Origin of the sequence: Cobetia sp. AM6, from assembly GCF_009617955.1 — a bacterium.
Taxonomy (GTDB): domain Bacteria; phylum Pseudomonadota; class Gammaproteobacteria; order Pseudomonadales; family Halomonadaceae; genus Cobetia; species Cobetia amphilecti.
The window spans coordinates 3,052,951-3,283,636 of sequence record NZ_AP021868.1 but is presented as its reverse complement, the minus strand read 5'-3'; the positions used below and the strand labels follow the sequence as shown (position 1 = coordinate 3,283,636).

General features: G+C 61.1%; 185 protein-coding genes, 5 tRNA genes, 5 pseudogenes and 2 riboswitches (2 of these 197 running past the window's edge). Of the genes and pseudogenes, 118 read left to right on the top strand and 77 right to left on the bottom strand.

Features of this window, described 5'->3' with window-relative positions; genetic code table 11:
* The 11 genes from CLAM6_RS13795 to CLAM6_RS13745 all read right to left on the bottom strand — a co-directional run.
* Nucleotides 1-387: the 5' portion of a LolA-related protein gene (locus CLAM6_RS13795; protein ID WP_153636410.1), read on the bottom strand. Its footprint begins 234 nt before the window's first position; only the first 387 of its 621 coding nucleotides appear in the window; its start codon is at nucleotides 385-387; its stop codon lies beyond the left edge, outside the window.
* Nucleotides 387-884 carry an acyl-CoA thioesterase gene (locus tag CLAM6_RS13790; RefSeq protein WP_153636409.1) on the bottom strand — a complete coding sequence of 166 codons (498 nt, stop codon included), beginning with the start codon at nucleotides 882-884 and terminating at the stop codon, nucleotides 387-389. The genes CLAM6_RS13795 and CLAM6_RS13790 overlap by 1 nt, the downstream gene beginning before the upstream one ends.
* A 14-nt stretch (nucleotides 885-898) precedes the next feature.
* A complete protein-coding gene (locus tag CLAM6_RS13785) occupies nucleotides 899-2,503 on the bottom strand; it encodes an HAL/PAL/TAL family ammonia-lyase (RefSeq protein ID WP_153636408.1) in 1,605 nt (534 codons plus the stop codon).
* A gap of 113 nt (nucleotides 2,504-2,616) precedes the next feature.
* Nucleotides 2,617-3,675, bottom strand: a complete 1,059-nt coding sequence (locus tag CLAM6_RS13780) for a glycosyl transferase (protein ID WP_153636407.1) — start codon at nucleotides 3,673-3,675, stop codon at nucleotides 2,617-2,619.
* The gene (locus CLAM6_RS13775; protein WP_242007682.1) at nucleotides 3,672-4,535 is read right to left on the bottom strand and encodes a glycosyltransferase family 2 protein; all 864 of its coding nucleotides are present in this window, start codon (nucleotides 4,533-4,535) and stop codon (nucleotides 3,672-3,674) included. Before CLAM6_RS13775 ends, CLAM6_RS13780 begins: the two co-directional genes overlap by 4 nt.
* Nucleotides 4,532-6,556 carry an AMP-binding protein gene (locus CLAM6_RS13770; RefSeq protein WP_172978713.1) on the bottom strand — a complete coding sequence of 675 codons (2,025 nt, stop codon included), beginning with the start codon at nucleotides 6,554-6,556 and terminating at the stop codon, nucleotides 4,532-4,534. Before CLAM6_RS13770 ends, CLAM6_RS13775 begins: the two co-directional genes overlap by 4 nt.
* A gap of 79 nt (nucleotides 6,557-6,635) precedes the next feature.
* The gene (locus CLAM6_RS13765; RefSeq protein WP_153636405.1) at nucleotides 6,636-7,253 is read right to left on the bottom strand and encodes a hypothetical protein; all 618 of its coding nucleotides are present in this window, start codon (nucleotides 7,251-7,253) and stop codon (nucleotides 6,636-6,638) included.
* Nucleotides 7,250-7,522 (bottom strand): acyl carrier protein, encoded by a 273-nt coding sequence (locus CLAM6_RS13760; protein ID WP_043331449.1) that lies wholly within the window; start codon nucleotides 7,520-7,522, stop codon nucleotides 7,250-7,252. The genes CLAM6_RS13765 and CLAM6_RS13760 overlap by 4 nt, the downstream gene beginning before the upstream one ends.
* A complete protein-coding gene (locus tag CLAM6_RS13755) occupies nucleotides 7,512-7,781 on the bottom strand; it encodes a phosphopantetheine-binding protein (RefSeq protein ID WP_043331448.1) in 270 nt (89 codons plus the stop codon). Before CLAM6_RS13755 ends, CLAM6_RS13760 begins: the two co-directional genes overlap by 11 nt.
* Before the next feature lie 144 nt (nucleotides 7,782-7,925).
* Nucleotides 7,926-8,729 (bottom strand): lysophospholipid acyltransferase family protein, encoded by an 804-nt coding sequence (locus CLAM6_RS13750; protein ID WP_153636404.1) that lies wholly within the window; start codon nucleotides 8,727-8,729, stop codon nucleotides 7,926-7,928.
* 8 nt (nucleotides 8,730-8,737) lie between these two features.
* Nucleotides 8,738-9,451, bottom strand: a complete 714-nt coding sequence (locus CLAM6_RS13745) for a beta-ketoacyl synthase chain length factor (protein ID WP_153636403.1) — start codon at nucleotides 9,449-9,451, stop codon at nucleotides 8,738-8,740.
* A gap of 331 nt (nucleotides 9,452-9,782) precedes the next feature.
* On the opposite strand from CLAM6_RS13745, the gene CLAM6_RS13740 reads away from it, so the two are divergent.
* Nucleotides 9,783-11,324, top strand: a complete 1,542-nt coding sequence (locus tag CLAM6_RS13740; protein ID WP_153636402.1) for a TrkH family potassium uptake protein — start codon at nucleotides 9,783-9,785, stop codon at nucleotides 11,322-11,324.
* Between the two features lie 94 nt (nucleotides 11,325-11,418).
* Here the strand turns inward: CLAM6_RS13740 and CLAM6_RS13735 are convergent, their stop codons facing one another.
* Both CLAM6_RS13735 and CLAM6_RS13730 read right to left on the bottom strand, forming a co-directional pair.
* Nucleotides 11,419-12,687 carry a 1-acyl-sn-glycerol-3-phosphate acyltransferase gene (locus CLAM6_RS13735; RefSeq protein WP_153636401.1) on the bottom strand — a complete coding sequence of 423 codons (1,269 nt, stop codon included), beginning with the start codon at nucleotides 12,685-12,687 and terminating at the stop codon, nucleotides 11,419-11,421.
* Between the two features lie 62 nt (nucleotides 12,688-12,749).
* Nucleotides 12,750-13,670, bottom strand: a complete 921-nt coding sequence (locus CLAM6_RS13730) for a recombination-associated protein RdgC (protein WP_043331446.1) — start codon at nucleotides 13,668-13,670, stop codon at nucleotides 12,750-12,752.
* Between the two features lie 388 nt (nucleotides 13,671-14,058).
* Between CLAM6_RS13730 and CLAM6_RS13725 the strand changes: the two genes are divergently transcribed.
* The 8 genes from CLAM6_RS13725 to rpsA all read left to right on the top strand — a co-directional run bounded on the left by CLAM6_RS13725 (nucleotide 14,059) and on the right by rpsA (nucleotide 26,136).
* Nucleotides 14,059-15,159 (top strand): YHYH protein, encoded by a 1,101-nt coding sequence (locus tag CLAM6_RS13725; RefSeq protein WP_153636400.1) that lies wholly within the window; start codon nucleotides 14,059-14,061, stop codon nucleotides 15,157-15,159.
* Between the two features lie 131 nt (nucleotides 15,160-15,290).
* Entirely contained in the window at nucleotides 15,291-15,803 is a 513-nt protein-coding gene (locus CLAM6_RS13720; RefSeq protein ID WP_153636399.1) for an acyl-CoA thioesterase, read from the top strand.
* Between the two features lie 247 nt (nucleotides 15,804-16,050).
* Complete coding sequence (gyrA, locus tag CLAM6_RS13715; RefSeq protein ID WP_153636398.1) at nucleotides 16,051-18,828, top strand: DNA gyrase subunit A; 2,778 nt, start codon at nucleotides 16,051-16,053, stop codon at nucleotides 18,826-18,828.
* Between the two features lie 58 nt (nucleotides 18,829-18,886).
* Nucleotides 18,887-19,981: a 3-phosphoserine/phosphohydroxythreonine transaminase gene (serC, locus tag CLAM6_RS13710; protein ID WP_054555590.1), complete on the top strand. Its 1,095-nt coding sequence runs from the start codon at nucleotides 18,887-18,889 to the stop codon at nucleotides 19,979-19,981.
* 13 nt (nucleotides 19,982-19,994) lie between these two features.
* The gene (gene pheA / locus CLAM6_RS13705; protein ID WP_153636397.1) at nucleotides 19,995-21,134 is read left to right on the top strand and encodes a prephenate dehydratase; all 1,140 of its coding nucleotides are present in this window, start codon (nucleotides 19,995-19,997) and stop codon (nucleotides 21,132-21,134) included.
* Between the two features lie 68 nt (nucleotides 21,135-21,202).
* On the top strand, nucleotides 21,203-23,434 hold the full coding sequence (locus CLAM6_RS13700; RefSeq protein WP_131433164.1) for a bifunctional prephenate dehydrogenase/3-phosphoshikimate 1-carboxyvinyltransferase: 2,232 nt from the start codon (nucleotides 21,203-21,205) through the stop codon (nucleotides 23,432-23,434).
* Nucleotides 23,431-24,150, top strand: a complete 720-nt coding sequence (gene cmk / locus CLAM6_RS13695) for a (d)CMP kinase (protein ID WP_043331443.1) — start codon at nucleotides 23,431-23,433, stop codon at nucleotides 24,148-24,150. The genes CLAM6_RS13700 and cmk overlap by 4 nt, the downstream gene beginning before the upstream one ends.
* Before the next feature lie 306 nt (nucleotides 24,151-24,456).
* The gene (gene rpsA / locus CLAM6_RS13690) at nucleotides 24,457-26,136 is read left to right on the top strand and encodes a 30S ribosomal protein S1 (protein ID WP_043331442.1); all 1,680 of its coding nucleotides are present in this window, start codon (nucleotides 24,457-24,459) and stop codon (nucleotides 26,134-26,136) included.
* Nucleotides 26,137-26,391: 255 nt separating this feature from the next.
* Here rpsA and CLAM6_RS13685 read toward each other — a convergent pair whose 3' ends face one another.
* The 5 genes from CLAM6_RS13685 to CLAM6_RS13665 form a co-directional block, all read right to left on the bottom strand.
* Complete coding sequence (locus tag CLAM6_RS13685; protein ID WP_043331440.1) at nucleotides 26,392-26,595, bottom strand: hypothetical protein; 204 nt, start codon at nucleotides 26,593-26,595, stop codon at nucleotides 26,392-26,394.
* Nucleotides 26,596-27,098: 503 nt separating this feature from the next.
* Nucleotides 27,099-27,917 carry an RNA methyltransferase gene (locus CLAM6_RS13680; RefSeq protein ID WP_153636396.1) on the bottom strand — a complete coding sequence of 273 codons (819 nt, stop codon included), beginning with the start codon at nucleotides 27,915-27,917 and terminating at the stop codon, nucleotides 27,099-27,101.
* A gap of 353 nt (nucleotides 27,918-28,270) precedes the next feature.
* On the bottom strand, nucleotides 28,271-29,920 hold the full coding sequence (gene groL, locus CLAM6_RS13675; protein ID WP_043331439.1) for a chaperonin GroEL: 1,650 nt from the start codon (nucleotides 29,918-29,920) through the stop codon (nucleotides 28,271-28,273).
* Nucleotides 29,921-29,977: 57 nt separating this feature from the next.
* Entirely contained in the window at nucleotides 29,978-30,271 is a 294-nt protein-coding gene (locus CLAM6_RS13670) for a co-chaperone GroES (protein ID WP_043331438.1), read from the bottom strand.
* A gap of 636 nt (nucleotides 30,272-30,907) precedes the next feature.
* Complete coding sequence (locus CLAM6_RS13665; RefSeq protein WP_153636395.1) at nucleotides 30,908-31,471, bottom strand: FxsA family protein; 564 nt, start codon at nucleotides 31,469-31,471, stop codon at nucleotides 30,908-30,910.
* 602 nt (nucleotides 31,472-32,073) lie between these two features.
* Here CLAM6_RS13665 and CLAM6_RS13660 point away from each other — a divergent pair.
* The 6 genes from CLAM6_RS13660 to rsd all read left to right on the top strand — a co-directional run bounded on the left by CLAM6_RS13660 (nucleotide 32,074) and on the right by rsd (nucleotide 39,284).
* Entirely contained in the window at nucleotides 32,074-32,835 is a 762-nt protein-coding gene (locus CLAM6_RS13660; protein WP_153636394.1) for an SDR family oxidoreductase, read from the top strand.
* Between the two features lie 141 nt (nucleotides 32,836-32,976).
* Complete coding sequence (msrB, locus tag CLAM6_RS13655; RefSeq protein ID WP_107336174.1) at nucleotides 32,977-33,474, top strand: peptide-methionine (R)-S-oxide reductase MsrB; 498 nt, start codon at nucleotides 32,977-32,979, stop codon at nucleotides 33,472-33,474.
* 160 nt (nucleotides 33,475-33,634) lie between these two features.
* Nucleotides 33,635-36,058 (top strand): Tex family protein, encoded by a 2,424-nt coding sequence (locus CLAM6_RS13650; protein WP_153636393.1) that lies wholly within the window; start codon nucleotides 33,635-33,637, stop codon nucleotides 36,056-36,058.
* A gap of 164 nt (nucleotides 36,059-36,222) precedes the next feature.
* Nucleotides 36,223-37,821 carry a glutamate--cysteine ligase gene (gene gshA, locus CLAM6_RS13645; RefSeq protein WP_082388318.1) on the top strand — a complete coding sequence of 533 codons (1,599 nt, stop codon included), beginning with the start codon at nucleotides 36,223-36,225 and terminating at the stop codon, nucleotides 37,819-37,821.
* A gap of 272 nt (nucleotides 37,822-38,093) precedes the next feature.
* A complete protein-coding gene (locus CLAM6_RS13640) occupies nucleotides 38,094-38,654 on the top strand; it encodes a disulfide bond formation protein B (protein WP_082388316.1) in 561 nt (186 codons plus the stop codon).
* Between the two features lie 126 nt (nucleotides 38,655-38,780).
* Nucleotides 38,781-39,284, top strand: coding sequence for a sigma D regulator (rsd, locus tag CLAM6_RS13635; protein ID WP_043331434.1), 504 nt, complete (start codon nucleotides 38,781-38,783; stop codon nucleotides 39,282-39,284).
* 108 nt (nucleotides 39,285-39,392) lie between these two features.
* On the opposite strand, the gene CLAM6_RS13630 is transcribed toward rsd, so the two are convergent.
* Nucleotides 39,393-40,784, bottom strand: coding sequence for an FAD-dependent oxidoreductase (locus tag CLAM6_RS13630; RefSeq protein ID WP_043331433.1), 1,392 nt, complete (start codon nucleotides 40,782-40,784; stop codon nucleotides 39,393-39,395).
* Nucleotides 40,785-41,042: 258 nt separating this feature from the next.
* Nucleotides 41,043-41,699 carry an HAD family hydrolase gene (locus CLAM6_RS13625; protein ID WP_054555583.1) on the bottom strand — a complete coding sequence of 219 codons (657 nt, stop codon included), beginning with the start codon at nucleotides 41,697-41,699 and terminating at the stop codon, nucleotides 41,043-41,045.
* A 260-nt stretch (nucleotides 41,700-41,959) separates the two neighbouring features.
* Between CLAM6_RS13625 and CLAM6_RS13620 the strand changes: the two are divergent.
* Both CLAM6_RS13620 and ptsP read left to right on the top strand, forming a co-directional pair.
* Nucleotides 41,960-42,433 (top strand): annotated as a pseudogene (locus CLAM6_RS13620) (RNA pyrophosphohydrolase); the annotation flags it as partial.
* Between the two features lie 308 nt (nucleotides 42,434-42,741).
* A complete protein-coding gene (ptsP, locus tag CLAM6_RS13615; protein ID WP_153636392.1) occupies nucleotides 42,742-45,042 on the top strand; it encodes a phosphoenolpyruvate--protein phosphotransferase in 2,301 nt (766 codons plus the stop codon).
* Here the strand turns inward: ptsP and CLAM6_RS13610 are convergent.
* Nucleotides 45,035-45,997: an NRDE family protein gene (locus CLAM6_RS13610; RefSeq protein ID WP_153636391.1), complete on the bottom strand. Its 963-nt coding sequence runs from the start codon at nucleotides 45,995-45,997 to the stop codon at nucleotides 45,035-45,037. The genes ptsP and CLAM6_RS13610 overlap by 8 nt on opposite strands.
* Before the next feature lie 162 nt (nucleotides 45,998-46,159).
* Here CLAM6_RS13610 and CLAM6_RS13605 point away from each other — a divergent pair, with 162 nt between their 5' ends.
* The 10 genes from CLAM6_RS13605 to CLAM6_RS13560 all read left to right on the top strand — a co-directional run bounded on the left by CLAM6_RS13605 (nucleotide 46,160) and on the right by CLAM6_RS13560 (nucleotide 58,540).
* A complete protein-coding gene (locus tag CLAM6_RS13605) occupies nucleotides 46,160-48,973 on the top strand; it encodes a response regulator (RefSeq protein ID WP_172978712.1) in 2,814 nt (937 codons plus the stop codon).
* Between the two features lie 73 nt (nucleotides 48,974-49,046).
* A complete protein-coding gene (locus CLAM6_RS13600) occupies nucleotides 49,047-49,829 on the top strand; it encodes a sulfite exporter TauE/SafE family protein (RefSeq protein ID WP_054555579.1) in 783 nt (260 codons plus the stop codon).
* 127 nt (nucleotides 49,830-49,956) lie between these two features.
* Complete coding sequence (gene lgt, locus CLAM6_RS13595) at nucleotides 49,957-50,760, top strand: prolipoprotein diacylglyceryl transferase (RefSeq protein ID WP_153636389.1); 804 nt, start codon at nucleotides 49,957-49,959, stop codon at nucleotides 50,758-50,760.
* Nucleotides 50,761-50,973: 213 nt separating this feature from the next.
* Entirely contained in the window at nucleotides 50,974-51,768 is a 795-nt protein-coding gene (locus CLAM6_RS13590; RefSeq protein ID WP_043331428.1) for a thymidylate synthase, read from the top strand.
* Entirely contained in the window at nucleotides 51,765-52,316 is a 552-nt protein-coding gene (locus tag CLAM6_RS13585; RefSeq protein ID WP_054555577.1) for a dihydrofolate reductase, read from the top strand. The genes CLAM6_RS13590 and CLAM6_RS13585 overlap by 4 nt, the downstream gene beginning before the upstream one ends.
* Before the next feature lie 103 nt (nucleotides 52,317-52,419).
* On the top strand, nucleotides 52,420-53,433 hold the full coding sequence (locus tag CLAM6_RS13580) for a ProQ/FINO family protein (protein ID WP_153636960.1): 1,014 nt from the start codon (nucleotides 52,420-52,422) through the stop codon (nucleotides 53,431-53,433).
* Between the two features lie 419 nt (nucleotides 53,434-53,852).
* The gene (locus CLAM6_RS13575) at nucleotides 53,853-54,842 is read left to right on the top strand and encodes a TRAP transporter substrate-binding protein (RefSeq protein WP_153636388.1); all 990 of its coding nucleotides are present in this window, start codon (nucleotides 53,853-53,855) and stop codon (nucleotides 54,840-54,842) included.
* A gap of 97 nt (nucleotides 54,843-54,939) precedes the next feature.
* Nucleotides 54,940-55,524 (top strand): TRAP transporter small permease, encoded by a 585-nt coding sequence (locus CLAM6_RS13570; protein ID WP_153636387.1) that lies wholly within the window; start codon nucleotides 54,940-54,942, stop codon nucleotides 55,522-55,524.
* On the top strand, nucleotides 55,521-56,906 hold the full coding sequence (locus CLAM6_RS13565) for a TRAP transporter large permease (protein ID WP_043331424.1): 1,386 nt from the start codon (nucleotides 55,521-55,523) through the stop codon (nucleotides 56,904-56,906). The genes CLAM6_RS13570 and CLAM6_RS13565 overlap by 4 nt, the downstream gene beginning before the upstream one ends.
* A 605-nt stretch (nucleotides 56,907-57,511) precedes the next feature.
* The gene (locus CLAM6_RS13560; protein WP_153636386.1) at nucleotides 57,512-58,540 is read left to right on the top strand and encodes a porin; all 1,029 of its coding nucleotides are present in this window, start codon (nucleotides 57,512-57,514) and stop codon (nucleotides 58,538-58,540) included.
* A 243-nt stretch (nucleotides 58,541-58,783) separates the two neighbouring features.
* Here CLAM6_RS13560 and CLAM6_RS13555 read toward each other — a convergent pair whose 3' ends face one another.
* From CLAM6_RS13555 to edd, 5 genes are all read right to left on the bottom strand, one after another.
* A complete protein-coding gene (locus CLAM6_RS13555) occupies nucleotides 58,784-59,767 on the bottom strand; it encodes a carbohydrate kinase family protein (protein ID WP_054555573.1) in 984 nt (327 codons plus the stop codon).
* Nucleotides 59,767-61,449: a glucose-6-phosphate isomerase gene (gene pgi / locus CLAM6_RS13550; protein ID WP_054555572.1), complete on the bottom strand. Its 1,683-nt coding sequence runs from the start codon at nucleotides 61,447-61,449 to the stop codon at nucleotides 59,767-59,769. Before pgi ends, CLAM6_RS13555 begins: the two co-directional genes overlap by 1 nt.
* A gap of 204 nt (nucleotides 61,450-61,653) precedes the next feature.
* Nucleotides 61,654-62,532 (bottom strand): D-hexose-6-phosphate mutarotase, encoded by an 879-nt coding sequence (locus CLAM6_RS13545; protein ID WP_153636385.1) that lies wholly within the window; start codon nucleotides 62,530-62,532, stop codon nucleotides 61,654-61,656.
* A gap of 37 nt (nucleotides 62,533-62,569) precedes the next feature.
* Nucleotides 62,570-63,586, bottom strand: a complete 1,017-nt coding sequence (gene glk, locus CLAM6_RS13540) for a glucokinase (protein ID WP_153636384.1) — start codon at nucleotides 63,584-63,586, stop codon at nucleotides 62,570-62,572.
* A gap of 55 nt (nucleotides 63,587-63,641) precedes the next feature.
* The gene (edd, locus tag CLAM6_RS13535; RefSeq protein WP_054555569.1) at nucleotides 63,642-65,492 is read right to left on the bottom strand and encodes a phosphogluconate dehydratase; all 1,851 of its coding nucleotides are present in this window, start codon (nucleotides 65,490-65,492) and stop codon (nucleotides 63,642-63,644) included.
* A 365-nt stretch (nucleotides 65,493-65,857) separates the two neighbouring features.
* On the opposite strand from edd, the gene gap reads away from it, so the two are divergent.
* The 4 genes from gap (at nucleotide 65,858) to CLAM6_RS13515 (ending at nucleotide 71,649) form a co-directional block, all read left to right on the top strand.
* Nucleotides 65,858-66,862, top strand: a complete 1,005-nt coding sequence (gap, locus tag CLAM6_RS13530) for a type I glyceraldehyde-3-phosphate dehydrogenase (protein WP_043331416.1) — start codon at nucleotides 65,858-65,860, stop codon at nucleotides 66,860-66,862.
* A 695-nt stretch (nucleotides 66,863-67,557) separates the two neighbouring features.
* Nucleotides 67,558-67,950, top strand: coding sequence for a hypothetical protein (locus tag CLAM6_RS13525; protein ID WP_153636383.1), 393 nt, complete (start codon nucleotides 67,558-67,560; stop codon nucleotides 67,948-67,950).
* 331 nt (nucleotides 67,951-68,281) lie between these two features.
* The gene (locus tag CLAM6_RS13520) at nucleotides 68,282-70,687 is read left to right on the top strand and encodes a sensor domain-containing diguanylate cyclase (protein ID WP_153636382.1); all 2,406 of its coding nucleotides are present in this window, start codon (nucleotides 68,282-68,284) and stop codon (nucleotides 70,685-70,687) included.
* 95 nt (nucleotides 70,688-70,782) lie between these two features.
* Nucleotides 70,783-71,649, top strand: coding sequence for a dienelactone hydrolase family protein (locus tag CLAM6_RS13515; protein WP_225347127.1), 867 nt, complete (start codon nucleotides 70,783-70,785; stop codon nucleotides 71,647-71,649).
* A gap of 195 nt (nucleotides 71,650-71,844) precedes the next feature.
* On the opposite strand, the gene pncB is transcribed toward CLAM6_RS13515, so the two are convergent.
* Nucleotides 71,845-73,017, bottom strand: a complete 1,173-nt coding sequence (gene pncB, locus CLAM6_RS13510; protein ID WP_043331412.1) for a nicotinate phosphoribosyltransferase — start codon at nucleotides 73,015-73,017, stop codon at nucleotides 71,845-71,847.
* A gap of 181 nt (nucleotides 73,018-73,198) precedes the next feature.
* Entirely contained in the window at nucleotides 73,199-73,588 is a 390-nt protein-coding gene (locus CLAM6_RS18020) for a DUF4190 domain-containing protein (protein WP_225347126.1), read from the bottom strand.
* Between the two features lie 103 nt (nucleotides 73,589-73,691).
* Here CLAM6_RS18020 and CLAM6_RS13500 point away from each other — a divergent pair, with 103 nt between their 5' ends.
* From CLAM6_RS13500 to CLAM6_RS13480, 5 genes are all read left to right on the top strand, one after another.
* Nucleotides 73,692-75,023, top strand: coding sequence for a GNAT family N-acetyltransferase (locus tag CLAM6_RS13500; RefSeq protein WP_242007681.1), 1,332 nt, complete (start codon nucleotides 73,692-73,694; stop codon nucleotides 75,021-75,023).
* Nucleotides 75,024-75,152: 129 nt separating this feature from the next.
* Complete coding sequence (locus tag CLAM6_RS13495; RefSeq protein WP_153636381.1) at nucleotides 75,153-76,448, top strand: nuclease-related domain-containing protein; 1,296 nt, start codon at nucleotides 75,153-75,155, stop codon at nucleotides 76,446-76,448.
* Between the two features lie 467 nt (nucleotides 76,449-76,915).
* Complete coding sequence (locus CLAM6_RS13490; protein ID WP_043331409.1) at nucleotides 76,916-77,284, top strand: phasin family protein; 369 nt, start codon at nucleotides 76,916-76,918, stop codon at nucleotides 77,282-77,284.
* A gap of 319 nt (nucleotides 77,285-77,603) precedes the next feature.
* Nucleotides 77,604-78,110, top strand: coding sequence for a hypothetical protein (locus CLAM6_RS13485; RefSeq protein WP_153636380.1), 507 nt, complete (start codon nucleotides 77,604-77,606; stop codon nucleotides 78,108-78,110).
* Nucleotides 78,111-78,197: 87 nt separating this feature from the next.
* On the top strand, nucleotides 78,198-78,476 hold the full coding sequence (locus tag CLAM6_RS13480) for a peptidylprolyl isomerase (RefSeq protein WP_043331408.1): 279 nt from the start codon (nucleotides 78,198-78,200) through the stop codon (nucleotides 78,474-78,476).
* Between the two features lie 129 nt (nucleotides 78,477-78,605).
* On the opposite strand, the gene thiC is transcribed toward CLAM6_RS13480, so the two are convergent.
* The 6 genes from thiC to CLAM6_RS13450 form a co-directional block, all read right to left on the bottom strand.
* On the bottom strand, nucleotides 78,606-80,615 hold the full coding sequence (gene thiC, locus CLAM6_RS13475) for a phosphomethylpyrimidine synthase ThiC (RefSeq protein WP_153636379.1): 2,010 nt from the start codon (nucleotides 80,613-80,615) through the stop codon (nucleotides 78,606-78,608).
* 126 nt (nucleotides 80,616-80,741) lie between these two features.
* A riboswitch (TPP riboswitch) is annotated at nucleotides 80,742-80,882 on the bottom strand.
* A 160-nt stretch (nucleotides 80,883-81,042) separates the two neighbouring features.
* Nucleotides 81,043-81,702, bottom strand: coding sequence for a thiaminase II (gene tenA / locus CLAM6_RS13470; protein ID WP_043331406.1), 660 nt, complete (start codon nucleotides 81,700-81,702; stop codon nucleotides 81,043-81,045).
* A 146-nt stretch (nucleotides 81,703-81,848) separates the two neighbouring features.
* Nucleotides 81,849-81,975: riboswitch (TPP riboswitch) on the bottom strand.
* A gap of 109 nt (nucleotides 81,976-82,084) precedes the next feature.
* Entirely contained in the window at nucleotides 82,085-82,786 is a 702-nt protein-coding gene (locus CLAM6_RS13465) for a TIGR04282 family arsenosugar biosynthesis glycosyltransferase (RefSeq protein ID WP_172978711.1), read from the bottom strand.
* 16 nt (nucleotides 82,787-82,802) lie between these two features.
* On the bottom strand, nucleotides 82,803-83,615 hold the full coding sequence (locus tag CLAM6_RS13460) for a TIGR04283 family arsenosugar biosynthesis glycosyltransferase (RefSeq protein WP_197738686.1): 813 nt from the start codon (nucleotides 83,613-83,615) through the stop codon (nucleotides 82,803-82,805).
* 401 nt (nucleotides 83,616-84,016) lie between these two features.
* Nucleotides 84,017-85,351: a PQQ-dependent sugar dehydrogenase gene (locus CLAM6_RS13455; protein WP_153636377.1), complete on the bottom strand. Its 1,335-nt coding sequence runs from the start codon at nucleotides 85,349-85,351 to the stop codon at nucleotides 84,017-84,019.
* Nucleotides 85,352-85,421: 70 nt separating this feature from the next.
* Nucleotides 85,422-86,456, bottom strand: coding sequence for a lysophospholipid acyltransferase family protein (locus tag CLAM6_RS13450; RefSeq protein WP_242007680.1), 1,035 nt, complete (start codon nucleotides 86,454-86,456; stop codon nucleotides 85,422-85,424).
* Between the two features lie 331 nt (nucleotides 86,457-86,787).
* Here CLAM6_RS13450 and CLAM6_RS13445 point away from each other — a divergent pair, with 331 nt between their 5' ends.
* A complete protein-coding gene (locus CLAM6_RS13445) occupies nucleotides 86,788-87,522 on the top strand; it encodes a class I SAM-dependent methyltransferase (RefSeq protein ID WP_153636376.1) in 735 nt (244 codons plus the stop codon).
* Between the two features lie 270 nt (nucleotides 87,523-87,792).
* Nucleotides 87,793-89,265 carry an MFS transporter gene (locus tag CLAM6_RS13440; RefSeq protein ID WP_153636375.1) on the top strand — a complete coding sequence of 491 codons (1,473 nt, stop codon included), beginning with the start codon at nucleotides 87,793-87,795 and terminating at the stop codon, nucleotides 89,263-89,265.
* A 56-nt stretch (nucleotides 89,266-89,321) separates the two neighbouring features.
* Here the strand turns inward: CLAM6_RS13440 and CLAM6_RS13435 are convergent, their stop codons facing one another.
* Both CLAM6_RS13435 and CLAM6_RS13430 read right to left on the bottom strand, forming a co-directional pair.
* The gene (locus CLAM6_RS13435; RefSeq protein WP_153636374.1) at nucleotides 89,322-89,987 is read right to left on the bottom strand and encodes a 2OG-Fe(II) oxygenase; all 666 of its coding nucleotides are present in this window, start codon (nucleotides 89,985-89,987) and stop codon (nucleotides 89,322-89,324) included.
* Between the two features lie 195 nt (nucleotides 89,988-90,182).
* Nucleotides 90,183-90,812, bottom strand: a complete 630-nt coding sequence (locus tag CLAM6_RS13430) for a CoA pyrophosphatase (protein ID WP_054555561.1) — start codon at nucleotides 90,810-90,812, stop codon at nucleotides 90,183-90,185.
* Between the two features lie 142 nt (nucleotides 90,813-90,954).
* Here CLAM6_RS13430 and CLAM6_RS13425 point away from each other — a divergent pair, with 142 nt between their 5' ends.
* A complete protein-coding gene (locus CLAM6_RS13425; protein ID WP_153636373.1) occupies nucleotides 90,955-91,539 on the top strand; it encodes an NUDIX hydrolase in 585 nt (194 codons plus the stop codon).
* A gap of 52 nt (nucleotides 91,540-91,591) precedes the next feature.
* Here CLAM6_RS13425 and CLAM6_RS13420 read toward each other — a convergent pair whose 3' ends face one another.
* Nucleotides 91,592-91,903, bottom strand: coding sequence for an NGG1p interacting factor NIF3 (locus CLAM6_RS13420; RefSeq protein ID WP_153636372.1), 312 nt, complete (start codon nucleotides 91,901-91,903; stop codon nucleotides 91,592-91,594).
* Between the two features lie 124 nt (nucleotides 91,904-92,027).
* On the opposite strand from CLAM6_RS13420, the gene ftsB reads away from it, so the two are divergent.
* From ftsB to CLAM6_RS13350, 14 genes are all read left to right on the top strand, one after another.
* A complete protein-coding gene (gene ftsB, locus CLAM6_RS13415) occupies nucleotides 92,028-92,432 on the top strand; it encodes a cell division protein FtsB (protein WP_225347115.1) in 405 nt (134 codons plus the stop codon).
* The gene (locus tag CLAM6_RS13410) at nucleotides 92,429-93,232 is read left to right on the top strand and encodes an IspD/TarI family cytidylyltransferase (protein WP_242007679.1); all 804 of its coding nucleotides are present in this window, start codon (nucleotides 92,429-92,431) and stop codon (nucleotides 93,230-93,232) included. The genes ftsB and CLAM6_RS13410 overlap by 4 nt, the downstream gene beginning before the upstream one ends.
* A gap of 91 nt (nucleotides 93,233-93,323) precedes the next feature.
* Complete coding sequence (ispF, locus tag CLAM6_RS13405) at nucleotides 93,324-93,824, top strand: 2-C-methyl-D-erythritol 2,4-cyclodiphosphate synthase (protein ID WP_054555734.1); 501 nt, start codon at nucleotides 93,324-93,326, stop codon at nucleotides 93,822-93,824.
* On the top strand, nucleotides 93,817-94,992 hold the full coding sequence (gene truD, locus CLAM6_RS13400; RefSeq protein ID WP_242007678.1) for a tRNA pseudouridine(13) synthase TruD: 1,176 nt from the start codon (nucleotides 93,817-93,819) through the stop codon (nucleotides 94,990-94,992). Before ispF ends, truD begins: the two co-directional genes overlap by 8 nt.
* 51 nt (nucleotides 94,993-95,043) lie before the next feature.
* The gene (surE, locus tag CLAM6_RS13395) at nucleotides 95,044-95,790 is read left to right on the top strand and encodes a 5'/3'-nucleotidase SurE (protein ID WP_043331401.1); all 747 of its coding nucleotides are present in this window, start codon (nucleotides 95,044-95,046) and stop codon (nucleotides 95,788-95,790) included.
* A 184-nt stretch (nucleotides 95,791-95,974) separates the two neighbouring features.
* Nucleotides 95,975-96,631, top strand: a complete 657-nt coding sequence (locus tag CLAM6_RS13390; RefSeq protein ID WP_242007830.1) for a protein-L-isoaspartate(D-aspartate) O-methyltransferase — start codon at nucleotides 95,975-95,977, stop codon at nucleotides 96,629-96,631.
* On the top strand, nucleotides 96,628-97,581 hold the full coding sequence (locus CLAM6_RS13385; protein ID WP_242007677.1) for a DUF368 domain-containing protein: 954 nt from the start codon (nucleotides 96,628-96,630) through the stop codon (nucleotides 97,579-97,581). The genes CLAM6_RS13390 and CLAM6_RS13385 overlap by 4 nt, the downstream gene beginning before the upstream one ends.
* A complete protein-coding gene (locus CLAM6_RS13380) occupies nucleotides 97,574-98,806 on the top strand; it encodes a peptidoglycan DD-metalloendopeptidase family protein (RefSeq protein ID WP_242007676.1) in 1,233 nt (410 codons plus the stop codon). Before CLAM6_RS13385 ends, CLAM6_RS13380 begins: the two co-directional genes overlap by 8 nt.
* 61 nt (nucleotides 98,807-98,867) lie before the next feature.
* The gene (gene rpoS, locus CLAM6_RS13375) at nucleotides 98,868-99,845 is read left to right on the top strand and encodes an RNA polymerase sigma factor RpoS (protein WP_043331399.1); all 978 of its coding nucleotides are present in this window, start codon (nucleotides 98,868-98,870) and stop codon (nucleotides 99,843-99,845) included.
* Between the two features lie 383 nt (nucleotides 99,846-100,228).
* Nucleotides 100,229-101,599 (top strand): TolC family outer membrane protein, encoded by a 1,371-nt coding sequence (locus tag CLAM6_RS13370; protein ID WP_153636370.1) that lies wholly within the window; start codon nucleotides 100,229-100,231, stop codon nucleotides 101,597-101,599.
* Nucleotides 101,600-101,964: 365 nt separating this feature from the next.
* Nucleotides 101,965-103,116 carry an alanine racemase gene (gene alr / locus CLAM6_RS13365; protein ID WP_153636369.1) on the top strand — a complete coding sequence of 384 codons (1,152 nt, stop codon included), beginning with the start codon at nucleotides 101,965-101,967 and terminating at the stop codon, nucleotides 103,114-103,116.
* 60 nt (nucleotides 103,117-103,176) lie between these two features.
* Complete coding sequence (gene lpxL / locus CLAM6_RS13360; RefSeq protein ID WP_153636368.1) at nucleotides 103,177-104,094, top strand: LpxL/LpxP family Kdo(2)-lipid IV(A) lauroyl/palmitoleoyl acyltransferase; 918 nt, start codon at nucleotides 103,177-103,179, stop codon at nucleotides 104,092-104,094.
* An 8-nt stretch (nucleotides 104,095-104,102) separates the two neighbouring features.
* Nucleotides 104,103-104,486, top strand: coding sequence for a TlpA family protein disulfide reductase (locus CLAM6_RS13355; RefSeq protein ID WP_153636367.1), 384 nt, complete (start codon nucleotides 104,103-104,105; stop codon nucleotides 104,484-104,486).
* A 433-nt stretch (nucleotides 104,487-104,919) separates the two neighbouring features.
* The gene (locus CLAM6_RS13350) at nucleotides 104,920-105,081 is read left to right on the top strand and encodes a DUF1328 domain-containing protein (RefSeq protein WP_043331394.1); all 162 of its coding nucleotides are present in this window, start codon (nucleotides 104,920-104,922) and stop codon (nucleotides 105,079-105,081) included.
* 173 nt (nucleotides 105,082-105,254) lie between these two features.
* Here the strand turns inward: CLAM6_RS13350 and CLAM6_RS13345 are convergent, their stop codons facing one another.
* From CLAM6_RS13345 to CLAM6_RS13325, 5 genes are all read right to left on the bottom strand, one after another.
* Nucleotides 105,255-106,604 (bottom strand): DUF2254 domain-containing protein, encoded by a 1,350-nt coding sequence (locus CLAM6_RS13345; protein WP_159055846.1) that lies wholly within the window; start codon nucleotides 106,602-106,604, stop codon nucleotides 105,255-105,257.
* A 318-nt stretch (nucleotides 106,605-106,922) separates the two neighbouring features.
* Nucleotides 106,923-108,584 carry an energy-dependent translational throttle protein EttA gene (gene ettA / locus CLAM6_RS13340; protein ID WP_043331392.1) on the bottom strand — a complete coding sequence of 554 codons (1,662 nt, stop codon included), beginning with the start codon at nucleotides 108,582-108,584 and terminating at the stop codon, nucleotides 106,923-106,925.
* Between the two features lie 193 nt (nucleotides 108,585-108,777).
* Nucleotides 108,778-109,023 (bottom strand): PA3496 family putative envelope integrity protein, encoded by a 246-nt coding sequence (locus tag CLAM6_RS13335; protein WP_054555553.1) that lies wholly within the window; start codon nucleotides 109,021-109,023, stop codon nucleotides 108,778-108,780.
* A 299-nt stretch (nucleotides 109,024-109,322) separates the two neighbouring features.
* A complete protein-coding gene (locus CLAM6_RS13330) occupies nucleotides 109,323-109,763 on the bottom strand; it encodes a PAS sensor domain-containing protein (protein ID WP_043331389.1) in 441 nt (146 codons plus the stop codon).
* Nucleotides 109,764-110,026: 263 nt separating this feature from the next.
* A complete protein-coding gene (locus CLAM6_RS13325; protein ID WP_242007829.1) occupies nucleotides 110,027-111,334 on the bottom strand; it encodes an MFS transporter in 1,308 nt (435 codons plus the stop codon).
* Between the two features lie 354 nt (nucleotides 111,335-111,688).
* Here CLAM6_RS13325 and CLAM6_RS13320 point away from each other — a divergent pair, with 354 nt between their 5' ends.
* Nucleotides 111,689-112,012: a SelT/SelW/SelH family protein gene (locus CLAM6_RS13320; protein ID WP_054555551.1), complete on the top strand. Its 324-nt coding sequence runs from the start codon at nucleotides 111,689-111,691 to the stop codon at nucleotides 112,010-112,012.
* 53 nt (nucleotides 112,013-112,065) lie between these two features.
* Here the strand turns inward: CLAM6_RS13320 and CLAM6_RS13315 are convergent, their stop codons facing one another.
* Complete coding sequence (locus tag CLAM6_RS13315) at nucleotides 112,066-113,091, bottom strand: zinc transporter ZntB (RefSeq protein WP_153636365.1); 1,026 nt, start codon at nucleotides 113,089-113,091, stop codon at nucleotides 112,066-112,068.
* A 144-nt stretch (nucleotides 113,092-113,235) separates the two neighbouring features.
* On the opposite strand from CLAM6_RS13315, the gene CLAM6_RS13310 reads away from it, so the two are divergent.
* The gene (locus CLAM6_RS13310; RefSeq protein ID WP_153636364.1) at nucleotides 113,236-114,156 is read left to right on the top strand and encodes a DMT family transporter; all 921 of its coding nucleotides are present in this window, start codon (nucleotides 113,236-113,238) and stop codon (nucleotides 114,154-114,156) included.
* A gap of 39 nt (nucleotides 114,157-114,195) precedes the next feature.
* On the opposite strand, the gene ppk2 is transcribed toward CLAM6_RS13310, so the two are convergent.
* Complete coding sequence (gene ppk2, locus CLAM6_RS13305) at nucleotides 114,196-115,101, bottom strand: polyphosphate kinase 2 (RefSeq protein WP_153636363.1); 906 nt, start codon at nucleotides 115,099-115,101, stop codon at nucleotides 114,196-114,198.
* Between the two features lie 190 nt (nucleotides 115,102-115,291).
* A complete protein-coding gene (locus tag CLAM6_RS13300) occupies nucleotides 115,292-116,032 on the bottom strand; it encodes an arylesterase (RefSeq protein WP_153636362.1) in 741 nt (246 codons plus the stop codon).
* 92 nt (nucleotides 116,033-116,124) lie between these two features.
* On the opposite strand from CLAM6_RS13300, the gene CLAM6_RS13295 reads away from it, so the two are divergent.
* The 10 genes from CLAM6_RS13295 to CLAM6_RS13250 all read left to right on the top strand — a co-directional run bounded on the left by CLAM6_RS13295 (nucleotide 116,125) and on the right by CLAM6_RS13250 (nucleotide 128,568).
* Nucleotides 116,125-116,928 (top strand): ABC transporter ATP-binding protein, encoded by an 804-nt coding sequence (locus CLAM6_RS13295; RefSeq protein WP_153636361.1) that lies wholly within the window; start codon nucleotides 116,125-116,127, stop codon nucleotides 116,926-116,928.
* Nucleotides 116,921-119,644, top strand: coding sequence for an ABC transporter permease (locus CLAM6_RS13290; RefSeq protein WP_153636360.1), 2,724 nt, complete (start codon nucleotides 116,921-116,923; stop codon nucleotides 119,642-119,644). Before CLAM6_RS13295 ends, CLAM6_RS13290 begins: the two co-directional genes overlap by 8 nt.
* 232 nt (nucleotides 119,645-119,876) lie before the next feature.
* Nucleotides 119,877-121,139: a serine hydroxymethyltransferase gene (gene glyA / locus CLAM6_RS13285; protein WP_153636359.1), complete on the top strand. Its 1,263-nt coding sequence runs from the start codon at nucleotides 119,877-119,879 to the stop codon at nucleotides 121,137-121,139.
* Nucleotides 121,140-121,416: 277 nt separating this feature from the next.
* Nucleotides 121,417-121,698, top strand: a complete 282-nt coding sequence (locus CLAM6_RS13280) for a DUF6506 family protein (RefSeq protein WP_153636358.1) — start codon at nucleotides 121,417-121,419, stop codon at nucleotides 121,696-121,698.
* A 222-nt stretch (nucleotides 121,699-121,920) separates the two neighbouring features.
* A complete protein-coding gene (locus CLAM6_RS13275; RefSeq protein WP_153636357.1) occupies nucleotides 121,921-122,820 on the top strand; it encodes a FadR/GntR family transcriptional regulator in 900 nt (299 codons plus the stop codon).
* A gap of 92 nt (nucleotides 122,821-122,912) precedes the next feature.
* A complete protein-coding gene (locus CLAM6_RS13270) occupies nucleotides 122,913-123,995 on the top strand; it encodes a TRAP transporter substrate-binding protein (RefSeq protein WP_153636356.1) in 1,083 nt (360 codons plus the stop codon).
* Between the two features lie 169 nt (nucleotides 123,996-124,164).
* Complete coding sequence (locus tag CLAM6_RS13265; RefSeq protein ID WP_153636355.1) at nucleotides 124,165-124,821, top strand: TRAP transporter small permease subunit; 657 nt, start codon at nucleotides 124,165-124,167, stop codon at nucleotides 124,819-124,821.
* On the top strand, nucleotides 124,821-126,122 hold the full coding sequence (locus CLAM6_RS13260; RefSeq protein ID WP_043331381.1) for a TRAP transporter large permease: 1,302 nt from the start codon (nucleotides 124,821-124,823) through the stop codon (nucleotides 126,120-126,122). Before CLAM6_RS13265 ends, CLAM6_RS13260 begins: the two co-directional genes overlap by 1 nt.
* A 296-nt stretch (nucleotides 126,123-126,418) precedes the next feature.
* Nucleotides 126,419-127,315 carry an HAD-IIB family hydrolase gene (locus CLAM6_RS13255; RefSeq protein WP_153636354.1) on the top strand — a complete coding sequence of 299 codons (897 nt, stop codon included), beginning with the start codon at nucleotides 126,419-126,421 and terminating at the stop codon, nucleotides 127,313-127,315.
* A gap of 41 nt (nucleotides 127,316-127,356) precedes the next feature.
* Complete coding sequence (locus CLAM6_RS13250) at nucleotides 127,357-128,568, top strand: hypothetical protein (RefSeq protein ID WP_054555542.1); 1,212 nt, start codon at nucleotides 127,357-127,359, stop codon at nucleotides 128,566-128,568.
* A gap of 216 nt (nucleotides 128,569-128,784) precedes the next feature.
* Here CLAM6_RS13250 and CLAM6_RS13245 read toward each other — a convergent pair whose 3' ends face one another.
* Together CLAM6_RS13245 and CLAM6_RS13240 are read right to left on the bottom strand one after the other, a co-directional pair.
* Nucleotides 128,785-130,554 carry a sugar phosphorylase gene (locus CLAM6_RS13245; RefSeq protein WP_153636353.1) on the bottom strand — a complete coding sequence of 590 codons (1,770 nt, stop codon included), beginning with the start codon at nucleotides 130,552-130,554 and terminating at the stop codon, nucleotides 128,785-128,787.
* 362 nt (nucleotides 130,555-130,916) lie between these two features.
* Nucleotides 130,917-131,150 carry a GlsB/YeaQ/YmgE family stress response membrane protein gene (locus CLAM6_RS13240; RefSeq protein ID WP_441303499.1) on the bottom strand — a complete coding sequence of 78 codons (234 nt, stop codon included), beginning with the start codon at nucleotides 131,148-131,150 and terminating at the stop codon, nucleotides 130,917-130,919.
* Nucleotides 131,151-131,562: 412 nt separating this feature from the next.
* Here CLAM6_RS13240 and nrdR point away from each other — a divergent pair, with 412 nt between their 5' ends.
* The 9 genes from nrdR to lon all read left to right on the top strand — a co-directional run bounded on the left by nrdR (nucleotide 131,563) and on the right by lon (nucleotide 141,490).
* Nucleotides 131,563-132,051, top strand: a complete 489-nt coding sequence (gene nrdR / locus CLAM6_RS13235; protein WP_043331377.1) for a transcriptional regulator NrdR — start codon at nucleotides 131,563-131,565, stop codon at nucleotides 132,049-132,051.
* Between the two features lie 232 nt (nucleotides 132,052-132,283).
* Nucleotides 132,284-133,438, top strand: a complete 1,155-nt coding sequence (gene ribD / locus CLAM6_RS13230) for a bifunctional diaminohydroxyphosphoribosylaminopyrimidine deaminase/5-amino-6-(5-phosphoribosylamino)uracil reductase RibD (protein WP_242007828.1) — start codon at nucleotides 132,284-132,286, stop codon at nucleotides 133,436-133,438.
* Nucleotides 133,439-133,594: 156 nt separating this feature from the next.
* Complete coding sequence (ribBA, locus tag CLAM6_RS13225) at nucleotides 133,595-134,749, top strand: bifunctional 3,4-dihydroxy-2-butanone-4-phosphate synthase/GTP cyclohydrolase II (RefSeq protein ID WP_054555540.1); 1,155 nt, start codon at nucleotides 133,595-133,597, stop codon at nucleotides 134,747-134,749.
* A gap of 111 nt (nucleotides 134,750-134,860) precedes the next feature.
* Nucleotides 134,861-135,343, top strand: coding sequence for a 6,7-dimethyl-8-ribityllumazine synthase (gene ribH / locus CLAM6_RS13220; RefSeq protein ID WP_043331374.1), 483 nt, complete (start codon nucleotides 134,861-134,863; stop codon nucleotides 135,341-135,343).
* Nucleotides 135,340-135,855 (top strand): transcription antitermination factor NusB, encoded by a 516-nt coding sequence (gene nusB, locus CLAM6_RS13215; RefSeq protein WP_054555539.1) that lies wholly within the window; start codon nucleotides 135,340-135,342, stop codon nucleotides 135,853-135,855. The genes ribH and nusB overlap by 4 nt, the downstream gene beginning before the upstream one ends.
* 1 nt (nucleotide 135,856) lies before the next feature.
* Nucleotides 135,857-136,975, top strand: coding sequence for a thiamine-phosphate kinase (thiL, locus tag CLAM6_RS13210; protein WP_153636351.1), 1,119 nt, complete (start codon nucleotides 135,857-135,859; stop codon nucleotides 136,973-136,975).
* Nucleotides 136,972-137,445, top strand: a complete 474-nt coding sequence (locus CLAM6_RS13205) for a phosphatidylglycerophosphatase A family protein (RefSeq protein ID WP_043331372.1) — start codon at nucleotides 136,972-136,974, stop codon at nucleotides 137,443-137,445. The genes thiL and CLAM6_RS13205 overlap by 4 nt, the downstream gene beginning before the upstream one ends.
* A gap of 115 nt (nucleotides 137,446-137,560) precedes the next feature.
* On the top strand, nucleotides 137,561-138,841 hold the full coding sequence (locus tag CLAM6_RS13200) for a DUF945 family protein (RefSeq protein WP_153636350.1): 1,281 nt from the start codon (nucleotides 137,561-137,563) through the stop codon (nucleotides 138,839-138,841).
* A gap of 195 nt (nucleotides 138,842-139,036) precedes the next feature.
* Entirely contained in the window at nucleotides 139,037-141,490 is a 2,454-nt protein-coding gene (lon, locus tag CLAM6_RS13195) for an endopeptidase La (RefSeq protein ID WP_153636349.1), read from the top strand.
* A gap of 295 nt (nucleotides 141,491-141,785) precedes the next feature.
* On the opposite strand, the gene CLAM6_RS13190 is transcribed toward lon, so the two are convergent.
* Nucleotides 141,786-142,127, bottom strand: coding sequence for a YegP family protein (locus tag CLAM6_RS13190; protein ID WP_043331370.1), 342 nt, complete (start codon nucleotides 142,125-142,127; stop codon nucleotides 141,786-141,788).
* Nucleotides 142,128-142,557: 430 nt separating this feature from the next.
* On the opposite strand from CLAM6_RS13190, the gene ilvD reads away from it, so the two are divergent.
* Entirely contained in the window at nucleotides 142,558-144,402 is a 1,845-nt protein-coding gene (ilvD, locus tag CLAM6_RS13185; protein ID WP_107336223.1) for a dihydroxy-acid dehydratase, read from the top strand.
* Between the two features lie 214 nt (nucleotides 144,403-144,616).
* On the opposite strand, the gene CLAM6_RS13180 is transcribed toward ilvD, so the two are convergent.
* Together CLAM6_RS13180 and CLAM6_RS13175 are read right to left on the bottom strand one after the other, a co-directional pair.
* Nucleotides 144,617-146,230: a sensor domain-containing diguanylate cyclase gene (locus tag CLAM6_RS13180; RefSeq protein ID WP_153636348.1), complete on the bottom strand. Its 1,614-nt coding sequence runs from the start codon at nucleotides 146,228-146,230 to the stop codon at nucleotides 144,617-144,619.
* An 830-nt stretch (nucleotides 146,231-147,060) separates the two neighbouring features.
* Nucleotides 147,061-148,629: a helicase HerA-like domain-containing protein gene (locus CLAM6_RS13175; RefSeq protein WP_153636347.1), complete on the bottom strand. Its 1,569-nt coding sequence runs from the start codon at nucleotides 148,627-148,629 to the stop codon at nucleotides 147,061-147,063.
* Nucleotides 148,630-149,276: 647 nt separating this feature from the next.
* Here CLAM6_RS13175 and CLAM6_RS13170 point away from each other — a divergent pair.
* Nucleotides 149,277-149,636, top strand: coding sequence for a hypothetical protein (locus tag CLAM6_RS13170; RefSeq protein WP_054555534.1), 360 nt, complete (start codon nucleotides 149,277-149,279; stop codon nucleotides 149,634-149,636).
* A gap of 264 nt (nucleotides 149,637-149,900) precedes the next feature.
* Here the strand turns inward: CLAM6_RS13170 and nudE are convergent, their stop codons facing one another.
* Nucleotides 149,901-150,497: an ADP compounds hydrolase NudE gene (gene nudE, locus CLAM6_RS13165; RefSeq protein ID WP_153636952.1), complete on the bottom strand. Its 597-nt coding sequence runs from the start codon at nucleotides 150,495-150,497 to the stop codon at nucleotides 149,901-149,903.
* 201 nt (nucleotides 150,498-150,698) lie between these two features.
* On the opposite strand from nudE, the gene yrfG reads away from it, so the two are divergent.
* The 4 genes from yrfG to CLAM6_RS13145 all read left to right on the top strand — a co-directional run bounded on the left by yrfG (nucleotide 150,699) and on the right by CLAM6_RS13145 (nucleotide 154,736).
* Nucleotides 150,699-151,409: a GMP/IMP nucleotidase gene (gene yrfG, locus CLAM6_RS13160; RefSeq protein ID WP_082388286.1), complete on the top strand. Its 711-nt coding sequence runs from the start codon at nucleotides 150,699-150,701 to the stop codon at nucleotides 151,407-151,409.
* Nucleotides 151,406-151,798: an RNA-binding S4 domain-containing protein gene (locus tag CLAM6_RS13155; RefSeq protein WP_043331366.1), complete on the top strand. Its 393-nt coding sequence runs from the start codon at nucleotides 151,406-151,408 to the stop codon at nucleotides 151,796-151,798. Before yrfG ends, CLAM6_RS13155 begins: the two co-directional genes overlap by 4 nt.
* Nucleotides 151,799-151,952: 154 nt before the next feature.
* Nucleotides 151,953-152,867 carry an Hsp33 family molecular chaperone HslO gene (gene hslO / locus CLAM6_RS13150; RefSeq protein WP_153636346.1) on the top strand — a complete coding sequence of 305 codons (915 nt, stop codon included), beginning with the start codon at nucleotides 151,953-151,955 and terminating at the stop codon, nucleotides 152,865-152,867.
* A 309-nt stretch (nucleotides 152,868-153,176) separates the two neighbouring features.
* Complete coding sequence (locus tag CLAM6_RS13145) at nucleotides 153,177-154,736, top strand: phosphoenolpyruvate carboxykinase (protein WP_153636345.1); 1,560 nt, start codon at nucleotides 153,177-153,179, stop codon at nucleotides 154,734-154,736.
* A 141-nt stretch (nucleotides 154,737-154,877) separates the two neighbouring features.
* On the opposite strand, the gene CLAM6_RS18165 is transcribed toward CLAM6_RS13145, so the two are convergent.
* Nucleotides 154,878-155,720 (bottom strand): lytic transglycosylase domain-containing protein, encoded by an 843-nt coding sequence (locus CLAM6_RS18165; protein WP_153636344.1) that lies wholly within the window; start codon nucleotides 155,718-155,720, stop codon nucleotides 154,878-154,880.
* Between the two features lie 175 nt (nucleotides 155,721-155,895).
* Complete coding sequence (locus CLAM6_RS13135; protein WP_043331364.1) at nucleotides 155,896-157,626, bottom strand: proline--tRNA ligase; 1,731 nt, start codon at nucleotides 157,624-157,626, stop codon at nucleotides 155,896-155,898.
* A gap of 265 nt (nucleotides 157,627-157,891) precedes the next feature.
* Here CLAM6_RS13135 and CLAM6_RS13130 point away from each other — a divergent pair, with 265 nt between their 5' ends.
* Nucleotides 157,892-159,325 (top strand): hypothetical protein, encoded by a 1,434-nt coding sequence (locus tag CLAM6_RS13130; RefSeq protein WP_153636343.1) that lies wholly within the window; start codon nucleotides 157,892-157,894, stop codon nucleotides 159,323-159,325.
* Nucleotides 159,326-159,369: 44 nt separating this feature from the next.
* On the opposite strand, the gene CLAM6_RS13125 is transcribed toward CLAM6_RS13130, so the two are convergent.
* Nucleotides 159,370-159,822: an STAS/SEC14 domain-containing protein gene (locus CLAM6_RS13125; protein ID WP_153636342.1), complete on the bottom strand. Its 453-nt coding sequence runs from the start codon at nucleotides 159,820-159,822 to the stop codon at nucleotides 159,370-159,372.
* 625 nt (nucleotides 159,823-160,447) lie between these two features.
* Between CLAM6_RS13125 and CLAM6_RS13120 the strand changes: the two genes are divergently transcribed.
* Nucleotides 160,448-162,088, top strand: a complete 1,641-nt coding sequence (locus CLAM6_RS13120; protein ID WP_172978709.1) for a tyrosine-type recombinase/integrase — start codon at nucleotides 160,448-160,450, stop codon at nucleotides 162,086-162,088.
* A 1,077-nt stretch (nucleotides 162,089-163,165) separates the two neighbouring features.
* Nucleotides 163,166-165,496: a hypothetical protein gene (locus tag CLAM6_RS13115; protein WP_153636340.1), complete on the top strand. Its 2,331-nt coding sequence runs from the start codon at nucleotides 163,166-163,168 to the stop codon at nucleotides 165,494-165,496.
* A gap of 564 nt (nucleotides 165,497-166,060) precedes the next feature.
* Here CLAM6_RS13115 and CLAM6_RS18010 read toward each other — a convergent pair.
* Nucleotides 166,061-167,143, bottom strand: coding sequence for a hypothetical protein (locus tag CLAM6_RS18010; protein ID WP_242007675.1), 1,083 nt, complete (start codon nucleotides 167,141-167,143; stop codon nucleotides 166,061-166,063).
* Between the two features lie 956 nt (nucleotides 167,144-168,099).
* Between CLAM6_RS18010 and CLAM6_RS13105 the strand changes: the two genes are divergently transcribed.
* From CLAM6_RS13105 to CLAM6_RS13055, 11 genes are all read left to right on the top strand, one after another.
* The gene (locus tag CLAM6_RS13105) at nucleotides 168,100-168,444 is read left to right on the top strand and encodes a hypothetical protein (RefSeq protein WP_153636339.1); all 345 of its coding nucleotides are present in this window, start codon (nucleotides 168,100-168,102) and stop codon (nucleotides 168,442-168,444) included.
* A 419-nt stretch (nucleotides 168,445-168,863) separates the two neighbouring features.
* Complete coding sequence (locus CLAM6_RS13100; RefSeq protein ID WP_153636338.1) at nucleotides 168,864-169,151, top strand: transposase; 288 nt, start codon at nucleotides 168,864-168,866, stop codon at nucleotides 169,149-169,151.
* 20 nt (nucleotides 169,152-169,171) lie between these two features.
* Nucleotides 169,172-169,513, top strand: coding sequence for an IS3 family transposase (locus tag CLAM6_RS18230; protein ID WP_153636337.1), 342 nt, complete (start codon nucleotides 169,172-169,174; stop codon nucleotides 169,511-169,513).
* Nucleotides 169,514-169,575: 62 nt separating this feature from the next.
* Nucleotides 169,576-171,882, top strand: a complete 2,307-nt coding sequence (locus CLAM6_RS13090; protein ID WP_153636336.1) for a dynamin family protein — start codon at nucleotides 169,576-169,578, stop codon at nucleotides 171,880-171,882.
* 44 nt (nucleotides 171,883-171,926) lie between these two features.
* Nucleotides 171,927-172,472, top strand: coding sequence for a hypothetical protein (locus CLAM6_RS13085; protein WP_153636335.1), 546 nt, complete (start codon nucleotides 171,927-171,929; stop codon nucleotides 172,470-172,472).
* A 295-nt stretch (nucleotides 172,473-172,767) separates the two neighbouring features.
* Nucleotides 172,768-173,903, top strand: a protein-coding gene (locus tag CLAM6_RS13080; RefSeq protein WP_441303498.1) for an IS3 family transposase whose coding sequence is annotated in 2 segments (ribosomal slippage) — nucleotides 172,768-173,026 and nucleotides 173,026-173,903 — 1,137 coding nt in all. Because the reading frame shifts where the segments join, the coding sequence is not laid out codon by codon here.
* 230 nt (nucleotides 173,904-174,133) lie between these two features.
* Nucleotides 174,134-174,397: a hypothetical protein gene (locus CLAM6_RS13075; protein WP_153636333.1), complete on the top strand. Its 264-nt coding sequence runs from the start codon at nucleotides 174,134-174,136 to the stop codon at nucleotides 174,395-174,397.
* 409 nt (nucleotides 174,398-174,806) lie between these two features.
* A complete protein-coding gene (locus CLAM6_RS13070) occupies nucleotides 174,807-175,766 on the top strand; it encodes a hypothetical protein (RefSeq protein ID WP_153636332.1) in 960 nt (319 codons plus the stop codon).
* 173 nt (nucleotides 175,767-175,939) lie between these two features.
* A complete protein-coding gene (locus CLAM6_RS13065) occupies nucleotides 175,940-176,905 on the top strand; it encodes a hypothetical protein (RefSeq protein WP_153636331.1) in 966 nt (321 codons plus the stop codon).
* Between the two features lie 323 nt (nucleotides 176,906-177,228).
* The gene (locus tag CLAM6_RS13060; RefSeq protein WP_153636330.1) at nucleotides 177,229-177,432 is read left to right on the top strand and encodes a hypothetical protein; all 204 of its coding nucleotides are present in this window, start codon (nucleotides 177,229-177,231) and stop codon (nucleotides 177,430-177,432) included.
* Between the two features lie 737 nt (nucleotides 177,433-178,169).
* A complete protein-coding gene (locus tag CLAM6_RS13055) occupies nucleotides 178,170-179,297 on the top strand; it encodes a hypothetical protein (protein WP_153636329.1) in 1,128 nt (375 codons plus the stop codon).
* Nucleotides 179,298-179,363: 66 nt separating this feature from the next.
* On the opposite strand, the pseudogene CLAM6_RS13050 reads toward CLAM6_RS13055, so the two are convergent.
* The 3 genes and pseudogenes from CLAM6_RS13050 to CLAM6_RS18005 form a co-directional block, all read right to left on the bottom strand.
* A pseudogene (locus tag CLAM6_RS13050) lies at nucleotides 179,364-180,662 on the bottom strand (ISL3 family transposase).
* A 359-nt stretch (nucleotides 180,663-181,021) separates the two neighbouring features.
* Nucleotides 181,022-181,294: a DUF6957 family protein gene (locus tag CLAM6_RS18225; RefSeq protein ID WP_441303528.1), complete on the bottom strand. Its 273-nt coding sequence runs from the start codon at nucleotides 181,292-181,294 to the stop codon at nucleotides 181,022-181,024.
* 392 nt (nucleotides 181,295-181,686) lie between these two features.
* A pseudogene (locus CLAM6_RS18005) lies at nucleotides 181,687-182,098 on the bottom strand (transposase); the annotation flags it as partial.
* Between the two features lie 156 nt (nucleotides 182,099-182,254).
* Here CLAM6_RS18005 and CLAM6_RS13040 point away from each other — a divergent pair.
* Complete coding sequence (locus tag CLAM6_RS13040; RefSeq protein WP_153636327.1) at nucleotides 182,255-183,271, top strand: IS30 family transposase; 1,017 nt, start codon at nucleotides 182,255-182,257, stop codon at nucleotides 183,269-183,271.
* A 550-nt stretch (nucleotides 183,272-183,821) separates the two neighbouring features.
* On the opposite strand, the pseudogene CLAM6_RS13035 reads toward CLAM6_RS13040, so the two are convergent.
* Both CLAM6_RS13035 and CLAM6_RS13030 read right to left on the bottom strand, forming a co-directional pair.
* Nucleotides 183,822-184,624 (bottom strand): annotated as a pseudogene (locus tag CLAM6_RS13035) (IS5 family transposase).
* Nucleotides 184,625-184,882: 258 nt separating this feature from the next.
* A protein-coding gene (locus tag CLAM6_RS13030; RefSeq protein ID WP_242007827.1) for an IS3 family transposase occupies nucleotides 184,883-186,057 on the bottom strand; the annotation gives its coding sequence in 2 pieces (ribosomal slippage) (nucleotides 184,883-185,802 and nucleotides 185,802-186,057; 1,176 coding nt in all).
* 447 nt (nucleotides 186,058-186,504) lie between these two features.
* Between CLAM6_RS13030 and CLAM6_RS13025 the strand changes: the two genes are divergently transcribed.
* On the top strand, nucleotides 186,505-190,119 hold the full coding sequence (locus tag CLAM6_RS13025) for a YobI family P-loop NTPase (protein ID WP_153636326.1): 3,615 nt from the start codon (nucleotides 186,505-186,507) through the stop codon (nucleotides 190,117-190,119).
* 13 nt (nucleotides 190,120-190,132) lie between these two features.
* Here the strand turns inward: CLAM6_RS13025 and CLAM6_RS13020 are convergent.
* A pseudogene (locus CLAM6_RS13020) lies at nucleotides 190,133-190,986 on the bottom strand (IS5 family transposase).
* Between the two features lie 391 nt (nucleotides 190,987-191,377).
* Here CLAM6_RS13020 and CLAM6_RS13015 point away from each other — a divergent pair.
* On the top strand, nucleotides 191,378-192,127 hold the full coding sequence (locus tag CLAM6_RS13015) for a GTA baseplate fiber-binding domain-containing protein (RefSeq protein WP_153636325.1): 750 nt from the start codon (nucleotides 191,378-191,380) through the stop codon (nucleotides 192,125-192,127).
* A 390-nt stretch (nucleotides 192,128-192,517) separates the two neighbouring features.
* On the opposite strand, the gene CLAM6_RS13010 is transcribed toward CLAM6_RS13015, so the two are convergent.
* From CLAM6_RS13010 to CLAM6_RS12980, 7 genes are all read right to left on the bottom strand, one after another.
* Nucleotides 192,518-192,603: transfer RNA gene (locus CLAM6_RS13010), tRNA-Leu, on the bottom strand.
* Nucleotides 192,604-193,328: 725 nt separating this feature from the next.
* Nucleotides 193,329-193,402, bottom strand: a tRNA-Cys gene (locus CLAM6_RS13005).
* Between the two features lie 112 nt (nucleotides 193,403-193,514).
* Nucleotides 193,515-193,589: transfer RNA gene (locus tag CLAM6_RS13000), tRNA-Gly, on the bottom strand.
* A gap of 156 nt (nucleotides 193,590-193,745) precedes the next feature.
* Nucleotides 193,746-194,294 carry a CDP-diacylglycerol--glycerol-3-phosphate 3-phosphatidyltransferase gene (pgsA, locus tag CLAM6_RS12995; protein WP_043331361.1) on the bottom strand — a complete coding sequence of 183 codons (549 nt, stop codon included), beginning with the start codon at nucleotides 194,292-194,294 and terminating at the stop codon, nucleotides 193,746-193,748.
* Nucleotides 194,295-194,543: 249 nt separating this feature from the next.
* A complete protein-coding gene (uvrC, locus tag CLAM6_RS12990; RefSeq protein WP_277876241.1) occupies nucleotides 194,544-196,577 on the bottom strand; it encodes an excinuclease ABC subunit UvrC in 2,034 nt (677 codons plus the stop codon).
* 299 nt (nucleotides 196,578-196,876) lie between these two features.
* Nucleotides 196,877-197,539 (bottom strand): UvrY/SirA/GacA family response regulator transcription factor, encoded by a 663-nt coding sequence (gene uvrY / locus CLAM6_RS12985; RefSeq protein WP_043331360.1) that lies wholly within the window; start codon nucleotides 197,537-197,539, stop codon nucleotides 196,877-196,879.
* A gap of 129 nt (nucleotides 197,540-197,668) precedes the next feature.
* Nucleotides 197,669-197,821 carry a hypothetical protein gene (locus CLAM6_RS12980; protein ID WP_153636324.1) on the bottom strand — a complete coding sequence of 51 codons (153 nt, stop codon included), beginning with the start codon at nucleotides 197,819-197,821 and terminating at the stop codon, nucleotides 197,669-197,671.
* 18 nt (nucleotides 197,822-197,839) lie between these two features.
* Here CLAM6_RS12980 and CLAM6_RS12975 point away from each other — a divergent pair.
* The 3 genes from CLAM6_RS12975 (at nucleotide 197,840) to CLAM6_RS12965 (ending at nucleotide 199,217) form a co-directional block, all read left to right on the top strand.
* Nucleotides 197,840-197,915 (top strand) — tRNA-Ala (locus CLAM6_RS12975).
* Nucleotides 197,916-197,989: 74 nt separating this feature from the next.
* A tRNA-Ala gene (locus CLAM6_RS12970) sits at nucleotides 197,990-198,065 on the top strand.
* A gap of 279 nt (nucleotides 198,066-198,344) precedes the next feature.
* Nucleotides 198,345-199,217 (top strand): AraC family transcriptional regulator, encoded by an 873-nt coding sequence (locus CLAM6_RS12965; RefSeq protein ID WP_153636323.1) that lies wholly within the window; start codon nucleotides 198,345-198,347, stop codon nucleotides 199,215-199,217.
* Between the two features lie 86 nt (nucleotides 199,218-199,303).
* On the opposite strand, the gene CLAM6_RS12960 is transcribed toward CLAM6_RS12965, so the two are convergent.
* Nucleotides 199,304-200,383, bottom strand: coding sequence for an ABC transporter ATP-binding protein (locus CLAM6_RS12960; RefSeq protein WP_054555527.1), 1,080 nt, complete (start codon nucleotides 200,381-200,383; stop codon nucleotides 199,304-199,306).
* Nucleotides 200,384-200,529: 146 nt separating this feature from the next.
* On the bottom strand, nucleotides 200,530-201,447 hold the full coding sequence (argF, locus tag CLAM6_RS12955) for an ornithine carbamoyltransferase (RefSeq protein WP_153636322.1): 918 nt from the start codon (nucleotides 201,445-201,447) through the stop codon (nucleotides 200,530-200,532).
* A 316-nt stretch (nucleotides 201,448-201,763) separates the two neighbouring features.
* Between argF and grxD the strand changes: the two genes are divergently transcribed.
* Nucleotides 201,764-202,096, top strand: a complete 333-nt coding sequence (gene grxD, locus CLAM6_RS12950) for a Grx4 family monothiol glutaredoxin (RefSeq protein WP_043331357.1) — start codon at nucleotides 201,764-201,766, stop codon at nucleotides 202,094-202,096.
* A 155-nt stretch (nucleotides 202,097-202,251) separates the two neighbouring features.
* Here grxD and rnt read toward each other — a convergent pair whose 3' ends face one another.
* Nucleotides 202,252-202,947 (bottom strand): ribonuclease T, encoded by a 696-nt coding sequence (rnt, locus tag CLAM6_RS12945; RefSeq protein WP_054555724.1) that lies wholly within the window; start codon nucleotides 202,945-202,947, stop codon nucleotides 202,252-202,254.
* A gap of 267 nt (nucleotides 202,948-203,214) precedes the next feature.
* Here rnt and CLAM6_RS12940 point away from each other — a divergent pair, with 267 nt between their 5' ends.
* The 5 genes from CLAM6_RS12940 (at nucleotide 203,215) to CLAM6_RS12920 (ending at nucleotide 209,893) form a co-directional block, all read left to right on the top strand.
* Complete coding sequence (locus tag CLAM6_RS12940) at nucleotides 203,215-204,480, top strand: argininosuccinate synthase (RefSeq protein WP_225348161.1); 1,266 nt, start codon at nucleotides 203,215-203,217, stop codon at nucleotides 204,478-204,480.
* A gap of 350 nt (nucleotides 204,481-204,830) precedes the next feature.
* Entirely contained in the window at nucleotides 204,831-205,118 is a 288-nt protein-coding gene (locus CLAM6_RS12935; protein WP_306424366.1) for an HlyU family transcriptional regulator, read from the top strand.
* A 52-nt stretch (nucleotides 205,119-205,170) separates the two neighbouring features.
* Nucleotides 205,171-205,875: a glutathione S-transferase gene (locus tag CLAM6_RS12930; RefSeq protein ID WP_153636321.1), complete on the top strand. Its 705-nt coding sequence runs from the start codon at nucleotides 205,171-205,173 to the stop codon at nucleotides 205,873-205,875.
* A 477-nt stretch (nucleotides 205,876-206,352) separates the two neighbouring features.
* On the top strand, nucleotides 206,353-207,666 hold the full coding sequence (locus CLAM6_RS12925; protein WP_197738685.1) for a diguanylate cyclase domain-containing protein: 1,314 nt from the start codon (nucleotides 206,353-206,355) through the stop codon (nucleotides 207,664-207,666).
* Nucleotides 207,667-207,979: 313 nt separating this feature from the next.
* A complete protein-coding gene (locus tag CLAM6_RS12920) occupies nucleotides 207,980-209,893 on the top strand; it encodes a dihydroxyacetone kinase subunit DhaK (RefSeq protein ID WP_153636320.1) in 1,914 nt (637 codons plus the stop codon).
* 161 nt (nucleotides 209,894-210,054) lie between these two features.
* Here CLAM6_RS12920 and CLAM6_RS12915 read toward each other — a convergent pair whose 3' ends face one another.
* Together CLAM6_RS12915 and CLAM6_RS12910 are read right to left on the bottom strand one after the other, a co-directional pair.
* On the bottom strand, nucleotides 210,055-210,939 hold the full coding sequence (locus CLAM6_RS12915) for a DMT family transporter (protein ID WP_153636319.1): 885 nt from the start codon (nucleotides 210,937-210,939) through the stop codon (nucleotides 210,055-210,057).
* Nucleotides 210,940-211,060: 121 nt separating this feature from the next.
* A complete protein-coding gene (locus tag CLAM6_RS12910) occupies nucleotides 211,061-211,912 on the bottom strand; it encodes an IclR family transcriptional regulator (RefSeq protein ID WP_153636318.1) in 852 nt (283 codons plus the stop codon).
* Between the two features lie 253 nt (nucleotides 211,913-212,165).
* On the opposite strand from CLAM6_RS12910, the gene xsc reads away from it, so the two are divergent.
* From xsc to CLAM6_RS12885, 5 genes are all read left to right on the top strand, one after another.
* On the top strand, nucleotides 212,166-213,986 hold the full coding sequence (gene xsc, locus CLAM6_RS12905) for a sulfoacetaldehyde acetyltransferase (protein WP_235506947.1): 1,821 nt from the start codon (nucleotides 212,166-212,168) through the stop codon (nucleotides 213,984-213,986).
* A 164-nt stretch (nucleotides 213,987-214,150) separates the two neighbouring features.
* Nucleotides 214,151-215,170: a phosphate acetyltransferase gene (gene pta / locus CLAM6_RS12900; protein ID WP_153636317.1), complete on the top strand. Its 1,020-nt coding sequence runs from the start codon at nucleotides 214,151-214,153 to the stop codon at nucleotides 215,168-215,170.
* Between the two features lie 159 nt (nucleotides 215,171-215,329).
* Complete coding sequence (locus tag CLAM6_RS12895; protein ID WP_153636316.1) at nucleotides 215,330-216,397, top strand: hypothetical protein; 1,068 nt, start codon at nucleotides 215,330-215,332, stop codon at nucleotides 216,395-216,397.
* A 42-nt stretch (nucleotides 216,398-216,439) separates the two neighbouring features.
* Nucleotides 216,440-217,456 carry an IS481 family transposase gene (locus CLAM6_RS12890; protein WP_153636315.1) on the top strand — a complete coding sequence of 339 codons (1,017 nt, stop codon included), beginning with the start codon at nucleotides 216,440-216,442 and terminating at the stop codon, nucleotides 217,454-217,456.
* A 179-nt stretch (nucleotides 217,457-217,635) separates the two neighbouring features.
* On the top strand, nucleotides 217,636-217,914 hold the full coding sequence (locus tag CLAM6_RS12885; RefSeq protein WP_153636314.1) for a YecA family protein: 279 nt from the start codon (nucleotides 217,636-217,638) through the stop codon (nucleotides 217,912-217,914).
* A gap of 72 nt (nucleotides 217,915-217,986) precedes the next feature.
* Here the strand turns inward: CLAM6_RS12885 and CLAM6_RS12880 are convergent, their stop codons facing one another.
* Both CLAM6_RS12880 and CLAM6_RS12875 read right to left on the bottom strand, forming a co-directional pair.
* Entirely contained in the window at nucleotides 217,987-219,738 is a 1,752-nt protein-coding gene (locus CLAM6_RS12880) for a cobaltochelatase CobT-related protein (protein ID WP_153636313.1), read from the bottom strand.
* Nucleotides 219,735-220,835 (bottom strand): AAA family ATPase, encoded by a 1,101-nt coding sequence (locus CLAM6_RS12875; RefSeq protein WP_242007674.1) that lies wholly within the window; start codon nucleotides 220,833-220,835, stop codon nucleotides 219,735-219,737. The genes CLAM6_RS12880 and CLAM6_RS12875 overlap by 4 nt, the downstream gene beginning before the upstream one ends.
* A gap of 171 nt (nucleotides 220,836-221,006) precedes the next feature.
* Here CLAM6_RS12875 and thiO point away from each other — a divergent pair, with 171 nt between their 5' ends.
* The 3 genes from thiO (at nucleotide 221,007) to CLAM6_RS12860 (ending at nucleotide 224,376) form a co-directional block, all read left to right on the top strand.
* Nucleotides 221,007-222,146: a glycine oxidase ThiO gene (gene thiO, locus CLAM6_RS12870; protein ID WP_153636312.1), complete on the top strand. Its 1,140-nt coding sequence runs from the start codon at nucleotides 221,007-221,009 to the stop codon at nucleotides 222,144-222,146.
* A gap of 263 nt (nucleotides 222,147-222,409) precedes the next feature.
* On the top strand, nucleotides 222,410-222,796 hold the full coding sequence (locus tag CLAM6_RS12865; protein ID WP_153636311.1) for a nuclear transport factor 2 family protein: 387 nt from the start codon (nucleotides 222,410-222,412) through the stop codon (nucleotides 222,794-222,796).
* Nucleotides 222,797-222,912: 116 nt separating this feature from the next.
* Entirely contained in the window at nucleotides 222,913-224,376 is a 1,464-nt protein-coding gene (locus CLAM6_RS12860; RefSeq protein WP_197738684.1) for an NAD(P)/FAD-dependent oxidoreductase, read from the top strand.
* Nucleotides 224,377-224,601: 225 nt separating this feature from the next.
* On the opposite strand, the gene pdxR is transcribed toward CLAM6_RS12860, so the two are convergent.
* Nucleotides 224,602-226,221, bottom strand: a complete 1,620-nt coding sequence (pdxR, locus tag CLAM6_RS12855) for a MocR-like pyridoxine biosynthesis transcription factor PdxR (RefSeq protein WP_153636310.1) — start codon at nucleotides 226,219-226,221, stop codon at nucleotides 224,602-224,604.
* 487 nt (nucleotides 226,222-226,708) lie between these two features.
* Here pdxR and CLAM6_RS12850 point away from each other — a divergent pair, with 487 nt between their 5' ends.
* The 4 genes from CLAM6_RS12850 (at nucleotide 226,709) to CLAM6_RS12835 (ending at nucleotide 230,447) form a co-directional block, all read left to right on the top strand.
* Nucleotides 226,709-227,800 carry a TRAP transporter substrate-binding protein gene (locus CLAM6_RS12850; protein WP_242007673.1) on the top strand — a complete coding sequence of 364 codons (1,092 nt, stop codon included), beginning with the start codon at nucleotides 226,709-226,711 and terminating at the stop codon, nucleotides 227,798-227,800.
* Nucleotides 227,801-227,961: 161 nt separating this feature from the next.
* Entirely contained in the window at nucleotides 227,962-228,585 is a 624-nt protein-coding gene (locus tag CLAM6_RS12845; protein WP_153636309.1) for a TRAP transporter small permease, read from the top strand.
* A complete protein-coding gene (locus CLAM6_RS12840; protein ID WP_197738683.1) occupies nucleotides 228,582-229,925 on the top strand; it encodes a TRAP transporter large permease in 1,344 nt (447 codons plus the stop codon). Before CLAM6_RS12845 ends, CLAM6_RS12840 begins: the two co-directional genes overlap by 4 nt.
* A 45-nt stretch (nucleotides 229,926-229,970) precedes the next feature.
* Complete coding sequence (locus CLAM6_RS12835; RefSeq protein WP_043331347.1) at nucleotides 229,971-230,447, top strand: universal stress protein; 477 nt, start codon at nucleotides 229,971-229,973, stop codon at nucleotides 230,445-230,447.
* A gap of 205 nt (nucleotides 230,448-230,652) precedes the next feature.
* Here CLAM6_RS12835 and CLAM6_RS12830 read toward each other — a convergent pair whose 3' ends face one another.
* On the bottom strand, nucleotides 230,653-230,686 hold the 3' end of the coding sequence (locus CLAM6_RS12830; protein WP_043331346.1) for an IclR family transcriptional regulator. 725 nt of this gene lie beyond the right edge of the window; only the last 34 of its 759 coding nucleotides appear in the window; its start codon lies off the right edge, out of view; the stop codon is at nucleotides 230,653-230,655.

Genomic DNA, 230,686 nt, shown 5'->3' with positions numbered 1-230,686 from the left:
CAGCAGCTCGGCCATCGCCTGCTGATCGGCCGGCAGCGGCTCACCATTCGGGCCTTGGCTGGCATCGGGGCGCATCTCGAGACGGTCTTCAATCGGTGAAGTGGTTTCCCACACCAGGCCTTCGGGCGCGTTCGGGTCACCGATCAGACGGAAATGACCCCGGCTCTCGAGCTCTGCGCCGACATCCTCGAGCCAGCGTGTCTGCTGAAAATCACCGCAGACTGGGGCGGTGCGCGCCAGCTGTTGCGTCAGGGCACGAGCGTCGAATCTGGCGGCGCTGGGCTTGGGAGCACTGGTCTCTGAGGCACTGGTCTCGGATGCGCTGGCCCAGGGGGCACCGGCAGTCAGCAGCAGGGCAGTGGCGGCAATGGCAAGGCGCGAAGTCATCACGGCGTTCCTCGTGTTTCTGAAGGGGAGGCAGGCGAATCACTGGTGTGTGTCAGCGCTTGTTCGGCCTGCCAGGCGGCCAGCCGCTCGCTGAGCGCGGCGGGCGAGGCCAGCAGCATCTCGCCATCCTCCAGCCCGACGGCGACCTGCACGCTGTAGCCACGGGTCAGGCGCTTGCCGCTCTCGACATCGCGGATCACGTAGTCGAGCTTGAGGCGGTTCTCCCACTCGCGCAGCCGTGCGGTGACGGCGATGCGCTGGCCGAAGCGCGCCGGGCTGGCATAGCGCAGGCGCAGGTCGATCACCGGCCAGGCGTAGCCGGAATCGCGCATCTGCGGATAGTTGTAGTCGAGCATGTCGAGCAGCTTGCAGCGGGCGATCTCGAGATAGCGCACGTAATGGCCGTGCCAGGCGACTTCCATCATGTCGACGTCGTGGAAGGGCACTTCCATCTCTACCGTGGCGGTCGGCAGCGGGGTGTCTGTGGGCTGATTCATGGCTTGTTTCTCGTTCATGCGTTGGCCTCGCCGGCGCTCAGGGCCCAATGGCGCTCACGGATGCGCGCACATAGCAGGCGCAGGTCGGCTTCCAGACCGCGATCTTCCTCGAGGGGCGCGATGTCTTCACGCAGTTCACGGGTGAAGGCGGCCAGTCTGGGCGGCGTGGCGGCTTGACCCGTGATGTCGGCGCGCTGTTCGCTGCCCTGCACGGCGGCGTGCAGGGTGGCGGCGGCGACCTGTTCCACCAGTGTCAGCACGCGCAACGCATCCCGCGCGGCGATGGTGCCCATGCTGACCTTGTCCTGATTGTGGCACTCGGTGGAGCGCGAGAAGACGCTGGCGGGCATGGTCAGCTTGAGGGCTTCCGCCGTCCAGGCCGAGGCGCCGATCTGTACCGCCTTGTAGCCATGATTGAGCGGCGCGCGCTCGAGCGTGGCACCGCTGAGGTTGCTGGGCAGGCCACGGTTGTAGCGGCTGTCGACCAGCAGTGCCAGCTGGCGGTCGAGCAGGTCGGCCAGGTTGGCGACCGCCGTCTTGAGGCTGTCCATCACCATCGCCACATGGCCGCCGTAGAAGTGGCCGCCGTGGAGAATCTTGCCGGCCTCGACATCGATCAGCGGATTGTCGTTGGCGCTGTTGAGCTCGGTCTCGAGAAAACTGCGCCACCAGCTGAGGCTGTCCTCGACCACGCCGATGACGTGGGGCGCGCAGCGCGTCGAGTAGCGGTCTTGCAGGCGCGGCGAGTTGATCGGCGTAGCATCGACTTCCGGCGCCGCCGGGTGGGCCAGATCATCGCGCAGCCACTGGGCCACGCGGGCTTGACCGGGATGTGGCTTGGCGGCGAACAGATCGGCATCGAAGTGGTAGGGGTTGCCTTCCAGCGCCTGCACGCTGAGCGCGGTGATGCGCGCGCTCAGGCGGCTGAGGTAGGTGGTGCGGCCGTAGGCCAGCGCGGCGAGGGCCGTCATCACGGCGGTGCCGTTCATCAGCGCCAGACCTTCCTTGGGGCGCAGCACGTAGGGTGTCAGGCCGTGTGCCGCGAAGACCTCCGCCGTCGGGCGCAGCGCGTGGGGCTGGCCTGCGCCGGGGCGCACCCAGACCTCACGCTCGCCACACAGCACGGCGGCCACATAGGACAGCGGGGTGAGGTCGCCGCTGGCACCCACCGAGCCTTCCTCGGGAATGCGCGGCAGGATGTCGTGATTGAGCAGCCATACGAGGCGCTCCAGCAGCGCCATGCTGACCCCGGAGACACCACGGCACAGCGAGACGAGGCGCACCATCACCACCGCGCGGCTGCTGACCACATCCAGGTCCGCGCCCATGCCACAGCCGTGGAAGGTATAGAGGTGGCGCGGCAGGGCTTCGAGGTCCTCTGCCCCCTGCACGGCACGCGTCACGGAATCGCCGTAACCGGTGGTGACGCCGTAGACCACGCCTTCCTCTTCCAGCAGGCGTTCCAGCAGGGCCGGGCCGGCCTCGATACGGGCGCGGAAGGCGGCATCCGGGGTCAGGCGCACCTCACGGCGGCCTTCGGCGACATCGATCAACTGCTCGAGGGTGATATCACTGCCGTCGAGAATCAGGGCGGAGGAAGAGGTGGCGGGCTGTGACATGACGAGGTACCTGGCGAAGAGAGAAGCGTGAAAAAGCGCTGAACGTGAAGACCGAACAAGGTGAAGGCCGCAGAGCCGGGCGCGAAGCAGCGTTGTCGCAGGCCCGGCGCGGCTCAGACGTCCTGTTTCGGAGCCGACGCGCTGTCTGGATTCGACGTGCTGTCAGGCGCCTGATGCCAGAAGTCGAAGAAGTTGAACCACTGCAGCGGATGGCGCTTCACGCGTGCTTCCAGGTGACGGGCATGGCGCTGCATGGCCTGCTGGATCCACGCCTCGCGACCGCTGCGCTTGACGGCGCGGCTGTCATCGAAGGGCGCGAAATCGACCCGGAAACGCGGATGGGCGCCGCCCTGTTCGCGAATGCAGCTCAGGGTATAGACGTGACAGCGCAGCAGCGCGGCCAGCATGAAGGGCCCCTGCGGGAAGGGCGCGGGCTGATCGATGAAGTCACAGTGCAGCACGCGCGGTGAGGCAGCGGCACTGGCCGGCGACGCGGGCCTGCTGCCTTCTGCCGTGTTGGCTACTACCGAGTTGGCATCTGCCTTGCCATCGTCGACGGTGGGCGGAATCGGCACGCGGTCGGCGGCGATGACCACGAAGCCGCCGCGATTGACGCGATCCCCCAGCGCCATGGCGGTGGCTGGGGTGATCTCGCTGACCTCGATCATCTGCGGCGGCTTGCGCCCGGTGGCCTGTTCCAGCAGCTGATTGAACTTCTCGGCGTGGCGCGTGTGCACCAGCGCACACAGGTCGATGTCGTGGCGCTCACCGATGGCATTGATCACATCCAGATTGCCGTGATGGGCGACGAGGATGATGCCGCCCTCGCCACGCAGCGCGGCGTCGCGCAGGTCTTCCGGGCCGGTGCCGGTCAGCGAGGACAGCGGAATCTCGCCGCTCCAGGCCGAGACCTTGTCCATGATCGCCTCACCGAACTGCATGAAGTGGGCGAAGCTTCTCGTCCACAGGCGTACGCCGCCAAGCTCTGGCTCAAGGCGCTTGAGGAAGTCGAAGGAGGCACGCCGCGCCACCCCGCGCAGCAGGAAGTACCACACCAGCACCGGAAACAGCGCGATACGAAACGGCCAGGCACCGAGGCGACGACGAATCGTCACCATCAGGCGCATGCCAGTGGTGGAGCCGGTTTCCGACAGGCGTGCCCAATGGGTCATTCGTGTTTCCCCTTCGCGTCGTCAGGCTGCGAGGGGCGACTGACATGAGTGGATGGCGACTTGCGATTGCGTCCCGACAGCGAGCGCCAGGCAAGTTTCGGTGAGCGCAGCAGCATGCCGAGGAACAGCCGCGTGTGCATGGCGCTGATCAACAGGTTGTCGTGACCGGGGCGGAAGTGGCTGACGCCTCCGGTGGGATAGCTGACATGCACCGGCAGATTGGCGACCTCGCCATCGGCCCAGTACCAGCGCACCAGCACCTCGGTGTCGAAGGACATGCGGTCGCCACAGTCATGACGCGCCAGCAGCCGGTTGGTGGCGGCCAGCGGATAGAGGCGCACGCCGCACATGGTGTCGCGGATGGCCAGCGACAGGGTGTTGATCCACACCCAGATGTGCGAGGCGTAGCGGCCATAGAAGCGGATGCGCGGCACGCTGGCGTCGTATTGCGGATAGCCGATCTGCAGGCAGTCGGGATTCTCCTGCATGCCGTAGAGGAAGGCGGGCAGATCGCCGACATCGTGCTGTCCATCGGCATCCACCTGCAGGGCATGGGTGAAGCCGAGCTGCTCGGCGGCCTGCAGGCCGCTGCGCACCGCAGCACCCTTGCCGCCATTCTGCTCACGACGCACCAGGTGATGACCCTCGGCCGCCAGCTGATCCAGCACCTCGGCGCAGGGCGCGCTGCAGCCATCATCCACCAGCACGATGGGCAGCCCGAGCGGTGCCAGACCCGCACACACGCCGGCGATGGTGGCGGGGTGGTCGTAGACCGGAATCACCACGCAGGCGCGCAGTGACGACTCGCGGCTGGGGGGAGAGGATGTGTGGCCGGTCATCGGCGCCTGGGGCTGGCTCATGACGCCTCCGGTGTGGGTGTCGTCTGGGGTGAACTAAGTGGCGAACTGAGAGGTGAACTGAGAGGTGTGTCATCGGTTTCAGCACCGTAGCGCAAGCGGCCGCTGGCATGCAGGCCTGCGCGGGATTCCAGGCGGAAGTCGACGCGCAGGCCGTGGCTGTCGGCGACCAGTGTCGCGGCCAGCGAGAAGCGCATGCCCGGCAGCAACAGGTTGGAGAACTTGATGCGCTCCAGACGCTGAAAACGGCTTTCCTGCACGCCGACACCCGCCAGGCGCAGGCGGCGACCGAGATCGCGTGCCCACTTGAGCATCACCACGCCGGGCACCAGTGGCTGGGCGGCAAAATGACCCTCGAGATAGCACAGGCTGTCGGGCACCTCGGCTTCCAGCGTCAGCTGCTGCGGGCCGCTGGAGGTTTCGCCCAGCCAGCGTGGCAGACGATGATCGTCGAGATCGGCAAACAGTCGCGCGATGGAGTCCGCCGTGAACTTGCCCTGGGCATTCAGCGGCAGGCGCGTGACGAAGCGCCAGTAGCGCGGCAGGGCGATGCGCTCGAAACCCGGCATCAGCGCACGGCGCAGGCGCGCGATCAGATCGCGTCGGCTGGCGTGGTCCTGCGGCAGCGCGCTCTCGTCCATCACCACCACCGCGCCCAGGCGATGATCGCGAGTGGGCATCGGCAGGCAACGTACCTCCAGCACCTCCGCTTGCGCGCTGAGGCAGCGCTCCACCGCGCTCAACGAGACCCGCTTGCCGGCCAGCTTGACCAGCCGATCACTGCGCCCCAGCAGCTGAAAGCGTGGCGCCGCCTGCTGCTCGACTTGCGACGGCGGCTCAGCCGCCACTGGCGCGGCGTTGTCGGCCTGCTGCCACCACTGGTCTGGCTGCTCCAGAAACGGCGAGCGTACCGCGAAGGCGGGTGAGAAGCGGGTCTCGACTTCCGGCAGCGGTGTCCAGTCGGGCGTCTCGTGCTGGCGGCGATGTGCGATGCCGCCCGTTTCGGTGCTGCCGTAGATCTCGATCACCGGCGCCTGCAGGCAGTTCTCGGCGTGGCGGGCAGCCTCGGCCGGCAGTGGGGCACCTGAAGAGAAGACCCGCAACAGCTGAGTCTGATCCTGAGCCTGGCCTGCCACGCGGCTCTCGTCACTGGCCTGTGGCAGGCGCGCCAGCTGGGCCGGCGAGCTGACCAGCTGGCAGCGATACCCGAGGCCGGACAGCTGCGCGATGGCGGCGGCCAGCTGCTCCGGGTAATGACAGGCTTCGCTGAGAAACGGCACCCCTTCGCTGAGCGGGCGCAGCAGCGACACCAGCAGACCGTAGATGTGCTGGTGACTGACCTGGCTGAGGCTGACGGCGCCTGTCATTGACTCGGAAGTGGAGTCAGTGTCTGAAGCGTCCGGCGCCAGCGGCCATAGCGTGCGATGCACGGCCAGTTCGGCCTCGAGCTGATCGAAGCGCTTGGCGATGCGCAGCGGCTCGCCGGTGGAGCCGGAAGTGCAGAGCTCCAGCGCGAGACGCGCGCCGTCAGGTGTGATCTCGAGCGGTGTGTTCGGTGCGGCAACAGAGCTGGCAGCACCGGATTGCTCCGGCGGCCAGCCAGCGGCGCTGGTCTCGGGCAGCTTGCCATCACTGCTCCCGGCCAGGCGGACCAGGGTTTCCGGGCGGTCGTCACCGGGCAGCACGGCGAGCATGCCGCGCTCCCACAGCGCCAGCAGCTGAACGCAGGCGCCAAGCGCCGTGGGCTGGAACATCACCCAGCGCGCACCGGGCCGGCGGCCAGCATGCGCTGCGGGCAGGTTGTCCAGCCACTGATGCCAGGCATCGACGCGTGCCATCAGCTCGGCACGACTCAGCGGGCGCAGCGGCTGACCGGGACTGGCCAGCCAGCAGGCCGGCGCCGCGGGTGCGAGTCGGGCGAGCTGGCGCCAACCCTGATGGATGAGGGAGGTGGCGCGCTGGGCGGCGTCTTGCTCAGTGGAGCGTGCGGTGGCGCGGCTGGCAGGCTGGCGGGCATCAGACATGTGAGGCAGGCAACTCTTCAGAAAGTCGAATTCATCTGGGGGCGTATCCATACATGGACTCAGCTATCGATAGCCGAGCTCAGCCATCGGCGCGGCGCAGGCGACGGCGTACCAGCCATTCGCCGCAGAACAGCAGCCCCATCAGCACGTAGCTCACCAGGCCGTTGTAGAGCGTCCAGGTCGCGAGGTCGGCATACAGCGCCGTGGCCGCGGCGACACTGGCATTGAAGACGAAGAAGCCGCACCACACCCGGGTGACCTTGCGGGTATAACGCACGCCGGCGGCGGGCAGATCAGGCTCCTGCAGACGTGCGAGGCGCTCGATGACCGGCATGCCGCGCCACAGACTGGTGGCGAACACGCTGAGCATGGCCAGATTGACCAGCACCGGATAGGCGCGCAGCCCCAGTTCCGCCTCGCTGAGCAGGCTGATGGCGATCAGCAGCGCGGCCAGCGACAGGCGCAGGATCAAGGGCAGGGGCAGACGCTGGATCAGCAAGGCGCCCAGCGCGATCAGCGCCCACACCCAAGGCGAGACATGTCCGCTGGTCGCGTCGCCCGCCGGGCCTGCCGTCAGCCGCGAGAGCAGGGCATAGACCAGCAGCGGCCAGCACACGGCGGCCACGACGCCCAGCCCGCCGAGCAGCAGCCTTGGCAGTGACGGGCGGCGCCCTCGACCAGAGGACAATGACGTCATGCCTGGCGCTGCATCAGCTGCTCGACGGCGGTCACGACATCATCGAGGCTGCGTACGCTCTTGAAGTCATTGGCTTCGATGCGGCGGCCGGTGAACTTCTTGAGTTCGACCACCAGGTCCACCGCATCGATGCTGTCGATGTCGAGGTCTTCATAGAGCAGCGCCTCAGGGTGGATGTCAGCGGCATCGATCTCGAACAGCTCGATCAGAGTGCTGCGCACATGGGCATAGATCTCTTCGCGGGACGCGGTCTGTTGCTCAGCGCTCACGACGGGCCTCCACGAGTTCACGCAGGGCATTGAGGCTGGCGAAATGCGCGCGAGTGTCCTCGGCTTCGGCGTCCAGCGTGATGCCGTACTGCTTCTGCAGCGCGAGGCCGAGTTCCAGGGCGTCAATCGAATCCAGCCCCAGGCCGTCCACGAACAGCGGCTCATCGGCGACGATGTCGTCCGGCGTGATGTCCTCAAGCTCCAGGGTATCGATGATCAGTTGCTTGAGTTCCAGTTCCAGCTTGGCGCTATCGCTCATGAATATTCCTCGTGTCGGCGTACCGATAATGGCCGGTATGAATGGCAGCAGGCTTTATTAACGGCGGGAAGGCCGAATATCTTAATCACTTTTTCTCGCTATCTGATCAACATCAAGATCAGGGCAGTACGGCGCAGCGCGTTGTCATGACTCGCGAATCCGTTGCTGAAAGTCGGCCAGCTCAGCGGCAAAGTCGCTGGCCAGGCGGCGCGTCAACTGGCGGGCATCGCGTGACAGCGGCACCTCATCCTCTGTCGCCGGTGGCGGTGCGACATGCGCCGTCATGTCCGGTAGTACCTTGATATTGAGCATCACCCGCCGGGTCGGGATGTGATACCAGGGCTCGCCCTTGGTCAGGGTGCTGGGCTGGCAGTCGATCAGCACGGGGGTGATCTCGCTTGGCGTGCGCAGCGCGATGTTGGCGGCGCCGCGGCGGAATTTCAGTGCGCGCCCGGGCACGCTGCGCGTGCCCTCCGGAAACAGGATCAAGGCATTGCCGCGCGCCAGGCTCACGCCGGCGGCCTCGAGCACGCCCTGCGGCTCTTCATTGGTGATGTAGCCCGCGGCGCGGATGGGACCGCGGGTGAAGGGGTTGCGTGCCAGCCGCCCCTTGACCACGCAGTCGGCGTGGGGAATCAGCGCGAGCAGGAAGACCACGTCGATCAGCGTCGGGTGATTGGCCAGCACCAGCAGGCCGGGACGTTGCAGGCGCTCGCAGTCGTGCAGGCGATAGTCGAGCACGCCCAGGCCGCGCATCAGGCCCACGAAGCCGCGCATGCAGTGATGGATGATGCTGCGCGCGAGCTTCTGTCGCTTGTCGGGGCAGCGTACCACCAGTGTCAGCAGGGGCCACATTCCCCCCACCAGCAAGCCGCCCAGCCCGAAGGTCAGGAAGCTGATGGCCGTGGCGATGCCACGCCACAGGCGCCCGAGGGGTGACGACAGCATGCGTGGCATCAGTCTGCTGGCGGCGTCGGTGAGGCGGCGTGAGCGCGGCTCAGCTGCCAGTGATGGCGGCGACAGGCGAGCGCCTCAGCCCCGGCCTGCTCGAGCCAGGCGATGACCTCAAGCGGCGTCGGGGCGCTGTCCGTCAACGACTCGCCTGGCGTGGCGCTCAGTGTCCATGCGCTGTCATCGTCACTGTTTCGGCTCAGGCGCAGGGCGACGGCGCTGGCGCAGGCCGGGTAGTCGCCGTGGTGCAGGAAGGCCTCCGGCGCGGCGATATCGGAGAACAGCACGATGACGTCCTCGCGCTCGCTCAGATAGCCGAGCGCCTCGCTCATCAGCGCCTCGAATTCGTTGCCGCAGGCGGCGAGGGCTTCCAGCGGCTGATGGGACTTGCCGGTGATCGAGTACATGCCCAGCACGGCGTTGTGCACCGAGAGCGAGAAGCGTGCCGGTGACAGGGCTTCGTCGGACTGGGTGGCGGCATCCAGCAGGGCGAGAATCTTGCCGGTATCGCCATGACGCGAGGCATGGATGATGGGCAGGTCGGCGTCAGGGTCGAGCGCGAACAGCAGCTTGCAGCAGGCCTGGCCGACCGGGCTGAGTCGACGACGCTGCATGGCCGGGACTTGCTCGGCACGCGGGGAGGGGGTGATATCTACGCGGCTGTCGTGGGCGGTGCGGGTCGCACTCGCCTGCCAGGCTCGCCAATCAGTCAGACGCATGAGGTTCTTGTCCGTGAACGCATCGTTGCCATATTGGGGCCTCAGTGTACCGCACAGGGGTTGGGCAGCCCAACCGGACTCAGGCGTGTTGGCGCAGAGCAGGCGGCGTGGCTACGCGTGTCGTTGGCAGGATAGCAGCTTGCAGGGCGGCACAAGGCGCCTGACGTGAGGCGTCGGGGCGCGATGTCCTGCGGCGGGTCACCGCTGTGGCGGCGCTGGACAGCGGCGGAAGAGGGTGTAGGGTATCGCCGCACTGAGACTGGCGCCCGGGGCGTCATGGGGTAAAACGCTGAGGACGCACAATGATGACGGTCATCAACAGGTCGGTGGCATGAAGGGTGGCTCGCGGGACCTGCTGCGTAGACGGGCTCGCGCAGGGCAGGCGACCCGAGCGCACTCGCAGGCGCTGGTTCGCCTTCTTTCGCTCTCGGAGTGGTTGCCGGTCATCCGGGTACTCGGCCTGCTGCTGTGCGTGGTGGCCTTGATGATGCTGGCGCCCTTGCTGGTGTTGCTCGGTGAAGCGGATGCGGATGCCAGCGCCTTCCTGATCTCGCTGGGCATCACGCTCGGCTCGGCGGCCATCATGCTGACGGTCTCGCGCAAGGTGGAGCTGCAGCTCAAGCCGCGTGCGATGTTCGTGCTGACGACGCTGAGCTGGGTGCTGGTGTCGGCCTACTCGAGCCTGCCGTTGATCTTCGGTGCCACCCACCTGGGCGTGACCGATGCCGTGTTCGAATCGGTGTCGGCGATCACCACCACCGGCTCGACCGTGCTGTCTGACATCGAAGGGCTCTCGGATGGTCTCAAGCTGTGGCGCGGCCTGATGCAGTGGGTCGGCGGCATCGGCATCATCGTGATGGCGATCGCGATCCTGCCGTTTCTGAAGGTCGGCGGCATGCGCCTGTTCCAGACCGAATCCTCGGACTGGTCCGACAAGGTGCTGCCGCGTGCCGGTGGCGTGGCCAAGGCCATCGGGCTGGTCTATGTCGGGCTGACGTTGCTGGCCATCGTCTGTTACTGGCTCGGCGGCATGCACTGGCTGGATGCGCTGGTGCATGGCATGACGTCGCTGGCTACCGGCGGTTTCTCCAATTACGACAGCTCGATGGGCGTCTATTCCGACCGGCCCCATCTGCTGTGGATGGCGTCGGCGTTCATGTTGCTGGGGGCGCTGCCCTTCGTGCTGTTCATCCGCGCCTGGCAGGACCAGGCCGGCGTCCTGTGGCGTGATGCCCAGGTACGCGGCTTCCTGCGTCTGCTGGGGTGGGTGATCGCCTTGCTGACGCTGTATCGCGTCGTCAATGGCGAGGCCATCTTCACGGCGCTGACCCAGGTGACCTTCAATGTCATCTCGGTGGTGACCACCACCGGCTACGCCAGCGATGACTACAGTGCCTGGGGGCCCTTTGCGGTGGTGGCCTTCTTCTATCTGACCTTCGTCGGCGGCTGCAGCGGCTCGACCAGCGGCGGCATGAAGATCTTCCGCCTGCAGATCGGCCTGATCATGCTCGGCAACCATCTGCGCTCGCTGATCCATGCCAATGGCGTCTTCTCGCAGCGCTACAACGGCCGCGCGCTGCCCGATGAAGTGGTGCGCGCCGTGATCGCCTTCTCGTTCTTCTTCTTCATCACCATCGGTGGCTTGGCGCTGGCGCTGTCGTTCATCGGGCTGGACCTGATCACCGCGGTGACCGGCGCCGCCACGGCCGTCACCAATGTCGGCCCGGGACTGGGCGAGATCATCGGCCCGGCGGGCAACTTCTCGAGCCTGCCGGACAGCGCCAAGTGGTTGCTGTGCATCGGCATGCTGATGGGGCGTCTCGAGATATTGACCGTGCTGGTGCTGTTCTCGCCCAGCTTCTGGCGCAAGTAGCGGCCCACGAAAAAGCCACCGTCGATTGACGGTGGCTTTTTCGTGGCTTTGGTCGTGCCAAGCGCGAGGGCGATGTGGCTTGGCTTGCGCCGTCTTACTGCGCGACCTTCTCGCCGTCCGTCGCCTCGGCGGCATCGAGCTTCTCGTCGAGGTCGATGGAGAGCCCTTCGCGATTGAGGATCGGGTTGGCGTATTGCACCAGCCACCAGTCCTTGAGCTCTGCGGGCACCTCTGCGAGGCGGTTCTCGAAGGTGGCGCGCTCGGCACCGCTGATGGCCGAGACATCCAGCGCCGAGGCCAGACGCGGCTCCTCACGCAGCTGCGGGCGGCTGGCGGCCAGCTTCTCGAGTGCCAGCTGATGGCTCGGGTAGAGGGTGTAGTAGGCCAGCACCTGACGGTCGACTTCCTTCACCACGTCTTCCGGGGTCTCGAAGTCGCCCTTGAGCGGCTCGCCGAACACCAGCTTGACGCGCCCCTTGTGGCCGCTGATGCCCGCCGCGATGGACTTGATGTCCTCGTACTGCACCTTCTCGTAACGGCCTTCATTGGCGACGGCCGCCAGCTCACGCGCCTTCTGCAGATCACAGGGGTCGAACTCGTAGCTGATCGACACCGGCACGATGTTGAGCTCGCTGACCGCCTCGCTGAACGGACGCGTCTTGTCGGCGGTGCGCGCCGCCATGGTCAGCATCTTGATGATGGCGCTCTCGGTGCCGTCACGGCCGTCCTTGGCGCGCCCTTCACGCTGGGCCAGCCAGATGGAGTGCTGGTCGTGGGTCAGCGAGTGGCGGATATAGCCCGACAGCGACTGGTAGGCGGCCAGCATCGCGCGCTTGCCCTTGGCGGAGCGTGGCACGATGAAGCTCTTGTTGAGGCGCATCAGGTCGGTGACGAAGGGCTTCTGCAGCAGGTTGTCACCGATGGCGATGCGCACCGTGTCACGCCCGTGACGATAGAGGGCGTAGTTGACGAAGGCCGGGTCCAGCGAGATGTCGCGATGGTTGGACAGGAACAGATACGGCGTGTCCGGCGACAGGCGCTCCAGCCCCACCGTCTCGAAGCTGGTGGTGGTGGTGTGGATCATGCGCGCCATGTAGACGGCGATGCGGCTCTGGAAACTGGCAACGTCCTTGACGCCAATCATCTCGCGCTTGATGGCCAGGCGCGCGATCTGGCGTGCCAGCCACGGGAAACGCTGGGTCAGGCCCGGCAGGCGGAAGCGAGTCAGGGTGTCGAGCAGCTCGCGGTCCTGCTCCAGGCGTACCAGCACCTCCGCTACCTCGTTGTCGTGGTAGGGGCGAATATCGGCGAACGGGTCCTGTTCGCTGGTCGTGGCAGGCTTGGGTGTTGCAGTGTCAGTCATCGACGCACGTCATCCGGGTTTGTCATTCTGAAAAAAGAGAAGGTCGGCAGCGGGCCCAAGGCTCAGCTGGCGGGCTGGGCTTCACCACCCAGCCAGGCGGTCATCTGCTCGATCACGCCGGACAGCACCTGGGCCATCAGCGCGAAGTCGGTCTCCAGACGCAGGATGGGGTCTTCGCCGTCATCCTGGGCGTTGGCTTCATCGACCACGGCATCGGCGAACTTGAGGCTCTTGAGCGCCATGTCCTCACCGAGCACCAGCGCGACGCGGCCATCGACTTCCAGCGCCAGCTTGCTGACCACGCGGCCCAGATTCAGCGCCGTCTGGATTTCCTCGCCGTCGAGATCGAACTGGCGCGCACGCAGCACGCCATCCTCGCCGCCCGGCGCCTTGAGTTCGACCTGGTCACCGACGATCAGGTCTTCCGGGCGTGAGCTGACATCCTTCAGCCAGGTGGTCATCACCTGGGAAGGCGGCTGCGCGACGGCCAGCGGCGTGACCTTGAGCGTGCCCAGTGTCTGGCGCAGCAGGTCCAGCACTTCCTCGGCGCGCTTGGCATTCGAGGCGTTGACGGCGATCAGGCCGCGCCGGCTGTCCCACCACAGGTCGGTGCGCGAGGAGCGCGTGAAGGCGCGCGGCAGCAGCTCCTCGTAGATCTGCTCCTTGAGGGTCAGCTTCTCGCGGCGACGCAGCGGACGGCCTTCGGCGGTCTCGCGCTCGGCCACGCGCTCCTCGAGTTCTTCCTTGACCACGGCGGAGGGCAGTACGCGCTCCTGGCGCAGGGCGCTGATCAGGAAATGGCCCTGAATCTCGTGCACCAGCAGGTCGCTGTTGCGACCGCCAGGTGCCACCCAGCCGATACGCTTGGCTTCGACGCCGGTGACCGGGCGGAAGACATGCTCCGGCAGGGCGTCGGCGAGACGACCCTCTTCCAGCGGTGCGCTATCGTGCAGGCGATACAGTTGCAGGTTCTTGAACCACATGCGACCAGTCCTTGAGTCCGGTGAACGGGGGCTGCCCGTCTGAATGGCGCATATTATGGCGAAACTCATGCGGCGGGTCATCCGCCGTGGACGTGACCCTGCGTCACACTGCGGTTGCCGACCATCTCGCGCGAGCACAAAGACATACTGTGTGCACGCTGTGACGCTAGTCTTGAGTCGACCTGGCGGTGCGCGGTCTGGCGGTTTGCGGTATCGCCCGACAGATATCGATCAGCAGGCAAAGACCCGTAGATATCGACCAGCAGGCAAAGACCAGTAGATATCGATCAGCAGGCATCGACCCGCAGGCATAGACCATCAGACTTGAGACGCGGAGGGCGGCAGAGTGATCGACGACGTTGTTGTGGAGACTGTTGTGGGGACTGCTGTGAAGAGCAGAGCTTCGGGCGCGAGCGCGCTGAAACGGACACGACCACTGACGCTGGCGGCGTTGCCCCTGCTGCTGTTCGGCTGCAGCGGGGAGCATGACGCCCACGACAAGGCGGTCAGCGCGGCCGAGACCAGTGCAACGGTCACGAAAGAGGCAGCCGCTGACGGCGAATCTGCCCCGGCGGCGCTCGGGCTGGATCCTGAGATGTTTGCCGAGGGCGCGATCGTCGGTGAGGTCGAGACCGTCGACTGCACCCTGAGCGGCGGCACGCAGACGACCTGCTATCAGTTCCGTGTGGCCGGTGCGCCCGCGGACCCGCAAACCTCGCCGGAGGGGCCTTTCTGCCCGCCCAATATCCACTCCGGTGAGGAGGAAGGCGGCACCTGGATGGATGGCGAGGGCACTCTCTATCAGGTGGACGGTGAGTTCATCAAGAATCTGGCCACTCTCTACAAGGACAAGGAGTGGCAGATGTACGACGTCAACACGGGCGAGATCACCGTGATCGATGGCGCGCGTGGCTGCGAGGTGGCGGGGAACCCGAACCCCATCGAAGGCTTCGACAACTTCTGTCTCGAGTGTCCGCTGGATGAGCTGGGCGGTGGCATCGAGAAGACTGTCGTGATTCCAAAGGTACCGGTGCCGGCCGCCGAGCCGACCTCGCTTGCCGGCCGCTCCAACACCGGCGTGGCGCTCAATGGCGTGCTGTTCGGCCCGCCGGCGCCGCTGGAGCTGATCCTGAGCTCTCACACCCTGGGGGTGCTCGATGATTGTGGCGCGCATGCCAATCCGCATGAGGGCTATCACTATCACACCGCCACTGGCTGCTCCGAGATCGGCATTCAGGAAGATGGTCACTCACCGATGATCGGCTATGCGCTGGATGGCTATGCCATCTACGCCAGAAAGGACAAGGACGGCAATGTCCCGGATGATCTTGATGAGTGTGGCGGCGAGAGCGACCCGGAGCGTGGCTATCACTATCATGCCTCCGCGCCGGGGGTTAACCAGATCTTCGGCTGCTTCATGGGCGAGAAGGGGCACTTCCTCGACGAGGAGGGCGGCGAGAGGCCACCGCAGGGTCCGCCCGGCGAGTAGCCGTCTTGTAGGGATGGCGAGCAGGGCCGGCGTCATCATTCAGCCAAGCGTTTGTTTTTCTGTCCGTCACCGGCATAAGATCAGCTGACGATGGCCATACGGCGCGATCGTCTTACGGACGGGAGGCAGGGATGCAACACGACAGCAATCCACCGCAGGCTGCGGACGGCACTCACGCAGACGTCGGCACTCACGCAGGCGTCGTCAGTCGCACGACCCTGACGGTGCGTGGCTATCATCTGGATGGCTATGGGCACGTCAACAATGCCCGCTATCTGGAGTTCTATGAGGAAGGGCGCTGGGAGTTCATGCTCGCGCATCTCGATCTGGCCGCGCTCAAGCGCGAAGGCATCGCGATGGTGGCGGTCAACCTCAACCTGGATTGGCACTATCCCGCTACCGTGCATGATGAGCTGGTCATCACCACGCGGCTGTCAGAGCTCGGGCGACGCAAGATGATCATGCGCCAGGAGATCCATCTGGGCGAGCGGCGCATGGGCGAGGTGCATCCGCGCTCCGGGGCGCTGGTCTCCAGGGCTGACTTCACCTTCGTGCTGATGAATACCGACTCCGGTCGTGCCATGCCGCTGGACGGCGAGATCGGCGCGCTGCTGGGCGCGTTGGTCAGTGAAGAAACGGCCTGATCGCCGTCAGCGGCGAGGCATGAGCCAGCAGGCCGCGCACATTGACGGCCGTACTACCGTACTGAGGTGTCCTTGCGGCGTCGTGTGAGCTGCTAGGCGCGCTCGCAAGTGATATAATGCCGCCACTTCGGTGCCGCGGAGCTGGCACCCCGTGTCTGCTTCACGCCACTGCCGCGCTGCAGTACCGACGGAGCATGCGTCGTTGCTGCAGTGGCGCCAACAGTTGAGTTCAAGGATTTGACGAATCATGGGTGAGATCGCCAGAGAGATACTGCCAGTCAACATCGAGGACGAGCTCAAGCAGTCGTATCTCGATTACGCGATGAGCGTCATCATCGGGCGTGCCTTGCCGGATGTTCGCGATGGCCTCAAACCGGTTCACCGTCGCGTACTGTTCGCGATGCACGAGCTGAACAATGACTGGAACAAGGCCTACAAGAAATCTGCCCGTGTCGTCGGCGATGTGATCGGTAAATACCACCCGCACGGTGACAGTGCGGTCTACGACACCATCGTCCGCATGGCCCAGCACTTCTCCATGCGTTATGTGCTGGTGGATGGTCAGGGCAACTTCGGTTCCATCGATGGCGACAGCGCCGCGGCGATGCGTTATACCGAGGTGCGCATGGCGCGCCTGGCGCACGAGCTGCTGGCCGACCTCGAGAAGGACACCGTCGATTGGGTCGACAACTATGACGGCACCGAGCGCATTCCTGCCGTGCTGCCGACCAAGACCCCGAACCTGCTGGTCAATGGCTCCTCCGGTATCGCCGTGGGCATGGCCACCAACATCCCGCCCCATAACATGGGCGAGGTCATCGACGGCTGTCTGGCGCTGATCGACAACGGCGATCTGACCATCGATGAGTTGATGGAATTCATTCCGGGGCCGGACTTCCCGACCGCCGGTATCATCAACGGCCGTGCCGGCATCCTCGATGCCTACCGCACCGGTCGTGGTCGTATCTACGTGCGTGCCGTGCATACCATCGAGCACAACGACAAGAACGGCCGTGATCACATCATCATCACCGAGCTTCCCTACCAGGTGAACAAGGCGCGTCTGATCGAGAAGATCGCCGAACTGGTCAAGGACAAGAAGATCGAGGGCATCGCCGAGCTGCGTGACGAGTCAGACAAGGACGGTCTGCGCGTGGTCATCGAGACCAAGCGTGGCGAGTCCGGTGAAGTGGTCGTCAACAACCTCTTCTCCCAGACCCAGCTCGAGACCGTGTTCGGCATCAACATGGTCGCGCTGCACGAAGGTCAGCCGAAGATCCTGAATCTCAAGCAGATTCTGGAATCCTTCATCCGTCACCGTCGTGAAGTCGTTACCCGTCGTACCCTGTTCGAACTCAAGAAGGCGCGTGAACGTGGCCACATTCTTGAAGGTCTGGCGGTGGCGATCTCGAACATCGATGAGGTGATCGAGCTGATCAAGGGCTCGCCGAGCGCGGCGGAAGCCAAGGAAAAGCTGATCGATCGCGAATGGCAGCCGGGCCAGGTGGTCGAGATGCTCGAGCGCGCCGGTGCCACTTCCTGCCGTCCGGAAGATCTGCCGGAAGGTCTGGGGCTGTCTGAAGACGCCAAGCACTACCGTCTGTCGCCGGCCCAGGCTCAGGCCATCCTCGAGCTGCGTCTGCATCGCCTGACCGGTCTCGAGACCGAGAAGCTGCTGGCCGAGTACTCCTCCATCCTCGAGCGCATCGCCGAGCTGATGGAGATCCTGTCCTCTGCCGACCGCCTGATGGAAGTCATCCGCGAAGAGCTGCGCGAAGTGCGCGCCCAGTACGCCGATGAACGCCGCACCGAGATCATGACCAGCCGTCGTGACCTGACCATCGAAGACCTCATCAACGAGGAAGACATGGTGGTGACGGTCTCGCGCAGCGGTTATGCCAAGACCCAGCCGCTGTCTGACTACCAGGCCCAGAAGCGTGGTGGCCGCGGCAAGTCCGCCACCTCGATGAAGGACGAGGATGTCATCGAGCACCTGCTGGTCGCCTCGACCCACGACACCGTGCTGCTGTTCTCCAACAAGGGCAAGGTGTACTGGCTCAAGGTCTACGAGATGCCGCAGGCATCACGTGGCTCGCGCGGCAAGCCGCTGGTCAACCTGATTCCGCTGGACGACGGCGAGTGGGTCACCACCATCCTGCCGGTGCGCGATTACGCCGCCGACAGCTACATCTTCTTCGCCACCGCCAACGGCACGGTCAAGCGCACCGCGCTGAGCCAGTTCTCGCGTCCGCGCAGTGTCGGCCTGATCGCGCTGGACATCGAGGAAGGTGACCGCCTGATCGGCGCCGACATCACGTCCGGCTCCGACCACGTCATGCTGGTGTCCTCCAACGGCAAGGCGATCCGCTTCGAAGAGCAGAACGTGCGCGTGATGGGCCGTACCGCCCGTGGTGTGCGCGGCATGCGTCTGCTCGATGATGCACAGGTCATCAGCCTGATCATTCCGCGCACCACCGCGATCGATGACAACGAGATCGAGGTCGATGACGCCGCGGACGCGACGGCAGAAGGCATCGAGAGCGCTGATGTGGCAACCACCGAGGGCGCGCCGGAAGACAGCGTCGCCAGCGGTGAGGTGCCGCAGTGCTACATCCTGACCGCGTCCGCCAATGGCTTCGGCAAGCGCACGCGCCTGGAAGAGTTCCCGCTGCGTGGCCGTGGTGGCCAGGGCGTGATCGCGATGCAGACCAGCGAGCGCAACGGCGACCTGGTCAGCGCGGTGCAGGTCAGCGACAACGACGAACTGATGCTGATCACCGACCGCGGCACCCTGGTACGTACCCGCGTCGCCGAGGTGTCCACCACCTCGCGCAACACCCAGGGCGTGACCTTGATCCGCACCGCGGAAGAGGAGCGTCTGGTGACGACGGTGCGTGTCGACGAGCCGGAAGAGGTCGTCGTGGTGCAGGATGAGCTGGACGAAGAGGCGCTGAGCACCGACGAACAGGTGCAGGCGGGAGATGATGCCGAGTCGACGGATACCCCGCCGACAGACGCGGAATAAGACGCTGGATTGCGACCGCCTTCGGGGCGGTCGCTTCACTTTCGGGAAATAAGACGACATGACACGCAAGTTCAACTTCTGCGCCGGTCCTGCTGCACTGCCGACCGCTGTCCTGGAGCGCGCCCGCGCCGAGATGCTGGATTATCAGGGCCGCGGACTGTCCGTCATGGAGATGAGTCATCGCTCCGACGAATTCGTGGCCATCGCCGAGAAGGCCGAGGCGGACCTGCGCGAACTGCTCGAGATTCCGTCCAACTATCGCGTGTTGTTCATGCAGGGGGGCGCCTCGACCCAGTTTGCGGGTGTACCGCTGAACCTGCTGGGCGCGGGTGGCAGTGCCAACTATCTGTATACCGGTATCTGGGGCAAGAAGGCGATCAAGGAAGCCGAGCATCTGGCGGTGGGCAGCCACGTGGCGGCCTCCAGCGAGAGCAATGGCCTGATCGCCGTGCCGCGCCAGAACGCGATCCAGCTCTCGGGTGATGTGGGTTATCTGCACTACACCGCCAACGAGACCATCGGCGGCCTCGAGTTCGACTACATCCCCGAGGTGGCAGCGGATGGCGTGCCGCTGGTGTGTGACATGTCGTCTTCCATTCTGTCTGGCCCGCTGGATGTCAGCCGTTTCGGCGTCATCTATGCCGGTGCCCAGAAGAACATCGGTCCGGCGGGGCTGACGCTGGTCATCGTGCGCGAAGACCTGCTCGATCGTGCCCGCAAGGACTGCCCGACCATGCTGAACTGGAAGACGGCCGCCGAGGCCAACTCCATGTTCAACACGCCGCCGACCTACGCCTGGTATCTCTCCGGGCTGGTATTCGAGTGGCTCAAGGACGAGGTCGGTGGTCTCGCCGCCATGAACGCGATCAATGATCGCAAGGCGCAGGCACTCTACGCGGCCATCGATGGCAGCGACTTCTATTCCAACCCGATCGTGACTGAGAACCGTTCACGCATGAACGTGCCGTTCGTGCTGGCCGATGACCGTCTCGACAAGACCTTCCTCGCCGAGTCCGAAGCGGCGGGTCTCTTGAATCTGGCCGGTCACCGCAGCGTCGGTGGCATGCGTGCCAGCCTCTACAATGCCGTGCCGGAAGCTGCCGTCACTGCGCTGGTGGACTTCATGGGCGACTTCGCGCGCCGTCACGGCTAAGGGAGGAGGTGAGATGTCGGATTCCAAGGAGAGCCCTACGCCGCAGGCGGCGGGCAAGGCGGTGACGCTGGATGATCTGCGTCAGCGCATCGACGCCATCGACAATGAGCTGCTGAACCTGATCAGCGAGCGCGCGGGCTGCGCGCAGCAGGTCGCCGAGGTCAAGCTGGCGGCCGGTGACGTGGGCGAGGATGGCCAGGTGCAGTTCTACCGCCCGGAGCGCGAAGCTCAGGTGTTGCGCCGCATCATGGCCAACAACCCCGGCCCGCTGAAAGGCGAGGAGATGGCGCGTCTGTTCCGCGAGATCATGTCCGCCTGTCTGGCGCTGGAACAGCCGATCCGCCTGGCCTATCTCGGCCCGGAAGGCACCTTCACCCAGCAGGCCGCGCTCAAGCACTTCGGCGACAGCGCCGTGACCAAGCCGATGGCCGCCATCGACGAGGTGTTCCGCGAAGTGGAAGCGGGCGCGGTGCAGTACGGTGTGGTGCCGGTGGAGAACTCCACCGAGGGCGTCATCAACCACACGCTGGATTCGTTCATGGGCTCGCAGCTCAAGATCTCCGGCGAAGTGGTGCTGCGCATTCACCACCACCTGCTGGTGGGCCCGAATACGCGTCGCGAGAAGATCTCGCGCATCTATTCCCACGCCCAGTCGCTGGCCCAGTGCCGCAAGTGGCTGGATGCCCACTTCCCGCACGCCGAGCGCATCGCGGTGTCCTCGAATGCCGAGGCCGCGCGTCAGGTGCGCACCGAGTGGCACAGTGCGGCGATTGCCGGTGACATGGCGGCCAAGCTCTATGAGCTGGAGAAGGTCGAGGAGAAGATCGAGGACAGCCCCGACAACTCGACGCGCTTCCTGATCATCGGTGACAGCTCGGTGCCGGCGTCCGGCGATGACAAGACCTCCATCGTGGTGGCGATGCGCAACCAGCCGGGGGCACTGCACGACCTGCTGGCGCCGTTCCACCGCCACCAGATCGACCTGACCCGCGTCGAGACGCGTCCGTCACGCTCCGGTGCCTGGAACTACGTCTTCTTCATCGACTTCCGTGGCCACCGCGATGACCCGCTCATCACGGCGACGCTGGAAGAGCTGCGCCAGTGCGCGGCGGACGTCAAGGTGCTCGGGTCCTACCCGGTCGGTGTGCTGTGAGCGAGCTTGACCACGCGCGCCATGCTGCGTCGTCAGACCTGCTGTCCTCGCTGCCGTCAGCGGAGCGCCTGGCCGGCGAGCGGCGTATCCTGCTGGTCGGGCTGGGATTGATCGGTGGCTCGCTGGCCGCGGCATTGCGCGCGGCGGGCCATCGCGGCGAGATTCTCGCCTGTGATCGTGACTCCAACGAGATCTGCCTCGGTCAGCGCATGGGGCTGATCGACGGTGGCAGCACGCAACTGGCGGCGCTGGTACCGGGCGCCTCGCTGATCGTGCTGTGCGTGCCAGTGATGGCGATGCAGAGCGTGATGGCCGAACTGGCGCCGTTGCTGGATGATGACGCCGTCATCACCGATGTCGGCAGCACCAAGGGCGCGATCCGCGATGCGGCGCTCGGCGTCTTCGGTCGCATGCCGCCGAATCTGGTGCTCGGTCACCCGATCGCCGGGTCCGAGAAGAGCGGTGTCGCGGCGTCCAATCCCGAGCTCTATCGCGATCACAAGGTGATCCTGACGCCGGAGCCGGACAGCGATGCCGAGGCCGTGGCACGCGTGGCGGCCATGTGGTCGGTATGTGGCGCCCAGCTTCTGAGCATGAGCGTGGCGCGTCACGATGAAGTGCTGGCGCGCACCAGTCACCTGCCGCACCTGCTGGCGTTCTCGCTGGTCGACAGCCTGGCGCGCCAGGATGAGCGGTTGGAGATCTTTCGCTACGCGGCGGGCGGTTTCCGTGATTTTACGCGCATCGCGGGCAGTGACCCGGTGATGTGGCGCGACGTCTATCTGGCCAACCGCGATGCGGTGCTGGAGGCGTTGGATGAATTCGAGGCCGGGGTAGCGCGGGTGCGCGCTGCCGTGACCGCGGGCGATGGTGAGGCGATGCTGGGGATATTCACCCGCGCAAGCCACGCCCGACACTACTTCAATACCCTCTTGAAACAGACGAGTTATCAGACCATGGAACAGCAGAACGTGCGGTACCGTGCACTGCCGGGTGGGCAGGTTCAGGGGCGCATTCGTGTGCCGGGCGACAAGTCCATGTCGCATCGCTCCATCATGCTGGGCGCCTTGGCGACCGGCGTGACCGAAGTCGAAGGCTTCCTGGAAGGGGAAGACAGCCTGGCCACGCTGCAGGCCTTCCGTGACATGGGTGTGGTCATCGAAGGCCCGCATCAGGGTCGTGTCACCATTCACGGTGTGGGTCTCAACGGCCTGAAGCAGCCGCCGGGCCCGCTGTATGTCGGCAACTCCGGCACCGCGATGCGCCTGTTCGCCGGTCTGCTGGCCGGTCAGGCCTTCGACACCGAGCTGACCGGTGATGCCTCGCTGACCAAGCGTCCGATGGACCGCGTCGCCAATCCGCTGCGCGAGATGGGCGCGGTGATCGATACCGCAGACAACGGCCGTCCGCCGCTGCGTATCCACGGTGGTCAGCCGCTCAAGGGCATCCGTTACGAGATGCCGATGGCGTCCGCTCAGGTCAAGTCGTGCCTGCTGCTGGCCGGTCTCTACGCCGAAGGCGAGACGCGTGCCATCGAGCCGGCGCCGACGCGTGACCACACCGAGCGCATGCTCAATGGCTTCGGCTACAAGGTCGAGCGCCAGGGCGCTGAGGCGTGGCTGAACGGTGGTGGCAGCCTCGAAGCCTGCCCGATCGACGTGCCGGCCGACATCTCCTCCGCGACCTTCTTCCTGGTCGCCGCGGCCATCACGCCGGGCTCCGATCTGGTGCTGGAGCACGTCGGCATCAACCCGACGCGCATCGGTGTGATCAACATCCTTAAGGCGATGGGGGCCGACCTGAGCGTCTCCAATGAGCGCGAAGTCGGCGGCGAGCCGGTGGCAGACCTGCACATCCGTTATGCGCCGCTCAAGGGCATCGACATTCCGGAAGACCAGGTGCCGCTGGCCATCGACGAATTCCCGGCACTGTTCATCGCCGCCGCCAACGCCGAGGGCATGACCCGTCTGCGTGGCGCCGAGGAGCTGCGCGTCAAGGAATCCGATCGCATCCAGGTGATGGCGGATGGTCTGGCGCAGATCGGCGTCGAGCACGAAGTGGTCGCGGACGGCATCGACATCCGTGGCGGCGCCTACGGTGGCGGACTGGTCGACAGCCACGGCGATCACCGCATCGCGATGGCCTTCAGTGTCGCGGCGCTGCGCGCCCAGGGCGAGATCCTGATCGACGACTGCGCCAATGTCGCGACCTCCTTCCCGAACTTCGTGGCGCTGGCCGCTGAAGTCGGCATGCAGGTCGAGAACCTCGGTGCCGTGGCGCCCGGCCAGGAGGCTTCATGAGCGGGGAAGCGACACCTCATCACAGCCAGATCTGCGACGCGCCGGTGCTGACCCTTGATGGCCCCGGCGGGGCAGGCAAGGGCACCATCAGTCGTCTGGTCGCGGCGAGCCTGGGCTGGCATCTGCTGGATTCCGGTGCGCTGTATCGCCTGACGGCACTGGCCGCCGAGCGTCATGGCGTGGCGCTGGAAGACGAGGACGCCGTGGCGACCATCGCCGAGCACCTCGATGTGCAGTTCGATGCCGAAGGCGACGCCACCAGCGTGATTCTGGAAGGCGAGGACGTCACCCGTGACATCCGTCTCGAGTCGGTCGGCAACAATGCCTCCATCATCGCGGCCCAGCCGCGCGTGCGGACTGCATTGCTGGCGCGCCAGCGCGCCTTTGCGCGTGCGCCGGGCCTGGTGGCCGATGGTCGCGACATGGGCACGGTGGTCTTCACCGGTGCGCCGCTCAAGATCTTCCTGACGGCGAGCGCCGAGGAACGTGCGCGTCGTCGTCATGCCCAGTTGCAGGAAGCGGGTGTCGATGCTAATATTTCGAGCCTTTTGACAGAAATACAGGCGCGCGATGCGCGTGACATGGGCCGGGCAGTCGCCCCGCTCAAGCCTGCAGACGACGGCGTGATCCTCGATACGACGGATCTCGACATCGACCAGGTGATCGAACGCATCCAGCAGCTGCTGGTCGAATACGGCCTGGTAGCGGCGCGCTGAGACTCGAGTCTCAGCCTGTAGGTAGTCAGAAAAACGGATTGATCGCCTGCTGTTGCAATACGGCCTCCGGGTCGGGCAGCAGCGGGTTTCGCTCGCTTCGCGAGTGATGATGCAGAACCCAGATGACACCGAGGTGTCATCAACCCCCCGGCAAGGTGTCATGGGGTGCATCGGCGGCAAGCGGAAAGCCGGTGTATCTCGAACCAGCGTCAACGCCCCCGGGGATATGTAGATATGGCCCGTGCTTGCTGGTGGTACGGAGACTGCGGTGCAAGCCGCCCCAAACGTTGATCATGTAGGAATACCATGAGCGAGAGCTTTGCTGATTTATTTGAACAGTCACTCCAGGACATCAACATGGAGCCGGGCGCAATCGTGTCCGCTACCATCGTGGATATCGATGGCGACTGGATCACTGTCAATGCCGGTCTGAAGTCTGAAGGTCAGATTCCGTCTGAACAGTTCCGTGACGAAAGTGGCCAGCTGTCCATCAGCATCGGCGACGAAGTCATGGTTGCACTGGAAGCCGTGGAAGATGGCTTCGGTGAGACCCGCCTGTCCCGCGAGAAGGCCAAGCGTGCCGAAGCGTGGAAAGAGCTGGAAGCCGCCTTCGAGAAAGACGAGATCGTCAAGGGCGTGATCAACGGCAAGGTCAAAGGTGGCTTTACCGTCGACATCAACACCATCCGTGCCTTCCTGCCGGGTTCTCTGGTCGATGTCCGCCCTGTGCGCGACACCGCCCACCTCGAGAACAAGGAACTGGACTTCAAGGTCATCAAGCTCGACGCCAAGCGCAACAACGTTGTCGTGTCCCGTCGTGCCGTCCTCGAAGCCGAGAACAGCGCTGAGCGTGAAGCCCTCCTGGCCACTCTGCAGGAAGGTCAGCAGATTCAGGGTATCGTCAAGAACCTGACCGACTACGGCGCCTTCGTCGACCTCGGCGGCGTTGACGGCCTGCTGCACATCACCGACATGGCATGGAAGCGCATCAAGCATCCGTCCGAGATCGTTGCTGTCGGCGACGAGATCAATGTCAAGGTGCTGAAGTTCGACCGCGAGCGCAACCGTGTGTCTCTGGGTCTCAAGCAGCTGGGCGAAGATCCGTGGGTCAACATCAAGGCTCGCTACCCGGAAGGCGCCAAGATCAACGCACGCGTCACCAACCTCACCGACTACGGCTGCTTCGCCGAGCTGGAAGAGGGCGTCGAAGGTCTGGTCCACGTGTCCGAAATGGATTGGACCAACAAGAACATCCACCCGTCCAAGGTCGTCAATGTCGGCGATGACGTGGAAGTGATGATTCTGGACATCGACGAAGAGCGTCGTCGTATCTCCCTGGGTATCAAGCAGTGCACCACCAACCCGTGGGAAGACTTCAGCGGCAAGCACAACAAGGGCGACCGTGTCTCCGGTACCATCAAGTCAATCACTGACTTCGGTATCTTCATCGGTCTGGAAGGCGGCATCGACGGCCTGGTTCACCTCTCCGACATTTCCTGGAACGAAGCTGGCGAAGAAGCCGTGCGTCGTTACAAGAAGGGCGAAGAAGCTGAAGCGGTCATCCTGTCCATCGATCCGGAACGTGAGCGCATCTCTCTGGGCGTCAAGCAGCTCGAGAGCGATCCGGTCTCCGAGTACCTGGCCGTCAACGACAAGGGCGCTATCGTGTCCGGTCGTGTTGTCGACATCGATGCCAAGGAAGTTCAGGTAGAGCTGGCGACTGACGTCATCGCTATCCTGAAGGCTTCTGAAATCAGCGCTGACCGTGTCGAAGACGCACGCAACGTCCTGAGCGTCGGCGATGCTGTCGAAGCCAAGATCGTCGGTGTGGATCGCAAGAGCCGCCTGATCAACCTGTCCGTCAAGTCCAAGGACCAGGTTGAAGCACCGCGTCGCGATGCTGCCAAGCCGCGTACCCAGGAAGTCGAGAGCAACGGCCCGACTACCATCGGTGATCTGATCAAGCAGCAGCTGGGTCAGGAGTGATCCCGAGACACTCCACCTCCTCGTGAGGTGGGGTGTCCGGATCCACGCTGAGGTGACATGCCTCTGGTTGCCACCTCAGCGTCTCCGAGTCGGTATCCTGCATGAGACGCATGTCATATGCGGGAACGAAAAAAACCGCCGCCCTTCGGGGTGGCGGTTTTTTCATGCCTGGACGTTACGGGTGGCTGCTGGTCATTGTTGGTCGTTGCTGGTCATTACCAGTCGCCACCTGCCAACCACCTCATCTGGCGTCGTTCAGTGCGCCTGCGAGGCTGCGGGCTGACTGACCTTGGCCAGCAGTTGCATCTGGCGTAGCGAGATCGTGCAGTACAGACTGCGGTAGAGCGTCGGTTCCTGCGTCGGGTCGGTCTTGAGCAGGCGAGCTTCCAGCTGGTGAATATCGCTGGCCAGCTGTTCCGCGTCCGGGGTCTGAGTCTGTCGTGCGGCTGTCTGAGTCATGTAAAGGCGCTCCGTGAGTCCATGGTCGTGGATGGGATCAGGGTCGGCTCTTCTTGTGGGTGTCTCGAGGTGCGTCGCCACGCTGGCCTGTCATGGCCCTTCGTGTGTTGGCGTGGCGGCGTCTCTGCCTGCTTTTGCGGCAGTTCTCGACCTGCATGGCAGGTCTCAAGGTCGCAAAGGAGCCTTTGCCTGACACTGCAGCCTTTGCGCGTGACTTCCTTGCTGGGCTGCAGCTACTGCATGGGTCTGTGCCGTATCACTATGCCGGTATTTCTATACCGGTATTTCTATACCCGTATTTCTATACCCGTATTTCTATACCTAGGCTGTGTGACGGGTTCTGCGGTGCCTGACGTCTTGCCTATCAAGCATAGCGGAAGGTCTACAGTGCACCTTGATCCATGTCAGAAGGATGACGTTGCGCTGACAGGCTGTTGCGAAGTGGCGAGAGCCAAGTGGCAACAGTCCGAGCCTCAGTACATGACGGGGCGGTCGTGCGCGACTCAGGACGCCTCGTGATCGCTCTGCTCGCTGCCTGTGCCAGCGTTCGCCGCTGCCGTCTGACGCTCAAGATTGGACAGCATGCCACGCAGGATGGAGAGTTCGCGGCGTGTCGGCTCGGCACGTGCGAACAGGGCGCGCAGCCGCTCTTCGGTCTGGGAGTGGGGCTGGTTGAGGAAGCCGGAGTCCTGCAGGGCGCGACCGAGATGCTCATGGAAGTAGCCGAGTTGTTCGCGGGTCGGCAGCTGATCATCCTCACGGCGCGCGACAGGCGCCTCCTGAGGCTTGTCGAGCGTCAGGCGCCATGCACTGCGGCACTCGTGCGCCAGCACCTGGACGGCCTGTGAGACGTTGAGGATGCCGTAGTCCGGGTTGGTGGGGATCGATACCTGATGCGTGCAGCAGGCGATCTCCTCGTTGGTCAGTCCGAAGCGCTCGCGGCCGAATACCAGCGCCACCTTGCCATCGCGCGCGATATCCATGGCGTGCGCCGCCATCTCGCGTGGCTCATCGAAGTGGGGCAGCGGGACGCTGCGCAGGCGAGCACTGGCCCCGATGACCAGCTGGCAGTCATTGACGGCGTCTTCCAGGCGCTCGACCACGCGCGCATTTTCCAGCAGTTCCGCGGCACCGCTGGCCATGCGTGTCGCTTCCTCGTCGGGGAAGCAGCGCGGATTGACCAGCACCAGGTCCTTGATGCCCATGGTCAGAATGGCGCGAGCGGTGGCGCCGATATTGCCGGGGTGGAAGGTCTGCACCAGTACGACACGCACATTGTCGAGGGCGCTAGTGGTCGGGGAAGCGGCGAGGGTATCAGTCATGAGAAGGTCCTGGGCAAGCGAGGCGCGCGGCCTGAGCGGTTGGCGTCATCGGTCGTGACCGTAGGCATTTCAGCCTCAATACATCGTCAGCCTCGATGCACTGTCATCACCAGGCGCCATGTCTCGGGCCGCGGCAAAAAGTGGCGCCTAGTGTAGCGTGGTGAGCCGGAGGCGTCAGGTACCGAGAGCCGCGGCGCTTACCGTATGAGGGCCACGGCGTTCACTGTATGGGTCTCGCGCTGCTCGCCGCATGGAACTCGCAGCGCTCGCCGAATGACAGGCATGAAAAAACCGCCCCTGCTTGCGCAGGAGCGGTTCGGGACACGACGGGTGAGTCGTGGGGTGAGGCTGGCTTACATCATGCCGCCCATGCCACCCATGCCGCCCATGCCACCCATGTCGCCGCCGCCGGCAGCGGCCTTGTCTTCCGGATCTTCAGCGATCATGCATTCGGTGGTGATCATCAGACCGCCGATGGAGGCCGCGGACTGCAGTGCAGAACGGGTCACCTTGGCCGGATCCAGCACGCCCATCTCGAACATGTCGCCGTAGACGCCGGTAGAGGCGTTGTAACCGTAGTTGCCTTCGCCAGCCTTGACGTTGTTGAGCACGACAGAGGCTTCTTCACCGGCGTTGGTGACGATCTGACGCAGCGGAGCTTCCATGGCACGCAGTGCGATGGCGATACCGTGAGTCTGATCTTCGTTGTCGCCTTTCAGGTCGACCAGCTGACCCAGCACGCGAACCAGGGCAGTACCACCGCCAGGCACGACGCCTTCCTCGACGGCTGCACGAGTGGAGTGCAGGGCGTCTTCGACGCGAGCCTTCTTCTCTTTCATCTCGACTTCGGTGGCAGCACCGACGCGGATGACGGCAACGCCGCCGGCCAGCTTGGCGACACGTTCCTGCAGCTTCTCGCGGTCGTAATCAGAGGAGGTTTCCTCGATCTGAGCGCGGATCTGGGCAACGCGTGCTTCGATATCGCCTTCGTTGCCGGCGCCATCGATGATGGTGGTGTTTTCCTTGGACATGGTCACGCGCTTGGCGGTGCCCAGGTGGTCCAGGTTGGCCTGTTCGAGGTTGAGGCCGACTTCTTCGGAAATCACGGTGCCACCGGTCAGGACAGCGATGTCCTGCAGCATGGCCTTGCGACGGTCACCGAAGCCCGGTGCCTTGACGGCAGCGACCTTGACGATACCGCGCATGGTGTTGACGACCAGAGTCGCCAGCGCTTCGCCTTCGATGTCTTCGGCGATGATCGCCAGCGGCTTGCCGGACTTGGCAACGCCTTCCAGCACCGGCAGCAGTTCGCGGATGTTGGAGATCTTCTTGTCGACCAGCAGGATGTACGGGTCTTCGAGTTCGACCGCCATGGTGTCCTGGTTGGTGACGAAGTACGGAGACAGGTAACCGCGATCGAACTGCATGCCTTCGACCACTTCCAGCTCGTCTTCGAAGCCGCGACCTTCATCGACGGTGATGACGCCTTCCTTGCCGACCTTCTCCATCGCTTCCGCGATGATCTCGCCGATGCGAGAGTCGCCATTGGCGGAGATGGTGCCGACCTGGGCGATGGCCTTGGTGTCGGTGCACGGCACGGACAGCTCACGCACGGCCTTGACGGCTTCGATGACGGCCTTGTCGATGCCGCGCTTCAGGTCCATCGGGTTCATGCCCGCGGTCACGCCTTTCAGGCCTTCGTTGACGATGGACTGAGCCAGCACGGTGGCAGTGGTGGTGCCGTCGCCAGCCACGTCAGAAGTCTTGGAAGCGACTTCCTTGACCATCTGGGCGCCCATGTTCTCGAAGCGATCCTTCAGCTCGATTTCCTTGGCGACGGAAACGCCGTCCTTGGTGACGGTCGGAGCGCCGAAGGATTTTTCCAGTACCACGTTACGGCCTTTCGGACCGAGGGTAGTCTTGACCGCGTCGGCCAGGACATTGACACCACGCGCCATGCGCTTGCGTGCATCATCGGAGAAACGAACGTCTTTTGCAGCCATGTTTATCTCTACCTTTAATCAGTAAGTCGAAGCGTTGGAACCCGAAAAAGCTGAAACTCAGCCTTCTACCACGGCGAGGATGTCGCTCTCGCTCATGATCAGCACCTCTTCGCCGTCGATTTTCTGCTTCTCGACGCCGTAGCCATCCTTGAAGATCACGGTATCGCCGACTTTCACGTCCAGCGGGCGAACTTCACCGTTTTCGAGGATGCGACCGTTACCGGCGGCGAGAATCTCGCCACGGGTCGGCTTTTCCTGGGCGCTGCCGGGCAGAACGATGCCACCTGCAGTTTTCTGTTCTTCTTCCACGCGACGAACCACGACGCGATCGTGCAAGGGACGAATGTTCATTGCTCACGTTCTCCTGATGGTAAATCCCGCCAGCTCCCGTTCTTTGTCGGTGAGCCTGGCGTTCAATGGGGTTGCCTACCGAGTGTTGGGCCCCGCCGCTGGGGGCGTGGCCGTTATCCATTGCACCGCTTTTATGGTGGCGGGGGGACAGCTTTCAAGTAGGCGATCATAAAAAAATTTCAAATCGGCGCATCTTGTGCGTCGCATGAAAGCTACGCACCCTGGGTGCAGTCTGTCTACCGCAAGGTTCCGCTAGATGAATCAACGGCTTGAGTGTATCCGAGCCGTTCACCGTTGGCATATAGCTGGCAGCCCCCAATCGGTGTCCATTGGTACAAGACGCCAGAGGGTGGTCAGCGGCCAGGGTGAGCGTCATTGCAAGGCGCAAGGGTTCGGGCGGGCAGCTCACAGAGCGCGAACCCGGTCAGTGACAGGCGCTGGGGCTGGACAGTGCAGGATAGGAGAGGATAGGAGAGGACAGGAGGGGCAGCGTGATGGAGCCTGTGAGGAGAGATATCACGAATCAAAAAGGCCCGGCACTGGCGTTCCCGTGCCGGGCCCATCGCTTTCAAACATGACTTTCAAACATGATTCCCAAGCAGACGATTGCGCGTGGTGCCTGTGCGTGAGAAGGCGCTAGAGGCGCGGCTCGTCACGGCTGATGTAATCGCCTTCCAGCGGCTCGCCGGTCTGCTGGCTGCTGCCTTGCTGCCCCGCATGGTTGCCACTTGCGTGCTGCTGATCGCCACTGTTGCGTGATGCGCTGTCAGCACGGGCGTCGGCTTCCCAGTCACCCGTGCGGGTGCTGCGCGAGGTTCCCGCAGCCGAGAAGCGGCCCTTGAAGAAGCGCGCGATCGCGCCATTGCCGCTCAGGCCGCGCGTCAACAGTCCCCGTGAGGCGGGGAGCAGGCACAGCAGGCCGAAGGCGTCAGACAGAAAGCCCGGTGCCATCAACAGGGCGCCGCCGAAGATGAGTGCCGCGCCTTCCATCAGCTCGCCGGAAGGCATCTCGCCACGTTGCAGGCGTTCCTGGGCGCGCATCAGTGTCGCGCGACCTTCGCGGCGAATCAGATGCAGGCCGACGGCGCCGGTGATCAACACCAGCGCCAGGGTCGGCAGCAGGCCGATCTGGCTGCCGAGGCTGAACAGCACCACGAAATCCAATAACCCGAACAGGGTAATCACTAACAGTATGGGCATCGTCTCTCCCGAAGCAGGTAAATGGCAGGTTGCGCCAATGCGTCAAGGGTAAACCAGCCGCCGGATGGGGAACAGTCGAATCGGGCTCATGAACGGGCCATGATCTGCTGATGAGCCGCTGATGGTCGGCGGCGTGGATGGCTGGCGCTGCAGGAGTAGCGGTGCCATGCTGAACGATGTTGCATGTTGCAGTGCACAATAGAGGGGCTGGACAGGGAGAGTTGGACAGAGAGAACCGGCCAGGGAGAGTCGGACAGGCAGAGCCCAAGCGTCCGCAGGGGGCGGGCCGAGGCTCACTCATCAGCATTCCCTGCTTTCGCGCCCGCTGTCGATGGCGTGCGTTGACGCCGTCAGTGCGTTGCGTTGGCGGATCTCGCCTGCGTTGAGGCAGGACACGCCGCGATCTGTTGCACTGCATCATGAGAATTCACCGCGAGCTGGCAGCGGGCGTCATCCCGAGGCATTCTCTGTCATGATGACGCTCAACACTGAAGGGCGCGGTGCGGGACACTCGACACATAGATCGTGACGCCCGTACGGCATGCGGGCCTCGCATCCGGCAGGCGTTCCTCACTGCCGGCAGACAACCTGGGAGACGGGACATGAAGCTTGACGACAAGGTCATCGCGATTACGGGCGGCGCTCGTGGGCTGGGGTTGGCCATGGCGCGCTATCTGGGCGAGAAGGGAGCGGTACTGGCGCTGCTGGACATCGAACAGGACGGCCTGGATGACGCCGTCGCGAGTCTGGAGGCTGCAGGCATCAAGGCGCAGGGTTTCGTGACCAATGTCGCGGAAGAGGACTCCGTCACGGCGGCCTTCTCGGCCATCAAGAGCGCATTGGGACCGGTGAGCGGTCTGGTCAACAATGCCGGCATCACCCGCGATGGGCTGCTGATCAAGGCGCGTGATGGCGTGGTGGAGAAGACCATGTCGCTGTCCAGCTGGCAGCAGGTCATCGATGTCAATCTGACCGGTGTCTTCCTGTGCACGCGTGAAGCGGCCAGCCAGATGATCGAAGCTGGCCAGCCGGGCGTGATCGTCAATATCTCCAGCATCTCGCGCGCCGGCAACATGGGGCAGAGCAACTACACCGCCGCCAAGTCCGGTGTCGCGGCACTGAGCGTGACCTGGGCCAAGGAGCTGGCACGCTACAGGATTCGCGTCGGTGCCGTGGCGCCGGGCTTCATCGCCACCGAGATGACCGCCGGCATGAAGCCGGAGATGCTCGACAAGATCAAGAGTGGCATCCCGATGCGCGACCTGGGCCGCCCGGAAGATATCGCCAGCAGCGTGGCCTTCATCTTCGACAATGACTACTTCACCGGGCGAGTGATCGAATGTGATGGTGGTCTGCGCATCTGACCCGATGGCTGGCGTCAGCCGATGAGACCCAAGCCCCCGCGATGGCAGCATCGTGGGGGCTTTCTCATGGCGAATGCATCCAGCGCAGGCCGCTGCGCGTAGAAGTCAGTATTGCCGTTCAATGCTACAAGGAGACACGTCATGCAACGTCGCCAATTCATGGGGCTGGTGCTGGGGGCGGGAGCGATGCTGGCGCTGCCCAGACTGTCTGCCGCGCGTCCGGAGCTCGAGCTCGAGCGTGGCGCGGACATCACGCCGCTGACCCTCGAGGAAGACGAATGGCGTGCCCGCCTGAGCCCGGAGCAGTATCGCGTGCTGCGCGAGGAGGGCACCGAGCGTGCGGGCTCCAGCGAGCTCAACAAGGAGCATCGCGAGGGGGAGTATCGCTGTGCCGGTTGTGATCTGGCGCTGTTCTCTTCTGCCACCAAGTTCGAGTCCGGCACCGGCTGGCCCAGCTTCTTCGATCATATCGAAGGACGCCTTCTGACCAAGACCGACTACGGGCTCATCTGGCCGCGCACCGAATATCACTGCGCGCGCTGCGGCGGGCATCAGGGGCATGTCTTCGAGGATGGCCCCGAACCCACCGGCCTGCGCTGGTGCAACAACGGTGTCGCGCTGCGCTTCGTGCCCGCGTGAGGCGCTTGGGAGGCATCCCGGTTGGCGCAGTGAGTGGCTAAAGCAATCTTGCCGCTTTGTGGTAACGTGACGACATCGTGATACAGACGGCCCGGTCGATTCCACGACCGGGCCGTCTGTATATTGCCGCATGAATTCTGCTGTAAGGGACTGACGTTTCATGGACGCTACTGCAACTGACGCTACCACCTCCCGTCCTGCACCGACGCTGTCGCCCGCTGCCACCACTCGCCGTATCCAACAGGCGCTGGCCGGTGAGCTTGGGGTGCGCGAAGAACAGATCACCGCCACCGTCGAGCTGCTGGATGGCGGCGCGACCGTGCCGTTCATCTCGCGCTACCGCAAGGAAGCCACCGGCGGGCTCGATGACACCCAGATGCGTCAGCTCGAAGAGCGCCTGCGCTATCTGCGCGAGCTGGAGGAGCGGCGTCAGGTCGTGCTCGAGTCGATCGCCGAGCAGAACAAGCTGAGCGCCACGCTTGAGCGGGATGTGCTGGCCGCCGATAGCAAGCAGCGTCTGGAAGATCTCTATCTGCCGTATCGCAAGAAGCGCCGTACCAAGGCCCAGATCGCTCGTGAAGCGGGGCTTGAGCCTCTGGCCGATGCGCTGCTCGCGGACCCGACGCTGGAGCCGGAGGCTCAGGCGGCCGGTTTCGTCGCTGTCGACAAGGACGTGGCCGATACCAAGGCGGCGCTGGATGGCGCCAAGCAGATTCTGATGGAGCGCTTCGCGGAGGACGCCGCGCTGGTCGGTCGCCTGCGTCAACGTCTGTGGGACGACGGTATCCTCAGTGCGCGCGTCATGAAGGGCAAGGAGCAGGAGGGCGCCAAGTTCTCCGATTACTTCGAGCATGACGAGCCGCTGCACAAGGCCCCCTCGCACCGTGCGCTGGCCATGCTGCGTGGTCGCAACGAAGGCGTGCTGAGCCTCGCGCTCAAGCTCGAAGGCGAGGACGACCTGCCGCGTCACCCGATGGAAGGCGCCATCGCGGCGCATTTCTCCATCGAGGATCAAGGGCGCGCCGCGGACCGCTGGTTGAAGGAAGTGGTGCGCTGGACCTGGCGCGTCAAGCTCTATGCCCATCTGGAGAGCGAGCTGATCGGCCGCCTGCGCGAGCGCGCCGAGCAGGAGGCCATCCAGGTCTTCGCCGACAACCTGAAGGACCTGCTGCTGGCGGCGCCGGCGGGCCCCAAGGCCACGCTGGGGCTGGACCCGGGTCTGCGTACCGGCGTCAAGGTCGCGGTGGTGGATGCCACCGGCAAGTATGTCGATCAGGCCACCATCTATCCGCATGCGCCGCACAATCGCTGGGACGCCTCGGTGGCCGAGCTGGTCAAGCTGGTCGAGCGGCATGACGTCGAGCTGATCGCCATCGGCAACGGCACCGCCTCGCGCGAGACCGACAAGCTGGCCGCCGACGTGCTGACGCGCCTGTCCGGCCGTCGTCTGCAGAAGGTGATGGTCAACGAGGCCGGCGCATCCATCTACTCCGCCTCGGAATATGCGGCGCGCGAATTCCCGGACCTGGACGTGACCATCCGCGGCGCGGTCTCCATCGCCCGCCGCCTGCAGGACCCGCTGGGTGAGCTGGTCAAGATCGAGCCCAAGTCCATCGGCGTTGGTCAGTACCAGCACGATGTCAGTCAGGTGCAGCTGGGGCGCAGTCTGGAAGCCGTCGTCGAGGATTGCGTCAACGGTGTCGGCGTCGACCTCAACATGGCCTCAAGCGCGCTGCTGTCACGTGTCGCGGGTCTCAACACCACGCTTGCCGAGAATATCGTCGCGCACCGGGATGCCAATGGCCGTTTCGCTTCGCGCCAGGAATTGCTCAAGGTCAGCCGGCTGGGCCCGCGCACCTTCGAGCAGTGTGCCGGCTTTTTGCGCATCGCCTCCGGCAAGAATCCGCTGGATGCCAGTGCCGTCCACCCGGAGGCCTATCCGCTGGTCGAGCGCATCGCCAAGGCGCACGGGCGTGATCTGCCGAGTCTGCTGGGTGACAGCGCCTTCCTGCGCACCGTGAAGCCGACGGAATTCACCGATGAGCACTTCGGTCTGCCGACGGTGACCGACATCCTGCGCGAGCTGGACAAGCCGGGACGTGACCCGCGCCCCGAATTCCGCTTCGCCGAGTTCAAGGAAGGCGTCGAGACCCTCAAGGACCTCGAGCCGGGCATGAAGCTTGAGGGCGTCGTCACCAACGTGACTCACTTCGGGGCCTTCGTGGACATCGGCGTGCATCAGGACGGCCTGGTACACATCTCTGCCCTGTCGCAAAAGTATGTTGCCGACCCGCGCGAGGTGGTCAAGGCGGGCGACATCGTCAGCGTCAAGGTGATGGAAGTCGACATCCCGCGCGCGCGCATCGCGCTGAGCATGCGCATGAGCGATACTCCCGCCGAGAAAGGTGCGGCAGGCGAGGCGCGACGCGGCGCAGAGGGCGGTCGCGGTGGGCGCTCGCAAGGTGGCGGTGGCCGTCAGGAGCGCGGTGGTCGCGGCAGCAATTCTGGCGCGAGCGGCGGCGCGGCACCGGCCAACAATGCGATGGCAGTAGCACTGCTCAATGCGCGCAAGTCGAAATCATAAGCCTTGAAAGCATTTTTTACGCGCCCATAATGTGGGCATACTGACCTGACGCGAACGGTACCTGCCGTTCGCGTCTTGCATGGCATCCGGTGCAGCACGCGGGCCATGGTCATCCAATTCGACCGGAGAGGCTGGGCTTCTCCCCATGCGAAAGGGTTCATACCTTGTCCGAGCAACTCGCGTCCGCTATTGCGCGACTCACGCCCCAGGCCCGTCAGGGTCTCTTCGGGCGCCTGCGCCGTGGTATCGAGAAGGAAGGCCTGCGGGTTACCGCTGGCGGTGACATCAGCCAGACGCCGCATCCGCGTTCTCTGGGGTCGAAGCTGACCCACCCGTACATCACCACGGACTATTCCGAGTCTCTGCTCGAGTACATCACCCCGGTGTTCACTCGTCCCAAGGAGTCGCTGGAGTTTCTGGCTGACCTGCATCGTTTCAGCTATCGCAATCTGGGCGATGAGCTGATCTGGCCGGCCAGCATGCCGCCGCGTCTGCACGGCAACGACAGCGTGCCGATCGCCGATTACGGCACCTCCAACAGCGGCACCATGAAGCATATCTACCGCAAGGGGCTGGATGTCCGCTACGGGCGCATCATGCAGTCGATTGCCGGTATCCATTACAACTTCTCGCTGCCGGATGATTTCTGGAGCCTGCTGCAGGGACTGGAAGGGGCAGAGGCGGAAGATGCGCGCGACTTCCGCTCGCGTCGCTATTTCGAGCTGATCCGCAACTTCCGTCGCCACAGCTGGATCCTGCTCTATCTGTTCGGCGCCTCTCCGGGCATCGATGAGAGCTTCCTCGATGGCGGCAATGATGATCGCCTCAAGCGTCAGGCGGATCGCAGCCTGGTCTCGGCCTACGCCACCAGCCTGCGCATGTCGGACCTGGGCTATCAGAACAAGGTGCAGGCGCAGCTCAAGATCTGCTTCAACTCGCTGGACAACTTCGTCGGCACGCTGCGTCACGCCATCGTCACGCCGTGGAAGGACTACGAGAAGCTGGGCGTCAAGCAGGCCGATGGCAGCTGGTCGCAACTCTCCAGCAACATCCTGCAGATCGAGAACGAGTACTACTCCGACATCCGTCCCAAGCGTGTCACCCGGCAGAACGAGACGCCCAGCCAGGCACTGGAAGGGCGTGGCGTCGAGTACATCGAAGTGCGCTGTCTGGATCTCAACCCCTTCCTGCCGGTCGGGATCGACGAGACGCAGATCCGCTTCCTCGATACCTTCCTGATCTGGTGTCTGCTGACCGAGAGCCCGTGGATCGACGACGAGGAATGCGCCACGCTCGACAACAGCAAGCGTCGCGTGGTCGAGGCCGGGCGGGATCCTGAACTGACCCTGAGCGTCAATGGTGAAGAGCGTCGCCTGCGCGATCTGGCGGCCAACATCATGGATGAGTTGGGCGAAGTCGCGGGCCTGCTCGACAGTGGTGACAAGACAGGCAGCGCGCACCGTGATGCGCTGGCGGCGCTCGCGCCGCGCTTCGACGATGCCCAGACCACACCGTCGGGCCGTCTGCTGACCAGCATGCTCGACAACGGCAGCAACTTCGTCGACGAAGTGCTGGCGCTGGCCAAGGGTCAGGCCGAGCAGTTCAAGTCAGAGCCGACGGAGCGTGCGCGCGGCTATCTGCTCGATCAGCTGGTCGAGACCTCGCTGCAGCAGCAGGGCGATATCGAGAAGGGCGATCATCAGGATTTCGACACCTTCATGGCCGAGTACTTCGCGTCCGCCCATGGCACGCAACCGGCGTGATCTCGTGACGCAACGCCAATTCATGTTCAGGTCATCGCGACACGGCATGATAGGCATCAGTCGCTGATAGTGACGGATTCGGCTATCGCTTCATCATCGGCGCCTCAGGCTTGAGGCGCCGATGATGTATGTGGCCTGTGCAGCCAGACTGAGTGCGGCTGCGGGGCACGACGCGGTGCAAGCCTCAATGCAGTCGCAGGGCCTTGATGGTCTTGCGGCTGCGTCATTTCTCACCCATGACTCCACTGGAGTTCCACCGGCAAGGACGGCAAATGACACAAGCGGACAAACAATCGGGGCAGCAGCCGGTAGCGCGCAAGGGCGGGCTTGCCCGACTGGCGAGCTGGAGCGGGCGTCAATGGTGTCTGTTGGGTGCGCTGGGATGCGCCTTTTTGCTGGGCGTGGCCTTCGTGCTGCAGTTCGCCTTCGATCTGGCGCCGTGTTCGCTGTGCATCTTCCAGCGCGTGGCGGTGGCCGTGGCCGGCGTCTTCTTCCTGCTGGGAGCCTTGCATGGCCCCGGGCGCATCGGCACGCGTATCTACGCGCTGGGCGCACTGGCCGGCAGCATTGGCGCGGTCGTGCTGGCGGGTCGCCATATCTGGCTGCAGTCACTGCCGCCGGATCAGGTGCCGGCCTGTGGCCCGGGCCTCAACTACATGCTGGAAGTGCTGCCGGTATGGGACGTGATCACCCAGGTGCTCAACGCCTCCGGTGAGTGCGCCCAGATCAGCGCGCAATGGCTGGGGCTCTCGATCCCGCAGTGGTCGTTGATCGGCTTCTGTGGGCTGGCGCTGGTACCGCTGGCGATGCTGTGGAGCAGCTTCCGCCGTTGAGGCAATATGCCCTGCCACCATGGTGGGGGGTTGGCAGCGTGCACGGCATGGAGGATAGTGGGTTGGCAGCGGGGCGAGCACCGGATGTCAGCCCCTATCGTTCGGGTCATGCCAGAGGAGGCGCCCATGCTGGAGGAATGCACCACTGCGGCGGAACGCTTTCGTGGCGTTCATCAGTTGGTTGATCGCTGGCTGGACCAGCGACGCGAGATGCTGGTCTGCTTCATGGATCTGCACGAGGCCTGCGTCAATGACCTCGAGCAGCTCGAGATGACACGCGTCAATCGCTTCATCGAGCTTTTGATGGACTACATCTCGGCGGGGCATTTCGAGGTCTATCCTCAGCTCAAGGAAGAAGGCCGTGTCTTCGAGGACACCGCGGCGCTGGCGGTCTGCGAGCAGCTGATGCAGCGCCTGGAACCCTCCACCGAGCTGGTGCTGTCCTTCGATGAGGATTTCTCCAGTCCTACCCGCTGCCAGCACTATCGCGCACGACTGCCGGAATGGCTGGCCCGCCTGCAGCAGGGGCTGACCGAGCGTTTCGCGCTGGAGGATCAGCTGATCCAGCGTCTGCATGCGGTGCACGAGCCCATGGCCCAGTCGGCCCCATCGGGCCAGTCGGTGTCCTGAGGCCGCCTCCCGCCAGGCACCCATCAGCAGGCACCCATCAAAAAGCCCCGCCAGCGAATGCTGGCGGGGCTTTTTGATGCTCATCCCGATGCATGTCTCGAAAGAGGCTTACATCAGTGAGGAGGCTTCCGGACGCTCGATCTCGGTCAGTTCGATCTCGCCGGTCAGCAGATCACGCTCGAAGGTTTCCTTGTCGATGTTGAAGCCAAGGAATTCCTGGGCGAGATACATGTCCTTCTCGGCGTTGCCCAGACAGCTGGTGCCACCCGGTGACGGCGTCATGTTGAAGACGATGCCGGTGCCCGGATTGATCTTGGCTTCGCCCATCACGAGCTTCTGCTTGCTCTTGTCGATCAACTGCGGACGAACGCCACCGAAGCCCTTGGCGAAGCTGACGTCCTTGACGTCCAGGCTCGGCACGATCTTCTTGATGTCGCCGTGGAACAGACGCTCACGCAGCACCGGCACCTCGAACATGAAGTTCTTGAAGATGTAGTTGCGGATGTCGCGCACCTTCATCAGGTCCCACAGGGCCTTGACGACGTTGCGGTCCATGCGCAGCACCTTGAGGAACTCCCAGAAGGTCTTGCCGTTGTAGCGTTCCAGCAGCGGCAGCATCAGGGCGGTCGGGCCGAAGCGGGTCTTGCCTTCCACCAGCACGTCCGGGTCGCCGTGGACGGCGGCGAACGGCAGGTTCTCGTTCTGGATGGTGTAGACCTTGCCGTTGAGCACCTTCGGGGTGAAGTAGAAGGAGCCGGCCATCGGCAGGCAGGACTTGTCCAGGCCGTAACCCATCTTGTGGGCGAACAGCAGGGAGTGACCGCCGGCGCTGACCACGACATAGCGTGCGCTGAGCTCGCCCTTGTCGGTCTTGACCTTGTAGACGTCACCTTCCTTGCGGATGTCTTCCACGGCGGTCGAAAGGCGAACGTCGAAGTTCATGCCTTTCTCGGCCGCTGCCTTCTCGCCTTCGCTGACGAAGGCTTCCGACAGGGTGGTGTAGTTGACGGCGGTATATTCGTCGGTGGAACCCAGCGCGACGATTTCCTCGTCAGGACGACGACCTTCCACCACCTTCGGCTCCAGCTCGGCGATATCATCACGCTCGAGCAGCTTCAGGTTGGGGAACAGCTGCTTGAAGGTGTCGAAACGCTTGCGCAGGAACTGGCATTCCTTGGCACCGACCGCCAGCACCATCTTCGGATACTTGTAGACGATGTGATCGCGCTCACTCTCGCTGAGCTTGGTGGCGAAGTTGACCACCATGCCCGCGGTGCGCTTGGTCACACGCGCCTTCTCGACCGTGTAGTTGGTCTCGATGTCGCCGCAGTGAATGGTCTGGGAGTTGTTGCGACCGTGCGAGTTGACGATCGCGACGTGGTCGTACTTTTCCACCAGGCCGACCGACTTGAGGTCGGTGTAGCGGGCGAGTTCATAGAGAAGGGCGGTGCCGGACACGCCGCCACCCACAATCAGGACATCGTATGTCGTTGAGGACATGGCTGCTCACGCTCAAGGTTGGTGAGGGACATCCCCCGGACCCGACCGGGATTCCGGAGGCCGTCCTGCCGTGACGGGGCAAAAGTTGCCGCACCAGGCTCGACGGTTCGATGGACACACATTATAGACACATCTTGTGCGAAATGATTCAGCAAATAAGGTCGACTTTATGGTGAATGCTTGTAGCCACATGAAAACCTTATAGCTGAGGCTGATCGACCTTATGGATCGATAAAAGCCAAGCAAATCAGTCGTTTATCAGTCGCGCAGCGAAATGATGCGCCAATCGCGCGCGTCAGCGGCGGCGCGCAGTTGCTCATCCGGGTCCACTGCGATGGCAGTATCGACACGCTCCAGCAGCGGCAGGTCATTGATGGAGTCGCTGTAGAAGGTGCTGCCATCCAGAGTGTGGTCACGTTCGGCCAGCCAGGCCTCGAGGCGGGTCACCTTGCCGGCCTGGAAGCTGGGGACACCGCTGACGCGTCCGGTGTAGCGGCCGTTGACGATCTCGGGCTCGATGGCGATCAGCTCATCGACACCCAGGCGGTCCGCGATGGGAGCGGTGATGAAGCGATTGGTGGCGGTGATGATCAGCAGGGTGTCGCCGCGTGCCCGGTGGCGTGCCAGCAGCTCTTCCGCCCGCGGCAGGATGATGGGCTCGATCTTGGCGGCCATGAACTGCTGGTGCCAGGCCGCCAGCTGCTCCGGACTGTTCTCGGACAACGGCTTGAGTGAGAAGGCCAGGTATTCGTGAATGTCCAGCTCGCCACTCTGGTAGAGCTGGTAGTAGCGCTCGTTGGCTTCACGGTAGACGTTGGCGTCGACAGCGCCCTGTTCGACCAGAAATTCGCCCCAGGCGTGATCACTGTCCCCGGCGATCAGGGTATTGTCGAGATCAAAGATGGCCAGACTCACGGAAAACTCCTTGCTCTGCCCAGCCACACTCGGCTGGGCGACAGACACGGACAACAGAGCACGATAAGGTGCCGGCCCAGTGTTTGCGCGGGTGTACGGTGGCCGACGAGCAGTCTCGCACGGCCGTGTTGCACTGCAATAGCGTGAAGGCAGCGATTATTGCAGAGGTGCTCGGGCTTTCACACCGCCAAACCGCGTATTGAAGCGCTTTCAGCCTTTGTGGAAGAATGGTTTCAATTAACGAATCAAAGGTGACATCCGTGATCGACGCTGACGGCTTTCGCCCCAACGTTGGCATCATCATTGCCAACTGTGAGGGCCAGCTGCTCTGGGCGCGCCGGGTAGGACAGAATGCGTGGCAGTTTCCGCAAGGGGGCATCAAGCCAAACGAGACACCGCAACAGGCGCTGTTTCGTGAACTCGAAGAAGAGATCGGCCTGAAAGCTGAGGACGTCGAGATACTGGCCTGCACCCGTGGATGGCTGCGCTACCGGTTACCCAGACGCATGGTAAGAACGCACTCCCGACCGATCTGCATCGGTCAGAAGCAGAAGTGGTTCCTGTTGCAGATTCGCTGTCAGGACAACCGCGTAAGTGTGGATACCACGCCCAACCCTGAATTCGATGGCTGGCGTTGGGTAAGCTACTGGTATCCGCTGGGGCAGGTCGTGGCCTTCAAGCGTGAGGTCTATCGGCGCGCCCTGCGTGAGTTGGCGCCGCGTCTGCAGCGTCTGGTGGACACCGAGCGGCTCAAGGCGCTCGCCGAGGGGCCATCGCTGCATGAGGCGCGGGGCGCCTGCGGGCCGTCTGGCGCCAGTGGCTCACCGGTCGCTACTGCCAACGCGGCGGCCAAGGGGCTCGATGGCACAGGTGCCGCTGACTCCGGAGCCGGTGACGCCAGCTCCGAGGGTCACGGGCGTCATTCGTCCGGCTGATGGCGTTGATGGGCGCGGGTGGCTGAGCGTGGGTCACGCCGCCTTGGCTGAGCAATCACCTTCTCGACGTCTTCGATGCGCGAGATACACCATGCTTGAGGTACTCCATGCTTGAGGTGCTACGTCGTATCGTTCAGGAGGTCAATGGCGCACGTTCTCTGGACGCGGCACTGGCGACCATGGTGTTGCGCATACGCAAGGCCATGAAGACGGACGTCTGCTCCGTCTATCTGCTGGCACCGGAAAGCGATCGCTTCGTGCTCAAGGACACCATCGGTCTGCGCTCGTCGTCGGTGGGGCAGGTCAGTCTGGCACGTGGCGAGGGCCTGGTCGGGATGGTGGCGCTCAGAGAAGAGCCGCTCAACCTCGAGGATGCGCCCGCACATCCCCAATTCCGTTATTTCGAGGAGACCGGAGAGGAGCGTTTCTCCAGCTTCCTCGGTGTCCCCATCATCCATCAGCGTCGCGTGCTCGGGGTGCTGGTCATCCAGCAGCACGAGAAGCGCCGTTTCGATGAAGGTGAGGAAGCCTTCCTTGTCACCCTCGGCGCGCAGCTGGCGGGAGTGCTGGCCCACGCCCTGGCCACCGGGGCGCTGGGCAAGCTGGCCGGTACCAGCGGCCAGGCGACCTTCTCCGGCGTGGCCGGCTCGCCTGGTATCGCCATCGGCAAGGCCTTCGTGCTGTCTCCGCCTGCCGACCTGGACGCCGTCCCCGACCTGATCCCCACCGATATCGAATTCGAGATCGCACGCCTCAAGGAGGCGATCAACGCCGTGCGCGAAGAGATTCGCGTCGCGGCGGAGCGCCTCGCCAGTCGTATCTCCACCCAGGAACATGCGCTGTTCGAGGTCTATCAGCAGATGCTGGGTGACGCGGCGCTGGGCCAGGAAGTCGAGAAGCGCATCCGTGAAGGACAGTGGGCGCCGGCGGCGCTGGCCGATATCGTGCGCCGCCATGTGCAGTATCTCGAGCGTGTCGATGACGACTATCTGCGCGAAAGAGCCGCCGACATACGGGATCTTGGGCGCCGCGTGTTGTCACACCTGCAGGAAGAGGGTGATAGCGGTCCGATCGAATACCCGGAAAACACCATCCTCATCGGTCACGAGATCAGCCCCGCCACGCTGGGGGAAGTCCCGCGTGAACGCCTCAAGGGGCTGGTCGCGGTCAGTGGCTCGAGTACCTCGCATGTCGCCATCCTGGCGCGTGCGATGGGGATTCCCACCGTGCTGGGCATGGTGGATCTTCCGTTGTCGCGACTGGGCGGTGCACCGGTCATTCTCGATGGTCACCGTGGTCGACTGGTAGTGCGTCCCGAGCTTGAGCTCGGCGCCTACTATTCACGGTTGATCGAGGAGGAGCAGGCGTTGAGTGCGCTGCTGGAACAGGAGCAGGATCTGCCAAGTGTGACCCCGGATGGTCATGTTCTGCCGCTGATGGTGAATACCGGCCTGGCGCTGGATTCCGTCGCGTCGCTCAAGTCGCGGGTCGGCGGGGTCGGGCTCTACCGCACCGAAGTACCGTTCATGATGAGTGACCGCTTCCCCAGCGAGCAGGAGCAGGCGCGTCTTTATCGTGAGCAGCTGCTGGGCTTCGCGCCGCTGCCGGTCACCATGCGCACGCTGGATATCGGCGGCGACAAGGACCTGCCCTATTTCCCGATCAACGAGGCCAATCCCTTCCTGGGCTGGCGGGGCATCCGGGTGACGCTCGATCACCCCGAGGTGCTGATGGTGCAGCTGCGGGCCATGCTGCGTGCCGCGGAAGGGCTGGACAATCTGCGCATCATGCTGCCGATGATCTCGGGAATCGAGGAAGTCGATGCGGCGCTGGCGCTGGTCAATCGGGCGCTGGTCGAGCTGGCCGAAGAGGGCATCAACGTCTCGCGACCGAGTGTCGGCGTGATGATCGAGGTGCCGGCGGCGCTCTATCAGCTGGAAGCGCTCGCCACCCGGGTCGACTTCTTCTCGGTGGGCTCCAACGATCTCACCCAGTATCTGCTGGCGGTGGACCGCAACAACCCGCGCGTGGCGAGTCTCTACGATGCCTGCCATCCGGCGGTGTTGCGCGCCCTTGCGCGTCTGGCGGAAGAGTCGCGTGCGCTCAAGATACCGGTGAGCGTCTGCGGTGAGCTGGCGGGCGACCCCGCCGGGGCCTTGCTGCTGCTGGGCATGGGCTTTGACAGTCTGTCGATGAATGCCCCGAGCCTGCCGCGCGTGCGTGCGGCCATTCGGCGGGTGTCACTGAGTGCGGCGCAGGGGCTGGTGGGCGAGGTGCTGTGTCAGCCCACCGCCGATGAGGTTCATGACCTGTTGCTCCACCGCCTGCAGGCCTGGGATCTGGCCCACCTGCTGCCGCCGCGCGACAACGCGCCTGTGGCACAGAAAGCCGGCGAGACGGCTAGCTGAGTCGCCAGCTGCCGATATCTCCTTTTTTGCCGCTCTCCGATGCGAGTGAGCGGGTCATGGCCCTGCGACTGGCGATGATGTGGCCCTCAGGGCTGAAGCGGCGCTCCAGCAGGGTCAGGGTCTGCACCACACCGGACGGATCAGTCGTATCCCTTGCCGGGTGGCGTTGCCAGCGCACCAGGGTCGAGGCCCGCGTGCCATATTCGGCGCTGACGATGAACGGGCTGGACAGCAGGGCTTCGCGTTCGGGCGAGAGTCCGGTGGCCGGTAGCTGAGTCGGCGCGGGCCGCCAGTCATCCTTGAGCAGGTCGAGCAGCGCGTCGTCGCTCAATGGCCGTGCGGTTGTCTGACCGGCACGGGCTGACGGGTCGAGGAGGGCTGTCAGGCGGCCACTCAGGCGTCGTTGCTTGGGCCAGTCGGTCTCGGGATGGCCATTGCTCAGGCTGTGGATGCCCGCGCTGAGGCGGCTCACCTCGGCCCCTTGTGGGCCATGATGCAGGCGCCACAACGCCTTGCCATCGCAGACCAGCAGGTTGCACCAGTCCACGGCCTCAAGCGTCAGCGCAGACAGCTTCTGTGCGTCCGCTCCCTCCAGTGCCGCGGGCACGCTCTCTCCCGCGACCAGTGCGCGCAACCAGTCTTCAAGGCGCCAGCGCGAGCATCGCCCCAGCGCCTGACGCGCCGCGGCCGCGACCAGCTGGCCACGGCTGATGCTGGCCGTCGGGGCAGGGTGGTCCAGCTGGCGCACGTTGGTCAGCGTGGCGAGGCTGCCGGCGGGGTGCATGACCAGCCAGCCGCCGCCGGCCACCAGGTCGCGTCCGCCGCACAGGACACCATCCGGCCACACGCAGAGCCCGGCGGTGGCGCGTGCGTGAAACTCATCCCGGTTGCCGATCAGTAACAGGCATTCGCCCTGCGGCGAGTCCGGTTGCCAGTCAAATGCCATCAGGCACATGTCGCCACTCCATCAGGGGGTCGGGAGAAAATAGCGCCTCTGTCACGCTGGCACTGCATGACGCCTGACGGCGGCTTGCGTATGCTGCTGCTTTGTCTCGACAGCTTGCGCTGGTCAGCGGTCGGGCTTGCCGACGCCTCACCTACAGGATGCTTTCAGATCATGTTCTCGCGCCGTGCTTCCTCTGTCGAGCCACCGCCTGCTGCGGCGGTGGCTTCGAATGCCCAGAATCCCGCCAGTGGCCTGGAGAAGGTCTGGGCGCGCATGATTCGGCTGACGGCTGGCCCGCTGCTGCTGGCGGAGCTGGCGGTGGCGTTGAGCTTTCTGGTCGGGGCCGCCGTGGTCTGGGACAGCACGCAGCATGCTGCCGTCGATAGCGCGCTGGGGGAGCTCCGGCAGGAGCATGCGCTGGCCACGGCGCTGGTCAGCGAGCGTCTGGAAACCCAACAGCGTCGCCTGCAGATTCTGGCGCGCTATGCACGGCGCCATCTCGACTTCGGCGCCAACGGGAGCAGCGCCTATGACGATGGCCTGGACCAGTTCTCGCTCACCGAGCAGGGCCAGCTGTTCAGACCGGTATCGCGTGGGGGGGCCGCACTCTACGGCGAATTCGCAGGGCCGTTGAGCGATGAGGATCGTGACGCCGGGCGGCGACTGATGCATATGCAGTGGCTGCTGTCGGACCTCTACTCGTCGGACCCCCTGATCTCACGCCTGTTCGTGAGTCTCGATAACAGCATGGTCATGCTCTATCCCTGGTTCAACGTGCTGGATGCCTTCGCGCCGGGCAGCGATTTCATGCCCTATACCGGCGTGCTGCCGGGCACCGTGCGTCAGCTTGCCGAGAACACCGACAATGGTGCGGCGCGCGTGGTCTGGCTACCGCCGCATCCGGGGCCTGCCGGTCTGCCGCAGATCACGGCGCTGGCAGAGGTCTCTCTCAGCAATGGCCAGAAGGCGCGTGTCGGGCTGGATCTCGCGCTGCCGCAGATGGAGGCGCGCCTGCTGCTGCCGGGGCATGCCCCCTCGGATGCCTTCTGGCTGGTCGATGACCACCTGAACGTCTGGGCGGCCAGCAGCAATGTCGGCGACGGCCATTCCCGGGAGCTGCCCGCGGATATCGCCCGCGCGATGGATACCAGCCTACGCGGTGCCACGCTGGACGACCCGCACGGGAATCAGGTGGTGGTGTGGGACAGCTTGCCGGTCACTGGTTGGCGTCTGGTGTCCAGCACGCGACTCGAGGTGCCCGGTCAGGTGCCGCTGCTGACCCTGTTGCTGGGCAGTGGTGGCGCGCTGCTGCTGGTGTTTGCCGTCGTCATGCTCATCTTGCAATGGCGGCTCAGGCGCATGGACCAGCGCCTGGGGCAGCCCTTGGAGTGGTTGGCGCGCCAGAGCGAGCGTATCGAGAACGGTGAGGTGATGGAGGAGTACCCGCCGGTGGGGCGGCAGGCCTATCCGGCGGATGACATCCTGCGTCGCCATCGTGGGGCCGTGGCCTTGCTGCGTCGTGGTCGCGGCCATGAGCTGGATGCCTTGCCGCTGCCGGCCTTCGTGATGCGCCATGGACTGTTGGCGATGGCCAACCCGGCCTTCGAGAAGCTGTTCGGACTGGTATTGCATGAGGCGCTGGGCCGGTCGGTGGGCAGCTTGCTGATGCTGGAGCCCAACCCCAGCGTGCCCAGCAGTCGTGAACTCCGGGTACATGACGCCGAGGGGCGCATGCGGCGCATGCGCCTCGAGCTGTGTCGCTTCAACAATGACCCGGCGCAGGTGCTCGGCGTGATGATCGATGAGTCAGAGCACGATCAGGCCAGCCAGCAGTTACTGGTCGCGCGTGACCGTGCCCGCGAAGAAGCGCGTCTGAAGAGTGATTATCTGGACATGCTGCACGCTGAGCTGACGCCGCCGCTGCAAGGGCTGGTGCGCAAGCTTGGTCAGCTCAGGCGTGAGCGTCATATCGAGGATGCCGAGCTCAGCCTGCTGCAGGGCCGCCTCGACAGCGTGGCGCAACTGCTGGATGCCCTGACCGAGCGCGAGGAAGTGGTACGGACGCCGCTGGAAGAGAATGACTTCTCGCCGACCGAGACGCTGGGGGCGCTGCTCGAGGACATGCAGCAGCGCCATCATGATGTCGGCTGCCCCTTCGAGTGGCAGCTGGGGCCGATGCCGGAGGCCTTGCGCGGTGATGTGCGCCGCCTCGCGCAGCTGTTCGAGCATCTGGCGGAAGGCTGCGTGCGTCACGAAAGCGCCAGTCATCAATCTCTGCTGCTTGAGCTGCAGCAAGCCTGTGAGCTGCCGGCCTGTCGCGATGCAGCGTTCTCTGCAGAGGGTTCCGACGACGAGGGCGCTGGCTGTTGCTGTCTGCGGCTCGAGCTGCGTGGACATGTCGGCCTCGATATCGGTCATCAATCGCCCTCGAGCCTTGTCATGGCGCGGCGCTTGATCGACGAGCTGGGCGGCAGCTATCGACAGATCAACCTGGACGACGAGCAGGCGCTGGAAATCCTGCTGCCGATGACATGGCCGGGCAAGCCGACCGAAACCCGCATCCTGGTGGTCGATGACGGGCCGGTGAATGCGATGCTGGCGCGCACGGTGCTCGGTCGTCAGGGGTTGTTGGTCGATACCGCCAGCAGCGGCGAAGAGGCGCTGGCCGCTCGTGGACAGCATTTCTACGCGCTGGTGTTCATGGATATCTTCATGCCCGGCATGGATGGCGTCAGTGTCAGCCAGCGCTGGCGCGAGCAGGAAGCCGCCGCCGGCAGTGAGCGGCGCAGTGTCATCATCGCGCTGACCGCCAATGCCAGTGAAGCCGATCGCGAGCGCTTCTTCGCTGCCGGGCTGGATGATTATCTGGGCAAGCCCTACCGGCCTCAGGCGCTGATCGACAAGGTCAGCATGTGGCTGCCTGACGTGACGCTGACGCCACGCGCGTCCGGCAGCGGCGAAGGTCCAGCATCAACAGACGGCTGACGGTCATGGCGCTGAGAGGCCCGGGCCACTCTCGGCGGACAGTCACCCCAATGCAGCATGAAAGGAGTCGGGTATGTGGTGGTGGTATCCCTTGCTGGGCGCAGTCGCCGGCATGATTGCGGGGTTGTTCGGGATCGGCGGAGGGCTCGTCATCGTGCCGGTACTGGCCGCGGCCTTCGTGCTGCAAGGGGTCGCGCCGGAGGTATTGATGCACCTGGCGATCGGCACCTCGCTGGCCACTATCGTGGTGACCTCGCTGTCGTCGGCGCGGGCACATCATGAGCGCGGTGCGGTGCGCCTCGATTGGCTCAAACGCCTGTTGCCGGGGCTGGTGGTCGGCACCGGGCTGGGCGTGGTGCTGGCCAGTGAGTTGAGCGGTGAGACGCTCAAGCTGGCCTTCGGCGTCTTCGTGCTGCTGGTGGCGGCCAAGCTCGGGCTGGATCTCAAGGTGGGCCAGATGGCCCAGGCGCCCGGTCGGGTCGGTCAGTTCGTGGGTGGCAGTACCGTCGGCGTGATTTCCTCGCTGTTCGGCATCGGTGGCGGCACGGTGATGGTGCCGATGCTTTCCAGCTGGCAGGCGCGCATGACAGAAGCGGTGGGGACCGCCGCCGCGGCAGGCTTTCCCATCGCGCTGACCGCCGCACTGACCAACATCGTGGTCGGTTGGCATGCCCCCAATCTGCCGGAGCACGCCATCGGCTATGTCCATTGGGTGGCGTGGCTGGGCATCGTGCTGGCGTCCGTGCCGTTTGCGCGCCTCGGGGCGCGGCTGGCGCATGCCTTGCCGGCTCTGCTGCTCAAGCGCCTGTTCGCGCTGATTCTGGTCATCGTCGGACTGCGGTTTCTGCTGGCGTGAGCGGGAATGCGCTGCTTCAGGCAGGTCGTGTTCATGCTTTGACTGTTATGCTCTGCCCGCCTGAGAGGCGATGACTGCATCGCCCAGTACGTTGGTAGAGCCCGACTTCCTCATTCAAGGTTTTCACATGTTGCAATATCCTGAGATCGACCCCGTGGCGCTGGCGCTGGGGCCCTTCAAGATTCATTGGTACGGGTTGATGTACGTGATCGGTTTCGCGGCGGCCTGGGGGCTGGCACGAGCACGTCGCGCACGCGTCGGCCTGAGTCAGGACGCGGTAGGCGACCTGATCTTCTTCGGCGCCCTGGGCGTGGTGCTGGGTGGCCGCCTGGGGTACGCGCTCTTCTATGGCTTCGACAAGCTGCTGGTGGACCCTGTGTGGATCTTCAAGGTCTGGGATGGCGGCATGAGCTTCCATGGCGGTCTGCTAGGCGTGTTGATCGCGATGCTGATGTTCGCGCGTCGCCATCAGCTGACCTTCTTCCAGCTGACCGATTTCATCGCGCCGATGGTGCCGATCGGTCTCGGCGCAGGGCGGCTGGGCAACTTCATCAATCAGGAGCTGCCGGGGCGCATCACCGATGTCTCCTGGGGCATGGTCTATCCGCTCTACGGGCCGGAACCGCGTCATCCCTCGCAGCTCTATCAGTTTGCACTGGAAGGCGTCGCGCTGTTCGCCATCCTGTGGTTCGTCTCGCGTGAACCGCGTCAGAAGGGCTTGATCTCCGGTCTGTTCCTGCTCTGCTACGGCTGCTTCCGGTTCATCACCGAATTCTTCCGTCAGCCGGACTCCCAGCTCGGCTTCATCGCCTTCGACTGGCTGACCATGGGCCAGCTGCTGTCGCTGCCGATGGTGCTGTTCGGGCTGCTGTTGATGGCCTGGTCGCGCGGTCAGGAAGTGGCGCAGCCGCCGGTGCCTCGCGCCTCCTGAGGGGCAATGCAGGCGTGAATACAGGGGGCATTCGGTGTAAACTCACCCCCTGCCAGATACGCAAGAACGCGGCCATCGGGCCGCGTTCTTGCGTATCTGGCAGCGTCAAATATCGTCAAGTGAACGATTCGAATTCATGAAGAGGCTGGTGCAGGGCGATCCACGGCTCCGCTCGCCGCGCCAGCCTCTGACACGCCGTACGGACTCGCCACCATGCAACCCTATCTAGATCTGATGCGCCATGTGCTGGAAAACGGCACACAAAAGGGCGATCGCACCGGCACCGGCACCCTGAGTGTCTTCGGCCACCAGATGCGCTTTGATCTGGCCGAAGGCTTTCCGCTGGTCACGACCAAGAAGCTGCACCTGCGCTCGATCATCCACGAGCTGCTGTGGTTCCTGAAGGGCGATACCAACATCGCTTACCTGAAGGAAAACGGCGTGCGTATCTGGGACGAGTGGGCCGATGAGAATGGCGACCTCGGGCCGGTATACGGTTACCAGTGGCGCAGCTGGCCGAACCCGCAAGGCGGTTCCGTCGACCAGATCAGCCAGCTGATCGAGCAGATCAAGACCAACCCGGATTCGCGCCGCCTGATGGTCTCGGCCTGGAACCCGGCGCTGGTGGACGAGATGGCGCTGCCGCCCTGTCATGCACTGTTCCAGTTCTACGTCGCCGATGGTCGCCTGTCCTGCCAGCTCTATCAGCGCAGCGCGGACATCTTCCTCGGCGTGCCGTTCAACATCGCAAGCTATGCGCTGCTGACCCAGATGGTCGCGCAGGTGTGTGGCCTCAAGCCGGGCGAGTTCATCCACACCCTCGGCGATGCCCACCTTTACAGCAATCATCTCGAGCAGGCGCGTGAGCAGTTGACGCGTGAGCCGTTGGCGCTGCCGCAGCTGGTGTTGAATCCGGAAGTCACGGATCTGTTCGACTTCACCTTCGATGACATTGCCATCGAAGGCTATGAATCCCATCCGCATATCAAGGCGCAGGTGGCTGTATGAGCGATAATGAATTCTCCCCGCTGACGGCGGCGGCTGACACCGTCGTGCCCGTCGCGATGATTGCTGCCATGTCGGTCAACCGCGTGATCGGCGTCGACAATCAGTTGCCGTGGTACCTGCCGGAAGACCTGAAGTTCTTCAAGCATGTCACCCAGGGCAAGCCGGTGATCATGGGACGCAAGACCTTCGCCTCCATCGGCAGGCCGCTGCCCAACCGCCTCAACATCGTGGTCACGCGTGACAGCGAGTTCAGTCACGATGGCGTGCGGGTCTGCAGTGACCTGGCCGCCGCGCTAAGCATGGCGGACCACCACGCGATGATCGAGGGCGTGGACGAGATCATGGTGATCGGTGGCGGTCAGATCTACGCCCAGGCGCTGCCGGTGGCGACGCGCCTCTATCTCACCGAGGTTGCGGTCGAGATCGAGGGCGATGCCCATTTCCCGGCGCTGGATGCGAGCTGGCAGGAAGCGCAGCGCGTCCCGGGGGAGAGTGGTGAGGGTCTGCCGGCCTATGACTTCGTGCGCTTCGAGCGCCGCGACGTCTGAGCCACTGGCTGGCCGGCGTGACCTTTACAGTCAGCAGGTACTGACACAGACTGGTGCCAAACGGAACTGCCCATAGCGTGCAAGGGAGGCTCAGGCCTTGACGATGGATCGCCTCGAAGCGCTGTATTCTGCGCTTGAACATGAAGCCGACACACAGCGACAGCAGCGTGACACAGAGCGCCAGGCCCGTGCGGCCCTGGAGTCGGAAAATGCCCGCCTGCGCGATGCGCTGGCCCAGCTGGAGCAGCAGGCGGCGTCTGCAGCCACGGCAGATGCCGATGCGTATCAGCATGCCCTGGCAGAAGCCGAGCGTGCACTGGCCGCGGAGCGTCATGAGCGTGAGCAGCTCGCTGAGCAACTCGCGGCGGCGCGCCAGACACTGCAGGAGCAGCAGGCGCAGTTAAGCGCGGTGAATGAGGCGTTGCTGGCGCGAGATGCGCAATTGCGCGAACTGGCTGAGCAGGCTGAGCAGGCTTCTGCACCGCAATTCTCCACGAATGCGGAGTCGGGTCTGGCAGCGCAGCAGGAGGCGCAGGCAGAACGCCTGGCCTCAGAGCGCCTGAACGTGAGTCAGCCGGCAGCTGCCGCGCAGACAACGACGGCTGCTGATTCGTCCGAGGCTCAGGCGTCGCAAGCCCAGACGCCGCAAGCTCAGGTACCGCAGGAGCAGGAAGCGCAGCAGCAGAACGAGGCTGAGCAGGGCGAGGCCCCGCAAGCACAGCAGGCTTCTCAGCCTGAGTCGGCGCCTTCTCCCCATGCGCTGCTCAAGCAGTGGTACAAGCGCTATCCGGATACCTTCTTCAAGGGCCACACCCGGCCGCTGAAGATCGGCATCCATATCGAGCTGCTGGAAAACGAGCCCTGGGATGACAAGCTGGTGCGACGCGCGCTGGCGGGTTATGTCCATCTGCCGCGGTATCTGAAGGCGGTACGGGCGGGCACGCAGCGCGTGGACCTCTCGGGTCAGTCGGTGGGTGCCGTGACGGAAGATGAGGCACGCCATGCCCGTCAGCAGCTCGATGAGCTGACGCGTCAACAGAAGGCGCGGGAAGAGCAGGCGACCGATCAGCGTATCAGCCACAAGCTCAGCGAGCTGATGACCAAGCACCGCCCCTGAACACAGTCCTCGAGAACCGTCCCTGAGAACCGTTCCTGAGAATGTGTTGGCAGGTGATGTGACAGCTGGTGAAGACGCTCGATCGACAATGATCGGTGCTAACAGACAAGGCCCCTGTGCGGATTCCCGCACAGGGGCCTTGTCGTTGGTGGGCGGAAATCCGCACAACTCCTCACAGATCGCCGGCGGCCCGCGGAATTCGGCTCACTTGTGCGCGAGTTGTATGCGAACTGTGCGTCTTCAACTTATTGAATTGTCAGGATTGTCTCGTCTATCTGGCGGCTGTGGCGCAATGCTCGCAGGGTCTCGGCTATCCCTGCTCGCGCCGCACCTCTGCGCGGCTTCGTGTCGGAGCCGCGCAGACGGGATATCGAATGCCCTACAAGACCAACAATATCCGCAATTCAAGAGGATTCGCCATGCGCCTTATCAAGCCAGCCCTGACCGCCCTGAGTGCTGCCATCCTGTTTGCCTCAGCGACGGCCATGGCCGACCCGATCACCATCAAGTTTTCCCATGTGGTGGCGGAAAATACCCCCAAGGGCCAGATGGGCAAGAAATTCCAGCAACTGGTGGAGGAGCGACTGGGCGACAAGGTGGAAGTCGAGCTCTACCCCAGTTCGCAGCTGTACGGGGACGACAAGGTGCTGGAAGCCATGCTGCTGGGCGATGTGCAGCTGGCGGCACCGTCATTGTCCAAGTTCCAGAAATATACCGATCAGCTGCAGGTCTTCGATCTGCCCTTCCTGTTCAAGGACATGGGCGCTGTCGAACGCTTCCAGAGCAGCGAGACGGGCCAGTCATTGCTGACGTCGCTGGAATCCAAGGGGTTGGTGGGGCTCGGTTATCTGCATAACGGCATGAAGCAGCTGTCCGCGTCATCGCCGCTCAAGACACCGGGGGATGCCGACGGCAAGAAATTCCGCATCATGACCTCCGATGTGCTCGAGGCCCAGTTTGACGCGGTGGATGCCGTCTCGCTGAAGAAGCCGTTCTCCGAGGTCTTCATCCTGCTGCAGACCAAGGCCATCGACGGTCAGGAGAATACCTACTCCAACATCTACTCCCAGAAGTTCTTCGAGGTGCAGCCGTACATCACCGAATCCAACCACGGCGTGCTGGATTATATGGTGGTGTCTTCGGCGCGCTTCTGGAATGGCCTGCCGGATGACGTGCGTGGTGAGGTCAAGTCGGCGCTCGATGAGGCCATCGTCTACGGCAACCAGCTCTCCGAAGCCAAGAACATGGAGGCCAAGCAGGCCATCCTCGATTCAGGCCAGAGCGAGATCATCACGCTCGACGATGCCCAGCGTCAGCAGTGGGTCGACGCCATGAAGCCGGTATGGGGCGAGTTTGCCGACGACATCGGTCAGGACATCGTCGACGCCGCGGAAGCTGCTAACCAGTAAGCCATCAGGCCATCCATCACTTGCCCCATCTTGAGCGCCAGGACATCGGCGATCTCGCGTGGGGCAAGTGTCCTTGAGCGACATGAGGATTTTTGCCATGGCACTACGATGGCTTCACAAGGCGGAAGAGACGCTGTTCTCGCTGCTGCTGGTAGCGATGGTGCTGCTGGTCTTCGTCGAGGTGGTGTTGCGCTTCGTCTTCAATACCGGCATCAGCTGGTCACAGGAGGCCACGCTGTATCTGGCGGGCTGGTTCGTGCTGATCGGCGTGTCCTGGGGCGTCAAGCAGGGCGCGCACATCGGCGTGGATGTCGTGGTCAAGATGCTGCCGATGCTCTGGCAGCGCGTGGCGACCTTGCTGGCGCTGGCGATCTGCATGGCGTACTGCGTGATGCTGCTGGTCGGCAGTTATGAATATCTCTCGCTGATGAAGATGATCGGCATCGAGCTTGAGGACATCGCGATTCCCAAGTGGTACGCCCTCACCATTCTGCCCATTGCCATGTTGCTGCTGATGCTGCGCTTTGCTGTACTGGGCTGGAAGGTGATTCGTGGCGATGCCAGTGGCTTCGGCTTTCATGACGAAGGCGAGGACAGCATGCATCTGGTGCAGTCGGACGCGCCGGATGGCCAAGACAACGGCGATGCTGGCCGTGACAGTGATCAGGGAACACCACGATGACCATAGCCACTCTGTTTGCGCTGCTGTTCGGCGGCATCTTTCTCGGCATGCCGATCGCCTTTGCGCTGGGCTTCTCGAGTGTCACCACGATCCTGCTGTTTTCCAGTGACTCACTGGGGTCGGTGGCGATCAAGCTGTTCGAAGCCCTGTCGCATCACTACACCCTGCTGGCGATCCCGTTCTTCATTCTCTCCAGCACCTTTCTCTCGACCGGTGGCGTGGCACGTCGCCTGATCACCTTCGCCACCGATGCCATCGGCCACGTGCGCGGTGGACTGGCGATGGCCTCCGTATTGGCATGCATGCTGTTTGCCGCCGTGTCCGGCTCTTCTCCGGCCACGGTGGCGGCGATCGGCTCCATCGTGATCGCGGGCATGGTGCGCCAGGGCTATACCGAGTCCTTCGCGGCGGGCGTGATCACCAATGCCGGGACACTGGGCATCCTGATTCCGCCGTCCATCGTGATGCTGGTGTATTCCGCCGCCACGGAAGTCTCGGCGGCCAAGATGTTCATGGCAGGTCTGATTCCGGGCCTCCTGATGGGCGGTATTTTGATGGTCGCCATCTATATCGCGGCGCGGATCAAGAAGTTGCCGGCTCAGCCTTTCCCCGGCGTACGGGTGCTTGCGCGCTCTGGCCTGATCGCCATGGGCGGTCTGATGTTGATCTTCATCGTGCTGGGCTCGATCTATGGCGGCGTGGCCAGTCCCACCGAAGCCGCGGCCGTGGCCACGGTGTATGCCTGGTTCATCGCCGTGGTGGGCTATCGCGACATGGGGCCGTTGAAGAACGTGCCGTGGCGCAAGGGCAACGAAGCCTGGGGGAGTGCGGGGTTGCGCGCGCTGTGGCAGGTGCCTGCCGGGCTTCTGGGGTCCTTCACCGATCAGGAGGTCAAGAAGGTGGTACTGGATGGCGCGCGCGTCTCGATGATGCTGTTGTTCATCATCGCCAACGCGATGCTGTTCGCGCATGTACTGACCACGGAGCGCATTCCGCACACCATCGCCGAAACCATCATCGGCTGGGGGCTGCCGGCGTGGGGCTTCCTGATCGTGATGAATCTGCTGCTGCTGGCGGCGGGCAACTTCATGGAGCCCTCGGCCATTCTGCTGATCATGGCGCCAATCCTGTTCCCCATCGCGACGCAGCTGGGGATCGACCCGATCCATCTCGGCATCATCATGGTGGTCAACATGGAGATCGGCATGCTGACACCCCCCGTAGGGCTGAACCTCTTCGTGACGGCGGGGATCACCGGCAAGCCGATGACCTGGGTCATTCGGGCAGCATTGCCGTGGTTGTCGCTGTTGCTGCTGTTCCTGGTGTTGATCACCTATGTGCCGGCTATCTCGCTGTTCCTGCCCAACTGGTTGAGCAGTTGAGGATCACTGCCTGCTGACAAGGTGCGATGGAAAGATTGATTGATGACAGAGCTTGATGACAGAGCTTGATGACAGGGAGGGCGACTGGGCTTGTTGACTGGATTTGATGATTGAGTTTGATGACCGATATTGATAGCAGACTCATGAATGAATCATTGGCACAGGGACGGTGCCTTTCATGAAGATAAAGCTGAGAGGAAACCACAACTTGGCATCAGACAAGCACAGCAGTTGACGGGTATTTGTTCTGCGACTTTTGTCGCAAGCGAGGTTTTTCCACAATGAATCCGGGATTAACGCTCAGCGATGCGCTCGGTGATGCAGGAATCCGCGTCAAGACGCATGGTTGTCATGAATCCTTCATTCTTGAGCCCTAGAGTATGCTCACGCCAGACAACCGACCGATGGATAGGTTCAGGAGTGGTGATCGAAAACAGTGTTTTTTTCTGTTGCACATCCTGAAAGCCCGGTATATGGTTTCCCTGCGAGCATTGGATAATAACTAGGCCACAGAGTTTTAGAGGCGTCATCAAGCGCCCGGAACCTTGGTCACTGCCATCGGCAGACACGATCGAACAGTTAACGCTAGTTAAGGAACTATCGCGATGAAAAAGACACTTCTGGCTACTGCCATCGCCGGCGCTGCTGCCCTGGCTGCTACTTCTGCTTCCGCTGCTACTGTCTACAACCAGGACGGTACCAAGCTGGACATCTACGGTAACGTGCAGCTGGCATACACTTATGTCGACCAGCTCGGCGGTGATCCGGAAAGCGAACTGGGTGACAACGGTTCTACCTTCGGTGCCAAGGGCGAGCACAAGATCAACGACGATATCGTTGGTTACTTCAAGGCTGAGTGGGAATACGACGCTGACGAATCCAAGGGCGGCGGCAACGGCCTGAACGATGGCGACCAGTCCTACGTCGGTGCCAAGGGCTCCTTCGGTGACGCGCGTATCGGTTCCTGGGATCAGCTGATGGATGACTGGATCCAGGATCCGATCTCCAACAACGAATACTTCGACCTGACTGACTCCAGCTCCCAGATCACTGGCGACAGCCAGACTCGTGAAGGCAACAAGCTGCAGTACATGTCTCCGGTCATGGGCGGCATGCAGTTCGCCGTCGGTTCCAACTTCGAAGGCGATGGCGAAGACGAGAACATCACCGATTCCAATCAGGCGTCCTTCTTCGCTGGTGCCAAGTACACCGTCGGCGGTTTCTCCCTCGCCGCTGTGTATGACAACCTGGACCAGTTCGAAGCCACCAACGGCAGCGACATCGGTGACCAGTACGGTATCACCGGTCAGTACACCGTCGATGCCCTGCGTATCGCCGTCAAGGCTGAGCGTTTCGCGGGTGAAGAAGATGACACCGACGTCGACTACTACGGTATCGGCGCGCGTTACGGCTACGGCATGGGCGACGTCTACGGCGGCTACCAGTATGTCGACGCTGAAGACGCTTCCACCGTGGCTACTGAAAACGGTGGCGACGACAGCTTCAACGAATTCAACCTGGGTGTGACTTACAACATCTCTTCCGCGATGTACACCTACATTGAATACGCCCAGTACGATCGTTCTGGCGATGCTAGTGACGGCGCTGCAGTCGGCATCTACTACGGCTTCTAAGACGTCTTCAATCGTCTAGCAAGCTAACGAAAGCCGGTCCCTCAGGGCCGGCTTTTTTACGTCTGTCTCTTCTGTGATGACTGACTCCCTGTCCGATGAAGGGAGGGTAGCCAATGCGCAAGCATTAGCGTCATGGTCACGAAAAAAGCCCCTTTGATCTGATGATCAAAGGGGCTTTTATCATGCGCCTCTCAGGGAAATGATGGCGCTGGCGGATAACCTGTCAGCGCAATTATCCGGCCATCATTTCATGGCGTCGAGATCTTCACGCTTGGGCAGTGCGGCATAGGCGCCCGGGCGAGTCACGGCGAAGGCACCGCAGGCTGCAGCACGCTCCAGTGCGGCGTTGAGATGACTCTCGTCTTCGCACCAGTCGCTCAGGTTGTCGGCATTGATGCCGGCTTCGCTGAGGGCTGACAGGAAGCCGCCGATGAAGGCGTCGCCACCGGCCGTGGTATCGACCGCCTTGACGGTGGGCGGCGTGATGCTGACGGTCTCGATGTCGCCGCTCTGCTTGCGCACCAGGGCACGGATCACGCCCGGGCCATCGGTGAGCACGATCAGGCGCACACCGGCTTTCAGGCGCGCTTCGAGCCAGTCGGTCTGCGGCTGACTGCCGGTCAGTGCCTCGACCTCTTCCTGGGACAGCTTGAGGATATCGGCGTTGTCCAGCAGGCGCGTGACCAGGGTCACATCGACCTGCTGGTTTGGCCACAGGTTGTGACGCAGATTGGCATCCACGCTGACCAGAGAGCCTGCAGCACGTGCGCGTGACGCCAGCACGAAGCTGGTGTCCGCGATGCCGGCGTCGGTCAGGCTGTTGCTGCACAGGTGGAAGATGGCGGGGGTCGCGAACAGCTCAGGCCCGGCGTGCTCCGGACGGAACAGCAGGTCAGCGGCCGGCGGACGATAGAAGTCGAAGCGGCGTTCACCCTCTTCATCGCGAGACACGAAGGCGAGTGCGGTGCGCGCATGGCTGGTGCGCTTGACGTGATCCATCTGCACGCCATGAGCGCTCAGTTCGTCGTGCAGGAAGTCACCGAAGCTGTCCTGACCCAGCATGCCGACGAAGTGACTCGGCAGGCCGAGACGGGCACAGGCCACCGCGACGTTGGCCGGTGCGCCGCCCGCGTAGGGCGTGAAGGTTTCCTGCTCGACGGCCTGGCCGCCGAGCTTGTTGGAGAGCATGTCGACGAGCGCTTCGCCGAACGCGATTACCGGAGTCATCAGGAGGAGGTTTCCTTGCGAGTGGTCGTCGTGGAGCCTTTGGCTTTCTTGCCCGGCTTGTCGTTGCTGTCATCCGCCTGGGTGGCGCCACCGGCAGGGAAGTGCTCGCGGACCAGCGCCAGCAGGCCCTGGGTGGACGGATCGAAGGCCTTCACGTCGGTATCGATACGCGCGCTGATTTCCCCGGCGATGCGCTTGCCGAGCTGCACGCCCCACTGGTCGAAGGAGTTGATGTTCCAGATCACGCCCTGCACGAAGACCTTGTGCTCGTAGAGGGCGATCAGTGCGCCGAGGTTGCGCGGGGTCATCTCATCCAGCAGCAGGGTGCTCGACGGGCGGTTGCCCGGGCAATTGTAGTGCGGATCGAGGTTGCTGCCATCCTGGCTGCCTTCCATGAAGGCGTTGGCCTGCGCCAGCATGTTGGTGATCAGCGCGAAGTGGTGCTCTTCGGTACCCGGCTCCGGCTTCAGCGAGGCGATGAAGTCGATGGGCACGTAGCGCGTGCCCTGGTGCAGCAGCTGGAAGAAGGCATGCTGGCCGTTGGAGCCGGTCTCGCCCCACACGATCGGGCCGGTCTTGTAGTCCACCGGACGGCCGAAGATGTCGACCGACTTGCCGTTGGATTCCATGTCCAGCTGCTGCAGGAAGGCGGGCAGCTGATGCAGGGCCTGGTCGTAAGGCACGATGGCTTGGGTCTCGGCGCCCATGAAGTTGATGTACCAGATGCCGATCAGCGCCATCAGGACCGGCATGTTCTCGGCCATCGGCGCATTGATGAAGTGCTGGTCCATCTCATGGGCGCCTTCCAGCAGCTCCATGAAGCCTTCATAGCCGATGGACAGGGCGATGGGCAGGCCGATGGAAGACCACATGGAGTAGCGACCGCCAACCCAGGCCCAGAATTCGAAGACGTTCTCTTCGCGAATGCCGAATTCCTTGGCCGCCTTGCGGTTGGTGGAAGCCGCGACGAAGTGGGCACCGACGTCGGCATCCTGACCGGCGTGCTCCAGGAACCAGCGGCGCGCCGTCTTGGCGTTGAGCAGGGTTTCCTGGGTGGAGAAGGTCTTGGTGGAGACGATGAACAGCGTGGTGGCAGGATCCAGGCGCTTGAGCACCTTCTGGATGTGGTTGCCATCGACGTTGGAGACGAAGTGGAAATTGATTTCCGGGTGGCGATGCTTGAGCAACGCACGGCAGGCCATGTTGGGGCCCAGATCAGAGCCGCCGATGCCGATGTTGACCACGTCGCGAATCCGCTGGCCGTCGAAGCCTTTCCACTCACCGCTGCGCACGGCTTCCGAGAAGGCGCGGATCTGCTCGCGCGTCTTGTGGATTTCCGGCATCACGTCCTTGCCATCGACGATGACCGGCGTGTTGGTCTGGCTGCGCAGTGCGGTGTGCAGCACCGGGCGATTCTCGGTGACGTTGATGATGTCGCCGGAGAACATCTGCGCGCGACGTTGAACGAGTGCAGAGTGCTCAGCCAGTTCGACCAGCGCCTCCATCACCTCATCGGAGATGTGGTGCTTGGAGTAGTCGAGAAACAGGCCGCCGACGCGCAGGCTCATCTTCTCGAAGCGCTTGGGATCCGCCGCGAAGTAATCGCGGATGCGGTCGTTGCGGGTCACCTCGCCCAGCCGGGTCAGCGCCTGCCAGGAAACACTACGGGTCAATTGCAGCATGGAAGTGTCCATCGTATGGGTTGTTGAAGTTCATCGGGGCGGGTCGCATTCTGTGGCGGCCCGACGCACGCTTGCAGGCGAGGCGAAAGTCACTGTCAGTCGGGAGTCGTGTGGATGACACGATTCAGGCGCCGAGAGCTCTCGGTTGGCCGACAAGGTGCGCAAGGTGCCGGCCACGCCGTGAGTCGCGTGGCCGGCTGTCATTCACTCGCCGCTTGCCTCATCACCGCTCAGCGGTGAGATGTGCTGAGCCAGCAGATGCTGAGCGCCCGGCGGCAGCCAGACCGGATCGAGTCGCGTGCAGGCGGTCTCGACACACAGGAAGCTGCGCGCATTCTCGACGCTGGTGTCGGCCGGCGGCGCGTCACCGGGATGCCAGACCACCGTGGAGTCAGAGCCCTGCTTGGCGATGCGCAGCTGACGCTTGCCGTCCTCGAGCACCTGAACCTGGCTGGTCTGGTAGATGCGGTCCAGCGGGCCGCGCACGCCCAGTTCGCCCTGCTGGTCGAAGCGCGAGAAGTCCTGGCTCTTGTCCAGGTAGCTGGCGCCGGCCAGACCAGTGACGCGACACTCGAAGGCATTCGCCACTGCGAAGTAGGTATGCAGCGCGCCGGTCATCTTGATCGGAGCCTCGCCACGGTTTTCCGTGATCAGCTCGACCTTGAGGAAGCGGCGGCTGGCAAAGATCACCACGCGCGGAGAGAGGGCGGCATGCAGCGCTGAGACCGGTGAGGCATGGATCTCGACGCCTTCCTCTTCCTCGTCCACCGCATCGATGCGCCAGTCGGCCTTGCGAGCGGGGCCGTGCAGTTCGCTTTCGCCCTCGGGGAACTCATCCGCGAACCAGGGCCAGCACAGCGGAATGCCGCCGCGAATGCTGCCCGGCAGGGCGGCGGGCGTTTCCGTCACCCACAGCCAGGGAGAGTCGCCCGTCGGCTGATAGTGCAGCACCTGAGCCCCCTGGTGGCAGACCACCAGCTCGCCCCACTCCTGGTTGAGGATCAACAGCGAGCGGCCCTGCCATTCGACAGTGCGTTGGCCAGCGGTGTCGGCGATCAGTGCGCGCAGACTTTCGGGGATCATCTCGAGCTACCTCGATGGTTCAGGAGGTTGCGATGCATCATGCCACCTCTTCATTGTGCAGAGCCTCGGCGGCGCCCAGCAGGCCGGTCCACGGCGCGGTCACCACCCAGGTGGGTATCGCGGCATTGTAACGGCTCAGACGATTCTTGTCGGTGAAGGCGTGGCGGAAATCGCTGCGTATCAGCAGATCCAGGTTGCGCGGCAGCACGCCACCACACAGATAGACCCCGCCGCGCGCCCCCAGCGTGAGTGCTGCATCGCCGGCGACCGCGCCAAGAATCTTCATGAAGCGCATCACGGCATCAAAGGCGAGGGCATTCTGCGGTTCATCGTGATGCAGGTGCTCATGCGCTGCCTGGCTGACGCTGGCCGCACTGTCGAGGGGAGTCGGCAGGCCGCGAAGCTCGCCCAGGGCCTGATAGATCTCGAGCATGCCCTGGCCACACAGCAGGCGCTCCACCGAGACGCGACCATGGCGACGGCGGAAGATGCCGAGCAGGCCATCCTCGATCTCGTCGGTGGGGGCGAAGCTTGCATGCCCCCCTTCGGTCGCGAGAGGAATCCAGTTGTGCGTGCCGCGCACCAGACCCGCGACACCCAGGCCGGTGCCGGGGCCGATCACCAGGCGTGGCGAGGCCGCATCGCCACTACCTTCGGTGAGCTCCTCACCGATGGCCAGACGTTCGCTGGCCTCGATGTGGGGCACGCCCAGCGCCATGGCGGTGAAATCATTCAGGCACTTGAAGCGCTCAAGCCTCAATGATTCGCGCACCTCGCGCTTGAGAAACGTCCAGTGATTGTTGGTCATGCTGACGCGTTCATCATGCACGGGGCAGGCGAAGGCCAGGCAGGCCTCGACGGGTTGCTCGGCCTCTGACAGGCCCAGCATCCGATAGTAGGCCTGGATGGCCTCCTCGAGTCCGGCATGCTCGGCGCAGGCGAGCGTCTGGATGTGCTGCAGGGTGTGGCTGCCCGGCTGGACGAGTGCCAGCCGGGCATTGGTGCCACCGATATCGCCTACCAGAGCAAGGCGATGGGAGGTGTCGCGGGTCATCGTCCGGCATCCTTCCTTTGCGTCAGTGCCTCAGGAGAGTGACAGGGTGTGCCCATCACATCAGGTCGTGGCCGCTGCCCGGCAGGTCGCCGTAGCCTGCAAAACTGGAAGCGCCTTCCTCGGCACCGCCGACCAGTGAACGCATGCCGGAGAACAGCTCGCGGCCCAGGCCGTGATGATAGCTGTCGCGAGTGATGGTCTCGGCCTCGCGCTCGGCCCATTCGGCTTCATCGACCAGCGCTGTGAGGGTGCCGGCATTGGCATCCAGGCGGACCACGTCACCTTCGCGCAGGCGTGCCAGCGGCCCGCCGTCGAGCGCTTCAGGCGTCATGTGAATGGCGGCCGGGACCTTGCCCGAGGCGCCAGACATGCGGCCATCCGTCACCAGTGCGACCTTGAAGCCGCGGTCCTGCAGGATGCCGAGGTAGGGCGTCAGCTTGTGCAGTTCCGGCATGCCGTTGGCACGCGGGCCCTGGTAGCGCACCACGGCGACCATGTCCTGCTCCAGCTCACCGGCTTCGAAGGCGGCCTTCATCTCATCCTGGTCACTGAACAGCTTCACCGGCGCCTCGACGAGACGATGCTCTTCCTTGACGGCAGAGACCTTGATCACGCCGCGGCCGAGGTTGCCGTCCAGCACGGTCAGGCCGCCTGTCGGGGCGAACGGGTTGGCCACCGGACGCAGCACATCTTCGTCGAGGCTGTCGGTAGGACCGTCCTTCCAGACCAGCTTGCCGTTCTCGAGGAAGGGCTCGCGGACATAGCCGGCCAGGGTGCCACCATCCTGGGTGGGGATGTCGTGGAGCAGGCCCGCCTTGAGCAGTTCACGGATCAGGAAGCTCATGCCGCCGGCCGCCTGGAAGTGATTGATGTCGGCCTGGCCGTTCGGATAGATGCGCGTCAGGCTCGGCACCACCGCGGAAAGCTCGGTGAAGTCATCCCAGGTGATGGTCACGCCCGCAGCGCCGGCCATCGCGACCAGGTGCAGGGTGTGGTTGGTGGAGCCGCCGGAAGCCAGCAGGCCGACCATGGCATTGACGATGGCGCGGGCATCGATCTGGCGATAGAAGGGACGGTAGTCGCCGCCGACTTCGCTGTTGCGGATGGTCTGCTCGGCGGCGTGACGCGTCAGGGCTTCGCGCAGCGGCGTGCCCGGATTGACGAAGGACGCGCCCGGCAGGTGCAGGCCCATCAGCTCGACCATCAGCTGGTTGGAGTTGGCGGTGCCATAGAAGGTGCAGGTGCCCGGGCTGTGGTAGGACGCGGACTCGGCTTCCAGCAGCGCATCGCGGCCGACCTTGCCTTCGGCGAACAGCTGGCGGACACGCGCCTTCTCGTTGTTGGGCAGGCCGGAGGGCATCGGGCCGGCCGGCACGAACAGTGTCGGCAGGTGGCCGAAGCGTGCGGCGGCGATGAACAGGCCCGGGACGATCTTGTCGCACACGCCGAGGAACAGGGCGCCATCGAACATGTTGTGCGACAGGCCGACAGCAGCGGCCATGGCGATCAGGTCGCGGGAGAACAGCGACAGCTCCATGCCCGGCTGACCCTGGGTCACGCCATCGCACATCGCGGGCACGCCGCCGGCGAACTGGGCGGTGGAGCCCATCGCCTGGACGGCTTCCTTGATGATGCGCGGATAGTCCTCGAACGGCTGGTGGGCGGACAACATGTCGTTATATGACGAAATAATGCCCAGGTTGGCCGAGTTCATCAGCTTGAGACGATTCTTGTCGGTCTCGCCACAGGCGGCAAAGCCGTGCGCCAGGTTGCCACAGGAGAGCTCGGAGCGGTGTACACCGCGGCGCTGCTGGCTTTCCATCAACTGCTCATAGGCGGCGCGGCGTTCGCGGGAGCGGTCGATGATGCGCTGGGTCACGTGCTCTACGGTCTGGTTGACTGACATGCTCTTACCTCATGTATCAGGCGGCGCAGGGCGCCGAGGCTGGCGAAAGAAAGCGTTTCCCGCTGTGTGGGCGTGCTGCTATCCGGCGACGCTATCCAGTGGTGATGGCGGTGTAAAGCCTCTGGCCTCACTCGTGTCGCGTCGTTCGGTTACCGGGGTAGCCTACAGTAGCGCGTCATGGCGCTCGAGAAACGGTTTTGTTCGGAATATTCGGTAAATTTAACAAAAAAACTGCTTGAAGACTGGACGACTTTCGGCCAAATTATGGGAAAAGCGTGTAGGATAATTTCACGGAACACATTGCAAGCTTTCGTTCCTGGATCAGGTCTGGTCCTGCACCCGCCATACGCCACAGGAGTTGAGTCATGACATTACGCGTCGCCATCAATGGTTTTGGTCGCATCGGTCGCAACGTGCTGCGTGCGCTGTATGAAGGTCAGTACAACGATCGCATCCAGGTCGTCGCCATCAATGATCTGGGTGATCCGAAGCTCAATGCTCACCTGCTGAGCCGCGATACCGTCCACGGCCGTTTCGCCGAGACTGTCTCGCACGACGAAGAGAATCTGTTCGTCGGTGACGACAAGATCCGCATCCTGGCCGAGCGTGACCCGGCCCAGCTGCCGTGGTCTAGCCTGGACATCGACCTGGTGATGGAATGCACCGGTCTGTTCACCAAGCGTGCTGCCGCTGCCAAGCACATCGAAGCCGGCGCCAAGCGTGTGCTGATCTCCGCGCCGAGCGGCGATGCCGATGCAACTGTCGTGTTCGGCGTCAACGAAGATGTGCTGAAGGCCGAGCATCAGGTCGTTTCCAACGCGTCATGCACCACCAACTGCCTGGCGCCGGTCGCCAAGGCGCTGAATGATGAAGTCGGCATCGAGAACGGCCTGATGACCACCATTCACGCCTACACCAACGATCAGAACCTGTCGGATGTCTACCACTCCGACCCGTACCGTGCCCGCAGCGCGACCCATTCCATGATCCCGACCAAGACCGGTGCCGCCGCGGCAGTGGGTCTGGTGCTGCCGGAACTGAACGGCAAGCTGGATGGTCTGGCGATCCGCGTGCCGGTCATCAATGTGTCGCTGGTCGATCTGACCTTCACCGCGTCGCGTGATACCTCCATCGAAGAGATCAACGCCATCGTGGCCAAGGCCGCCGAAGGCTCCAGCGTGCTGGCCGTCAACGAGCTGCCGCTGGTGTCCATCGACTTCAACCACGATGCACACTCTTCCACCTTCGACAGCAATCACACTCGCGTCAGCGAAGATCGCCTGGTCAAGGTCATGGCGTGGTACGACAACGAGTGGGGCTTCTCCAACCGTATGCTCGACACTGCGTTGGCAATGCAAGCCGCCAAGTAAGCACTTGGTGAGTCCCGCGCGGCCTTTGATCCCTCATCGATCAACCCAAAAGGCCGCGCGGGACAGCAAGAATTCGGGGGCCTGTCAGTCTGTTGGCAAGACAGGAGGGCAGGCTCCCAACAGGTGAGGACGAGTGGCCCGAGGATTCTCGCGTCGCGCTCAGGCTCCACGGACAAGGCAATGCCATTCGTCCCCTTTGAATCGGTGGTCGGTCAGGGTTGGCGCCAAGACCGGCTTCGATGCTGCTCGGAATGACATCGCGTCATCCATTTTTGAACCTCTCCCAATGGGAGAGGTTTTTTTTGCGCACCACGAAAGTGCGGGAGGTGCTCCAAGGCGCAAAGTGTCGTTGTCTTGCGTCAATGGCGTGACCTTATGGCAACTTTTCTGAGCACGATCGCGACAGAGTCGGGTCAGGTGGTGTGAAACGTGCACTGATACGTCGAGAAAGGTGGTCAACATGTCGTCATCGTAATTCACGGTCGAGTGAAATTAGCGAAACTGTGGCGGTGTGTTACACTTCGCACCTGTTGGCCTTGCGTCTATCAGTGAGCCAGGTCATGACAACGTCAAATCATGCAGGCGGCCCTATGGCCTGCGAGTGATCCATTGTTGTGCGCAATTCAGGGAAGGTATTGCCACACTGCCGCACACTCTCCGGCAGTTATCTCGACTTCCACAGCAGGCTGTCTCAGATGCACGATGCCATCCGCGAAGCTCATGAATTGATCGGTGCTACCTTGCGCGACCCGCGTACTCAGCGCGAGGGCAAGGTCGTGGGTATGGACCTGGGGCGTGAGCAGCCGGCGATCTATGTGCTATGGCAGGAAAGTGCCGCAGCGGAGCGCATCGGCATGGAGCCGGATGATTTTCGCGCGTTGCTCGAGCACCTGCGGGCGCGCCTGCCGGTCAAGGCGCCTTCCGCCCAGCAGGACAAGGACAGCAGGCAGTCGCGGCGTCACAAGCGCAAGGCCCCGCGCGCTACCGACCAGCCGGCTGGCGAGGGCAACGACGGCCGCAGCGGCGCACCTGATGCCCCGTCCTCCGCGCTCATCGACGATGCCATGCCGCGTTCCGCGCAAGGCTAGATCTTTCCAGGCCAGCTCTGATCAAGTCAGCTCTGTTCAAGGCCAGCTCTGTTCAAGGTGAGCTCTCAAAAAAGCCCGAAGCTTATGCTTCGGGCTTTTTGCATCCATGAGGTTTTCCCTTCGGTGCCGCTTGCGTGATATTCGCCCACAACAATTGCGCCAGCGCTGCCGATAAGGGAGATAGTCAGACGCAAAGGCAAAGGTCGCCATCGTTCATATGCCGTCATCTGCCCGGATCTTCGCGCAACCAAGCGTTGGGGGTACTGCTGGCTGCCAGCGCCATGGATAGGGCATTCTTGAGCAAACCGCATGACAGAGAAGGGGTTTCACGTTGCCTGAATCATTCGCGGATAGTCGTTTGCTGCAGCATCATTATGCTGTCGTGGCAGATGTGTTGTTCACGCTCAGTGCTGATGGTCAGCGCCTGATTGCCATGAATGCAGCGGCGGAACACCTGCTGGGATATACGGTGCGGGATTTTCTCAAGCAGCCGGAGCTCTGGCTTTCGCTGGTGATCACCGCCGACCGGCAGCGGTTGAGTGACTTTCGCGCCTCGATGGGGCGGGTCGAGCGCACGACGTATCGCATGCGCGACCGCAGCGGGCAGATGTTGTTGCTCGAGGAATGTCTGTGGAGTTCCGGTGTGGGGCATCCGCTGTGTGGACGAGTGACGGATATCACGCAGCGTGACAAGGCCAATGAGCAGGAGCAGCAGCTGGCGCGTGCCTATCGTCTGATGATGGTGCGCAGCCGTGACCCGATGGCGATCCTGCTGCTCAAGGATGAGAGCCTGGTGATCAGTCATGCCAACCCGGCCTGGCATCTCTATCACGATGCGGCCTGTGCGCATTCCCGCCTCTCGCTTGAGCACCTCTACCTCCCTCATGTCCTGCGTAGCCTGGAGAGAGCCGAACCCTGGCAATGCGATATCAGCCTGTCGCTGCCGCGGGGGGAATCCAGGTTATCCGTGCAGATGGTCAGTCTGGGACGCTCACTCGCCGACGAGGGGCGTCAGGTGGCCGTGATGGCGCGCGACATCACCCAGGTACATCAACGTCTCGAGCATGTGATCGATCAACAGCAACGTCTGGCGCGGCGGGTGGATGAGACACCCGGCGCGCACTACGCGACCGCTGGTGAATGGCCGCCAGAGGAATTGGAGTATCTGTCGGCAGGCAGCGAGGCGCTCACCGGGCTTTCACATGACCTGCTGATGGCCAGCCCGGGTCTCTGGCAGGCCCGATTGGCGCCGGATGAGCTGACCATCTGTCAGCAGCGCTTTGATGAGGCCGTGCGGGAGCGCCATAGTCGTCTGAGTCTGTGTTACGCCTTCGTGCATGTGGATGGGCGCAAGCGCTATCTCCAGGATGACATGCAGCTGAGTTACTCGCCTGTGGGAGAGGTCACCGCCGTGCTCGGCAAGCTCAGTGATGTCACCCAGCGCGAAGCGCATCGGCGCCAATTGGACAACCTTGTCCAGCAGATGCGCGGCGTCGTCTTCCAGTGTCGCCTGAGTCGGGAGGGTGAGCTGCGTTATACCTACCTTTCGCCAGTTGCCTCGCAAGTGCTGGGGCTCGACCCGCAGGCCGTCATCGACGACCCCATGCTGCTGCTGGCGCGCATCGCGGGTCGCGAGCGTGAGCAGCTGCTCATGTCACTGCAGACCAGTGCCCGGCAGCAATCGCCCTGGGAGGCGGAGATACGCTATCAGCATCCGGATGGTCAGGAGCGCAGGCTGGCGTGTGTCGGGCTGCCGCAGGTGATCGACTCCCCCGAGGGCGGCGTGATCTGGAATGGCTATTGTGACGATGCCACCGCTCGATACCGTATCGAGGATGAGCTGCGCCAGAGCGAGGAGCGCTATCGCTTCATCCTCAACTCCGTCAGCGATCTGGTCAGCATCGAGGACTCCCACGGCATCTGTCAGTACATCAGCCCCTCGGTGGAAAAGCTCTGCGGTTATCGCCCGCAGGAGATCATCGGCCAGGAGATCAAGCAGCTGATCCATCCCGATGACATGCTGCGCATCGCGCAGGAGGTCCATCGTGCCGCCTGTCTCGGCGAAGTGTTTCGAGTCGACTTCAGGATTCAACACAAGGCTGGGCATACGCTGTGGTTCGAGTCGATCTCGACGCCCTCGATGGACCCCGCCACCGGGCGTTATCAGCGCGTGCTGTCGGTGTCGCGCAACATTCATGAGCGCAAGCTGGTCGAGCAGCGTCGCGAGCATGAAGCGATGACGGACGCCATGACCGGCGCCATGACCCGGGCCAGCTTCCTCGACACGCTCGACACCCTGCTGAGCTCGTCATCGCGGGAGCAGATGGCGTTGATCCTGTTTGATATCGACCACTTCAAGCGCGTCAATGACACTCACGGCCATGCGGCGGGCGATCAGGTGCTGATCAGTCTTGGTGAGGCGTGTCGTGCCCAGCTGCGGCGCGATGACTGCTTTGCGCGTCTGGGCGGCGAGGAGTTTGCCGTCCTGCTCACCGATGCCGGTACCGCCACCGGTGTCGGAATGGCCGAGCGCCTGCGACAGCAGATCGCGGCGCTGGAGGTGCGCTTCAAGTCGCTGATACTGCGCTGCACCATCAGCATGGGAGTGGCGACACCGCTGCCGGGGGAGACCCGGGATGGCTACCTGCACCGTGCCGATATGGCGCTCTACAGTGCCAAGCGCAGCGGTCGCGATCGGGTGGTGCTGGCATCGCAGTCCTTGAGCGAGGACAATTGAGCCAATACCGGTGATCAATCGGGCACACCTGCAGCCGGTGTCTCGGGTTGTGGATCGCGTCATGCAAGTGGATCACGTCATACAAGGAGTAGGCGATGCGAATGTTACGTGGCTGGTGCGCTGGCACCCTGTTGTTTGCACAGTCGGTATTTTCCGCCGGACAGGCCATGGCCGCCGAGGATGCACCGCTGGTCAATCGTCTCGAGGGGCCGCAGGTGGTCACGGAGACGGTGACCTATAGGGCCAATGGTGAGGAGCACGTAGGCCTGATCGCACGCGATGCCAAGGCGCAGGGGCGTCGACCCGGTATCCTGCTGGTGCATGAGTGGTGGGGCTTGAACAGCTACGCCCGCAAGCGCGCCGAACAATTGGCAGGGCTTGGCTACGTGGTCATGGCCGTCGACATGTATGGCGGTGGGCGCACGGCCGAGCATCCCAAGGAGGCCGGCGCCTTCTCCTCTGCGGTGATGAGCGACTGGCCGAAGGCGGAATCCAGCTTCAATTCGGCGCTGGCGGTGCTGCGCTCACGCCCGGAAGTCGATGGCGAGCGCATGGCGGCGATCGGCTACTGCTTCGGCGGTGCCGTGGTGCTCAACATGGCGCTGACCGGAGCGCCGCTCAAGGCGGTCGTCAGCTTCCATGGCAGCCCGTCGATTGCCGTGACGGAGCCCGAGCCGTTTGCCGGCCGGGTCGTGATCCAGAATGGCGCGGCAGATACGCTGGTGGCGCAGGAGGATCTCGACAAGCTGGTCGCGACCTTCCAGTCACTCGAGACGCGCACCACGCTGATCCAGTATCCGGGTGCCAAGCACGCCTTCACCAATCCGGAATCGGATGCCAAGGCGGCCAAGTACGATCTGCCGCTGGGCTATGACGCGGCCGCGGATTCGGCTTCCTGGCAGGTCATGCTCAACCTGTTCAATGAGGTCTTCAAGACACCGAAGAAGTCCGTCAAGACCTGAGTCGTCAAGACCTGAGCTGCAAGACCTGAGCCGTCGTCACCGGTGCTGAAGGTGATCGACATGAAAAAGCCCGCCCGGGAAGTTTCCGGGCGGGCTTTTTCATGGGACTTTTTCTAGCAGCTATTTCATGAGCCTGTTTCAAGGTCTCTGGCAGGAGGCCATGGCAAGGCGTTCAGCGATCGCTGAGCGTGCGCTTCAATCCAGCTCCTTGAGTGACAGCACCTGGTGCGCCAGACGAATCATGTCGGGGTCGCCGGTGTGTTTGCTCGAGACATCGGACAGCTTGATCACCGGCACCCACTCCTGGCCCTCGGGACGGGCTTCGGTCATCTTGATCACCATGTTCATCGGCTGCGGGCCGACATCATTGGTGAAGTTGGTGCCGATACCGAACGACATGCCGATACGTCCGGCGCAATAGCGCACGATGCGATCGACCTTGTCGGTGTCCAGACCATCGGAGAACACGATGGTCTTGGTCTTGGGGTCGATGCCCAGTGACTCATAGTGACGGATGGTGGTCTCGGCGAAGTCGATGGGGTCACCACTGTCGTGGCGCACGCCGTCAAACAGCTTGGCGAACTTCTTGTCGAAGCTCTTGAAGAAGGCCTGGCTGGTGAAGGTGTCAGACAGGGCGATCCCCAGGTCACCGCGATAGACCTTGACCCAGTTCTCCAGCGCCAGGATGTTGGCCATCTTGAAGCCGAAGCGCGCGGCATGAAACATGAACCACTCATGGGCGTGCGTGCCGATCGGCTTGATGCCGTGGCGCTGTGCCATGTGCACGTTGCTGGTGCCGATGAAGCAGCCGCGGCCGTGGTCCTTGAGACCCGCGACCACCTTGTCGTGCACATCGTAGGAGTGACGACGACGAGTGCCGAATTCCGCCACGCGGATGCCGAGACGCTTGTAGTGCTCGATCTTGGCCAGGGTGCTGTCGCGCAGGGCCTGATCGCTGTCGCGTTGATCTCCGCCCAGCTGATACCAGAGCTCGCTGATCATCGCCATCAGCGGGACTTCCCACAGGATGGTGCGATACCAGTAGCCTTCGATATGCACCTCCAGCTCATCACCGGTCTGGGTGATGGTGATTTCGGAGGGATCGAAGCGGAAGCCCGCCAGGAAGTCGCGGTAGGTCGGGTCCAGGAAGGGGCAGTGAAGCTCGAGGAAGGATTTCTCTTCCACGCTCAATGCCAGTTCGGCCATGTTGTCTACCGCGATGCGCAAGGCCTCGCCGAACCCCGGCGGGAACGAATGCTCGCCACGGTTGATGAAGGCGTAGCGAGCGCGCGCATACGGAAACAGTTTCACCACGGCGTTCTGCATGGTGAACTTGTAGAAATCATTATCGAGAATCGAGTACAACATCGAGGCTCGCTCAGTATCAAGGCGGCTCGGGGGAACCGGAATCGCTGGCAGGGCAGACGCTGCGAGAGGCAGGCATGCCCCGCTGGCACGGGGAAGCAATGTCGACGCATTATCCGTGCAGGCGCGCTGCACGTTCAAGCCGGAGTGCCTAGGCGCTGGTCAGGCGCTGGTCAGGCGCTGGTCAGGTGCTGAATGCCATTATGCCGAACATGGTCAGCATCATGCCGCCGAACATCAGCAGGCCGGCCAGCGATAGGGCGATCAGCAGGTAGCCGAGAATCAGTCCGGCCAGGGCCCAGCTGTCACCGGCTTCGCCACTGCGGCGGATCTGGCTGCGCGCAATGTGGCCACACACGACGCCGCCGAGTGCCGCAGGCGCGAGCAGGCAGCCGAGCACGCTCAGGGCAAAGGCGGCCACTGCCATGAGATTCGTGCTGGCGTGGGTGTCCTGCGCGGGCGGGGTCGGCGCATAAGGCCCTTGAGAGGGCCCTTGCGAGGACTCTTGAGCGCGCCCCTGGGGCTGTGAGCCGCTCGTGGACGTATCGTCGGGCGGCGTGGGAGTCTCTGTCATGTGGGTCTCGTTGTCCTGCATCATGACGACACACTAGCATGTCCTGGGTTGTGCGGCATGTCTGCACCAGTGGTAGGCATGGCAAGACTATGAGGAGAGTACGGTGACAGGGCAATGGCAGGCAGAGGATGAGGCTGCGACAGGGTCGGCGGCTCAGGCGGCGACAGGGTCGGCAACAGGCCAGCAGCAGGCTGCGAGCGCCGCAGGTACCGCAGAGAAACAGGGCTGGCGCCTGGAGGTGCTGGATTCCCTCGACGCCCTCACCGCCAGTGAATGGAATGCGCTGGCAGGCGATGACTATCCCTTCCTGCAACATGCCTATCTGAGCGCGCTGGAAAGCTGCGGTGCGGCCAGCGCCGCCAGTGGTTGGCATCCTGCCCATCTGGTAGTGCGCGACGCCGACGGCCGCTTGCTGGCGGGGCTGCTGCGCTATCTCAAGCTGCACTCGCGTGGCGAATATGTGTTCGACCAGCAGTGGGCGGAGGCCCTGGAGCAGGCGGGTGGGCGCTATTATCCCAAGCAGTTGACTGCCGTGCCGTTCACTCCCAGCGATGGCCCACGCCTTGTCACCTCGCCACAGTTGGCGTCGCCCGCAGCCCGGCGTGCCTTGCTTGAGTGGTTATGGCCGCATCTCAAGGCTGGCATCGCACCCGCGGCTGAGCCGGGTAGCGCGCTACGTCGTTATGAGCACAGCGGGTTTCATCTGCTGTTTGTCTCGGCAGAGGAGCGGCAAGACTGGCAGGCGGCGATTCCGGAGCTGATTTCGCGTCCCGGGATGCAATATCACTGGCAGTCACGCGGCGAGCCGGACTTTGCCACCTGGCTTGAGAGTCTGCGTTCCAAACGGCGCAAGGAGATCCGGCGCGAGCGGCGCAAGGTCGCCGAGCAAGGCTTCACGCTGGCCAGGCTCGAGGGAGCGCAGATTGGCTCTGACGATATCGAGGCCTTCTACCGCTGCTACTGCATGACCTATCTCGAGCGCGGCCAGCGCCCTTATCTGCCGCTCGATTTCTTCCAGCAGCTCAGGCGCAGCATGCCCGAGCGATTGCTGCTGGTGCAGGCGCGAGATGAGCAGGGCGCGCCGGTGGCGGCAGCCTTGTGTCTGATCGGCAGTGATTGCCTGTATGGTCGTTGGTGGGGCAGCGAAGTCCATGCCGACTGTCTGCACTTCGAGGTCTGCTATTACCAGGGGCTCGAATTCTGCCTGCAGCGAGGGCTCAAGCGCTTCGATCCCGGCACCCAGGGTGAGCACAAGATCAGTCGCGGTTTCGCGGCGTATGCCACCGGGTCGCTGCATTGGCTGATGCATCCCGGGCTTCAGGAGGCGGTGGCAGAGGCGGTCGAGGAGGAGGCACGTTGGCTCAGCAAGGCGCGTCAGCAGGTGACGGCAATGCTGCCCTACCGGGAGGCCGCGCCTCAGACAGCGCAGGAGTGATGACCCTCAGCCTTCTTCACTGTCATCCGCTATCCGCTGGCGGATTCTCCCGCGGAGTCAGAGGCAAGAAAGATTGCGAATAGAGCACTACACTGAGTTATATATGAATGCTCTAATCCAGAGGCGCCCATGCTGATCAAGGACTGCGATTCACGGGAATACGACCTGCTGGTGCTCGAGGTGCTGGCGCAGGATGCTGCGCTTGCCGCGCCCGAGCGCCACAAGGTGCTGGAGGCCCTGCGTGCGATACGTGCCCGTCAGGCGCGTCGCCGTGCGCTGGCAAGCCAGCTGGATGCCTTGTTGGGGACGCGGGATGATTGGGTCGTGCTGCATGATGTGCGGCTGGCGCAGGCAGAGGGCGTGATCGAGATCGATCACCTGCTGATCAACAGCCTCATGCAGGTCTGGGTGCTGGATGCCTCCTGTTTTGATCTGACGCTCTCGATCACCCCCTTCGGTGAGCTGTTGGCCCATAGCGGACGAGTCGCGCAGGGCGGCGAGACACCCTCAGGCGAAGATGGCGTCATGGCGCATGCCGTGACGCCGTGTCCCTTGCAGGCGATCCCTGAGCGTAGCCGCGCCATCGTGCAATGGCTGGAGGCCTCCTCGTTGTTGCCTGTGCGCCTGGGGATGACCCTGCAGCCGCAATTGCGCTATCGCATCGTGGTGGCCGATGCGGCTCAGGTCAGCCGGCCGCCGGAAGATATCGTGGACAGTCGTGCGCTGCTGTCCTTCGCGCGCCTCAAGCGTCAGTGCCTGCAGGTGAGCGGCAAGACCGCTTACGTGACACGGCTGCGCAGTTTTACCCACCGCCTCGATCAGCGCCGCCTGCGCCAGCTGGGGCGCGCCATCGCCACCCAGCATGTGGCCCCCAACACGGATTGGGTGGCGGAGCTGGGCCTGGCCGCTGGCACGCGCGCGACGGATGGCGACGCTGCCACTCAGGTATCCCCGCTGGCCTATCTATGGCAACCGCCGCTATCGCCTGAAGAACTGGCGCGGGCCTCAGGCGATAGCGCTGCCATGGCGGCAGAGTCCGATGACATGGAAGGGGCGTCGGATGACACGACGCTGGCGGTCCAGCGTGGCGTGACATCTACGGCTGCCCTGAAACGGCAGTGCGGTTTTGGGGGCCGAGGGCTGCAGGCCGCGCATTGGCAGCCCGGGCACCAGGCTCTGGATCAGGATGGCCGAGAAGGCCCCGCTAGCCCGCAGGCGGCAGGCGAGCAGCCGGGTGCTGCGGCCGACAATCAGCAAGGCACGTCTTCCGCCCAGTCGCAGGATGAGGAAGGCTTGCCGCGCTGTCAGGGCTGTCGGCGATGGCTTTCCACCCAGAGTGTCGACTTCTGTCGCCAGGCAGATCAGGCACGCGCGCTGGGCGGGCGCCTGCTCTGCAAACGCTGTCGCGACGCCTCATGCCAGTGAGGCAGCAGCACGGCGCTATCCTCAAGTTCAGGCTTTCAGCTTCGGGCTTCTGCCTCAGCCCTCTGTCCTAGCCCTTTATCCTCCCAGCCCTATGGCCCAGCACTTTGGCCCAGTCTGGCGTTCCAGGGCGTGGTGTGTGGCATGACGGGGCCCCAAGGCGTCAATTTTCTTTTCAACTTCTGATTGTTTTTCTCCAGTGCAATCAAGCCACTGCATCAACCAGGGCGTACAGATCAGTCGTTGCGATGTTTTTGATGTTGCAGTGCAACAAAGACTGTCTTATGCTGCGTTGCAGCGAGGATGGAACCTGGTCGATAGCACTATCTGACCGCGACGGCTCGATAGTGACGGCTTGATAATGATGGCTCGGTCACTACGGTGCACCAGCCCGGTTCAGTCCTGATAACCGAACGGAGCAACGCTCCGGTTCATTTCAGCGTGATGCCAATACCCTGGAGGGTGCCTACATGTTCAATGCCAACTTCGAGAAGTCCGCTCAGCAGTTCGACGATATGTTCCTGTCTCCGCTGCGTGCGTTCAGCGCCCTGAGCATCGATTACAGCGAGAAGCTGATCGGCGCACAGATGGAACTGACCAAGTCCTATGCTGATGCTTCCCTGACCCAGGCGCGTTCCATGCTCGAGATCAAGGACAGCGAAGGTCTGAAGAACTTCGTCAAGGAGCAGCAGGAAACCGTCAAGACTCTGGGCGAGAAGCTGCAGAACGACACCCAGAAAGTGGTCGAGCTGAACCAGGAATACGCCAAGAAAGGTCAGGAACTGGCAGAAAGCAACGCCAAGTCCGCCTCCGAGGCCATGCAGAAAGTCGCCAAGTAAGCGACTGCTGCCGACGCTCTCAGGCGAGCGTCCCCAACGCCCATCCGGTCTTCCGGGTGGGCGTTCGCGTGTCTGGAGCACTGAATCTGATTACTCGTTGCTGGAGGGGGAAGCGTTGGCACCATCCCCTTGAGCGTTAAGGCAATGATGACGGTGTGCGGGTAAGGTCGCAGGGAGCGCACTGTCGCGTCAGTCGGCGTTATCAGTCTCGTCATGAGGCAGCGCTATCAGGGCATGTCACTGCAAGTGACGGTCAGGGATGATCGAGCAAGGCTCCCCGGCGGCGTATGCCGGGAGGCATCAACACAAGGAGTGTGTGATGAATTCTGTCAGTGCGGCATTGGCAGCGTTAATGGATGCGGTCTCGGGCTTGAGTGGGCAATTCGGTGAGGGTGTCGCCTCGCATCTGACGACGACAGCAGGGCTTCAGCGCGAGCATGTCGAGACCCGCTATCAAGGGCAGGTGATCGATTTCGATACCCTGCATTGGCGTGTTCTCAATGACTCGGTGTGTGCCAACAAGCGCCAGAATGCCATGGCCCATACCCGTTGCAGTCAGGCGGCCAGTGAGATGTTTGCTTCGACGTGCCGGGAAATGACCAGCAACCCTCCGACTCTGCCTTCGCAGCGTTACAACAGTACGCGGCGCATGGCATGCAATGCCGCAGTCAGTTACCGGCCCAGTGTCGGCAACATCCAGTGGGCGGAAACATCTGCTGCCGATGACTTGGCAGAGGCGGAATGCAACGCTGCCACGGCGGCACTGCTCGGCAGCAATGATCTCGATGCCATCCAGTATCAGCGCCGGGTCTGTGCAGGACGCTAGCGGCGAGCGCTGCCTTGGGCCACAATGACCTGCCACGCCGCCGGTGATTGCCGACGGCATTTATTCGATCAGTGACAGGTGATAGACATGGCACAGGCCACAGCGCGTCATATTCTCGTTTCCAGCGAAGAACAGTGTGCAGCTCTCAAGACCGAAATCGAGAACGGCCGCGATTTCGCTGATGCCGCTCGCGAGCACTCCTCCTGCCCGTCCGGCCGCAGTGGCGGCGATCTGGGCGCCTTCGGCCCGGGCATGATGGTCAAGGAATTCGACGAAGTCGTGTTCAGCGCCCCGATCAACACCGTGCAGGGCCCGGTGAAGACCCAGTTCGGTTATCACCTGCTGGAAGTCACCAGCCGCACGTGAGCCTTCTGTCACGCTCATGAGATGTCATGAGCGTTTGGCAGGATGTGACGAAAACGCCCCGACCATCACTGGTCGGGGCGTTTTTTGTGTCGCTCGGAAAGTCAGCTTTCCTGTGTATCAGGCGCTCGCCTAGACCTCCTGATAGAGCTGGCTACCTTCACGCTTGAACTTGTCGGCCTGCTCCTGCATGCCGGCCATCACGCTGTCGGCATCGCCGGTCAGACCATGCTCAGTGGCGTAATCGCGCACTTCCTGGGTGATCTTCATCGAGCAGAACTTCGGCCCGCACATGGAGCAGAAGTGGGCGACCTTGGCCGAGTCCTTGGGCAGCGTCTCGTCGTGGAAGCTGCGCGCGGTGTCCGGGTCCAGGCCCAGATTGAACTGGTCTTCCCAGCGGAACTCGAAGCGCGCCTTGGAGAGCGCATTGTCACGGCGTTGCGCGCCCGGGTGACCCTTGGCCAGATCGGCGGCATGCGCGGCGATCTTGTAGGTGATGATGCCGGTCTTGACGTCGTCCTTGTTGGGCAGGCCCAGGTGCTCCTTGGGGGTCACGTAGCAGAGCATGGCGCAGCCGAACCAGCCGATCATCGCGGCGCCGATGCCGGAGGTGATGTGGTCGTAGCCCGGGGCGATGTCGGTGGTCAGCGGGCCGAGGGTGTAGAAGGGCGCCTCGTCACACTCGCTGAGCTGCTTGTCCATGTTCTCCTTGATCAGGTGCATCGGCACGTGACCCGGGCCCTCGATCATGACCTGGACATCGTGCTGCCAGGCGATCTTGGTCAGCTCGCCGAGTGTCTCGAGCTCACCGAACTGGGCGGCGTCATTGGCATCGGCCACCGAGCCCGGGCGCAGGCCATCGCCCAGTGACAGGCTGATGTCGTAGGCCTTGCAGATCTCGCAGATGTCCTCGAAGTGGCGATAGAGGAAGCTTTCCTCGTGATGCGCCAGACACCACTTGGCCATGATCGAGCCGCCGCGCGAGACGATGCCGGTCACGCGGCTGGCGGTCAGCGGCACATAGCGCAGCAGGACGCCGGCGTGGATGGTGAAGTAGTCGACGCCTTGCTCGGCCTGCTCGATCAGCGTGTCGCGGAAGATCTCCCAGTCGAGGTTCTCGGCCACGCCATCGACCTTCTCCAGCGCCTGATAGATCGGCACCGTGCCGATGGGCACGGGAGAGTTGCGCAGAATCCATTCACGGGTCTCGTGGATGTTGGCGCCGGTCGAGAGGTCCATCACGGTGTCGGAACCCCAGCGGATCGCCCAGGTCATCTTGTCGACCTCTTCCTCGATGGAGGAGGTGACCGCCGAGTTGCCCAGGTTGCCGTTGACCTTCACCAGGAAATTGCGACCGATGATCATCGGCTCGCTTTCCGGGTGATTGATGTTGGCGGGAATGATGGCGCGGCCGCGCGCGACTTCCTCACGCACGAATTCGGCGGTGATCTCGTCGGGCAGGTTGGCGCCGAAGCTGTGGCCCGGATGCTGGTGGCCCAGAATGCTCTCGACGGATTCGCTGCCCTGATATTCCTCACGCAGCGCGATACGACGCTGATTCTCGCGAATCGCGATGTATTCCATTTCCGGCGTGATGATGCCCTGACGCGCGTAGTGCAGCTGGGTGACATTCTTGCCCGGCAGGGCACGACGCGGGCGGTGGTCCAGCTCGAAGCGCAGGGACGACAGACGCAGGTCGGCCTGGCGCACGCGGCCATATTCACTGCTCAGCTGATTGAGCTGTTCGGTATCACCGCGTTCCTCGATCCACTTCTCGCGCAGCGGCGCCAGACCCCGGCGGATGTCGATCTCGACCGCCGGATCGGTATAGGGGCCGGAGGTATCGTAGACGACGATCGGCGGGTTCTCTTCCAGGCCGCTGGAGGTCTGGGTCGGCGAGCAGCCGATCTCGCGCATGGGCACGCGGATGTCCGGACGGGAGCCTTCGATATAGATCTTGCGCGAGCCGCTCAGCGGCGCGATGGCGGCGGCGTCGACTCGTGCTTCGCTGGCGAGATGGCGGCTGCCATCCTTGCGACCGGCGCGCGCGCGTGCCTTGGGGGCAGCCTCAGGCTGCGAGGCGAGCGGTGACTCGGCGGCGTTGGTGGCTTGCGGGTCTTGTGTCGTCGGGGCAGTGCTCATGCAGGTCTCCTCAAAGGGCGACGTCACGGCTGACGTCATCATGGGAAGACCGTGCGCAGGGAGAGGATGGTCGTCGCCGACTCCTTGCCAGCAGGTGGCCCGGGAGCGAGGCGGCCGCGCGCAGCGGCTGGCCATCAGCTTGATTCCTACGCCGGTCCTAACCGGTTCAGGTTCCACGGGACCCCTTGCTGGCAAGCTCGCGCGTCAGGGCGGCGAAGCATGCATGCAGGATCTCAGCCGGTTCCACCGGCACCCCGTCAAGCGTGTTCAGATTTCAATGCGAGAGGGTGTTGCCCGAAGCGTCAGGCTTGCCACGGGGAGCATTCTCGCATCCAGGCTCTGTTGGCCTGTCAGTCGTGCCATCCATGGGGGATGGCGTCATCCCGAGCGGCTCATGGCGAGTGCCGGGACGTCAGTCTGTGATGCCTCAAGCGCGATCGAGGCCCATCTGCCAGAAGTCGATCTCGAGTCGCGTGGCGTCCCGGAAGACATCGACCAGTTCACCCAGTCGGCGCTCCGAGACCTCCGAGAGGCGCGCATCCAGCCATTCACGCTCGGCTTCGACGGCTTCCTTGAAGTCATCGCTTGAGTACATCGCGATCCAGTCCGCGTACGGGTTGTTCTCGATCTCGGTGGTGTCCTGATCGAGCAGCCACTCGGCGATCTCGCCGTAGCCGATCAGGCAGGGCGCGAGCGCCACGTGCAGATCGAGCAGGTCGCCGCGCTGGCCGCAATCGAGCACGTAACGGGTATAGGCCAGGGTGGCGCGGGATTCCGGCAGCTCGCTCAGGTCATCCTCGCTGATGCCCCACTCGCTGCAGTAGCCGATATGCAGATCGAGCTCGGTATTGAGGATGGTGTCGAGACTGGCCGTGGCCTGACGCAGCTCCGCGAGGGTGCGGCTCTTGTAGGCGGCCAGCGCCCAGGCGCGTGCGAAGTGGATCAGGAACAGGTAGTCCTGCTGCAGGTAATGGCGGAAGGACTCCTCCGGCAGACGACCTTCGCCCAGCTGGCGAACGAAGTCGTGCTCGAGATAGTCACGCCATTCTTCGGCGCAGGCACTGGTCAGGTCGTTGAAACTAGGCATGACGCATCCCTCGGTGAGCGTGCTGACGACCCGTGATGGGGCGGCAGGTCTCTGGCGCAAGCGTGGCCAGTACCGGAACAGGAGCAGGGGAAAAGCGGGGGAGGTGCCGACAGTCACCGTGAGAAAGTGGTGACGATATCGAGTGGCATCGCTTCGCGCTTGATCCCTACGCCGGTACTAGCCGGATCAGGTTCGGCGGGATCGTCATTCACGCAAGAACATCGCCTGCGCATGACATCTCAGCCGGTCTTACCGGCACCCCGTCAAGCTGTGACATGTGAGTCACGATGCAGCGAGTGTAACAGCCCTGAGGCGCAGAAGAAGGGCAGTGTGAGCAAAAATGCATACGACTTTGGGAGGCATGCCGAACCTGTGAAGAGCCTCAAGCGGCAAGGTCGGCCATGAGCGCCGGCAGGTGGCGCGCCAGTCGCGCAAGGTCACGTGGCTCATCGACATCCCAGCTGATCGGCAGGCAAGCGGCCGTTCTCCCCGCCCGTGCCAGCAGCGCCAGAGTGTCCCGGCAGACATGGGCATGGCTCCAGCGGGGCAGCAGGAAGGCTTGCGGGCAGGGCGCCTTGAGGCCGATCAAGCCATAGCCGCCATCTTCGGTGGGCTGCAGCACCGCGTCGTGAGTGCGCAGTCTGTGGGCTGCCTCGCGCAGCCGCTGGCTATCCAGCGCTGGCAGGTCGGAGCCCATCAGCAATACCGGCCCCTCGGGCAGATGTCGGGCCATGGCCCGGGACATTCGCTCACCGAGCTCCCCCTGCGGCTGTGCCTCGAAGGTGAGGTCGGCAGTGGCATCGACAACGCTTCGCAGCCGGGCTTCCAGCGCTGCCCGCAGAGCCGCCTGTTCAGGTGCCTGACTCGACGACTCGGCAGGGGGCGTCAGCATCACCACGACCTTGCCGAGGCGCGCGGCGCAGGCGTGGTCAACGATATGGCTCAGCATCCGCGCATAGAGTCGAGCTGCGCCCTCGGGGCCGAGTGCGGGGATCAGACGTGTCTTGCAGTGGCCGGCGATGGGCAGGCGACCGAAGATGATGAGAGTCGGGCGCACCTCTGACGCGGCATCAGCTGTGGGCAAGGTAGGCAACGCCGTATCACGCATGGGGCATGCCGCGCTGCTCACAGGCCTGCGCCGCGGCGCGATAGCCGTAGAGACGTGCCAGGCGTGCAGGGGAGACGCCACACCAGGCCGCCAGCCGCAGTCCCCACATCTTGACGATGGTGCGCCATACGCCGTGGGTCTCCCAGCGTCGACCGCTGGTCGTGACGCGCGCCGTCAGGTTCATTGGCGGGGTCAGATGCTTGAGCTGGGCACTCAGCCAGATATCTTCCATCAGTGGCATGTCGGCAAAGCCGCCGATGGCCTCGAAGGTCGAGCGCTGCACGAACTGGGTCTGGTCCCCCGTGCTGATGCTGGTCAGCCGCGAGCGCAGATTCATCATGGCGGCGATCATCGGTAACCACGGCGACTCGCCCTTGATGCTGACATCGAAACGGCCCCAGTCGCTGCGGCGATGCGTCGTGACGGCCTCCTTGAGCAATGCCAGCGTATTGTCGGGCAAGTCGGTATCGGCATGCAGAAACAGCAGCCATTCTCCGCGTGCACGCGCGGCTCCGGCATTCATCTGGCGTGCCCGGCCCGGCTCACTGCTCAGCACGGCATCACACAGCGGTCGGGCCAGTGAGGGGGTGCCATCCGTCGAGCCGCCATCCACCACGATCACTTCACAGTCACCGCCCGCGCGCAGGCGACTCAGGGCAATCAGGGTTTGCACGATGCCGGCTGCCTCGTCATGCACCGGCATCACGATGCTCAGCCAGGGAGCGCGCGTCAGGTGCGTGCATGTGCTCGACAGGGAGTCCCGGTTGGCGGGCGTCCGTGATGCTGGGGGTGGCTGCTGGTTCATGGCGGCAGGCTCCGACGATGGCGTATTCGTTGGATCATACGCAGGAGTTCGTAGGCTGGATGCACGAGCGAGATACGCTCTCTCAGCGCGTCATCGTTCAATAAACGCTTGGCGTCGACCCAGTGTCGCTCCATGGCCACACAATGCCTAGCTGGCCATTGGGTGCATGCGAGGGCACAGGACTACATTTCTGTAATTCGAAGGCGGGGCATGAACGGCAGGTTTTCTGAGTCTGCAGCAGGCAAGCGCTGCATTCATAGGCCCTCTCCATAGGCCCTCTGCCAGGCAGCTCCTGGAAAGAGAGCCTGAAGAGAGGGCCTGGATAGAGGGCTTGGAAAGAGCGCGTGAATAAGGGCCAAGGCCTCGCTTCTCAAAAGCCCGTTCTGCTGGAGGTCAGGCCATCAATCGAAGGTGAGGCGATAGAGGCCAGCCGCGCCGCTATCCGAGGTGAAGTACAGGCTGCCATCAGGGCCGAACAGGACATCGAGCGGGCGAATCCAGCGCTGACCGCTGCTGCTGTCCTGCAGACCGGTCAGTACCGGCACCAGGCGTGCTTCAGTGTCTGGCGTCGCCAGCTTGAGGCCCAGCAGGCGAGGCTCACGGCGACTGGCCGGGTCGCCCGCGGCGTTGCCGGAGGGCGCCGTGCCCCAGCTGCCGTGGACTGCCACCACTACATCCATGTCTGCAGCCAGTGGATGCTCTGGCGGTACCACCGCGATTCCCATCGGCGCACTGCGAGCGGGGATCTCGGCCAGCGGCGCTGCAATCTCGTCACGCTTGCGCGGTGAATCGCTCGTGATGCAGTCATCTTTCTGCCAGCGGCCATCGACCCACTGATACCAGGGCATGCCATGGAAGCTGCCTTCGCGGGCAGCAACCACCAGTTCGCGGGGTTGCTCATAGCCCCAGTGGTCGGGGCCGTTGTTGGTGGCCAGCAGGCGCGGCTCACCTTCCATGCCCAGCTGCCAGGCGAGGCCCACCGGGTTGCGCAGCCCGCTGGCCCATGACTGCCAGTGCGGCGCATCGCCGGATTCCTCAAGGCGCAGCACGCCGCCGCGGCGTTCACTGAAGGAGTAGCCTTGCTCGCTGCCTGCGAGGTATTGATTCGAGCAATTGCCCTGGATGCCCAGCGCCAGATAGAGGCCGCCATCCGGCCCGAGACTCAAGGTGCGCGAGTTGTGGCCACCGCCGCCGGGCATGGCGATCAGCTCACGAAAGTCATCGCGGGTGAGAGACTCGCCACGTGAATAGTTGGCGACCAGCAAGGCTGCAGTGGTCGCGACGTAGAGCTTGTCACCGCGCACCACCAGCGAGTGAGGGTAGCCCGACAGTTCGACAAGCGTCTTCACGGCAGAGAGGTTGCCGTCCGGCATCAGCTGAGCGCGATAGACACGCTCGGCCCGCGAACCGATCAGCAGCTCGCCAGCATCAGTGAGGTGCAGCATGCGTGGACTGTCGAGCGAGGTCAGCCGCTCGAGCGTGGCGCCCGCAGGCAGCTTGAGCGCTGGGGCATCGCTGGGCACTTGCTGAGCGCTCACCAGCGACAGTGAGGAAGGGGCCTCTGTCTCTGCCTGGGCTGGCAGAGACAATGCGAGACAGGCCGCCGCGGCACTTGCGACCAGGCGTGTCGCCACTCTTGTTGCCAACCTTGTCGCCAAGCCTGTCATCAGGTGTGCCGGCACCACCCGGGACAGGGATGCGCTTGTGAGGTGAGCGGCGTGAGTCTCGATCGGCATCCGTGCCTCCTGTCATTGAGCCATGCGCATTCAGTCTGGGAGCTGATGGCTTGGTCCGCCAGTGTTGCCCTCAGCCGCGCTTGCTGGCCTTGCGGCGATGCTTGAAATAGCGGCGCCAGCCCTTGAGCGAGAAGAAGGAATAGGTGCGCGCGTAGAAGCGGGCTTCCTGCCAGCCCGGTTGTTGCTCCATTTCCTGTGGGCTCTTGCGCCAGCGCTTGTATTCCCACTGATACTGGGCCGGCGCCAAGGCGATCGCCGCTTCCACCGAGGCATTTACCCCGCGTGCCGAGGCGACTTCCTCTTCGCAATAGACTCCCTCATCCGCAGCGAGGAAGTGGATGGCGAAGCCATGGCCATCTTCCAGACGCTGGGCGACACCGGTGACGACGCGCGCATCGGTTCTCGCCACCAGCTTGGGCAGCAGGGTGGCGGTATAGGCGGGGCGGCCATAGAAGTCGGCGAAGACGCCGCTGCCACGGCCCGGCTCCTGATCCGGCAGTATGCCGATCGCTTCGGCGCGCTTGAGTGCCTTGAGCAAGGCAGCGACGCCACGCGAGTTGGTGGGCACCAGGTTCGCACCCATGCGCTCACGGCCATTGCGGATGATCGGGTCGAGGCGTTCGAACTTGGGCGGCTCGTACATGGCGGTGAACGGGAAATGGCTGGAGAGCCAGAAGTTGAGCACTTCCCAGTTGCCGAAGTGCGGCGCCAGCACGATGACGCCGCGCCCCTCGGCGCGCGCCTCATCGAGCAGGTTGCGGCCGTGGACCTCGAGAATCGAATCGCGCACGGCGTCTTCATCGCCCAGCCACACCTTGCCCAGTTCCAGCATGGTGGCGGTGGAATGCGCGAGGCTGTCGCTCGCCAGACGCGCGCGCGCCTGCTTGTCGAGCTGCGGGAAGGCCTGGCCCAGATTCTGGCGCGTGACCCGGCGCTCACGGGGATTGCACAGCTGCACCACACGCGCCAACGGGCGCGCCAGCCACCAGAGCTGGCGGGTGCTGAGCCCGGACAGTCGTTGCCACAGACAGGCCACGGAGTTGGCCTTGAGAGGAGTCAGGCGCTGTTCCATGGCCTGTTCGAACCGCTTGAGAGTCTTGTCCATCGTCACACGTGAAGTTCCGGTGGTCTGGCGTGAAAGATCGCGCCTGTCTGACGCGAAGGCAGGCGCCGTGACATCGTCAGGTGTCGCGGTGCCGCACTCGAATGATGCTCATTGTGCCAGAGGGGGGCGGTGCCTGCAGGCTCCATCGTGGCAGGCGCCAGACACTGGCGCGGGGTATCATTCAGCACTCAGACAGTCGCCACCTTCGATACGTTCACCTGCTGCGGAATCACCCCAGCCGCCGTGGTGTCGCGCGTGGCGGCGAGTTGTCACCGCCAGTCGTGTGGTGACATCGATCCTCATCGCCAGTGTCCCTTGCCGCGGAGCCCTGATGTCAGCCCCTGATTCCCCCGTTCCCTATCCGCCTTCAGATACTGTCTGCCCGCTGTGTGAGGCGTCCCAGAGCCAGCATGTACTGCACCTGGTACAGCGACGCAGGCCATGCCCCGAGACCGGTCAGCGACCGCCCGCCGACGAGCGCGATTACCTGCGCTGCCCGGAATGTCATCTGCTGTATCTGGCGCCGTCCCAGCGCCTGGATGCCAGGGCGGAGCAGGATATCTACGACCAGCACGAGAATGACCCGGCAGACCCGCGCTATCGAAGTTTCCTGGCCAAGCTCTTCACGCCGATGTGCGAGCGGCTCGCGGCCGGTGCCAGCGGGCTCGATTTCGGCTGTGGGCCGGGGCCTGCCCTGGCGCAGATGTTCGAGGAGGCGGGCCATCCGATGGCGCTGCACGACCTCTATTATCATCCGAACCCGTCAGCGCTCACCCGCCAGCATGACTTCATCGTCAGCACCGAGGTGATCGAGCATCTCTACGCGCCGGGCGAGGTCTTCCGCCAGTGGTTGCGTTGCCTCAAGCCCGGCGGCCTGCTGGGGGTGATGACGCAGCCCGCCTCGGATGACCCGGAGGCGCTCAGGCGCTGGCACTACCTGCGCGATCCGACGCATGTGTGCCTGTTCAGCCCGGCGACCTTTGCCTGGCTTGCGCGCACGCACGGACTCGAGCTTGAGCAGGTCGCCAACGACAGCGTCATCTTCCGCGTGCCCCAACCCGCCTGACAAGGGCGTGGAGCAGGGCGCGGGACAGGGCGTGGGACAGGGCATGGATAGGGCGCGGGACAGGGCATGAATAGGGCGCTAGACAGGGCGCAGCGACATGCCAGACGCCATTGTCGCCAAATGACGCAAAAAGGCTTGGATTTGGCGCGGACTGTCACTATATTGCCCGCGCCTTGACGTATTCTCGCAGGGCAAATTCCCCCTCCCGACGATATCCGCACCTTGCGGCATTGGCTGATCGCTGACTGGCGGCCGGCCGAGGATCTGGTCATGCCCCGTCATCTGCTGTTGATGTCCCTTGCGCCCCTGCTCGGCCTTGCCTTGCTGGGGATCGGTAACGCCATGCTGACCTCGCTGGTCCCGTTGCGGCTGTCTGCCGCCGGCGTCTCGAGCGAGGCGATCGGCCTGATCAGCTCGGCCTACTATCTGGGCCTCGGGCTCGGCGCGCTGGTCAACGACCGCCTGCTGCTGCGCATCGGCCATATCCGCGCCTATGCCGGCTTCGCCTCGCTGGTGGCGGTCGCGGCACTGGCCATGGGGCTGGGCGATCATCCGGTGGTGTGGTTCCTGCTGCGCATGATGATCGGCTGGTCGCTGGTCGGAGTGTATCTGGTCATCGAGAGCTGGCTGCTGAGCGCCGCCGACCCCGCCGTGCGCGGGCGTCTGCTGGCGCTCTACATGATCGTGCTCTACGGCGCGGGGGTGCTCGGTCAGCTGCTGCTGGGCGTGACCGCCATGCTGAGTCTCGAGGCGGCCTTCATGCTGGTGGCGATGCTGGCGGCGGCCTCGGTATTGCCGCTGGTGCTGCTGCCGCGTGTCTCGCCGCTGATCGAACAGTCCGAACCCCTGAGCCCGTGGCGCCTGATTCGCATCACGCCGACGGGCGTGTTCGGCTGTCTGGCCTCGGGACTGGTGGTGGCGGTCATCTACAGCCTGCTGCCTCTGGCGCTGGGCGATGGCGGCACCCTGAGCACCGCGGAGATCGGTCAGCGCATGGCGCTGGTGATTCTCGGCGGCATGCTGCTGCAATACCCCATCGGCCGCTGGTCTGACAGCCACGATCGCCAGCAGGTGCTGATCATCCTGTCGATCGCCATCGTCGGCTTTGCCGCCTTGCTGATGGGGCCGGCGCGCGAGGGCATCGCCCAGCTGACGGTGCTGTTCCTGCTCGGCGGTGCCGCCTTCACGCTCTATCCGGTGGCGGTCAGCCATGCCGCCGACCGTGCGCCCGCCGGTGCCCTGGTGCGCATGAGCCAGGGCCTGCTGTTGATCAACGCGGTGGGGTCGACCCTGTCGCCGCCGGCGGTTTCGCTGCCGATGGCCGAGATGGGCGCGATGCCCGGCATGGCGCTGAGTCTGGCGGTGATGGGTGGCGGCATGCTGCTCTTCTTCGTCTGGCGACGCGTGATGCGTCCGGCGCCGCAACCGTTGGCACCCTTCGAGACCCATGCCCCGCAGACACCGCTGGGCACCGAGCTTGCGGTCGGGCCTGAACTGGTCGAGGCCGCCGAGGAGCACCTGCGTGACGCCGAGGTCGATGACCCGCTGGTCGAGGTCACGCGTGAGCTGGTCGCTGACATGCCGGAGCTGATCACGGATGCCTCGCTGGACAGCCTCGAGGAGATCGAGGTCAAGGAGGAGCAGGCGCTGCACGACGAGCAGGCCTTGAATGACGAGCAGTCATTGCAGGACGCGCAGCGCCAAGTGCCACCACGCGATGATTCGCCGCTGGCGCGCGATTGAGGGCCGCTGGCGCGGCGCTGTCCAGACCTGTCTGGCCGGGCCTTCCCGCCCGGGAATCAGCGTGCGGGATCGACCAGATTGCCCTGTGAGCTATTGCGCCGGAACCAGCCGGTGACACTGGCGCGCGCCTGATGCGTCGGCAGCACCTCATGGGGGATCTGCTCGGAGAGGAAGCACACGAAGGTGCCGGCCTCGGGGGTGACGCGCGCGATTTCGCGGCTGTCATCCTCGGGGTCGTAGAGCACGATCTCGCCGCCGCCGTCGCGCGGCCAGTCCTCATTGAGATAGAGCACGCTGGAGATCAGGCGGTTGCCGCGGCCGCGAAAGCTGTCGAGATGCTTCTTGTAGAAGCTGCCGACCGGATAGTGGGCGAAGTGGGCCTCATACTCGAACAGGCCCAGATAGAGGGCGCGGTTGAGCTCATCCTTGAGCACGTTCATCGCTTCCAGATAGGCGCGCTGGGCGCGCGAGTTGCGGTCCAGCCAGCGAATCGCGTCGCCGCGGATGTCCGGGCGCAGATCATGCTCGCGTCCGCGCCCGATACCCGCCGCCGTCAATTGCTGCCGTGTCTCAAGCTCCGTCAGTTCATCATTGAGCTGAGCGATGACCTGACGCGGCAGGAAGTCGGGGCGCACGCTGTAGCCATGCTCGACCAGTTCATCGATCAGCAGGTTGAGTGCGACAGGGTCCAGCAGTTGGGCGGGTGCAGGTGCAGCGGGCATCAGGCGCTCCGAACGGGAAGTGGCATGGCATCGTGGGCGAGGAGTTATAGTCCAGTGCCATTGTCGGTGCAATATCGTCGGGGCAATGGCAACGGGGCGATGCCATCAGGGCGATGCCATCCGGGCAATGGCGAGCCGCTCGGCGGGAACACACCTTGCCTGATTCAGAAGCACGCAAGCTCAGGGTCTTGAGCTTCAGGGCCGAGGCGGCACGGGGCGCGGCGGTAGATGGCGCAGCGGGGCGCCAGGTGGTGGCGCTGCCTTGAGGCTCACGGCATGGCCGAAGCCGATGGCCATCAGTTCGACCAGCATCATCGAGGACAGCCCCCACAGCACCTGGTCGGCCACGCGATAGCTGGGCACGTACCAGGTCTCGTCGCCGACGGTGATCACATCGGTATGCTCGCGCTCGTCCTTGAGCAACATGCTCAGCGGCATCTCGAAGATCTGCTCGATCTCGCCGGGGTCTGCGCGCAGCGGCAGGTCGGCGGGAATGCGCCCGACAAAGGGCGTGACGCGCATGCCGTGCAGGGAAATCACGTCGCTCAGCTGGCCGAAGACCTCCACGGCGCTGGGCGGCAGCGCGACTTCTTCCTCGGCTTCGCGCAGCGCGGTGGCCAACAGATTGCTATCATCGGGTTCGGCCTTGCCGCCGGGGAAGGCCACCTGGCCGGGGTGCTGGCTGAGATGGCTGGCACGCCGCGTGAGCAGCAGCGTCGGTTCGGGACGATCGATCAGCGCGATCAGGACGGCGGCGCGTGGCAGCTGGTGGTCGGTCGCAAGGGGTTGATGTGCTTGCAGGCGTTGGCGCAGGGCTTCTAGCATGTCGTTTCCTCGTAGGCATTCATCATGTGGCGCGAGGGTCCTGGCGGTCAAGGCGACTGCCATGCCGTTGGGCCCACCGCGCAACGAGGAAGCGGAGACGGGATGTCACTGAAGGGCGCCTTGAGATTTCATGGGAGAGCGAATGAATTATTGCAGTCACTGTGGTGAAACGGTGCGTCTGGCAGTGCCGCAGGGCGATGATCGTCTGCGCTACCTGTGTGATAGCTGCGGCACCATCCATTATCAGAATCCGCGCATCATCGCGGGCACCCTGCCGGTGCGGGATGGCAAGGTGTTGCTCTGTCGGCGTGCCATCGAGCCACGGCTGGGCTATTGGACCCTGCCGGCCGGCTTCATGGAGAACGCCGAGACCACCAGCGACGCCGCTGCCCGCGAGACGCGGGAAGAAGCCGGCGCCGAGGTCAAGCTGCAGGGGCTCTATACGTTGATCGACCTGCCGCATATCAATCAGGTCTACATGCTGTTTCGGGCCGAGCTGATCAGTGACTACTCGGCGGGCGTCGAGAGCCTCGAGGTGGCGCTGTTCGCCGAGGAGGAGGTCCCCTGGCAGTCACTGGCCTTCCCGACCATGGAAGTGACGCTGCGCCGCTACTTCGAGGACCGCCGCCACGGCGAGGGTGACGAGCATTTCCCGCTGCATCTCGAGCAGATCGACCTGGCAACCCGCGAGCACTTCTTCAATACCACCTTCCTGCCCGCGAGCTAGATCGTCTGGCCATTGCTGACCTCGCGTGCCTCGTTCTTCGGGGCGCGCGGGGTCAGAACGTTTCCAGTCGCCAGCAATCGAAGGCGACTTCTTCATAGGGATGGGCCTCGCGCAGCGCCGCCACGGCAGCGGCGATGAGCGAATCGTCACATACCAGCTCTATCTTCAGCTCGGCGACGCGCTCCAGCGTGCCGCAGGTCCCGATATGCGGATTGGCGCTGGCCAGTGGCCGGAACTGGCCGGTGCCGCGTGTCTCGAAACAGCAGGCCTCGTAGTCGCCGATGCGCCCTGCACCGGTGGCAAAGACGGCTTCCTTGACGTGTTCGGCGTCATTCTCCGGGACGAAGAACGCAAGCTTGTACATCGGATGACTCCTGGCAGAAGGGTGAGGGGGCGCTGTCATCAGGTGGCCCTGATCGACAGGGGGTGCGTCAAGCGTGGCAACGGATGCTGGCAGTGCCTGCGTCACGCTCCCGGATGATGGCATAATGCGCGCTGCAACGGCCAAGGACATCGCCATGCTCAAATGGATCAATATCTCACTGCTGCTGCTGCTGGCACTGCTCCAGTATCGGCTGTGGTGGGGCGAAAATGGCATCACCGAATTATTCGATATTCGCGCACGCGTGCAGCAGCTTTCCAAGGAAGATGCGGTGCTGGACAACCGCAATCAGCGGCTCGGCGCGGAAGTGGTCGACCTCAAGAATGGTCTGGCGGCCATCGAGGAGCGTGCACGCAATGACCTCGGCATGGTGCGCAAGGACGAGCAGTTCCTGTGGGTGCCCAACGTCGCGGTGCCGGAACGCAAGGCGCCATCACCCGATGAAGTGGCGGACGGTGCGCTGGAGGGCAAGGGCCTGGAAGGCGGGCTGCCCAAGGTGATCACGCCATGATGCCGACAGACGCCTCGCGCGAGCCCCGTCTGTGGTATCTGGTGCCGGCCGCCGGCGTAGGCAGTCGCATGCAGGCCGACCGCCCCAAGCAGTATCTGGAGCTGTCGCCCGGCGGCTGCGTGCTGGAGGCGACGCTGGCGACACTCAAGCGCGCGCTGCCCGAGGCAGGACTCTGTCTGGTGCTGGGCGCCGACGATGGCTATTTCTCGCCGTCGATGGTGCCGTGGCAGGACTGGCTGCGCGCCGATGGCGGCAGCGAGCGTGCCGACAGCGTGCTGGCGGGCCTGGACTGTCTGAGCCGCCACGCCCATGACGATGACCTCGTGCTGGTGCACGATGTCGCGCGTCCCTGCGTTCGCGAAGCCGATATCCATGCGCTGGTGGCGACCGCTCGTCGCAGTGCCGATGGCGCCATCCTCGCGGCCCCCGCCAGTGACACCATGAAGCGCGCCGCGCCGGCCGGCGACTCCCGCCCGCATGGCGATGGCGGTGGCGATGGCGATAAAGAGCGCGCGCCGAGCATCGCGCACACCGAACCCCGCGTCGGCCTGTGGCATGCCTTCACGCCGCAGGCCTTCCCGCTGGGCCTGTTGCGGCGGGCGCTGCGTGAGGCGCTTGGGGAGAACCCCGCGCTCATCACGGACGAGGCCTCGGCACTGGAGGCCTGTGGCCGTGCCCCCGTGCTGGTCGCCGCCGCCCGCGACAATCTCAAGATCACCCATCCGGAAGACCTCGCCATGGCGCGCCTGCTGCTGGCCGCGCGCGAGGCGCTTCCCGATAGCCCCCGGACGTCTGCCTGACATGACTGAGCAATCTGCAACACCCGCTGCTGCCACTTCCTCTGCGCAATCCGCGGCCTCTCCTCAGCCGGCTGGCCATGTGCCGATGGCCCTGCGCATCGGCCACGGCTTCGATGTGCATCGCTTCGGCGATGGCGATCACCTGATGATCGGTGGCGTGAAGATCGCCTACGAGCATGGCTTCGTGGCGCACTCCGACGGTGACGTGCTGCTGCATGCGCTGTGCGATGCGCTGCTCGGTGCCTGTGGCATGGGCGATATCGGCAAGCATTTCCCGGACACCGACAGCGAGTGGTCCGGCGCTGATAGCCGTGGCCTGCTGCGCCACGTGATCGGGCTGGTCAATGCCGCCGGTTTCGGGGTCGGCAATGTCGATCTCACCGTGATGGCGCAGGCGCCGAAGATGGCGCCGCACATCCAGGCGATGCGGGAAGTGATCGCCGAAGACCTGCGCGTGCCGCTGGCGGTCGTCAACGTCAAGGCCACCACCACCGAGCGGCTCGGCTTCACCGGTCGCAAGGAAGGCATCGCCGCCGAGGCGGTGGTGCTGCTGGGCGCGCTGCCGACCGCGGGCGGAGCCGAGCATGTCTGAAGTGAATGACATGTCTGAGTCGCCTGAGGCGGATGCCCTGTTTGCCGAGGCGCTGACGGCGCTGGACGCCGCGGGCAGCGAGGCGTGGGTCAAGGAAGCCGAATTGATGCAGCGCTGGCCGCATGCGCATGGCGGCCCGCTGGGAGCCGGCGACTTCCGTCACACGCCCGAGGACTTCCGGGTCACCGAGCTGATGGACTTCGTGCCCGAAGGTCACGGTGAGCATCAGTGGCTGTGGGTCGAGAAACGCGGCCTGACCACCGATGAGCTGTGCCGTGAACTGGCCAGCCTGTGTGAGGTCGCGCCGCGCGATATCGGCGTGGCCGGTCTCAAGGACAAGCAGGCGATCACCCAGCAGTGGGTCTCCGTGTGGTTGCCGGGGCGTGAAGCGCCGCAGGATCTCAGCGATGCGCTGGCCGAGAAGGGCGTCCGCGTGCTGGCCAGCGTGCGTCATCCGCGCAAGCTCAAGCGTGGCGTGCATCGCGGCAACCGCTTCGCGCTGCGTGTCAGTGGTGAGGCCGTCGCGCATCCCGAGCTCGAGGCGCGCTGGCAGACGCTGATACGTGATGGTGTGCCCAACTATTTCGGGCCGCAGCGCTTCGGGCATCAGGGACATAATCTCGGCCGGGCACGTGCCGTGCTGGTGCGTGGCTGGCGCAAGCGTGATGACCGCAGCGGCATGCTGCTGTCGACCGCGCGCAGCTTCCTGTTCAACGAGGTGCTGGCCGCGCGGCTCAAGGCGCATTGCTGGGCGACGGCGTTGAGCGGTGAGGTGTTTGCGCTCAACGGGACGGGCTCGCGCTTCGTCACCGACGGCAGCGAGTCGACCGAGACGCTGGCGCAGCGCCTGGCGAGTGGCGATATTCATCCCACTGGCCCGCTGTGGGGCACCGGGCGTGCGGAGGCTCATGCTCAGGTCGCCCAGCTCGAGCAGGTCCTGGCCACGCGTTGGCCGCAGCTGTGCGAGGGGCTTGAGAAGGCCGGCGTCAAGGCGGAGCGTCGCCCGCTGCGCCTGATGCCCGGCAAGCCGCGTCTGGAGTGGGATGTCACGCCAAAGCAGGCGCACGCCGAAGGCAGCGAAGCCAGTGTCTGGCTGCACTTCGATCTGCCGCGCGGCAGCTTCGCGACGGGCCTGTTGCGTGAGCTGATCGCCCACCCGCTGCTGTAGTGCCGTCAGGCGACATGACGACTATCCGATGATTCGCAAAGGAGTGAGATGATGCGCAGGATTCTGCTTTCCAATGATGATGGCGTGCACGCTCCGGGGCTCAAGGCGCTGCATGACGCGCTGGCCGGGCAGGCACGCATTCGTGTGGTCGCGCCGGACCGTGACCGCTCAGGGGCCAGCAACTCGCTGACGCTGAGTCGGCCGTTGCTGCTGTCCGCGATGGAGAACGGCTTCTACAGCGTCGACGGCACACCCGCGGATTGTGTCTACCTGGGCGTCAATGGGGTCTGGGACGAGAAGCCTGACATCGTGATTTCCGGCATCAACCATGGTGCCAACCTGGGCGATGACGTGCTGTATTCCGGCACCGTGGCCGCGGCGATGGAAGGGCGCTCGCTGGGCATGTCGGCGATCGCGATGTCACTGTGCGGCAAGACCCACTTCGAGACCGCCGGACGCGTGGCGGCGAGCCTCGTCGGCGCGGCCGAGACCCTGGCATTGCCGCCGCGCTCGTTGCTCAACGTCAATGTGCCGGATGTGCCGTGGAGCGAGATTCGCGGTTTTCGCGTCACGCGTCAGGGCCACCGTGGCCCGGCGGGCGCCCCGATCGAGGTCAAGGACCCGCGTGGTCGTACCCGCTACTGGATCGCGCTGGCCGGCGATGGCATCGATGATGGCGATGACACCGACTTCGCCGCTATCGCGGCGGGCTATGTGTCGATCACGCCGTTGATGACGGATCTCACCTCCCACGGGGCGCGTCACGATGTGGCGCAGTGGCTCGAGGCGCTGACCTGAGCGACGTAGCGCCAGCCAAGGCTCAAGATTTCGCTGTGAAGTCCTCGTTCGAAGGATATGAATCAAGACCATGAAGGACGTGTATCAGAACGCTTTCCCGCTTGCGCAGTCAGACAGCGCAGCGGGAATCGCCGGGCCCTTGCATCTCAGGCGACCGGACACGGCGCAGCTGAGCGGTATCGGCATGACGTCCCAGCGCACGCGAGACCGCATGGTGGCGCGCCTGGAGGGTGCCGGCATTCGCGATGAGCGGGTGCTGGAGCTGATGGCCAGTGAGCCGCGCCACCTGTTTCTCGACGAGGCGCTGGCGCACCGTGCCTATGAAGATACCGCGCTGCCGCTGGGGCAGGGGCAGACCCTGTCCCAGCCTTACATGCACGCCCGCATGACGGAGCTTGCCCTGGCGCAAGCGCCGCGCCCGCGCGAGGAGTGTCGGGTGCTGGAGGTCGGCACCGGTTCGGGCTATCAGACATTGCTGCTGGCGCGTCTGTTCGCTCGGGTGTCTTCGCTCGAGCGCATCGCCGTGCTGCATGCCAGGGCCGTTCAACGCCTTGGCTGGTTCGGGCTCGACAATGTCGAGTTGCGCCATGCCGATGGTGGGCATGGCTGGCAGGACGATGGCTCGGCATTTGATCTGATCGTGGTGACCGCCTGCGCGCCACATCTGCCGCAGGCGTTGTTGAAGCAGTTGGCCCCGCAGGGGGTGATGATCGTGCCATTGGCCGAGGACGACAGTGATCGTCAGTGGCTGACACGAGTGCGCCACGTCGGCGACACTCAGGATATTCAGCGGTTCGAGGCCGTGCGCTTCGTGCCGTTGCTCGAGGGAGTGATCAGGTGAAACGAGCTTTGAGCGTGTTCTTCAAGGGCGCTGGCATGGGGGCGGCGGATGCCGTGCCCGGAGTATCAGGCGGCACGATTGCCTTCGTGACCGGCATCTATGAAGAATTGATCGAGTCCATCAAGCGCTTCGGCCCCTCCGCCATCGGCGTATGGCGTGAGCAGGGTTTCAAGGCGCTGTGGCAGCATTTGAATCTGGCCTTTCTGCTGCCGCTGGTCGCTGGCATCTTCGCCAGCCTGATCAGCGTGGCGCATCTGGTGACCTGGTTGATGGAGGCGCAGCCGCTGCTGCTCAACGCCTTCTTCTTCGGGCTGGTGGTGTGCTCCGGGGTGGTGGTCGCGCGGCGTATCACCACCTTCCGGATGGGCTATCTGGTGTGGTTGGCGCTGGGGCTGGTGCTGGCCAGCAAGTTGCCCAGCCTGTTGCCTGCCGCCACCGATGCCTCCTGGGTGCTGGTGGTCGGCGGCGCCATCGCCATCAGTGCCATGCTGCTGCCGGGCGTTTCCGGCAGCTTCCTGTTGCTGACCATGGGTCTCTACGGCACGGTGATGACTGGCATCAAGAGCTTCGATCTGCAGCTGATCGTACTGTTCGGCAGCGGCTGCGCCATCGGGCTGTTCACCTTCTCGCGTTTGTTGTCGTGGTTGTTTCGTCATCATCACACCGCGACACTGATGCTGCTGACGGGCTTCATTCTCGGCTCGCTGCCGGTATTGTGGCCGTGGCGCACCATCACCGATTATCGTCTGGGACCCAAGGGTGAACAGGTTCCGCTGGATTACCACTTCATGATGCCGGATACCTACACCAGTGTGACCGGTGAGCCTGCCCAGCTGTGGGCGGCACTCGCCTTGATGCTGGCCGGCGTATTGCTTGTCTGGTTTGCCGGAGAGCGCTCCGGCCCGGATGACGACTCCAGCAATTCCCGCAAGGAGCAGGAACATGCGTGACAGGATGGACAAGGGAATCAAACTGACGTTGGCAGGTCTGGCGCTGGGTGCGCTGACAGCCTGCAGCACGGCGACCACTCGCCCGCAGGTTCAGGACCTCAACGCCGGCAATGCGCGTATCACCTCCGACACCTATACCGTTCAGCGCGGTGACACCCTGTATGGCATCTCCTGGCAGAGTGGCCAGGATTTCCGGGATGTGGCGCGCATGAACGGCTTGAATCCGCCCTACACCCTGCAGCCGGGGCAGACGCTGCGACTGGACCCCAACACCCAGCTGCCGGCCAGTGCGGCGGGCGCTTCCGGCACGAGCGTCGCCTCGAGCGGTGGCGTGGTTGCCACGCCGATGGGCGGGGGCAGCGACAGCTCGATCGCCGGCGGCAGCGAACTGCCTGACTGGCTGGCACCGGATGAATCCGCCATGGCTCAGCAGCAACAGCGCACCAGCCAGGCCCAGTCGCTGACGACCGGCTCGGGTGGCGTGTCCTCGGCAGCCACCGGCGCCGCGGCGGCTGCCGGGCTGGGGCCGGTCTACCAGGAAGGCAGTGAAGAGGCACTCGCCGAGACGGCGCGCAACTCAGCCAATGACAGCGCAGAGCAGGCCAGTAGCTCTGCTACACAGACAGCCAGTCAGACGGCCAGCGAGGCAGCTGCCAGTGCGGCCGCCGCCCAGGCCGAGGCGCGCAAGGCTGCCAAGGAAAAGGCCGAGCAAGCCGCCGCTGCCGCAGCAGCAGAGCGCGAGAAAGCGGCCGCTAGCGTGAAAAATGAGGCTGCCAAGGTTGAAAAGGGCACCAACGTCGCTGGCGAAACCGCCAAGGCTGCACCGGCCAAGAAGACCTATGTTCCGGTAAAAAACGTTGACTGGCAGTGGCCTACGCAAGGCGAGATCATCGGCAAGTTCGGCGAGTCCGAGAGTGTCACCGGCGGCATTGATATCGCTGGTCAAAAGGGGCAACCTGTCAAGGCAGCAGGGCCGGGAATCGTGGTCTACGCCGGAAGCGGAGTACGTGGTTACGGTAACCTCATCATTCTCAAGCACAACGACCGCTATCTGAGCGCCTACGCCCACAACGACACTCTGCGTGTATCAGAGAACGATGTGATCGACGCCGGACAGGTCATCGCCACTCTGGGAGCCACTGACGCTGAACGTGCGCAGCTGCACTTCGAGATTCGCGAGGATGGGCAGCCCAAGGACCCACTGAAATTCCTGCCTAAACGCTGATTCCCACCGCTGCCACAACAACAAGTTCCTGGCACCAGACCAGAGACAACGGGGTATCGACATGAGCATGCTGGAAAAGGATATCGATCAGGCTGAGGTTGAGTTGTCCCTTGAGGATGTCGAGGAGGACGACGATACGCTTGAGGCAGAAGCGGAAGAGGCGGCATTCGAACGCGCCTTGAATCGTGAAGAGCGCAAGCACTACCAAAGCCTGGATGCGACCCAGATCTACCTCAACGAGATTGGTTTTTCCCCGTTGCTCAAGCCCGAGGAGGAGGTCTACTTCGGGCGCCTGGCACAGGCGGGCGACCCCGCCGGTCGTCAGCGCATGATCGAGTCGAACCTGCGTCTGGTGGTCAAGATCGCGCGGCGCTATCTGAATCGTGGTCTGTCGCTGCTCGATCTGATCGAGGAGGGCAATCTGGGGCTGATCCGCGCGGTGGAGAAGTTCGACCCCGAGCGGGGGTTCCGTTTCTCGACCTACGCCACCTGGTGGATTCGCCAGACCATCGAGCGGGCGCTGATGAATCAGACGCGCACCATTCGTCTGCCGATTCATGTCGTCAAGGAACTCAACATCTACCTGCGTGCCGCGCGCCAGCTGACCCAGAAGCTGGATCACGAGGCCACCGCGGAGGAGATAGCCGACTTCCTCGACAAGCCGGTCGATACCGTCAAGAAGATGCTGGGGCTCAATGAGCGCGTGTCATCCGTCGACTACCCGATGGGCGGCGAGAGCGACAAGCCGCTGATCGAGACCATCGCCGACGAGAATGACACCAGCCCGGAGTCCAGTCTGGTGGATGTCGACGTCAAGGCGCATGTCGATGAGTGGCTGGCGGAACTGACCGAGAAGCAGATGGAAGTGGTGGTGCGCCGCTTCGGGCTGCGCGGTCATGAAGCCGCGACGCTGGAGGAAGTGGGCGAGGAGATCGGTCTGACGCGTGAGCGGGTGCGTCAGATCCAGGTCGAGGCGCTCAAGAAGCTGCGGCGCATGCTCGAGAAGCAGGGGCTGACGCTCGAATCCATCTTTGAATGATGCGCGGGCACAGTCGTCATGGCTGTCGATACCCTGATGCAGGTTGCCAATGAAAACGGCCCGCTCGTGATTCGAGTGGGCCGTTTTCATATTGTGTCATCATTATTCTGGCAGAATGGGGGCATTCTGACGCACTGCGCTCGAGTGCAGGGTGCCCCATGGCACTGTTGTCAATTTGGAAACGCTGTATCGTGCAACAAAGTTAGCCAACTAACTGGACGCCCAAAAGAGCGACGATTAGACTAAGGCCACTTTTTCCACGACCCGCTTGAGCAGGGCTGAGGCAGTAGTCCAGCCGATGTGTGAGCTACCTTTTACCTTGTCCTGGTGCTTTCGAGGCGCCATGCAGGTCACGACTGTCACTGATCAGGAACAACGCATACATGGCCAACATTCGCATACTGCCACTGGTGCTGGCGATGGGTTTTGCGACCCAGGCTCAGGCTGCCAATCTGCTCGACATCACGCGTGATGCATTGACCCACAACGCCAGCCTGTCCTCCTCTCGCTCGCTCTATCAGAGCGTCGAGGACAATGAGCGTATCGAGCTTGCTGACCTGCTGCCCCAGATCACTGCCACGGGGACCGTGTCGCGTACCGACGTCACCGGCAATTCCCAGAGCGGCACCGAAGGCGATTACACCGACAGCAATATCGTGGTCAACGTCAACCAGCAGCTGTTCGATGCTGCCGACTGGTATGAGCTCGCGACCAGCAAGGACACCACCCGTCAGCAGAAACTGCTGCTGGATTCCGATCAGCAGCAGCTGCTCTATGACGTGGCGTCTGCCTATTTCACCATCCTGAACAATCGTGATGTGCTCGATGCGCGCATCGCTCAGGAAAAGGCCTTCTCCCGCCAGCTGGACCAGGCCAATCAGCAGTTCGAGGTCGGTCTGATCGCGATCACGGATGTGCAGGAAGCCAAGGCATCCTTCGATGACGCGCGTGCCCAGCGCATCGCGGCCGAAGCCGATCTCCAGGTCAGCTTCGAGGCCCTGCAGCAGCTGACGGGCCAGCAGTACGATTCCATCGATGGTCTGGAAGAAGATCTGGCGATCGAAGCGCCGGTGCCGGCCAGCCGCGGCAAGTGGGTCGAGATGGCATTGTCCAACAACCCGCTGATCGGTGCTGCCCAGAAGGGTGTCGATGTCGCCAGAGGCGATGTGAAGACCTCCCGCGCAGGCCACCTGCCGGAAGTCGGCGCCTTCGCGACCTACTCCTACGATGAAACCGACATCGATACTGCCGGGGGGTATCAGGAATACAACCAGATCGGTATCCAGGCCTCCCTGCCGATCTATACCGGTGGCCGCACCTCCGCCCAGGTACGTCAGAGCACCCATCTGCTCGAGCAGAGCCAGTACGACCTGCTCGATCAGCAGCGCTCCACCACCCAGAGCGTGCGCTCGCTCTACAGCCAGGTGCGCAGCGACGTCCTGACCGTCAAGGCGCGCAAGCAGGCGATCGTCTCCAGCCGCAGCGCACTGGAAGCGACTCGCTCCGGTTATGAAGTCGGCACCCGTAACATCGTCGACGTGCTGGACGCCGAGCAGGCCCTGTATCAGGCGCTGGCGGACTACGCCTCTTCGCGTTACACCTATGTGCTTGACCTGCTCAACCTGCGTCAGGCGGCAGGTATCATCGATATCAACAGCGTGCGTGACCTCAACGAGAGCCTCAAGGCAGATCGTCAGGTATCCCTGGTGCTGAATGATGAGAGCCCCGACGAGCTGGAAAACGTGACGCCCTGATCGTCCCGCGCTGGCTTACGCCACGTGCTGCATGCACCCCCGCAGGCCTTGCCTGCGGGGGTGCATGCGTTTGAGGGCATCAGTTGGTCAGGTCACTGATCGTCAGGCATGTGTTCATCAGGCAAGTGATGGCCAGACAGGAGGCGCCGAAAAAGCAGCGCGCAAGGGCAGCGCGGCGTGGAGGTAGGCGGTTTTGCGGTTGTTTCGGACGAAAATCCTGCATGTGTTTTAACGGGCAGTGGTTTCTATCGGTAATTTGGGGAAAGTTTGGTGGTTTTCAGCGTGACCTGACGGCGATGATGGAAAATAATTGAGGGGCTTGCTCTGCTGTCTGTCATTTTCACCGATCACCCTGGAGTCCCTTCATGTCCCGCCCACTGCGCGCTGATATTGATCTCGATGCACTGCGTCACAACTATCAGCTGGCCTGCGAGCTGGCGCCGCATTCGCGCGCCCTGGCCGTGATCAAGGCGGACGCCTACGGGCATGGTGCGGTGGCGTGCGCGCAGGCACTGGCGGATCTCGCCCCCGCCTTTGCGGTGGCCACGATAGAGGAGGCGCTGGCGCTGCGGGCGGGCGGCATCTCTCATCCGGTCGTGCTGCTTGAGGGGGTGTTCGAGGCCGCGGAGTACGCCTTGGCGGCCGAGCATGACTTCTGGTGCGCCATCCACAGCGAATGGCAGTTGGCGGCCCTCGAACAGAGTGAGCTTGCGCAGCCCTTGTCCTGCTGGATCAAGTTCGACTCAGGGATGCATCGTCTCGGCTTCACGGCCGAGCAGGTGCTGGACGCCAAGGCGCGCCTCGAGGCGTGTGGCAAGGCGCGTGACCTGCACCTGATGACGCACTTCGCGAGTGCTGACAGCCTTACGCCGGACTACTTCCAGCAGCAGATGGCGGCGGTGACAGCCCTGGCGGCCCAGGCGGAGCTGCCGCTGTGTCTGGCCAACTCACCGGCGACGCTTGCCTGGCCAGAGACGCATGCGGCCTGGAACCGCCCGGGAATCATGCTCTACGGGGCAGACCCGCTGGAAGGCGCCAATGATGCCAGTCGGCGCCTGAAGCCGGTGATGACGCTGTCTTCGGCCATCATCGCCGTGCGTGAGATCGCCATCGGTGAGCCGGTAGGGTACTCGGGGCGCTTCGTGGCCACGCGTCCGACGCGTATCGGTGTCGTCGCCTGCGGCTATGGTGATGGCTATGACCGCCACGCCGTGGATGGCACGCCAGTGCTGGTGGATGGTCAGGAAACGGTGCTGGCCGGCAAGGTGTCGATGGACATGCTGACGGTGGATATCACGGACCTGCCCGAGGCGGGTGTCGGTTCACGTGTGGTGCTGTGGGGTGAGGGGCTTGAGGTCAATCGCGTCGCCGCCAGCTGCGACACCATCAGCTATACACTGCTGACGGGGCTGCTGCCGCGCGTGCCCAGACACTATCATGGCGGCGTTGGCAGTGTGGCGCACGACACGGGTGTCGCGCAGTTGGCCAGCGCTCAGCCGCTGGATACGCACGCCTGACCTGACGGCAAGGCTCGCGCGGTCTACAATGGCCGCCGTTGCCCGTCGAACGAGAGAGTCATGGCCAAGAAGAGCTATCCCGAGAGTTTTGCACACCCCCGCTACTGGCTGACCTGGCTGGGCATCGGTGCCATGAAGGCTTCGGCCTATCTGCCCTGGTGCGCCAAGTTGTGGCTGGGGCGTGGCCTTGGTGAGCTGGCATGGCGCTTCGGCAAGCGTCGTCGTCACATCACTGACACCAATCTCAAGCTGTGCTTTCCCGAGTGGAGCGAGGCGGAGCGCGCGCGTCAGGTACGCAAGACTTTCCACGCCAACGGCATCGGTATCTTCGAGACGGCCACCGGCTGGTGTCGTGATCCTGAGCACATGCGTGATCGCGTGACCTTCAAGGGGCAGGAGCACATGGAGCGCGCCATGGCCCAGGGCAAGGGGGCGCTCATCGTGGGCATCCACTTCTCGACCCTGGATCTGGGCGGCGCCCTGCACTCGCTGTTCTTCCCGGCCGATGTCGTCTATCGCCCCCACGACAACCCGCTGTTCGAGCGCTTCATGACCCGTGCGCGCAATGGCATCTTCGGCACCGCCATCGATCGTCACGACCTGCGGGGCGTGGTACGTCGCATCAAGAGCGGCCATGGCGTGTGGTATTCACCGGATCAGGACTTCGGACGTGATGTCAGCGTGTTCGCGCCGTTCTTCGGCATCGATGCCGCCTCCATCAAGCTGACGGCCAAGATCGCCCGCATGACGGGCGCGCCGGTGATGCCCTTGATGTTCCACCGCAATCCGGACAATCGTACCTATACGCTGGAGTATCTGCCGGCGCTGGACAACTTCCCGAGTGGCGATGACGTCGCCGATGCCACGCGCATCAACGCCTTCATCGAAGGGGCGATCCGCAAGCATCCCGAGCAGTATCTGTGGCTGCACCGTCGCTTCAAGACACGTCCCGAGAAAACCGATCCGTCCCTGTACTGAGGTGAACCATGAGCAACGACATCTCTTCTCACGTCACCCTGACCGAGGTGGAAGCGCGGCTGGCCGCTGGCGATACCTTCGTGCTCAATCAGGTCGCGGAATGGTGCCCGGATTGCACCGAGCGTCAGCGTCCGGCATTGCCTGCCTTCGAGGCGGCGCTTGCCCGTGGCGGTCTGCCACTGGTGACCCTGTGCGTGCAGCAGACCCGTGGGGTCTATCTCAGCGATGCTCATGCACAGCTGAGTGAGCGTATCGGCGGTGCGGGCTATCCGCGTACCTTGCTGGTTCGCCACGGCCAGCCGGCGAGCCTCGACAGTGGATTGAACCGCGTCGAGGTGATGAGCGAGCCCGATCTCGTCGCCTACGCCGAGGCCTTGATCGCCGCGCTGTAGACCGTCACCCCTGGCATCGATCATCCGCCGTTGTCAGGGGGATGACGCGAGTGATGCACACAGCAAAGACCCCCCGTTCGGCATCTCGCCGAACGGGGGGTCTTTGCTGTGTAAAGCGGCACCCGACAAGCAACATCACCTGCCCGAGCTGCATGCGTGCGGTCAACCGAGTGCCGCCTATCGTGTGCCTATGACAAGACGTGCGGATGACGGGGCAGGCTTTCAACCCATCAGAAGGGCTGAGGCAAATTCTTTTACTGAAGTGCGACATCATGTTGACAAAGCTTTAGTTTATTACCATCTTGGCAATAACGAGTCAGGTGGCTGACACACCTCCTGATCGCCGCTTTCAGCACTCTGGAGTGCGCCTGAGGCGTCATCCGTCAGGGGCTGACTCCGCCGCGACAATTCTCACATGACATAAGGAATTGACATGCTCAACTACGCCATCATCTTTCTGATCGTCGCTGTCATTGCCGCCGTACTGGGCTTCGGCGGCATCGCCGGCACCGCAGCGACCATCGCCAAGGTCCTGTTCGTGATCTTCCTGGTGCTGTTCCTGGTGTCCTTCTTCAAGAGTCGCCGCAAGCCGTGAGGCTCTGATTCCCTGCCACGGGTCAGACTGACGGCAACAGGCCGCAAGCCATCACGTGATCGGATAGTCGACTTCGAGACAGTACGGCTCACGGACAGTACGACTTAGAGACAGCAACGCCCGCGCCGGTGATCGACCGTCGCGGGCGTTGCTCGTTCAGGCGCTGGCCTTTTTTACCACTGAGGGCTGGGCAGGTTCAGACGATGGTGACCGGCCTGCAGGCCGTGTTCGATGAAGCGACGATCCACCTCGAATTCGGCCTGGGCGAGAATCGCCTCCACCACCTTGTCGGCATGCTGTTGCAGCAGCACCAGATGGCCGTATTGCGCGCCCATCAGCGACAGGGTCTTCAACAGCTCCAGCAGGGCCAGACAGATCGAGAGGTCATCACGGCCATAATGCAGAATCGGCGTGATGGAGCGGTAGAGGAGGCTTGCGAAGGACTCCATCTGCCAGCTGACGCGAACGGCCTTGTGATCATCCACACAACAGTTGCACAGCGGCACCGACATGCGCTCGCTTAGCAGCTCCGTCAGCTGGTGCATGCACAGCCGTGCCGTGCCGGGGTCATTGATGCCGGGTGACAGTGCCTTGATGGCGACTTCCATCAGCTGGGTCAGGCCGTGCTCGTGCAGGTCCTCGACGGACTCCCCATCCAGATAGCCAAGCGCGGCACGCAGGTTCTTGATCAACTCGGCCTGCTGCTCTTCATCGAGCTCTTCCCCTGCCGTCGCGCCCTCTGGCAGGCCGTTGGGCCACTCGATGCGCATCAAGGGCATGCCGCTGACGATGAAGGCGCCCAGCGCGAAATCCAGATGCACCACCATGTCATGCTTGATGGCCAGCTGGCGCAGCGCCGAGAAATCGACCTGCTGGATGTAGCCACGCCGGCGTGCCCGCAGCAGCTGGCACTGGTCGTCGTCACGGCTGACCTCGCGCTCGCAGAAGCCATCGTCACGATTGCGCTGACGCAGGCGCTCCAGCGAGAGGCGGGTGCGTCCGGACAGGCGCCGCGCGACGGCGTTGATCTGTACCGACTGCGAGACCTGATGGATGAAGTAGACGAACATTCCCAGGCAATTGACCATCATCAGCACGCCCAGATAGACCGCCAGCGAGCGCCACAGGGTCGGGGAGTCTCCCGTATTGGGCACCATCAGGTTGACCAGCAGGAACAGCAGGCTTCCCAGGTAGTGACCGAGCACCAGCTGGTGGTGGCGCTCGGTCACCAGGCCCAGCAGCAGCTTGTGGGAGAACTGCGCGCCGGCCTGGGTGAGCACGCTCATCACCATGGTGAAACTGAAGACCATCAGCGAGATCAGGCCGCCGACCAGCGCCGCCAGCAGGGTACGTGGGGTGTCATGTTGCTTGAAGGTCAGTGCTTCGAAAAAGTCGCTATTCGGCAGCGAGGAAGGGTCCGGCAGCCCGGAGGGCATCACCGAGATCAGTCCCAGCAGGGTATAGACCATGGCCAGCATGCTGGGGAGATAGGCGATGCTGGTGGTCCAGGTTCGCAGCCACATGAGGGGTTGCTGTAGCCAGCGATTCATAGACGGTTCCCGAACGGATGGATTGGCAAGCCTCTGTTATGACGGCTCGCGCCGAGCACTGCAAGTCAGCGTAGCGTGCTGGCAGGAGGGGGCAGGAGGTGAGGAGGGGAGAAAAGAAGCAGAACAGGGCAGGCAGAGCGGGCGGTACCGAACAGGGCGGACAGAGCGGACAGACTGGAACGGACAGACTGGAACGAACAGCAGGGCCCGATGGCAAGACGCCCCCACCGGATGACCGGTGAGGGCGTCTAGCGGCTTGCGTCGATCAGAGTGGCTGACCTTGCAGGCTCATCAGGCGTCGATACGCTTGTACTTCATGCGCTTGGGAGCATCGTTGCCGACACGCGCGTGATAGTCCGCTTCGTACTCGGTATAGCTGCCTTCGAAGAACACCACGTTGGAGTCACCCTCGTAGGCGAGGATGTGGGTCGCGATGCGATCCAGGAACCAGCGGTCGTGCGAGATGACCATCGCGCAGCCCGGGAAGGCCAGCAGGGCCTCTTCGAGTGCACGCAGGGTCTCGATGTCCAGGTCGTTGGACGGCTCATCCAGCAGCAGCACGTTGGCAGCCTGCTTCAGGGTCTGGGCCAGCTGCAGACGGCCACGCTCACCACCGGACAGATCAGACAGACGCTTCTGCTGGTCAGTGCCCTTGAAGTTGAAGCGGCCGACATAGGCGCGCGACGAGACTTCATGGCCATTGATGTTGAGCATGTCCTGACCACCGGAGACGGCTTCCCAGACGGTCTGATTGTCTTCCAGGCCATCACGCAGCTGCTCGACGTAGGCGACCTTGACGGTCTCGCCCAGCACGACTTCGCCGCTGTCCGGGGTGTCCTTGCCGGTCACCAGCTTGAACAGCGTGGACTTGCCCGCACCGTTGCCGCCGACGATACCGACGATGGCACCCTGGGGGATGGTGAAGGACAGATCATCGAACAGCAGCTTGTCGTCGAAACGCTTGGTGACGTTGTGCAGCTCGATGACCTTGTCGCCCAGGCGCGGTCCCGGCGGAATGTAGATCTCGTTGGTCTCGTTGCGCTTCTGGAAATCACCGGACTGCATTTCCTCGAAGCGGTTGAGACGCGCCTTGCTCTTGGCCTGACGGCCCTTGGGATTCTGACGAACCCACTCGAGCTCCTGCTGGATGGCCTTGTTGCGCGAGGCTTCCTGCTTGGCTTCCTGCTGCAGGCGAGCGTCCTTCTGCTCGAGCCACGAGGAATAGTTGCCTTCGAAGGGAATGCCCTGGCCACGGTCCAGCTCGAGAATCCAGCCGGCGACGTTGTCGAGGAAGTAGCGGTCGTGGGTGATGGCGACCACGGTGCCGGAGTAGTCGTGCAGGAAGCGTTCCAGCCAGGCGACGGATTCGGCGTCCAGGTGGTTGGTCGGCTCGTCCAGCAGCAGCATGTCCGGGCTCGAGAGCAGCAGGCGGCACAGTGCGACACGGCGGCGCTCACCCCCGGACAGCACGCCGACATTGGCATCCCACGGCGGCAGGCGCAGTGCTTCGGCGGCCACTTCCAGCTTGCGCTCGAGGTTGTGGGCGTCAGAGGCCTGGATCAGGTCTTCCAGCTTGGCCTGACGCGCGGCGAGGGCGTCGAAATCGGCGTCCGGCTCGGCGTAGGCGGCATAGACTTCATCAAGTTCGGTCTGGGCGTTCTTGATGTGAGCCAGGGATTCTTCCACGCACTCGCGCACGTTCTTGGAATCATCCAGTTCCGGCTCCTGGGGAAGGTAGCCGACATTCAGACCCGGCATGGGACGTGCTTCGCCGTTGTAGTCCTGATCGACGCCGGCCATGATGCGCAGCAGCGAGGACTTGCCCGAGCCGTTGAGACCGAGCACACCGATCTTGGCACCCGGGAAGAAGGACAGCGAGATGTCCTTGAGAATCTCGCGCTTCGGGGGAACGACCTTGCCCACCCGGTTCATGGTATAGACGTATTGCGCCATGGAATCCCAATTTGGTTGGAGAATGGAATGACGCGCAGATGATAGTGCCCGGCGTCACGCTTGGCCAGCCGGGCAGCCTGTGCCAGGCGAGCGCGGCGACTCACTGCATGACATTCCCTGTCCTGACGTCGACCCCTTCCATGGCCTGTCCGCTCCCTGGTATCCCTTCCCCTGCACGCCGCTGGTGGCGAGCTTATTCCTCTTCGCCCCAGTCGCTGGCGTCGATCAGATCATCATCATCGGCTTCATCGTCCCAGCCTTCGCGGATGGAGCGAGCCAGGGCGCGCTCCTCGAGCAGGGCTTCAAGACGTTGGCGGGAGTCATTGCGTTGTGGCTTGGCAGGTGCGCTGGAGGACGACAGCTCGAAGTCCACATCGGTGGGGCTGTCTTCGGCGAGTGCCGTGGCATCGATATCATCGAGGAATTGTTCACGGGCCATGGGCGGACCTCACGATCTTGGAACGACCTGCCCGATATCCAGCGCCTGGACTGGCCTGTGACACCGGGCACCGCCAGCGGCGATGCGCCGAAGGCTCTCTGGCTATATACCGCCCGTTGACGAGGATGACAAGCCTTTCGCTCAGCTCATCAGAGCTTTCGCCAATTGCCACTGGCGAGAAGCCCACAACGACAACGCCCACCGGTGGGGTGGGCGTTGATGATGCCATGCGGCACCTGATCTTCAGTGACTGCTCTTCAGTGACCGTTCTTCACTCAGCGGCCTTGAGCGTCCGGCGCTCAGTTGGACTCGCTGGGATGCTCCGCGCGCAGACGTTCCAGCTCTTCCTTGGCGGTCATCAGGCCGGTGACATCCTTCTGGACACCAACGAAATACTGCAGGTTGTCATGCTCATCGAAGACCGGTGTCATGGAAAGTTCATTCCAGAACAGGCTGCCATCCTTGCGATAGTTGCGCAGTATCTCGCGGCACGGGCGCTTGTCGCGCAGCGCGGCACGGATGTTGTCCAGTTGCGGCTGATCGCGGTCATCATTCTGCAGGAAGCGGCAATCGCGGTAGAGAATCTCGTCGGCGCTGTAACCGGTGAGGCGCTCGAAGCCCTGATTCACGTAGATCAGGATGTTCTCATCGCCTTCCTGTTCCGCCACCACGATGCCATCGTCCGAGGCATTCACGACTCTCTCGAGCAGCTCGGGGCTGATCATGTGGGGTCTTTTCATCTGACTCTGATCCTTGCGGCTTAAGAACCCGGCCCTGAAGACCGAGCCCGAGAGTACGGGTATAGGGTGCCTGTCCGTGTGCCCGGACATTCCAGCACCATGATCGGTTTCACTATGGCGGGGAGACGCGGCTTATGCAATCGCAGCCGCTAATGTGACAGGGCCCGACATCGTTGTCAGGCCCTGTCAGCGTGAGAGTCGATCAGATAGAGAAGGGGGAGAAAGGGGAGTAACAGGGGGGGCGTCATGCCTGCCCCGGATGTTCAGTCGTCCTCCACCTCCGGCAGGCGCTGCGCGCAGAGTGCGGCGCAGGCCGCGACGACCGCCAGAATCATCAGCAACCATTCACTGCCCAGCCACTGGGCGAGCCCGCCGATCAACAACCCCAGTACCAGCATCAGCACGCCGGTCAGGGTGTTGGAGAGCGCGACGTAGAGGGCGCGATTGTCAGAGGTGGCGAGATCGACCACGTAGGTCTTGCGTCCCAGGCGGATGCCGGCGTGGGCGATCACCAGCAGCCCGTAGACCAGTGCGTAGCTCCAGATGTTGTCGGCCAGTGCCTGTGGCCACCAGGCCATGCTGCCGGCCAGGGCGCAGCAGACGGCGGCGCCGGCCCCTGCGTTGCGCATCACGCGGCGGCTGGAGGTGTCGGCCAGCCTGCCCCAGATGGGGCTGGCCAGCATGCCGGCCAGTCCTGACACCACCACCAGCACGCCCAGTCCGCCCAGGCTCTCACCGCTCTGCTGCTGGCCGAGCAAGGCGATATACGGCAGTGCCAGCGCGCTTGAGAGCAGCAGGGCGCGTGCCAGATTGAAGTTGCGGAAGGCGGCGTCATGCTTGAGCTCGATGACCCCGTTGCGCACTGTCTCCCAGGCATTGGCGCCGCCGCTGGTGGCACCGCTGTCCTCGCGGATCATGGCGGCGCACAGGGCATTGAGTGTCCAGCCCAGCGCCGCGATGGCCATCAGTATCGCCAGCACCTGCTGCCCGGGCTGCTCGCCCAGCAGCATCAAGGCGACGCCGGCCAGCAGGGTCATCGCCCCCGCCACACTGCCACTCCAGCCCATCAGGCGCCCGCGGCGCTTCTTGGCGATGGTCTTGCCCAGCACGTCCTTGGTGGCGATGGAGGCCACCCCGCGCCCGAGCGACAGCAGGATCAACAGAATCAGTACCAGGCTGCCCGCGAGGGTGCCATCGAGTCCGTGACGCGTGGCGAAGTTGCCCTCGGCAAGCAGGCTGATCATCACCAGCCCCAGTGCCATCAGCGCCTGGATGGAGGCCCCGGCGACCCATACCCACTTGCGTTGTGGCAGCGGACGAATGAAGCCTGCCACCAGCAGTTGAGGCAGCAGGGCGCCGGCCTCGCGAATCGGCACCAGCAGCCCCACCATCCACACCGGCGCCCCGATCAACCCCAATAGCCACGGCAGTACCAGTCGCGCACTGGCCATCTCGTCGGCCAGCTTGGTACCCAGCGAGGCCAGCAGGTGACGCCAGAAATTGCCGGGTTGCTGGTGGCAGGCATCCTCGGAGATGTCCTTGCACATGCGCGAATCTTCATCGCCGGTCATGCGCTCGAAGAAGCGACTCTGACCGCTGCCCGACGGCCTCTCGTGGGCTTTGTCTGCAGACTCCCGCTCAGTCTCGCGGTCTTGAGCGTCTGACGGTGAGGAGGCCTCGGTAGAGGAAGACAGGGGTGACATGTGGCCAGGGCTCCGCTATCGGCGTCGTGTACGGGAAGTCGTGATGCAGATCACGCCCGTGTCGCCGGTTGAAGAAGGATCGATCGCAGTGCGACGTCAACTGAAGGAATGACTGCGCCGAGTATAGTTTATGTACAGTTTGTGTGTAGGTTTTTGGTGTTGACCATTGCGCGACAGTGCAGTGAAGTGATCATTACATCATTGATTGGAGTAGGCACCACCATGGATCAGGCATCCACGCTGAAAGTCCGGATTCACTACTGCACCGGCTGCAACTGGCTGTTGCGAGCGGCCTGGTATGCACAGGAACTGCTGTCCACCTTCGGAGAAGACCTCGGTGAGGTGGCCTTGGCGCCGAGTCATGGCGGCCATTTCGAGGTGCTGTGCCAGGCCACCCCAGATTCGGAGTGGCTGGTACTGTGGGAGCGCAAGCGCGACGGCGGCTTCCCCGACAGTCGTGACCTCAAGCAGCGCGTGCGTGATGTGCTCGATCCTGAGCGCGATCTGGGCCATATCGACCGCGCCAGTCGTGAGCAGGGTTCATGATCTGGGCTAGTAAGCAGAGCTCGTAAGCAGCTCTTGCTCCGCCATGGGCGCGCTCACCACCACTTCTTGCGCTTGAGCAGCCACATCTGCATCGCCACCACGCCCAGCGTGATGCCGACGAAGGCAGCGAAGCCCCACTGGCTGTCGCTGCCCGGTATGCCACCGACGTTGACCCCCAGCAGCCCGGTGAGAAAGCCCAGCGGCAGGAAGACGGCGGTGATGACCGACAGCAGATACATGCGCTGGTTGAGCTGCTCGTTGTGCTCGCTCATGCGTTGCTCATGGATGATCAGCGCGCGCTCCTGCATGGCCTGGAAATCCTCCACGTAGCGCGACAGCTGGTTGGCGATCTCGCGCAGGTCCAGACGCGCCTGTTCATCGATCCACAGCGGCCCCTGGGAGAGTTGTGCCAGACAGTCGCGCTGCGGCCCCATGAAGCGTCGCAGCGTGATCAGGGGACGCCGCAGGCGGGTAATGTCATCGGGGTCGATCTCGACATCATTGAGCTGGTCTTCCTCGATGATGGCGAGCTGTTCATCGAGGCGATGGCTGAGCTCCGCCACGCGATCGACCAGCGCATCGCTGAGCATCGCCAGCAACCAGGAGATGCTTTCCGCGCCCTGGCCGGCTTCCAGTTGCTCACGCACCTGAGTGATCGACTGGAACGGCCGGCGGCGCAGGGTGATCAGGCGCGTCGGGCTCATCCACAGGCGCAGTGACAGCAGGTCCTCCGGCGCGGCGCCGGGATTGAGGTTGATACCACGCAGCGTGGTGACCATGCCGCCGCCGAAGCGCGCCACGCGCGGGCGGGTGTCCAGCTCGGTCAGGGCCTCGATGCTCGGCTCATCCAGCTGGGCAAGGTCGTCCAGGTAATCATTGACGTCGCCGCGGGTGTAATCGAGGTGCATCCAGATCAGCGCTTCTGGGTCCTGCCATTGCTCGCGCAGGCTGTCGTCATCGAGCAGGCTGGCGCCGCCCTTGCCATCCAGGCGATAGGCGCTGACCAGTGCCGTGGTCGGGGCATCTCCCGCGAGGGGCGCGGGTGTCGGCGCGGCTTGCGGATCGGTGGCATCAGTCATTCACGAAATTCCTTTTTGGTGGCGCGGCTTGCAGCAGCGGGCAGGGCACGCGATGCTCGAATGTCAGGCCGTGGGCATTGTCGCTGCCATCGCCATGACACTCATCGCCAGGAAGGCGATACCCGAAATGCGAGGAAGGATGCCATGAGTCAGGATAGGGAAGCCATGCTCTACGGTCTGGGCGCCGTGGCCCTGTGGTCGACGGTGGCGACCGCCTTCAAGCTGGCGCTTGAGCAGATGTCGCCGCTGGAGCTGGTATGGCTGGCGGCACTGGTGTCGTGGCTGTTGATCGGCGTGCTGATGTGGCGTCAGGGCAAGCTGCGCGAAGCGCTCACCACCGGCTGGCGGGGTGGCTGGCGCACGGCACTCTGGGCCGGACTGATGAATCCGGTCGGCTACTATCTGGTGCTGTTCGGCGCCTACGCGCGGCTGCCGGGCCAGGAGGCGATGGCGCTCAATTACACCTGGGCACTGGCGATGGCTTTTCTCGCCGTGCCGATTCTCGCGCAGCGCCTGACGCGCATCGATGTCGCAGCGGGGCTGATCGCCTACGCCGGTGTGTGGACCATCGCCACGCGAGGCGAGATATTCAATGTCGCCTTCGCCGACCCGTTGGGCGTCGGGCTGGCGCTGGGCTCGACCCTGCTATGGGCGCTCTACTGGTTGCTCAATGCGCGTGACCCGCGCGCGCCGCTGGTCGCCCAGTGGCAGAATTTCAGCATCGCCTTGCCGGTGCTGACGCTGCTGGTGGCCTTCGGGCCGGGCTTCGGCAACTTCATCGGTGAGAGTGCCAATCCTCAGGCGCTGACGGCGGGCATCTATGTCGGCCTGTGCGAGATGGGCATCGCCTTCGTGCTCTGGCAGCTGGCGGTGCACAAGGTGTCGCGCACCGCCAAGGTCTCCAATCTGATCTTCCTGTCGCCGCCCATCTCCTTGACGCTGCTGCACTTCATCGTCGGCGAGCCGATTCTGACCTCGACGCTGGCGGGGCTGGTACTGATTCTGGCCGGACTCGGCCTGCAGCAGCTGCAGAAGGCGCCGGCTGAGCTGTCACAATCGACCTGAGCGAGCCGTGCCGCCAGCGCACCGCCCGCCACTCGATCGTCAGTCGTCGGGCAGGATGAGGCGATCGGCATCCACCACGATCAGCGGGTCCGGGGTGCCGATCATCTTCTTGTCCTTGCCGGGGTAGTCGAGCTGACTGAGCACATGGCGCAGCGCGCCGATACGGGCCCGGCGCTTGTCGTCGGAGCGGATCAGCGTCCAGGGCGCATGATCGCTGTGCGTGCGCGCGAACATCGCCTCGGCGGCATCGGTGTACTCATCCCATTTCTTCTGCGCCACGGCGTCCATCGGTGACAGCTTCCAGTGGGTCAGGGGGTCGGCGGCGCGCTTGGCGAAGCGGATCGATTGCTCCTCGCGGGATACCGAGAAGTACAGCTTGACCAGGTGCAGGCCATCCTCGACCCACAGGCGCTCCTGCTGGGGCACCTGCACCAGGAAGCGTTCGACTTCCTCCGGCGTGGCGAAGCCCATCACCGCCTCGACCCCCGCGCGGTTGTACCAGCTGCGATCGAACAGCACGATTTCGCCACTGGTGGGGAAGCGCGAGACATAGCGCTGGAAATACCACTGGCCCTTTTCCGTCTCGTTGGGCTTGTCGAGGGCGACGATGCGCGCGAAACGCGGATTGAGATACTCCATGAAGCGCTTGATGGTGCCGCCCTTGCCGGCGGCGTCACGCCCCTCGAACACGATGGCCAGACGCCCGCCACTGTCGCGCAGCCAATGCTGCACCTTGAGCAGCTCGATCTGCAGCGCGCGCTTCTCGGCCTCATAGACCTTGCGCTTGAGGCGCTCGTCGTAGGGGTAGGCGTCACTGGAGACCGGCCCCAGCGTCATGCGCGGGGCATCGCCAGTGGCGTGCTTCTTGCTGGCCTTGCCCTTGGCATCCTTGGCCTTCGAATGCGCCTTGCCGGCATCCGCCTTCCTGTTGTTGGATTTACTCATGGCAGTACTCCCTGTGAGGATGGGGCCTGGCCCTGACGACCGACGACCCGGGCTGATGACGTCAGCGCTGCAAGGCCTCATGGCCCAGGTGGCCTGCCTGACAGGCACTTATCAGGCAGGCGCGGATTGTCATCTCGCGGCAAGGTAGGCGCATGCAAGCTGTCGTGATATGCGCCGCGCCTGATATTGATCACTCCGCTGATGCCGTGCGTTGCGCCAGTGGCGCGAGTGTCGGCCAGATGGTGTCGAGCAGCTGCGGTTGCGCCTTGGCGGTGGGGTGAATGCGGTCCTGCTGCATCAGCTTCTCGCTGGCCGGGGCCGTGGCGATGCCTTCGAGGATGAAGGGCACCAGCGGCACGGAATATTCGTCGGCCAGGTCCCGGTAGACCTGACGGAAGGCATCGGTGTAGGCCGGGCCGTAATTGGGCGGAATCTCGATGCCGAGCAGCACGGGCTGGGCGTCAGCGTCCTCCACGGCCTCGATCATGCTGGCCAGATTGGCCTGCATGCGGGCGGGGGGCAGGCCACGCAGGCCGTCGTTGCCGCCCAGTTCGATCATCACCAGTGAAGGGTCGTGTCGCGCGAGCAGGGCCGGCAGACGGTTGAGGCCGCCTTCAGTCGTGTCGCCGCTGATGCTGGCATTGATGACCTCAGGCGCATCGCTGCCCAGGCTGTCCTCGAGGCGCTCGTCGAGCAGCGCGACCCAGCCCTGGCTGCTGTCGATGCCGTAACCGGCCGAGATGGAGTCACCGACCACCAGCCAGGGGGCCGGCGCGTCTGCCAGCGCCACCTGGGGCGTCAGCACGGCCACGAGGCTCAGTGCCGTATTGGCGAGGGCATTGCGCAGCCGCTTGAGTCCCTGTGTGCCGGGGGCTTTGCCACCGCTCGCCAGGCACTGGGTGTCGCGGCGATTCACTAGCCATTTCTGCATTCATCATCTCCATCATCTGCACACTATTCATACCCGTTTCGGGGTCTGGAGTTCGTGCCCACCCCGTTCTCTACCATAAGCGAGCAGACACGATGTCACATAACGCCTCCATTAACGACGTGCCCCCCGCGTCGGATCAAACCTCGTCAGACGCGCAGGCCAGCGCAACCCCTGCGCCGGTGCTGGAAGTGAGCGGGCTGGCGCAGCGGGTGACCAGTGGCGAAGGGCGCCTGACCATCCTCGAGGACCTGGAGCTTGCCGTGCAGGCCGGGGAAAGCGTCGCCATCATCGGGGCCAGCGGTTCCGGCAAGTCGACGCTGCTGGGCCTGCTGGCGGGGCTGGACAGCCCGAGCGAGGGCGATATTCGCCTGTTCGGAAGCTCGCTTGCAGGGCTTGATGAGGATGGTCGTGCGGCGCTGCGCGCGGGGCAGGTCGGCTTCGTGTTCCAGAACTTCCAGCTGCTGCCGACGCTGACGGCGCTGGAGAACGTGCTGATGCCGCTGGAGCTGGCCCCGCAGGGCGATATCGAGGCGCAGGCGCGTGACTGGCTGACGCGGGTCGGGCTGGGAGAGCGACTCGACCACCTGCCGCGCCATCTGTCCGGCGGCGAGCAGCAGCGCGTGGCCATCGCGCGCGCTTTCGTCGCGGGGCCGGGGCTGGTGTTCGCCGATGAGCCGACCGGCAACCTGGATACCGCCACCGGCGAGCGCATCGCGGAGCTGCTGTTCACCCTCAACCGCGAGCGGGGCACCACGCTGATTCTGGTCACCCACGACCTGACGCTGGCCAGGCGCTGTGATCGCTGCCTGAATCTCGAGGCCGGCAAGCTGGTGGAGTGGAAGGATGAGGCCAGTGCGCCGGCCGTGGCGACGCCACAGGGAGGCGACGATGTCTGAATCCCGGGTGTCTGACCGCGCGGCGACATCTACCGGCAACGCGCAGCGCCCGCGTGGGGCGCGCCTGCCGCTGGCGCTGCGTGGCCTGCTGCGTGACCTGCGCGCCAGTGATGTGCGTGCGCTCTTTCTGGCGCTGATGCTGGCGGTCGCCGCGACCACCATGATCGGCTTCTTCCTGGATCGTCTCGACCGTGGACTCAATCGCCAGGCGAGCCAGCTGCTCGGCGGAGACCTGGTGCTGGAGTCCAGCAACCCGCTCGACCCGCGCTTCGCCGAGGCCTTCCGCGCAGCGGGGCTTGAGATGTCGCCGCAGCTGGGCATGGTCTCGATGGCCTCGCACGGCGACAGCTTCGTGCTGTCGAGCCTCAAGGCGGTGTCGCCGGGCTATCCGCTCGCCGGGCGGGTGGAGCTGGAGTCGGATGCCACGGGAGAGGATGCCCAGGCGCCAGGCACCAGTTCACGCGCGGAGATTCCGCCGCCGGGCGAGGCGTGGATCGTGCCGCGCCTGGCCATGGCGCTGTCGGCCGAGGTCGGCGATACCCTGACGGTCGGACGCAAGCAGCTGACCATCAGTGGCCTGATCACGCGTGAGCCTGATCAGCAGGGCGGCTTTTCCGAGTTCAGCCCGCGCCTGATGTTCAACATGGAAGATCTCGATGCCACCGGTCTGATCCAGCCCGGCTCGCGGATGGAATATCGCCTGCTGGCGGCGGGCGATCCGGCGGCAGTGCAGCAGGCACGCGACGCCATCGCGCCGCTGCTGGCGAGTGCCGACAACGCCGAGGTACGCCTCAAGGACGTGCGCGAAGACCGCCCGCGTCTGGGGCGCTCACTGGAGCGTGCCGACAAGTACCTGAGTCTGGCCGGGCTGGTGGCGGTGCTGCTGGCCGGGGTCGCGGTGGCGATGTCGACGCGCCGCTATGTGGAGCGTCATCTGGATAGCGCCGCACTGTGGCGCTGCTTCGGTGCCTCTCAGCGTCAGTTGTCACGGCTGTTCGCGGCCCAGCTTGGCTGGCTGGCCCTGCTGGCGAGTACCGGGGGGGCGGTGCTGGGCCTGCTGGGGCAGATGGGACTGGTGGCGCTGCTGGAGCGCTTCCTGCCGCTGGAGCTGCCCGCACCGGGGCCGCTGCCGCTGGCATTGGGGATTCTGACGGCGCTGGCGGTGCTGGTCGGTTTTGCCGGCCCGATGCTGCTGCGCCTGCGTCAGGTCAGCGCGCTCAAGGTGCTACGGCGTGAACTGGCCCCGCTGCCTGCCTCGGCGTGGGTGGTGGTGGCGATCGCCAGTCTGGTGTTCGGCGCCCTGATGTGGCTCTACTCGGGTGACCTCATGCTGGCGGCCGGCCTGCTGGTCGGTGGCATCATCGCGCTGGGCCTGCTGATGCTGGTGGGGCAACTGCTGCTGTCGCTGATGCTCAAGGTGGTGGCACGCATGCGCGGTCAGGGCGGCTGGAACCGGCCGATTCGCCTCGCCGGCGGCATGCTGGCCAGGCGGCGCGGTGCCAGCCTCGGTCAGCTGGTCGCCTTTGCCGTGACCTTCGCGGCGATGGCGTTGATCGCGCTGGTACGCGGTGACCTGATCACCCGCTGGCAGGCGCAGATTCCGACCAATGCGCCCAATCACTTCGCGATCAATATCCAGCCCGGAGAGCAGCAGGCCTTCGGCGAGCAGCTGACCGCGATGGTGGATGAGCAGGCCGGCGACAGCCAGAGCGAGCTCTACCCGATGGTGCTTGGACGCATCACGGCGCTCAAGGGCGAATCCCTGCTGGGACGCACCCAGCAGCGCCTGCAGGCAGCCCAGTCGGATCAGCCGGCGGCAGGCGGCATGCAGGAAGGACGCAGCGACGAGGGGGACGGCGAGCAGCAGGGCGTCCCGCAGCGTGAGCTGAACCTGACCTGGCATCGTGATCTGCCGGACCACAACCGCCTGTCGGCGGGCGAGTGGGCACCGATCAGTGACTTCGCCGATGCAGACAGCGAGACGCGCAGTCGCCTCGCCGCCACGCAGGGCGTGCCGGTGTCGATGGAGGAGGAGCTTGCCGAGCGCATGGGGCTGGTCATCGGTGACAGCCTGTCGTTCACCATCGGCAGCGAGACCGTCAAGGCGCAGGTGGTCAATCTGCGCCATGTCGACTGGGACAGCTTCCTGCCCAACTTCTACGTCATCTTCCCGCCCGGTGCGCTCGAGAGCTTCGCCCACAGCTACATGACGGCGTTTCATCTCGAGGATGAGCGCAAGCTGGCGCCGCTGGTACGCGACTACCCGAGCGTGTCGTTGATCAATATCGACGCCATCCTGACCCGCGTGCAGGAGCTGATCGCCCAGGTGTCGCGAGCGGTGGAGCTGATTCTGGGGCTGGTGCTGCTGGCGGGGGCCAGCGTGCTGTACGCGGCACTGGTGGCCAGTCGTCCGGCACGTGAGCATGAAGGCGCGCTGTACAAGGTGTTCGGCGCAGGCCAGGGACTGCTGGCCCGCCTGCAGGCCGCTGAGTTCGTGCTGCTCGGCCTGCTCAGTGGGCTGCTGGCGGCGATGCTCGCCGAAGGCGCGGCGGTCGGACTCTATTCCGGCTGGCTGGGGCTGCCGGTGGTGCTGCATCCGTGGCTGTGGGTGCTGCTGCCGCTGGCGGGTGGCGTGTTGATCGGCGGGCTGGGCTTCTGGCTGTCGAGAGAAGTGAGGCGCCAGCCGCCGATGGCGGGGCTGCGCGCCCTGCAGTGAGCGCCATCAGGCCTCGTCATCGCAGCGCCGGATGATGACGCCTGACGACCTCAACCTGCGGCCTCATGATCGTTGTCTCGGTCATGGGGCCGTCTTGCGTTAACAATGATGCTGATTCATGTGAATCGGGCCGCTGGCTGAGGTATCATGCTGGTCCTGATCTTACCCCCAGATGGCGAGCCGGCCGCGCCGGAATTCGCTGTCGTCATCACCCTTCAGGCGAGGACACCCGATGTTCACCCGTGACATGCAGATTGCCGGTTTTGATGATGCGCTCCTGAGCGCCATGGACGACGAAGTCGTTCGCCAGGAAGCTCACATCGAGCTGATCGCCTCCGAGAACTACGCCAGCCCCCGCGTCATCCAGGCGCAAGGCTCCCAGCTGACCAACAAGTACGCGGAAGGCTACCCGGGCAAGCGTTACTACGGCGGTTGCGAGTTCGTCGACAAGGTCGAGCAGCTGGCCATCGATCGTGCCTGCGAACTGTTCGGTGCTACCTACGCCAACGTTCAGCCGCACGCCGGTTCCCAGGCCAACAGTGCCGTCTTCCAGGCGCTGGTCTCGCCGGGCGACACCATTCTGGGCATGAGCCTGGACGCGGGGGGTCACCTGACTCACGGTGCACGTCCGAACTTCTCCGGCAAGCACTACAACGCCGTGCAGTACGGTCTGGGCGAGAACGGCCTGATCGACTACGCCGAAGTCGCGCGTCTGGCGCGTGAGCACAAGCCGAAGATGATCATCGCCGGCTTCTCCGCCTACTCCCAGATCATCGACTGGGCCGAGTTCCGCAAGATCGCCGACGAAGTGGGTGCCTACCTGCTGGTCGATATGGCCCACGTGGCCGGTCTGGTCGCCGCTGGCGTCTACCCCAGCCCGCTGCCCCACGCCCACGTCGTCACCACCACCACGCACAAGACCCTGCGCGGTCCGCGTGGCGGCCTGATCCTGTCCGCCGAAGGCGATGCCGACATCGAGAAGAAGCTGAACTCCGCTGTCTTCCCGGGTGGCCAGGGCGGCCCGCTGATGCACGTCATCGCGGCCAAGGCGGTCTGCTTCAAGGAAGCGATGGACCCGGCCTTCACCACTTACCAGAAGCAAGTGGTCAAGAACGCCAAGGCGATGGCGTCCGTGTTCCTGGAGCGCGGCTTCGAAGTCGTCTCCGGCGGCACCGAAGACCACCTGTTCCTGCTGTCTCTGGTCAAGCAGGGCCTGACCGGCAAGGACGCTGACGCTGCGCTGGGCCGTGCCCACATCACCGTCAACAAGAACGCCGTACCGGGTGACCCGCAGTCGCCGTTCGTCACCTCCGGTCTGCGTATCGGGACTCCGGCCGTCACCACGCGTGGCTTCCAGGAGCAGGAGTGTCTGGAACTGGCCGGCTGGATCTGCGATATCCTCGATGCGATGGTCGCCGGCGATTCCGCCGCTGCCGAAGCCGAGGTGCAGGCCAAGGTCTCCGCCGTCTGTGCACGTCTGCCGGTCTACGCCTGAGGCGTGACGAGGTGCCAGCCCGGCTGGCCCTCACCGTAGCAGTGCTGACAGAGGCGTAACGCTGTCATGCACCAGATAAGAAACGCCTGTCGCGCAAGCGGCAGGCGTTTTTTTGTGCCCGCACCACGGCCAGACGAGTCCGAGCGGTGTGGTGCGCAGCGGGGTGGGAGAGTGGTCAACCAGCGCTCAGAAAGATCAGCCTGTGCCCGGGAGCGGACGCGCTACGCTATTCTCGATGCCGGACACACTCTGCTCATCTTCGTGCAAGGAGGCTTTCATGGCCGTCATGCAGCACCATGCCTTTCTGATCCTGGTCGAGAACAGCGGCAATACCTCACTGAGCAGTCAGGGCAGCGGCGAGGTCCGCATTTCCGTCGCCACGCTGGGGACGCTGAGGGCGGCCGAGCGGCTGGTCAGTGAGCTGGTCGCCCAGGGCGTCAGCCAGATCGAGCTGTCGGCCAGCTTCGGCGCGGCAGGCGAGGCAGCGCTGAGAACGGTGGTGGCAGACAGCGGTGCCGAGCGTACGGTGTCGATCGGCCGCGTGCGATTCACGGCCTGACGCCAGCACACGGGGGAATTGCCAGTACCTGAATAGCCCTTTCGCAACAGGGATTTGCGTAAAGGTGTGACCAAAGTCGGGTCCCACCCTTGGTCTAGGGTGTCTTGTTGGCATGTCTGACATGGGCTATTCCTTGACGGACAAGAGCGCGCCGCGATGCATCCCATGAAGGATGTGCGCGAGCTACAAATGACGCGCCACGCCATCAAGGAACGTTCGATCATGACCACGCCTCCCACGAGTGCCGCTGGCGGCAGCCCGCGCACCAATGCCTCTTCTTCAACGCCCGTATCCACAGCGTCTGCCTCAGCTGGAGACACCTCGACCGCGCGTGTCGATGTCGCCGAATGGCTGGCGCAGGCCATCTTCGAGAATCGCTACCCGCCGGGCAGCCTGATTCCTCGTGAGCTGGACCTGTGTGATCAGCACGCCCAGAGCCGCGCCACCGTGCGCACCGCGATCCAGAGCCTGGTCAATGCCGGGATTCTCACCCGCACCACCGGCCAGGGCACCCGCGTCAATCCGCTCAGCGAGTGGCATCTGCTCGATCCGCGCGTGACCGGCTGGATGACGCGCTACGCGATGCCGCATCCGCAGCTGGCGCGGGACATCTACGCCTTCCGTATCTCCATCGAACCCTTCGTCGCCGCTCTGGCAGCCACCGAGGCCACCGCCCAGGACCTGTCCGCCATCGAGCAGGCCTACGACGGCATGGCCGCAGCGGTGCATGGCGGCAGCGCCATGGAGGAGTTCGACCGCGCCGATATCGCCTTCCACGACGCCATCTTCGCCGCGACCCACAACGTCATCTGGGCGCAGCTTGGCCATGTGCTCAAGCCGTCGATCAGCCTGCTGGTGGCGACTTCCAATCACAATGCCTCGGAGCTGGGCGACAGCCTCGGCCGCCATCGCGCGGTGATGGAGGCGATTCGTCTGCGCCAGCCCGATGCCGCCCACGCCGCGACCCTGCATGTGCTGGACCGCACCGGTCAGGACCTCGGGCTTGCCATGCCTGCGGCCTCTGAAGGCAGCCATCCCGCCGGGCGCGCCCAGGAACCGCTGGAGCTGCTGCGCCGCTTCGGCCAGCTGCCCAGCCTGTCTGCACCGCTATCAAGCGAGTGAACGGCACCTCGCGGCGTTTCGCCACGCCGGGAAGTGCCTGCACGTCTTCCACTGACCCTAGAACGTCATAACAACAAGCCAGGAGTTTCACCATGCCGCGTTCCACTATCTCGCCGCTCACCACTACCTCGCCGCGCACCACTGCCGCTCCCGCCCGTGTCACGCTCAAGGCGCTGGCTCTGTCCACCGCCGTGGCCGCCACGCTGATCGCCACACCGAGCTGGGCCGCCGAGTATGAATGGACCTTCCAGACCTCCGAGACGGCCGGGGAGCCGCAGTTCGAGGTCAAGAAGGCCTGGGCCGACAGCATCAAGACCATGTCGGATGGCCGCATCGCCATCGAGATCCTGCCGGTCAATGCCGTGGTGCAGGCCAACCAGACGCTGGACGCCGTCAGCGCCGGCATCCTGCAGGGCCACCTGACCGATCCGTCCTACTTCTCGGGCCAGAATCCGGCCTTCGGCATGCTGGGCAATCTGGTGGGCGCCTGGGGTGACCCGCTGGAATATCTCGAGTACATGCAGCACGGCGGCGGTGAGGAGCTCTACAACGAGCTGGTCGAGCCCTACGGCGTGCACCTGATCGGCGCGGGCGCCACCGGGCTTGAGTCCTTCGTCTCCAAGAAGCCGGTACGCACCGTCGATGACCTCAAGGGCCTCAAGGTGCGTGCCCCGGAAGGCATGGTCTACAACATTTTCCAGAAAGCTGGCGCGGCGCCCGTCAACCTGCCGGGCTCCGAGGTCTACACCGGTCTGGAGAAGGGCGTGATCGACGCGGCGGATTACACCGTCTTCGCCACCAATGATGACCAGGGCCTGCACAGCTTCGCCAAGTACCCGTCCTACCCGGGCTTCCACTCCCTGCCGATGGTGGCGGTGTCGATGAACAAGGGCATCTGGGACGGCCTGCCGGCGGATCTCAAGGCGATCATGGAGAGCGCCACCGATGCGATGGCCTACGACATGGTCTTCACCCTCAAGGCGCGTGACATCAAGGCGGTGAGCGCGGCGCGTGCCAATCCGGATATTGAGGTGATCGACATGGCGCCGGAGGAGCGCGCCAAGTTCCGTCGCATCGCGCAGCAGGAGTGGAAGGTGTGGGCCGAGAAGAATGAGCTGACCGGCAAGGTCTACGAGTCCGTGGTCAGCTTCCTGACCGACCGCAACCTGATGTGAGCCCGCTGGCGCGCGGGATGGGCGCCAGCCGCCGTGTGGCAAGAGGCATCAGCTAACCACGCTTTTGGCCACACGATCGCAGAACGATAAAGACGCGGGAGATCAAGGTCGGCGTGCTCACTGGGCGCGCCGATTCTCCTTGAGGCAGCGAGTCAGCAAGGAATTCGATATGGCAGAACATGATGTGGCGTCGCCGGGGCTACCCGAGGCGTCGGATGACCACGACCCGAATCTGGGCACGCGGACGCCGCTGGACCGCCTGGTGGGCAAGGGCACGCGCGCCGCGGCGTGGCTGGTATTGCTGGCGATGGCGATCAGCGTGTTCGAGGTGGTGATGCGCTACGGCCTCGATTCGCCGACCTCCTGGGTGCACGAGACGGTGATCTTCCTGGTCGCGACCAGCTTCGCGCTGGGCGGCCCGGCGGCCCTGGCCAACAATCGCCATATTCGCGTGCGTGTGCTCTACGACCTGGTCGGCACGCGCTTTCGCTACGTGCTGGACTGTTTCAATGACGTGATGACGTTCGTCTTCTGTCTGGCGATGAGCTATGCGGGCTGGGTGATGTTCTGGCGTGCCTCGCACAGTCCGCTGGGCGAGTGGCAGCTGGAGCGATCCGGCACCTCATGGAATCCGCCGTTTCCGGCGCTGACCAAGGGCGTGATCCTGTTCGCGCTGGCGGTGATGACCCTGCAGGCGCTGTGGCATCTCTACCAGACCTTCTTCTCGCCCCGCCCGCCCGAGGGCGGCAGTGAGGGAAGTGGCGCATCCGACGCCACTTCCGATGCCGCTCCCGACGCCACAGCTGACCACAAGGAGCCGCGCTGATGGATATTGCAACGGCTACGATGCTGCTGGTCGGCGGCATCTTCGCGCTGCTGGTCACCGGCCTGCCGCTGGCCTTCGTCACCGGCCTGGTCGCGCTGGCCTACACCTTCGGCTGGTTCGGCCCGATGGCGCTGCCGCTGGTCACCAGTCGTGTCTATGGCTTCGTCACCGAGTATTCGCTGGTGGCGGTGCCGATGTTCGTGTTGATGGCCTCGCTGCTGGATCGCTCGGGGATCGCCAAGGACCTGTTCAATGCCATGCGCGTGATGGCAGGGCGACTGCCCGGCGGCGTGGCGATCCAGACCATCGTGGTGGCGTTCTTCCTCGCCGCGATGTCCGGCATCATCGGCGGCGAGATCGTGCTGCTGGGGATTCTGGCACTGCCGCAGATGCTCAGGCTCGGCTATGACAAGCACATCGCCATCGGCGTGGTGTGTGCCGGCGGCTCGCTGGGCACCATGATGCCGCCCTCCATCGTGCTGATCATCTATGGCCTGATCGCCAACCAGTCGATCGCGGACCTGTTCACCGCGGCGATCACCCCGGCCATCGTGCTGATGGCAAGCTACATCATCTACGTGCTGATCCGCTGCCTGCGCAACCCTTCACTGGGGCCGGTGATGCCCGAGGAGGAGCGCCGCGCCAGCTTCCAGAGCAAGCGTGAGCTGCTCAAGGCCATCGGTGTGCCGGCGGTCATCGCGGGGCTGGTGCTGGGCTCCATCTACGGTGGCGTGGCCTCGGTGACCGAAGCCGCGGCGATGGGCAGCTTCGGCGTGCTGGTGGCGGTGATGCTGCGCGGCGAGTTCTCCATCACCCTGATGCAGCGTGCGCTGTCCCAGACCATGAACACCTGCGGCATGATCATCTGGATCGGTATCGGCGCGGCGGCACTGGTCGGGGTCTACAACCTGATGGGCGGCAACCGCTTCGTGTCGAGCATGATTCTCGGCCTGGATATCCCGCCGCTGGCGATCATCATGGTGATGATGGCGATCCTGCTGCTGCTGGGGCTGTTCCTCGACTGGATCGGCATCGCGATGCTGACCCTGCCGATCTTCGTGCCGATCATCGTGCAGCTCGGCTACGACCCGGTATGGTTCGGTGTGCTGTTCGCGGTCAACATGCAGGTGTCCTTCCTGTCGCCACCCTTCGGGCCTGCCGCCTTCTATCTGAAAGGCGTGGCACCGGAAGGCATCAGTCTCAAGGATATCTTCGTCTCGCTGCTGCCGTTCATCGCCATCCAGCTGTGCGTGCTGGCGATGTTGCTGCTGTGGCCGCAACTGTCGCTGTGGCTGGTCTAGTCTCAACAGACTTAGCCGTAGACTCGACGCCCTCGCAGATGCGAGGGCGTCGTCGTTGGTGACGAAAGATTTGCGCCGTCGTGTGGCGAGGGGGCATGCATGGCAGGCTTTGTGCTCTTTTATGGTGCAAATGAGCGGACGCACAAACACAGCCACGGTGAGAAGGGGCAGGCTGTCATGGCAGCTGCACCATCTTGGCACATTCCCTGCAATGCTCTTGCAATGCCTGTCCGGTGCCACGAGATCCTGTCGAGGTGACCCCCGACACGCTGCAGCACTTCACGAGGAGAGTTCACATGTCAGAGACTCAAGCACCGCTGTTGTTGCTGACCGATCTGGATGGCTCGCTGCTGGATCACCACGATTACTCGCCTGGGGCGGCGCGCAGCTGGCTGACCCGCCTGCGCGCGCGCGGTGCCTGGATCGTCCCCAACACCTCCAAGACGGCGGCCGAACTGGCGCCGCTGATGGACTCGCTGGGCTTGGCGGGCCAGCCGTGGATCGCCGAAAACGGCGGCGTGGTGGCGTTGCCGGCCGATTGGCTGAGTGCCTACCCGCTGGAAGAGGCCAGCGCCCCGGACGCACACGGCCTGTGTCGTATCGCGGTGGCGATGCCCCGCGACAGGATTCTCGCGGTGCTGGAGGAGCTGAGCGGGGAGTTCGCCTTCGAGGGCTTTGCCTCGATGTCGGTGGCGAGAATCAGCGAGCTGACGGGGCTGGGGGAGGGCGACGCGGCCCTGGCGGGACAGCGTGATGCCAGTGAACCGCTGGTGTGGCGTGACGCGCCGGAGCGTCTCGAGGACTTTCGCACGCGTCTGGCCAGCCATGGCCTCAAGCTGACACGTGGTGGGCGCTTCCATCACGTGACCGGGGACAGCGACAAGGGCGTGGCAGCGCGCTATCTGATCGCCCGCTACCGGCTCTACGAGCGGGTGCGCCCCTGGACGCTGGGCTTCGGCGATGGCGCCAATGACCTGCCACTGCTGGCCGCGGTCGACAACGCTGTGCTGATCCCCGGCGTCGGTGATACCTCTCAGCGTGATCGGGAGCTTGCCGATTATCCGCTACTGGCGGATGAGCGCCGCTGTTTTCGCGCCAATCTCCCCGGACCGCAGGGATGGGTCGAGGGATTGCGTCACTGGCTGGCCAATGGCCAGCCGGAAGAATGGACATCCAGAGGTCTGGGCGCCTGACGCCTGCCTGATGCGTGTCTTCGGCATGACAAGGAGCTGACATGAGCGATTTTTACCAGAATGGCATCATCACCAACTTCCATAACCTGACCGATCGTCCGGTGGAAGATCTCGAAGCGGACCTGATGCGCTTCTCCCGCAAGCGACCGATGAGCCTGATTCTGCCGTCGCTGTATTCCGAGCTGGAAGGCCCGGCGCTCAAGCATATCGTCGAGGAGCTGGCGCAGGTGCCCTACCTCAGCGAGATCGTGATCGGGCTGGACCGCGCCGACCGTGACCAGTTCGAGCATGCCAAGGAGTTCTTCTCACATCTGCCGCAGCATCACCGCATCCTGTGGAACGACGGCCCGCGTCTGCGGGCGCTGGATGAGGAGCTGACCGAGCATGGCCTGGCGCCGATGGAAGCCGGCAAGGGGCGCAATGTCTGGTACTGCTCAGGCTACGTCCAGGCCTCGGGCATCGCCGAGGCGGTGGCACTGCATGACTGCGATATCGTCACCTATGACCGCGGCCTGCTGGCGCGCCTGATCTACCCGGTAGCCCATCCGCAGTTCAACTACGAGTTCTGCAAGGGCTACTACTCGCGCATCGCCCAGGGCAAGCTGAACGGCCGCGTGGCACGCCTGATGGTCACGCCGTTGATCCGTGCGCTCAAGAAGGTCTATGGCCCGCTGCCGTACCTGGATTATCTCGACAGCTATCGTTATCCGCTGTCCGGCGAATTCTCGATGCGCACCGACGTGCTGGCGGACATCCGCATTCCCAGTGACTGGGGGCTGGAGATCGGCGTGCTGTCCGAGGTCCATCGCAACTACTCCACCAAGCGTCTGTGTCAGGTGGACATCGCCGATGCCTACGATCACAAGCACCAGCCGCTGTCCGAGGAAGATGCGCTGGGCGGTTTGAATCGCATGAGTCTGGACATCGCCAAGGCCATGTATCGCAAGCTGGCCACGCTGGGCGTCGAGATGCACGGCGAGACCTTCCGCACCATCAAGGCCACCTACTACCGTATCGCGCTGGACCTGATCGAGACCTACTACAACGATGCCGTCATGAATGGCCTGACGGTGGACCGCCACAGTGAGGAAGCGGCGGTGGAGCTGTTCGCCGCCAACATCATGGATGCCGGCAGCGCCTTCCTCGACAATCCGCGCGACAAGCCCTTCATCCCGAGCTGGAACCGGGTGCAGTCTGCCGTGCCGGACCTGCTCGAGCGCATGCACGAAGCGGTGGAGCTGGACAACCAGTAAGGCTCGCGGCGGGAAACAGCAAGACCTACGACAACGGGGCTGCCACTGGCAGCCCCGTTGTCGTAGGCAGAGGAAGAAACGCGGGCGTCAGACGACCTCGATGGCCGGCGGGCGCACTGTTTGCTCCATCAGCCAGGCCGCCTGATAGGGACGGCGAGCCATGGTGGGGTCGTAGGCCTTGTCGTGGCACAGGTGGTCGGTCAGCGCGACGCCTTGTCAGCTTTCCGGCAGCGGCAGTACGCGCGGCTGATCGGTGACATTGAGGGCGAACAGCAGGCGTCGCCCTTCATGGGTGACGCGCTCGAAGACGAAGAAATCCGGGCCGACATCGAAGACATTCTGGTCGGCATCCGGGTGGAAGCAGGGTTCGTTGCGGCGCAGTGCCATGCGGCGCTTGAGGGCGTGGAAGACCTCATGGGTCGCGGTGTTGGGGCTTGCCAGCAGCGCTTCCAGTTCATCACGCTGCCATTTGCGGCGGTTGATGGCGCGCAGATGGCCATCGCGCTCGACGCCTTCCTGGTGGTTGGGAGTCGCGGTCAGCGAGTGGATGTACAGCCCCGGGATGCCCTGCAGGCTCAGCATCAGGGTCTGGCTGGCGATGAAGCGCTCGATCTGCCACGGGTCCTGGCCGCGCCGCGTGCCCTTGAGCGCATCGAAGTAGCTGATGTTGAGCTCATAGGGGGTGTCGGCGCGGCCCGGGTTGGCACGCATGCTGACGTAGCCACCGAAGTCATGCACCAGCCGCACCAGGGTGTCGCGCTCGTGGTCGGGCAGCAGGCCCTCAAGGGCGCGAACGCCGATACCGTCGTGACTGGCGGTGAAGTTGAAGTAGCTGCAGCCGGAAGGCAGGGACGGCAGGCTGGTGGCCCACTGGGTCAGGGCGCTGGCATCGCCGGAGGTCAGGGTGTGCAGCGTCAGCGGCGGCAGCGTGAACTGATAGATCAGGTGCGCTTCATCGGCCTGGGCGCTGCCCTCGATGGCGGTGAGGTCGTGCTGTGACAGGCGATCGAGCCCGAAGTAGGACATGTTCTCGGCGTGGGGCACGTTGGTTTCGGTGATCAACAGGCTGCCCGGCGCCAGATGGTCGACGATGGCGCGCAGCAGGCGCACCACGGCGTGTGTCTCCGGCAGGTGGATGCAGGAGGTGCCCTGGCGTTTCCACAGGAATGCCACCGCATCGAGGCGGATGATGCCCGCGCCCTGCTCGAGGTAGTAAAGCAGGATGCCGATGAACTCGAGCAGCACATCGGGATTGGCGAAGTTCAGGTCGATCTGGTCATCCGAGAAGGTTGCCCAAAGATGGCGCAGGCCACGACGGGTATGCACCGGCGTGAGCAGGGCAGATGGACGCGGGCGCACGACCTCGGAGACATCGGTGTCGGGGTCCATCTCGATGAAGTAGTCGCGGCCGGGCTGCACGCCGGCCAGATAATCGGCGAACCACAGTGACTCGCGCGAGCAGTGATTGATGACCAGGTCTGCCATCAGGTCGCGCTGCTCACTCAGGCGCCGGATGTCCTGCCAGTCGCCGAGGACCGGATTGACCTCGCGATAGTGGATGACGCTGAAGCCGTCATCGCTGCTCCACGGAAAGAAGGGCAGCACGTGGACACCGGACAGGCTGTCGTCCAGTCGGCTGGCGAGGAAGTCGTGCAGGGTCGCCAGTGGCGCCTCGCCTTCCTGCTGCAGGCTGTCGCCGTAGGTGATCAGCCACTGGTCGCGCTCGCTCCAGAGCGGCTCGCCTTCCGGTACGCGGGGGTTGAGGCGCGTGCGATGGAAATCCAGCACCGTCTCCAGGCGTCTGAGGACTTCTTCATGACGCTGTGGGTAGATCTCGGCGAGCAGGCGTGTGGCGTGCGCCTGGAAATCAGCTTGCGAGAGACGTTTGGCGAGAGAGACTCTGGCGCGTGGCCTGGCGCTGCCCTCGCTCGGCGCAGGATCTGAGGCAGTGGATGTCGAGTGATCGGGAGATGACGTATCGGACATGGGCAATCCTCGTGGCAGCAAAAGCGGTCAGACTCTGCCTCGTGAGCCGCAATGGCAGAGCGTGTCGCGGGTGATCTTCGGGAAGCCCGCCGGTGCAATCCTGCGGGGCCGGTGGCAAGACTGGAAATCACATATCAGATGAAGTCGGCTGGCCGTCGCTTGGTGAAATCCCTGAATGGCGCATCGCTCAGCGGCGCCCGTGGGTGACGGCCTGGCGCCTTTACTCATGAGTCATGCACGCCTCGGGCCAGATTCGTCAAGCCTGCAAGGCAGGACGGCCAGCCTGCATGTGCCGGCTGGCCGTCCTGTCTGGCGTCATGTGGCCTGCGGCCAGCTGACGCCACTGCGCTTCATGACATGCTTTACTTGCGCAGCACGCGATACAGAATCAGCAGAATGACGGCGCCGAGCACGGCAATGACAAAGCTGGCCAGATTGAATCCCGTCACTTCACCGAAGCCCATCAGGGTGCCGACCCAGCCACCGACAACGGCACCCAGGATGCCGATGATGCTGGTGACGATGATGCCACCCGGTCCTTGCCGGGCACGATCACCTTGGCGATGATGCCGGCAATAAGACCGAATATGATCCATGCAATGATTCCCATGTCGCAGCTCCTTGCGTCATCGTGATCAATCTCGCGGCAGAGATCATCTGCCGCCAGTCGTGAAAGGATTTCACGGCTCGGGCAAGCGTCCTTGTGAGGCGCTGCACCCTGATGTCATCTTTCGGTTATCGGGCGGGGATTTCAAGCCTGCTGGCAGGTTGATGGACGCTTTCGCCGCGGTGTCCGCCCCCCCGGGGCGACAATCCAGGAAACTCCTGTCGCCCCTTGGGCGCTCCTCAAGGCTAGTTCAGTCATGTCGGGGCTGACATAGGCTCCCGTGGCGGTGCCTTAACGGTTACAATACCCGCCATTCGCTGTCATTCGGCTGCGCTGCGCCACTTCCTCGCTGTGCTTCGCGCGGGGCCGCAGCCACCTCGCACCCAAGCAGGCTCTCCAACATGCACTGTCCCTTCTGTGGAACTCATGAAACCAAGGTCACGGATTCCCGACTGGTGGTCGAGGGTGACCAGGTGCGGCGGCGTCGCCAGTGCGCGGCCTGCGGTGAGCGTTTCACGACCTACGAAACGGCGGAGCTGGTCATGCCGCGCGTGGTCAAGGGCGACGGTTCGCGTGAGAGCTTCGATGAGCACAAGCTGCGTGCCGGCATGCTGCGCGCGCTGGAAAAGCGCCCGGTTTCCTCCGAGCTGATCGAGGCCGCGGTGGAGCGCATTCGTCAGCGTCTGCGTGCCACCGGCGAACGTGAGATCGAGGCGCGGCGCATCGGTGATGAGGTCATGCAGCAGCTCAAGCGGCTGGATCAGGTCGCCTATATCCGCTTCGCTTCGGTCTATCGTCGCTTCCAGGATCTTGATGAGTTCCGCGCCGAGATTGACCGTCTCGCCCAGGAACCCAGCTTCCTGCCGGGCGAGGAAGACGCGCGGCCCTGATGCCTCGCCACAGGCATCCTTGCAGATGCCCTCGAGGCCTGCGCCTGCTGGCCCTGTCGCGTCACGCTGCGTGGCTCAGGCCTCGGGGTATTGTCTGCCGTCTGGGCAACGCCTGACCTTCTCTCGTTTCACGCCAAGGTATCGCATGTCTCTTTCTCCTCATGCTTCTCATGCTCCCCGTGACAGCCACTCTCACGACCGCAGTGCTCCCTCGGCGCGTGATGCGCGCCACATGGCCCACGCCCTGCGCCTGGCACGACTGGGCAGCTACACGACGCAGCCCAATCCGCGTGTCGGCTGTGTCCTGGTAGAGGCCGAGACCGACGAGGTGATCGCGAGCGGCTTTCACGTGCGTGCCGGGGAAGGGCATGCCGAGGTCAATGCGCTGGCAGAGGCAGGCGAGCGCGCGCTGGGCTGCGTGGCCTATGTGACGCTGGAGCCCTGCTCCCACACCGGGCGTACCGGCCCTTGCTCACTGGCCCTGATCGCGGCGGGCGTCTCGCGGGTGGTGATCGCGATGCGTGATCCGAATCCGCAGGTTGCCGGGCGCGGCATCGCGCTGCTGCAGGGCGCGGGCATCGCGGTGACGGTCGGGGTGATGGAGCAGGAGGCGCGAGCGCTCAATCCCGGCTTCCTGTCACGCATGGAGCGCGGTCGGCCCTTCGTGCGCCTCAAGCAGGCCATGAGTCTGGACGGGCGCACGGCGATGGCTTCCGGCGAATCCCAGTGGATCACCGGCCCCGAAGCGCGCAGTGCCGTGCAGCGTCTGCGCGCGCGCTCCAGCGTGGTGATGAGCGGCATCGAGTCGGTCATCTTCGATGATTCGCGTCTCAATGTGCGCGCCGACCAGCTCGGGCTCGAAGACCATCCGCTGGGGCTCGAGGCGCTGGTGGCGCGTCAGCCGTTGCGCGTGGTGGTGGACAGCCATCTGCGTCTGCCGCTGGCGGCGCGCATTCTGGCGCAATCCGGTCGTACGCTGCTGGTATGTGTCGCGGATGAGACAGCGGCGCTGGCTGAGCGACGTACCTTGTTGGAGGCGGCCGGTGCCGAGGTGTTGGCGCTGCCGGCCGGCGAAGATGGACGCGTGGACCTCGAGGCCCTGCTGCGCTATCTGGCCGAGCACGAGCAGGCCAACGAGGTGCTGCTGGAAACCGGCGCGGTGCTGGCCGGGGCCATGATTAATGCGGGGCTGGTCGATGAGATGCAGATATTCATGGCACCGACGCTGCTGGGGGGCGAGGCTCGCCCGCTGCTGGCGCTGCCGGGGCTGGATCACATGGCGCAGCAGCGACGGGTCGAGATTCGCGGTATCCGGGCGGTGGGGCGTGATTGGCGCATCACCGCAGTGCCGGTAGCATCGCCAGACCCGCAGGAGAGCGGCGACTGATTTCTTCTTGTCACGCAAGCACTTGCCGCCGTCTGGCGACAGCGGCGTCGCTGGGTGCTGGCGCAAAACGGGGTGGCGGGGTACCCTGACGCCCGACTTTTTGATAATACGCGTGGGTCCGGCATGGGCCGGCGCAGCCCGTAAAGTGGAGCAAGCATGGCGCTATCAGGCATCGCAGCACTCGTCGAGGATATCCGGCAAGGCAAGATGGTCATCCTCATGGATGACGAGGATCGTGAGAATGAAGGCGACATCATCATCGCCGCGGAAGCCGTGACAGCCGAGCACATCAACTTCATGGCACGCCACGCGCGTGGCTTGATCTGCATGCCGATGTCGCGTGAGCATTGCGAACAGCTCCAGCTGCCACTGATGGTTCAGGCCAACGGTTCCGGCTTCGGCACCAAGTTCACGCTCTCCATCGAGGCCACCGAAGGCGTCACCACCGGCATCTCGGCGGCTGACCGCGCCCGTACCGTGCAGGCTGCCGCCGCGCGCAATGCGCGCCCGCAGGACATCGTCCAGCCGGGGCACATCTTCCCGCTGATGGCGGAACCGGGTGGCGTGCTGCGTCGTGCCGGCCATACCGAGGCGGCCTGTGACCTGGCGTCCATGGCGGGCTTTGGCGCGACCGGCGTGATCTGTGAGGTCATGAACGACGACGGCAGCATGGCGCGTCGTGAAGAGCTCGAGCGCTTCGCCGCCGAGCATGACCTCAAGGTCGGCACCATTGCGGACCTGATCGAATATCGCATCCACAATGAGCAGACCGTGGAAGTGCTGGACAGCGAGCAGGTCGAGACCGCCTTCGGCGAGCTGACGCTGCATTGCTTCAGCGATCGCATCCAGGGCCGTCACCACCTGGCGCTGGTCAAGGGCACGCCGGACGCCGAGTCTCTGACCACCGTGCGCGTGCACGTGCAGGACCCGATGCGCGACCTGCTGACCCTGCGTCAGCCGGGCAGCAGCAGCTGGGCGCTCAATGATGCGCTCGCCGAAGTCGCCGCCGCCGATGCCGGCGTGCTGGTACTGCTGGACACCGGCAGCGACGCGATGGATTACAAGGATCGTCTCGATGTCTTCCTCGGACGACGTCGTACGCCGCGCACCAACGAATCCGATGGTGCGGGCAATTATCTGACCACCGGTACCGGTGCCCAGATCCTTCGGGATCTCGGTGTCGGCCGGATGCGTCTGCTCAGCTCGCCGTGGAAGTTCTCTGCCCTGTCCGGGTTTGGCCTCGAAGTGGTCGAACTGGTCGGCAGTGATGACACGGCAGGCGAGACAGGCGCAGACGCCGCAGGCGCGTAAGCGCTTCGGCACCCCAAATGGCGGGGGAGGTTGCGCACTTCTGGCGGCCTTCCCCGGTATGATTGATATCCCCGCCCCGGTTCTCCGGGGCGCTAGCATTGTGGACTGACCATGCAACCGATTGCTCAACTCGAAGGCACTTTCACCAATGTCGATGGCCGTTACGTCATCGTCGTCGGGCGTTTCAACCACCATGTCGTCGACAGCCTGGTGGAAGGCGCGGTCGATTCTCTCGTACGCCACGGCGTCGATGAGGAAAACATCGACCTGATCCACGTGCCGGGTGCCTGGGAAATTCCGCTGGCCGTCAAGGCCGTGCTGGCCAAGGTCAAGCCGCACGCTGTCATCACGCTGGGCGCGGTGATCCGCGGTGGTACGCCGCACTTCGAATATGTCGCCGGTGAATGCAACTCCGCGCTGTCGCGTCTGCAGCTCGAATTCGACACCCCGGTCGCCAATGGCGTGCTGACGGTGAATTCCATCGAGCAGGCCATCGAGCGTGCCGGCACCAAGGCTGGCAACAAGGGTACCGAAGCGGCCATGGCGGCGATGGAAATGGTCTCCCTGCTCAAGGCCATGGGAGGTGACGCGTGAGCGAACGCAAGGAACGTACCGAGCGCGAGCCGTCCAAGCAGCAGCAGGCGCGTCGCGCCGCTCGCGAGCTGGCCGTGCAGGGCATCTACCAGTGGCAGATGACCGGCAAGAACATGACCACCATCGAAGCCGAGTTCCGTGGTCAAAAGGTCGACGATGACGTCGAGCTGCACGAGAACTGGGTCGAGGTGATGCGCATCGCCGACCAGGCCCTGTTCCACGAGCTGCTGCACAACGTGCCGCGCTTCCAGAAAGAACTGGATGCCAGCATCAGCCCGCTGCTCGACCGTCGCCTGCAGGATCTCGACGAGATCGAGCTGGCCATCCTGCGTCTGGGCGCTTACGAGCTGTCCAAGCGCATGGAAGTGCCGTATCGCGTGGCGATCAACGAAGGGGTCGAGCTGGCCAAGACCTTCGGTGCCACCGACGGGCACAAGTACGTCAACGGGATCCTCGACAAGCTGGCAGTCAAGCTGCGCAGTGCCGAGGTGACCCAGGCCCGCCTGCGCTGACATGCCAGGTGAATTCGAGCTGATTGCCCGCTACTTCCAGCGCGATCTGTCCGGGGCACCGGGCGTGTTGCTGGGGCCGGGTGACGACTGTGCACTTCTTGCCGCCAGTGATGGCATGCAGATGGCGGTCAGTGTCGATACCTCGGTGGCGGGGGTGCACTTCCCGCCGGATGCGCCTGCGGCGTCCATTGGCCATCGCGCCCTGGCCGTCAATCTGTCTGATCTGGCGGCGATGGGCGCGACCCCGCGCTGGGCGTTGCTGGCCCTGACGTTGCCGGACGTGGATGAAGACTGGCTGCATGGTTTTGCAGCCGGTTTCCACGCGCTGGCGGATCGCTACGGCATCGCGCTGGTAGGCGGCGACGTCACGCGCGGCGCGCTCTCCATCACGATCACCGTGCATGGCGAGCTGCCGTGCGTACTCGAGCCTGCCCAGCAGGCCGATAGCGTGACCCGCCCGATTCTTCGGCGTGACGGCGCCCGTGAGGGGGATCTCATCGCGGTCACCGGCCTGCCGGGGCTGGCGCATGCTGGCCTCAAGGCCTGGCAGGATGGCGTACGCGATGTGCTGAATCCTTGCCTGGCGGCCTACCTGCGACCAGAACCGCGGGTCGATGCGGGGCTGGCGCTGCGTGAGCTGGCCAGTGCGGGCCTGGATGTCTCCGATGGCGTGATGGGCGACCTGGCACACATCTGTCGTGCCAGTCAGCTGTCGGCGTCGCTGGAGCTTGGCGAACTGCCGCTGGCGCCGGAGCTGGTCACGGCGCTGGGCGAGCAGGGTGCCCGCGAGGCGGTCCTCAATGGCGGCGACGATTACGAGCTGTTGCTCACGCTGCCCCAAGAGAATCTCGAGACGGCCAGGCTCGCCCTGCGCTCGCTCAATCTGTCCTTGAATGTCATCGGTCGCATGCAGGCGGCGGGCAGCGATGCGCCGCGCGTGATGCTGATGGACAAGGGCGTTGAGCAGGCAGCGACGGGCCAGAGCTGGCAGCATTTCTCTGCCTCGCAGGCTTCTGTCACACAGGGCTCTGACACACAGGTCTCTGCCACGCAGGCTTCTAGGGCAGACGGCTCCGGCGGCGATGCGTCGCCACGCAACGCGAACGGGGTGGCACTATGAATCGCGCTCCCGCCAGTGTCTGGCGGCGCCCCGTCCACTTCCTGGCCTTCGGTCTGGGCAGTGGTACCGCGCCCTTTGCACCGGGCACCTTCGGTACTCTCGCGGCAATCCCGTTCTACTGGCTGATGACCAACCTCACGCTGTGGCCGTATCTGGCCATCGTGCTGGTCGCGTCGCTGGTCGGGATCTGGATCTGTGATCGCACCTCGCGCGATCTCGGTGTGCATGATCACTCCGGGATCGTCTGGGACGAATTCGTCGGCTATTGGATCACGATGGCCGCCGTGCCATTCTCTTGGCAGGCAGCGCTGTGGGGCTTCGTGGTCTTCCGGGTCTTCGATATTCTCAAGCCATGGCCGATTCGCTGGGCCGACCGCCGGGTTGCCGGTGGCTTCGGCATCATGCTGGATGACGTCTTCGCCGGTATCTATGCCTGGTCGACGATGCATCTGTGGCTGTGGTTGCACTGACGCTTCGCTGCCTTGGTGGCGAGGCTCACGCACATGTTTCACTGATGGAAGCAGATGCGACAAGAGGCACCGCGCAGACGGTGTGATGCTCCAATAACGGACAAGGGTTAATGCGATGGGCAAGGGACTGGTAACCGCGACGGCAGTGGTCGTCATCGGGGCAGCCGGCTATGTCGGCGGCGTGGCTTACTCAAGCCAGCGCTTTGAAGATGAGATGGCCCGCATGGTGGCAGAGCTCGACAGGAGCTCCGACATCAAGGCGACCCGTGAGGATGTCGACAGCGGCTGGTTCGGCTCCACGGGCCGGGTAGAGATGGAACTCGCCACCGGGGACGGTGAAGGTCCCATGCGCATCGTACTGCCCTATGAAGCCGGCCACGGCCTGCTGTCGACCACCATGCAGGGCAACGTCAAGGTGCTGTACGGTACGCCGTCACGCGATGTCTTCGCCGAAGTGCTCGGCGATGGCAAGGCGATCGCCTTCGATGGCAGCGTCGACAACTTCAGCGGCGCCAGCGACACCACCCTGACCTTGCCGGCCTTCGACTGGCAGGACTCGGAGAGCGGCACGCGCATCGACTTCCAGGGCGGTGAGCTGCTGGCCTCCCACGATGGCGGTGACACCCCGGAAATTACCGTGGATGGTGAGATCACGCCGTTCGATATCACCAATGGCGCCGAGAAGGTCAGCGTCGGCACCCTGAGCCTCAACGGCATCTATCGCGGGGCGGACAATGACTTCCGCCAGGACGACAAGATCGTGCTGGACACCCTGACCATCGACAACGGCACCGGTCAGCCGCCGGTGGTCGCCAGCGACATCCGTTACAGCGGCGAAACGCGTCTGGACCCGACCGAGCTGCGCTATCTGATGAAGCTGTCGGTGCAGGATGTCAGTGCGGGTGATCAGCAGATGGCCAGCGGCGACGTGTCCATCTCGATCGACCGTCTGCAGGGTGCGGCCGTCTATGACTTCATCACCCAGCTGCAGGGCTTGCTGGAAGAAGCGGGCAAGCCGTTCGAGGAGCTGAGCGAAGAGCAGCAGGTCGCCATCCTCGAGAAGGTCGAAGCGCCGCTGTTCACCATGCTGAGCACCTCTCCGCGCATGACGCTGGAATCGCTGAATGCCAAGAGCGATGCCTTCGGTGTCGACATGCAAGGTGATGGCCAGATGATTCTCGATGGTGCCGACATCACTGATCTGACCATCCAGGAACTGCAGACCGTACCGGGTCAGCAGGCCTTCCTGAATCGTCTGAGCGGGCGCTTCGAGTTCCGCAACGTGCCGCCGATGATGGCCATGATGGCGGGTGTCTCTCCGCAGGCCGCCGACCGCAACCTCGTGGTCGAGATCGACGGTGACAGCGTGAAGATCAACGGCACCCCGATCTACTGAGCGCCGCGCAGTATGCTGGAAACGACAATGCCCGCCTCATGGCGGGCATTGTCGTTTCCAGGGGGCGCATCAGGTGCCACCCTGAACACGCAGTGTTGCGCCCCCGGTGCGGCAAGCCTGCCTTGATAAAGTGGCTCACTGGCCGCATTGGGGGAGATGATCGCCTCAACCGAGGCCTGGTTTCATGAGGGTTGCATGCCACGTCACGAAGAGATTTCCGATAACGACGATATTCTTGCCGGCTTCGAGGATGACAGCCAGTCACAAGAGCCTTCTTCTTCTTCCGCCTCGGGTGGGCTGGTGCCCAGTGGTGACCAGCTGCCGGAGCGCATCTACCTGCTGCCGATTCACAATCGCCCGTTCTTCCCGGCCCAGGTCCAGCCGCTGGTGATCAACAAGCAGCGTTGGGCCGAGACCATGCAGCTGGTCGGCAATACGCCGCATCATGCTGTCGGTCTGGCCTTCGTCGGCGATGTCGAGGTCGATGAGCTGGGGGTCGAGCACTTCCCCGAGATCGGCTCTGCCGTACGCGTCCACAAGCCTGAAGACGGCGATGACCAGGTACAGTTCATCGCCCAGGGACTGCGCCGCTTCCGCATCACGCGCTGGCTGTCGCGCAAGCCTCCCTATCTGGTCGAGGTCACCTATCCGCGCGAGCCGGTCGATGCCGAGAGCGATGAGGCGCGCGCCTACGCGATGGCGATGATCAACGGCATAAAGGAGCTGCTGCCGATCAACCCGCTGTACGGTGAGGAGCTCAAGCAGTACCTCAACCGCTTCAGCCCGCATGAACCGGGTCCGCTGACTGATTTCGCCGCCGCCATCACCTCGGCCAAGGGCGCTGAGCTGCAGGAGGTGCTGGAGTCGCTGCCGGTGATGGAGCGCATGCAGAAGGTGCTGCCCCTGCTGCGCAAGGAAATCGAGGTCGCACAGCTGCAGACCGAGATCTCCCAGCAGGTCAACGCGCAGATGGAGAAGCATCAGCGCGAATTCTTCCTGCGCGAACAGCTCAAGGTCATCCAGCGTGAGCTGGGCATCTCCAAGGATGATCGCGAGAACGACGTCGATACCTTCCGCGGCCGTCTCGACGAGCTCAAGGTGCCGGAGCGTGTCCAGTCGCGCATCGATGATGAGCTCGACAAGCTGTCGGTGCTGGAGACCGGCTCGCCGGAATACGGCACCACGCGCAACTATCTTGACTGGCTGACCTCGCTGCCGTGGGGCATCACCTCCACCGATCAGCTCAATCTGGCGCATGCGCGCACCGTTCTCAATCGCGATCACGATGGGCTGGATGATGTGAAGTCACGCATCGTCGAGTTTCTGGCCGAGGGCACCTTCAAGGGCGATGTCGGCGGCTCGATCCTGCTGCTGGTCGGCCCGCCCGGCGTGGGCAAGACCTCCATCGGGCGCTCCATCGCCCAGGCACTGGGTCGTGAGTTCTATCGCTTCTCGATCGGTGGCATGCGTGATGAGTCAGAGATCAAGGGCCATCGCCGCACCTATGTGGGTGCCATGCCCGGCAAGCTGGTGCAGGCGCTCAAGGAGGTCAAGGTCGAGAATCCGGTGATCATGCTCGATGAGATCGACAAGCTGGGGCAGTCCTTCCAGGGCGACCCGGCCTCGGCGCTGCTCGAGGTGCTGGATCCGGAGCAGAACGTCGACTTCCTCGATCACTACCTCGATGTACGCCTCGATCTCTCCAAGGTGCTGTTCGTTTGTACCGCCAATACGCTGGACAGCATTCCCGGCCCGCTGCTGGACCGTATGGAGCAGATTCGCCTCTCCGGCTACATCGCCGAGGAGAAGATGGCGATCGCCAAGCACCACCTGTGGCCGAAGCTGCTGACCCGCGACAATATCCCCAAGAAGCGCATCAATCTGAGTGACGCCGCGCTGCGTCAGGTCATCGAGGGCTATGCCCGTGAGGCCGGCGTGCGCCAGCTGGAGAAACAGCTGCACCGTATCGTGCGCAAGGCGGCGGTGAAGTTGCTGGAAGAGGAGCTTCCGACCGTGAAGGTCTCGGTCAAGAACCTCGAGGAATTCCTCGGTGCGCCGATCTTCCGTCGCGAGAAGGTCCTGGCCGGCGAAGGCGTGGTGACCGGGCTTGCCTGGACCAGCATGGGCGGTGCGACCCTGCCCATCGAAGCTACCCGGGTGCATGGCCTGACACGTGGCTTGAAGTTGACCGGCAAGCTGGGCGACGTGATGCAGGAGTCGGCCAACATCGCCTACTCCTACACCCTGGCCAATCTCGAGGCCTACGATGCCGAGCCGGACTTCTTCAACGAGTCCTTCATTCACCTGCACGTGCCTGAAGGCGCGACGCCCAAGGACGGCCCCAGCGCCGGCGTGACCATGACCACGGCGCTGATGTCGTTGGCCAAGCATCAGGCGCCGCGCAAGGGGCTGGCGATGACCGGTGAGCTGACCTTGACCGGTCAGGTGCTGCCGGTGGGCGGTATCCGCGAGAAGGTGATTGCGGCGCGGCGCAGTGATATCTACGAGCTGATTCTGCCGCAGGCCAACCAGCGCGATTACGATGAGCTGCCGGAATACCTGAAGGAAGGCATGATCGTGCACTTCGCGGCGCGCTACGCGGATGTCTCGCGTGTGGTCTTCGACAGTGACAGCGCCCAGCGTCATTGAGTGGTGTGTGATCAGCGGCGAGCCCTGAGTGGCAAGCGCTGATTGCCAGGCTCTGATTGCCAGGCTCTGAGCGCCAGATGCTGAGCTCCACCAGCGCCGAAGTCAGCCGCAAGACGACAGAGGCCCCGCCAATTGGCGGGGCCTCTGTCGTTTCTGTGCTTTCTGCTGCCTGTGCTTTCTTCTTGCTGTGCTTGGGTTTGTCGATTGTCTGTCGATTCCGGGAAAGTCTGGGAGAGCGATTGGAAGAGCGATCGGGAGGGTGGTCGTGAAAGGAGCTGGTCAGCCTGGCTCGTGCTCAGGCGGTGTCGAGTTGCTCGAGGACGGCCGCCTCGGCGGCATTGCGCCCGACGCTGGCGATGCCGTTGTCGCGGCCGGATTCCGACTTGTACATCTGACTGCGGCCGATCTGCTGGCTGTTGGCGGCCAGCAAGGTGAAATAGAAACGTCCGTCCTTGGCGACTTCCCGGGTGAAGCGTTTTTCCTCGACGGCATTCTTGCGCACGGATTCCACGCCGTTCAGGCAGCCGCGCTTGTCGGCATAGCCCTGACTCTGCAGGATCTTCTCGCCGTTGCCTGCCTTCAGTGCAAAGTAGAACTTGCTGTCCTTGCCCCGAGTGATGACGAATTTTCCGGCCATGGGTGACTCCTGTTCCTTGTGGGGTGTCTGGCATTGCCTGATGTGTCGTCCTTCAGTGTAATCAGCGCCTCCCGCCGCAGGCCCACGCTAGAGACCGCTTCATTCAACGCTTTCGGTGCTTGTCGGTATCTTTCGGGGCTACTGATGGCGTGGGCGGTGCTATCTGGTAGGCAAGCGGGGCCGGTACATGACAGAATTGACCCTAGGCAGACAGCGTTGACCCAAGAGGTACGCGTCTCCTCTGGACACCAGGTGTGCGTACCCCGAGCGGGGCGCCGCCTGACCAAAACAGAAGCCGCTCCCGTGCGGAGTGATTCTGCAGCGGATTGCGCAGAAGGGCGGCGTCAGTTTCCTGATCCTGCCAGGCGCAATTCCATGAATCAGTCCCTCTTCGCACAGGAGAGCGGCCAAGCATTGAATGAGGTTTACCATGCCAGAGTATCGCTCCCGTACGACCACCGCAGGTCGTAACATGGCCGGCGCTCGCGCCCTGTGGCGCGCCACCGGCATGAAAGATGGCGACTTCCAGAAGCCGATCATCGCCGTTGCCAACTCCTTCACCCAGTTCGTGCCGGGCCACGTCCACCTCAAGGACATGGGGCAGCTGGTCGCGCGCGAGATCGAGAAGGCCGGCGGTGTCGCCAAGGAATTCAACACCATCGCGGTCGATGATGGCATCGCCATGGGCCACGACGGCATGCTGTATTCGTTGCCGTCGCGTGACCTGATCGCCGACAGCGTCGAATACATGGTGAATGCCCACTGTGCGGATGCGCTGGTGTGCATCTCCAACTGTGACAAGATCACCCCGGGGATGTTGATGGCCGCCATGCGCCTCAACATCCCGGTCATCTTCGTCTCCGGCGGCCCGATGGAAGCCGGCAAGACCAAGCTGCTGGATCACGGCCTCGATCTGGTCGATGCCATGGTCATCGCCGCCGATGACAGCGTCGACGACGAGACGGTCGCCGAGATCGAGCGCAGCGCCTGCCCGACCTGTGGCAGCTGCTCGGGCATGTTCACGGCCAACTCCATGAACTGCCTGATGGAAGCGCTGGGTCTGGCATTGCCGGGCAACGGCACCGTGCTGGCCACGCACTCCGATCGTCGTCGCCTGTTCGAGAACGCCGGGCATCGCATCGTCGAGCTGGCGCGCCGTTACTACGAAGGCAACGAAGAGCACCTGTTGCCGCGTGCCATCGGCTCCCGCGCCGCCTTCGCCAACGCGATGACGCTGGATATCGCCATGGGTGGCTCGACCAATACCATCCTGCACCTGCTGGCCGCCGCTCAGGAAGCCGGTGTCGACTTCACCATGTCCGACATCGACAAGCTGTCCCACAGCGTGCCACAGATGTGCAAGGTGGCGCCGAACACCCAGAAATATCACATCGAGGATGTCCATCGTGCCGGCGGCATCATGGGGATCCTGGGCGAGCTGGATCGTGCCGGTGTGCTGGATACCTCGGTGCCGACCGTCTACGGCGACTCGCTGTCTGCGGCGCTGGAAGAGTGGGACATCATGCGTTCACCCACTGATGAAGTCGTCGAGTTCTATCGTGCCGGCCCGGGCGGTATCCCGACCCAGACCGCCTTCTCGCAGAGCGCGCGCTGGCCGAGCCTGGATGGTGATCGCGCCCAGGGCTGTATCCGCGATTACGACCATTGCTTCTCCACCCAGGGCGGCCTGGCCGTGCTGTACGGCAATATCGCACTGGATGGTTGCGTGGTGAAGACCGCTGGTGTCGATGACTCCATCCTGGTCTTCGAAGGCCGTGCCTACGTCTGTGAGTCCCAGGATCAGGCGGTGGAAGACATCCTGGCCGACAAGGTCAAGGAAGGCGACGTCGTGATCATCCGCTACGAAGGGCCGAAGGGCGGTCCGGGCATGCAGGAAATGCTCTACCCGACGTCCTATCTCAAGTCCAAGGGGCTGGGCAAGGCGTGTGCGCTGCTCACCGACGGTCGTTTCTCCGGCGGTACCTCGGGCCTGTCCATCGGCCACGCGTCTCCGGAAGCGGCGGCGGGCGGTGCCATCGGTCTGGTCGAGCATGGCGACACCATCCTGATCGACATCCCGAACCGCACCATCAACGTCAAGCTGAGCGACAGTGAGCTGCATGAGCGCCGTGAAGCGATGGATGCCCGTGGCAAGGATGCCTGGAAGCCGAGCATCCAGCGCAACCGTCGTGTCTCCGCCGCGCTCAAGGCCTATGCCTTGCTGGCGACTTCCGCTGACAAGGGCGCCGTGCGCGACCTGAGCAAGCTGGACTGAGAATCGGTCTCAGATATCTGACCCGGTCTCTGAGCAGGCCTCTGCGCTGAAACACCGCGCAAGCCTGTGTGACTCCTGTATGTCTCCTTTGTGAGTACTGAGTGAGTGCTGAGTGAGTCAAACGACAACGGCCACCCCTTGGGGTGGCCGTTGTCGTTGATGGGGAGGTGCCTGAAGGGCATCCGCGGCAGGCCGCACACACGAAAGGCGCCACTCAGGGCAGATCGGGTGAGGGGAAGCCGCTCGGTGACTGGGGGCTTGCGAAGGTGTCCGTCGGGATGACCGGCTCAAGCTCCAGGAAGCGCACGCGATTGCGTCCCTGGCGTTTGGCCTTCTTGAGTGCGTGCTGGGCGCGCTCGCAAAGCTCGAGACGGTTGGCCAGCGTGAGCGTATCGGGTGCCGGATGATAGCAGGTCAGCCCGATGCTGCAGGTGACCGGCCCGTCGAGACCATGCAGTTCTGCCGTGGCATGGCGGACGCGCTCGGCGAGGATGATGGCGCCGCTGGAATCTGTCTGGCCCAGCACCGCAATCAGCGAGCCATCATCACGCTGGCTGAGCAGGTCGCTCTTGCGTGTCGCGTTGCGCAGGATAGTGGAGACCTGCTGCAGAGCACGGTCTCCTGCGGCGCGGCCGTACTGGCGATTGAAGTCGGTAAAGGCATCCACGTTGAGCAGCAGAATCGACAGTGGCTGCCCATGGCGCGCACTGCGCGCAATTTCACCATCCAGCTGTTGCTCGAAGATCTCCGTGGGCAACAGCTTGTCCAGCACCGACGGCACGGCCGGGCCCGGGGGCGCCATGCTGGCCAGCTTGTGCCGCATGCGGGCCAGGCTCTCCTCGTGGGAGCGCTGCTCGCTGAGATCCTGGTGCTGGCTGAGAATGACGCCGGAGTGGCTGTCGATCACATCCAGATGCAGCATGACTTCGATGATCTGCCCCTGTCTGCCCAGATAGCGATGCGGCTGCTCGAAGTGGGTGATCTCGCCGGCCTGCATGGCCAGAAGCGCCTCCTGACAGGCCTGCATGTCAGCAGGGTGGGAGACATCCTCCAGCGCGCCACGCTGCAGTTCACTCCTCTCCGTCCCCAGCAGTTGGGCCAGCGCCGGATTGAGACGTGTCCAATGGCCATGGAAGTCCATGATCGCCATCGGGAGCTGGCAGCGCGAGAACAGCAGCTCCATCTCCTGGTAGGCGAGGCGCAGGTTGCTCAGTTCACTGGTCAGCCGCTTGCGCGCATTCTCGCGATCGATCAAGCCTCCCAGCAGGCTGGCCAGTGTCTCGACCAGTGCACGATCGCTGGCGCTGAAATCTGCCGCGCGCGGTGAGTTGTCGCCGAAGCAGACGGTGCCGGTCAGACGGCCTTCGGTCCATACCGGGGCGGCGATATAGCTCTGGAAGGGCATCGACTTGAGGGCCGGATGAGCCTCGAGTGCTGGCGTGGTCGCGATATTGGCGTAGGCGATGCAGCCAGCCTGCTCAACGACTTCATTGCAGTAGGTCTCGTTCAGCGGTGCGATCGCGCCCTCGACCTTGCCGGGCGGCGGATTGACCGCCGCCATGATTTCATAGCGATTGGCCTCAGCGTGGCCGAGGATGCCGGTGGTCATCCCCAGCAGGCGGCAAGCGGTCACCAGGTACTCTCTGAGCTGTTCGCTGAAGGTTCCCGCAGGCGCGAGTGTCAGGGCAAACAGCGCTTGCAGCTGGGCGGGTCCGAGATTCTCATTGAGGAAGACAGTCGCGGCGGCGGCTTGTGGCGAGAGCTCTGAGGTATCAACGGGACTCGAATGCCCCGAAGAGGGTGGTCGCGCGGGCGGAGTAGGCAGCATGTGACATCCTTATCTTGCATGTTGCGGGGAGAGGGAATGACCAAAAAAAGAGTATGGCGGTTGGGAGCGATGAACGGGCGTTTTGCCGGGGCAGGAAATCAACTGTTCATACACGTAAGACTGGCGGGGCTTTTCGAGGTGCGACTGGATTGGAGGCGCGCCAGGCCGTGACTCTGGTGGTGGTACAAAAGAAACGGGGAGGCCGGTCGATGGCTGATCGACGGCCTCCCCGACAAGTTCTTTCTCTGCCCACCATGATGCGTCGTCATGCGTGGCAGAGTCTGTGTGCCGCTTGTCCTGTCATCCGTGTCCTGTGCCGTTTCACACCTGATGTCACCGGTGGGGCAGGCAGGATCCCGCTGTTGTCATGCGTATCGTTGTTGGCTCAAGCGGCTTCTGCCAGCTGAGGTTCCGCTGTCGCTTCCATATCGATGGCTTCCAACGCCAGTTCGATCGAGAACCAGTTGTCGTTCAGCCACAATTCCAATGCTTCATTGCTCATGCACATCGTCAAGTCTCCCCGAGAGTAGTGGCAAGCGCGTGTGTGTCATGGTGTGCTGCCGGTAAGCAGCAATCATCAGTATGGCGTCTCCTTGCCGAGAGCGAATGAAGTTTGCGCGACGATATGATGTCAGCAGCCTTGGATAGCGAAAGCAGGACATCACCCATGGTCAAATGACCATGGGTGATGTCCTGCTTTTCGTGAAGGATGAGTCTCTCAGTCTCGAGAGCTTGCTTGCCGGGAAAAGCCTTTCCTTGCCAGTGAGCGCTTCAGGCTGTTGGCGAGGCGTCACGCTGTTGGCGTGGTATCAGACTGAAAGGAGCGAGCCTCAGCGGCGAGTGAAGGAGCGCAGCAGGCTGCGAATCAGGGTCCGTCCCAGCTGTGACCCCAAGGCGCGCATCACGGACTTGAGCAGGGTCTCCATGACACCCTGACGCTGCCTGCCACCGGAGCGTGGGGCGCTTTCGGCCACCGGACTTGTTTGCTCGGAGTCGCGGCTGGCAGCGGCTTGAGCGCTTCCATCCCGTTCTGTGGCAGGCGGCGTGGTGTCAGGCGTAGCCGCTGGTGTCTCCTCTGGCCGAACCTGGGCCGTCGCCGAGCTCGTCAGTTGCGCCTCGAGACGCTCGTGAGCCGATTCACGGTCTATCACCTCATCGTAGCGACCGGCCAGTGATGAGCTTGCCAGCAGCGCTGTGCGCTCGCTGTCACTCAACGGGCCGATCCGCCCCCGCGGCGGCGCGATCAAGGTGCGCTCCACCTGGGTGGGCGTGCCCTTGCTGTCGAGCACCGAGACCAGTGCCTCGCCCACGCCCAGCTCCGTGATCACCTGAGCCGTATCGAGGGCCGGGTTGGGGCGGAAGGTCTCGGCAGCGGTCTTGACGGCCTTCTGGTCGCGTGGAGTGAAGGCGCGCAGGGCATGCTGGATCCGGTTGCCCAGCTGGCCGAGCACGTCATCGGGGATGTCGGCGGGGGATTGGGTCACGAAGTAGACGCCGACCCCCTTGGAGCGAATCAGGCGCACCGTCTGCTCGAGGCGCTCAAGCAATGCCTTGGGAGCGGCATCGAAGAGCAGGTGGGCCTCGTCGAAGAAGAAGACCAGCACCGGGCGGTCGGCATCGCCGCGTTCTGGGAGGGTGCGAAAGAGCGTCGACAGGAACCACAGCAGGAAGGTGGTATAGAGGCGTGGACTCTGCATCAACTCACGCCCATCGAGCAGATTGATGAAGCCGCGTGTCTGGTCTCCCTCGCCCGTGGTCGCCAGCATGTCATTGATGTCGAGCGCCGGTTCGGCGAAGAAGCGCTCGCCGCCCTGGGTGGCCAGCACATGCACCCGGCGCAGCATGGCACCGAGGCTCTGGGGGCTGACACTGCCATAGCGCTCCTCGAAGCCTTCGCGCTCACGCTCGATATGCTTGAGCAGGCTGATCAGGTCCTTGAGGTCGATCAGCTCCAGCCCTTCACGCTCGGCATGATCGAAGGCCAGGTGCATCAGGCCACTCTGGGTGTCGTTCAATTCCAGCAGGGTCGACATCAGCTCAGGCCCCATGGAAGCCACGCTGGCGCGCACCGCATGTCCGCTCTTGCCGAACAGATCCCACAGCCTGACGGGCGCGGCCTGAGGCTGCCAGTCATTGATGCCGAGGCTGGCGAGGCGTTCATCGACGCGCGGATGCGGGTTACCCGCCGCGGCGATACCGGAGAGGTCACCCTTGACGTCGGCGGTGAACACCGGCACTCCCATGCGCGAAAACTCTTCAGCCAGCACCTGCAGCGTGACGGTCTTGCCGGTACCTGTCGCACCGGCGACCAGGCCGTGACGATTGGCCAGTGCCCCGGCTAGCGTGATGTGGCCCTTGGGTCCCTGTCCTGCGAGTCCCCCGATCAGCACGTCTGGCATGTGAGTCTCCTGTCATTCAGGTGATGGCGGTGCTTGCAGAGGGAGGTGTGGCGACCACTGCCGATGACCGCAGAGATGGGCGATGTCGTGGAGTCATAGGGTTACAAAATGTTTCGTTGAGTAAAATACTGCAAGCCATCTTGCGTCACTTGACGCATGGCGTCAGGCAACCGATGCGCGGCAAGCCGCCTGATGAGCGGCCAGCAGCCCATATGGGCGCTAATTAAACGCGAGCCGATATCTCACTCTTGTATAGGAAATCTGGAAGAAAGATATTTTTCTTTCCCTTCTCTGCTTGAAAGTCTGGCCCTGTAGTTCCATATCTTTAGGCATCAGGGCGCATGTGACGCAACATGCCTCGGCAGATTGGCGCTTTCGTCAAGAATGACATCAGCAGGTTCGGGTACAACTCTGGTGACGTTTTTTGAAGACTGCTCCGACAAGCAGCCGACGCGCTAGAGGGTGTTCGATACATGCGCCGCAAAGATTTGACGCAGTACCACAAGACGTCGTTGAGATAGTTAGGAGCGTCTTGTGGAGCCTGGAACTCGAGACATCCAGTCTCGGGATTTCTGAAGGCTTACCGGCAACGGCCGAGCGAATCATCTGCTCGTCTCTTGCAACAGACCGCTACTGGAGGATGGATCATGAAGAAGCTGACTGCTGCACTTTTCGCGACTGCCCTGGCACTGCCGACCACCGCTGCCTTTGCCGAGCACCACGAATCCAGCAACACCGGTTCCGCCAACACTGGCGCCCACTCCACCAAGGTAGAGGGCGGTACTGCTGCGGGTCATGAAGATGGCAAGGTGCATGACGACGCCGAACGCAACACCGAGAGTGGTTCTGCCAATACCAAGAAGGATTCCATGATGGTGGAAGGTGGCACGGCCCAGTCCGAGTCCGCCAAGCACGGCAAGGTCATGGATAAAGGCGAAGACCATATGGGCGTCAGCCCGGAATCCGGTTCGTCCAACACCGCTGATGGCAGCATGAAGACCGAATAAACGTGCCTTGACGGTCTGGTCTCAGGCCAGACCCGCAATGGATCTTGCGGTGCCTGAACGAGTCGCCAGCACGACCCGCTTGAGCGCATCGCGAGTGAAACGACAAGCCCCCGCCATTGGCGGGGGCTTGTCGTCGTATGGGAGCATGCAAGGCAGGGTGTGAGGGGCAGGAGGGAAGGGGGCTGGGCCCTCGGGCGCTTGTGGCCAGTACTTGTTACCCGTGCTTGCCATCAATGCCTGCCAACAGCGCTTGCCATCAAGCCCCTACCACCAGCGCGGGCTGTAGGTATCTTCCCCGGCCAGCAGGCGTTCGCGGGCCATGAACAGCGCCGCGATCGCGCGCGCCTCGTGGAAGTCCTCACGCGCCAACAGCGCCGGCAGTTCATCGAGGCGGTGGCGCTCGACGACCAGCGGTTCCGGCTCATCGCCCGGCAGGCGCTTTTCGAACAGATCGCGCGCCAGCATCACGTTCATGCGGTGATCCATGTAGTTGGGCGCCAGGCTCAGTTCGGCCAGTGGCTCGATGTTGTGCGCGCCATAACCGCATTCTTCCATCAATTCGCGATTGGCGGCGGTCACCGGGTCCTCGCCCGGGTCGATCAGTCCCTTGGGCAGGGTCAGCACATATTGCTCAGGGCCAGCGGCATATTCGCGGATCATCAGCACGTGGTCGGGGTCGGGCATGGCGACGATCATCACCGCGCCGTGACCGCCGCTCTTGAGGCGCTCGAAGCTGCGGGTGGCGCCATTGGAGAAGGTCAATTCCAGCGCTTCGACGGCGAACAGGCGCGAGCGTGCGACCTCGCGGCGTGAGTCGATCCGCGGCGGCGTCAGCGTGTGGCTGGTGTCTGAATGATTCATGGTCGGGTGAACGGTATCTGGCGCATCATCCATCGCAAGTCCTCGCGAGGCAGTATGAGAAGAGAGAACACTGTCGCTCATCGTGGCAGGCCGCCGCGAGCGGGGCAATCACAAGCCGTCATCACTCCTCGTTGCACATGCGCGCCCGTGGGCCATGCTTTACACTATGAGGCCAAATTTCCCTCTGGCTGACAGAATCCGATGCTTGACTGGAACACTATCGACACCGTGCTGTTGGACATGGACGGCACTCTGCTTGACCTTCACTTCGACAGCCACTTCTGGCTCGAACACCTGCCCAGGCGCTATTGCGAGCTGCACCGCCTCGATGAGGCGCTGCAGGCCGATCTCAAGGCGCGCATCATCAGCGAGTCCGGCACGCTCAACTGGTACAGCCTCGATTACTGGAGCCGTGAGCTCGAGCTCGACGTCGTCGCCCTGAAGCGTGAAGTGCAGCATCTGATCGGCTATCGCCATGAGGCCGAGGACTTCCTCGCCTGGCTGCGCGATCAGCCGCAACGCGTGGTGCTGGCGACCAACGCCGACCGTCATGGCATCGATCTCAAGTTCGCGCTGACCGGCATGGGCGACTACTTCGACGCCGTGGTGTCGTCCGCGGATCTGGGCCACGCCAAGGAAGAGCAGGCCTTCTGGCACAAGCTCAACGAGATCGAGCCCTTCGATCCGGCGCGTACCCTGTTCATCGATGACAATCCCCAGGTGCTGGAAAGTGCCCACACCTATGGCATTGCCCATCTGCTGGGCGTGCGTCAGCCGGATTCGAAGCGCCCTGCGCGTGATTTCGAGCGTGTGCACGGCCTGGACGGCTTTGCAGTGCTGACCGAGGGGGCGGGCCCTGAGGTGGCCAATGCCGGAGTCTCGAGCGACGGGGAGGGCAAGGAGGCGTCATGAGCGATCAGGTACGTATCGACAAGTGGTTGTGGGCGGCGCGTTTCTTCAAGACGCGTGGCATGGCCAAGAAGGCCATCGAAGGCGGCAAGATCCAGTACAACGGCGGCAAGGTGAAAACCTCCAAGACCGTCGAGGTCGGCGCCGTGATCGAGGTGCCGCAGGGCTGGGATCGCCTCGTTGTCGAGGTGCTGGCCCTCAGCGACCAGCGCCGTGGCGCCCCCGAGGCCCAGAAGCTCTATCAGGAGACGCAGGAGTCCCGCGAGCGCCGTGAGCGTGAGGCCGAGACGCGTCGCCTCGGCAATCAGGGCATGACGCCGCCTCCCGGCCGTCCTGACAAGAAACAGCGTCGCAACATCCATCGCTTCCAGCGCCAGGATGCCGATAGCTGAGCCAGAGCGAGTCACCGCCGGGTGCCTTGGCACCGACCGGCACAATTTCCATACCGATGTGTGTCAGCACATCGTTGTTGGCGGCCTGACATGGGAGCGCTTGTGCGCTCTCCCTTCACGCCTGCCTTGAGGTCCCTCAATGAGCGAACACGACATGCAAGATTCCCATTCCACTGACGATGCGGCCGCGCCGAGCTTCGATCAGATCCAGCGCTTCCTGTTCGATGCCACCAACGTGCGTGGCGAGATCGTCACACTCGACAAGGCCTACGCCGAGGTGCTCGATCGTCACTCCTACCCGCAGGCCATCTCGCGCCAGCTGGGCGAGATGCTGGCGGCCGTGGCGCTGCTGACCGAGACCATCAAGCTCGATGGCACCATGACGCTGGAAGTGCGCGGCACCGGTGTCGTGCGCCAGCTGATGGCCGAGTCGAACCCCGGCGGTGAGCTGCGCGCCATCGCACGCCTCAGCGATGAAGCGGTGTTGCCGACGGAAGAGTCCAGCCTGCAGGAGCTGGTCGGCCAGGGGCAGATCGTGATCACCCTCGACCCGCGTGAAGGCAAGCGCTATCAGGGCATCGTGGCCATCGATCAGGACAGCCTCGCCGGTTGTCTGGAGAGCTACTTCAGCCAGTCAGAGCAGCTGCCGACCCGCCTGTGGCTGATGGCCGATGGCAAGCGCACCGGCGGCGTGATGCTGCAGCAGCTGCCCAACGATGACGCCAACAAGGACCCGGATGCCTGGGAGCGCGTCGTGCATCTGGCCGAGACCCTCAAGGCCGAGGAGCTGCTGACGCTGGACCAGCAGGAAGTGCTGCATCGTCTCTATCACGAAGAAACCGTGCGCATCTATGAACCCAAGGCGCTGCGTTTCGGCTGCACTTGTTCGCGCGAGCGTCTGGGCGCTGCCCTGCACAGCATCGCCGCCGACGAGCTGCGTCAGATCGTCGCCGAGCAGGGCGAGCTGGCCACCCAGTGTCACTTCTGCCATACCCGCTATTCCTTCAGTGCCGCGGAAGTGGAAACGATCATCGAAGATCCTGACGCCGAAAGCCCCGTCGTGCATTGAGCATTTCCCGACGCGCCGGCGGCTGGCCACGGGGATGATGATTGTCTGACATATCGTCGTCCGTCAGGCGACGGCGACTGCGCCAAAGTGTTGCAACAATGGGCGTTTCCGCCCGACACCCTTTTTGCCATAATGCCTTGCCAGCACAGGGCTGGATGCCCTGTGCTGGTGGTATCGACGGTGTCATGGCATGCCGTCATGCGCGATCGGGCAGCAACGATCGATCACAAAATAAGCCTGTGGCATGTACCTCGGGCATCTGGCTTCAGCCATCAAGAGAGAGGGCGGCCCTGAGCCGCGGAGACGCGAATGAGCAAGCATCAAGACAGTGCGGTGACCACTCACACCAATCTCAGCAGCGCAGAGCTGATCGAGCTGGCAGTGGCTCGCGGCGAAGGACGTCTGGCCGACAACGGCGCGCTGGTCGTGGAGACGGGCGCCCGTAGCGGACGCTCCCCGAACGACCGCTTCATCGTCGACGAGCCGTCCACCTCGGACGCCATCGACTGGGGCAGCGTCAATCGCCCGTTCAGCCCGGAGCGTTTCGACGCCCTGTGGGAACGCGTCGAGGACTACCTCGGCGAGCGCGACAGCTTCGTCTCCGAGCTGCATGTCGGCGCTGACCTCGAGCACTACCTGCCGATCCGCGTGACCACCGAGACGGCCTGGCACAACCTGTTCGCGCGTACCATGTTCGTGCGTCCGGACAGCTTCAATGCCAAGGACAAGAGCGAGTGGACCATCCTCAACGCGCCGCACTTCACCTGCGAGCCACAGCGTGATGGCACCAACTCCGACGGCGTCGTGCTGATCAACTTCGCGCGTCGCCGCGTCCTGCTGGCGGGCATGCGTTACGCCGGTGAGATGAAGAAGGCCATGTTCTCGGTGCAGAACTTCCTGCTGCCGGAAAAGGACGTGCTGCCGATGCACTGCTCCGCCAACGTCGGTGACGACGGCGAGACCACGCTGTTCTTCGGCCTGTCCGGCACCGGCAAGACCACCCTGTCCGCCGACCCGGCGCGTTACCTGATCGGTGATGACGAGCATGGCTGGGGCGAAGGCACCGTCTTCAACATCGAAGGCGGCTGCTACGCCAAGTGCATCGACCTGTCCCAGAAGAACGAGCCGGTGATCTGGAACGCGATCAAGTTCGGTGCCGTGCTGGAAAACGTGGTGCTGGATGATCGTCGTGGCGCGGATTACGGCGATGACAGTCTGAGCCAGAACTCGCGTGCCGCCTACCCGCTGGAGCACATCGAGAAGCGCGTGCCGGAAAACCGTGCCGGCGAGCCGAATGCCATCGTCTTCCTGACCTGCGACATGTCCGGCGTGCTGCCGCCGGTGTCCGTGCTCAGCAAGCAGGCCGCGGCCTACCACTTCCTGTCCGGCTACACCGCCAAGGTCGGCTCTACCGAGATGGGCTCCACCGCCGGTCTCGAAGCCACCTTCTCCACCTGCTTCGGCGCGCCGTTCTTCCCGCGTCCGGCACGTGAATACGCCGACCTGCTGATCAAGCGCATCGATGCCTTCGGCTCACGCGTCTACCTGGTCAACACCGGCTGGACCGGTGGCTCCTACGGTGAGGGCGGCTCACGCTTCTCCATCCCGACCACGCGCGGCATCATCAGCGCGATCCAGAACGGTGCGCTGGCGGACATCGAGACGCGTCACATCGACGTGCTCAACCTGGATGTGCCGGTACGCGTGCCGGGCGTCGATTCCAGCCTGCTCGACCCGCGTGAGACCTGGGAAGACCGCGCCGCCTACGACAGCAAGGCGCGTGACCTGTCAGCCAAGTTCGTCGAGAACTTCAAGAAGTTCGCCGGCGTGGATGAGGCGATCATCGCGGCAGGCCCGACCCTGGTCTGACGATCAGCGGGATTGATCGCAAGCGGTAAGCAAAAAGCCTCGCCCGGTGTTCCGGGCGAGGCTTTTTCGTGTCTGCTGCTTTTCTCGTCAACAGCTGCTGTCATCACCTGCTGTCGGGTCTGTCAGGCGCTGTCGGGCCTGTCAGGGGCTGCCGCCGGCGGCCAGCGAGCGGTTGGCAGGGCCGTCGAAGGTGTCCTCGGCGGCGAGCGGTTCCTGGCCTGGCTCAGTGCTGCTGGTCTCGGCGCGTCGTGACGCGTCTTCGTCAGCGGTGTCGACAAGGCCTTCGGGCGTGCGTTCGGCGACGAAGGGTGCCGGCGCCTGATACCACCAGCGGGTGGTCCAGGCGCGCATCACCCGCTCCGGGTACCAGGTCTTGCCGAGGCTGCCGTTGTAGCGTGCCAGCGCATCGGTGATGTCGCCTTTCTCGCGCTTGAGGTAGTGGGCAAGGATGGTGGCGCCGTAACGCAGGCTGGTGTCCTGATCGAGCAGATTGTCGTCGGGCTCGCCGATCTCACGCTTCCAGAACGGCATGACCTGCATCAGGCCGCGGGCACCTGCGTGGGAGACCGCGGTGGGTTTGAAGGCGCTCTCGACCTGGATGACGGACAGGATCAGCTCCGGCGCCAGGCCTGTGCGCGTCGCTTCGCGGCGCACCTTGCGCAGCAGGTCGATGCGCGCGGCGCGGTCGGGCATGTAGCGCTCCAGACGCTGCTGCATGCTCAATACCCAGTGCAGGGCATCGATGGGGTCCTCGAAGGCCTCGGGCTCGGCCAAGGCCTCGCGCAGGCTGTCACGCAGCCCCGGCGATAGCCCATGCTCGGGGATAGCGGCGGCGGCCTGCACAGGGGGGCTTGTCAGTCCGGTAGACGCGGCGCTCAACGTCAGCAGGACAGCGGCCAGCCACGGGCGCAGGCGGCGAAGTGGGGTGTCACCTGCAGCGCCTTTTGCGGGCGGCGCTGAAGGGGAAATCGATGAGATGGTCATGCGCAGTCCCTGCTTATCAGTCATGGCGCCATTATGCCGTTACCGCGGCGTTGACGGTAATGGGATGTTCTAGGAAGGCAGATAACGAGACAGCCCGCCCCTCGAGAAGAGGAGCGGGCTGTCTTGGGTACTGCGATAGCGTCAGCCGTGAGCCAGTGGCTCAGGCTGCTCGAGTTCAGCTCGCGCTGCGCTCGGCCAGGAAGTCCAGCAGGCTGTCGACGGCGATCATGGTCGCTTCGCCATCGGTGCGACCCTTGTACTCGTACTCGCCATTGTCGAGACCGCGGTCACCGATCACCAGGCGATGCGGAATGCCCAGCAGCTCGCCGTCGGCGAACTTGTTGCCCGGGCGCAGATCACGATCATCCAGCAGCACGTCGTAACCGGCGGCGGTCAGCTCCTGATAGACGCGCTCGGCAGTCTCGCTGACGCGCACGGACTTGTGGGCGTTCATCGGCACGATGGCGACCTGGAAGGGCGCGATGGCTTCCGGCAGCACGATGCCGCCCTTGTCGTTGCCCTGCTCGATGGCAGCGGCGACCACGCGGGTCACGCCGATGCCGTAGCAGCCCATGGACAGCGGCTGCGCCTTGCCGTTCTCGTCGAGCACGGTGGCGTTCATGGCTTCGGAGTACTTGGTGCCGAGCTGGAAGATGTGACCCACCTCGATACCGCGTGCGATGTCGATCACGCCCTGGCCGTCCGGTGACGGATCACCGGCGACGACGTTACGGATATCAGCGATTTCCGGCAGCGGCAGATCGCGCTCCCAGTTGAGGCCGAAGTGGTGCTTGCCTTCGATGTTGGCACCGGCACCGAAATCGCTCATCAGCGCGACGCTGCGATCGATGATGATCGGCATCTCGAGGCCGACCGGACCGAGGGAGCCGAAACCAGCACCGACGGCGGCGCGCACTTCCTCGTCGCTGGCCATGGTCAGCGGCTCGGCGACCTGCGGCAGGTGCTCGGCCTTGATCTCGTTCAGCTCGTGGTCGCCACGCACCATCAGTGCGATCAGACCACCTTCGACGCCTTCGGCCGCCTTGACGATCAGCGTCTTGACGGTCTTCTTGATGTCCAGGCCGTGCTGTTCGACCAGCGCGGCGATGGTCTTGGCGTTCGGCGTGTCGACCAGCTGCATCTCCTGGGTCGGTGCCGCGCGCTCAGGCGTCTCGCCCAGCGGTGCCGGCAGCGCTTCACACTTCTCGATGTTGGCGGCGAAATCGGAGCCGGTGGAGAAGGCGATGGCGTCTTCACCGGAGGCGGCCAGCACGTGGAATTCGTGGGAGCCGGTGCCACCGATGGAGCCGTTGTCGGCGATGACGGGACGGAAGTCGAGACCCAGGCGCGTGAAGATGCGCACGTAGGTGTCGTACATCACCTGATAGGTCTCTTTCAGGGATTCTTCGCCCAGGTGGAAGGAGTAACCATCCTTCATCACGAACTCGCGTGAGCGCATCACACCGAAGCGCGGACGAATCTCGTCGCGGAACTTGGTCTGGACCTGGTAGAAGTTGGCCGGCAGCTGCTTGTAGCTGTTCAGCTCACGACGTGCGAGGTCGGTGATGACTTCCTCGTGGGTCGGGCCGACACAGTAGTCGCGCTGGTGACGGTCAACGACGCGCAGCAGCTCGGGGCCGTACTGCTCCCAGCGACCGGACTCCTGCCACAGCTCGGCTGGCTGCACGGCTGGCATCAGCAGTTCCTGGGCGCCGGAGCGGTCCATCTCTTCACGCACGATGCGCTCGACCTTGCGCAGCGTGCGCAGGCCCAGTGGCATCCAGGTGTAGAGGCCGGAGGTCAGGCGACGGATGAAACCGGCCCGCAGCATCAGCTGGTGGCTGACGACTTCGGCGTCGGACGGGGTTTCCTTGAGAGTGGAAATCAGCAGTTGACTGGCACGCATGGGCTCAGCGATCCCTCGACTTGTCGCTTTGATCGGTACGCTTCGCAGTCGCGAAGCATGAACAGGCAGGTCTTCGGCACGCCTTTTACAGGCGTATCAGCGAAGCAGACTGAGCGCATTGTACTGCCGCGAGCCTTGGAGGGGCAAAGTGCATGGCCAGACTGGAAAAATCCGCGCCCGCCTGCCGATACTGGTGACACGGGATTTCCCTTTGGAGAGGGCCGTGAACGGCTTTCTCAGGGAGACCTGACAAGGAGACAAGGATATGTCGTCACTCGATCAGCGCATGGGATACGCGCGCGCCAGACATCGTTGGCCCTTGAAGGTGGGGTTGGCGTTGCTCGCACTGGGGGCGTGCCTGAGCGTTTCCCTGTGGCTGGTGAGCCTTCGCCTGCCGATCCCTTTCGTCGATGAGGGAGTGCATTTCGCGCAGATTCGCCAGTTTCTCGCCGGCGACTGGAGCCAGCATCCCAAGCTGACCACCCTGACCCTGTATCACGCCACCATGGCGGTGACGCTGATGGCACTCCAGACCTTGGGGGAGTGGCTCAATCTTCCCCTCGCGGCTGACGCCATGGCCGGGCGCTGGCCTGAAATGCCCTCGGTGAACTGGGTGCGGGGCCTGTCGCTGCTCGGCTTCAGTGTCATGGCGTGCATGGTCTGGCGGGCGCTGCCGAGCGTCTATCGGCGCCTGGACCCCATGCTCGATGAGAGCGGCGCCCAGCAACAGGCGAATCGTCAGAGCTGGCAGTGGCTATGGCTGCCGATCATCTTTCCCTATCTGGCGCTGGTGTATACCGACCCGTGGATCATCGTGCTGGTCGCGCTGCAGCTCGTCGCGCTGGTGTGTGAGCGGCGTCTGCTGTTGCTGGTGTTGATCCTGGCCGGCCTCGGCTTGCGACAGGACAGTATCGTGCTGCTCGGGCTGTGGGGCGGTCTGTTGCTGTTCATGACGCATGCGCAGCCAGGGGTTCGGTCGCAGGCTGTCGGCATGGCACCACCGCTGCGCTCGCCGTTGCGTCAGCTTTCCGTCTGGTGGGGCCTGATCGTGCGCTGGTGGTGGGTGGCCGTGATTCCAGTGGCCGCCTTCATCGGGTTTGTCGTCTGGAACGACGGCATTGCCATGGGCGATACCACGCGTCATCAGGCCGGTTGGCACACCGGCAATCTCGGCTATTACCTGGGCGTGATCGGCGTGGTGTTTCTGCCGTTGTGGTTGGCCGACTTGCCGCGTCAGCGGCATCTGCTATGCCGTCTGTGCACCCGGGGTGCCTGGCCATGGCGGGGCATTCTGCTGCTGGGGGCGCTGGCGGGTGTGTGGGTCATGCTGGTGATGAGCTTTGAGGTGACGCATGACTACAATTTCCAGCGCTGGACGATCCGCAACAGCTGGCTGTTATGGCTCAATGAGCACCCGGTGGGGCTGTGGGTGACCATGCTGCTGACCACCAGCATGGCGCTCTGGTGGCTGAGAGCACCGCTGCGGCTGGGGCATGGTGGCCTGCTGTTGGTGATGCTTGCATTGATGGTCTGCACGCGTGAGCTGATCGAGACGCGCTACATGCTGCCCCTGGTCACGGTCTTCCAGCTGCTGCGCTGTGCAGAGCGAGCGGAAGTGGAGCGCGCGATGACGCTCTGGGCGGTTTCGATGGGAGCGCTGTTGCTGGCGGGATTGGTGCAGACGCGCACCCTGCCATGAGGCGGTGGCAGGGCGTTTTGGGGGCTCACTCGATGGCGGGTGCTTCAGGCCTGTTGGCGTTTCGCCGCTGGGGTCTGGGCATCACGGCCGGCGGGGGCTTTATTGGCACCAGCACCGATGCCAGAGCCACCACGCGGTGGCTCGGCGACCCAGGCATAGGCAGCCTCGCGCTCGTCGGGCGAGAAGTGGCGCACCTCGATGGAACGCACCAGATGCTTGCTGAACTCGGTGACATGACGCAGCCAGTCGGCCTTGCTGATGATGGCTTCGCGCTCGAAGTCTCCCAGGTGGCGCAGGGCGTAGCCGATGTCATTGAGCAGGGCGGCGGGTGTGATCAGGCCAAAGCGTTCAATCTCCACCAGCAACGAGATTCGCTCATGGCGCGCCAGGCGTTCGTCGCATTCCTTGATGATGGGGGCGAGCGAGGCCTGATCGATATGTCCTGCGAGATGCAGGGCGACAACGTGATCGGCGGGACTCTTGAGCAGTGTCAGCATGTTTGGCTCCTGCACTGATGCATGTTGGCTGGGCGAGCCGTGCTGGAAGCCAGCGCTGGCGTCGCTACCTCTTCAGTGTAGTCGCATGTAAGCAGCTTGCTGGCGTCTGGCCAGGCGATTGTCGGTACTGTTCCTGTCGAGGAGCTGCCAGCAACGGTTACCTCTCTCGACGTCTGGCCGCGCGAGGCATGACGAGCGGAGCTGTGTTCAGGTTTGAAAAGTGACAGGCTCGAAATTTATCAGACATGAAAAGTGACAGACATGAAAAGTGACAGACATGAAAAAGCGCCGCCCCTCGTGAGAGGAGCGGCGCTCTTGAATTCAGTATGGTGCTTGCTTGATCTGGTACGGCCAGCCGGACTCGAACCGGCACGCCCGAAGGCAGGAGATTTTAAGTAACCCGTTCTGATAGGTGAAGGGTGATAGCTACGGGAGATTCTAGAATTTTGTATGGTGTAAGTCACTGAAAAATATAAAAAAGTTCCATTTATGACCGATTTGGCGACAGACGTTATATAAAATAAAAAATAAAATATCGTCGCCAAATCTCCCTCTGGAAGCTATTATGAGACGACTTAGCGACAGTCTGTCGACAGGGCGTCGCCACCTTAGAGGGGCTATCAGCTTGCCGAAATACGAACACCTATACCAACAAACGACTACGGGTTATGAGCGTGCAGTGGGTGTGGCTGCCAGCCCTATAATCGACACAGAGCTCAACGAGTATTTCCATAAAAGACTCAAGAATGAGCTGGCAGAGAAGGACCCTGTGTACAGCCTGTTCTCATCTGTAACTTACAGAGAGACGCGGGAGGGCATGGGCCAAATTTGCATCAGAGTGACAGGGAAGCACCAAGCCAGCTGGCTCATCTTCTACCGGCCAAGGCCAGGTGTAAGCCAGAGCAAATACAAGCTGTCTGACTATCACAGCATAAGCCCTGCCCAGGCTATCAAGCTCGCTATCGAGGCCCGTAATGCAATTAGTGAGGGGAAGCACCCCAAGGATGCACATCGACAGAAGGTTGCATCAGAAGGCCCCACGCTCGCTGAGTGCTTAGAAGACAAGATATTTCAGCGAGGAGTCAGGCCGGAGCGAGCCAAGGGCTTGGCGGAGTCAACGATACACACTCATCGTAAGCATATGAGAAAGATCGCCCGTTACGGCCTTGCTGATAAGCTCATGACGACCATCACGAGCTACGAGGTCAAGAAGCTCCATGAGCAGATCCCCAAAGATGTGCAGGCGGGCAATGCGAGTCATGGCAGCGGCTACGCCATCGCTGATAAATGCGTGAACCTGATCAATGAACTGTACCTGTACGCGAAAAAAAGATACGAGACAGAAGATCTTCCACCCAAGAAAATAATCACGCACAACCCATGCGACCCATTAAAAGCTACCAAGACAGTTGGATCTGGTCACCGGACCAGGAAGGCTAGCGACCGGAGCATCCGACAAGCTGACTTGAAGAGATTCTGGGGCGCACTTGAAGCCCTTAAGGAATACGTACCTGATAGGCACAACAGGCAGGTTGAGTCCCACATAGTGGCTCATGCCTATCTGAAGTTTATGCTATTAACGGGTATGCGTGGAGGCGCGCTGTCTGGCCTCAAATTCAGTATGCACGACTCTGAGCTAAAGGCCTTGTGGATAGTTGGCAGCAATAAGTTCTTAATGAAAGCGAAGAAAGACTTTATGCTTCCCCTGAGTAACGAAGCTAATGCTATTATTCTAGAGATGCATGAGAGGCATGCTAAAAAAAGCGATTATATCTTCCCAACTGTTAAGGGAGATCAAGGTGTTGAGGTAGGTGTCTCAAGATGGGTGAGGTGGATAAGGGAACGAGTCAATATCGACTTCACTGCACACGGACTTCGCTCAACTTTTATTACTTGTGCAGAGGCCTGTGACGTACCGATAAATATTTATAAGCAGCTAGTGGACCACGGTGAGCAGCCGCAAGATGTTACCAGTGGATATACGCGGACAGAGATTGCTCATATGCGTGCTGAGTCTCAACGCGTTACAGACTTCATTCTTGATAATGCAGGGGTCAACCGCAAAAAGAAAGAAAAGCAATTTACTGCTGATGCTAATCCATTTAACATCAAAGAGCAGCTACATAAAGAAATAGAGGAGTTTGCGGCTAGCCAAGGTATCGGTGTCCGCGAAGCTTATGAGAAGTGTATGAAGCTGGGTGTCCTTGCACACAAGAGGCCCGAGATGAAGGGGAAGGATCTGCTCGATATACTCAATATGATGTAGGGGCTTGCTTTGAGACCAAATTAACCCGCCATTATGAGTACTTCAATGGTGTGGCGGGCAAAAACTAACTTTTTAGTTGAGCGCAATGAAACGTAGTTTTTCGTTTCGATGCATGAGGGGCTGAGGAAGCACGGCCCCTTTTGTGTGCAAAGTAGTTTTTTCAGTGGCCTAGAGGCCTAGAGGCCTAGCTTGACTAGCTACCCGTACTAGGACGACCCAAGCCAAGTTTTGGAAAGCCATTTTTCCAGTTATGCTCTCCCCAGGTCGATGGCTTGTACTGTGCTGACTAGGCCATCCATATAATCCCTCAGGGAGCGCCAGCCTTTCGACTCGTGGCCTGTGAAGCCGTTATACCCCATCACTTCAGCAGCAGGGTGCTGCATGTGGAATTCCACAATCAACTTTATCTGAGAGCTATACAGGTCCTCAGTGAAATTGTCTTCAGCTTGCTTGGTCCCTTCTCTAAGCCTGCCCGCCATGTAGAACTTTAAATTGTTTTATTTTGGTGCAGTATCTGGGCTCCCTGACGGTAGATCGGCCCTCCTTTTGAATGGTCTCATCGCGCTTAATGAAGAAGTGGTATTCGACATCACTCGCCTTCTGCTCTATGTGAATTTTCTTAATCCACTGAACATCTATATCTATAGAAGGATATATGGCAGAAGTATAGATGGCTATAGAAACAATTTTTCAAATGTGAGATTCAATCTTTCATATTTGTTATACTAAATATATAGCATGTATATAAAACCTCCGAATCAGCCAATAGGAGAGAGAGAGTGGGCTGAGGGGGAGAATTAATTAATGCTATTTATTGGTTTGTGTAGTTACATAATTGTGTTTAACTATAGTTTGACCAATAGATAATCTATCTGTATTAAGTAAAATTAATTTCATTAGGCGGCAGACCTAAGGTCTAATTAGCAAGATAAAGAGTATAGTAAGAGTAGGTTTTTATAATATTTGTTGCGGCTTTAAAAATATTGGGTATATAAAATAAAGTTAAGAAAATTGATGCAATGGGGTTGAAAATTATGCATAGTATTGAGATAGTGATAATGCTGAGAGAGAGAAAGAATGAAGACTATCTACAAGACGCAGAAAGAACATACTCTAATAAAAAAGATATCTGAAAAAGGAAAGATTTACGTTTCTAGTGCCTATGATAAAGATGCACATATCGCCGCACATCCATCTAGCCTTGAGGATGTGGTTAGGTTCTATCAGGACAATTTCAAGGCGAAGCTTCATGTACTTGCTATCACCAAAAAGGAAGCCCAGATTGCCCTAGAAAGTAATTGCAATTTTACCTATCAGTCAGAATTCTATGATATAGCTTCTATGGCTCGTGATGATATTGAGCTTTTAAAACTCAAGCTTTCAAGTACGGATTGTGCTAAGGATAATACTTATAGGTATATCACTACCACCATACGTAATCATGGAGTACGCCGTAGTCCAGGAGATATTGCTCAAGCTATTCATCAATATAGCGCTTTTGATTCAGAGAGCATAATTGGTATTGCACAGAAGAAGTTTTCTGAGATAGAAAAACGTACCAAAGCCGCCCTAAGCGTCACTAATAGAGAAGGTATGGACGTTCGTAAGGTCTCAAGCAAGGATGAAGTTTGTATCGATGAGATCCTAAACGGTGGAATCTTCATAGATGCAACCGGCACTGGCTTTGGGAAAACTGAAAAAGCTGAAGCAATTTTGAATAAAGCGGCTCGTGGCCTTTATGTAACTCATCGCCGCAGTATCGTCCAGGCAAGCATTCCTTTCGCCACGCATTATGAAAGGATAAACATAGGATCCGAAGCAGAAATACAAACAGTCAAAACCGTTATCAACTCTATTGGGAAACCACAGGTACAAGAATTCATTAACTGTGCTCCTCTGGATGTACTAGTAATTGATGAAGTCGCACAGGTACTTCGCCATATTGCTGAAGGGGCATTCGATGGAAAAAATGACAGAGTGACAGCTTGGGAAAAGCTAAGTGAAGCACTCAAGCGTGCTCGTGTAATCTATATAGCTGATGCTGATACTGCTGACTTCGTTATTGACTACGTTAAGAGTATTCGCAAGAATGAAAAAATCGTAATGTTCGAGTCAGGAAGAAGTTTAGCTGCTGAAGTAGTCATTGAGAACTTCGAGGATGCCGAAGCCGCAGCAGTCTCTGAAATTTATAATGGAAAAGCTTTCATTGCCACAGACAGTAAAGCGTTCGTTCGCAAGCATGCTTTGGAAGCGAATAATGAGGGCGTGAAAGGAGTCATAGGAATTACCAGTGATAGCATTGGAAACTATGCAGATATTCTAGAGGATACTAAGATGCTATCCAGTTTTTCAAGCTTAATGTTCTCACCGGCCATCACTAGCTCAGTCTCAATTGTTGATGGCGGGTTCACTGACCACTATGGCTTGTTCAATGGAATAATTACTAGTGGCGATGCGGTTCAGATGCTAAGAAGGGAACGCACTGCAACAAAATTTATCGTTGGCGTTAAGCCTTGTAGAGAAATTCTTATAGAAAAGGCCGAAGAAATACTGCTAAAGAATTCTGGTGAGCCAACTGAGTTTGATCGCTTCGCTGCTCGTATAGAAGCTGACAGTAACTTCATTCGTAATAACATCTCTGCTTCCTTATCGACCGCACTGGAATTAGCCGGATTCAAGGTAACAATTGGCAGCCTAGATAATCAGGTAGCAAAATATAAAGCCAAATGTATTAATGCTAGCGCATCGCAGTATGAATCGATGGTTCATAAAAATGAATTACTCAGTGCCGTATCAGCAGATAGGAAAATTATTAAGAAAGCTAAGGAAAATGGAGAAATGAACTCTATTACCTGCATTGAGATTGAGCGTGCTGAATTAGAAAAGACTGTAGGTACTATCAATATCACTGAGCAGCACATTAAAGATTGGCAGCGTGGTGATCTTGCAGGACAAATTAGAAATCTAGAAATCGCCAGGCTTTCTCTTAGTGATGCTGAGAAAAAAAATCTACTTGAGAAGAATAAAAAACGCGCTTCTCGTGATCGCTTCAACTACTTGGCACATAGGGAATTACTAAGTTTAGTTTTAGACACTCTTAATATCTCTAAAGAAACCCTTATGGGAAGCTTCACTACAGATGATGCTAATCAATTAGGAGAGATTCTGCATGAGCGTAGAGTTGACTTTAATCGTCTCATCCTAAAAAAGAAACTGAAAAAAACTCCTGCAAAGCACTTCACTCGTACTGCAAAAAAACTCTTAAGTGAATTCGGTCTTTTAACAGGCGACGGAGTAACGAGTACTGTAGATGGGGTGATGATGAATACCTACACCGTAACAAAAGCATCAGCTGAGCGTGTCCTACGATATCTAGATAAGCGTAAGGTGGTTGAGATTGGAGAATAAAATAAGGTACCAATGCATTAGGGACCTTTCACCATAGAAGAATCGTTATCATTTAATAAATCCTAAAGTAAAGAGATCCCTAAAGCCAAGTGCCGAGGGGATCTTAATAAGGGGAGGAATATGAAGGTGATTAGACAGACATACATACTAAGCAGCAATGATAAGTTCATGCTATCCACCACTAAATTTGTAAAAATTAAGTCCAATAGTACCGGAGTTAGTGTGGCTATACTGCGGGAAAGAGTATGTTTTTGCAGGCCAATTCTTACTCCCTCTCAACTTCTATAGTCGATCGTATCTAAGTTGACACCGAGGATTTATCGATATTGAGACGCTACATGGGATTTCTAGCTGATCTAGATGACTATACTCACAATAATTTTAGCTATGACGCTGTTGTTGCTTGCATTATATCATTTGCCTGCAATTTTGAGAGGGTTGATTATCTAGCCGGCAAAGAGTAGAGGTAAATACCGTATATTGTGCTGTCGGTTAATAGGTGTACGATATATAGTGCTAAAGCTCATATTCCAAAAAAGAAAGGACCCCGCCGTGACGGGGCTTTCATAGTGAGAATTCAGGCTCAAGATCTTTTTTTACATACTCTCTTTTTCTGATTGCTTCTCCTACATCAAAATATTTTCCTCTTCCTTTTTGGAATCTATCCCCGATATCGTCCTTGACCTGCTCTACCGTCTCTAGGTCCACCTGTGGTAAATCGATACCGATCCTCCCTGACCTATAGTTGCCATAGCTGGATATTGAGCTGGTATTCTTGTGACCCATAACTGCCGCCGCAACGATCCTGCCTCCCTCTGTGCTGTATAGCTGTCTTTTTAGGTTTGATCCGAACGTGTAGCGCAGTGAGTAAAGGCAGAAATGTTTTTCGCTATCGAACCATATCTTCCTAGAGGCCCTATGCATTCTCATCTGAGCTGACTTGATCCTGTTGTCATCGATATCCCTTACAGTCTCTAGCGCCCTTTCTATGGCCTCTGAGTGAGTCACAGTGAGGGTACGATCAAGGCCGCGTGACTTAGACTTCACTTTCTCACCAAGGAGGGTTTTTTTACTGCCGTGGACCTTGATGGTTATCTCGTTATCTTTCGACTCAATCAGTTCTAGTCGCTTTGCTTCACTGGGACGAATGCCTATCTTTTGCCCTAGCGTCATCAGTGCCAGACTATCGGCGTCCCCTGCATCCATTCTGTTTTCATACATTTCGGAGAAGATTTCATCTGTCACCTTGATCAAACGCCTGCTTTTCTTAGTGTTGTGAGAGCGCTCACTGACACTGACAGGGTTAGAGATGCTGTGTAGGTCACTGGCTAGGTTACTGAGGCCAGCAGCTTTATATGAAACCACAAGAGCTCTACGCAGCTTTCTCCAGGAGTCAGAGGTCTTGCTGTGTGCAGTCGTCTTCAGAGTGAGAGCAATAAGCCCATAGTTATCTTCAAGCAGTGATTTAAGTTGCTTTTTTGATTTGATGCTTAGCAGACTGATATCAGTTATGTTTGACAGAAAAGATGTAGCGTCGCCAAGATAATTATAGTAAGTACTTTCTTTCAGGATATCTTTGGTATGGTCTTTACTAAATTTGTTGTAGGTTTTAAAATGCGCTTCGTTATATCTAGTAGCTGTTGTCATTGTATTAACCCCTTATAGTTATATTATAACATGTAATAACTGCAATTGCATGATAATAACTAAAGCGATCCACACTCCCGATGGGCAACATCAAAGTAGTTAAAAAAAATTAATGGATATTGGGCTTTCTGTGACCACTCTGGGCTTTCTGTGACCACGCTGGGCTTTCTGTGACCCACTAAAGCATCAATGTACCAACCCCCCATAAACACTGGCTTTCTTTGCACTCCCTGTCTGCGACCCATACCTACGCTCGCACTCCCTGTCTGCGAAACCATCTGTGCTCGCACTCACCGACTGCGAATATCATTGCCTTCGCTCTCCTGTAGTGCGAGATAAGCTAGCTTCGCACTCGTACCCAGCGGACTCTCAAGGCCTTCACTCCCTCACTCTGCGCAAAACCCGCGCGCAGAGCGGAGTTCAGGCCCATCGGTCACGCAGGTCGGGCATCGATTAGCCAGACTCGCTACGCTCGCTGACGAATCTCGTGGCTTGTCGAATCTTTTGCTGACTCGATCTTCGACTCGTTTCACTCGCTCGATCTTTGTCAACAAAACATTCTAAAGCCATAGACCCTCCCCATACTCCCACTATATGTTGTGTCATTCCCTCGCTTCGCTCACTCACTCCTACAACATGTGGGAGTATGGCAACCCTCATCCCAGCTCCCTCATTCATACCCAAGCTCGCTGTCGCTCCCTGGGCATTCATTCAGTCACGCTTGTCACTCAATACTCGCCATTGCTCGTTTTCGTTCAAAGCAGAACCCCTGCTATGCATGTAAGCTACTAATGCGCACAAGTGATTATTGGCAGTAAAGGCATTGCAATTAATTGAGTCGTTGTAAACATAAGAGGGGACTGTGCTCAATGAGTGAGTTTGTCTGCATGCTTTATATTTTATCTAGTGCTACCTATATATGTTATAATATATATAAAAGGTGATGCGTTGTAGACATGCTTACCACTGACCAAGTTGATGAACTGGCATACTATAAAAAGAAGTTGTCATTACTAAAAGATTGTCTGAGTCGCCTGGATGAACAACGCATTAAGTACGATGCAAACTTGGAAATGTGCTTTTTTTTATTGCGTGAAGCTAACCAAGGTGATGGAAACGCTATTACTGCTCTGGCATATGCAATAAAGGTTACCGCAAAGCAAGTCAGGCTAAGTATAATGAAGAAGCCACGACACGCTCAGATGATGATAGATATTGTTAACGACACTCAGAGGTCGAATGAATTAAAAGTGGGTAAGTTTAGAGCACTCAACCCATTCGCATCTAAAGTTTTTGAATAGCTATAAAGGCTTTCGGTCATAACCTTTGGCTAAAAAACTGAATGTTAAATTTATATTTTAAATTTTGTCGAATAGTTATATTTAGATATGTAAATAACCTAAGTTATCACTCTCTTTGACCTTTACCACCACAAATTGACGAGAGGCCAATATGCTCATCACAGATTAACTCAAGCAATCCATGAAGTACCTCGGCATCACAGGTGTCGACATGGCTCGCAAGCTCTCCACGTTCCGTAGCGATGACCGGAAGAGGGCCCCTGAGACTATCAGCCGCTGGATCAGCGGTAAGGCATCTATCGATGCCGGTGTAATGGCCTGGATCGACCAATCCGTGCGCATCAAGGCCTATATGAAGTGGATCCCAGCATTCGGACCAGGCGCTAAGCTCTGATCAGACCGACCAGGAGAGCTTGATCATGAGCAGGAAGCATCGACAGTACAGCAGTGAGTTCAAAGCCAAGGTAGCCCTTACCGCCCTCAAGGGGGAACAGGCCACGTCGGAGATCGCGGCCCGCTTCGAGATCCATCCAACCATGGTGAGTCAGTGGAAGCGCGACCTGCTGGACAACGCCACTGGCGTCTTCGAAGGCAAGAATTCCAGTAAAACCGCCCAGAAGACCCAGGAGGAGATCGATACACTCTATCGCGAGATCGGCAAGCTGACGATGGAACGGGATTTTTTGTCACGCAGGCTCGATCGTTGAGTCGGGCCCAGCGCCTGACAATGGTCGAGCCGCAAGCGCCCGGCATCAGCCTCCGACGTCAGTGCCAGCTACTCGGTATCAGTCGCTCCTCGATGTACTATCAGCGCAAGGCGCTACGGGCCTATGATCTGGAGCTAATGCGTCTGATCGACGCGGAACATCTGCGCACACCGGTCTATGGCTCACGACGGATGTCAGCCTACCTCAATCGCTTGGGACACGTAGTGAGCCGCAAGCGCGTTCAGCGACTGATGCGCGGGATGGGGCTACAGGCTATTTATCCGAAGCCATGCACCAGTCGGCTAGGCACGGGACATCGGATCTATCCTGACTTAAAACCTCTCAATGAAATTACATCTTGAAGTGTTAGACAGATTCGTCTAATTTTTGGATTTAGACAAATTCGTCTAAGAGAGTGACGTGAATGAACGAACACGATCTCAATGAAAAGCTGAAGAAGTTTCTAATCTCAAGACGTGAAGCGGCCGGGAATGGCGGTTACTCACAAAGTGAGGTAGCCGATCGCTCGGGTGTCTACGGCATGAAGAAGACCCTCGATCAGAGAGCAGTTTCACGAATTGAGCAACAACCACTCCACGCAGATGCCATCAAACTCGCTGGTTATCTTTCAGCAGTAGGCATCTCGCCCGAAGAATACTTCAGTCTACTATCGCGGCTGACTAATCAAGTACAGGGGAACACGGACATGAAACGCGACGAGCAGGTTCAAAGAATACTCAACGACACACTGTCATTGGTTTCTCAAGCCCAAGAAACGCTAGGACGCAAAAATCACGAATACCTGGAGAGCCTGAACCTTGAGCGCTACTTCGAAGGTGCCAGGCATGAACTCAATCTGCTCAACCGCAAGCCCATAATCGGTTTTTTTGGACCCTTCGACGCAGGAAAGTCGACGCTCATCAATACTTATCTCGGGCAATCAGTTTTACCTACCAGCTACCAGCCTGCCACCTTCGTTTTAAACATCCTCATGCACGAATCCGACAAACCGGCTTTCGTGAAGGGTTCAGTGGCACTGTTCCGCAAAGGGTTCATGCCCTACATGATCAATGACACGAAGGCAGTGAGTGATTACCTGATCGAGGAAGGTGACACCTCTCTGCTTGCTCGGCTGGGCGTCCATAATCATGAAGTAAGCGTCACCAACGACGCCCATACAGCTATCTTGTTCCTTGATGCAGAGATACTGAAACACGTATGGATGCTGGACACTCCGGGAGAGCTCTCGGACGACGATAGCGATGTAAGCGACACCAGTAAGGCGCTGAGTGGATCAGAATTTGCCGACGGCGTGGTCTATCTATCGAGCCACACAGGCTTTTTCAAGGACAGCGACCTCGCCTTTGGTACGAACATCATTCGCCAACATCCACCGCTCTCAGAAGAAGCACCACTTGATCACCTGCTCTTTGTCCAATCTCACTGCCACCCCGGTATCGATGCTGAAGATGTCAAACGAGTGGGGGTCATAACCTTCAAGCGAATTCAGTCACAGTTCGAATCGGTCGTCTTCGAACCATGGCAGCAGGACAACCAGATCGAGAAAATCCCTTCGCCAGATGAGCTGACAGCACGAGTACAGCCTTTCTGGCGCGAAAACGACTCGATGCGACTTGATGCGATCGAGCGTCTGAATGATATGGCTGGCTATCTGAATAGCCAACGTGACCAGATCATCGAGAAGGGCTGCGATAGAGCCGTTGATGGGCTTCGGGCCGCACTGCGAAGCGCCATGGAGAAACTGGAAGCCAAGAAACGCGACACGGTTGAGAGGGTTCGTAGTATCGAAGAACAGGATGCGCGATTTCGTCAGGAGTCTGAAAGCATCTTGAAGGAGTTCCAGCAGCTGATTGGCTCGATCTCTGAGCGTAAAGAAAAAGACCTCAATGAGATGAAGGAATACTACGATCTCAGATTTTCTCAAGAGGGTCTGACTCACCTAATCAAAGGTACCTATAAGGACAAGAAGCAAGCGAAAGCAGAGCTTTCAAGCTACATCGGACAGCTTCTGACGTCGCGCCTCGAAGGGCAGTTGAAAATTAGTGGCAAGCAAGCCTCTGATGAGACGGAGTCACTTCTCGCTCGTTGGCAACGCATGGTGCCGAATGATCGCTCCAACGGCGAGCGCACTGGTGACATCAGGGTTGATAGAGAGCATCAGGATATCGATTTCGAGATAAGTGATTTCAACGCGCGTGCAGCGTTCATTGGTGGGCTCTCAGGCCTAGGTAGCCTAGGTGCGATGTCGCTTTACGTCTCAGCCATAGCGAGCAATCTTGGTGCGTACATTCTCGTAGGTAAAGCTGCGGGTGTACTCGTATCCCTGGGGCTGGCCAGCAGTGTCACCAGCGTAACTTCTTTCGTATCGATGATCGGCGGGCCTATCACTATCGGCATTGGTCTGGCGATCGCCATAGGCTACCTCGTCTACACCTTAGCCGGCGTCTCCTGGGAAGAGGGGATGGCCAAAAAGGTCGCTGAGACCATGCGCAAGAAAAATGTCTGGAACGATATCGAGAAGCCGATCGACAAGTTTTGGAAGGACACCGAGACTGCTATCAGGGCGGGACTCAAGGAGCTTCGAGAAAAGACTAATACCCACATTGGGCAGCTCAAGCTGGATGCTCAAAAGGCATACAACGTCGAAGAGTTGAACCAGTGCATTCAAACGCTCAAGGAAGCTCGGGATCAGCTCTCCACTGATGATTGATTGTTACACCATACTCCGTAACGAATACGCCAAGGCGAGGAGCCATGGCGTGGCTGATATTCGAGGATAAACATATGTGGTGGCTAGCGTTTCCAGTCGGCTATATAGCCAAGAAGGCCTATGATGTGCTGACTGAATCCAAAACAACTCCTGTTGATTACCGTAAGGCACTTGCCGCTCAAAAAGGGATGCGAACCAAAGCCCGTAAAAAGGCGGTTACCGAGATGCTTCAGCAAAGACGAGAGCAAGCGTACGAAAAGATAAAAGCGTCCGCTCTTGAGCTTGGTGTTGGTGAAGTAGAAGTCGTTACACGATATTCAGGGCGCCAATCCCTGAGCTTCCCCGATCTCGATGGTAGCTTGCGGAGTCTGAAATCGACCCTCAAGGTATTGGAGCCGGACAGTCAGCAGAAACCGGTGCGCAAACCCATTCTTGGCCTCCAACCCTTAGAAGAGGCGGTCGAGGACATCGTCGAGATCGCCAACAGCAAGTATGGCTCGACCGCTGGGCTGAATACGGCCGACACGTATGAGGAAGCAAAGGATCCATTCCTGGAGCGTCTCAGAACCAAAGAGCATGCGCCTAACTAGCAAACGTCCAGCTCAGCTACGGTCCACGAACCACAAGTCAGTCGTTTGCAGTGACGAGTAAGGGCGAGCTGCGGGAGGCGACACGGCAGCTCGCCCAGTATAATTTGAACATGATCGTCGGCGGAATTGAGTCACCCTACTGACGATAGCTGCACTATCGCTGTCGTGATCCAGACTCTCGGAAAGGTGTCTACACAAAAATCAGCAAGGATTAAATGATCGCGCTGACTGAAGTGGACCTCAGAATTCGGACCCGGCGCTAAGCTCTGATCAGACCGACCAGGAGAGCTTGATCATGAGCAGGAAACGTCGACAGTACAGCAGTGAGTTCAAAGCCAAGGTAGCCCTTACCGCCCTCAAGGGGGAACAGACCACGTCGGAGATCGCGGCCCGCTTCGAGATCCATCCAACCATGGTGAGTCAGTGGAAGCGCGACCTGCTGGACAACGCCACTGGCGTCTTCGAAGGCAAGAATTCCAGTAAAACCGCCCAGAAGACCCAGGAGGAGATCGATACACTCTATCGCGAGATCGGCAAGCTGACGATGGAACGGGATTTTTTGTCACGCAGGCTCGATCGTTGAGTCGGGCCCAGCGCCTGACAATGGTCGAGCCGCAAGCGCCCGGCATCAGCCTCCGACGTCAGTGCCAGCTACTCGGTATCAGTCGCTCCTCGATGTACTATCAGCGCAAGGCGCTACGGGCCTATGATCTGGAGCTAATGCGTCTGATCGACGCGGAACATCTGCGCACACCGGTCTATGGCTCACGACGGATGTCAGCCTACCTCAATCGCCTGGGACACGCAGTGAGCCGCAAGCGCGTTCAGCGACTGATGCGCGGGATGGGGCTACAGGCTATTTATCCGAAGCCATGCACCAGTCGGCCAGGCACGGGACATCGGATCTATCCTGACTTGCTGCGAGGGCGAGTCATCGACCGTTTCAATCAGGTATGGGTGACTGATATCACCTATATTCCTTTGGCGTGCGGGTTCATGTACCTGGTGGCTATCATGGACTGGCACAGCCGCCGCGTGTTGGCCTGGCGGGTCTCCAACACCCTAGATACGGACTTCTGTATCGATGCTTTGGAGGAAGCCCTGGCGTGCTATGGAAAGCCCGAGATATTTAATACAGATCAAGGCTGTCAGTTTACCAGCCAGTCGTTCACCGAAGTTCTGGAAGCCCATGATGTCCGGATCAGCATGGACAGCAAGGGATGCTATCAGGACAACATATTCGTGGAACGACTCTGGCGCAGTGTGAAGTATGAGTGCGTTTACCTGGAGGCTTTCGAGAGCGGCGCCCACTTGCGAAGGGATCTGAAGCGTTACTTCGCTTGGTACAACACGGAGCGGCCCCACCAAGAGCTAGACGATGCTATACCTGATGAAGTGTACTTCTCTCAACCACTGACCCAGGCGGCCTGAAGCCGATGATGACCTGATCCGAGCTTAGACGACCCGTCAGGTGGTCCAATGGATGGGGTCCACTTCAGCTTACAAGCCTAGTCTCACGCCTCTAGCTTACAATCCTAGTCTCACATATCTGCCTTGTTGAAAATTGATTTTTTGTTCTTTCCTTCTTTTCTCACATGCACCTTGCGCTATCTTGACGCCACACTAATAAAGATTATTACCCACTTTGATGGAAAGGCAATATGCTCATCGCAGATCAACTCAAGCAATTCATGAAGTACCTCGGCATCACAGGTGTCGACATGGCTCGCAAGCTCTCCACGTTCCGTAGCGATGACCGGAAGAGGGCCCCTGAGACTATCAGCCGCTGGATCAGCGGTAAGGCATCTATCGATGCCGGTGTAATGGCCTGGATCGACCAATCCGTGCGCATCAAGGCCTATAAGGATGTCGAAGCGATGGTCACTTTCTTGGTGAAGAACCATCGCGTTTATGTCGTCCAGTAAAAAATAGCTTTTTGCTTCTTGTTCAAGGGGTCGCTGCGGCGGTCCTTTTTCAGCCACTCGCCCTAGCTTACAAGCCTGGTCTCACGCCCTAGCTTACAAGCCTGGTCTCACGCCCTAGCTTACAAGTCTGATCTCACGCCCTAGCTTACAAACCTGGTCTCACGCCCTAGCTTACAAGCCTGGTCTCACGCCCTAGCTTACAAACCTGGTCTCACGCCCTAGCTTACAAGCCTGGTCTCACGCCCTAGCTTACAAGCCTGGTCTCATGCCCTAGCTTACAAGCCTAGTCTCACATAGCTGCCTTGTTGAAAATCGATTTTTTATTCTTACCTTCTTTTCTTACGCGAACCTTGCGCTGACTTGACGCCATGCCAATAATGTCAGCTGAACACATTGACGAGAAGACAATATGCGCGTCGAAGATCAACTCAAGCAATCCATGAAGTACCTCGGCATCACAGGTGTCGATATGGCCCGCAAGCTCTCTACGTTCCGTAACGATGGCCGGAAGACGGCCCCTGAGACTATCAGCCGCTGGATCAGCGGCAAGGCACCTATCGATGCCGGTGTAATGGCCTGGATCGACCAATCCGTGCGCATCAAGGCCTATGAAGACGCCGAAGCGATGGTCACCTTCCCAGCCGATAAAAAATCGCTGGTGATTGGCATTGCCAACATAAAAAATAGCTTTTCTGTTTCCCTGCTCGCGCTACAGATCAGTGCCGTGGCCACGAAGAGCTATCAAACCCTGCTGACTCATGTGGTTTGTGAGGGAGACAAAAACCACGACTTGATCAGGGATCAGCTACGGTCCCTGTGGATTGCCTCTTTTGGGGTGCCGGAATCGGAGATCTATTCCTCGATGCGGTTTGAAGGTCACCTGCACATGCACGAGTTCTCCAGTGACGTTTGGAGCCGTCTGCAAAAAGGCGAGGATGTCCCAGAGCTGGAAGGTGTGGATGTGGATGTCATGATCACGCCTATCGATTGCCATGACCCAGAGAGCGTAGAGACGGCCAAGGCAATGCTTTCCGTTGATAGCATCAAGGACAAGGTGCTGATCGTGCATACCTGTGAGAGCTTTGGTCTAGGCTTCATTGGCGTGTGCCATGACAAGGGCCTCGATACCCAGGCTCCCTACTTCTATCCCCAAGCACTGCTCAATCCCTCTGCGCACGAGATAGACCTGCCTCAAGACACGCTTACGCATACGGTATGGAAAGAGTCCACTGGGAAGGTACAGGCCGAGCAGCTATTACAGCACGTCGTTAGGCAAGCTGGCGGGGATGTGCTGAGTATGCGCATGGCAATGGAGCGGATTAAAAATGAGCCTTTGAGTGAACTCCTCTCTAGGCTGGTCGCCAGCTGATGTGATGGTGGGAGGTGTGAGTCATGCGAGTCTATGTACCTCCCACACACTATCGAGCCTGCCAACAAACCGTGGTCTGAGAATCAGAACAAAAAATCATTTTTTGGCTATGCGCCTTGTTTAATATTGACGCTTCATCAATACTAACGGAAACACATTGACGAAACATCAATATGAACAACGCTACCATGCTCAAGCATGCCATGAAGTACCTGGATCTCTCTGGTGTCGAGCTGGCCCGCAGGCTCTCTATGTATCGGGAAGACGGCAGGAAAACTGCTCCCGAGACAGTCAGCCGATGGTTGAGTGGTAACGTCTCTATCGACCCTGCTGTGATGGCCTGGATTGATCAATCTGTTCGCATGAAGGCGTATCAACAAGCTAGCTCGCAAATCTGCATCCCCACAGAAGCTAACCTCCCCCTGGTCATCGGCGTGGCTAACCTAAAAAGTAGTTTCGCGACTTCTGTTGTTGCACTACAAATGGCAGTCCTCGCCAAACAGAACTACGGTGCGCAAGTCATCTACAAGCGGGACCAAGGCACCTCTTATGCAGACAGGCTCTCTAGCCTCGCAAGCAATGCATGGGTACCCATAGAAGATATCGCGGAGAATGGCTCGAAGCACGGGCCGCTTGTCATCAAAGATATCCCCACCGTAAGCAATAGGCTTGATCTTGGGTACTATGAAAATGATTTTTTTACCGAGATGCAGGTTGATGTCTTGCTGATCCCCGCTGACTTCAGCGACATGGAAAATGCGCGGATCGCCCAAAGGCTCATTTCTCAAGCGAGCAGAACTGGCAACGAGAAAAAGCTGCTTCTCGTACATACGCCAGAGTGCTTCACCCTCGACTTCGTTCCCGTATGCAGAGCGTATGATCTCGATACCCAGGCTTCCTACTTCTGTCGTCGCGTAGTTGAGTCCCCGAGGCCTTATGAAGAGCAGGTGAAGCTTCCGAGCAACCCATTTACTCCTTGGGAGAGCTCGCCGGACAAAAATCGTGCCGAGGTGCTGCTGTCTTATGCCGTTCGCCACGCTGGCGGGCATATCGAGAATCCTGAGCTAGTGCGTGAGCGTATGGAGTCACAGCCCCTGAGTGAGATCCTGAAGCTTCTATGGCGTGACTGTCAGTATTGAGGATCGAGGAGGCGTGTGCCGTATTGGTGTATGCGCCTCCCCATGCCTTCCGGCTCCCCTGGTGTTGTCTTACTCCCTTACCTTTCACTCTTTTTGTTTCTTGTTCAAGATGTTGCTGCGGCGGCCATTTTCATGCCTGTCTGCCAGCCACTCGCCTCTAGCTTACAAGCCTAGTCTCACGCCCCTAGCTTACGAGCCTAGTCTCACAAATCTGCCTTGCTGAAAATTGATTTTTTGTTCTTCCCTTCTTTTCTCGCATGCACCTTGCGCTATCTTGACGCCACACCAATAAAGACCATTGTCCACTTCGATGGTAAGGCAATATGCGCATCGCAGATCAACTCAAGCAATCCATGAAGTACCCCCGTAACGATGGCTGGAAGAGGGCCCCTGGGACTATCAGCCGCTGGATCAGCGGCGATGTAATGGCCTGGATCGACCAATCCGTGCGCATCAAGGCCTATAAGGATGTCGAAGCGATGGGCACCTTCTTGGTGAAGAATCATCGCGTTTATGTCGTCCAGTAAAAAATAGCTTTTTGCTTCTTGTTCAAGCGATCGCTGCGGCGGCCCTTTTTCATGCCTGCCTGCCAGCCACTCGCCTCTAGCTTACAAGCCTAGTCTCGCGCCCCTAGCTTACAAGCCTAGTCTCACATATCTGCCTTATTGAAAATTGATTTTTGTTCTTCCTTCTTTTCTCACAAGCACCTTTCGCTATCTTGACGCCACACTAATAAAGACCATTACCCACTTTGAAGGGAAGGCAGTATTCTCATAACATATCAACTCAAGCAATCCATTAAGTACCTCCGTAACGATGGCTGGAAGAGGGCCCCTGGGACTATCAGCCGCTGGATCAGCGGCGATGTAATGGCCTGGATTGACCAATCCGTGCGCATCAAGGCCTATAAGGGTGTGTCACCTTCTTGGTGAAAAACCATCGCGTTTATGTCGTCCAGTAAAAAATAGCTTTTTGCTTCTTGTTCAAGCGATCGCTGCGGCGGCCCTTTTTCATGCCTGGCTGCCAGCCACTCGCCTCTAGCTTACAATTCTAGTCTCACGCCCCTAGCTTACAAGCCTAGTCTCACGCCCCTAGCTTACAATCCTAGTCTCACATATCTGCCTGGTGGAAAATTGAATTTGGTTCTTCCTTCTTTTCTCACATGCACCTTTCGCTATCTTGACGCCACACTAATAAGGATGGAACTATCACGGCCCACTGCATATAATTCCACGGACTATGATTCCCATTTGGAGTGGCCTGGATGCAGTTGGAGATTCTCACTAATGACGAGCAGAGTGCTCGCATCTGCGCGGACTACTGGCGACAGACTGAGGAAGGCGAGTTTGCGCTCAAGATACGCGAGATTGCGACCACTCATGGGATGAAGCCCCATGTGGTCAGCAAGTTCGTCGAGCAGCACTCCTTCGTATGGCGGGAAGACATCTGCTGTGGACGTTGCAAACAGCCGTACCGCTTTGGCGCGCGCAGTCAATACCAGAAGCGTCGCTGGTTTCAGAATCGGGTATGCAAAGCTTGTATGGACACTGAGCGCCAAGCCATCGCCGACAAGAAGAGAGACTTGATCCTGAAAATGCGGCAGTCGGTGGAAAACAACACTCCAGACCCAGCGATGCTAGGCCTGACCAGCAAAATCTACCTGTTAGCTGCGATTCAGGCGTTAGGCGACGAGCAATTCACTACTATTGAACCATTAGATGATTATCCCGCTTGTACACTGTCGCCAGATTTTGTCTACGACCACAAAGTCCTTCGTCATTTGATTGACGCCAACCTACTGTTAATCTGCTTGGATACGCGTATTGAGGCGATCGATCTCCAGGAAGATGATCGGTGCAGTCTCGATCTTGGTGAGTGTGCGTTTAATCTTTCTTTAGATGCTGATCAGGTCACGGCGCTGATCAATGAGTTTTTCGATGCAGACACCATACAAAGCTTCCGGCAGGCGCCGGAATTTATAGCGTTATGCAAGGAAGTCCAACTGCAAGAATGCCTAGGTTTTTTGAAGGTTATTGTTGAGGATCATCAGCTGTACCTGTCGCCGGGGGAGAAAACGCGGCAGGTTCTAAGCCAGTGCTTAGAGAAGTTCAGTGTGGCCCAGGTCTACAACTTCATTTGGCGAGCCGCTAAGGATGCAGCCGCCTATTATATGAGAAGTTCTATCAGCAAAAGGCAGGCAGCTAATTCGGTCGTTGGAAATATTTCACGGAGTATGGAGCGGGCTTTGGCTTATGACTGGGATGTGAAGCCGTTTAACAGGAACTATAATCTTCCTCAGTCTTCCCTGAGCCGCATTGTCTTTAACATGGTGCTGGGAACTGATGATGGTGGGTTTAAAAATTCTTTGAGTGATTTTTGTTTTCATGATTAATATGCCCTTCTCGAGAGAAGGGCGTAATGTATTATGATAGTGCTTTTTTAACGGCTCTTCGACGTTTCATGTGGATTTAGCTTCATCCAGCATGCGCCCCACCGGGCTACCGATCAGATAGATCATCTCAATGAAATTGCTTTCGTTTCGGTAGCCATGAGCCCGAGATCTGGCAGCCTGAAAAAGGCCATTCATGCCTTCCAGTCGTGCATTCGTCAGGCCTGAGCACCAGCGCCTCACAACTTGGTCGGCATGTCGCTCCAACGTATTGAGTGCTTTTGCCATTGGCTTGAGAAGCGTGTGGCCGGCGACTGCCTCACGCATCACATTCAGGTAATTCGTTATGCGCCAACGAGCCCCGCGCGCTGTCGGTGCGCGACGAATCCATCTCAGCTTTTCCTTGATGATCCATGCATTCGCGGTAGCCCCTTGACCAGCAACCAGCAACCAGCAACCAGCAACCAGCAACCAGCAACCAGCAACCAGCTCGCGGAGAGCGATCAGCTGCTTTTCCGTCAGGTTGTGGTTATCCATGCTTTTCAGCACTGCCCAGCGTAGGGCCTTGGGATGGGCTTTTTCTCGACGTTCCCGCTTACGAACTTCATCCAGCGCCTTGTTGAACGTCTGCACGATATGGAACCAGTCAACCGTTACTCGAGCATCAGGAAGATGTTCCGCAGTGCCATTGAGGAAGGCCGGAGACATGTCACACACGACTTCGACCACATTGCCCGGGGCGCCGCCATGTGCCTCTAGAAAGGCGCTGAACGCCTTGATCGTCTCTTTGCCACGTCCATGGACAGCAAAGATCACTGGCTCTTGTTGGCGTTGCATATCGAGAAATACGGTGACGTAACGTTGCCCTCGACGTGATGCCGTTTCATCTACCCCGACACTGGCAACCTGAGAAAGATCCAGATCCCCCAGCATGCGGCCTACGTAATGATGCACGATGCGCCACAGACGCTTGTCAGTGACTTCCAATTGCCGAGAGACAGCGAGCACAGGCATCTCCCTGACCAACGCCATGGCAGCCTATTCAAACAACAGTGTGAAGCCGCTGTCAGGACGAGCCCAGGGCACCTCGACTCGCTTGACGCCGTGCTCTGGACACCGGGTGCGAGGAACGCGGGCATGGAGATAGCAATGATGCTGGAAGAAGTTCAAATGTCGCCAGGACTTGTCGGCAAAGTCATGCGCCGGGCATGCCTTGCCGCATTCCGGGCAGGCATAAAGGCTCCCCCGGTCGGCTTCCACGTAAAGCTCGAGACGATGCGGAGATGACGTGGTATCCAGATGCTGGTCCTTGAGTTTCCAAGGCGCTTGCAAGCCCAAACCAAGGGTCAGGATCTGAGTACCATCCATGTCAATTCTCCAGTCTGTTCGGGGCCCCATATCCTGGACCATTCCAGGGCACTAATTCCACACCTAGCGTCGAAGAGCCGCTAATAGCCTAATGTCGTTTGGGTCTTTGTTTAAATTATTCATACTTTGTATCTTGAAGTTATAATGGTGTAGTTATGTTCTATTGCTGATATAATGTACGGGTTCTGCTTATGAGCCTCTCTACTTTCATTAGTATGAGGTATAACGCCGCTATTGTTGATACAATCTCTTACCAAATATGACAATAGAGTATGTCTAAGATCATAATCTTCTGAAATCTTTCTATATAGCAGTTGGTATAATTTGCACTTGTTCACTATGCAATACCTTATTAATGATTATAATGAGCCATATAGCTTTAAATTACTGGCTTCGTATAAAGTGCATGTTATATGTTTTCCAGATCCCGATAATTTATAAACTGAGTTTAGCGTAATTATAAGGTTATTATCCTCGTCATATTTTACGATCGAGCTTGTGAAAATATAGTCTCCATGCTTAAACCTACCTTTGCGGTCTTCTACAACTGTACCGTATAAGAACTTTCCATGTATATCTGACTCGTTAACTTCTATAATCTGCCAGTCTTTGATGTGAGCATCGAAACTCATTTTCTCATTAGTCATGTTGTCACCTTGATTGTTAATACAAATAAATCATAACGTATTATAAGGCAAATGCAAGAGTGGAAGTCGATGCTAGTTAGCTGAATATTTTATCGAAAAATACAGGAGGTGTTTTTTGATTTATTTTAGGATATAATATGTATCGAAAATGAACATTTATCCGAAGAATACCTCGGAACTTACATGTTATTTAAAAAATTAAGTCGTAACAGCAAAAAAACTAAGTTTTTGACTTCTGGTTCTATAAGACTAATTGGTTAGAAATATTTAATTTATACAGTAGCACAAGTGGAATATGCATAGACTCTGAATGTATAAATTAGGGGCAAAATATGCATAATTAAAGATAGGATGTAATTGTTTGCGATGCCGCTTCAACTCCGACCCAGTACATGGTCGAAGGGTTCTTCAAAACCTCCTTTTTACCTCCACCAGCGGAGGCCCGTGTTGCACGAACGGCAGTTGAGTCGATCATCCAGGTCTCGAGATCCATCAGGCCATCTTCACTAAGACGAAGTTGATGCCGCGACAAGACCGCCTCTAAGGTACCGTCATCACGCCATTGTCGGAACCTGGCATAGAAATACTCTAAGGGCCATAACGTTCGGGGTGGCCGCGCCACTTGGCGCTAGAGCAGAGGGTTTAAAAGATGCCGTTCAGCATCTGCCTGTCTTCTTTCCTGGGCCTGCCTATCGATTGAGCCGGTGGCACAATGTCTTCGATCAACTGCCATTGGCTATCAGGGGGTTCGTAGTGTCCTGTTATATCGTATCTATGCTGGGTGTGCATAGGTCATATTAGCCAAAATGACTTTTCGTACAAACCTAGGACGTCGTCATACTCTCTTCGCATTAAATGGTAATTTTTATCATTTAATGGAGTTTATGCATCTTGGCCGCAGATTCTGAGTGCAACACCTGAGTTTCCCTGTAAGGTATTGCGCTCATGTCATACTCAGAACTCAGCATTACTGATCGTGCCACTATCCAGGTTTACCTCTCTCAAGGCTTGAGCCTCCGAGCCATTGCTCGATGCCTGAGTCGTTCTCCCTCCACTATCAGCCGCGAAATTCGTCGAAATAGTGAGCCGGGCAACGACTACCAAGCTGAACGCGCGCAAGCGTCCCGACTCAAGCATCGGCGCTTTTGCCGGCCCAAGCGTAAGCTTTCCATCGGTAGTGAGCGGTTCAAGCTTGTCGAGTACCTTCTTCGCCGCTACTTGTCTCCTGAGCAGATCGCCGGCAAGCTTCGACACATGAATCTACCCAAGCTTGAAGACGCCTACGTCTGTCGCGAGACGATTTACACCGCCATCTATGCGCTGCCGGTTGGGCAACTGCGCAAAGAGCTCATCCATTGCCTGCGGCATGGCAAAAGTACGCGTAAGCCTCGTCGTGGTGAGACGGACCGGCGAGGTCAGATCCCCGACATGGTCAGCATTCACCTTCGCCCGCCCGAGGTGGACAAGCGCGAGATGCCTGGGCATTGGGAAGGCGACCTGATCAAGGGAAAAGGCAATGCCTCAGCGGTTGGCACTCTTGTAGAGCTCAGTAGCGGATACTTGATACTGGCAAAGATGCATGATGCGACTGCGACCTCAGCCGTAGAGGGCTTCAGTGCCGCGCTGAACAGAATGCCATTGGCAGCACGAAAAACCCTGACGTATGACCAAGGACGGGAGATGGCCAAGCATGCCGCTATCACGCAAAATACTGGCGTCGCCATCTACTTCTGTGATCCTCACAGCCCTTGGCAAAGAGGCAGCAACGAGAATATCAATGGGCTGATTCGCCAGTATCTCTCCAAGGGAACGGATCTGTCACTGACCAGTCAGGAAGAGCTGGATGCCATTGCCTTCGAGCTGAATATGCGGCCTCGAAAACGCTTCGACTTCAAATGCCCTATCGAGGTGATGAATGAACTGATGGCAAAGCACAATGAAGCACCACCCTCAATTCAATAGGGTGTTGCACTCAGAGCCTGCATCCGCCCATACTTATATTAAAGAAAGAATATAGTAAATTCCAATGTGGAATTGATATCCATTATCACTTAACTAATTGTCGAATGGGTACGATGATGTGAATGGAGATATCAGAATATTAAAAAAAGTTGCTTCTACCAAGCTGGAACGCAACGTAGACGCTATCGACCTGAGCATTGGTGACCCTGGCGGGAGCAATACGCTAGAGATATCTGAGTACTCAGTAGCTTCCCGTGTCACGAGCATGAACCTAGGGAGCCTTACCAGCAATAAAGTCAGACTTATGTGGCTCGGGACGTTATGGGCTCTCCCTATCGCTCTACACACCCTGGGTGGAGCAATATGGAAGTATGAGACTGTGGTGCCTAAGGAAACACTTCACAAATCTTGCCGTTGGTGCCTGCTCGCTACCGGCGGGGTAGAATCTGGCTATAACGCTACCGCTCGATAGAGCCATCCGATGAAGCAGATCTCATTCTCCCAAGCAGAGCATCAGAACAAGAAGAAAGTGACTCGCCAAGAGCGGTTGCTAGGTTCTGTACGAAAAGGTCGGCTCTTAGGCAGCGGCGTATGCAAGCTACGCATACCATCGCATAAAAGCTACGGGCCAACTTCTCATATCGCGGCGCAATACGACGGAACTCTTTCAGCCAACTGAAAGAGCGCTCAACGACATTTCGCTGACGGTACATAGGTTTGTCGAACCCTCGTGGGAGGCCTGGACGAGAATTTCGCTTCATCTTTCGTTGAGCGATAATCGGCCTGATGCGAACGCGGTCGCAGTAACGGCGCAATTCTTCACTGTCATAGTCCTTGTCTGCCACGATGTAGCGGCACCGTTTCCGTGGCCGACCGAGACTCCCCGGTAGATGAACCTTCTCGAGGGTGGGCTTGAAGTACCGCGTATCCGACTCCAGCCCCGCTGACAGCGTGAAGGCGATGGGCCAGCCAAGGCGATCACGGATAAAATGGATTTTGGTCGTGATGCCGCGCGACTCCGGCCCGATGTATGATCTAAGGGTTCTTCAGGTCCCCCTTTATGCCTCCACCGGCGGAGGCGCGTGTTGCACGAACAGCGGTTGAGTCGATCATCCAGGTCTCGAGATCCATCAGTCCATCTTCGCGAAGCCGAAGTTGAAAACGCGACAAAACCGCCTCAAAGGTGTAGTCAGCACGCCATTGTCGGAACCTGGCATAGACAGTACTCCAAAGGCCATAACGTTCGGGGAGGTCGCGTCATTTAGCGCCAGAGCAGAGGACTCAAAAGAGGCAGTTCAACATCTATCTGTTGTCTTTCCTTGGCCTGCCCATCGATTGAGTTGGCGACACAATGTCTTAGATCAATCGCCATTGGCTATCAGAGGTTTCGTAGCGTCCTGCCATACTGCACCTATGCTGAATGTGCATGGGTCACATTAGCAAAATGACTTTTCGTACAAAACCTAGCAGTACATTCAGCATTGTGACCGAAAAGGCACCCTCTATACTGTTTGGCTCATCTTGTACTATGAGAGGGCGCGCGGATCAGGCGACCCTTCCAAGGCAAAGCTTCCTGAACTATATTCCGAGTGTCCATAGGGCGTGTAGTGGTCAAGTGTTTTTGGCCACCGAGCTTTGAGCATTCCAGTAGTTCTTTTCTGCCAAGTTCGGCGGTATCCCATCGTTATGCTTGTGCGGCCTGAGGCTGCTGTAGTAACCGATCATATAATCAGTGACAGATCGCTTCGCCGCAGCGACATCGGGATAGCCGATCTCTGGTATCCATTCCGTTTTCAGGCTTCTGAAGAAGCGCTCTGTTGGGGCATTGTCCCAGCAATTGCCACGGCGACTGAGACTCAGCGTCATTCGGTAGCGCCAAAGCATCTGCCGGAATGCCCGGCTGGTGTACTGGCAACCCTGATCCGAATGAAACAGGATATTCCGTGGCTCTCCACGCGATTCGTAGGCCAGGGTCAGCGCTTTCTTTACCAGCTCCGTGTTCGGCGATAGGGACAATGCCCACCCCACGGGTTTACGAGCATACAAGTCGATGACCACTGCCAGATAAGCCCAGCGTGCCCCTGTCCAAATATAGGTAATGTCGCCGGTCCATACCTGATTGGGCTTCTTTACATCGAACTCCCGATCAAGAACATTCGGTATATCCAGGTGTGGCTGATCAGCCTTCTTGTAGGCGTGCCTCGGCGGCTGCGAACTCATCAGCCCCAGCTGCTTCATCCGCCTGCTGGCCCGATAACGACTCAACTGTATTCCTGCCTGCGTGACCATTTTTGCAATGCTGCGAGCGCCGGCAGAGCCGTTACTGACGGTATGCGCCTCGACAACCTGATCCAGCAGCTTCTGCTCAGTCTCACAAGGTCTTCTATCCCGACTACGCCAAGCCCGATAGCTACTGCGATGCACCCCAAACACCTGACACAAGTGCTGCACCGCGTAGCTCTCTTCAAGTCGCTCGATTATCGAGAATTGCTCAGGGAGTCCGACATCAAGAGAGCGGTAGCCTTTTTTAATATTGCCTTCTCTTCTTCCACTCGCCGCAGCTTGCGCTTCAGTTCCTGGATCTCACGCTGTTCCGGCGTCAGAGCCTCACCTTTCAGCGGCGCCTTGCCTGCCCGCTCAGCGCGAAGCCTGCGAACCCAATACTCCATGGTGGATTTGCCAACCCCCATGGCCTCACACGCCGCCTTCAGCGTGTAGCCCTGGTCGACCACGAGCTGGGCCGCTTCCAAGCGAAATTCCGGGCTAAACGTTCTCTTCTTCGTCATCATCTGCACCTGATTGTCTCTGTGAGCCATCATACACTCAAAGTCAGGTGGCCAGATTCACTGTGCCACTACAGCGAGCATATACCTACTGTCCTAGAACTAAATTTTCGCGCTAGAGTATGAAAAATAAAATTTTGGTGGTTTAGGAATAATCGTTGGTCTAGAATCTCATTAATGGAAAAATTATATTGTTACAGAAACCTAGAGGGAGTACCAGATGGTGCTCCCAGGCGGTAGCGTGTTCGGACATTAAATTGAGCTATGCAACTTGCATCTCGATTTTCTAAAAAAAAGCCGAAGATCAATCAAGCAACTTATAAACTTTTATCGCTAAATCTTACCGCTTAAAAAAATATGCCGGATAAGATCATCTCATATTAAAAGCAAATCTTCCAGAACCAACATTACTGGTTGGTAGTTCTTTACTAAGAGGATAAGGATAATCCTATGATAGAAAGAATAATTTCAATAGTACGTCATATTTCTAAATGGCTTGAGCAACTTGATGAATGGCTAGAGAGTAGAATAAAACCAGATACTGTAGATACTAAATACGTAGATCTTGCGCCAACTGATAAAGCAGATCAAGATGGAGTTTATTCTAATGCGCTGCTATATGCAACGAAAAATTCAAGAGTGCTAAATATTGCATTAACAGGCCCATATGGATCTGGAAAGAGCAGTATTATTAAATCATTTTTAAGAAAATATAGACGACCTGCACTTCATATTTCTCTAGCTGCATTCATACCAGAACTGGAATCAGAAGTTAAAGTGAAACGGCAAGATATTGAGAGGAGTATTCTTCAACAGATGCTGTACGGCGCAGATGCAAAGAAACTTCCTTTATCAAGATTCAAAAGAATTCAATCGCCTGGATTTTCGGCAAAATTTAAAACTCTATATATTTTATCTGGGATTGCGGGTGGAGTGTACTTATTCAACCAAAGCCAAGTTATTATGGATGGATCTTTTTTTAAACCATTTTCTATAGATAATATTTACAATCTAGCAATCTTCCCTTACACGATTATATTTGTCTGGATAGTACTTCATCAATTTTATATAGCTAGCTTTGGCCTTTCTCTTAAAAGCATCTCCCTTAAAGACGTAGAAATTAAGCCCGCCAACGATGATCAAGCATCTATATTGAATCTTCATCTAGACGAAATTATTTATTTCTTTCAAAAAACTAGGTATGATCTTGTCGTAATAGAGGATATAGATAGATTCGAAGACTCTGACATATTTGTAACGTTAAGAGAAATTAATAGTCTCGTAAACAATAACGCAGGAGTTAAGCGTACAATTAGATTTTTATATGCCTTACGAGACGATATATTCATCAATACTGATCGAACTAAGTTTTTCGAGTTTATAATACCAGTTATACCGATAATTAATACTAACAACTCAATTGACATGGTATTACAGCAGGGTAATAGACTCGGGGTCAGCGAGCAGCTTGACCCTGAGTTTCTAAGAGAAGTATCACGCTATCTAAATGATTTGAGGCTGATTCAGAATATATTTAACGAATATGAGATATACTCAGCTAACTTACAAACCGACGGAGAGAAAATACTCGACGACAACAAACTGCTTGCAGTATTAATATATAAGAATGTCTATCCGAGAGATTTCGAGGAACTACATCGTGGGAAAGGGGCGCTCGCTAGTATACTAGCTTTTCAAGATCAACTTGTTCAGCAAGTTAAAGCTGAATGTAGAGATGAAATATCAATATATGAAAAGCAAATAGAAGAAAGTGAAAGCCAGGTCCCTAGCGATTTACAAGAGTTAAGACAAATATACGCTATGGCTATTATAGAAAAGATCCCGGATAACGCTACTCATATTCTCTTAACTAATGGCACACCAATACCTCTTAAAAAACTTTCTACAAATGATAACTTTGAGAAAATAATTGAAACCACAAATCTTAATTGTAGAATAAATAGCAATAATGCTCGCATAACTATAGATATCAAAGATGTACAGAAGGGAGTTGATGCTAAGAAAAGCTATCAGGATCGGAAAAAAGAAATAGAAATGAAGTCGGAAGACAAGAGAGCTAGAGACTCAACCCGAGTACGAGAGCTCAAATCAAGAATATCAACGCTTCGAACATCAAAACTGCATGAATTATTGCAGCTATACACTGACGATCTATCCGAAATTTTTAGATGCTTTGGAAAAAATGGAGAGTTAGCACGATTTCTAATTCTAGAAGGTCATCTTGATGATACATATTATCAATACACATCTCTTTTCCATTCGGGCCGTTTATCTCCAAATGATAATAAATTCTTAATTCAAATACGTGCTTTCTCTACACCGGCACCGGATTTTGCTATCGATAATCCCAAAGAAGTTATAGCAGCAATGCGGGAAAATGATTTTACTCAGAAATATGTTTTAAATATTAAAATCGTAGATACGCTTTTGAGCGATGAACATTACTATAGAAGTCAAATAGCGAGCCTATTTAAATTAATTTCTTCAAGATTTACAGATTGTGAGGAATTCCTTGAAGAATATTATATTAATGGCCAAGGTATGGTCAGCCTTATCTCGGGTATAGTTAATGAGTCGAAGGGAGTAATTACGACTGCTGTTGCTAGCCAGAACAGCATATCCCATATTGCTAACTTTATAGCTAACTTACCCTTAAAGCTACTTGAAGAATTAGCTGAAGACTACTTAGTTTTATCAGAATTTGTTTCTGAGAACTTAGTTGAAATTCTCGAGCAGCAACCTGAACTAGATCCAAATCGACTGTCATGTCTTAACTTTGAGGTTAAAGATTTAACTGAAATTAGCAATAACCATGACATAGTAAAATCCATGTTCAACAAAGGTCTATTTAGACTTACAATTTCTAACTTGGAATATATCTATGTGAATATACTAGGCAAACCAGATATTAAAGATTTTTATGAGAGAAACTATACGTCTATACTTTCCACAGGAAATGATGTATTGATAAGTCGGGTTGAAAAAAACTTTAACAATTACTTGTGCGACATACTTAATGAGTTGGAAGGAAATGCTTACGAGCATACTTCAAGTATAATCTCAATAATAAACAAAGATAATTTAAATCAGGATGCACTTTATACATTCTTGGGGCGTCAAACAGTTAAGCTATCAAGCTTAAAAGAAATTCCTGAAGAGTTTTACACAATCCTCTTCAAGCTTAGCTTAATAGAAGCAAAGTGGGACAACTGTTTTTCTTATCTAACCTACAGTAACTTTGATAAAGATACTTTGACCTCATATCTTGAAAATAATGACAATCGACAAAGTATCATTAACAATAAGATACCCGCTGACCTAGATTCATATGTTTTGAGAGAATTTATCTTTGAAGCAACTAGTTTATCAAACGAGGCTTATAGCGAATATATTCACATCCTTCCTAGAAAATTTTCTCAAGTGCCCAAAGAATGCAGTCAGGATAAAATCAAAATTCTGATAAGAGAAAAAAAGTTGGAGCTAAATCAAAGTGTATTTGATTCACTTGAAACAATAGAGATACAGGCATTATTAATCCAACAGTACATAAAAGAATATCTTGATAATACAGACAGTATTAATATAGACGATAAGGTTTTAGAGACACTTTTAGTTGCCGAGATTGATGTTTCTTTTAAATTGAAGCTGATCGAAGATATCGATTTAGACAATTTTTTAGATTCATCTGAACGAACTAAAGTTATTGAGGAAATTATTAGCGATGCAGATATGTCTATTTTAAATTTCGATGGCGATATCTTGATAAAAATATTAAATGAGTCCGAATCAACAAAATCTCAAATACAAATTTTAAACAAGTGTCATGCTATGATTCATACCGATGAAATTATCGATTTCTTAAGGAGCCTGCCAACTCCGTATTCAGATTTAATGACTAATCTAAGAACACATAGGCTTCCTATGTCAGTTGAGAATTTAGAGTTGGTTAAATGGTTGAAATTACGAAATATCATTTCTTCGTGGAAGGAGGAGAACAATCCAGCTGATACTATTAAAATTAATCTACGTAGAAAAAGGTCTTAAATTAAATATTCTCTTAGGTTCTGTATGAAAAGTCGGCTCGTAGACAGTACCGTATGCAAGCTACGCATACCATCGTATAAAAGCTACGGGCCAACTTCTCATATCGCGTCGCAATACGACGGAACTCTTTCAGTCAACTGTAAGAGCGCTCCACGATATTTCGCTGATGGTACATGGGTTTATCGAAACCGCGTGGGAGATCTGGCCGGGGTTTCCGCTTCATCTTTCGTTGAGCGATGACCGGCTTGATTCGTAGACGGTCGTAGTAACGGTGCAACTCGTCACTGTCATAGCCCTTGTCTGCCACGATGTAGCGGCAACGTTTTCGTGGCCGACCAAGACTTCCCGGTAGATGAACCTTTTCCAGGGTGGGCATGAAGTACTGCGTATCCGATTCTTGCCCCGCCGACAGCGTGAAGGCGGTGGGCTAGCCAAGGCGATCACAGATCAAATGGATTTTGGTTGTGATGCCGCCACGACTCCGGCCCAATGCATGATCTAAGGGTACTTTAGCTCCTCCTTTTTACCTCCACCAGCGGAGGCCCGTGTTGCACGAACGGCGGTTGAGTCGATCATCCAGGTCTCGAGATCTATTAGACCATCTTCGCGAAGCCGAAGTTGAAGGCGCGACAAGACTGCCTCAAAGGTACCGTCATCACGCCATTGGCGGAACCTGGCGTAGAGAGTGCTCCAAGGGCCATAACGTTCGGGAAGGTCGCGCCACTTGGCGCCAGAGTATAGAGCCTAAAAGATGCCGTTCAGCATTTGTCTATCGTCTTTCCTGGGCCTGCCTATCGATTGGGCCGATGACACAATGTCTTCGATCAACTGCCATTGGCTATCTGAGATTTCGTAGCGTTCTGTCATACCGCACCTATGCTGGATATGCATGGATCACATTAGCAAAAATGACTTTTCGTACAAAACCTAGCAGCTCGTTCTACCTCCCTTGCTTAAATGAGAATAGTTTTCATCTTCGGAGTTTATGCACATTTATATTAAAGAAAGAATGTCATAAACTCCATGAATGGTATTGATAATTATTCTCGTTAACTTGAATTATCTAAGGAACATGATGACGTGAATGGAAATATCAAAGTATTAAAAAAAAGATTGTAGATATTCAATAAAGACGTTTTTTAACCGCTATGATATATCCACTGGGGGCCTTGCTGTGCTTTGAATTAGAATAAATGGTGCCTCTGCCAAGCTTGAGTGCAACAGAGACGCTATCGACCTGAACATTGGTGACCCTGTCATGGTCAATGCGCCAGAGATATTCAAGTATCCAGTAGCTTTCCGTGTCACGAGCATGGACCTAGGGAGCCTTACCAGCAACAGGATCACGCTCGATGTGGCTCAAGACGTTTTTGGGCTCTCCCTGTCGCTCTACACCCCCCTGGGTGGAACAGAATGGAAGAACGAGACTGTGATGCCCAAGAATGCCCTGAACGTATCTATTTTTGAGGTTCCTTCGAATGCTGGTACTCGCATTGCCATAAGCGCCAACAGCGAACCAGGAGCGTACTTCGGCTACTACATCACCAAAAGGGTAGGTGAAGAGAGCTATGTCCTAGGGAACAGCAGCAGCATCTCATCCTTCAGTGACAACATCGTGCTCGATTCAGATCTGACTGGGTCTAGCGATGAGATCCCAATCAAGGTTGTTTCTGGAGATCCTGACCTGGCCCCAGCAACAATTTCTGAGATCAGGGAGGGGCACAACATAGCCTTGATCTACAACAGCGCCAACGAGCTTCAGGAGTTCATAGCGTTCGAAGAAGTGGCTATGGAGACTGTGGATGGTAGCTACACGCTATCTGGTGTTTGGCGTGGGTTGCTCGACACCACAGCTAAGCCTCACGATAAGGGCTCCAGGGTCATCTTCCTAGAGGCAGAGCTTGGGATGATCAAGGCACCACAGGACCCTACAAAAATGCATTTTAAGCTTCTCCCTGAGTCGGTCACAGAGACCTTGGACTTCGCGGTTGCTGACGAATATGAGTAGACCTACCAAGATAGGTACAGCCTGCATAACGTTCCATCACAGGTGACTGCTAAGCGGGGCAGTGACGGGCTAGTAACAGTGTCATTCAACAGGAGACGCAATGAGTACTCCGCGATCAGGCCTAGCGAGAAATTAGATGCCAAGGCTGAAAATGAGCACGTCCAGGTAACTCTGATCGATGAGGAGGGCACTTACCTTGAAGACCTATCAGTAAAGTCATCCAGTCACACCTTCGCTACAGATACCATAGGGATGAAGGTAAGGGTGATGGTCAGAGGTACTAATGAAACGAGTAGCGCCTATAGCACTGCAAAGTGCAGTGGTCGATCTGGCTGCCTGACCCTCTGATAGCAAAAAGCCCCGTGCAGTTGACGGGGCTTTTCTATGTCTTGGTGCGGGTAGTCGGACTCGAACCGACACGGTCAAGGACCGGAAAATTTTAAGTCTTCTGCGTCTACCAATTCCGCCATACCCGCTAGGTGGCGCACACTTTATCAGAATACCCGATAAGGTCAAGTGGCACGATATTTAATAAAATGGATAAGTATCTGTTGCCAGATCGTCGCTCAACTGTGGCGACGCCTTTTTCGTTTTTGGGGCTATGCGCTGATAAGCTACTGATTCTGAAGAATTTTGTGTGGTGTTTCTGGCGAGGGTGCTTCTGATGATGGGAATTTTTAAGTCTCCGGTGTCTACCGATTCCACCATGGCCGCGCAGACTGGCGCATAACTTATCATATTTCAGATCAAGGTCAACTTTAATGGCGATGACACTCTACTGAATGCGTGATTTAACTGACTGTTATGCAATGAAATTGCGACGGTCTGTGGTTATCGTGAGCGCTGACATTGAGGAGGGAAAGCAGAGCGCTTTTCACCCGGCATGATCGCGGCAAGCGACGCGAAAAGGCGCGCGGTGGAGAGGGGCGGGGCAACAGATAGTCAGTAGCAAGCGCGAAGGCGCACAGGGGAAGTCGCTGACGGGTGCCGGAACACTGTCAGAATCACGGACAGATGAAAACAGAGAAATGATGTGGCAAGGCAATGGCTTGGCAAGGCGTAGATCAGACGATAACCAAGCGAAAAAGCGTCAGGGTTGCAGCAATGTAAATCGAAACAAGTAAGGGAAGTGTGACGACCCGAAGGGGGTGGGTGTCAAATCCATTCCAGAGGGAAACAGGGGATGTTTCGGTATCTGAAATGGAGGCTGGAGTCGGAATCGAACCGGCGTACACGGAGTTGCAGTCCGCTGCATGACCACTCTGCCATCCAGCCTCAATGATCGAGATGTCAGTCGAAACTGATGTCTGATCCGAGGAGTATCCACTGATGCTGCTGCAGATACATGAGTCAGTAAATCAGGTGAATGTTGCGCTACCTGTGTTACTGGAGCGGGAAACGAGATTCGAACTCGCGACCCCAACCTTGGCAAGGTTGTGCTCTACCACTGAGCTATTCCCGCTGAACTCGAGGTCGAATTATACGGATAATTCCCATGCTGTCAAACAGTTAATGAAAAATTGTCTCGCGAGTCAGGTCACTGGAAACGAAAACGCCCACCGGCCACAGGGGCGGTGGGCGTTGAGGCATTCGCAGCGTCTCGTGGCTGAACGGGGTGTCAGACCGAGCGCACCAGTTCCGGCCAGGCGGCACGCAGATAGCTGATCATCGACCACAGCGTCAGCGCTGCCGAGATATACAGCAGGGCCAGGCCGGCATCCCCCCCGACACTGCCCGGAGCGAAGAACAGCAGCATGAACAGGGCCAGCATCTGGGCAGCCGTCTTCAGCTTGCCGACCCAGGACACCGCGACGCTGCCGCGCTTGCCGATCTCGGCCATCCACTCACGCAGCGCCGAGATGACGATCTCGCGACCGATGATGACCAGGCTCGGGATGGTCATCCACAGGCTGTCGTAGCGTTCGATCAGCAGGCCCAGTGCCACCGCGACCATCAGCTTGTCGGCGACGGGGTCCAGGAAGGCGCCGAAGGGCGTGGTCTGATTCCACAGGCGGGCCAGATAGCCATCGAACCAGTCGGTGATGGCGGCCAGTGCGAAGAGCAGCGCCGTCAACGGCAGGCTCCATGCATAAGGCAGATAGAAACATACCACCAGCAGCGGAATGAACAGGATGCGGATCAGAGTCAGGATATTGGGGATGCTCATCGTGACGGCACGAGTCCTTGCATGAAGCGTAGGTGGCTGGGCGCAATCGAGGGCGAGTCGAGACCCTGAAGAAAGCCGATCGATTGGCGCCGCACAAGTCGTCTATTCTAGCCTGCCGGCGGCGCATTCAGCCATGCCAAACGGCAGGTTATTCAAGCCAACGCTCTGTCACTCTTCCTTGAGCGTTGAGTCGATGGTGCCAGAGGCAGCCATGTCGTGCACGGGGGCAGCCATGCAGCGCCTGGTGGATCAGCCATGCAGCGCCTGATGGATCAGCTCGGCGAGCGATTCGCTGATGCCGGGCACGCGCGCCAGTTCCGGCTTGGAGGCCTGTTTCACCCCCTGCAGGCCGCCGAAGAACTTGAGTAGCTCGCGGCGCCGCTTGGGGCCGACTCCCGCGATGCCCTCCAGGCTTGAGGTGCGCCGCGCCTTGTCACGCTTGGCGCGGTGACCGGCGATGGCGAAGCGGTGCGATTCATCGCGCACATGCTGGATCAAGTGCAGCGCCGGTGAGTGGCTGTCGAGGTCCAGGGTGTCGTGCACCGTCTCGATGAACAGCGTCTCGAGCCCTGCCTTGCGCGTGGTGCCCTTGGCTACCCCGAGCAGGATGATATCGGTCACGCCGAGTGACTCGAACACCCCGCGCGCCATGTTGAGCTGCCCCTTGCCGCCATCGACCAGCAGGATGTCCGGGCGCTTGCCTTCGCCTTCCTGCAGGCGCTTGAAGCGCCGCGTCAGTGCCTGTTGCATGGCGGCGTAGTCATCGCCGGCCGTCACGCCTTCGATATTGAAGCGCCGGTAATCCGACTTGATCGGCCCGTCATGATCGAAGACCACGCAGCTGGCCACGGTCGCCTCGCCATGACTGTGGGAAATATCGAAGCATTCCAGGCGCTTGGGTACCTCATCGAGTCCCAGCGCATCGCGCAGCGACAGGAAGCGGTTGGACAGCTGCTGGCGGCTGGCCAGCTGGGTGGCCAGATGTTGCTCGGCGTTGGTCTGCGCCAATGTCAGCCACTGGGCGCGATGGCCGCGCACCTGATGCGCGACCCGTACCCGCCGCTCGGCCTTCTCGCTCAAGGCGCCTTCCAGCAGGTTGGCGTCATCGAGGGCCAGCGAGGTCAGCACCTCATCGGGCATCTCCCTGTCCTGGCCGAGATAGTACTGGCTGACGAAGCTGGTCAGCAGCTCGCTGCTGGTCAGGTCCAGACCATTGCCCGGCGAGAAGTGGCGTGCGCCGAGCATGCGACCCTGACGGACCGAGACCACGCTGATGCAGAGCCCGCCGGGGCGCTCGGCCAGCGCCAGGATGTCGGCGTTGCCGGTGCCGGTGTCGACGTATTGCTTCTCCTGCATGCGGCGCAGCTGGGCGACCTGATCACGCAGGCGGGCCGCTTCCTCGAATTCCAGCCTCATGGCCGCGTCTTCCATCGCCTGGCTGAGCTCGTCGGTGACCTTGTCGCTCTGGCCGTTCAGGCACATCACCGCATGTTCCATGTCGCGGCGATAATCCTGCTTGCTGATGTAGTCGACACACGGCGCGGTGCAGCGGTTGATCTGATATTGCAGGCACGGGCGATCGCGGTGGGCGAACACCGAATCCTCGCAATTGCGCAGGCGGAAGATCTTCTGCATCAGGGTCAGTGATTCGCGTACCGCAACGCTGCTCGGGTAGGGGCCGAAATAGCGTCCGTCATTGCGCTTGTGGCGCACGCGCTTGAACTCCAGCGCCGGATAGTCGTGATGCTGGCTGATGAAGACGTAAGGGTAGGATTTGTCGTCACGCAGCAGGATGTTGTAGGGCGGGCGCAGCTCCTTGATCAGGGTCTGCTCCAGCAGCAGGGCCTCGGTCTCGCTGCGCGTGATGGTGACCTGCACATCGGCGATGCGCCCGACCAGCGCCTGGGTCTTGGCATTCAGGCCGGTATTGCGAAAATAGCTGGAGAGGCGCGCCTTGAGGCGCTTGGCCTTGCCCACGTACAGCACGTCACCGGCGCTATCCAGCATGCGATAGATACCGGGCGCGTCGCTGACATGCTTGAGGAAATGGCGGGCATCGAAGCCAGTCGCCTCGCTGCCCTGCAGCAGATCACTGCTCGCGTCACTGGTGATCAGGCGGCTGGAGACACGCGCGGCGTCGCTGCGTGCGCGGCTGTCAGCCTGCGCGCTCGCTGAGGACGTAGGTTGGGCATCAGGCTGGCTGGCGGTGCCTGCCGGCTCCTCATTCTCGGGCGACTGAGAAGTGGTGTCCGTCATCGTGGGATCAGTGTGCTGCTTGGCCATGAGGTTCCTCGTCCAGAGATGCCTCGAGTCTATCAAACAAGGGCGATTGCTCGCAGGCATGGGGGCAACAGGGCCATGCTGCAATGCCTGCTGTCATGGCCGCGTCTGTGAGGGCGTGCCATTCACGAACATCTCAGACAGAAACGCCTCATGCATGAACGTTCCAGACAGAAACGCCTCATACAACAACGCCACCCGGGGAAGGTGGCGTTGTTGTATGAGGCGTTGTCGGCGCTGCTCGGGAGTGTTACGAGCAGCGCGGGCCTGCAGTGTGTGACGGGCGAGCAAGGTGTGCTTGCTCAGGCCTCGTCAGGACGGTCCAGCACGTAGTCATCCAGCAATTGGTGACGCATGGCCAGATGCGTCATCTCCACGTCGCTGGTCACGCCAAGCTTGTCGAAGATGCGATAGCGGTAGGTGTTGACCGTCTTCGGGCTCAGGTGCAGGCGGTCCGAGATCTCGCTGACGCGATGGCAATTGACGATCATCGTCGCCACCTGCAGTTCTCGGCTCGACAGCTGATCGAAGGGATTGCTGCGCTGGGTGTCCATGCCCGAGAACACCAGGCGCTGGGCGATTTCCGGGGACAGATAGCGCTCGCCAGCGGCCACCTGATGGATGGCGCGAATCATCTCGTCAAAGGGCGTGCCCTTGGAGATGAAGCCGAAGGCTCCCGCTTCCAGCAGGCGTTTGGCGAAGGACTCTTCCAGATAGGCGGTCAGCACGATGACTCTGACGTCGGGCAGGCTGCGCACGATCTTCTGTGTGGCTTCCAGGCCATCGACGCCGGGCATGCGAATGTCCATGAGCACGATATCCGGGCTGTGCTCACGGCAGAGTTTGATCGCGGTTTCGCCATCCGAGGCTTCTGCAATCACCTTGAGCCCATCCTCTAGCTCAATGGTACGGACGATGCTGGTACGCACCAGGTGGTGGTCGTCAGCGACAAGAACCTTGATCAAGGCGGCTCCAGTAAAGATGTCAATAAGCAGTGAAGTGAATGCGGGATCCAATGTACCCATTGGACAAGGGCTTGTCGATGCCCTGTCATCCAGTGCGTCGCGTTCAGGATAACCACTACTGATATAGTGCTAGCGTGATTCCTGCTCCTTGTCGTCGGCCGTGAGTCCGTGAGCGAGCCCCTGCGGGAAACCGTGCTCCGCGATGTGATCCTCAGACTTCGCGCGCTCCACAAAGCGCAGCAAAAATAAGAGGTTGACGACGTATTCGTCGCTCTGTAACATGCGCTCCATCGTGAAGACGGGGCCTTAGCTCAGCTGGGAGAGCGCAACACTGGCAGTGTTGAGGTCAGCGGTTCGATCCCGCTAGGCTCCACCATGATTCACGACAAGCCTGTCCAGATTTCATGTGCCTCTTGCCTGCAAGTGACATGCGAAATGACAGTCTGATTCGGGGCCTTAGCTCAGCTGGGAGAGCGCAACACTGGCAGTGTTGAGGTCAGCGGTTCGATCCCGCTAGGCTCCACCAGAATTATTGAAAAAGCGGTCATCCTTCGGGGTGGCCGCTTTTTTTGTGCCCGGCTTTCAGCTCGTTCCTTTCTGCAGCTCGCCCCTGTCAGCATGCCCCTGTTTGCAGCTCGACCCTGTCTGCTTCACATATATAGCCGGCGGCGCCCGAGTCTGCCAATACTGACAGAAATGGACGATAAATCTCACTCAGACTCGAGATCGGCTGAAATTACCTGCATTCGTTGCCTGATCGTCTCAAGTTGTTGATGAGAGGCAGGCATGGCGCTAGATTGGCGACATGAGCAGACAAGAGATCACACGACTCGTGGCGAGTCTCGCCCACGAGGAAGGCATTCGAGAGACCGCAGTGAAGGGCGTGCAGCTCTTTCGCATGACGGAGCCCGTGCGTTGCGCGCCGGCCATCTATGAACCCGCCGTGGTGGTGATCGTCAGCGGTGCCAAGGAGGCGATACTGGACGGCGAGCGGCATGTCTATGACAGCCGTCAGTATCTGTGCTGTCCCATCTCGATGCCGGTCGAGGCGGGCGCCCCCACGGCCTCGCCAGAGACACCGCTGCTGGGCGTCTACCTCTCGCTGGACACGCGGGTAATGACGGAGCTTGCCATCGAGATGGAAAGCGCCGCGGGCCTCGTGCGCAAGTCGGCCCGCGGCCCGCTGCCGCCCGGGCTTGCCCTGGCGCATTGGGACGCCGCCTTCAGCGATGCCTTGTTGCGGCTGCTGCAGGTGGCGCAGAGCCCCGCCGATGCGGCGATACTGGGAGAAGGGCGGCTGCGGGAGCTTTACTACGCCGTCCTGAAGGGCGAGGCCGGTGAGTCGGCGCGACGTGCCTTCGGTGTGGGCAATGAGATCGCGCGGACAATCGATTACCTGTCCAGCCGACTGGATGAGCCGGTCAGCATTGAAGACATGGCCGGGCGGGTCGGCATGAGTCGCGCCGTCTTCCACCGCAAGTTCAAGCAGGCGACCACGATGTCGCCGATCCAGTTCGTGAAGTCCATGCGCCTCAATACCGCCGCCATGCAGATCGCCAATGGCAAGACCGTCAGCGAGGCGGCCATGGCCGTGGGCTATGTGAGCTCCTCGCAATTCAGTCGCGAATTCAAGCGTCTGTACGGGCAGTCGCCCAAGCAATGGAGTCAGTTCAAATAGCGACACGCCACCAGCGGGGCAAGAAAAAACGGCCATCCGAAAGGAGGCCGTTTTTTCATGGCTGGCGATCATCCTGCGCGCAGGCGCTAGAGCACCGCTTCACTCTCCTCGACACGCTCGAAGAGGATCAGGTGATCGGCCTGGATACGCAGCATGACCTGCTCGCCGGGCTGATAGTCGTGATGGCTGTTGAAGGCCGCCTCGACTTCCCGTCCGGAAGGCAGCGCCAGCCTATAGAGGGTACTGGTACCGGCGAAGGTCGCGCTGAGCACGCGTGCCTTGAGATCGGTGGCTTCCGAATCCCCTTCGGCCAGCACCAGGTCATCCGGGCGCAGCAGCACATCCACCGGCGTGCCGGGCGCATACGGATAGGCACGGTTGCCGCGAATCACGCCCAGCTCCGTGCTCACGCATTCGTTGTCCTTCAGCGTGCCGGGGATGAAATAGCCCTGGCCGATGAAGTTGGCGACGAAGCGCGTGGCGGGTTCGTGATACAGATTGAACGGCGTGTCCCACTGCTGCAGATGACCGCCGTGGATCACGCCGATCTGGTCGGCCATCGCGAAGGCCTCATTCTGATCATGCGTGACCAGCACCGCGCTGATGCCAAGGTGCTTGAGAATCCGCCGCACCTCCTGACTCAGCTGACGACGCAGCTCCACGTCCAGATTCGAGAACGGCTCATCGAGCAGCAGAATGCGCGGCTCCGGCGCCAGCGCGCGGGCCAGGGCCACGCGCTGCTGCTGGCCACCGGACAGCTCATGCGGGAAGCGCTCGCCGAGATGGGCGAGGCCGACCAGCGTCAGCAGCTCCGTCACCTTGTCATTGCGCGCTTCACGGGTCATGCGGCGCACGCCGAAGGCCACGTTGTCCGCCACGCTCAGGTGGGGGAACAGCGCGTAATCCTGAAAGACCATGCCGACATGGCGCTGCTCCGGCGCAGTCAGATGAGTCGCGCTGGACAGCACCTCGCCTTCGAGACGAATCTCGCCCATCGCTACCGGTTCGAAGCCGGCAATCGCGCGCAGCAGCGTGGTCTTGCCGCAGCCGGAGGGGCCGAGCAGGCAGGCAATGTCACCCTTGTTGAGGGAGAAATTGATGTCACGGGTCACGACGGTAGTGTCGTAGCGACATTCCAGCGAATCGATCTGAAGGAGCGGTTGCATGATGGCAGGTCAGTCCGGATGGCGATGAAGGCAGCGGAGCAGGGGAGTGTCCGTCTCGCTTGAGCATACGCGAGCGCCGCCTGCGTGGATGCAGGCGGCGGCAGGGCACCCCTTCGGCTTGCTGGGCGGCGGCTCAGCCTTGAGGCTCAGTCCTGGCGACCCAGCATCAGGAACTCGAGCAGTGCCTTCTGGGCGTGCAGGCGATTGCCCGCTTCCTGCCAGACGACGGCGCGCGGGTCATCCAGCAGGCCCATGCTGATCTCTTCGCCGCGGTGTGCCGGCAGGCAGTGCAGGAAGATGACATCGTCAGCGGCCTTGTCGAGCATGGCTTCATCGACCTGGAAACCGGCGAAGTCGGCTTCACGCTTGAGCTGCTCTTCTTCCTGGCCCATGGAGGCCCAGACATCGGTGGTCACCAGGTCCGCGCCCTGCACGGCTTGCTGCGGGTCGCGATGGATGCTGACGCGCTGGCCAGCCGCCGCGACGATCTCGCTGTCCGGCTCGTAGCCTTCCGGGCAGCAGATGCGCAGATTGAAATCGAATTGACGCGCGGCGTTGATCCAGGAATGGCACATGTTGTTGCCATCGCCGATCCAGACCGCTGTCTTGCCCTTCACGGAGCCACGACATTCGGTCCAGGTCATCACGTCGGCCAGCAGCTGGCACGGATGATAGTCATCGGTCAGCGCATTGATGACCGGCACGCTGGAGGCGTCGGCGAAGGCTTCGATATCGGAGTGGGCGAAGGTGCGGATCATCACGCCATCGACCATCTCGGAGAGCACGCGGGCGGTGTCGCCGATCGGCTCGCCACGGCCCAGCTGGGTGTCGCGCGGCGACAGGAACAGCGCATGGCCACCGAATTGCGCCATGGCCGTCTCGAAGGACACGCGGGTACGCGTGGAGGACTTCTCGAAGATCATCGCCAGGGTGCGGTTGGCGAACGGCGTATAGACCGGACCTTCCTTCTTCAGCCCATCCTTGATGGTGATGGCGCGCTTGATGAGGTAGTCGAGTTCTTCCGGAGAAAGGTCAAGCAGGGTCAGAAAGTGCCGGGTGGCCATCGAGCGGGCTCCTGTCAGGGTCTCGGGCAGCACCATCGAAAAGGGCGCCATGCGTCGGAGGGAAGGAAGTCGCCGACGATCACGGCGCCCGGATGGCGCTGCCTGTCAAAAGAGCCATCCTAGCCAGCTCGGCTCGAGCGTGCAACGCTCGCGCCGTTATCAGGGCGGCCATGACGCGCGCGGCAGGGCCGATGCGCGCTGCTGCAGACAGCAATCCACAACTCGGGCACTATCGGGGGCTGAATTCATGGCTTACCCCCAGTAGAATGAGGGAATGACACTCACGGGCCTTGCGCCCACCGTCCGAGGATTGCACATGAGCACTACCATCGAATCGATCGAAAAGCAGATTGGCGAGAACCCGATCCTCCTGTACATGAAGGGCACTCCGCAGCTGCCGCAGTGTGGTTTCTCTGCGCAGACCGTGCAGGCCGTCATGTCCTGCGGCGAGCGTTTCGCCTTCGTCAACATTCTCGACAACCCGGACATCCGCGCCGAGCTGCCGAAATACGCCAACTGGCCGACCTTCCCGCAGCTGTGGGTCAACGGCGAGCTGGTCGGCGGTTGCGACATCGTGGTCGAGATGTACCAGAGCGGCGAACTGGAGCCGCTGATCAAGCAGGCCGCTCAGGAAGCGTCTGCCGAGTGATCGGCATCTTCTGATAGGAGTCGCTCTGATCAGGCTCGCTCTGAGCCGAGCAGTGCCGAGCAGAAAAACGCCCCCGCAGCCAGGCTGCGGGGGCGTTTTCATGTCTGGCTCTCGGAGAGTCTGTCAGCCGGAGAAGCTGTCAGAAGCTCTGCCAGTCAGGGCGCGGGCGCGTCGAGCGAGGCCGGCACCTCATCATTCATGCCCTGTTCCTTCATCGCCAGGTCCCAGCCGCCCAGGTCCTTGAAGCGGTTGACCATCGCGCAGAACAGCTCCGCGGTGCGTTCGGTGTCATAACGCGCCGAGTGGGCGGAGGCATTGTCGAACTCGATGCCGGCGGCGCGGCAGGCGCGCGCCAGCACTGTCTGGCCATAGACCAGACCCGCAAGCGAAGCGGTATCGAAGCACGAGAACGGGTGGAACGGATTGCGCTTGATACCGCAACGCTCGACCGCCGCGTTCAGGAAGCCCTGATCGAAGGCCGCATTGTGGCCGACCAGCACCGCACGCGTGCAGCCGTGCGCCTTGATGGCCTTGCGCACCGGGCTGAAGATCTCGCCCAGCGCCTGATTCTCGGCCACCGCGACCTGCTTGCGCACCGGGTTGTCGAGATCGATACCGGTGAAATCCAGTGCCGACTGTTCGATGTTGGCGCCCTCGAAGGGGGCCACGTGGAAGGCATAGGTCGCATCCGGCACCATGTTGCCATCGTCGTCCATGGTCAGCGTGACGGCAGCGATCTCGAGCAGTGCATCACCGGCGGCATTGAAACCACCCGTCTCGAGGTCGACCACCACTGGCAGAAAGCCACGGAAGCGCTGTGCCATCTGCGTGCGCTCGCTCGCCTGGGTCATCAAGATCTCCAATCCCGTCATAGCATCTCGTGCTGCGTCGTGCGTATTGCCGACGCTCAAGGTGGCCAATTGTAGCAGGGCGAAAAGGGCGCGTCGCGGCGCTGGCCGCGTGCCGGGGTGTCTCTGGCCCTCCTGGCAGTATCGGTGAGGTGCCAGCCTCGCTATAATCGGCGTCACATCGTGATTCGGGTAGATGAGCGGCTGCGCTTGCGCGGCCTTCGCTCGTCTGGACCGGGCGATCCAACCCCACCTGCGGCCACGGCGTTCATCAGTGGTACGCGGGAACTACAAGCATCAACTCAGGAGTCAAGCATGTCCGACGTGCAAAAGGTCGTTCTCGCCTACTCCGGCGGCCTGGACACTTCAGTCATCGTCAAGTGGCTGCAGGAAACCTACAACTGTGAAGTCGTGACTTTCACAGCTGACCTCGGTCAGGGCGAGGAAGTCGAGCCGGCGCGTGCCAAGGCAGAAGCCCTCGGCGTGAAGGAGATCTACATCGAAGACCTGCGCGAGACCTTCGTCCGCGACTACGTCTTCCCGATGTTCCGTGCCAACGCCATCTATGAAGGCGAGTACCTGCTGGGCACCTCCATCGCACGTCCGCTGATCGCGCGTCGTCTGGTCGAGATCGCCAACGAGACCGGCGCCGACGCCATCTCCCACGGCGCGACCGGCAAGGGCAACGACCAGGTGCGTTTCGAGCTGGGCGCCTACGCGCTGAAGCCGGGCATCCAGGTCATCGCGCCGTGGCGTGAGTGGGACCTGAACTCCCGCGAGAAGTTGATGGAATACTGCGAGCAGCACGGTATCGAAGTCGACTACGCCAAGAACAAGAAGAAGTCTCCGTACTCCATGGACGCGAACCTTCTGCACATCTCCTATGAAGGTGGCGTGCTGGAAGACCCGTGGACCGAGTGCGAAGAAGAGATGTGGCGCTGGAGCGTCAGCCCGGAGCAGGCGCCGAATGACGCGACCTACATCGATCTGACCTACACCAAGGGCGACATCACTGCCATCGACGGCAAGGAAATGGCCGCTCACGAAGTGCTCGAGTACCTGAACAAGGTCGGCGGCGCCAACGGCATCGGCCGTCTCGACATCGTCGAGAACCGTTACGTCGGCATGAAGTCGCGTGGCTGCTACGAAACACCGGGCGGCACCATCATGATGCGTGCTCACCGTGCCATCGAATCCATCACTCTGGACCGCGAAGCGGCCCACCTGAAGGACGAGATGATGCCCAAGTACGCCGAGCTGGTGTACAACGGCTACTGGTGGAGCCCGGAGCGTCGCATGCTGCAGGCGGCCATCGATGAGTCCCAGAAGGTCGTCAACGGCGTCGTGCGTCTCAAGCTCTACAAGGGCAACGTGATCGTCGTCGGCCGTCAGTCCGAAGACTCGCTGTTCGATGCGTCCATCGCGACCTTCGAAGACGATGCGGGCGCCTACGACCAGAAAGATGCTGCCGGCTTCATCAAGCTGAACTCCCTGCGCCTGCGTATCGCGGCCAGCAAGGGACGTGGCATCGAGTAATCTCTGATCCGATAGCCTGATCTCGGAACACCATGACGCCGGCCCCTGCTGCAGCCATTCGCTGCCATAGGGGTCGGCGTCGTGCTATCCGGCTGTCGGTGCCACATTATCCGGCTGTCGTATCGCGCTTTAGACGGCCAGAGTCAATCGCGCTGTCGGCTACCAGAGCCGGGCGCGCTTTCGTCTGATGAGGTGCTGCTCATCCAGGGCACGCATGGCGCTCAGGGGCTTTTTTGAGCGCTTTTCTCCCCCGTGAGTGCATGCGATGCTGACAGAAGCCCCTTTTCATTGTCATTTCTGCACGTAGATCGCCGGCGTCTGTCATGGCGGCCGGCCAAGGAAGATGTCTCATGCTGGGTATGCTGAAGAAACTGTTTGCCGCAGGCGAGCCTGCGCCGGTCAAGGAACCGGAAGCCACCGAATACAAGGGCTATCTGATCGTGGCGATGCCGCAGAAGCACGATGGTCAATACCGGGTGTCGGGCGTGATCCGCAAGCCGGTGGAAGGCGGCGAGATGCTGGAGCACCGTTTCGAGCGCTCCGACACCGTGCCGGGCGAAGAGGGCGCCGTGGAGCTGACCCTGCTCAAGGCGAAGCGCACCATCGATGACCTGGGTGACAGCATCTTCGAACGCTGATCCCCCCGAAGCTGACCGCTGCGCACTTGCCCCCACCCTCAGGAGCACGCCCATGATCACGGTTCACCATCTGGAAAACTCGCGCTCGCAGCGCATCCTGTGGCTGCTGGAAGAGTTGAATCTTGAATACCGTCTGCAGACCTATGCCCGCGACAGCAACAGCATGCGCGCGCCCAAGGCGCTGAAGGAGATTCACCCGCTGGGCAAGGCGCCGATCATCACCGACACCACGCTGGCGGGAGAGAATGCCGAGCCGGTGGTGGTCGCCGAGTCCGGTGCGATCATCGAATACCTGATCGATCTGTACGCCGGCCAGGGCAGCGGCAGCACTGCCCATCTGCGCCCGCCCGCCGGCAGCCAGGCCGAGCGTGACTACCGCTTCTGGCTGCACTTCGCCGAAGGCTCCGCGATGCTGCCGCTGATGCTCAGACTGGTGTTCTCGCGTCTCGACAAGCCGCCGGTGCCGTGGCTGGTGCGCCCGATCGCGCGCAAACTGGCCAAGGGGGTGAATGACAGCTTCATCAGCCCGGAGATCAAGGCGCATCTCGCCTACATGGATACCTGTCTCGAGCATCGCCAGTGGCTTGCCGGCGACTCGCTGACCGGTGCCGATATCCAGATGAGCTTCCCGATCCAGGCGCTCGATGCGCGCCAGGGGCTCAAGAATCACCCGAATATCCAGGAATGGCTGGCCCGCATCCGTCAGCGCGAAGCCTTTCAGCGTGCCGTGGCCAAGGGTGGCGAGCTGGCGCTCTGACGCGCTGATGCTTTTGCGCTCTGACGCGCTGATGCTTTTGCGCTCTGAGGTGCTGATGCGCTGATGCTCGGGCGCGCTGCGCAAATATCATATGGCTTGCGCATTTTTGCGCTATTGATGTGATTGAGACTTTCGTCGGGATTCTTTCGGCATTCGGGCTGTCACATCTGGACGTTATATCGATAGGTTCTGTTTTAGGTATCTAAGTTACAGTTAGTGCTTATTGACCTCAGTCGGGTGACAACCGCCCAGTCACCAGGCTGGGCAGCGAAGCGCCAAGGACGCCAGGCGGAAAAACACCGCAAGCCAGAGTGTCAAGACTGAACGTAAATACTGAACGTCAAGACAGAGCGGCATGGCATAACAACAAGACAGAACACAAGACCGTGAGCGATGCATCGGCAAGCGAGCAGGGAGTCCGCCGTGGTGCCGATGGATAAACAGGATGCAGGACAAGGAGTCGACCGGGGGCCTGGCATGGCACGCAAGAGTCTGCGTGAACAATCACTGGAACAAGCACTCCAGCAGATGGAACGCGACAAGGCTCGCCTTGAACGCCGACTAGCGGGGCTGGAAGAGAAACTGTCGACGACGCTCGACGGTACCGGCCTGCGCCTCTGGCAACTCGAAGTGCCCAGCGGCAAGCTCACCATCTTCAACTATCGCTGGGGGCGCATGCTGGGCTATCAGCCCGGCGAGCTGAACGCCCATTTCGATGTCTGGCGTGAGCACCTGCACCCGGAAGACCGCGACGAAGTGCTCGCCAACCTCAATGATCACCTTGAGGGGCGCACCGAGGTCTATCAGGTCGTGCATCGCATGCTGGCCCGCGACGGCAGCATCACCTGGGTCGCCGATCGCGGGCGGGTGGTCGAGCGCGATGAGCACGGCAATGCCCTGCGCCTGCTGGGCACGCATACCGACATCAGTCATGAGAAGGACTACGAATCGCGCCTCAATGCGCTGGCCAGCACCGATGCCCTGACGGGTCTTGCCAATCGCCAGGCCATCAACAGCTGGCATCAGCGACCGCTGGCCGACGACAGTGCCTTGATCTTCATCGACCTCGACGGCTTCAAGCAGGTCAATGACCAGTTCGGCCATCGTGCCGGCGACGAAGTGCTGGTGCTGGTCGCGCATGGTCTGAACGATGAGCTGCATCGGCTGGGCATCCACCATCATCTCTCGGCGCGTTTCGGCGGCGATGAATTCCTCTTTCAGCTGCCCCGCATGTCACTGCCGCGTGTCGAACATATTGCCCGTCGCTGGCTGGAGCGCTTCGCGCATCCCCTCGAGATCAGCGGTGGCCTCGGCCGCATCGGCCTGAGCATCGGCATCTGCTTCGGGCGCGATGCCGACAATCGCTTCGGGCTGGCGCTGGAACGGGCCGATCAGGCGATGTACCGGGTCAAGCACCACGGCAAGCACGGCTTCAGGGTGCACACGCCGGTGGAGTACTCTTCCTGCGAATACCAGGCCGGCGATTTCCAGGCCTCGAACCTGGAAGCCCCCGCCAGTCGCCTGCCTTCCTGGCTGCACCCACAGCCCGCGCCGACATCAAAGCCCGAGCCGACATCAAGGCCCGCGCCGCTATCGCAGCAGGCGCCAGCGCCCAGGCCAGCCTCCCAGTCGCCGCCGAGGCAGCAGGCAGCTTCTGCCGGTACCGGGTCTGCCGGTACTGAGTCTGCCGGTACTGAGTCTGCCGGTACCAAGCCTGCCGATACCGAGCGTGGCGATAGCGTGTCTGCTGATTCCGAGTCTGCCGAGGCCAGGGCCAAGGAGGAAAGGTGACTCGCATGACAAACGAGCCCGCTTCCCGCTGGCTCCCGACATTCCAAGCCCCCCGCACGCGCAGGCGTCGGGGGGCTTTTGTCTTTCAGGCCACCCGACTGATGGGCGTGGCACAACGCTGCAGCGCGAATGCCATCACTTTCTGATATGACTATTGCATCCGGCAAAGTCGCGAACGACGCTGGGGGAACGGCAAGGTAGGATGAGTCGAGGCCCCCGAGCGTCAGGGAAGTGTCGTGGCACAAGACAGGCATGAACGGCGGCCTCAAGTGCCGCCTTTATCAGCAGGGCGAGTGTCCTCAAGGAGAGAAGGATGAGTAGCAGCGAGTCTGGCCGACAGTTCATCAATCAGCCACGCCAGGTCGTCGGCGAGGCGCTGGAAGGCTGCGCACGACTGCGCCACCCGGATGGCAGTGGCGTGCGGCTGTCAGACCCCGCCAGTGGCATGCGCCTGGTGGTACGCGATGACTGGGCGCGTGATCAGGTCGCGCTGATATCCGGTGGCGGCTCGGGGCATGAACCCGCGCACGCAGGCTTCGTCGGCGCGGGCATGCTGACGGCCGCCGTGTGTGGTGAGCTGTTCGCCTCGCCGACGGTGGACGCCGTGCTGGCGGCGATCCGCGAAGTGACTGGTGAGGCCGGGGCCTTGCTGATCGTCAAGAACTACACCGGGGATCGCCTCAACTTCGGGCTGGCCGCCGAGCGGGCGCGTCAGGAAGGCTTCAAGGTCGAGATGGTCATCGTCGCCGATGATGTGGCGCTGCCCGACAACCCGCAGCCGCGCGGGCTGGCCGGCACGCTGCTGGTGCACAAGGTCACCGGTGCGCTGGCGGCCCGCGGGGCGGGCCTCAAGGAAATCACCGCCGTCGCACGGCGCGTCGCCGACAGCTGTTCGACCCTGGGCGTGGCCTTCAATGTCGGCCGCCATCCCGGCAAGCCGCGTGAGCAACGCGCACCGGAACTGGGGCTGGGCATTCACGGCGAGCCGGGCGCCATGGCGCTCGAGCTTGGCAGCGACTCGGACACCCACGGCGTGCATGCGGTCATGGACACCGTGGTCACGGCGCTGGTGCAGGGTCATTCGCGCAAGGATGTCGGCGGCGACCTGCCGGCCAGTGGCCATCTGCTGCTGATCAATGATCTGGGCGGTTGCTCGGCGCTGGAGCGCAGCCTGCTGCTGGAAGAAGCGCTGACCCATCCGTCGCTGCAGGCGCTGGGCATTCATGCCGTGGTCGGCCCGCAACCGCTGATGACCTCGCTGGACATGCACGGTTTCTCGCTGACGCTGCTGCCGCTGGATAGCCTGCTGGAAGAGGCGCTGAGCGCCAGCTGCGCGCCGGTCGCCTGGCCGGGCGTGCAGCCGGTGACGCCACTGGCGCACTTCTCGCCGAGTCAGGACGCCGTCAGAACGGCCAGTGATGAGGCCTCGGATGCCAGACGTGCCCAGGCCAAGGCCGACTGCCAGGAGCGTGCCGCCCGTGGCGTGAAATCGCGTGCCGGCCTGCCGGGCGATCCGCAGGTCGAGCAACGCCTGCGCGCGGCACTGGAAATCCTGCTTGCCAGCGAGGCGGACCTTGACCGCCTCGATGCCATCAGCGGTGACGGCGATACCGGCAGCACCTTCGCCAACGGTGCGCGCGCGGTGATCGAGGCGCTGGAAGACTGCGAGCTGGCGTGTGGCGATTCCGGTGAGCTGATGACCACCATCGGCAAGCAGCTTGCCCATGGCATGGGCGGCTCCAGTGGTGTGCTGCTCTCGACGCTGTTCACCGCCGCCGCCACCCGCTGGAAGGAGCAGTCGGACGCGCATGGCCAGGCGCCGCTGGGCCAGCGCTGGCACGACGCCCTGAGTCACGGCGTCGCCCGCATGCAGCACTACGGTGGCGCCTCACGCGGCGATCGCAGCCTGCTGGATGCACTGCTGCCGGCATTGGAGGCACTGCAAGCGTCGGTGCAGTCTGAAAAGCAGGTATCGGTGCAGGGTTATCAGTCAGCCTCGCCGGCCGAGAGCAGGCAGGAGATACGCGCCGGGCGGGTCGACTGGGCCGCGATGGCGCGCGCCGCCCGTCAGGGCGCGGATGCCACCGCCGAGATGACCAAGGCGCGGGCCGGGCGCTCCGCCTACGTGCCCTCCGCCCATCTGGTCGGCAACAGCGACCCGGGTGCGGAAGCTGTGGCGCGTGTCTTCGAAGCGCTGGCCGATGCTGCCGAGGAAGCGGCGGGCTGATGTGATTGACCGGCTGAGCTGGTTGACCCGAATGACTGGTGTCTGAGCGCTCAAGCCCACAAAGCACAAAGCTCATAAAGCCAAAGCCCCATAAAGCAAAAGGCCCGCCCCATGAACCTCGTGTTCAGGGGCGGGCCTTTTTTGCGTCATGCGGCAAGCGATCAGGCGACTTTCTGACGTGTCGGCAGGCGAATCAGACGGGTGGCGATGGCGGTGCCCAGCAGGGTGATGCCCATGCCGGTGAGGATGCGCGCATCGATCACCTCATCGAGCAGCATGTTGCCCCATAGCAGCGCGCTGACCGGTACCAGGAAGGTCACCGAGGTGGTCGCGGTGGCGCCGGCGCTGGCCAGCAGACGGAAGAAGATCAGGAAGGCGAGGCTGGTGCTGAGTACCGCCAGCGCGATGGCGCTGCCCCAGGCCTCCAGGCTGACGCTGGTCGTCGGCCACATCCACAGGCCCGGAATCAGCAACAGCAGGAACGACATCAGCGAGCTGCCCGCGGCCAGTACCGGCGCCGGCAGGTGATTCAGGTGCTGGCGCGAGAAGTTGGAGGCGAAGCCGTAGCAGAAGGTCGCGCCGAGGGCGGCGAGGATGAACCAGCCGTCACCGCCGAGCTGGAAATCGAGGCGATCGCTCGACAGCACATAGACACCGCTGAAGGCCACGGCCAGGCCGAGATACTGCTGCTTCTGGATCGGCGTGGCGAACAGCGCCATGCCCAGCAGCGCGGTGAACAACGGCGTGGTGGCATTGATCAGCGAGGTGAAGCCGGCCTCCAGCTGGGTGGTGGCCAGCGCCAGCAGGCAGAAGGGCAGCGCCTGACTGGTCAGCCCCAGCACCGCAAGCGGGCCCTTGTGCTCCCACAGCATCCTCAGGCGTCCCGCGCCCAGCAGCAGCGGGGCGAGTACCAGCGCGCCGATGCCCATGCGCAGCAGTATCAGCGTGGTCGGGCCGAATTCCGGCGCAGCCACGCGCATGAAGATGAAAGACATGCCCCACAGGGTGGACAGCAGGACAAGACGCAAGGCATCGCTGGCGGACATGGTGTTCTCGACGTGGCGTGTGAAAGGCAGTCCGCTAGGCTAGCCCCTCATGCGCGTCACGGGAAGCACGACCTTGTGCCTGTCGCTCTTCTTTCCCAGTCCCAGCTCCAGCCCGCTGGCCTCAGGCGGAGGGTATCGCACCGCGCTGGATGGCGGCGATATCGCGCGCGGCGCGCTCGAGAGCCGGCAGATGCTTGAGCATGTCCTCGCGCGACTGGCGCATCACCGGCGCCTGGATCGCCACGCCGATGTTGGAAGGCCCATCGGGATTGGGTGCCAGTACCGCGATGCACACCAGGCCGGGCAGGAATTCCTCGTCATCCAGCGCGAAGCCCTGTTGGCGGACCTGCTCGATCTCGGCCTCGACGGACTCGATGTCGGTCAGGGTATTGCGCGTCATCGCGTTCAGCGGCGTGCCGGTCAGCAGGCGGCGGCGCTGGGCGGGCGGCATCTGGGCCAGAAACAGCTTGCCGCTGGCGGAGCAATGCACCGGCACCCGGGAACCGGGGTGCAGATAGAAGCGCAGCGGGGCCTGGGTCTCGACGCGGTCCAGATACAGCACCTCGCTGCCGGACAGCGCCGTGATGTTGCAGCTCTCGCCGACCTCTTCCATCAGCCGGTTGAGCACGCCGTGGCGTGCGCCCTGCACGGTGTCGTTGAGCAGCAGGTTCTCCGCCAGACGGCGCAGACGGCTGCCCTTGCTGTAATGGCGGTTGTCCGCCTCGCGCTGCAGCATGCCGCTGCCTTCCAGCTGCTGAAGCATGCGGTGCAGCGTCGGCTTGGGCAGGCTGGTCTCTTCCACCAGTCCCTGCAGGGTGAAGAACTGGTCCTTGGCGGCGATCACTTCCAGCAGCGCCAGCAGACGCTGGGCGGGCGTATCGCCTTCTATCTTGCTGCCTTCCTTGCCGGTCTCCCTGTCAGCGTCCTTGCGGTCACGCGGCAGGCTCGCCTGGGGCTGGGTGGCACTGTTCATGGGCTATTCCCTCCTTCAATCCGTGCGCTGGGCAGTGTGGCGCCGAAACGCTCGGCCCGTCAGTGCCTTGCGTTGCTGTGCCTACTTTAACAGTACTCCATTCATCGGAAGAAGTTTCTAAAAAAGGAGTGTTTTTGATCATTTTCCGAAATCGGGCTTGACGGACCGCGCGGCGGGGGCTAATTTTGGTCACATGTTTCGGTAATCGGAACTAAATGTATCAATAAACATAAAATTTAGAGTTGGAGACGCCATGAGCACTCAAGACAGCGCAGACAATCGCAAGGTCGTGCAGGGCAAGCAGAAGATGACCCCTTCCGAGGCCTTCGTGGAAACCATGGTCGCCAATGGCGTCACCGACATGTTCGGCATCATGGGCTCCGCCTTCATGGATGCGATGGACATCTTCGCCCCGGCCGGCATTCGCCTCATTCCGGTGGTGCACGAGCAGGGCGCTGCCCACATGGCCGACGGCTATGCTCGCGTTTCCGGCCGTCACGGCATGGTCATCGGCCAGAACGGCCCGGGCATCTCCAACTGCGTCACCGGCATCGCGGCCGCTTACTGGGCGCACAGCCCGGTGGTCATCGTCACGCCGGAAGCCGGCACCACCGGCATCGGCCTGGGCGGCTTCCAGGAATGCAAGCAGCTGCCGATGTTCCAGGAATTCACCAAGTACCAGGGTCACGTGACGCACCCGTCGCGCATGGCGGAATACACCGGTCGCTGCTTCGACCGCGCCATGTCCGAGATGGGCCCGACCCAGCTCAACATTCCGCGTGACTACTTCTACGGCGAGATCGAATGCGAGATTCCGCTGCCGGCACGTGTCGACCGCGGCCCGGGTGGCAGCAAGAGTCTGGATGAGGCAGCCGAGCTGCTGGCCAGCGCCAAGTTCCCGGTCATCGTTTCCGGTGGTGGTGTGGTGATGGCCGATGGCGTCGAGGAGTGCAAGGCACTGGCAGAGCGTCTCGGCGCGCCGGTGGTCAACAGCTACCAGCACAACGATTCCTTCCCGGCCAGCCACCCGCTGTGGTGTGGTCCGCTCGGTTATCAGGGTTCCAAGGCGGGCATGAAGCTGATCTCCCAGGCCGATGTCGTCATCGCGCTGGGCACACGCCTCGGGCCGTTCGGTACCCTGCCGCAGCACGGCATGGACTACTGGCCGAAGGACGCGAAGATCATCCAGATCGACGCCGACCACAAGATGCTGGGCCTGGTGAAGAAGATCTCCGTCGGCATCTGCGGCGATGCGCGTGAAGCGGCCATCGCCCTGACCGAGCGCCTGTCCGGTCGCAATCTGGAATGCGATGCCTCCAAGGATTCGCGTCTGACCCAGATTCGTGAAGAGAAGGCCGCCTGGGAAGCCGAGCTGGATGCCTGGACCCACGAGAAGGACGCCTTCAGCCTCGACGCCATCGAAGAAGCCAAGGACGAGAAGCCGTTCTCCGGCGGCGAATACCTGCACCCGCGTCAGGTACTGCGCGAGCTGGAAAAGGCCATGCCGGAAGATGTCATGGTCTCCACCGACATCGGCAACATCAATTCCGTGGCTCACAGCTACCTGCGCTTCGATCGTCCGCGCAGCTTCTTCGCCCCGATGAGCTTCGGCAACTGCGGCTACGCGCTGCCGACCATCATGGGTGCCAAGACTGCCGCGCCGGAACGTCCGGCCATCGCCTACGCCGGTGACGGCGCCTGGGGCATGAGCCTGATGGAAATCATGACCGCCGTGCGTCACGACATTCCGGTCACGGCCGTCGTCTTCCACAACCGTCAGTGGGGGGCCGAGAAGAAGAACCAGGTCGAGTTCTACAACCGTCGCTTCGTCGCCGGTGAGCTGGACAACGAAAGCTTCGCCGAGATCGCGCGCTCCATGGGTGCCGAAGGCATCACCGTCGACCGTCTGGAAGACGTGGGCCCGGCCCTCAAGAAGGCCATCGACATGCAGATGAACGAAGGCAAGACCTGCGTCATCGAGGTGATGTGTACTCGCGAACTGGGCGACCCGTTCCGCCGCGACGCCCTCAAGAAGCCGGTGCGTCTGCTCGAGAAGTATCAGGATTACGTGTAACGCCCATCACTGATCGCGCTGTGCAGGTCATGGATGGCAGCGCGATGAAGCGGGTGTAGCGCGACGCGCAAGCAGGACTGGAACTCTCCCTTGCCCCGGCCATTTCAGATGTCCGGGGCTTTTTGGATGTGTCGGCTGCCTGCAAGGGCAGCGAGGAGACAGACATGAAGGCACTCAACAACATTCTGGCGCGGGCCAAGGCAGACCCGCGCCGTATCGTGCTCTGCGAAGGGCAGGACATGCGGGTGGTGCAAGCGGCGGTGAGCGCGGCGGAGCAGGGCCTGGCGCAGGTGATGGTGGTCGGTGACCCCGTCGTCATCGCCGCCACCGCCAGGGAAGCCGGGCTTGAGGATCAGGCGTTGGCACGGCTCGAGCTGATCGACCCCGCCACCTCCGAGCACACCGCCAGGCTTGCCGAGGCGCTGCACGCGCATCGCGCGGCCAAGGGCATGACGGCGGAGCAGGCCGCCGAGAAGATTCGTGATCCGCTGACGTTCGCCAACATGCTGGTGCGCGAAGGGCTGGCGGATGGCTCGGTGGCCGGCGCGGTGCTCACCACTGCCGATGTGGTGCGCACCGCCATTCAACTGCTGGGGCTGGCGCCGGGCAGCAAGCTGGTCTCCAGCTTCTTTCTGATGATGTTGTGCAAGCCGTTCCACAATCTGAAGGGCGGCATGATCTTCTCGGACTGCGGGCTGGTGATCGACCCCGACGCCGAGGAGCTGTCGCAGATCGCACTGGCCGCCGCCGACAGCGCCCAGGCTCTGCTCGGGGAAGACCCGCGGGTGGCGATGCTGTCGTTCTCCACCAATGGCAGCGCGCATCACGCCTCGGTGGACAAGGTGGTGCAGGCCGCGCATCGGGTACGCGAGCAACGCCCAGATATCGCCATCGATGAAGACGTGCAGCTCGACGCCGCCATCGTGGCGGAAATCGCCGAGCGCAAGCTGCCCACCTCACGCGTCAAAGGCACCTCCAACGTGCTGGTGTTCCCCAATCTGGAAGCCGGCAATATCGGCTACAAGCTCGCCGAACGCATCGGCGGCGCAGAAGCCATCGGCCCGCTGCTCCAGGGCCTCTCCAAACCCGCCAACGACCTCTCGCGCGGCTGCTCCACCGCCGACATCCTCAATGTCATTGCGGTGACTGTCGTTCAGGCGCAGCAGCGTACCCCGCAAGACTGAATTTCTCTTTCTTTTCCTTCTGTTAGCCGCTCACGGCGGATAGGGCAGGCGAAAGCCTGCCTGAAAATCATCTTATGAAGACTTTAGTGCATAAAATACACATTCTAATCTATAGTAAGTGTCTTTAGGGTAGTGCTATTTGTTTAATGGGAGATGGTGATGAATGGATTCACAAAAGAAGAGCAATATCTGAATTCACTAGGTGGTCGTTCTTTTTTGCAGTTCTGGAGCTGGCCTAATTTATTTAGAGATCAAGGCGACGTTACTAAGCATGGTGATGGTAAGGAAATTTGTGATCTGATTGTTGTTTTTGATAATGACATAATTTTGTTTAGCGATAAAAAGATAAAATTCAACCTCGAAAAAGATGTTGACATTGCTTGGTCGAGGTGGGCTAGGAAAGCTATAGGTGAGTCTGCAAAGCAGTTAGATGGTGCTCGTAGGTGGTTGCAGAAATATCCTGAGCGTATATATATTAATAAGTTGTGCACAAATAAAATTCCTATAAAGATACCTATTGGTGAAGGTGTGGTTTTCCATCATATAGTAGTTTGTCATGGTGTCGAAGAAATCATTAGTAGCTTTAATGTTGACTCTTCATTTATGTTTGATAGTTCTCTTAAAGGTAACGATACATGGAGTAAGGAAAAAGCCATACCTTTTTGTGTTGGGGAGGTCGAACAGGAGCACTTTATACATGTTTTTAATGAATATACGATAGGATTAGTGCTTAAAGAATTCGATACCACAAAAGATTTTATTCATTATTTAGGGCAGAGAGAAGCATTGCTCTCCTTAAATGGGAGAGTAAGAGTTAACTCAGAATCTAGCATTATTAATCTCTATTACAATAGCTTCAATGAAGCTACCAATGAGAGAGCCATAGTCACCAATGAAATGCTTAATAGTGATTGTGTAGTTATAGACGGTGAAGGTATTTCTAATCTTTACGATACTTATTCTTTTAGATATAAGTCTTCAGAGAATAAAGTAAGTTATTTCTGGGACGATATGATTGAGGCTTTTACTTATCATATACTTAACAATAGTGCTGAGTATACTAATTTCATAAGTCATAGTGAAGCTGAGGAGGGTATTCGAGAGTTAGCTAGAAGCAATAGATTTGAGAGGCGAATGTTAGCGGAAACTTTTTTGGAGTTTTATTATAAGGCTGTACCTGTAGGGTGCCGGATGATCGGATTTCACAACGAAGCTATCCTTTGTTAGCCTCTCGTGAGCTCATCAAGCAATTGATTCAGGAAAAGCTTCATGGACATCAAGCTGCATAAGCAAGCGACGACGACACCGAAAATCCGTGCCGACATCCAAGCAGCTCCTTCGAGCATGACGAACAAAGATCTCGCTCGTCAGTTCGGGGTCAGCGTCTCAACTATACAGCGCTGGCGCTATCGTGATGATGTCCTGGATCGCTCCCACACACGTCATAACCTACTCGCGACTCTGACCTCAGAACAGGAAGAGATCGTCATTGCCGCTCGTGAACTGCTTCGCTTGGGGCTCGATGATCTACTTGTCGTTGCTCGGGAATTCCTGAACCCCAATCTGTCGCGTTCCGCGCTTCAGCGCATGCTCAAACGACGTGATGTACCGACTCTCGCCAAGCTGGCGCGTCAAGATGCGAAGGAGGACGAGAAGCCCAAGCATCGGCCTTTCAAGGATTATGAGCCCGGGTATGTGCACATTGATATCAAGCACCTGCCCCAAATGCCTGACGAAGATCAGAAGCGTTATCTCTACGTCGCGATTGATCGTGCCACTCGGTGGGTGTATCTGGAGGTCAGATCAAGTCAATCTGCAAAGGACGCCCAGGCGTTCATGAAGCGTGTGGAAGAGGAGGCTCCCTTCACGATTCGAACCGTGCTCACGGACAATGGTAAATCCTTTACCGATCGCTTCACCGTGGGTGGCGAACGTAAGCCCAGTGGAAATCATCTTTTCGATCAGGAATGTCAGAACCATGGTATTGAGCATCGATTGATCAGGCCAGGCAGACCCCAAACGAACGGGATGGTGGAGCGCTTCAATGGGCGTATCAGCGATGTTCTGGCGACTCGGCGTTATGACTCAAGTGAGGATTTAGAACAGACACTCGAGCGTTATTGCTGGCTCTATAACCACCACATTCCTCAGAAGGCACTACACCACAAAGCGCCTATAGCAGCAATGAAGGAGTGGCAGGTCGAACGACCTGAGCTGTTTACGCAAGCTATAGTCAATCAGACGGAACCCGACATGTACCATCAAAGCGTGGTACTAGGCTCATGATAGATCCATATGACTCAACCAAGGCATATCTTTTTTTGCACTTCCCGATATGTTTGCAGCAGACAACAGATATAGAAGATTAAGACGAGAGTTGCTAGGAGGCTATTGTGCTATTAATTTGTATCTCAATAGAGGGGTTAGTAGAATATATGGTATAGGTTTTAAAACTCGTGAGAATAATGCTAAGCTCACTAGAGATTTTTTTTGGTGAAGGGCAAGATTTTGTTTCTCTCAAAGTAAATGAGCTAGATGCCGATTTCTATAATGAAGCAGAGAAGTTACACGATAGATATGTGGAAGATGGTCTGCTTGCCTCTAGAGAGATATTTAATAGAACTTCAAATGAATTTCCTGAGGCGCGAGAAGTAAAAGTAAGTAAGAAATTAAAAGGTAGCGCACGAAATCATCTTTGCCCATGTGGTAGTGGTTTGAAAGTCAAGAAGTGCTGTGGCATATGATTTAGATGAATGCCGTGGTTAAACAGCAACACTTTTCTCATATAACTTATAGCTTGTTAATTATGTTTCCCATTAGTTTATCCCCTGATGCCGGCACGCTAGCGCCATGTGATAGACGATTTCATCGGCGAGGGCGTTGTCGAGGGTGCGTTCAAGATCGATGATCAGCTGGTTGGGGTAGTAGGCGCTGAGGTCCAGCCCGACGCCGAGGCCGAGGATGGCCTGGCGGCCGGAGCGGGTCTGTTGCGCGACAACCTGCTTGAGGTGGCTGTCGAGGTACTGTTCATCATTGGCCATGTTGGTGGCGCTGTCACAGGGGCTGCCATCGGAGATGACGACCAGCAGACGGCGCGCGCCTTCGTCGGCAGGAGTGTTGTCCGCGAGTCGTGAGCAGGCCCATTGCACGGCTTCGCCATCCACGCCTTCGCGGTAGAGATCAGCCTTGAGCAGGGCGCCGAAGTTGCGGCGTGCACGTCGCCACGCCAGTGAGGCGGGCTTGAAGACCAGATACTGCACTTCATTCAGGCGGCCCGGACGCGCGGGCTTGCCGGCGCGTCGCCAGTCCTTCAGGGCGCGGCCGCCATTCCAGGCGCCAGTGGTGAAGCCGAGCACCTCGGTGGGCACACCGGCCATGTCGAGCGCGCGGGTGAGTATCTCGATCAGCATCGCCACCGCCTCGCCATGCACCTTCATCGAACCGGAGCAGTCGATCAGGAAGCTGACCTGCGCACTGGCCTCGGGCACCCAGCGCTCGCGCTGGAAGACCCGCCGCTCGGCCGGCGAGGAAATCACCTGACTCAGCCGCCGCCCATCGATGATTCCTTCCTCCTCCCCGAAGTGCCAGCCCTCACGCTGCGGCGAGCTGAAATGGCGCGCCAGCTGACGTGCCAGGCGCCGCACGTTGATCTTCTGCTCCGCCAGACGCGTATCCAGCGCCTGACGATACTCATCGAGCAGGGCAGCGCGCATGCGCCTGGCCGGTTCCAGCTCGCGGTCATAGGCCGTGGTGAACACCTGATAGGGCAGCAATTCCTCCGGTGCGCCACGCCGATGACTCGGCAGCTGCGACGCCGCCTGCTCCTCGAGCAGACTCGCTTCCTCATCCTCGTTTTCCAGAAACAGCGCGAAGCGCTGACTGGCCTCTGACTCGTCATCCTTCTCGCCGTCCTGCTCCTCCAGTGATTCGGCCAGTTCCTGCTCCAGCCACAGGCTGATGTTCAGCGCATGCTGCTGATAGGCCGCCTGATCGAAACGCGTGCGTCTCAGCCCCGCCATGTCAGCGCCCAGCGCCTGATAGAAGGAGGCGCGCGTCGTCTCGATGTAATCCTCCGTCTCGTGGATCACCGCACAGGCCATCAGGCGCGACCAGCACGACTGGATGACGCTGTAGATGAGGATGCCGCTGCTCGTCTCGGTCAGGCCCGCGTGATAGAAGGCCAGGCACCAGTCGGTGAAGCGCCGCGCCAGATTCTCCTTCACGCCGGGCATGTCAGGGTCGACCAGCGCCTCGACGCGCAGCTGCTCCAGCAGGTCATAGATCAGGCGGGTTTCCGGCAACGCCGGACGCGCCGCCAGATGCAGCGCCTCGTCGGTGTGGAGCAGGCGCAGCGCGATGGCATCGCTGACCGCGCGATAGTTGTCGAGCGTGCAGTCATCTTCCTCAAGGCGCAGATGCGGCGTGCGCAATGGCAGCGCCTGAGCATGCCGACTCAGACGCCGCCCCCGATAGGCCCAGCCGGCCTGACCGCTGAGTGCCCCGAGACTCGCCGCCGAAAGCTCCTCGAGATACTGCTGACGACGGCGTACCTGCTGGGCCGCACTCATGCCCGGGCTCCCTTGTCGCTGTCCTGTTCATCCATCAGGTCGCTCTCCATTAGCGCCGCGGATTCCTCCAGCTCCTTGGCGAAACAGCGCTGATAGAACTCGGCGACCAGCGGGCGCTCATGCTCATCGCACTTGTTGAGGTAGGAGAGACGGAAGGCCAGCGCCGGATTGCGGAAGATCTCGCAGTTCTCCGCCCAGGTGATCACGGTACGCGGCGACATCAGGCTCGACAGGTCGCCATTGGCGAAGCCCTTGCGGGTGAGGTCGGCCACCGCGACCATCGCGCGAATCAGGGCGCGGCCACGCTCGTTGTCCTTGGCGGGCACACGCGCCAGCACGATCTTCACCTCTTCCTCACGCGGCAGGTAATCCAGCTTGGCGACGATGTTCCAGCGGTCGATCTGCGCATGGTTGAGCAGCTGGGTGCCGTGATAGAGCCCATCCTGATTGCCAAGCCCGACGGTATTGGCGGTGGCGAACAACCGGAATTGCGGATGCGGGCGAATCACGCGGTTCTGATCCAGCAGCGTGAAGTGGCCGTCACGCTCCAGAATGCGCTGGATGACGAACATCACGTCCGGACGGCCGGCATCGTACTCATCGAAGATCAGCGCGATGGGGCGGGTCAGCGACCAGGGCACGATGCCCTCCTGGAATTCGGTGACCTGCACGCCGTCGCGAATCACGATGGCGTCCTTGCCGACCAGGTCCAGCCGGCTGACATGGCCATCGAGATTGACGCGCAGGCACGGCCAGTTGAGACGCGCGGCGATCTGCTCGATATGGGTCGATTTGCCGGTGCCGTGCAGGCCCTGAACCATCACGCGGCGGTTGTTGGTGAAGCCGGCGAGGATGGCGAGGGTGACATCGGGATTGAAGCGATAGGCGTGATCGATTTCCGGCACGTGGGCGTCGCGCTCCACAAATACCGGCACCTTGAGGTCACTGTCGATGCCGAACAGCTCGCGCACGCCGCGCAGCTCAGTGGGCTGCAACTGACCGGCGGGCAGCGGCTGCTCGGCAGAGGCGGCGGGGCCTGCATCGCTACTGGCAGAGCTTGTATCACTGCTGGAAGGCGTCAAGGTGGCGTCGCTCACGGGGTGTCTCCCTCGTCATTCTTGTTGGTGGCTGCCCGGTGGACCTGTCGCGGGGAGACAGGCAAACCGGGCGGCGGCAATGCTGTGAATATAGCTTTGTTTCTAAAAATAATGCAAATCGTATCGAAATATGAGATTTGTGATTATTCATTCCCCGCAGGAGCAAGGCAGATGAGCGATACCCTGATCATTGGTGGCGGCGTGATGGGCATGATGATGGCGTGGCAGCTGGCCGAGGCCGGCCAGACGGTCACGCTGCTGGAGCGCGGCCAGTGCGGACGCGAGGCATCGTGGGCCGGTGGCGGCATCGTCTCGCCGCTGTATCCGTGGCGCTATTCGAGCGCCATCTCGTCACTGTCACGCTGGTCAGAAGGCGAGTACCCCAGGCTTGCCGAGGCGCTCAAGGACGCCACCGGCATCGACCCCGAATACCGCCAGAAGGGCCTGATCTATCTGCGGGTCGAGGATGAGGCGCTGGCGCTGGACTGGGCGCGCACCCAGCACAAGCCGCTGGAGGTGATCGAGCGTGAGGCGCTCTATGCGCGCGAGCCGCATCTGGTCAGCGGCCATCAGCAGGCGCTGTGGATGCCGACGCTCGGCAGCATCCGCAATCCGCGACTCGGTCAGGCGCTGCGTGCGCGTCTGCTGGCGCATCCGCGTATCCGGGTGCGTGAAGACTGTGAGGTCACGCAGCTGGTGCTTGCCACGCCGTCGCGTGTCACGGGCGTCCGGCTTGTTGATGAGACCGTCAGCGCAGACAACGTCGTGGTGTGTGGCGGCGCCTGGAGTGGCAAGTTGCTGGCGGCCGCCGGCGTGCTGCTGCCGGTGCGCCCGGTGAAGGGCCAGATGATGGTCTTCAATCCGGTGGCGGCGGGGCTTTGCAGTGTGGATGAGCCGCTGCTGTCGCGGGTGGTGCTGTGCGATGGTCGCTACGTGATTCCGCGCGCCGATGGGCGGATTCTGATCGGCTCGACCCTGGAGCATCAGGATTTCGACAAGTCCACCACCGCGCAGGCACGCGAGTCGCTGCATGCCAGCGCCGCGAGCATTCTGCCGGCGCTGGGTGAGCTGGTGCCGGAGCATCACTGGGCCGGCCTGCGTCCGGGTACGCCGGATGGCACGCCCTTCATCGGCGCGGTGCCGGGGCTTGATGGCCTCTACGTGAATGCCGGTCACTATCGCAATGGCCTGGTGCTGGCGCCCGCCGCCACGCGCCTGCTCAGCGACATCCTGCTCGGGCGCGAGAGCTTCATGTCAGCGGAGGCCTTCATGCCACCGGGCGTGGCAGCGCCCACGGCCCTCGCAGGCTGACTCTCCCCAGGGCGGCGCTTGGTTGGCGATTGGACGGCCTTGGTACCGCATCAGCGCGGCGCGATGGGACCAGTTGGCGCCAGGGCAGCCCCCTTGGTGCCGACTGGCCCAATCGGTGGCTGCCAACTGGTGCTAAAGGGCGGTGCGAGTGTCGGCGTAGTCTCGGGTCATGGCGCAGCGCTTGCTGCCGCTCATCAGCTCAACAACAAGCTCAGCCAAAAGCTCAACAACAAGCCCAACAACAAGACTGCGGAGCCCGACCCATGACTCACCAAGCCACCATCGAACTGCTGACCGCCTTCTGCGACGCCCTCAACCGTCACGACATCGACGACTGCCTGTCGATGATGACCGATGACTGCGAATTCCTCGCCATCGCCGGGCCGGAACTCGAAGGCAAGACCTTCGCCGGTCAGGACGCCGTGCGTGCGGGCCTCTCCGCCGCCTGGCAGAACGCGCCGGATGCCCAGTGGATCGACACGGAAATCTTCGCCGATGGCGAGCGTGGCTTCGTCATCAGCACCTATACCGGCACCACCGCCGATGGCGCGCGCAGCGAAGCGCGCATGATCGACGCCTTCACGCTGCGAGACGGCAAGATCGCGATCAAGAACGCCTTCCGCAAGAACCGTCCGCCCGTCAACGTCTGAGCGCCAGCGGCGCACCGACCAGGGAAGAGGTTTCTGAAGCTGTCTTTGCCTCGGGGGCAGCACGTCATGGCGTCAGGTCATGGCGTGCGCCCCGCGGGTGAGAGGAGGTGTTCGAGATGGAAACTATCGTGCAGCACGGCGCCCGGCCGTCGGACATGGGCAACGAATCAGAGCAGCGTCCGGCCACTCAGGCCTCGCGGCCGTATGACCCGGCCTACGACCCGCTGGTGAGTGCCACCCCCGGCGAAGGGCGCGACTACGCGCCGACCTACTGGGTCGCCACCGCCGGTGAGCCGCCGGCAGACGATGGCCCGGTGATGGGCGATATCGACGCCGATGTGGTGATCGTCGGCTCCGGCTTCACGGGGCTGACCGCCGCCATCGTGCTGGCCGAGAAGTACGGCATCAAGGCCACCGTGCTGGAGGCCAATCGGGTCAGCTGGGGCTGTTCGACCCGCAATGGCGGTCAGGCGCAGTGTGCCACCGGTCGCCTCAAGCGTTCGCAGTGGATCGAGCGTTACGGGCTCGAGGCCGCCCACGGCCTGCACCGCGAGTGCGTCGAGGGCATGGAGAATTTCAAGGAGCTGATCAAGGACATCGACTGCGATCCGCAGCCGGGCGGCCATCTGTACATCGCCCACCGCGAGCGCATGATGCCGGGGCTGGAGAAGGAAGCGCGCCTGTTGCGCGAGACCTTCAACTACGATGCCCGCATCATCGATGGCGCCACGGTGCGCAATGAGTGGGTCGGTGATGAAGAGGCCTGCGGTGCGATGCACGAGCCGGAAGGCATCGGCGTGCACCCGGGCAAGTTGGCCTTCGGCTATCTGCGCAAGGCGCGCCGCCTGGGCGTCAAGGTGCACCCGGCAAGCCCGGTGGAGAGCTGGGAGACCCGCGATGGCGTGCACTATCTGACGACGCCGGGTGGCGTGGTCAAGGCGCGCTCGGTGGGCATGGCGACTGGCGGCTACACCTCCGGCAAGCTGCATCCGGAGCTCGACAAGCGCCTGATGCCGGTGCTCTCCAACTCGCTGGTGACGCGCCCGCTGACGGCGCAGGAAATCGAGGCGACCCGCTTCCATACCCATCAGGTGCTCACCGACACCCGCGTGCTGCGCCACTACTATCGCCTGCTGCCGGACAACCGCCTGCAGATCGGCAGCCGCAGTGCCGTCTCGGGGCGTGATGCGCCCAAGGCGCAATACGAGCAGCTGCTGATCGCCGACATGCACCGCAAGTTCCCCGCGCTGAGCGGCATCGAGGTCGATTACTCCTGGTGGGGCTGGGTGGATGTCAGCCACGACATGATGCCGCGCATCCATCAGCCGGACCCCAAGCAGAGCATCTATTACGCCATGGGCTATGGCGGCAACGGCGTGATGTATTCCGCCCAGGCGGGCAAGCGCCTCGCTCAGTGGATCGCCAGGGACGCGGCGGATCTGGTGCTGCCGATCTTCCAGTCACGCCTGCCGTATCCCAATGTGCTCAACAAGGTCGAATCCCCACTGTTTGCGCCGTTCCGTCGCACCGGTCAGCGTTGCCTGTATCGCTGGTACGCGATGAAGGATGAAGCGCAATAGGTGTGACTTGGCACTGATGCCACGATGACCCGGATGCTCCCGTATTGATCGCGCTTCATGATCAGTGAGGGAGCATCTTTGTTATCCATAGGATAATCATTGCGAGTTATCGTTGCTTGGGAATGGGCAGGGTTTGCCTCAGCCATGGCCGATACGGCGGCTCGCCTCGCCTTTTTTCTCCTTGCCTTTCATCTCCTCGCCTCTCATCTCCTCGCAAGGATCAGGCTAGCTGGCGCGCTGTTGACGTGATGCGCCGTGGGGAGTGGGCAGGGCGGGCTGAGGGGGTAACGGCTGTGCTTGTGTTTCCGGTGCGTCCGTCTTCGTTGCGTCCATCTCCGGTGCTTCTGTCTCTGCGCCTGCAACTGACGGCGCCTCCTCCATCGCCAGCGGCACCTGCGCGGCCAGCTTGAGGATGCCGGCTTCGATGCGTGATTCCGGAATCGCCGAGAAGCCAAGCCGGAAGTAGTGGCGGTGGCTGCTGCGATCGCAGAAGAAGTGCAGGTCACCGACCTCGATCAGGATGCTCTGCTCACGGGCGAGGGCGGCCAGGCGGTGGGCATTCAGGCTCTTCGGGCCGTGCATCCAGAAGCAGGAGCCGCCGTAGGTGGCCGGCGTGCTCATCATCGGTAGATGGCGCTGGATGGCGTCACGCATCAGCAGGAAGCGACGCTGCATCACCTGGTGCATCTGATTGATCAGGCTGTCGTGATAGCCGCGCGCGATGAAGAGTCCCACCGCACGCTGATTGTTGGTCGGCGGATGGCGCAGCATCAGGCGGCGCAGGGCGCGGGCCTCTCGAATCAGGGTCGGGTGCGCGACCATGTAGCCCAGACGCAGACCGGGGGCGAGGGTCTTGGAGAGGCTGCCGACATAGATGACGCGCTTGTGGCGGTCGAGGCTCTTGAGCGCGGGTGTCGGGTTGTCGGCGTAGTTGCTCTCGCTCTCGTAGTCGTCCTCGATGATCAGGAAGTTGCCGGTCTCGGCCATGTCCAGCAGCTGGCGGCGGCGCTCCAGCGGCAGGGTGATGGTCGTCGGCGACTGGTGGCTGGGCGTGACATATACCAGGCGGCAGTCCTTGAGCGATTCCAGCGGCTGCATGCCCTTGTCGTCGATGGGCAGCAGCTGGATGTCATCGGTGAAGGTGCTGGCGATGTTGTACATGTCGACGTAGCCGGGGTTCTCCATCGCGAAGCGCTGGCCCTGCTTGAGCAGCAGCATGCAGCTGATCCACAGCGCCTGCTGGGTGCCCACCGTGATCAGGATTTCCTCCGGGCTTGCCCAGACGCCGCGGCGGGGCAGCAACCGCTGGTGGATCTGCTCGATCAGCAGCGGGTCGTCATTGTTGAGGTGGTCCACCGACCAGCTGCGAATCGACGGCACGCTCATCGAGTCGCGGCTGCATTCGCGCCAGTGCTGGGTGGGGAAGAATTCCGGGTCCAGCTGGCCATAGAGAAAGGGGTAGTCGTACTGGTGCCAGTCGCCGGGCTTCTCGATGGCGCGCTGCACAGAGGGCTTGAAGGCCAGCCGCTCATCCCAGTCAAGGCTGTCGGCCTCGATGTCATTGAGGCGCACCGGCGTGTCGGCGCGACCCTTGAGAATCTCGGGATTGATGAAGTAACCGCTGCGCTCGCGGGCGATCAGAAAGCCGTCTTCCAGCAGCTGCTCATAGGCCAGCATCACGGTATTGCGCGCGACATTCAGCTCGCGGGCCAGCTTGCGGCTGGAGGGCAGCGCGACATCACGTGGCAGATGGCCTTCGAGAATCGCCTGGGAAATCTGCTCGCGAATCTGGAATTGCAGGCTTTCCTTGCGCGAGGAATCGAGGTGAAACAGCGGGTGGCTCATGCGTGTTCTCTATTGTTTTCGCGAGCGTGTCGTCACGAGGACTTTCCAGCGGAAGTGTCCGTTTTATATGCATTTTCTGTACCTGATTGCCCCGCGGTGCGCCGTCAGTGAGTGGCGCGTGTGACACTGCTTGCCCTGAGGTGGCAGCCACCGGTACGGCTTCATTGAGGCAGACCCCTGTCGGGAGAGCAATAGCCAGCCGGGACTGGCCCCATCGATGCCGACGGACTGGTTCTATCGAGGAATGGCGCACGGGGAGAAAGTGATCTGGCAGGTACAACGAAAGCACAGTTCAAGCACGACGCGACTTCACACTCCCTTTCCTGGGGCTGTAGATGAGCAGGTGATGGCAATCGTGAATGACATGAGGCGCTGCAGGATAGTGGTGCAGACGCCAGGTCATTGACGATATGAGGTGCAGTACCCCGCTCGCTATCACGCGCAGCCGTCAGGAGCCCGCAACAACAATAACGACGGGACAGACAAGATGATCGACTCGACACAGACCCTTTCAGACCTCCGCTTGCTGACTCGCACTGGCGTATCTCGCACCAGTGTATCTCGCACCAGTGCCTTCAAATCCTCGCTGGCCGTCGCGGTGGCTGCCGCGAGCCTGAGCATGGCCGCCGGCGCCAATGCCGCGACCTGGAAGATGGCCCTCGGCGATGCGGCCGGCGGTACCCAGTATGAACTGGGCAAGACCTTCGCAAGCCTGGTGGAAGAGAAATCCGGCGGCGACATCAAGGTGGACCTGTTCCCCAACGGCCAGCTGGGCAGCGAGCAGGATACCGTCAACAACGCCAGCATGGGGCTCGTTGACCTGTCCGTGGTGGCGATCAACAACCTGACGCCATTCTCGCCGACCGTCGGCGTGCTGACCCTGCCGTATGTCATCCACGGCCCGGACGATGCCAAGGCGCTGACGCAAGGCAAGATCGGCGATGAGCTGCGCGAGAACACCCTGCGCGATTCCGGTATCCGCATTCTGGGCTGGGCCTATTCCGGCTGTCGTCGTCTGACCAATTCCAAGCAGGCGGTCGCCTCACCGGAAGACCTGGAAGGCATGGTCATTCGCGTGCCCAAGAACGAGATCATGATCTCCTCCTACCAGTCCTGGGGCGTCAACCCCAACCCGCTGGCGTGGTCCGAGACCTTCACCGCCCTGCAACAGGGTGTCGTCGATGGCCAGGACAATCCCTACATCACCATCGATGCCATGAAGTTCTATGAGGTGCAGAACCACGTCACCGACAGCTGTTACGTGTTCTCGATGGAACCGCTGATCATGGGGGAAGGCACCTTCCAGAGCCTCAGCGAAGAGAACCAGCAACTGGTGCTGGCGGCCGGTGAAGAGGCGACGTCGCACAGCTACGACTATCTGCTGGCCACCGAGGATTCCATCAAGAAATCACTGGTGGAAGAGCACGGCATGACCATCACCCAGCCCGCCAATGACGAGAAGGAATGGATCGCCAAGGCCTCCAGCATCTGGCCGGACTTCTATGACAGCATCGGCGGCCGCGACAAGCTGGTCGAGGTGCTCGAGACCCTCGGACGTGATCCGTCCACCGCGCCCTGATGACCTCCTGAACGGCTGAGGCTTTCAAGGCCCGCCCGGATTCCCCTGCCTGCCGGCACCTGTCATGAGCATGCCAGGAGCATGTCGTCGACATGTGATCGCTGGCAGGGGAAACGTGGCGTCAAGTGGTCATCGCTGGCGATGTCGGGGGATGTGTATCCATGCGGGTATTGTTGAAGTTTCTGGATAATATCGAGAACTATCTCTGCCAGTTCCTGCTGGTGGTGTTCGTCATCATTCTCTTCACGCAGATAATGCTGCGTAACCTTTTCAGCTACTCGATTCCCTGGGGAGACGAGTTGGCGACCTATGCCTTCGTGTGGTTTGCCTATCTAGGGGCCGTCTACGCCACACGCATGTCGGCGCATAACCGCGTGACCTTCCAGTTTCGATTCCTGCCGCGTTGGGTGGAAACCCTCTGCGGTGTTCTGACCGATATCATCTGGATCGCCTTCAATGCGGTGTTCATCTATTACAGCTACGACTTCGTGTTCAACAAGATGAATCTGTTCTGGAAGTCACAGACGCTGGGTGTGCCGATGAAGTACTTCTATCTGATTCTGCCGCTGGCCTTTACCGCCATGACGGTGCGCATCATCCAGACCAATTATCTCAAGTTCGTGCGCAAGGAAGACATCGTGGACCCGGATTCCCAGGCAATGGAGGAATTGAAGCAGGGCGGTGACGGCCAGACCATTGATCCAAAGGCCAGCGACACACAGGCCAGTGATGGACAGGTCAGTGGTGGACAGCCCAGTGATAGACAGGAGGGCGGCAAGTCATGATCGATTCCACCATCATCTACATCCTGTTTGGCGTCTTCTTCCTGCTGCTGGTACTGGGTGCACCGATCACCGTCTCGCTGGGTGTCGCGGCGCTGGCGACCTATCTGAGCATCGATGAAAACCCGATGGCGTTCGTGCAGATCGCCTTTACCTCGGTGGGCTCCTTCCCGCTGATGGCCTTGCCGGCCTTCATTCTGGCCGGGGCGCTGATGGAGGCCGCCGGCATCTCGCGACGGCTGGTCGATATCGCCGAGGCCTTCGCCGGGCCGGTGACGGGCGGACTCGCCGCCGCCACGGTATTTGCCTGCATGTTCTTCGGTGCGATTTCCGGCTCGGGACCGGCCACCACGGCAGCGGTCGGCATGCTGATGATTCCGGCGATGGCCAAGCGCGGCTATGACCGTGGCTATGCCTCGGCGATCACGGCCTCTTCCGGTGGGCTGGGGGTGGTGATTCCGCCGTCGATCCCGATGGTGATCTTCGGGATTTCCGGCATGGGCCTGCAGCCGCCGCCTGAAGCGGTGGCCATGCACGGTGACTTCCAGACCCTGTCGATCCCGAAACTGTTCATCGCCGGCGTCATGCCCGGCGTGGTGATCGCCGGCTTCCTGCTGATGATCAACTACGTGATCTCGAAGAAACGCGGCTATCGCGGGCTGACCAACAGCTGGTCGTGGCCCCATATTCGCGCCACCTTGAAGAAGGGCGTCTGGTCGATGCTGGCGCCCTTCATCATCCTGGGCGGCATCTACAGCGGCCTCTTCACGCCGACCGAATCCGCCATCGTCGCCATCGTCTACACCCTGATCGTCGGCATCTTCCTGCACAAGGAACTCAAGTGGAAGCCGACGCTGCGCACCCTGGAAACCACCACCTGGATCACCGGTCGCGTGCTGCTGATCCTGTTCACGGCGACGGTCTTCGGGCGGCTGCTGGTCGAGCAACGCGTGCCGGCGCATATCGCCGAGGGCATGCTGGCGATGACCGACAACCTCTACCTGATCTGGGCGATGATCATCTTCTTCCTGCTGTTCGTCGGCATGTTCATGGAGACGCTGGCCGCGATCATGATTCTCACCCCGGTGCTGCTGCCGATCATGTACATGCTGGGCATGGACCCGGTGCACGTCGGCATCGTGGTGGTCTGCGCCTTGGCCATCGGCTTCCAGACGCCGCCATTGGGGGAGAACCTCTTCGTGGCCTCGGGGATAGGCGGCGCCTCCATAGAGGAGATTTCCTTGAAGGCATTGCCGTTCGCGGCGGGCTCGGTGGCGGCCATCTTCCTGATCGCCTATGTGCCTGAAATCTCGCTGTGGCTACCCAGGGTGATGGGGTACTGAAGCGCCATCTGAACGCTAGCCCTGCAATGAACGAGGAGAAGGACGATGCCGGCAGTCAAACGAATTCTGTGTTGTGTAGGCCTGCGCGGAGACTGTGAGCGGGTACTGGCGCGCTCGGTGTGGTTGGCAGGCGCGACCGGCGCCGAGCTGCATGTGCTGCATACCGTCAAGTCATTGTCGGATGACGTGATGAACACACTCAAGGTCAATATCCGTCACAAGCCGACGCTGGAGGGCCTGATGCAGCAGCGGCTCGATCAGGCCAAGGAGAGCCTGGAAAAGATGCTGGAGGACTTCTGGAGCACCCATGACAACGGCGACCCGCGCCCGGTGATCGCCGGACTGAATGTGGTGGAGGGCTATCCGGCCTCGGAGATCATCCGCTACGCCACGCGCCATGATTGCGACATGATCATCATGGCCACCAACAAGCGCGGCTTCGTGGCCTCCTATGCGGGCAAGGTCACCAAGGGGGTGATCAAGCGCGCCAGCATTCCGGTGGTGGTGGTACCGACGCCCTGACCGCAGGAGAGAAACGCTTGAGGGATAGCGGTACTCAGCAAGTTGGCAGATGAAAAAAGCTCGCTGAAAAAAGCTCGCCTCCGCACACAATCACTGTCTGCGGAGGCGAGCGTTTTGGATCATGGCCCATCTTCCGCGCGGCTCAGGTGTCACCCGGGGCTGGACGGGATCGCCTCAGAAGTCATGTGTGCTCAAGGCGCGCGCCTCAGAGCGTGCCTTCCAGCTCAGTGGCGATCTGG

Coding starts and splice junctions, on each gene's coding strand:
- CLAM6_RS13790 (WP_153636409.1), bottom strand. CDS start 884: ATGAATCAGCCCACAGACACCCCGCTGCCGACCGCCACGGTAGAGATG.
- CLAM6_RS13785 (WP_153636408.1), bottom strand. CDS start 2,503: ATGTCACAGCCCGCCACCTCTTCCTCCGCCCTGATTCTCGACGGCAGT.
- CLAM6_RS13780 (WP_153636407.1), bottom strand. CDS start 3,675: ATGACCCATTGGGCACGCCTGTCGGAAACCGGCTCCACCACTGGCATG.
- CLAM6_RS13775 (WP_242007682.1), bottom strand. CDS start 4,535: ATGAGCCAGCCCCAGGCGCCGATGACCGGCCACACATCCTCTCCCCCC.
- CLAM6_RS13770 (WP_172978713.1), bottom strand. CDS start 6,556: ATGTCTGATGCCCGCCAGCCTGCCAGCCGCGCCACCGCACGCTCCACT.
- CLAM6_RS13765 (WP_153636405.1), bottom strand. CDS start 7,253: ATGACGTCATTGTCCTCTGGTCGAGGGCGCCGCCCGTCACTGCCAAGG.
- CLAM6_RS13755 (WP_043331448.1), bottom strand. CDS start 7,781: ATGAGCGATAGCGCCAAGCTGGAACTGGAACTCAAGCAACTGATCATC.
- CLAM6_RS13750 (WP_153636404.1), bottom strand. CDS start 8,729: ATGCTGTCGTCACCCCTCGGGCGCCTGTGGCGTGGCATCGCCACGGCC.
- CLAM6_RS13745 (WP_153636403.1), bottom strand. CDS start 9,451: ATGCGTCTGACTGATTGGCGAGCCTGGCAGGCGAGTGCGACCCGCACC.
- CLAM6_RS13740 (WP_153636402.1), top strand. CDS start 9,783: ATGAAGGGTGGCTCGCGGGACCTGCTGCGTAGACGGGCTCGCGCAGGG.
- CLAM6_RS13735 (WP_153636401.1), bottom strand. CDS start 12,687: ATGACTGACACTGCAACACCCAAGCCTGCCACGACCAGCGAACAGGAC.
- CLAM6_RS13730 (WP_043331446.1), bottom strand. CDS start 13,670: ATGTGGTTCAAGAACCTGCAACTGTATCGCCTGCACGATAGCGCACCG.
- CLAM6_RS13720 (WP_153636399.1), top strand. CDS start 15,291: ATGCAACACGACAGCAATCCACCGCAGGCTGCGGACGGCACTCACGCA.
- gyrA (WP_153636398.1), top strand. CDS start 16,051: ATGGGTGAGATCGCCAGAGAGATACTGCCAGTCAACATCGAGGACGAG.
- serC (WP_054555590.1), top strand. CDS start 18,887: ATGACACGCAAGTTCAACTTCTGCGCCGGTCCTGCTGCACTGCCGACC.
- pheA (WP_153636397.1), top strand. CDS start 19,995: ATGTCGGATTCCAAGGAGAGCCCTACGCCGCAGGCGGCGGGCAAGGCG.
- cmk (WP_043331443.1), top strand. CDS start 23,431: ATGAGCGGGGAAGCGACACCTCATCACAGCCAGATCTGCGACGCGCCG.
- rpsA (WP_043331442.1), top strand. CDS start 24,457: ATGAGCGAGAGCTTTGCTGATTTATTTGAACAGTCACTCCAGGACATC.
- CLAM6_RS13685 (WP_043331440.1), bottom strand. CDS start 26,595: ATGACTCAGACAGCCGCACGACAGACTCAGACCCCGGACGCGGAACAG.
- CLAM6_RS13680 (WP_153636396.1), bottom strand. CDS start 27,917: ATGACTGATACCCTCGCCGCTTCCCCGACCACTAGCGCCCTCGACAAT.
- groL (WP_043331439.1), bottom strand. CDS start 29,920: ATGGCTGCAAAAGACGTTCGTTTCTCCGATGATGCACGCAAGCGCATG.
- CLAM6_RS13670 (WP_043331438.1), bottom strand. CDS start 30,271: ATGAACATTCGTCCCTTGCACGATCGCGTCGTGGTTCGTCGCGTGGAA.
- CLAM6_RS13665 (WP_153636395.1), bottom strand. CDS start 31,471: ATGCCCATACTGTTAGTGATTACCCTGTTCGGGTTATTGGATTTCGTG.
- CLAM6_RS13660 (WP_153636394.1), top strand. CDS start 32,074: ATGAAGCTTGACGACAAGGTCATCGCGATTACGGGCGGCGCTCGTGGG.
- msrB (WP_107336174.1), top strand. CDS start 32,977: ATGCAACGTCGCCAATTCATGGGGCTGGTGCTGGGGGCGGGAGCGATG.
- CLAM6_RS13650 (WP_153636393.1), top strand. CDS start 33,635: ATGGACGCTACTGCAACTGACGCTACCACCTCCCGTCCTGCACCGACG.
- CLAM6_RS13640 (WP_082388316.1), top strand. CDS start 38,094: ATGACACAAGCGGACAAACAATCGGGGCAGCAGCCGGTAGCGCGCAAG.
- rsd (WP_043331434.1), top strand. CDS start 38,781: ATGCTGGAGGAATGCACCACTGCGGCGGAACGCTTTCGTGGCGTTCAT.
- CLAM6_RS13630 (WP_043331433.1), bottom strand. CDS start 40,784: ATGTCCTCAACGACATACGATGTCCTGATTGTGGGTGGCGGCGTGTCC.
- ptsP (WP_153636392.1), top strand. CDS start 42,742: ATGCTTGAGGTGCTACGTCGTATCGTTCAGGAGGTCAATGGCGCACGT.
- CLAM6_RS13610 (WP_153636391.1), bottom strand. CDS start 45,997: ATGTGCCTGATGGCATTTGACTGGCAACCGGACTCGCCGCAGGGCGAA.
- CLAM6_RS13605 (WP_172978712.1), top strand. CDS start 46,160: ATGTTCTCGCGCCGTGCTTCCTCTGTCGAGCCACCGCCTGCTGCGGCG.
- CLAM6_RS13600 (WP_054555579.1), top strand. CDS start 49,047: ATGTGGTGGTGGTATCCCTTGCTGGGCGCAGTCGCCGGCATGATTGCG.
- lgt (WP_153636389.1), top strand. CDS start 49,957: ATGTTGCAATATCCTGAGATCGACCCCGTGGCGCTGGCGCTGGGGCCC.
- CLAM6_RS13590 (WP_043331428.1), top strand. CDS start 50,974: ATGCAACCCTATCTAGATCTGATGCGCCATGTGCTGGAAAACGGCACA.
- CLAM6_RS13585 (WP_054555577.1), top strand. CDS start 51,765: ATGAGCGATAATGAATTCTCCCCGCTGACGGCGGCGGCTGACACCGTC.
- CLAM6_RS13580 (WP_153636960.1), top strand. CDS start 52,420: ATGGATCGCCTCGAAGCGCTGTATTCTGCGCTTGAACATGAAGCCGAC.
- CLAM6_RS13575 (WP_153636388.1), top strand. CDS start 53,853: ATGCGCCTTATCAAGCCAGCCCTGACCGCCCTGAGTGCTGCCATCCTG.
- CLAM6_RS13570 (WP_153636387.1), top strand. CDS start 54,940: ATGGCACTACGATGGCTTCACAAGGCGGAAGAGACGCTGTTCTCGCTG.
- CLAM6_RS13565 (WP_043331424.1), top strand. CDS start 55,521: ATGACCATAGCCACTCTGTTTGCGCTGCTGTTCGGCGGCATCTTTCTC.
- CLAM6_RS13560 (WP_153636386.1), top strand. CDS start 57,512: ATGAAAAAGACACTTCTGGCTACTGCCATCGCCGGCGCTGCTGCCCTG.
- CLAM6_RS13555 (WP_054555573.1), bottom strand. CDS start 59,767: ATGACTCCGGTAATCGCGTTCGGCGAAGCGCTCGTCGACATGCTCTCC.
- pgi (WP_054555572.1), bottom strand. CDS start 61,449: ATGCTGCAATTGACCCGTAGTGTTTCCTGGCAGGCGCTGACCCGGCTG.
- CLAM6_RS13545 (WP_153636385.1), bottom strand. CDS start 62,532: ATGATCCCCGAAAGTCTGCGCGCACTGATCGCCGACACCGCTGGCCAA.
- glk (WP_153636384.1), bottom strand. CDS start 63,586: ATGACCCGCGACACCTCCCATCGCCTTGCTCTGGTAGGCGATATCGGT.
- edd (WP_054555569.1), bottom strand. CDS start 65,492: ATGTCAGTCAACCAGACCGTAGAGCACGTGACCCAGCGCATCATCGAC.
- gap (WP_043331416.1), top strand. CDS start 65,858: ATGACATTACGCGTCGCCATCAATGGTTTTGGTCGCATCGGTCGCAAC.
- CLAM6_RS13525 (WP_153636383.1), top strand. CDS start 67,558: ATGCACGATGCCATCCGCGAAGCTCATGAATTGATCGGTGCTACCTTG.
- CLAM6_RS13515 (WP_225347127.1), top strand. CDS start 70,783: ATGCGAATGTTACGTGGCTGGTGCGCTGGCACCCTGTTGTTTGCACAG.
- pncB (WP_043331412.1), bottom strand. CDS start 73,017: ATGTTGTACTCGATTCTCGATAATGATTTCTACAAGTTCACCATGCAG.
- CLAM6_RS18020 (WP_225347126.1), bottom strand. CDS start 73,588: ATGACAGAGACTCCCACGCCGCCCGACGATACGTCCACGAGCGGCTCA.
- CLAM6_RS13495 (WP_153636381.1), top strand. CDS start 75,153: ATGCTGATCAAGGACTGCGATTCACGGGAATACGACCTGCTGGTGCTC.
- CLAM6_RS13490 (WP_043331409.1), top strand. CDS start 76,916: ATGTTCAATGCCAACTTCGAGAAGTCCGCTCAGCAGTTCGACGATATG.
- CLAM6_RS13485 (WP_153636380.1), top strand. CDS start 77,604: ATGAATTCTGTCAGTGCGGCATTGGCAGCGTTAATGGATGCGGTCTCG.
- CLAM6_RS13480 (WP_043331408.1), top strand. CDS start 78,198: ATGGCACAGGCCACAGCGCGTCATATTCTCGTTTCCAGCGAAGAACAG.
- thiC (WP_153636379.1), bottom strand. CDS start 80,615: ATGAGCACTGCCCCGACGACACAAGACCCGCAAGCCACCAACGCCGCC.
- tenA (WP_043331406.1), bottom strand. CDS start 81,702: ATGCCTAGTTTCAACGACCTGACCAGTGCCTGCGCCGAAGAATGGCGT.
- CLAM6_RS13460 (WP_197738686.1), bottom strand. CDS start 83,615: ATGAACCAGCAGCCACCCCCAGCATCACGGACGCCCGCCAACCGGGAC.
- CLAM6_RS13455 (WP_153636377.1), bottom strand. CDS start 85,351: ATGCCGATCGAGACTCACGCCGCTCACCTCACAAGCGCATCCCTGTCC.
- CLAM6_RS13450 (WP_242007680.1), bottom strand. CDS start 86,456: ATGGACAAGACTCTCAAGCGGTTCGAACAGGCCATGGAACAGCGCCTG.
- CLAM6_RS13445 (WP_153636376.1), top strand. CDS start 86,788: ATGTCAGCCCCTGATTCCCCCGTTCCCTATCCGCCTTCAGATACTGTC.
- CLAM6_RS13440 (WP_153636375.1), top strand. CDS start 87,793: ATGCCCCGTCATCTGCTGTTGATGTCCCTTGCGCCCCTGCTCGGCCTT.
- CLAM6_RS13435 (WP_153636374.1), bottom strand. CDS start 89,987: ATGCCCGCTGCACCTGCACCCGCCCAACTGCTGGACCCTGTCGCACTC.
- CLAM6_RS13430 (WP_054555561.1), bottom strand. CDS start 90,812: ATGCTAGAAGCCCTGCGCCAACGCCTGCAAGCACATCAACCCCTTGCG.
- CLAM6_RS13425 (WP_153636373.1), top strand. CDS start 90,955: ATGAATTATTGCAGTCACTGTGGTGAAACGGTGCGTCTGGCAGTGCCG.
- CLAM6_RS13420 (WP_153636372.1), bottom strand. CDS start 91,903: ATGTACAAGCTTGCGTTCTTCGTCCCGGAGAATGACGCCGAACACGTC.
- ftsB (WP_225347115.1), top strand. CDS start 92,028: ATGCGCGCTGCAACGGCCAAGGACATCGCCATGCTCAAATGGATCAAT.
- CLAM6_RS13410 (WP_242007679.1), top strand. CDS start 92,429: ATGATGCCGACAGACGCCTCGCGCGAGCCCCGTCTGTGGTATCTGGTG.
- truD (WP_242007678.1), top strand. CDS start 93,817: ATGTCTGAAGTGAATGACATGTCTGAGTCGCCTGAGGCGGATGCCCTG.
- surE (WP_043331401.1), top strand. CDS start 95,044: ATGCGCAGGATTCTGCTTTCCAATGATGATGGCGTGCACGCTCCGGGG.
- CLAM6_RS13390 (WP_242007830.1), top strand. CDS start 95,975: ATGACGTCCCAGCGCACGCGAGACCGCATGGTGGCGCGCCTGGAGGGT.
- CLAM6_RS13380 (WP_242007676.1), top strand. CDS start 97,574: ATGCGTGACAGGATGGACAAGGGAATCAAACTGACGTTGGCAGGTCTG.
- rpoS (WP_043331399.1), top strand. CDS start 98,868: ATGAGCATGCTGGAAAAGGATATCGATCAGGCTGAGGTTGAGTTGTCC.
- CLAM6_RS13370 (WP_153636370.1), top strand. CDS start 100,229: ATGGCCAACATTCGCATACTGCCACTGGTGCTGGCGATGGGTTTTGCG.
- alr (WP_153636369.1), top strand. CDS start 101,965: ATGTCCCGCCCACTGCGCGCTGATATTGATCTCGATGCACTGCGTCAC.
- lpxL (WP_153636368.1), top strand. CDS start 103,177: ATGGCCAAGAAGAGCTATCCCGAGAGTTTTGCACACCCCCGCTACTGG.
- CLAM6_RS13355 (WP_153636367.1), top strand. CDS start 104,103: ATGAGCAACGACATCTCTTCTCACGTCACCCTGACCGAGGTGGAAGCG.
- CLAM6_RS13350 (WP_043331394.1), top strand. CDS start 104,920: ATGCTCAACTACGCCATCATCTTTCTGATCGTCGCTGTCATTGCCGCC.
- CLAM6_RS13345 (WP_159055846.1), bottom strand. CDS start 106,604: ATGTGGCTGCGAACCTGGACCACCAGCATCGCCTATCTCCCCAGCATG.
- ettA (WP_043331392.1), bottom strand. CDS start 108,584: ATGGCGCAATACGTCTATACCATGAACCGGGTGGGCAAGGTCGTTCCC.
- CLAM6_RS13335 (WP_054555553.1), bottom strand. CDS start 109,023: ATGGCCCGTGAACAATTCCTCGATGATATCGATGCCACGGCACTCGCC.
- CLAM6_RS13330 (WP_043331389.1), bottom strand. CDS start 109,763: ATGAAAAGACCCCACATGATCAGCCCCGAGCTGCTCGAGAGAGTCGTG.
- CLAM6_RS13325 (WP_242007829.1), bottom strand. CDS start 111,334: ATGACCGGCGATGAAGATTCGCGCATGTGCAAGGACATCTCCGAGGAT.
- CLAM6_RS13320 (WP_054555551.1), top strand. CDS start 111,689: ATGGATCAGGCATCCACGCTGAAAGTCCGGATTCACTACTGCACCGGC.
- CLAM6_RS13315 (WP_153636365.1), bottom strand. CDS start 113,091: ATGACTGATGCCACCGATCCGCAAGCCGCGCCGACACCCGCGCCCCTC.
- CLAM6_RS13310 (WP_153636364.1), top strand. CDS start 113,236: ATGAGTCAGGATAGGGAAGCCATGCTCTACGGTCTGGGCGCCGTGGCC.
- ppk2 (WP_153636363.1), bottom strand. CDS start 115,101: ATGAGTAAATCCAACAACAGGAAGGCGGATGCCGGCAAGGCGCATTCG.
- CLAM6_RS13300 (WP_153636362.1), bottom strand. CDS start 116,032: ATGCAGAAATGGCTAGTGAATCGCCGCGACACCCAGTGCCTGGCGAGC.
- CLAM6_RS13295 (WP_153636361.1), top strand. CDS start 116,125: ATGTCACATAACGCCTCCATTAACGACGTGCCCCCCGCGTCGGATCAA.
- CLAM6_RS13290 (WP_153636360.1), top strand. CDS start 116,921: ATGTCTGAATCCCGGGTGTCTGACCGCGCGGCGACATCTACCGGCAAC.
- glyA (WP_153636359.1), top strand. CDS start 119,877: ATGTTCACCCGTGACATGCAGATTGCCGGTTTTGATGATGCGCTCCTG.
- CLAM6_RS13280 (WP_153636358.1), top strand. CDS start 121,417: ATGGCCGTCATGCAGCACCATGCCTTTCTGATCCTGGTCGAGAACAGC.
- CLAM6_RS13275 (WP_153636357.1), top strand. CDS start 121,921: ATGACCACGCCTCCCACGAGTGCCGCTGGCGGCAGCCCGCGCACCAAT.
- CLAM6_RS13270 (WP_153636356.1), top strand. CDS start 122,913: ATGCCGCGTTCCACTATCTCGCCGCTCACCACTACCTCGCCGCGCACC.
- CLAM6_RS13265 (WP_153636355.1), top strand. CDS start 124,165: ATGGCAGAACATGATGTGGCGTCGCCGGGGCTACCCGAGGCGTCGGAT.
- CLAM6_RS13260 (WP_043331381.1), top strand. CDS start 124,821: ATGGATATTGCAACGGCTACGATGCTGCTGGTCGGCGGCATCTTCGCG.
- CLAM6_RS13255 (WP_153636354.1), top strand. CDS start 126,419: ATGTCAGAGACTCAAGCACCGCTGTTGTTGCTGACCGATCTGGATGGC.
- CLAM6_RS13250 (WP_054555542.1), top strand. CDS start 127,357: ATGAGCGATTTTTACCAGAATGGCATCATCACCAACTTCCATAACCTG.
- CLAM6_RS13245 (WP_153636353.1), bottom strand. CDS start 130,554: ATGTCCGATACGTCATCTCCCGATCACTCGACATCCACTGCCTCAGAT.
- CLAM6_RS13240 (WP_441303499.1), bottom strand. CDS start 131,150: ATGGATCATATTCGGTCTTATTGCCGGCATCATCGCCAAGGTGATCGT.
- nrdR (WP_043331377.1), top strand. CDS start 131,563: ATGCACTGTCCCTTCTGTGGAACTCATGAAACCAAGGTCACGGATTCC.
- ribD (WP_242007828.1), top strand. CDS start 132,284: ATGGCCCACGCCCTGCGCCTGGCACGACTGGGCAGCTACACGACGCAG.
- ribBA (WP_054555540.1), top strand. CDS start 133,595: ATGGCGCTATCAGGCATCGCAGCACTCGTCGAGGATATCCGGCAAGGC.
- ribH (WP_043331374.1), top strand. CDS start 134,861: ATGCAACCGATTGCTCAACTCGAAGGCACTTTCACCAATGTCGATGGC.
- thiL (WP_153636351.1), top strand. CDS start 135,857: ATGCCAGGTGAATTCGAGCTGATTGCCCGCTACTTCCAGCGCGATCTG.
- CLAM6_RS13205 (WP_043331372.1), top strand. CDS start 136,972: ATGAATCGCGCTCCCGCCAGTGTCTGGCGGCGCCCCGTCCACTTCCTG.
- CLAM6_RS13200 (WP_153636350.1), top strand. CDS start 137,561: ATGGGCAAGGGACTGGTAACCGCGACGGCAGTGGTCGTCATCGGGGCA.
- lon (WP_153636349.1), top strand. CDS start 139,037: ATGCCACGTCACGAAGAGATTTCCGATAACGACGATATTCTTGCCGGC.
- CLAM6_RS13190 (WP_043331370.1), bottom strand. CDS start 142,127: ATGGCCGGAAAATTCGTCATCACTCGGGGCAAGGACAGCAAGTTCTAC.
- ilvD (WP_107336223.1), top strand. CDS start 142,558: ATGCCAGAGTATCGCTCCCGTACGACCACCGCAGGTCGTAACATGGCC.
- CLAM6_RS13180 (WP_153636348.1), bottom strand. CDS start 146,230: ATGCTGCCTACTCCGCCCGCGCGACCACCCTCTTCGGGGCATTCGAGT.
- CLAM6_RS13175 (WP_153636347.1), bottom strand. CDS start 148,629: ATGCCAGACGTGCTGATCGGGGGACTCGCAGGACAGGGACCCAAGGGC.
- CLAM6_RS13170 (WP_054555534.1), top strand. CDS start 149,277: ATGAAGAAGCTGACTGCTGCACTTTTCGCGACTGCCCTGGCACTGCCG.
- nudE (WP_153636952.1), bottom strand. CDS start 150,497: ATGAATCATTCAGACACCAGCCACACGCTGACGCCGCCGCGGATCGAC.
- yrfG (WP_082388286.1), top strand. CDS start 150,699: ATGCTTGACTGGAACACTATCGACACCGTGCTGTTGGACATGGACGGC.
- CLAM6_RS13155 (WP_043331366.1), top strand. CDS start 151,406: ATGAGCGATCAGGTACGTATCGACAAGTGGTTGTGGGCGGCGCGTTTC.
- hslO (WP_153636346.1), top strand. CDS start 151,953: ATGCAAGATTCCCATTCCACTGACGATGCGGCCGCGCCGAGCTTCGAT.
- CLAM6_RS13145 (WP_153636345.1), top strand. CDS start 153,177: ATGAGCAAGCATCAAGACAGTGCGGTGACCACTCACACCAATCTCAGC.
- CLAM6_RS18165 (WP_153636344.1), bottom strand. CDS start 155,720: ATGACCATCTCATCGATTTCCCCTTCAGCGCCGCCCGCAAAAGGCGCT.
- CLAM6_RS13135 (WP_043331364.1), bottom strand. CDS start 157,626: ATGCGTGCCAGTCAACTGCTGATTTCCACTCTCAAGGAAACCCCGTCC.
- CLAM6_RS13130 (WP_153636343.1), top strand. CDS start 157,892: ATGTCGTCACTCGATCAGCGCATGGGATACGCGCGCGCCAGACATCGT.
- CLAM6_RS13125 (WP_153636342.1), bottom strand. CDS start 159,822: ATGCTGACACTGCTCAAGAGTCCCGCCGATCACGTTGTCGCCCTGCAT.
- CLAM6_RS13115 (WP_153636340.1), top strand. CDS start 163,166: ATGAAGACTATCTACAAGACGCAGAAAGAACATACTCTAATAAAAAAG.
- CLAM6_RS18010 (WP_242007675.1), bottom strand. CDS start 167,143: ATGACAACAGCTACTAGATATAACGAAGCGCATTTTAAAACCTACAAC.
- CLAM6_RS13105 (WP_153636339.1), top strand. CDS start 168,100: ATGCTTACCACTGACCAAGTTGATGAACTGGCATACTATAAAAAGAAG.
- CLAM6_RS13100 (WP_153636338.1), top strand. CDS start 168,864: ATGAGCAGGAAGCATCGACAGTACAGCAGTGAGTTCAAAGCCAAGGTA.
- CLAM6_RS18230 (WP_153636337.1), top strand. CDS start 169,172: ATGGTCGAGCCGCAAGCGCCCGGCATCAGCCTCCGACGTCAGTGCCAG.
- CLAM6_RS13090 (WP_153636336.1), top strand. CDS start 169,576: ATGAACGAACACGATCTCAATGAAAAGCTGAAGAAGTTTCTAATCTCA.
- CLAM6_RS13085 (WP_153636335.1), top strand. CDS start 171,927: ATGGCGTGGCTGATATTCGAGGATAAACATATGTGGTGGCTAGCGTTT.
- CLAM6_RS13075 (WP_153636333.1), top strand. CDS start 174,134: ATGCTCATCGCAGATCAACTCAAGCAATTCATGAAGTACCTCGGCATC.
- CLAM6_RS13070 (WP_153636332.1), top strand. CDS start 174,807: ATGCGCGTCGAAGATCAACTCAAGCAATCCATGAAGTACCTCGGCATC.
- CLAM6_RS13065 (WP_153636331.1), top strand. CDS start 175,940: ATGAACAACGCTACCATGCTCAAGCATGCCATGAAGTACCTGGATCTC.
- CLAM6_RS13060 (WP_153636330.1), top strand. CDS start 177,229: ATGCGCATCGCAGATCAACTCAAGCAATCCATGAAGTACCCCCGTAAC.
- CLAM6_RS13055 (WP_153636329.1), top strand. CDS start 178,170: ATGCAGTTGGAGATTCTCACTAATGACGAGCAGAGTGCTCGCATCTGC.
- CLAM6_RS18225 (WP_441303528.1), bottom strand. CDS start 181,294: ATGAGTTTCGATGCTCACATCAAAGACTGGCAGATTATAGAAGTTAAC.
- CLAM6_RS13040 (WP_153636327.1), top strand. CDS start 182,255: ATGTCATACTCAGAACTCAGCATTACTGATCGTGCCACTATCCAGGTT.
- CLAM6_RS13025 (WP_153636326.1), top strand. CDS start 186,505: ATGATAGAAAGAATAATTTCAATAGTACGTCATATTTCTAAATGGCTT.
- CLAM6_RS13015 (WP_153636325.1), top strand. CDS start 191,378: ATGGTCAATGCGCCAGAGATATTCAAGTATCCAGTAGCTTTCCGTGTC.
- pgsA (WP_043331361.1), bottom strand. CDS start 194,294: ATGAGCATCCCCAATATCCTGACTCTGATCCGCATCCTGTTCATTCCG.
- uvrC (WP_277876241.1), bottom strand. CDS start 196,577: ATGGCCAAGCAGCACACTGATCCCACGATGACGGACACCACTTCTCAG.
- CLAM6_RS12980 (WP_153636324.1), bottom strand. CDS start 197,821: ATGTTACAGAGCGACGAATACGTCGTCAACCTCTTATTTTTGCTGCGC.
- CLAM6_RS12965 (WP_153636323.1), top strand. CDS start 198,345: ATGAGCAGACAAGAGATCACACGACTCGTGGCGAGTCTCGCCCACGAG.
- CLAM6_RS12960 (WP_054555527.1), bottom strand. CDS start 200,383: ATGCAACCGCTCCTTCAGATCGATTCGCTGGAATGTCGCTACGACACT.
- argF (WP_153636322.1), bottom strand. CDS start 201,447: ATGGCCACCCGGCACTTTCTGACCCTGCTTGACCTTTCTCCGGAAGAA.
- grxD (WP_043331357.1), top strand. CDS start 201,764: ATGAGCACTACCATCGAATCGATCGAAAAGCAGATTGGCGAGAACCCG.
- rnt (WP_054555724.1), bottom strand. CDS start 202,947: ATGACCCAGGCGAGCGAGCGCACGCAGATGGCACAGCGCTTCCGTGGC.
- CLAM6_RS12935 (WP_306424366.1), top strand. CDS start 204,831: ATGCTGGGTATGCTGAAGAAACTGTTTGCCGCAGGCGAGCCTGCGCCG.
- CLAM6_RS12930 (WP_153636321.1), top strand. CDS start 205,171: ATGATCACGGTTCACCATCTGGAAAACTCGCGCTCGCAGCGCATCCTG.
- CLAM6_RS12925 (WP_197738685.1), top strand. CDS start 206,353: ATGGCACGCAAGAGTCTGCGTGAACAATCACTGGAACAAGCACTCCAG.
- CLAM6_RS12920 (WP_153636320.1), top strand. CDS start 207,980: ATGAGTAGCAGCGAGTCTGGCCGACAGTTCATCAATCAGCCACGCCAG.
- CLAM6_RS12915 (WP_153636319.1), bottom strand. CDS start 210,939: ATGTCCGCCAGCGATGCCTTGCGTCTTGTCCTGCTGTCCACCCTGTGG.
- CLAM6_RS12910 (WP_153636318.1), bottom strand. CDS start 211,912: ATGAACAGTGCCACCCAGCCCCAGGCGAGCCTGCCGCGTGACCGCAAG.
- xsc (WP_235506947.1), top strand. CDS start 212,166: ATGAGCACTCAAGACAGCGCAGACAATCGCAAGGTCGTGCAGGGCAAG.
- pta (WP_153636317.1), top strand. CDS start 214,151: ATGAAGGCACTCAACAACATTCTGGCGCGGGCCAAGGCAGACCCGCGC.
- CLAM6_RS12895 (WP_153636316.1), top strand. CDS start 215,330: ATGAATGGATTCACAAAAGAAGAGCAATATCTGAATTCACTAGGTGGT.
- CLAM6_RS12890 (WP_153636315.1), top strand. CDS start 216,440: ATGGACATCAAGCTGCATAAGCAAGCGACGACGACACCGAAAATCCGT.
- CLAM6_RS12885 (WP_153636314.1), top strand. CDS start 217,636: ATGCTAAGCTCACTAGAGATTTTTTTTGGTGAAGGGCAAGATTTTGTT.
- CLAM6_RS12880 (WP_153636313.1), bottom strand. CDS start 219,738: ATGAGTGCGGCCCAGCAGGTACGCCGTCGTCAGCAGTATCTCGAGGAG.
- thiO (WP_153636312.1), top strand. CDS start 221,007: ATGAGCGATACCCTGATCATTGGTGGCGGCGTGATGGGCATGATGATG.
- CLAM6_RS12865 (WP_153636311.1), top strand. CDS start 222,410: ATGACTCACCAAGCCACCATCGAACTGCTGACCGCCTTCTGCGACGCC.
- CLAM6_RS12860 (WP_197738684.1), top strand. CDS start 222,913: ATGGAAACTATCGTGCAGCACGGCGCCCGGCCGTCGGACATGGGCAAC.
- pdxR (WP_153636310.1), bottom strand. CDS start 226,221: ATGAGCCACCCGCTGTTTCACCTCGATTCCTCGCGCAAGGAAAGCCTG.
- CLAM6_RS12850 (WP_242007673.1), top strand. CDS start 226,709: ATGATCGACTCGACACAGACCCTTTCAGACCTCCGCTTGCTGACTCGC.
- CLAM6_RS12845 (WP_153636309.1), top strand. CDS start 227,962: ATGCGGGTATTGTTGAAGTTTCTGGATAATATCGAGAACTATCTCTGC.
- CLAM6_RS12840 (WP_197738683.1), top strand. CDS start 228,582: ATGATCGATTCCACCATCATCTACATCCTGTTTGGCGTCTTCTTCCTG.
- CLAM6_RS12835 (WP_043331347.1), top strand. CDS start 229,971: ATGCCGGCAGTCAAACGAATTCTGTGTTGTGTAGGCCTGCGCGGAGAC.